Origin of the sequence: Glutamicibacter sp. Je.9.36 (assembly GCF_051129975.1) — a bacterium.
GTDB lineage: Bacteria > Actinomycetota > Actinomycetes > Actinomycetales > Micrococcaceae > Glutamicibacter.
The window spans coordinates 630,783-826,134 of the sequence record NZ_JBCPSN010000002.1; the positions used below are offsets into that span (position 1 = coordinate 630,783).

168 protein-coding genes, 10 tRNA genes and 1 riboswitch (1 of these 179 running past the window's edge) are annotated in these 195,352 nt (G+C 60.5%); of the genes, 59 read left to right on the plus strand and 119 right to left on the minus strand.

What is annotated here, in order from left to right:
- Window positions 1-453, plus strand: the 3' portion of a protein-coding gene (locus AAZQ98_RS07410) for a hotdog fold thioesterase (protein WP_105656699.1). Its footprint begins 33 nt before the window's first position; only the last 453 of its 486 coding nucleotides appear in the window; its start codon lies beyond the left edge, outside the window; the stop codon is at window positions 451-453.
- Between the two features lie 82 nt (window positions 454-535).
- On the opposite strand, the gene AAZQ98_RS07415 is transcribed toward AAZQ98_RS07410, so the two are convergent.
- The 4 genes from AAZQ98_RS07415 to AAZQ98_RS07430 all read right to left on the minus strand — a co-directional run bounded on the left by AAZQ98_RS07415 (window position 536) and on the right by AAZQ98_RS07430 (window position 3,561).
- Window positions 536-1,081 carry a dihydrofolate reductase family protein gene (locus tag AAZQ98_RS07415; protein ID WP_105656700.1) on the minus strand — a complete coding sequence of 182 codons (546 nt, stop codon included), beginning with the start codon at window positions 1,079-1,081 and terminating at the stop codon, window positions 536-538.
- Between the two features lie 94 nt (window positions 1,082-1,175).
- On the minus strand, window positions 1,176-1,424 hold the full coding sequence (locus AAZQ98_RS07420; protein ID WP_105656701.1) for a hypothetical protein: 249 nt from the start codon (window positions 1,422-1,424) through the stop codon (window positions 1,176-1,178).
- Window positions 1,421-2,653: an inorganic phosphate transporter gene (locus tag AAZQ98_RS07425; protein ID WP_332486740.1), complete on the minus strand. Its 1,233-nt coding sequence runs from the start codon at window positions 2,651-2,653 to the stop codon at window positions 1,421-1,423. The genes AAZQ98_RS07420 and AAZQ98_RS07425 overlap by 4 nt, the downstream gene beginning before the upstream one ends.
- A 290-nt stretch (window positions 2,654-2,943) precedes the next feature.
- Window positions 2,944-3,561, minus strand: a complete 618-nt coding sequence (locus tag AAZQ98_RS07430; RefSeq protein ID WP_105656703.1) for an ANTAR domain-containing response regulator — start codon at window positions 3,559-3,561, stop codon at window positions 2,944-2,946.
- Between the two features lie 189 nt (window positions 3,562-3,750).
- On the opposite strand from AAZQ98_RS07430, the gene AAZQ98_RS07435 reads away from it, so the two are divergent.
- Window positions 3,751-3,835 (plus strand) — tRNA-Leu (locus tag AAZQ98_RS07435).
- Between the two features lie 182 nt (window positions 3,836-4,017).
- Here AAZQ98_RS07435 and pyk read toward each other — a convergent pair.
- From pyk to hisI, 12 genes are all read right to left on the minus strand, one after another.
- Window positions 4,018-5,529 carry a pyruvate kinase gene (gene pyk, locus AAZQ98_RS07440; protein WP_434691034.1) on the minus strand — a complete coding sequence of 504 codons (1,512 nt, stop codon included), beginning with the start codon at window positions 5,527-5,529 and terminating at the stop codon, window positions 4,018-4,020.
- Between the two features lie 86 nt (window positions 5,530-5,615).
- Window positions 5,616-7,085 (minus strand): glutamate synthase subunit beta, encoded by a 1,470-nt coding sequence (locus AAZQ98_RS07445; RefSeq protein ID WP_434691037.1) that lies wholly within the window; start codon window positions 7,083-7,085, stop codon window positions 5,616-5,618.
- Window positions 7,078-11,697: a glutamate synthase large subunit gene (gene gltB / locus AAZQ98_RS07450; protein WP_434691040.1), complete on the minus strand. Its 4,620-nt coding sequence runs from the start codon at window positions 11,695-11,697 to the stop codon at window positions 7,078-7,080. Before gltB ends, AAZQ98_RS07445 begins: the two co-directional genes overlap by 8 nt.
- 234 nt (window positions 11,698-11,931) lie before the next feature.
- On the minus strand, window positions 11,932-12,138 hold the full coding sequence (locus tag AAZQ98_RS07455; RefSeq protein ID WP_434691041.1) for a hypothetical protein: 207 nt from the start codon (window positions 12,136-12,138) through the stop codon (window positions 11,932-11,934).
- A gap of 121 nt (window positions 12,139-12,259) precedes the next feature.
- Window positions 12,260-13,276, minus strand: a complete 1,017-nt coding sequence (gene lgt, locus AAZQ98_RS07460; RefSeq protein ID WP_434691043.1) for a prolipoprotein diacylglyceryl transferase — start codon at window positions 13,274-13,276, stop codon at window positions 12,260-12,262.
- Window positions 13,276-14,058, minus strand: a complete 783-nt coding sequence (gene trpA / locus AAZQ98_RS07465) for a tryptophan synthase subunit alpha (protein WP_133834233.1) — start codon at window positions 14,056-14,058, stop codon at window positions 13,276-13,278. Before trpA ends, lgt begins: the two co-directional genes overlap by 1 nt.
- Window positions 14,059-15,390, minus strand: coding sequence for a tryptophan synthase subunit beta (gene trpB / locus AAZQ98_RS07470; protein ID WP_105656707.1), 1,332 nt, complete (start codon window positions 15,388-15,390; stop codon window positions 14,059-14,061). It lies immediately after the preceding gene.
- 110 nt (window positions 15,391-15,500) lie between these two features.
- Entirely contained in the window at window positions 15,501-16,325 is an 825-nt protein-coding gene (gene trpC / locus AAZQ98_RS07475) for an indole-3-glycerol phosphate synthase TrpC (RefSeq protein WP_105656708.1), read from the minus strand.
- Window position 16,326: 1 nt separating this feature from the next.
- Window positions 16,327-16,575 carry an HGxxPAAW family protein gene (locus AAZQ98_RS07480; RefSeq protein ID WP_434691045.1) on the minus strand — a complete coding sequence of 83 codons (249 nt, stop codon included), beginning with the start codon at window positions 16,573-16,575 and terminating at the stop codon, window positions 16,327-16,329.
- A 156-nt stretch (window positions 16,576-16,731) separates the two neighbouring features.
- Window positions 16,732-17,322: a Trp biosynthesis-associated membrane protein gene (locus AAZQ98_RS07485; RefSeq protein WP_434691047.1), complete on the minus strand. Its 591-nt coding sequence runs from the start codon at window positions 17,320-17,322 to the stop codon at window positions 16,732-16,734.
- Window positions 17,319-18,890 (minus strand): anthranilate synthase component I, encoded by a 1,572-nt coding sequence (locus AAZQ98_RS07490; protein WP_332727224.1) that lies wholly within the window; start codon window positions 18,888-18,890, stop codon window positions 17,319-17,321. The genes AAZQ98_RS07485 and AAZQ98_RS07490 overlap by 4 nt, the downstream gene beginning before the upstream one ends.
- A 103-nt stretch (window positions 18,891-18,993) precedes the next feature.
- Window positions 18,994-19,395, minus strand: a complete 402-nt coding sequence (gene hisI, locus AAZQ98_RS07495; RefSeq protein ID WP_434691050.1) for a phosphoribosyl-AMP cyclohydrolase — start codon at window positions 19,393-19,395, stop codon at window positions 18,994-18,996.
- 134 nt (window positions 19,396-19,529) lie between these two features.
- Here hisI and AAZQ98_RS07500 point away from each other — a divergent pair, with 134 nt between their 5' ends.
- The 4 genes from AAZQ98_RS07500 to AAZQ98_RS07515 all read left to right on the plus strand — a co-directional run bounded on the left by AAZQ98_RS07500 (window position 19,530) and on the right by AAZQ98_RS07515 (window position 22,688).
- On the plus strand, window positions 19,530-20,171 hold the full coding sequence (locus AAZQ98_RS07500) for a TIGR03085 family metal-binding protein (protein WP_286134102.1): 642 nt from the start codon (window positions 19,530-19,532) through the stop codon (window positions 20,169-20,171).
- A gap of 102 nt (window positions 20,172-20,273) precedes the next feature.
- Complete coding sequence (locus tag AAZQ98_RS07505) at window positions 20,274-20,906, plus strand: hypothetical protein (RefSeq protein WP_434691052.1); 633 nt, start codon at window positions 20,274-20,276, stop codon at window positions 20,904-20,906.
- A 229-nt stretch (window positions 20,907-21,135) separates the two neighbouring features.
- Window positions 21,136-21,777, plus strand: a complete 642-nt coding sequence (locus AAZQ98_RS07510) for a DUF6318 family protein (RefSeq protein ID WP_388022363.1) — start codon at window positions 21,136-21,138, stop codon at window positions 21,775-21,777.
- Between the two features lie 110 nt (window positions 21,778-21,887).
- Complete coding sequence (locus AAZQ98_RS07515; RefSeq protein WP_434691054.1) at window positions 21,888-22,688, plus strand: hypothetical protein; 801 nt, start codon at window positions 21,888-21,890, stop codon at window positions 22,686-22,688.
- Between the two features lie 54 nt (window positions 22,689-22,742).
- On the opposite strand, the gene hisF is transcribed toward AAZQ98_RS07515, so the two are convergent.
- From hisF to AAZQ98_RS07580, 13 genes are all read right to left on the minus strand, one after another.
- Window positions 22,743-23,513 (minus strand): imidazole glycerol phosphate synthase subunit HisF, encoded by a 771-nt coding sequence (gene hisF, locus AAZQ98_RS07520; protein ID WP_105656715.1) that lies wholly within the window; start codon window positions 23,511-23,513, stop codon window positions 22,743-22,745.
- A gap of 21 nt (window positions 23,514-23,534) precedes the next feature.
- On the minus strand, window positions 23,535-24,383 hold the full coding sequence (hisG, locus tag AAZQ98_RS07525) for an ATP phosphoribosyltransferase (protein ID WP_105656716.1): 849 nt from the start codon (window positions 24,381-24,383) through the stop codon (window positions 23,535-23,537).
- A 142-nt stretch (window positions 24,384-24,525) separates the two neighbouring features.
- Complete coding sequence (locus AAZQ98_RS07530; protein ID WP_038991810.1) at window positions 24,526-24,789, minus strand: phosphoribosyl-ATP diphosphatase; 264 nt, start codon at window positions 24,787-24,789, stop codon at window positions 24,526-24,528.
- A 72-nt stretch (window positions 24,790-24,861) separates the two neighbouring features.
- Entirely contained in the window at window positions 24,862-25,353 is a 492-nt protein-coding gene (gene ribH / locus AAZQ98_RS07535; RefSeq protein ID WP_105656717.1) for a 6,7-dimethyl-8-ribityllumazine synthase, read from the minus strand.
- Window positions 25,354-25,389: 36 nt separating this feature from the next.
- Window positions 25,390-26,637 (minus strand): 3,4-dihydroxy-2-butanone-4-phosphate synthase, encoded by a 1,248-nt coding sequence (gene ribB, locus AAZQ98_RS07540; RefSeq protein WP_434691059.1) that lies wholly within the window; start codon window positions 26,635-26,637, stop codon window positions 25,390-25,392.
- Entirely contained in the window at window positions 26,637-27,260 is a 624-nt protein-coding gene (locus AAZQ98_RS07545) for a riboflavin synthase (protein WP_105656719.1), read from the minus strand. The genes ribB and AAZQ98_RS07545 overlap by 1 nt, the downstream gene beginning before the upstream one ends.
- A gap of 34 nt (window positions 27,261-27,294) precedes the next feature.
- Complete coding sequence (ribD, locus tag AAZQ98_RS07550) at window positions 27,295-28,335, minus strand: bifunctional diaminohydroxyphosphoribosylaminopyrimidine deaminase/5-amino-6-(5-phosphoribosylamino)uracil reductase RibD (RefSeq protein WP_105656720.1); 1,041 nt, start codon at window positions 28,333-28,335, stop codon at window positions 27,295-27,297.
- Between the two features lie 15 nt (window positions 28,336-28,350).
- On the minus strand, window positions 28,351-29,052 hold the full coding sequence (gene pnuC, locus AAZQ98_RS07555) for a nicotinamide riboside transporter PnuC (protein WP_105661574.1): 702 nt from the start codon (window positions 29,050-29,052) through the stop codon (window positions 28,351-28,353).
- A gap of 115 nt (window positions 29,053-29,167) precedes the next feature.
- Window positions 29,168-29,305, minus strand: a riboswitch (FMN riboswitch).
- Between the two features lie 41 nt (window positions 29,306-29,346).
- Window positions 29,347-30,009 carry a ribulose-phosphate 3-epimerase gene (gene rpe, locus AAZQ98_RS07560; protein WP_105661463.1) on the minus strand — a complete coding sequence of 221 codons (663 nt, stop codon included), beginning with the start codon at window positions 30,007-30,009 and terminating at the stop codon, window positions 29,347-29,349.
- A gap of 28 nt (window positions 30,010-30,037) precedes the next feature.
- Window positions 30,038-31,561 (minus strand): RsmB/NOP family class I SAM-dependent RNA methyltransferase, encoded by a 1,524-nt coding sequence (locus AAZQ98_RS07565; RefSeq protein ID WP_434691063.1) that lies wholly within the window; start codon window positions 31,559-31,561, stop codon window positions 30,038-30,040.
- Window positions 31,558-32,490 carry a methionyl-tRNA formyltransferase gene (fmt, locus tag AAZQ98_RS07570; protein WP_434691066.1) on the minus strand — a complete coding sequence of 311 codons (933 nt, stop codon included), beginning with the start codon at window positions 32,488-32,490 and terminating at the stop codon, window positions 31,558-31,560. Before fmt ends, AAZQ98_RS07565 begins: the two co-directional genes overlap by 4 nt.
- A gap of 3 nt (window positions 32,491-32,493) precedes the next feature.
- The gene (gene def, locus AAZQ98_RS07575) at window positions 32,494-33,057 is read right to left on the minus strand and encodes a peptide deformylase (protein ID WP_133834247.1); all 564 of its coding nucleotides are present in this window, start codon (window positions 33,055-33,057) and stop codon (window positions 32,494-32,496) included.
- A 93-nt stretch (window positions 33,058-33,150) separates the two neighbouring features.
- A complete protein-coding gene (locus AAZQ98_RS07580) occupies window positions 33,151-33,993 on the minus strand; it encodes a cytochrome (RefSeq protein ID WP_434691069.1) in 843 nt (280 codons plus the stop codon).
- A 192-nt stretch (window positions 33,994-34,185) separates the two neighbouring features.
- On the opposite strand from AAZQ98_RS07580, the gene AAZQ98_RS07585 reads away from it, so the two are divergent.
- The 9 genes from AAZQ98_RS07585 to AAZQ98_RS07625 all read left to right on the plus strand — a co-directional run bounded on the left by AAZQ98_RS07585 (window position 34,186) and on the right by AAZQ98_RS07625 (window position 36,722).
- Window positions 34,186-34,258: transfer RNA gene (locus AAZQ98_RS07585), tRNA-Gly, on the plus strand.
- A 54-nt stretch (window positions 34,259-34,312) separates the two neighbouring features.
- Window positions 34,313-34,383, plus strand: a tRNA-Cys gene (locus AAZQ98_RS07590).
- 27 nt (window positions 34,384-34,410) lie between these two features.
- Window positions 34,411-34,482 (plus strand) — tRNA-Val (locus AAZQ98_RS07595).
- A 45-nt stretch (window positions 34,483-34,527) separates the two neighbouring features.
- Window positions 34,528-34,600: transfer RNA gene (locus AAZQ98_RS07600), tRNA-Gly, on the plus strand.
- Window positions 34,601-34,654: 54 nt separating this feature from the next.
- Window positions 34,655-34,726: transfer RNA gene (locus tag AAZQ98_RS07605), tRNA-Val, on the plus strand.
- Between the two features lie 45 nt (window positions 34,727-34,771).
- Window positions 34,772-34,847: transfer RNA gene (locus tag AAZQ98_RS07610), tRNA-Gly, on the plus strand.
- A gap of 19 nt (window positions 34,848-34,866) precedes the next feature.
- A tRNA-Gly gene (locus AAZQ98_RS07615) sits at window positions 34,867-34,942 on the plus strand.
- A gap of 237 nt (window positions 34,943-35,179) precedes the next feature.
- Window positions 35,180-35,389: an antitoxin gene (locus tag AAZQ98_RS07620; protein ID WP_133834248.1), complete on the plus strand. Its 210-nt coding sequence runs from the start codon at window positions 35,180-35,182 to the stop codon at window positions 35,387-35,389.
- A gap of 145 nt (window positions 35,390-35,534) precedes the next feature.
- On the plus strand, window positions 35,535-36,722 hold the full coding sequence (locus AAZQ98_RS07625; protein WP_434691072.1) for a benzoate/H(+) symporter BenE family transporter: 1,188 nt from the start codon (window positions 35,535-35,537) through the stop codon (window positions 36,720-36,722).
- A gap of 24 nt (window positions 36,723-36,746) precedes the next feature.
- Here the strand turns inward: AAZQ98_RS07625 and zapE are convergent, their stop codons facing one another.
- Entirely contained in the window at window positions 36,747-37,787 is a 1,041-nt protein-coding gene (gene zapE, locus AAZQ98_RS07630; RefSeq protein ID WP_434691075.1) for a cell division protein ZapE, read from the minus strand.
- Between the two features lie 214 nt (window positions 37,788-38,001).
- Here zapE and AAZQ98_RS07635 point away from each other — a divergent pair, with 214 nt between their 5' ends.
- Genes AAZQ98_RS07635 through ybaK form a run of 3 tightly spaced genes read left to right on the plus strand, consistent with a single transcriptional unit; the run spans window position 38,002 to window position 39,914 of the window.
- Window positions 38,002-38,916 carry a sulfurtransferase gene (locus AAZQ98_RS07635; protein ID WP_332594951.1) on the plus strand — a complete coding sequence of 305 codons (915 nt, stop codon included), beginning with the start codon at window positions 38,002-38,004 and terminating at the stop codon, window positions 38,914-38,916.
- Window positions 38,913-39,353, plus strand: coding sequence for a SufE family protein (locus AAZQ98_RS07640; protein WP_434691078.1), 441 nt, complete (start codon window positions 38,913-38,915; stop codon window positions 39,351-39,353). The genes AAZQ98_RS07635 and AAZQ98_RS07640 overlap by 4 nt, the downstream gene beginning before the upstream one ends.
- Before the next feature lie 57 nt (window positions 39,354-39,410).
- Complete coding sequence (gene ybaK / locus AAZQ98_RS07645; RefSeq protein ID WP_434691081.1) at window positions 39,411-39,914, plus strand: Cys-tRNA(Pro) deacylase; 504 nt, start codon at window positions 39,411-39,413, stop codon at window positions 39,912-39,914.
- Window positions 39,915-39,998: 84 nt separating this feature from the next.
- Here ybaK and AAZQ98_RS07650 read toward each other — a convergent pair whose 3' ends face one another.
- A complete protein-coding gene (locus tag AAZQ98_RS07650; protein WP_434691083.1) occupies window positions 39,999-41,222 on the minus strand; it encodes an alpha/beta hydrolase family protein in 1,224 nt (407 codons plus the stop codon).
- 62 nt (window positions 41,223-41,284) lie between these two features.
- Between AAZQ98_RS07650 and msrB the strand changes: the two genes are divergently transcribed.
- From msrB to AAZQ98_RS07690, 8 genes are all read left to right on the plus strand, one after another.
- Window positions 41,285-41,728, plus strand: a complete 444-nt coding sequence (gene msrB / locus AAZQ98_RS07655; RefSeq protein WP_332498793.1) for a peptide-methionine (R)-S-oxide reductase MsrB — start codon at window positions 41,285-41,287, stop codon at window positions 41,726-41,728.
- A gap of 149 nt (window positions 41,729-41,877) precedes the next feature.
- Window positions 41,878-43,263, plus strand: coding sequence for a DUF6421 family protein (locus AAZQ98_RS07660; RefSeq protein ID WP_434691087.1), 1,386 nt, complete (start codon window positions 41,878-41,880; stop codon window positions 43,261-43,263).
- 22 nt (window positions 43,264-43,285) lie between these two features.
- On the plus strand, window positions 43,286-43,990 hold the full coding sequence (locus AAZQ98_RS07665; protein WP_434691090.1) for an SDR family oxidoreductase: 705 nt from the start codon (window positions 43,286-43,288) through the stop codon (window positions 43,988-43,990).
- Between the two features lie 82 nt (window positions 43,991-44,072).
- Window positions 44,073-45,134: a threonine aldolase family protein gene (locus tag AAZQ98_RS07670; protein ID WP_434691093.1), complete on the plus strand. Its 1,062-nt coding sequence runs from the start codon at window positions 44,073-44,075 to the stop codon at window positions 45,132-45,134.
- A gap of 61 nt (window positions 45,135-45,195) precedes the next feature.
- Entirely contained in the window at window positions 45,196-45,834 is a 639-nt protein-coding gene (locus AAZQ98_RS07675; protein WP_105656736.1) for a DUF3000 domain-containing protein, read from the plus strand.
- Window positions 45,835-45,880: 46 nt separating this feature from the next.
- Window positions 45,881-47,131: an HRDC domain-containing protein gene (locus tag AAZQ98_RS07680; RefSeq protein WP_434691097.1), complete on the plus strand. Its 1,251-nt coding sequence runs from the start codon at window positions 45,881-45,883 to the stop codon at window positions 47,129-47,131.
- Window positions 47,132-47,289: 158 nt separating this feature from the next.
- Window positions 47,290-48,540, plus strand: a complete 1,251-nt coding sequence (locus tag AAZQ98_RS07685; RefSeq protein WP_434691100.1) for a thiolase family protein — start codon at window positions 47,290-47,292, stop codon at window positions 48,538-48,540.
- 10 nt (window positions 48,541-48,550) lie between these two features.
- A complete protein-coding gene (locus tag AAZQ98_RS07690) occupies window positions 48,551-50,674 on the plus strand; it encodes a 3-hydroxyacyl-CoA dehydrogenase NAD-binding domain-containing protein (RefSeq protein ID WP_434691103.1) in 2,124 nt (707 codons plus the stop codon).
- Between the two features lie 201 nt (window positions 50,675-50,875).
- Here the strand turns inward: AAZQ98_RS07690 and AAZQ98_RS07695 are convergent, their stop codons facing one another.
- Window positions 50,876-51,007 carry a putative transporter small subunit gene (locus AAZQ98_RS07695; RefSeq protein WP_426734060.1) on the minus strand — a complete coding sequence of 44 codons (132 nt, stop codon included), beginning with the start codon at window positions 51,005-51,007 and terminating at the stop codon, window positions 50,876-50,878.
- Complete coding sequence (locus tag AAZQ98_RS07700) at window positions 51,007-52,698, minus strand: sodium:solute symporter family protein (protein WP_434691106.1); 1,692 nt, start codon at window positions 52,696-52,698, stop codon at window positions 51,007-51,009. The genes AAZQ98_RS07695 and AAZQ98_RS07700 overlap by 1 nt, the downstream gene beginning before the upstream one ends.
- A 1,001-nt stretch (window positions 52,699-53,699) precedes the next feature.
- Between AAZQ98_RS07700 and AAZQ98_RS07705 the strand changes: the two genes are divergently transcribed.
- Complete coding sequence (locus AAZQ98_RS07705) at window positions 53,700-54,173, plus strand: Rieske (2Fe-2S) protein (protein WP_434691109.1); 474 nt, start codon at window positions 53,700-53,702, stop codon at window positions 54,171-54,173.
- A 74-nt stretch (window positions 54,174-54,247) separates the two neighbouring features.
- Here AAZQ98_RS07705 and AAZQ98_RS07710 read toward each other — a convergent pair whose 3' ends face one another.
- A complete protein-coding gene (locus tag AAZQ98_RS07710; RefSeq protein WP_426736235.1) occupies window positions 54,248-55,222 on the minus strand; it encodes an aldo/keto reductase in 975 nt (324 codons plus the stop codon).
- Window positions 55,223-55,357: 135 nt separating this feature from the next.
- Here AAZQ98_RS07710 and argG point away from each other — a divergent pair, with 135 nt between their 5' ends.
- The gene (argG, locus tag AAZQ98_RS07715) at window positions 55,358-56,785 is read left to right on the plus strand and encodes an argininosuccinate synthase (protein WP_434691112.1); all 1,428 of its coding nucleotides are present in this window, start codon (window positions 55,358-55,360) and stop codon (window positions 56,783-56,785) included.
- A 145-nt stretch (window positions 56,786-56,930) separates the two neighbouring features.
- Here argG and AAZQ98_RS07720 read toward each other — a convergent pair whose 3' ends face one another.
- The 6 genes from AAZQ98_RS07720 to AAZQ98_RS07745 form a co-directional block, all read right to left on the minus strand.
- Window positions 56,931-57,266, minus strand: coding sequence for a hypothetical protein (locus tag AAZQ98_RS07720; protein WP_105656743.1), 336 nt, complete (start codon window positions 57,264-57,266; stop codon window positions 56,931-56,933).
- Window positions 57,267-57,287: 21 nt separating this feature from the next.
- Entirely contained in the window at window positions 57,288-57,779 is a 492-nt protein-coding gene (locus tag AAZQ98_RS07725) for a GNAT family N-acetyltransferase (protein WP_434691115.1), read from the minus strand.
- A 6-nt stretch (window positions 57,780-57,785) separates the two neighbouring features.
- Window positions 57,786-58,355 (minus strand): hypothetical protein, encoded by a 570-nt coding sequence (locus AAZQ98_RS07730; RefSeq protein WP_133834259.1) that lies wholly within the window; start codon window positions 58,353-58,355, stop codon window positions 57,786-57,788.
- Window positions 58,356-58,383: 28 nt separating this feature from the next.
- A complete protein-coding gene (locus AAZQ98_RS07735) occupies window positions 58,384-58,935 on the minus strand; it encodes a DUF402 domain-containing protein (RefSeq protein WP_286134572.1) in 552 nt (183 codons plus the stop codon).
- 65 nt (window positions 58,936-59,000) lie between these two features.
- The gene (gene dxs / locus AAZQ98_RS07740; RefSeq protein WP_105656856.1) at window positions 59,001-60,968 is read right to left on the minus strand and encodes a 1-deoxy-D-xylulose-5-phosphate synthase; all 1,968 of its coding nucleotides are present in this window, start codon (window positions 60,966-60,968) and stop codon (window positions 59,001-59,003) included.
- A 168-nt stretch (window positions 60,969-61,136) separates the two neighbouring features.
- Window positions 61,137-61,940: a phosphotransferase gene (locus tag AAZQ98_RS07745; protein ID WP_434691119.1), complete on the minus strand. Its 804-nt coding sequence runs from the start codon at window positions 61,938-61,940 to the stop codon at window positions 61,137-61,139.
- Between the two features lie 145 nt (window positions 61,941-62,085).
- Here AAZQ98_RS07745 and AAZQ98_RS07750 point away from each other — a divergent pair, with 145 nt between their 5' ends.
- A complete protein-coding gene (locus AAZQ98_RS07750) occupies window positions 62,086-62,700 on the plus strand; it encodes a class I SAM-dependent methyltransferase (protein WP_434691122.1) in 615 nt (204 codons plus the stop codon).
- Between the two features lie 96 nt (window positions 62,701-62,796).
- Here the strand turns inward: AAZQ98_RS07750 and acnA are convergent, their stop codons facing one another.
- The 3 genes from acnA to AAZQ98_RS07765 form a co-directional block, all read right to left on the minus strand.
- Entirely contained in the window at window positions 62,797-65,505 is a 2,709-nt protein-coding gene (gene acnA, locus AAZQ98_RS07755) for an aconitate hydratase AcnA (protein WP_133834261.1), read from the minus strand.
- 191 nt (window positions 65,506-65,696) lie between these two features.
- Complete coding sequence (locus AAZQ98_RS07760; RefSeq protein WP_434691124.1) at window positions 65,697-67,019, minus strand: class I SAM-dependent RNA methyltransferase; 1,323 nt, start codon at window positions 67,017-67,019, stop codon at window positions 65,697-65,699.
- Between the two features lie 30 nt (window positions 67,020-67,049).
- Window positions 67,050-69,044: an APC family permease gene (locus AAZQ98_RS07765; RefSeq protein ID WP_426734040.1), complete on the minus strand. Its 1,995-nt coding sequence runs from the start codon at window positions 69,042-69,044 to the stop codon at window positions 67,050-67,052.
- A gap of 145 nt (window positions 69,045-69,189) precedes the next feature.
- Here AAZQ98_RS07765 and AAZQ98_RS07770 point away from each other — a divergent pair, with 145 nt between their 5' ends.
- On the plus strand, window positions 69,190-69,867 hold the full coding sequence (locus tag AAZQ98_RS07770) for a potassium channel family protein (RefSeq protein ID WP_133834263.1): 678 nt from the start codon (window positions 69,190-69,192) through the stop codon (window positions 69,865-69,867).
- 15 nt (window positions 69,868-69,882) lie between these two features.
- Complete coding sequence (locus AAZQ98_RS07775) at window positions 69,883-70,548, plus strand: potassium channel family protein (RefSeq protein ID WP_105656752.1); 666 nt, start codon at window positions 69,883-69,885, stop codon at window positions 70,546-70,548.
- On the opposite strand, the gene AAZQ98_RS07780 is transcribed toward AAZQ98_RS07775, so the two are convergent.
- The 4 genes from AAZQ98_RS07780 to dut all read right to left on the minus strand — a co-directional run bounded on the left by AAZQ98_RS07780 (window position 70,545) and on the right by dut (window position 72,902).
- Window positions 70,545-71,273, minus strand: a complete 729-nt coding sequence (locus AAZQ98_RS07780) for a DUF3159 domain-containing protein (protein WP_434691126.1) — start codon at window positions 71,271-71,273, stop codon at window positions 70,545-70,547. The genes AAZQ98_RS07775 and AAZQ98_RS07780 overlap by 4 nt on opposite strands.
- Before the next feature lie 64 nt (window positions 71,274-71,337).
- Complete coding sequence (locus AAZQ98_RS07785; RefSeq protein ID WP_434691128.1) at window positions 71,338-71,712, minus strand: hypothetical protein; 375 nt, start codon at window positions 71,710-71,712, stop codon at window positions 71,338-71,340.
- Window positions 71,713-71,715: 3 nt separating this feature from the next.
- The gene (locus AAZQ98_RS07790) at window positions 71,716-72,405 is read right to left on the minus strand and encodes a DUF3710 domain-containing protein (protein WP_434691129.1); all 690 of its coding nucleotides are present in this window, start codon (window positions 72,403-72,405) and stop codon (window positions 71,716-71,718) included.
- A 38-nt stretch (window positions 72,406-72,443) separates the two neighbouring features.
- Window positions 72,444-72,902 (minus strand): dUTP diphosphatase, encoded by a 459-nt coding sequence (gene dut / locus AAZQ98_RS07795; protein WP_434691132.1) that lies wholly within the window; start codon window positions 72,900-72,902, stop codon window positions 72,444-72,446.
- 140 nt (window positions 72,903-73,042) lie between these two features.
- Between dut and AAZQ98_RS07800 the strand changes: the two genes are divergently transcribed.
- Entirely contained in the window at window positions 73,043-73,576 is a 534-nt protein-coding gene (locus tag AAZQ98_RS07800) for a DUF3093 domain-containing protein (RefSeq protein ID WP_332595312.1), read from the plus strand.
- 87 nt (window positions 73,577-73,663) lie between these two features.
- Here the strand turns inward: AAZQ98_RS07800 and AAZQ98_RS07805 are convergent, their stop codons facing one another.
- The gene (locus tag AAZQ98_RS07805; protein WP_434691134.1) at window positions 73,664-73,963 is read right to left on the minus strand and encodes a DUF4193 family protein; all 300 of its coding nucleotides are present in this window, start codon (window positions 73,961-73,963) and stop codon (window positions 73,664-73,666) included.
- 260 nt (window positions 73,964-74,223) lie between these two features.
- Here AAZQ98_RS07805 and sepH point away from each other — a divergent pair, with 260 nt between their 5' ends.
- A complete protein-coding gene (gene sepH, locus AAZQ98_RS07810) occupies window positions 74,224-75,291 on the plus strand; it encodes a septation protein SepH (protein ID WP_434691137.1) in 1,068 nt (355 codons plus the stop codon).
- 89 nt (window positions 75,292-75,380) lie between these two features.
- On the opposite strand, the gene AAZQ98_RS07815 is transcribed toward sepH, so the two are convergent.
- The 3 genes from AAZQ98_RS07815 to AAZQ98_RS07825 are packed head-to-tail and all read right to left on the minus strand — an operon-like array spanning window position 75,381 to window position 79,867.
- Window positions 75,381-76,565: an alkaline phosphatase family protein gene (locus AAZQ98_RS07815; RefSeq protein ID WP_133834268.1), complete on the minus strand. Its 1,185-nt coding sequence runs from the start codon at window positions 76,563-76,565 to the stop codon at window positions 75,381-75,383.
- Between the two features lie 2 nt (window positions 76,566-76,567).
- Window positions 76,568-77,155, minus strand: coding sequence for a DUF5998 family protein (locus AAZQ98_RS07820; protein ID WP_105656760.1), 588 nt, complete (start codon window positions 77,153-77,155; stop codon window positions 76,568-76,570).
- A 51-nt stretch (window positions 77,156-77,206) separates the two neighbouring features.
- Entirely contained in the window at window positions 77,207-79,867 is a 2,661-nt protein-coding gene (locus AAZQ98_RS07825) for a GNAT family N-acetyltransferase (protein ID WP_434691139.1), read from the minus strand.
- A 98-nt stretch (window positions 79,868-79,965) separates the two neighbouring features.
- Between AAZQ98_RS07825 and AAZQ98_RS07830 the strand changes: the two genes are divergently transcribed.
- Complete coding sequence (locus AAZQ98_RS07830; RefSeq protein WP_434691141.1) at window positions 79,966-82,599, plus strand: DNA gyrase/topoisomerase IV subunit A; 2,634 nt, start codon at window positions 79,966-79,968, stop codon at window positions 82,597-82,599.
- Window positions 82,600-82,670: 71 nt separating this feature from the next.
- Here the strand turns inward: AAZQ98_RS07830 and cydC are convergent, their stop codons facing one another.
- The 3 genes from cydC to AAZQ98_RS07845 are packed head-to-tail and all read right to left on the minus strand — an operon-like array spanning window position 82,671 to window position 88,676.
- A complete protein-coding gene (cydC, locus tag AAZQ98_RS07835) occupies window positions 82,671-86,000 on the minus strand; it encodes a thiol reductant ABC exporter subunit CydC (protein WP_434691144.1) in 3,330 nt (1,109 codons plus the stop codon).
- A 27-nt stretch (window positions 86,001-86,027) separates the two neighbouring features.
- Window positions 86,028-87,053, minus strand: a complete 1,026-nt coding sequence (gene cydB / locus AAZQ98_RS07840) for a cytochrome d ubiquinol oxidase subunit II (RefSeq protein WP_105656764.1) — start codon at window positions 87,051-87,053, stop codon at window positions 86,028-86,030.
- Window positions 87,054-87,077: 24 nt separating this feature from the next.
- A complete protein-coding gene (locus AAZQ98_RS07845; protein ID WP_332731224.1) occupies window positions 87,078-88,676 on the minus strand; it encodes a cytochrome ubiquinol oxidase subunit I in 1,599 nt (532 codons plus the stop codon).
- Between the two features lie 397 nt (window positions 88,677-89,073).
- Here AAZQ98_RS07845 and AAZQ98_RS07850 point away from each other — a divergent pair, with 397 nt between their 5' ends.
- The gene (locus tag AAZQ98_RS07850) at window positions 89,074-89,445 is read left to right on the plus strand and encodes a BlaI/MecI/CopY family transcriptional regulator (protein ID WP_434691336.1); all 372 of its coding nucleotides are present in this window, start codon (window positions 89,074-89,076) and stop codon (window positions 89,443-89,445) included.
- 23 nt (window positions 89,446-89,468) lie between these two features.
- On the plus strand, window positions 89,469-90,431 hold the full coding sequence (locus tag AAZQ98_RS07855; protein ID WP_434691147.1) for a M56 family metallopeptidase: 963 nt from the start codon (window positions 89,469-89,471) through the stop codon (window positions 90,429-90,431).
- A 70-nt stretch (window positions 90,432-90,501) separates the two neighbouring features.
- Here the strand turns inward: AAZQ98_RS07855 and AAZQ98_RS07860 are convergent, their stop codons facing one another.
- Entirely contained in the window at window positions 90,502-92,610 is a 2,109-nt protein-coding gene (locus tag AAZQ98_RS07860; protein ID WP_434691150.1) for a DNA gyrase/topoisomerase IV subunit B, read from the minus strand.
- Between the two features lie 221 nt (window positions 92,611-92,831).
- On the opposite strand from AAZQ98_RS07860, the gene AAZQ98_RS07865 reads away from it, so the two are divergent.
- Window positions 92,832-93,056, plus strand: coding sequence for a DUF7455 domain-containing protein (locus AAZQ98_RS07865; protein ID WP_105656767.1), 225 nt, complete (start codon window positions 92,832-92,834; stop codon window positions 93,054-93,056).
- Window positions 93,057-93,183: 127 nt separating this feature from the next.
- On the opposite strand, the gene AAZQ98_RS07870 is transcribed toward AAZQ98_RS07865, so the two are convergent.
- The 4 genes from AAZQ98_RS07870 to AAZQ98_RS07885 form a co-directional block, all read right to left on the minus strand.
- Window positions 93,184-94,395, minus strand: a complete 1,212-nt coding sequence (locus tag AAZQ98_RS07870) for an RNA polymerase sigma factor (protein WP_434691153.1) — start codon at window positions 94,393-94,395, stop codon at window positions 93,184-93,186.
- A 254-nt stretch (window positions 94,396-94,649) separates the two neighbouring features.
- Window positions 94,650-95,753: a DUF4192 family protein gene (locus tag AAZQ98_RS07875; protein ID WP_434691155.1), complete on the minus strand. Its 1,104-nt coding sequence runs from the start codon at window positions 95,751-95,753 to the stop codon at window positions 94,650-94,652.
- 85 nt (window positions 95,754-95,838) lie between these two features.
- Window positions 95,839-97,101, minus strand: coding sequence for an MFS transporter (locus AAZQ98_RS07880; RefSeq protein ID WP_105656770.1), 1,263 nt, complete (start codon window positions 97,099-97,101; stop codon window positions 95,839-95,841).
- Window positions 97,098-98,060 carry a proteasome assembly chaperone family protein gene (locus AAZQ98_RS07885; RefSeq protein ID WP_434691158.1) on the minus strand — a complete coding sequence of 321 codons (963 nt, stop codon included), beginning with the start codon at window positions 98,058-98,060 and terminating at the stop codon, window positions 97,098-97,100. The genes AAZQ98_RS07880 and AAZQ98_RS07885 overlap by 4 nt, the downstream gene beginning before the upstream one ends.
- 254 nt (window positions 98,061-98,314) lie before the next feature.
- Here AAZQ98_RS07885 and AAZQ98_RS07890 point away from each other — a divergent pair, with 254 nt between their 5' ends.
- The 4 genes from AAZQ98_RS07890 to AAZQ98_RS07905 all read left to right on the plus strand — a co-directional run bounded on the left by AAZQ98_RS07890 (window position 98,315) and on the right by AAZQ98_RS07905 (window position 103,790).
- Window positions 98,315-99,829, plus strand: a complete 1,515-nt coding sequence (locus AAZQ98_RS07890) for a leucyl aminopeptidase (RefSeq protein WP_434691161.1) — start codon at window positions 98,315-98,317, stop codon at window positions 99,827-99,829.
- A gap of 283 nt (window positions 99,830-100,112) precedes the next feature.
- Window positions 100,113-101,492, plus strand: coding sequence for a dihydrolipoyl dehydrogenase (lpdA, locus tag AAZQ98_RS07895; protein WP_105656773.1), 1,380 nt, complete (start codon window positions 100,113-100,115; stop codon window positions 101,490-101,492).
- A gap of 117 nt (window positions 101,493-101,609) precedes the next feature.
- Window positions 101,610-103,328 (plus strand): 2-oxoglutarate dehydrogenase, E2 component, dihydrolipoamide succinyltransferase, encoded by a 1,719-nt coding sequence (gene sucB / locus AAZQ98_RS07900; RefSeq protein WP_434691164.1) that lies wholly within the window; start codon window positions 101,610-101,612, stop codon window positions 103,326-103,328.
- Window positions 103,329-103,439: 111 nt separating this feature from the next.
- Window positions 103,440-103,790, plus strand: coding sequence for a hypothetical protein (locus AAZQ98_RS07905; RefSeq protein WP_105656775.1), 351 nt, complete (start codon window positions 103,440-103,442; stop codon window positions 103,788-103,790).
- Between the two features lie 78 nt (window positions 103,791-103,868).
- Here the strand turns inward: AAZQ98_RS07905 and AAZQ98_RS07910 are convergent, their stop codons facing one another.
- On the minus strand, window positions 103,869-105,467 hold the full coding sequence (locus AAZQ98_RS07910; RefSeq protein ID WP_434691166.1) for a serine/threonine-protein kinase: 1,599 nt from the start codon (window positions 105,465-105,467) through the stop codon (window positions 103,869-103,871).
- Here AAZQ98_RS07910 and lipB point away from each other — a divergent pair.
- From lipB to AAZQ98_RS07925, 3 genes are all read left to right on the plus strand, one after another.
- The gene (gene lipB, locus AAZQ98_RS07915) at window positions 105,459-106,133 is read left to right on the plus strand and encodes a lipoyl(octanoyl) transferase LipB (RefSeq protein ID WP_286134117.1); all 675 of its coding nucleotides are present in this window, start codon (window positions 105,459-105,461) and stop codon (window positions 106,131-106,133) included. The two genes, AAZQ98_RS07910 and lipB, sit on opposite strands and share 9 nt — an antisense overlap.
- Window positions 106,134-106,167: 34 nt before the next feature.
- On the plus strand, window positions 106,168-107,166 hold the full coding sequence (lipA, locus tag AAZQ98_RS07920; RefSeq protein ID WP_434691169.1) for a lipoyl synthase: 999 nt from the start codon (window positions 106,168-106,170) through the stop codon (window positions 107,164-107,166).
- Between the two features lie 166 nt (window positions 107,167-107,332).
- Window positions 107,333-108,082 (plus strand): DUF4191 domain-containing protein, encoded by a 750-nt coding sequence (locus tag AAZQ98_RS07925; protein WP_105656779.1) that lies wholly within the window; start codon window positions 107,333-107,335, stop codon window positions 108,080-108,082.
- A 70-nt stretch (window positions 108,083-108,152) separates the two neighbouring features.
- Here AAZQ98_RS07925 and AAZQ98_RS07930 read toward each other — a convergent pair whose 3' ends face one another.
- Window positions 108,153-108,590 (minus strand): RDD family protein, encoded by a 438-nt coding sequence (locus tag AAZQ98_RS07930; RefSeq protein ID WP_400288256.1) that lies wholly within the window; start codon window positions 108,588-108,590, stop codon window positions 108,153-108,155.
- Between the two features lie 274 nt (window positions 108,591-108,864).
- Here AAZQ98_RS07930 and glnA (AAZQ98_RS07935) point away from each other — a divergent pair, with 274 nt between their 5' ends.
- Window positions 108,865-110,289, plus strand: coding sequence for a type I glutamate--ammonia ligase (gene glnA, locus AAZQ98_RS07935; protein ID WP_400288257.1), 1,425 nt, complete (start codon window positions 108,865-108,867; stop codon window positions 110,287-110,289).
- Between the two features lie 164 nt (window positions 110,290-110,453).
- On the opposite strand, the gene AAZQ98_RS07940 is transcribed toward glnA (AAZQ98_RS07935), so the two are convergent.
- The 4 genes from AAZQ98_RS07940 to glnA (AAZQ98_RS07955) all read right to left on the minus strand — a co-directional run bounded on the left by AAZQ98_RS07940 (window position 110,454) and on the right by glnA (AAZQ98_RS07955) (window position 115,940).
- Entirely contained in the window at window positions 110,454-110,924 is a 471-nt protein-coding gene (locus AAZQ98_RS07940; protein ID WP_434691172.1) for a nucleoside deaminase, read from the minus strand.
- Window positions 110,925-111,029: 105 nt separating this feature from the next.
- Window positions 111,030-111,512, minus strand: a complete 483-nt coding sequence (locus tag AAZQ98_RS07945; RefSeq protein ID WP_434691175.1) for a DUF1990 family protein — start codon at window positions 111,510-111,512, stop codon at window positions 111,030-111,032.
- 8 nt (window positions 111,513-111,520) lie between these two features.
- Window positions 111,521-114,547 (minus strand): bifunctional [glutamine synthetase] adenylyltransferase/[glutamine synthetase]-adenylyl-L-tyrosine phosphorylase, encoded by a 3,027-nt coding sequence (locus AAZQ98_RS07950; protein WP_434691177.1) that lies wholly within the window; start codon window positions 114,545-114,547, stop codon window positions 111,521-111,523.
- 52 nt (window positions 114,548-114,599) lie between these two features.
- Window positions 114,600-115,940 carry a type I glutamate--ammonia ligase gene (gene glnA / locus AAZQ98_RS07955; protein ID WP_434691180.1) on the minus strand — a complete coding sequence of 447 codons (1,341 nt, stop codon included), beginning with the start codon at window positions 115,938-115,940 and terminating at the stop codon, window positions 114,600-114,602.
- 136 nt (window positions 115,941-116,076) lie between these two features.
- Here glnA (AAZQ98_RS07955) and panB point away from each other — a divergent pair, with 136 nt between their 5' ends.
- Window positions 116,077-116,913 carry a 3-methyl-2-oxobutanoate hydroxymethyltransferase gene (gene panB, locus AAZQ98_RS07960; protein ID WP_434691181.1) on the plus strand — a complete coding sequence of 279 codons (837 nt, stop codon included), beginning with the start codon at window positions 116,077-116,079 and terminating at the stop codon, window positions 116,911-116,913.
- Window positions 116,914-117,024: 111 nt separating this feature from the next.
- Here panB and AAZQ98_RS07965 read toward each other — a convergent pair whose 3' ends face one another.
- A complete protein-coding gene (locus AAZQ98_RS07965; protein WP_105656786.1) occupies window positions 117,025-117,219 on the minus strand; it encodes a hypothetical protein in 195 nt (64 codons plus the stop codon).
- A gap of 133 nt (window positions 117,220-117,352) precedes the next feature.
- Here AAZQ98_RS07965 and map point away from each other — a divergent pair, with 133 nt between their 5' ends.
- The gene (gene map, locus AAZQ98_RS07970) at window positions 117,353-118,228 is read left to right on the plus strand and encodes a type I methionyl aminopeptidase (protein WP_434691184.1); all 876 of its coding nucleotides are present in this window, start codon (window positions 117,353-117,355) and stop codon (window positions 118,226-118,228) included.
- An 82-nt stretch (window positions 118,229-118,310) separates the two neighbouring features.
- Here map and nrdR read toward each other — a convergent pair whose 3' ends face one another.
- The 24 genes from nrdR to dinB form a co-directional block, all read right to left on the minus strand.
- A complete protein-coding gene (gene nrdR, locus AAZQ98_RS07975) occupies window positions 118,311-118,799 on the minus strand; it encodes a transcriptional regulator NrdR (protein WP_105656788.1) in 489 nt (162 codons plus the stop codon).
- An 84-nt stretch (window positions 118,800-118,883) separates the two neighbouring features.
- Entirely contained in the window at window positions 118,884-120,236 is a 1,353-nt protein-coding gene (hisD, locus tag AAZQ98_RS07980) for a histidinol dehydrogenase (RefSeq protein ID WP_434691186.1), read from the minus strand.
- A gap of 77 nt (window positions 120,237-120,313) precedes the next feature.
- Entirely contained in the window at window positions 120,314-123,877 is a 3,564-nt protein-coding gene (gene dnaE, locus AAZQ98_RS07985) for a DNA polymerase III subunit alpha (protein WP_434691189.1), read from the minus strand.
- Between the two features lie 106 nt (window positions 123,878-123,983).
- On the minus strand, window positions 123,984-124,928 hold the full coding sequence (locus AAZQ98_RS07990) for an RluA family pseudouridine synthase (protein ID WP_105656791.1): 945 nt from the start codon (window positions 124,926-124,928) through the stop codon (window positions 123,984-123,986).
- On the minus strand, window positions 124,925-125,506 hold the full coding sequence (gene lspA / locus AAZQ98_RS07995) for a signal peptidase II (RefSeq protein WP_434691193.1): 582 nt from the start codon (window positions 125,504-125,506) through the stop codon (window positions 124,925-124,927). Before lspA ends, AAZQ98_RS07990 begins: the two co-directional genes overlap by 4 nt.
- A gap of 97 nt (window positions 125,507-125,603) precedes the next feature.
- The gene (locus tag AAZQ98_RS08000) at window positions 125,604-126,353 is read right to left on the minus strand and encodes a DivIVA domain-containing protein (protein WP_105656793.1); all 750 of its coding nucleotides are present in this window, start codon (window positions 126,351-126,353) and stop codon (window positions 125,604-125,606) included.
- A 230-nt stretch (window positions 126,354-126,583) separates the two neighbouring features.
- Entirely contained in the window at window positions 126,584-126,880 is a 297-nt protein-coding gene (locus AAZQ98_RS08005) for a YggT family protein (protein ID WP_105656794.1), read from the minus strand.
- A gap of 23 nt (window positions 126,881-126,903) precedes the next feature.
- Entirely contained in the window at window positions 126,904-127,455 is a 552-nt protein-coding gene (locus AAZQ98_RS08010; protein WP_105656795.1) for a cell division protein SepF, read from the minus strand.
- An 89-nt stretch (window positions 127,456-127,544) separates the two neighbouring features.
- A complete protein-coding gene (locus AAZQ98_RS08015; protein ID WP_434691197.1) occupies window positions 127,545-128,303 on the minus strand; it encodes a polyphenol oxidase family protein in 759 nt (252 codons plus the stop codon).
- 20 nt (window positions 128,304-128,323) lie between these two features.
- On the minus strand, window positions 128,324-129,523 hold the full coding sequence (gene ftsZ / locus AAZQ98_RS08020) for a cell division protein FtsZ (protein WP_434691200.1): 1,200 nt from the start codon (window positions 129,521-129,523) through the stop codon (window positions 128,324-128,326).
- 219 nt (window positions 129,524-129,742) lie between these two features.
- Window positions 129,743-130,477 (minus strand): cell division protein FtsQ/DivIB, encoded by a 735-nt coding sequence (locus tag AAZQ98_RS08025; protein ID WP_434691201.1) that lies wholly within the window; start codon window positions 130,475-130,477, stop codon window positions 129,743-129,745.
- 62 nt (window positions 130,478-130,539) lie between these two features.
- Complete coding sequence (gene murC / locus AAZQ98_RS08030; RefSeq protein WP_434691204.1) at window positions 130,540-131,937, minus strand: UDP-N-acetylmuramate--L-alanine ligase; 1,398 nt, start codon at window positions 131,935-131,937, stop codon at window positions 130,540-130,542.
- 4 nt (window positions 131,938-131,941) lie between these two features.
- Complete coding sequence (gene murG, locus AAZQ98_RS08035) at window positions 131,942-133,063, minus strand: undecaprenyldiphospho-muramoylpentapeptide beta-N-acetylglucosaminyltransferase (protein WP_434691207.1); 1,122 nt, start codon at window positions 133,061-133,063, stop codon at window positions 131,942-131,944.
- A 99-nt stretch (window positions 133,064-133,162) separates the two neighbouring features.
- Window positions 133,163-134,416: a putative lipid II flippase FtsW gene (gene ftsW, locus AAZQ98_RS08040; protein WP_434691210.1), complete on the minus strand. Its 1,254-nt coding sequence runs from the start codon at window positions 134,414-134,416 to the stop codon at window positions 133,163-133,165.
- 43 nt (window positions 134,417-134,459) lie between these two features.
- Window positions 134,460-136,004 carry a UDP-N-acetylmuramoyl-L-alanine--D-glutamate ligase gene (gene murD / locus AAZQ98_RS08045; protein ID WP_434691213.1) on the minus strand — a complete coding sequence of 515 codons (1,545 nt, stop codon included), beginning with the start codon at window positions 136,002-136,004 and terminating at the stop codon, window positions 134,460-134,462.
- Window positions 135,986-137,089, minus strand: coding sequence for a phospho-N-acetylmuramoyl-pentapeptide-transferase (mraY, locus tag AAZQ98_RS08050; RefSeq protein WP_105656803.1), 1,104 nt, complete (start codon window positions 137,087-137,089; stop codon window positions 135,986-135,988). Before mraY ends, murD begins: the two co-directional genes overlap by 19 nt.
- On the minus strand, window positions 137,086-138,543 hold the full coding sequence (locus tag AAZQ98_RS08055) for a UDP-N-acetylmuramoyl-tripeptide--D-alanyl-D-alanine ligase (protein WP_434691217.1): 1,458 nt from the start codon (window positions 138,541-138,543) through the stop codon (window positions 137,086-137,088). Before AAZQ98_RS08055 ends, mraY begins: the two co-directional genes overlap by 4 nt.
- Before the next feature lie 50 nt (window positions 138,544-138,593).
- Window positions 138,594-140,186, minus strand: a complete 1,593-nt coding sequence (locus AAZQ98_RS08060) for a UDP-N-acetylmuramoyl-L-alanyl-D-glutamate--2,6-diaminopimelate ligase (RefSeq protein ID WP_434691220.1) — start codon at window positions 140,184-140,186, stop codon at window positions 138,594-138,596.
- Window positions 140,180-141,994, minus strand: coding sequence for a peptidoglycan D,D-transpeptidase FtsI family protein (locus tag AAZQ98_RS08065; protein ID WP_434691223.1), 1,815 nt, complete (start codon window positions 141,992-141,994; stop codon window positions 140,180-140,182). The genes AAZQ98_RS08060 and AAZQ98_RS08065 overlap by 7 nt, the downstream gene beginning before the upstream one ends.
- A gap of 74 nt (window positions 141,995-142,068) precedes the next feature.
- Complete coding sequence (locus AAZQ98_RS08070; RefSeq protein WP_105656806.1) at window positions 142,069-142,839, minus strand: hypothetical protein; 771 nt, start codon at window positions 142,837-142,839, stop codon at window positions 142,069-142,071.
- Between the two features lies 1 nt (window position 142,840).
- Entirely contained in the window at window positions 142,841-143,833 is a 993-nt protein-coding gene (gene rsmH, locus AAZQ98_RS08075) for a 16S rRNA (cytosine(1402)-N(4))-methyltransferase RsmH (RefSeq protein ID WP_434691226.1), read from the minus strand.
- Window positions 143,834-144,003: 170 nt separating this feature from the next.
- The gene (gene mraZ, locus AAZQ98_RS08080) at window positions 144,004-144,417 is read right to left on the minus strand and encodes a division/cell wall cluster transcriptional repressor MraZ (RefSeq protein ID WP_038990697.1); all 414 of its coding nucleotides are present in this window, start codon (window positions 144,415-144,417) and stop codon (window positions 144,004-144,006) included.
- Window positions 144,418-144,945: 528 nt separating this feature from the next.
- Window positions 144,946-145,329, minus strand: a complete 384-nt coding sequence (locus AAZQ98_RS08085) for a DUF3040 domain-containing protein (RefSeq protein WP_434691228.1) — start codon at window positions 145,327-145,329, stop codon at window positions 144,946-144,948.
- 182 nt (window positions 145,330-145,511) lie between these two features.
- Window positions 145,512-146,678, minus strand: coding sequence for a DNA polymerase IV (dinB, locus tag AAZQ98_RS08090; protein WP_434691231.1), 1,167 nt, complete (start codon window positions 146,676-146,678; stop codon window positions 145,512-145,514).
- Between the two features lie 162 nt (window positions 146,679-146,840).
- Here dinB and AAZQ98_RS08095 point away from each other — a divergent pair, with 162 nt between their 5' ends.
- On the plus strand, window positions 146,841-147,947 hold the full coding sequence (locus AAZQ98_RS08095; protein WP_434691233.1) for a polyprenyl synthetase family protein: 1,107 nt from the start codon (window positions 146,841-146,843) through the stop codon (window positions 147,945-147,947).
- 100 nt (window positions 147,948-148,047) lie between these two features.
- On the opposite strand, the gene AAZQ98_RS08100 is transcribed toward AAZQ98_RS08095, so the two are convergent.
- The gene (locus tag AAZQ98_RS08100; RefSeq protein WP_105656811.1) at window positions 148,048-148,401 is read right to left on the minus strand and encodes an Rv2175c family DNA-binding protein; all 354 of its coding nucleotides are present in this window, start codon (window positions 148,399-148,401) and stop codon (window positions 148,048-148,050) included.
- Between the two features lie 206 nt (window positions 148,402-148,607).
- Between AAZQ98_RS08100 and AAZQ98_RS08105 the strand changes: the two genes are divergently transcribed.
- Window positions 148,608-150,335 carry a LysM peptidoglycan-binding domain-containing protein gene (locus tag AAZQ98_RS08105; protein ID WP_434691237.1) on the plus strand — a complete coding sequence of 576 codons (1,728 nt, stop codon included), beginning with the start codon at window positions 148,608-148,610 and terminating at the stop codon, window positions 150,333-150,335.
- A gap of 75 nt (window positions 150,336-150,410) precedes the next feature.
- On the opposite strand, the gene AAZQ98_RS08110 is transcribed toward AAZQ98_RS08105, so the two are convergent.
- The 5 genes from AAZQ98_RS08110 to AAZQ98_RS08130 form a co-directional block, all read right to left on the minus strand.
- On the minus strand, window positions 150,411-151,898 hold the full coding sequence (locus AAZQ98_RS08110) for a sensor histidine kinase (RefSeq protein ID WP_434691240.1): 1,488 nt from the start codon (window positions 151,896-151,898) through the stop codon (window positions 150,411-150,413).
- Between the two features lie 9 nt (window positions 151,899-151,907).
- Window positions 151,908-156,701 (minus strand): NAD-glutamate dehydrogenase, encoded by a 4,794-nt coding sequence (locus AAZQ98_RS08115; protein WP_434691242.1) that lies wholly within the window; start codon window positions 156,699-156,701, stop codon window positions 151,908-151,910.
- A gap of 125 nt (window positions 156,702-156,826) precedes the next feature.
- A complete protein-coding gene (locus tag AAZQ98_RS08120; RefSeq protein ID WP_434691245.1) occupies window positions 156,827-158,074 on the minus strand; it encodes an AAA family ATPase in 1,248 nt (415 codons plus the stop codon).
- On the minus strand, window positions 158,071-158,736 hold the full coding sequence (locus tag AAZQ98_RS08125; protein WP_166650796.1) for a flagella basal body P-ring formation protein FlgA: 666 nt from the start codon (window positions 158,734-158,736) through the stop codon (window positions 158,071-158,073). Before AAZQ98_RS08125 ends, AAZQ98_RS08120 begins: the two co-directional genes overlap by 4 nt.
- A gap of 90 nt (window positions 158,737-158,826) precedes the next feature.
- Window positions 158,827-159,387, minus strand: coding sequence for a hypothetical protein (locus tag AAZQ98_RS08130; protein WP_434691249.1), 561 nt, complete (start codon window positions 159,385-159,387; stop codon window positions 158,827-158,829).
- Between the two features lie 122 nt (window positions 159,388-159,509).
- On the opposite strand from AAZQ98_RS08130, the gene AAZQ98_RS08135 reads away from it, so the two are divergent.
- Entirely contained in the window at window positions 159,510-160,232 is a 723-nt protein-coding gene (locus tag AAZQ98_RS08135) for a hypothetical protein (protein WP_434691251.1), read from the plus strand.
- A gap of 40 nt (window positions 160,233-160,272) precedes the next feature.
- A complete protein-coding gene (locus tag AAZQ98_RS08140) occupies window positions 160,273-160,797 on the plus strand; it encodes an Rv3235 family protein (protein ID WP_105656818.1) in 525 nt (174 codons plus the stop codon).
- Here AAZQ98_RS08140 and secA read toward each other — a convergent pair.
- The 13 genes from secA to AAZQ98_RS08205 all read right to left on the minus strand — a co-directional run bounded on the left by secA (window position 160,794) and on the right by AAZQ98_RS08205 (window position 177,920).
- The gene (gene secA, locus AAZQ98_RS08145) at window positions 160,794-163,442 is read right to left on the minus strand and encodes a preprotein translocase subunit SecA (RefSeq protein WP_434691253.1); all 2,649 of its coding nucleotides are present in this window, start codon (window positions 163,440-163,442) and stop codon (window positions 160,794-160,796) included. The genes AAZQ98_RS08140 and secA overlap by 4 nt on opposite strands.
- A gap of 133 nt (window positions 163,443-163,575) precedes the next feature.
- Window positions 163,576-164,748, minus strand: a complete 1,173-nt coding sequence (locus AAZQ98_RS08150) for a winged helix-turn-helix domain-containing protein (RefSeq protein WP_434691256.1) — start codon at window positions 164,746-164,748, stop codon at window positions 163,576-163,578.
- A gap of 20 nt (window positions 164,749-164,768) precedes the next feature.
- A complete protein-coding gene (gene hpf, locus AAZQ98_RS08155) occupies window positions 164,769-165,467 on the minus strand; it encodes a ribosome hibernation-promoting factor, HPF/YfiA family (RefSeq protein WP_105656863.1) in 699 nt (232 codons plus the stop codon).
- Window positions 165,468-165,636: 169 nt separating this feature from the next.
- Entirely contained in the window at window positions 165,637-166,425 is a 789-nt protein-coding gene (locus tag AAZQ98_RS08160) for a ComF family protein (RefSeq protein ID WP_434691259.1), read from the minus strand.
- Between the two features lie 69 nt (window positions 166,426-166,494).
- Window positions 166,495-168,198: an LpqB family beta-propeller domain-containing protein gene (locus AAZQ98_RS08165; protein ID WP_434691261.1), complete on the minus strand. Its 1,704-nt coding sequence runs from the start codon at window positions 168,196-168,198 to the stop codon at window positions 166,495-166,497.
- Window positions 168,198-170,018 (minus strand): MtrAB system histidine kinase MtrB, encoded by a 1,821-nt coding sequence (gene mtrB / locus AAZQ98_RS08170; protein WP_332498149.1) that lies wholly within the window; start codon window positions 170,016-170,018, stop codon window positions 168,198-168,200. The genes AAZQ98_RS08165 and mtrB overlap by 1 nt, the downstream gene beginning before the upstream one ends.
- Entirely contained in the window at window positions 170,015-170,695 is a 681-nt protein-coding gene (gene mtrA, locus AAZQ98_RS08175) for an MtrAB system response regulator MtrA (RefSeq protein WP_105656824.1), read from the minus strand. Before mtrA ends, mtrB begins: the two co-directional genes overlap by 4 nt.
- Before the next feature lie 136 nt (window positions 170,696-170,831).
- On the minus strand, window positions 170,832-171,896 hold the full coding sequence (locus AAZQ98_RS08180) for a hypothetical protein (RefSeq protein ID WP_434691264.1): 1,065 nt from the start codon (window positions 171,894-171,896) through the stop codon (window positions 170,832-170,834).
- The gene (locus AAZQ98_RS08185) at window positions 171,889-172,260 is read right to left on the minus strand and encodes a chorismate mutase (protein WP_105656864.1); all 372 of its coding nucleotides are present in this window, start codon (window positions 172,258-172,260) and stop codon (window positions 171,889-171,891) included. Before AAZQ98_RS08185 ends, AAZQ98_RS08180 begins: the two co-directional genes overlap by 8 nt.
- A 110-nt stretch (window positions 172,261-172,370) precedes the next feature.
- On the minus strand, window positions 172,371-174,065 hold the full coding sequence (locus tag AAZQ98_RS08190; protein WP_434691267.1) for a dipeptide ABC transporter ATP-binding protein: 1,695 nt from the start codon (window positions 174,063-174,065) through the stop codon (window positions 172,371-172,373).
- The gene (locus AAZQ98_RS08195; RefSeq protein ID WP_332485961.1) at window positions 174,062-175,048 is read right to left on the minus strand and encodes an ABC transporter permease; all 987 of its coding nucleotides are present in this window, start codon (window positions 175,046-175,048) and stop codon (window positions 174,062-174,064) included. The genes AAZQ98_RS08190 and AAZQ98_RS08195 overlap by 4 nt, the downstream gene beginning before the upstream one ends.
- Before the next feature lie 2 nt (window positions 175,049-175,050).
- On the minus strand, window positions 175,051-176,142 hold the full coding sequence (locus AAZQ98_RS08200) for an ABC transporter permease (protein ID WP_105656828.1): 1,092 nt from the start codon (window positions 176,140-176,142) through the stop codon (window positions 175,051-175,053).
- A gap of 146 nt (window positions 176,143-176,288) precedes the next feature.
- Entirely contained in the window at window positions 176,289-177,920 is a 1,632-nt protein-coding gene (locus tag AAZQ98_RS08205) for an ABC transporter substrate-binding protein (RefSeq protein WP_332498154.1), read from the minus strand.
- Window positions 177,921-178,147: 227 nt separating this feature from the next.
- On the opposite strand from AAZQ98_RS08205, the gene AAZQ98_RS08210 reads away from it, so the two are divergent.
- On the plus strand, window positions 178,148-178,507 hold the full coding sequence (locus tag AAZQ98_RS08210; RefSeq protein WP_105656830.1) for a hypothetical protein: 360 nt from the start codon (window positions 178,148-178,150) through the stop codon (window positions 178,505-178,507).
- Window positions 178,508-179,186: 679 nt separating this feature from the next.
- Here the strand turns inward: AAZQ98_RS08210 and mnmA are convergent.
- Genes mnmA through AAZQ98_RS08225 form a run of 3 tightly spaced genes read right to left on the minus strand, consistent with a single transcriptional unit; the run spans window position 179,187 to window position 182,394 of the window.
- Complete coding sequence (gene mnmA, locus AAZQ98_RS08215) at window positions 179,187-180,323, minus strand: tRNA 2-thiouridine(34) synthase MnmA (RefSeq protein WP_434691272.1); 1,137 nt, start codon at window positions 180,321-180,323, stop codon at window positions 179,187-179,189.
- Entirely contained in the window at window positions 180,320-181,555 is a 1,236-nt protein-coding gene (locus tag AAZQ98_RS08220) for a cysteine desulfurase family protein (protein WP_434691274.1), read from the minus strand. The genes mnmA and AAZQ98_RS08220 overlap by 4 nt, the downstream gene beginning before the upstream one ends.
- Before the next feature lie 29 nt (window positions 181,556-181,584).
- Window positions 181,585-182,394, minus strand: a complete 810-nt coding sequence (locus AAZQ98_RS08225) for a hypothetical protein (RefSeq protein WP_434691276.1) — start codon at window positions 182,392-182,394, stop codon at window positions 181,585-181,587.
- Between the two features lie 112 nt (window positions 182,395-182,506).
- Here AAZQ98_RS08225 and folP point away from each other — a divergent pair, with 112 nt between their 5' ends.
- Both folP and AAZQ98_RS08235 read left to right on the plus strand, forming a co-directional pair.
- Entirely contained in the window at window positions 182,507-183,433 is a 927-nt protein-coding gene (gene folP, locus AAZQ98_RS08230) for a dihydropteroate synthase (protein WP_434691277.1), read from the plus strand.
- Window positions 183,434-183,445: 12 nt separating this feature from the next.
- A complete protein-coding gene (locus AAZQ98_RS08235) occupies window positions 183,446-184,204 on the plus strand; it encodes a pyrimidine reductase family protein (RefSeq protein WP_434691280.1) in 759 nt (252 codons plus the stop codon).
- Here AAZQ98_RS08235 and AAZQ98_RS08240 read toward each other — a convergent pair.
- The gene (locus AAZQ98_RS08240; protein ID WP_434691283.1) at window positions 184,173-185,072 is read right to left on the minus strand and encodes a diacylglycerol/lipid kinase family protein; all 900 of its coding nucleotides are present in this window, start codon (window positions 185,070-185,072) and stop codon (window positions 184,173-184,175) included. The two genes, AAZQ98_RS08235 and AAZQ98_RS08240, sit on opposite strands and share 32 nt — an antisense overlap.
- 117 nt (window positions 185,073-185,189) lie before the next feature.
- Between AAZQ98_RS08240 and AAZQ98_RS08245 the strand changes: the two genes are divergently transcribed.
- From AAZQ98_RS08245 to AAZQ98_RS08255, 3 genes are all read left to right on the plus strand, one after another.
- Window positions 185,190-186,089, plus strand: coding sequence for a J domain-containing protein (locus AAZQ98_RS08245; protein ID WP_434691338.1), 900 nt, complete (start codon window positions 185,190-185,192; stop codon window positions 186,087-186,089).
- 44 nt (window positions 186,090-186,133) lie between these two features.
- The gene (locus AAZQ98_RS08250) at window positions 186,134-186,595 is read left to right on the plus strand and encodes a tRNA (cytidine(34)-2'-O)-methyltransferase (protein WP_105656838.1); all 462 of its coding nucleotides are present in this window, start codon (window positions 186,134-186,136) and stop codon (window positions 186,593-186,595) included.
- 123 nt (window positions 186,596-186,718) lie between these two features.
- Window positions 186,719-187,276, plus strand: a complete 558-nt coding sequence (locus AAZQ98_RS08255; protein WP_434691287.1) for a hypothetical protein — start codon at window positions 186,719-186,721, stop codon at window positions 187,274-187,276.
- Window positions 187,277-187,367: 91 nt separating this feature from the next.
- Here AAZQ98_RS08255 and AAZQ98_RS08260 read toward each other — a convergent pair whose 3' ends face one another.
- The 4 genes from AAZQ98_RS08260 to AAZQ98_RS08275 all read right to left on the minus strand — a co-directional run bounded on the left by AAZQ98_RS08260 (window position 187,368) and on the right by AAZQ98_RS08275 (window position 191,618).
- The gene (locus AAZQ98_RS08260) at window positions 187,368-188,129 is read right to left on the minus strand and encodes a PIG-L deacetylase family protein (RefSeq protein ID WP_434691290.1); all 762 of its coding nucleotides are present in this window, start codon (window positions 188,127-188,129) and stop codon (window positions 187,368-187,370) included.
- A complete protein-coding gene (locus AAZQ98_RS08265) occupies window positions 188,126-189,070 on the minus strand; it encodes an electron transfer flavoprotein subunit alpha/FixB family protein (protein WP_434691293.1) in 945 nt (314 codons plus the stop codon). The genes AAZQ98_RS08260 and AAZQ98_RS08265 overlap by 4 nt, the downstream gene beginning before the upstream one ends.
- A gap of 12 nt (window positions 189,071-189,082) precedes the next feature.
- Window positions 189,083-189,904 carry an electron transfer flavoprotein subunit beta/FixA family protein gene (locus tag AAZQ98_RS08270; RefSeq protein ID WP_434691296.1) on the minus strand — a complete coding sequence of 274 codons (822 nt, stop codon included), beginning with the start codon at window positions 189,902-189,904 and terminating at the stop codon, window positions 189,083-189,085.
- Window positions 189,905-190,094: 190 nt separating this feature from the next.
- Window positions 190,095-191,618 carry a S1C family serine protease gene (locus AAZQ98_RS08275; protein ID WP_434691298.1) on the minus strand — a complete coding sequence of 508 codons (1,524 nt, stop codon included), beginning with the start codon at window positions 191,616-191,618 and terminating at the stop codon, window positions 190,095-190,097.
- A 319-nt stretch (window positions 191,619-191,937) separates the two neighbouring features.
- On the opposite strand from AAZQ98_RS08275, the gene AAZQ98_RS08280 reads away from it, so the two are divergent.
- Both AAZQ98_RS08280 and AAZQ98_RS08285 read left to right on the plus strand, forming a co-directional pair.
- Window positions 191,938-193,920: a TPM domain-containing protein gene (locus tag AAZQ98_RS08280; RefSeq protein ID WP_434691301.1), complete on the plus strand. Its 1,983-nt coding sequence runs from the start codon at window positions 191,938-191,940 to the stop codon at window positions 193,918-193,920.
- A 70-nt stretch (window positions 193,921-193,990) separates the two neighbouring features.
- Window positions 193,991-194,722, plus strand: coding sequence for a PspA/IM30 family protein (locus tag AAZQ98_RS08285; protein ID WP_434691304.1), 732 nt, complete (start codon window positions 193,991-193,993; stop codon window positions 194,720-194,722).
- 116 nt (window positions 194,723-194,838) lie between these two features.
- Here the strand turns inward: AAZQ98_RS08285 and AAZQ98_RS08290 are convergent.
- Both AAZQ98_RS08290 and AAZQ98_RS08295 read right to left on the minus strand, forming a co-directional pair.
- Window positions 194,839-194,912 (minus strand) — tRNA-Met (locus tag AAZQ98_RS08290).
- 359 nt (window positions 194,913-195,271) lie between these two features.
- Window positions 195,272-195,345 (minus strand) — tRNA-Met (locus tag AAZQ98_RS08295).
- Between the last annotated feature and the right edge of the window lie 7 nt (window positions 195,346-195,352).

Genomic DNA, 195,352 nt, shown 5'->3' on the forward strand with positions numbered 1-195,352 from the left:
TCTTCGGCACATCCGTTTGCCGCGCAGCTGGCCCGCCACGGTATTCCCGAATCCATGTGGCCCTACCTGCTGCACAATGGCGTAGGCGAACTCGTGGAGAAACTGGAAATCATCTTCACCGGGTTCGAACCCCAGCGCGTTGCCGCCACCATGCCGGTGGCGGGCAACACCCAGGTCTACGGCATCCTGCATGGCGGCGCTTCGGCGGCACTTGCCGAAACCCTCGGTTCGATGGCCGCTGCGCTGCACGGTGCCGGCCGGGCCAACCCGGTCGGCGTGGATTTGAACATCACCCACCACAAGGCCGGGCGCACCGGGCTGGTCACCGGGGTATGCACGCCGGTGCATCTGGGCCGCAGCAGCACCTGCCATGAGATCGTGATCAGCAATGAGCAGGGCCAGCGTGTCGCGACCGCTCGTATCACCAACATGCTGCTGCCGGTCGAAAACTGATCCCCGCAGGCGCCGCTCCCGCCATGCCCGGCTGATCCGGCTTTCCGGAACGCGGCCCTGGCCGGCAGGTCCCCCTGGCCGTTTAGCCGATCGCGTAGCGAGAGAGGAAGATATCCGCGCCGAGCTCGGTGATCCCCAGGGCAGAGAGCTGCGTGCTGATCCCGCGGCCAAAGATATTGGCCCCGTCGCCCAGCACCTCCGGAACGGTGACCAGAAGCAGCTCATCGAGCGCATCGGCTTCGACGAACGCGCCAGCCAGGTCGGCACCGCCAACCACCCACACGTCCCCGGCCCCTGCGCTCTGGGCGATGTCCCGGCTCCAGAAGCCCACCTCGCCGCGGATGAAGGTCAGGTCCGCTCCGGGCAGTGTCGGCAGTTCATGGTGTGTGAAGACCCACACCGGCTTCTCGCCGAACACCCACGGCACGGTTCCCTCGGCAGCATCGCGGACGATGTTCTCGTAGGTCTTGCCACCGATCACTACGGCGCCGACGCTCCCGAAGAACTCGTCGAAATGCTTTTTCACTCCCGGCTGCGTGGCATAGGGGATGAACCATTGGACGCTTCCGCTGCGATCGGCGATAAAACCATCGATGGAGGCACCCACGTAGTACTTGAAGCTAGTCATGGCTCCAGTCTAGGGGTGCCTCCATCGAAGGCAATATCAAGTTGTCGAGGGACCCGAAAATCGTGTCGGATCCGCCCGCAGCCGCGAGCAGTTCCTAGTGGCTCGAGGAGAAGCCCAGGATCGCTTCGCTCAGCTGCGGCACGATCAGCACCACGCCGAAGAGGACGATCAGGCCGCAAATCGCGAAGCAGGCGTAGGCTCCGGCATTGCTCAGGCTCTGGTTGCGGCCCTCGTCCTTGGCAACTGCCAGCAGGCGGACGCCGAAGGAGTAGGCCGCCACGATCGCCATCGCGGAAAACCAGGTGATGGCGGCGACGATGAGAAAGGCTGTCCAGTCAATCATGAATTATCGGCTTCCTTCTGCGCTGCGGCAACCTTGGCCAGCTTGGCTTCCGCCTTGGCCTTGGCGCGGCGTTCCTTCTTGGTCAGGATGTTCACCGCTGCACCCGAGTTATCGATGTCGGAAATGTTCGACTCGTGGTCATGCGGCTGCTTGCGCGAGAGGAACCAGATGGTCAGCATGGCGCCGGTGCCGGCGATCGCGACGATCACGATGCCGATGGTGCCCAGGTGGGTGATCGCTGCGGCCACGCCGCCGACGGCCGCGGCTGCTGGCAGGGTGAACAGCCAGCCCAACGCGATGCGTCCCGCGGTGCCCCAGCGGACTTCGCCGCCCTTGCGGCCCATGCCCGAACCGATCACGGAGCCGGAGGCTACCTGGGTGGTGGACAGCGCGAAGCCCAGGTGCGAGGATGTCAGGATCGCCGAAGCGGTGGACATCTCGGCTGCGAAGCCCTGCGCGGGCTTCACGTCGGTCAGGCCCGAACCCATGGTGGCGATGATGCGCCAGCCGCCGGTGTAGGTACCCAGCGCGATGGCGAAGGCACAGGTGGCAACAACCCAGAACTGCACGCCGGAGTCGGAATCCTGCAGGCCAGAAGCCACCAGGGTCAGGGTGATGATGCCCATGGTCTTCTGCGCATCGTTAGTGCCGTGGGACAGCGCGACCAGCGAGGAAGAGAAGATCTGCCCGTAGCGGAAGCCGCCGCGCTTGGGCGCCGCGCCATTCTCGCGCTTGGTGATCGCGTAGGCCAGCTTGGTGCACAGGTACGCGGAGATGCCGGCGATCACCGGCGCGCACAGGGCCGGAAGCAGCACCTTGGAGAGCAGCACGCTGTAGTTCACCGAGGCGAAGCCTGCACCGACGATCGCGGCGCCTACCAGGCCGCCGAACAATGCGTGGGAGGAGCTCGAAGGCAGTCCCAGCAACCAGGTGAACAGGTTCCAGATCACGGCGCCCATCAGGCCGGCGAAAATCATCGCCGGCCCAATAGCCACGCCCGAGGTCGGGTCTTCGTTGATGATGCCGCCTGAAATGGTCTTCGCTACCTCGGTGGAGAGGAATGCGCCAACCAGGTTCAGAATTGCGGCGAGGGCAACTGCCTTCTTAGGGGAAATTGCTCCGGTTGCGATTGGGGTGGCCATCGCATTGGCCGTGTCATGGAAACCATTGGTGAAGTCGAAAAACAACGCCAAGGCAATGACCAGGACGACGATAAGCGTCAAATCCATTGAATACCAGCCTGAGGGGTCGAACGGCAAGGAAAAAGAGAACGGGCCAGAAATAGGATCCTGCGAAAGGCATTGGCGTGCAGGACTTCGTTCTAAGCGCAATTTCCATCTTAGGCGTACGGCGCAGTACGTCAATCCGGAACTTCAACCCCATCCGGGGAAAACTCGGATGAACAACTGGTTACCAGAGGGTTAACTAGCCTCCAAGCGCGGTATCGGCGCATCGCAGGCATAAAAAATGTGCGCCAAACCATAAGTGGCTTGGCGCACAATCCAGTGCTTGGCGGTCCCTACTTGACCTGGTCGACGACCGTCTCGGCAACCTGGCGCATGCTCAGGCGGCGATCCATGGAGGTCTTCTGGATCCAGCGGAACGCTTCCGGCTCGGTCAAGCCCATCTTGGTGATGAGCAGCGACTTGGCGCGATCAACCAGCTTGCGGGTTTCGAACTGCTCGGCCAGGTTGCTGACTTCTTCCTCCAGCGCGCGCAGCTCGTCATTGCGGGAAATCGCGATTTCGATGGCCGGGGTGAGGTCTGCCGGGGTGAACGGCTTGACCACGTAGGCCATGGCGCCGGCTTCGCGGGCACGCTCCACCAGTTCCTTCTGGCTGAAGGCGGTCAGCAAGACGACCGGGGCGATGCGTTCCTTGACGATGGCTTCGGCGGCGGTGATGCCATCCATGACCGGCATCTTCACGTCCATGAGCACCAGATCGGGCTTCAATTCGCGCGCCTTCTCCAGGGCGGTCTGGCCGTTGTCGGCTTCGGCGACGACGTCGTACCCTTCGGAACGGAGAATTTCGACGATATCCAAGCGGATCAGGGTTTCATCCTCGGCAACGACCACTCGACGCGGAGTGGATTGCACCTCGGATGGGATGCGGGTGATTTCAGGTAGTTCGCTCATTGGCGCCTTCCTCCATGGTCAGAAATCCTGCCCGCTGAATGGGCAGTATCTAGATGGTTTCAGTTCAGCGAAGCCACGTTGCCTCGGTTTCACATCTAAGCCTACTGGCATGTACTCTTGTTGAGGCGAAGACGCGAGGTTCCTGATTAGGAAATCTGGAAAACCTCTAGTAAAGTAGTCAAAGTGCCAGCCCAAGTGGCGGAATCGGTAGACGCGCCGCACTCAAAATGCGGTATCGAAAGATGTGTGGGTTCGAGTCCCACCTTGGGCACCAGCATGAAGGCCGTTGGATCGGAAATTTTCCGGTTCAACGGTCTTTTTTTGCGCGCGCAACCACAGGGCACGTGCTCGAGTTCACAATCGCGCTTCGCGGGTGCCAAGGCAAAAAATCCGCCCTGCTCCAGAATTCTGGAGCAGGGCGGATTTTCTTGCCTCAGCTAGTGCGCGAAAGAGCGTCTACAGGTTTTTCGGCGTGGAGACGTTTTCCGGTGCCCACGGACCGACCTTCTCGCGAGCAGGCATCGGCTTGCCATTGACCAGCTGGCCGGCATCGGCGAGGTCGCCGACCTTGTGCACGCGCAGCGAGTTGGTGGACCCTGCCTGTCCCGGAGGGGACCCGGCGGCGATGCACACGATGTCGTTGAGCTCCGCCAGGCCTTCGGAGAGCAGCGCCTCGTCCACCTGGGCGGTCATCTTGTCAGTGTGGTCGGCGTAGGCCACCAGGCGTGCCTGCACACCCCACATCAGGGTCATGATGTTGTAGGTCTGCTGCAGCGGGGTGAAAGCCAGGACCGGCCTCTTCGGGCGCAGGCGCGAGAGGCGCCGTGCCGAGTCGCCGGACTGGGTGAAGGCGACGATGTACTTCGCGTCGAGCTGATCGGCGATCTCCACCGCGGCACGGGTGATCGCGCCGCCGCGGGTCTTCGGCTGGGAGCCCAAGCGGGGAATGCGATCCAGGCCGTGCTGCTCGGTCGAGGAGATGATGCGCGACATGGTCTCCACGGTTTCCACCGGGTACGCGCCCACGGAGGTCTCCCCCGAGAGCATGACCGCGTCGGCGCCGTCGAGCACCGCATTGGCGCAGTCCGAAGCCTCGGCGCGGGTCGGGGTCGGCGATTCGATCATCGATTCGAGCACCTGGGTGGCGACGATGACCGGCTTGGCCCAGCGGCGTGCCAGCTCCACGGCACGCTTCTGCACGACCGGAACTTCTTCCAGCGGCAGCTCCACGCCCAAGTCGCCGCGGGCGACCATGATGGCGTCGAACGCATTGATGATCTCTTCCAGCGCGGCCACGGCCTGCGGCTTCTCGATCTTGGCGATCACCGGCACGCGTCGGCCTTCTTCGTCCATGATCTCGTGCACGCGCTCGATGTCCTCGGCATTGCGCACGAAGGACAGTGCGACCATGTCGATGCCGGCACGCAGTGCCCAGCGCAGGTCGTCCTCGTCCTTTTCGCTCAATGCGGGAACGTTCACCGCGACGCCTGGCAGGTTGATGCCCTTGTTATTGGACACCTCGCCTCCGACGACGACCTCGGAACGCACCGAGGTCTGGTCAACTGCCAGCGCCTTGAGCTTGACCTTGCCGTCGTTGATCAGCAGGAAATCGCCCGGCTGGACATCGGTGGGAAGGCCCTTGAAGGTGGTGGAGCACAGGTTGCGGGTACCTTCGATGTCCTCGATGGTGATGGTGAATTCCTCACCAGCCTCGAGGATGTACTTGGCGTTGTCCTTGAAGCGGCCAAGGCGGATCTTCGGACCCTGCAGGTCGGCGAAGATGCCAACCGCGCGGCCGATCTCCGCGGCCGCATTGCGCACATTCGCCAGGGATTGTGCGTGCATGGAGTGGTCTCCATGGCTCATGTTCAGGCGGGCTACGTCTACGCCCGCCTTCAGTACCGCTACAGTATTTTCATAACTTGCCAGGGCCGGGCCCCAGGTTGCCACAATCTTTGCGCGTCTCATTCCGTCAGCCAAATGCCTTTCATGTTCACATAGGCAAAATGCGGCCCACCCGGTATCCGGGTGCGCCGCATTCAAGCCTATGTCACTCAAATGATGCTGATGGCCCTATCGGTTGGAGCAACCGGTGCAGGAAGGGTAGTCGAACCCATGAGGAACTTGTCGACCGCGGCCGCGCAAGCGCGTCCTTCGGCGATAGCCCACACGATCAGCGACTGTCCCCGACCGGCGTCTCCGGCGACGAATACCGATTCGGTGTTCGTCATGTAGTAGCCATCTCGGGCGACGTTGCCCCGGTTGTCGAATTCGATACTGACCTGTTCGTCCAATCCGGAAACTTCCGGACCGGTGAACCCGAGGGCAAGCAGAACCAGATCCGCTTTGATTACGCGTTCGGTTCCAGGCTTCGGGAGGCGCTTGCCAGCAACAAATTCTGTCTCTGCAACTGTAACACCGATCACCTTGTTTTGCTCAGTTCCCTCGCCGGAGATGAAGTTCACGGTCGAAGCCAGGTAGGTCCGCTCGCCGCCTTCCTCATGGGAGGTCTGCACCTCGAAAAGCACCGGCATCATCGGCCACGGCTGGTCTTCGCGGCGCTCGGTGCCCGGCTGCTGCCCGATGGCCAGCGTCGTGACGCTCGCCGCACCCTGGCGCAGGGCGGTGCCGATGCAGTCCGAGCCGGTGTCTCCGCCGCCCAGCACGATCACGTGCTTGCCCGCCGCATCGATGCGCGGGGCATCGAGCTGGCCGGCGACCACGCGGTTGCTTTCGGTGAGGAACTCCATGGCATGGTGCACGCCGTCGAGCTTGTTGCCCGGCACCGGCAGCTCGCGCGGCACCGTGGCACCGGTGGCCACGATGACCGCGTCGTAGTCGCGGCGCAGCTGCTTCCAGGAGATGTCCTTGCCGATCTCGATGCCGGTGCGGAAGATCGTTCCTTCGGCTTCCATCTGGGCCAGGCGCAGGTCGATGACCTGCTTCTCCAGCTTGAAGTCCGGGATGCCGAAGCGCAGCAGGCCGCCGATGGCCTCGTCGCGCTCGTAGACGGCCACGGTGTGCCCGGCCCGGGTCAGCTGCTGGGCGGCGGCCAATCCGGCCGGTCCCGAACCGACGATCGCCACGCGGTGCTCGGTGTGGCGGGCAGGCGGCTGCGGCACGAAGTCGCCGGCGTCCATCAGGTGGCCAGCGAGTTCGGCTTCGACCTGCTTGATGGTCACCGCGGGCTGGTTGATGCCCAGCACGCAGGAGGACTCGCACGGGGCAGGGCACAGCTTGCCGGTGAGCTCCGGGAAGTTGTTGGTGCTCAGCAGCCGGGCGGCCGCATCATCCATCCGGCCCCTGTAGGCCAGGTCGTTGAACTCCGGGATCAGGTTGCCCAGCGGGCATCCCGAATGGCAGAACGGGACGCCGCAGTCCATGCAACGGCCGGCCTGCTCCTCCAGGATGCCGGACCTCTGGCGTTCGACGACCTCCTTGTAGTCCATCAGGCGCACCGGCACCGGGCGCTTGGGCTGGGTGACGCGTTCGGTCACCTTCAGGAATCCACGTGGATCAGCCACGGGTCACCTCCAAAATCTTGTTCCATACCTGCGGCGAATCCGGGTTCTGCCCGTTGGCTACTGCGTCGCTGCGCAGCTGCTGCACGGCGGCGAAGTCGCGCGGGGTGATGCTGGTCAGCCGGCTGCGGGTTCGTTCCCAGTCCAGCAGCAGGCGGGAGGCCAGCGGGGATGCGGTCAATGCGATGTGCTCGGTGAGCAGCTCGTGGATGCGTTCGGCTTCGGCATCGGTAATTGGCGCTACCAGCAGGTCCGACTGCCCGGCAGCCAGCGGGTTCAGCTTGGCTGCATCGAAGTCCAGCACCCAGGCCACGCCGCCGGAGAACCCGGCGCCGAAGTTGCGGCCGGTGGCCCCCAGGATCAGCACCTGTCCCCCGGTCATGTACTCGCAGCCGTGCTCGCCGATGCCTTCGGTGACAATTGTGGCCCCGGAGTTGCGCACCGCGAAGCGTTCGCCGACCATGCCGTTGATGAACAGCTCCCCGCTGGTGGCGCCGTAGCCGACCACGTTGCCGGCGATGACCTGCTCCTCGGGCTTGGACAGGGTGGTGCGCGGCGGGTGGATCGCGATCCGGCCGCCGGACAATCCCTTGCCGACGTAGTCATTCGCGTCGCCCGAGAGCTTGAGCGTAATGCCCTCGGGAAGGAAGGCGCCCAGCGACTGGCCGGCGCGGCCCGAGAGGTTCACCTTGATGGTGTCCCGCTCCAGGGTCTGCAGCCCGAAGGTCTTGGTCACGTGGTGGCCCAGCAGCGTGCCGGTGGAGCGGTCGGTATTCACGATCGCCGCGTCGATGCTGACCGGCAGGCGGTCAGCCAGCGCCGGTCCGGCCGCGGCGAGCAGCTGCTGGTCCAGGTGCGTGTCCAGCCCGTGGTCCTGGCCGATGCGGCGGCGGCGCGCCGCCAGCTCGGTATCCGGCACGTGGGTGATCGCATCCAGGGCCAGCCCGGAGACCTTGTCGTGCGCGGCGAACTGGGCGGGATCGGCCTGGAGCAGTTCGACCTTGCCGATCACCTCGTCCAGCGTGCGCGCCCCCAGCGAGGCGAGCAGCTCGCGCACCTCCTGGGCGATGAACTCGAAGAAGTTCACCACGAACTCGGCCTTGCCGGTGAAGCGTTCGCGCAGCGCAGGATTCTGCGTGGCCACGCCCACCGGGCAGGTGTCCAGGTGGCACACGCGCATCATGATGCAGCCCGAGACCACCAGCGGTGCGGTGGCGAAGCCGAATTCCTCGGCACCCAGCAGGGCGCCGATCAGCACGTCGCGCCCGGTTTTGAGCTGGCCGTCGACCTGCACGGTGACGCGGTCGCGCAACCCGTTGAGGATCAGCGTCTGCTGCGCTTCGGCCAAGCCGATTTCCCACGGGGTGCCGGCATGCTTCAGCGAGTTCATCGGCGAGGCGCCGGTGCCGCCATCGTGCCCGGAAATCAGCACGACGTCGGCCTTGGCCTTGGCCACACCGGCCGCGACGGTGCCGATGCCGGACTCGGAGACCAGCTTCACGTGCACACGGGCGGAAGGGTTGGCGCACTTCGCGTCGTGGATCAGCTGGGCCAGGTCCTCGATCGAGTAGATGTCGTGGTGCGGCGGCGGGGAGATCAGCCCGACACCCGGGGTGGAGTGGCGGGTTTTGGCGATCCAGGGGTAGAGCTTGGCGCTCATCAGCTGGCCGCCTTCGCCGGGCTTGGCGCCCTGGGCCATCTTGATCTGGATGTCATCGGCGTTGGCCAGGTACAAGCTGGTCACCCCGAAGCGGCCCGAGGCGATCTGCTTGACCGCGCTGCGGCGCACCGGATCGAGCAGCCGTTCCGGATCCTCGCCGCCTTCGCCGGTGTTGGACTTCGCACCCAGCTGGTTCATCGCGATGGCCAGGGTTTCGTGGGCCTCGGCCGAAATCGAGCCGTAGCTCATCGCGCCGGTGGCGAAGCGCTTCACGATGGAGCTGACCGGCTCCACCTCGTCGATGGCGATCGGGGTGATCCCCTCGGTCTTGAACTTCAGCAGCCCGCGCAGGGTCTTGAGCTGTGCGGCCTGGTCGTCGACGGCCTTGGTGTACTCCTTGAACACGTCGTAGCGGCGGGTGCGGGTGGAGTGCTGCAGGCGGAAGACGGTTTCCGGGTTGAACAGGTGCGGCGGGCCTTCGCGGCGCCACTGGTACTCTCCCCCGGTTTCCAGTTCCAGCGGCTGGGCGCCGCCGTCGATCTCCGGGTAGGCGCGGGCATGGCGGGCGGCGGCCTCGGCGGCCACCACATCCAGCTCGATGCCCGAGAGCTTGGTGGCGGTGCCGGTGAAGTACTGGTCGACCACGCGCTGGGACAGGCCCACGGCCTCGAAGGTCTGCGCGCCGCAGTAGCTGGAGACCGTGGAGATGCCCATCTTGGACATGATCTTCAGCACTCCCTTGCCCAGCGCCTTGATCAGGTTGCTGCTGGCCTGGTGCCCGTCAACTCCGGGCAGCTCGCCGTTCTCGGCCATCTGCTCGACCGATTCCAGGGCGAGGTAGGGGTTGATGGCGCTGGCGCCGTAGCCGATGAGCAGGGCGATGTGGTGCACTTCGCGGGCGTCGCCGGACTCGATGATCAGTGAAACGCGGGTGCGGTTGGAGCTCTTGAGCAGGTGGTGGTGCACCGCGGAGGTCAGCAGCAGCGACGGGATCGGCGCCCAGGCCGCGGAGGAATCGCGGTCCGAGAGCACGATGTAGCGCACCCCGCGGTTCACCGCGGCGGAAACCTTCTCGCAGATTTCCTGCAGGCGGGCGCGCAGCTCGGATTCGCCGCCGGCCGGGCGGTACAGGCCGCGCACCTTCAGCGAGTACTTGGACCCGGATTCGTCGCGCAGGTGCACGATCTTGGCCAGCTGGTCGTTGGTCAGCACCGGGTAGTCCAGCGCGATCTGGGTTTGCTGGACACGGTCCAGGGACAGCAGGTTGCCGTCGGGGCCGATCGCGGTGCCCATCGAGGTGACCAGCTCTTCGCGGATTGCATCCAGCGGCGGGTTGGTGACCTGGGCGAAGGACTGGGTGAAGTAGTCGAACAGCAGGCGCGCCCGGTCAGCCAGGGCGGCAATCGGGGTGTCGGTGCCCATGGCGGCCAGCGGTTCGGCACCGGTGGCGGCCATGGGAGCGAGCAGCACGCGCAGCTCCTCGGTGGTGTAGCCGAAGGTCAGCTGGCGCAGGGCCACGGAAGCGGAGTTGTGGCGCACGTGCTCCAGGTCCGGGAAGTCGGCCAGCGTCTTCAGGTTCTGCGAAACCCATTCGCGCCATGGCTTGGCGGCGGCCACTTCGGCCTTGATCTCGGCGTCCTCGACAATACGCTGGGCGTCCAGGTCCACGGCGAACATCTTGCCCGGGGCGACACGGCCCTTCTTCACGATGTGCTCTTCGTCGACGTCGATCACGCCGACCTCGCTGGCCAGGACCACCAGGCCGTCGTCGGTGACCCACCAGCGGGCAGGGCGCAGGCCATTGCGGTCCAGCACCGCGCCGGCCATCGCGCCATCGGTGAAGCAGACGGCGGCGGGGCCATCCCACGGCTCGATGAGCATGGACTGGTACTGGTAGAAGGCGCGCAGGTCCGCGTCCATCTGATCGTCGTTTTCCCACGGCTGCGGGATCATCATCATGATGGTCTCGGTCACGTTGCGGCCCGAGAGCATGAGCATTTCGGCGACCTCGTCGAAGGAAGCCGAGTCCGAGGCGCCGGCGGTGCAGATCGGGAACAGTTCCTCGGGCACCTCGCCGAGCAGCTCGGATTCCAGGGTCGACTGGCGGGCGCGCATCCAGTTGCGGTTGCCCTTGACGGTGTTGATCTCTCCGTTGTGCGCGATGGTGCGGAAAGGCTGGGCCAGCGGCCACGACGGGAAGGTGTTGGTGGAGAAGCGCGAGTGCACGATCGCGCAGCGGCTGGTGAAGCGGGCGTCGGACAGGTCCGGGTAGAACGGCTCGAGCTGCGCGGTGGAGACCATGCCCTTGTAGACGATGGACTGCGAGGAGAACGAGGCGAAGTACACGCCCATCTTGTTGTGCGCGCGGCGGCGGATGCGCCAGGCGGCGGCGTCCAGCTCGCGGCGGGTGGCGGCGGGGGCGCCGGCGTGGGCGCCGATGAAGATCTGGGTGATGTACGGCATCACCTTGCGGGCCGAGGCGCCGAGCACGCCGGAATCAACCGGTACCTCGCGCCAGCCGAGCACCGCCAGGTTCTCCTCGGCGGCCATGGTTTCCAGTTCTTCCTGGGCGAAGGCACGTTCGCCGGCGTCGGCCGGGAGGAAGCCCATGCCCACGGCGTAGGAGCCGGCGGCGGGAAGATCGAATGCGGTGACGCTGCGCAGGAAGGCGTCGGGCAGATGCAGCAGGATGCCGGCGCCGTCGCCGGTGCCTTCATCGGCGCCGATGGCGCCGCGGTGCTCAAGCCGGCGCAGGGCGGTCAGCGCGTGGGCGACGATCTCGTGGCTGGCATCGTTCTTCAGGGACGCGATCATCGCCAGGCCGCAGGCATCCTTTTCGGCCGCTGGGTCATACAGACCCTGCGCGCCAGGCAGCGCGGAAAAACGGGTGTAGGGCGAGGGGACCTCCTCGCCAAAACCTGGCGAGGCGTTCATCTGGACTCCGGTCATGCTCATGAGCGTGCCTTTCTGTGGTTCATGCAGGATAGGCGCGCGGCAGCCCCCGGTAAAGGGCTTATTCTCGGCAAGGGCTTCCGGCCGCCTGGATGTTTCATCTAGCTGAAACTTTTCGACAGTGCTAAGCGGGGTCTGCTTGCGCATCGAGGTTTCGGGGACGAACATTTCCCACCTCGTTGTGGTGCTGCACCGGCTGGCCTTTCCAGGGGTCGATCGACCAGCGGGGCGCGTGGATCACACGTTACGCAGGTTTTGTTTCTCGCATGCGCGTGCTTGTGTTTCAGGAATGTTAAAAACTTCTGCCGCTACCGGCGCGGAAAAAGCAGTTTTTTGCGAGCCAGGATCGCGAAAACCGGTTTTGCCAGCCGGTTTTGATAGCCGCCCAATGTTTCGGGCATGTTGCGCCCGAGGGGCGGAAAACTGCCCAGATTTTCCGGACATTTCGCCATATTGGGGCCAGGGCGCGTCATGAAAGCGGATCCGGGCAGCTGCTGGCGCGGCTTAAGCCACCGGTGGCCGGCAAGCGTGGATGCTTGCCGGCCACCGGAATGGTGCTATGGAATTATTGCTGCCGATCTGTGGCGTCGTTGCCCGGATCGGGGCTGGTGCCCGGATCGGAGCTGGACTCCGCCGGTGAGTGCGCGGCGGGCTTGGCGCGATCTGCTTCGACCGGTTGCGCCGGGGCCCTGCCTGGCAGGTAGAACGGATCGACCTGCTGGTTGCGCAGCTTGCCCAGGACCACGATCAGCGCGAGGATGCCGGCGATGGCGATGCCGATCGCCAGCCACTGGTGCACGCGCAGGGCCAGCGGCCCGATGGCGATGATTTCGGCCGGGTCCAGGCGCAGCGATTCGGTGAAGGTGCGGCCGATGCCGTACCAGATCATGTAGCAGCAGAACAGTGCGCCGCGGCGCAGCTTGAACTTCCGGTCCAGCGCGATCAGCACGAAGGCGCCCAGCACATTCCACAGCGACTCATACAGGAAAGTCGGGTGGAAGAGCGTGTCCGCGGGCAGCCCGGCCGGGAAGTTGTAGCTGTCCGCATCGATCTCCAGGCCCCACGGCAAGTCGGTCGGCGCGCCGAACAGCTCCTGGTTGAACCAGTTGCCCCAGCGCCCGGCCGCCTGCGCCAGCAGCAAGCCGGGCACGGCCGCGTCGACGAAGGCCGAGAGCCTGATGCCGGCTTTCCGGCAACCGATCCACGCCCCGAGTGCGCCGAGCGACACCGCACCCATGATGCCCAGCCCGCCAAGCCAGATCTGCGGGATCTCGGCCAGATGGGCGGTTTGCCCGCCGAGCCCGAAGTAGTACATCGGGTCGGTGATCAGCACATGGTAGAGGCGTCCGCCGATGATGCCGAAGGGGATCGTCCAGATGGCGATGTCCCAGAGCATGTCGGAGTTGCCGCCGCGGGCGCCGAGGCGCTTGTTGGTCAGCCACAGCGCGATCAGGATGCCCGCCAGGATGCACAGCGCGTAGGCGTGGATGGTCAGCGGGCCGATCGAGATCCTGGCGAATTCCGGCGGCGGCGAAGGGATGGAGGCGGGCAAGGCAAGCGCCAGCTGCGCGGCAAAAGCCATCAGGCCCGTCCGCTCAGTTCAGCGGCCAGGGCGCCCACGGCCGGCACTCCCCCGTCACGCAGGGCGGCGACCAGCGCGGTGCCGACGATCACGCCGTCGGCGTAGGCGCCGATTTCTTCCACGTGCTCGCGGCGCGAGACGCCCAGGCCCACGCAGGCATTCTCGGCGCCGGCGTTGTGGGCGGCGTCGACCACTGCCTGCGCGGCGGAGGATACCTCGGTACGGGCGCCGGTGACGCCCATCAGCGACACGCAGTAGACGAAGCCGGAGGACGCATCCACGGTGCGCTGCACCCTCGCTTCGGTGGACGAAGGGGCAATGAGGAACACGCGCTCCAGGCCGTGCTTCTCGCTGGCCTGGATCCATTCGGCGGCCTCGTCGGGCACCAGATCCGGGGTGATCAGGCCGGCGCCGCCGGCTTCGGCGAAGCGCCGGGAGAACTCGTCCACGCCCAGGCGCAGCACCGGGTTCCAGTAGGTCATGACCATCACGGCCACGTCGGTGCGTTCGGTGATTCCGCGCACGATGTCGAAGATCTGCGGGACCTTGAAGCCGTTGGCCAGCGCCTGCACGGTCGCTTCCTGGATCACCGAACCGTCCATCACCGGGTCGGAGTACGGGATGCCGATCTCGATGACATCCACGCCGTTCTCGGCCAGCGCCACGGCGGCCTCGATGCTGGTGGCGACGTCTGGGAAGCCGGCAGGCAGGTAGCCGATGAGGGCCGGGCGGCCCTCGGCGCGGGCTGCGGCGATCTTCTGGGCGCTGGTCACGCGGGTCATCTACTTCTCCTCGGATTTCTGCGAGCCGGAGTTCTGCGCAGTGGCCGCGTTGATTTCGGCCTCGGCGTCTTTTTCGTCGATCATGTTGAACCAGGCGGCAGCGGTGCCCACGTCCTTGTCGCCGCGGCCCGAGAGGTTCGCGATGATGATGGTCTCTTCCGGGACCGCGCCTTCGGCGATCTTGCGCGCCGCCAGGCGGATGGTGCCGGCCAGGGCGTGCGCGGACTCGATCGCCGGCAGGATGCCCTCGGTGCGGCACAGCGCCTTGAACGCGTCCATCGCCTCGGTGTCGGTGACCGGCTCGTACTTCACGCGGCCGATGTCGGCCAGGTAGGCGTGCTCCGGGCCGACGCCCGGGTAGTCCAGGCCCGCGGAGATGGAGTGCGATTCGACGGTCTGCCCGTCCTCGTCCTGCATCAGGTAGGACTTCGCGCCATGCAGCACGCCCGGGCGGCCCAGGGTGATGGTCGCGGCGTGGCGGTCGGTGTCCACGCCGTCGCCGCCGGCCTCGTAGCCGTAGATCTCCACCTCGGGATCGTCGAGGAAGCCGTGGAAGATGCCGATCGCGTTCGATCCGCCGCCGATGCAGGCGGTGACCGCGTCGGGCAGGCGGCCGGCCTGGGCCAGGATCTGCTCGCGGGCCTCGTCGCCGATGACCTCGTGGAAGTAGCGGACCATGGCCGGGAACGGTGCGCCGCCGGCGGCGGTGCCCAGCAGGTAGTGGGTGTTATCCACGTTGGCCACCCAGTCGCGCAGCGCCTCGTTGATCGCGTCCTTCAGCGTCTGGGAGCCGACGGTGACCGGGATGACGGTGGCGCCGAGCAGGCGCATGCGCGCGACATTCAGCGCCTGCCGGCGGGTGTCTTCCGCGCCCATGTAGACCACGCATTCCAGGCCCATCAGGGCCGCGGCGGTGGCCGAGGCGACGCCGTGCTGGCCGGCGCCGGTCTCGGCGATGATGCGGGTCTTGCCCATGCGCTTGGCCAGCAGCGCCTGGCCGAGCACGTTGTTGATCTTGTGGCTGCCGGTGTGGTTCAAGTCCTCGCGCTTGAGGAAGATCCGCACCCCGCCGCAGTACTGCTCGGAAAAGCGCTTGGCTTCGGTGAGCAGCGAGGGGCGGCCGGAGTAGTTCTTGTTCAGGTCCTTGACCTGGGCGATGAACTCGGGGTCGTTCTTGGCCGCTTCGAAGGTCTCGTTCAGCTCGTCCATGGCGGCCATGAGGGACTCGGGCATCCATCGCCCGCCGTAGGCACCAAAGTACGGGCCGCTTGCGTGCCTTAGCGACTGTGCATCGATCGACTGGCGGTGCTCGGAGTTTTCCGGAGTGCTCATCGATTCCCTCTTTCCTCGTACGGAGCTTGATTCGTGGTAAGTCTCGTGCCCCGCCGGAAACTCCTGCGGGGCACGAAAAGCAGTTCTGGGTCCTTCGCCGCCGTGCGCGGCTAGCGCTGCGGCTTGGCGCCGGTACCGGCCTTGATGAACGCGGCGACCGAAGCGCGCGGATCGGCATGCTTCACCAGCGCTTCGCCGACCAAGACCGCGTCGGCGCCGGCCGCACCGTATTGGACGACCTGTTCGGTGGATTCCACACCGGACTCGGCGACGATCACCGCCTGGGCCGGCAGCAGCGGAGCGAGCTTGCCGAAGGTGGCTGGATCGACGTCCAGCGTCTTCAGGTTGCGCACGTTCACACCGATGATCTTCGCTCCGGCCTTGCTGGCGCGGGCGATTTCTTCCTCGGTGTGGGTCTCCACCAGGGCGTTCATTCCCAGCTGGTGAGTCAATTCTAGGAAAGATGCCAGCAATTCATCATTCAGCGCCGCAACAATGAGCAACACGAGGTCAGCGCCGTGGGCGCGGGCTTCGTAGATCTGGTACTCGTCGACCGTGAAATCCTTGCGCAGCACCGGAATCTGCACGGCAGCGCGTACCGCGTCGAGATCCTGCAGCGAACCGCCGAAACGGCGGGCTTCGGTGAGCACGGAAATCACCGAGGCGCCACCGGCCTCGTATTCAGCGGCCAGTACGGCAGGCTCCGGGATATCGGCCAGCGCACCCTTGGACGGGGACTTGCGCTTGACCTCGGAGATGACACGCAGCGTGGTGTCGCGGGCGGCCTGGTCGGCATGGCCACCGAGCGCGGCGAAAGCATCGCGCGCAGGGGCTGCCGCTGCCGCGGCCTGCTTGATCGCTTCCAGGCTGGTGATTGCGCGACGGGCGCCCAGGTCTTCCCGGACGCCCGCGATGATCTCATCAAGAACAGTCAATTTAGTGCGATGCTCCGCTGCGAGCGCCGCCCACGCCGAAACCGGCTGCCTTCAGGACCCAGCCCAGGAGCAGGCCGACCACCATGATGCCGCAACCGACCCAGACGATGGACCAGGCGAAGTAGGCGAAGGCGATGCCGGCCACGATTGAACCGGCAATCATGGTCAGTACGCAGGCCCACGCTGCGATGGAGTTACCGTGGCCAATCTCTTCGGTGTATACCGGATCGAGCTCGGTGTTCTGCGACATGTTCGATGTCTCCTCATGTTGTGATGCTGCGTCCCGGCAGGGCGTTGCTGCCCGGGACGTTGGTCTTCAGGTTCCATTCTGCCACCTGCGCGCGAGAACCTCCTATTCCGGAAGCCTTCGTTTCGCGCCGGTGGTGCGAATCACGATCCGCCCGGGTTATTTCCGGCCAGCAGTCGGGTCTTCGCCGTCCGAGAGCTGCTCCCAGCTGGCGATGTTGCGCGAGGACTGGTCCTTGGGCTCCGCGCTGGACCTTGCTGCTTGCCGATCGTACTTGCTGGCCTTGGCGGGCCAGCGGCCGGCGAAGACGAACACCAGCACGGCCTGCAGCGCCATCAGCACTCCGGCGAACACCGCGACCGCTGGCCACGCGCTGAGCGTGTACTCGCCGACGTTCTGGGCCAGTCCGGTAGCTTCGGCCACGGTGGTGGAGGCGACGGCCTGCGGATCGCGCAGCGTCCCGAGGCCGGCGGCAACCACGGTGGCACCGGCGAGCAGGCAGATCGCCGCAATGATGTAGCGGGCGATCTTCCCGGCGATCAGCAGCGCCAGCGAACCGGCCAGCACCACCACGGAGACCGCGGTGACCGAGGCGGCCGCGGTGGCGCCGTCGATGGCGATCCGCGGGATCTGCACGGAGCTGGAGACCACATCGACGGTGATCCATGTGCGGGTGGCCGACCAGAGGCCGATCAGTGCGCCGGCCATGCCGAAGAGGGCGAGGGTGCGGGCGCTGGTCAATTTCTTCACTTCGTTTCACCTGATTCGGTGTTGATGTTGTGGGCCGCACGCATCGACTGCGCAGCCCAGACGGCGCGCAGCGGGGCGGCTGCCTTGTTCACGGTTTCCAGGGCTTCGTCGGCGAACTTCGAGTCGTTGACGATGCCGCCGCCGGCTTGCACATAGGCGCGCTCCCCCTTGAGCAGGGCGGAGCGGATGGCGATGGCCATGTCCATGTCGCCGGCGAAGTCCAGGTAGCCGACCACGCCGCCGTAGATGCCGCGGCGGTACGGTTCGTACTCGTCCAGCAGCTGCAGGGCGCGGGGCTTCGGGGCACCGGAGAGCGTGCCGGCCGGGAAGGTCGCGGCCAGCACGTCGTAGGCGTCCACGTCGTCGCGGGTCTTGCCCACCACATTGGAGACCAGGTGCATGATGTGGCTGAAGCGCTCGACCTCCATGAACTGGGTGACTTCCACGGTGCCGGCCTTGCAGACCCGCGAGAGGTCGTTGCGCGAAAGGTCAACCAGCATCAGGTGCTCGGCGCGCTCCTTCTCGTCGTTGAGCAGCGACTTCTCGTGCAGCTGGTCGTCCTCGTAGTTCGCCCCGCGCGGGCGGGAACCGGCGATCGGGTGGGTGACCACGTGCGAATCGTTGACGGTGACCAGCGCTTCGGGCGAGGAGCCGACGATCTCGAACCGTTCGCCGTCCTCGTTGACGAAGTTGAACAGGTACATGTACGGGCTCGGGTTAGTCGCGCGCAGCACGCGGTAGACATCCAGCGCGTCGGCCTGCGTTTCCAGCTCGAAGCGGCGCGAGACGACGATCTGGAAGACCTCGCCGTCCACGATCGCGGTCTTTGACTTGGCCAGCGCCTTGAGGTACTCGTTCTCATCCCAGGAGTGGGTGACAGCTTCCATCAGGGTTTCGCGCGGCACATCGGTACCGGTGAGCACCGCCGCGGCCGAATCCACCGGCACGGCGAGCTGGTCGAGCATCGCCTGCAGGCGGGTGACGGCACCGTCGTAGGCGTCGTCGACATTCTCGTCGCTGCCATCGAAATTGATCGCGTTGGCGATCAGCGTGACGGTGCCTTCGGCCGCATCATGGGCAGCCATGTCCGCTACCAGGTTCATGCTCAGCTCAGGCAGGTTCAGATCATCGGCCGGCGGGTTGGGCAGCTTCTCCCAGTGGCGCACGCATTCCCAGCCGATGAAGCCGACCATGCCGCCGGTCAAGGGAGGCATGCCGGGAACGGGTTCGGTCTTCAGCGCGCGCACGGTGTCGCGCAAGACCTCCACGCCCGCACCGCCGGTGGGCAGGCCAGCTGGCGCATGGCCCTGCCAGTAGGCTTCTGAACCACGGGTGCTCAGCGTTGCCGGGGAGTTCACTCCAATGAAGGAATAGCGGCTCCAGACACCGCCCGGGGCAGCCGATTCCATCAGGAAGGTGCCTGGGCGGCCCTGCGCCAGGGTGCGGTAGAGGCCGATGGGCGTGAGCGAGTCAGCCAGCACGGTGATGGTCACGGGGATGACACGACGGTTCGCGGCCATGGCGCGGAAGGATTCGCGGGACGGGGAAATCTTGCCAAGGGTTTTCATCTGTGTTCTTCTTCTACGTATTCTTCGAGCGCGTGCTGCGATGCGCAGCTGGGCGCGGCATTCCCGGCGCTAGCCAACCGCGTGTGCCGGTGCTTCGAAAGTCCTACTCGGGGCGGTGGCCCACGATGGCCGGCAATTCCCGATCGGTGAAGCAGGATTCGGTGCCGGTGTGGCAGGCGGCGCCTACCTGGTCGACCTGCACCAGCAGCGCATCGCCATCGCAATCCAGGGCAACGGACTTCACGAACTGGAAGTGGCCGGAGGTGTCGCCCTTGCGCCAGTATTCCTGGCGGGAACGGGAGTAGAAGGTGACCCGGCCAGTGGTCAACGTGCGGTGCAACGCTTCATCGTCCATCCAGCCGAGCATCAGCACTTTCCCGGAGTCGTACTGCTGCGCGATGGCAGCAAACAGGCCATTGGCATCTCGCTTGAGACGCCGGGCAATCGCCGGGTCGAGGCTGTGGGATTCAGGGCTCGGATTCGAGCCGTCGTTAGAAGTAGACATCACCATTAGCATACTGGTTTTCCGCGGAATCCAGAGACCTGTGACGTACCGCTCGTCGACGCGCCACGCCGTCTTGGCGACACCTCTTTCACCTTGCACAATTAGTCACTAGGAGCGTGCTAGTTTCAGAGGTGATGCACTTAGTTCAGGCTTCCAGACTTGCGTTGGCCGAGACCCTGCTTGCGGCAGGACCTACCGCCGACACCCTTTGCGACGGTTGGCAGACCCGCCATCTCGCCGCTCACCTTGTGTTGCGCGAAAGCTCACTGCTTTCTGCTGGCATGTTCTTCAAACCGCTGTCCAAGAAGCTCGAGGCGAAGCAGAACCAAATGGTGATCGCGGCGCAGACTCCCGAAGGCTATGCCGGGTTGGTCCGCAGCTTCCGATCGGGTCCGCCCGCTTTCTCGCCGTTCGCCATCGACAAGGTCAACCAGTCGGCGAACCTCTCCGAGTTCTTCATCCACACCGAAGATGTGCGGCGTGCCCGCGGCCAGTGGGCTCCGCGGGTTCTGGACACCGAGTACACCGAACTGCTCTGGCAGTCGCTGACCCGCATGTCTCGCCTGCTGTTCCGCCATGCGCCAATTGGCATTATCCTGACGCGTCCCGATGGCCAGCGTCATGTCGCCAAGAAGGCTCCGAACGCTGTTTCGATTACCGGGCCGGTCACCGAGCTGATGATGTACTCGTTCGGCCGCATCGACCAGAGCCTGGTCTTGTTCGAAGGCGGGGAAACCGCATTGGAAATCGTCAAGGGCTTCAAGCCAGGGCTATAAAGCTCCCTTGGTTATCCACATTCGTGGGTGTGCCGTCCAAGTTCGCGTCGCACCGGCCTAGGATTTCGAGCAATCGATATCCAACAGGTCTGGAGCTTGGCCATGAACACGCGCAGAGTCCTTGAGCATTACCCCAGTGTCGCTATCGCCATCGTGCCCGCGTTCGTCTTGGTTGCCCTGGTATCAGCACTCTTCGTTTCAGTCGCACCCGCCGATCCGGCGTCCTCGGCTTCATTGCCGGCTGCTTCAAGTACCACGCAGGCACCTTCATCAAGCGAACTGGAGCTTCCGGAGTCGGCAGATATCACGTATGAAAAATCGGATTACGGAGTCCAGGACGCCGGAACGTATTTCTTCGACTTGCTCAATTATGAAATCATCTACCAGGACTCCGCCGATTTCACCCCGATAGTTACCGGAACATGCAAAACGGAACAGTGCTGGAAGACCTTCCGCGAGCAAGAAGACCTCCGAACAGGTCCGGAATACATGCAAACCGGCGGCTACTACTTCCTGCACACGGACTATATCGTCCGGTTTGACGGTAGTTCTGCTTATCTGATGGGCGAGCTCACCTTGTCTGAACGTTCGCTCATTCGTCCCGATCAGGAAACCATCATTGTCGAAGAACAAAATCTGGGTGAAATCACCATGGGACTTGAATACACCGACACCGGATGGAAAGTTTCTGCCATCGCGCTTGAGAGTCCCCCGGGTAAAGCACCGCTCAGCTAATTGAACGTGCCTGATTTCAGGCTAGGCGAATCCATGAGCCCTGAAATCAAACGTCGCCAGCCGCATCGTTTCACTCCAGACTGTTATCAAACGTGGTTACAGGTAATTGGGATTCGGGATTTAGCTGCCCTGAGTTTTCCACAGATTCCTCGAAAACTCTCCACTTTCTTGAAACACGGGCATAGGATGGCGCACAACCTGGCATTCCCAATGATCATGGAGAGTTCGAATGGACACTCGGAAAATTGCAGTTGTCGCGTCCGTTGCAGCTGTTGCACTCGCACTATCAGGCTGCAATGCCGGGAACGCTGAAGGGCCAAAGAGCTCACCGTCCGCCGCTATCGAGACGTCACCGAATCCGGTTTCGACAGCAGAGAAACCGTCGCCGGCCGAAAGCCTCAAGTACAAGCCTGCCTCAGCCGATGGACCCGCAGAAAATGTTCCTGTCCCGGAACGGCCAGCACTTGCGGACGAGTACAGCGTGGACGGAGCAGCCGCCTTCACCAAGTACTACTTTGAATTGCTCAATTACACGATCGAGACGAATGACCCCAAGATAATCAAGAACGTAACTAGTCCTGACTGCACTGTTTGTACAGAATCAATTATTGATTCTGCCACCAGAGCAGAAAAAAGCGGAAAATGGCAAGTTGGTGGAAAACACCATCCGAAAATATTAGATTCCCACATTTCAGGCAAAAATCTCGCTGTGGTTACAGTTCAATACACTGCCGACGCTGCCCAATTTTACCTACTTCCGAATGAAATCGATTCTGAATTCTCAAAGCTTGAGGCCACAGAAGCCGGAATCGGATTGGAATTCGACAAGCAGTGGAAAATTTATACAATCATCGGAGTCGAAGAGAGATGAGGTTCAGGACAGGATTATTGACGAGCCTACTGACAATTTCCGTCGGGGTTTTTCCATACTCTTATACGGTTCTATCCCCCGAGAAGTCTTCCTCGGACCAGGACCGAGTCTTGTTCGATAATAATAAAATCGAAGAAAGACACAAGGAGACAATATACTCTGACCGTATCCCAAAAATTAACATTAGCGACCGGAACGATCGCGAACATAAAAATGAAAATACTCCAAAGGTACTTCCCAAACAGAAGAAATTTAAGTTCCGCGACTTTGACGCTTGCATACCGGGTCGAGAATCAGTGAATATCTGTGACAGTATTCCAGATCAGACGCGCTGTGATGATGGTACTTTTCCGATTACACGCCAGCTTCTAGATGAAAACGGACGTGTCATTAGACAATATCGTTATTGTCTCGGTGATCCCCCGAAAATCACGATCCCCGAGGAACAGGTCATCCCCGAAATCTCAATCGACATTGAACGATTCAGGTCTTATCCAATCAAAGCGTCTTCCATCAACAGTGAGCCGAATGAATTTTCTCTACGCAATGGCCACACGCATCTTTGGGCGACCGCGGAAACTCAAGCGTTCAACTCGGATCTTTCTGGATCCGCTGTTCGAATCAAAGCGATACCGATTCAGTGGAACTGGAACTATGGGGATGGGACTACTCGAAATCTTGATTTCCCTGGAGATCCGATGCCGCATCATACGCTGAGAGATGAAACCCCCACGAGTCACTCGTATGGAGAGACGGGAACTTTCAAGGTCGGGGTGACCACTCTCTACCGCGGAGAATTCAGCGTCGATGGCGGCGCGTGGCAAGCTATACCCGGTCAGGCTGCCGTCGCCAGCGTTCCTATTGAAATTGACGTTTGGCGGACCGAGAAGGAACTGATTGCCAACGAGTAGCCGGGTACAGCTAAGGCCCAGCACCATTTGGTGCTGGGCCTTCGGCTTACGTGCCTAGCGAACTGGGTAGCCAGCTTCGCGGATGGCCTGTTTGACCTTGGCGATCATGTCCTTCGGACCGAAGTGGAAAATCGAGGCGGCCAAAACGGCATCGGCACCTGCTTCAATTGCTGGAGGGAAGTCCTCAGGCTTTCCTGCACCACCCGATGCGATCAGCGGGACCGAGACCTCGGCGCGAACTGCACGGATCATTTCCAGATCGAAACCATCCTTGGTGCCATCAGCATCGATCGAGTTCAGCAGGATCTCCCCCACGCCTCGTTCAGCAGCTTCCTTGGCCCAAGCTACGGCGCACATGCCCGTGCCGGTACGACCACCATGAGTAGTAACCTCATAGCCCGATGCAATCGTCGGATCATCTGTGCGTCGGGCGTCGAGCGACAGCACGAGTACCTGGGAGCCGAAGCGCTGGGTAATCTCGTTGATGACCTCAGGACGGTTCACCGCCGCGGTATTGATCGAGGCCTTGTCGGCGCCGTTGCGCAGCAGGCGATCGACGTCTTCGGCAGCGCGGACGCCTCCGCCTACGGTCAGCGGGATGAAAACTTCTTCTGCGGTATGGCGTACGACCTCATAAGTAGTTTCACGATCCGCGCTGGATGCGGTGACATCCAGGAAGGTCAGCTCGTCGGCACCTGCATCATTGTAGCGACGGGCAAGCTCAACGGGATCGCCAGCATCGCGAAGCCCCGCAAAATTCACGCCCTTCACAACACGTCCGGCGTCAACGTCGAGGCAAGGAATAACACGAATTGCAACGCTCATCAGCGAATTTTCCTTGTCTACTTAGATGCGGCAGGCGTGGATCTGGCTGACCAAGATGGCGCGGGCGCCAACTTCGTACAGCTCGTCCATGATGTTATTGGTCTGCGACTTCTTGACCATGGCGCGCACGGCCACCCAATCGGAGTTTGCAAGGTCCGACACGGTTGGCGATTCCAGGCCTGGGGTCAGCTCGCATGCCTGGTCGGCAAGCTCGCGCCGCACGTCGTAGTCGAGCATGACGTACTGGCGGGCAACGAGCACACCGTTCAGGCGGCGGATCAGCACATCCAAGCCGGATGGCTTGTGGCCGACACGGCCGATCATGACTGCTTCGGAGTTCAGCAGCGGATCGCCGAAGATCTCCATGCCAGCGGCCTTGATGGTATTGCCGGTTTCTACAACGTCAGCGATGGCATCGGCCACGCCCAGCCGGACCGAAGACTCGATGGCACCGTCAAGGCGAACGATCGAAGCCTGGATGCCGGACTTTTCGAGGTAGTGGCGCAGCAGCACGTCATAGCTGGTGGCAATGCGCTTGCCATTGAGCTGCTGTGCATCGTTGAAGGCGCCAACCGGGGCAGCGAAGCGGAAGGCCGACTTCCCGATGCCCAGCGAGAGCTGCTCTTCGACAGCGTCGTCGACATCTGCATCAAGGTACAGATCGCGACCGGTGATGCCTACGTCCAGGATTCCCCGGCCGACATAGACTGCGATGTCGCGCGGACGCAGGTAGAAGAATTCAACTTGGTTTTCCTCATCGACCAGGACCAGTTCGCGGGAATCGCGGCGCTGGAGGTAGCCGGCTTCCTTGAACATGGTGGAAGCGATTTCGGATAGGGCACCCTTATTGGGTAGGGCTACGCGGAGCATTATTGACTCATTTCGTCATGAATGGCGCTGCGGCGATTAGCCATAAACAAGCGCCAAGGATTAATTCGTTGGCCGTTGTTTCTGCCGCCGTGCGTTGACTGCGCCCTGATCGGTAGTGGATCAGGCCGCAATCGCGCGACGGCTATAGATGCTTGTAAACGTCGGCCAAGGTCATTCCCTTGGCGATCATGAGAACCTGAAGGTGGTACAGCAGCTGGGAGATCTCCTCCGCCGCGGCCTCATCGGTTTCGTACTCCGCAGCCATCCAAACTTCGGCGGCTTCCTCGACGATCTTCTTGCCGATGCCATGGACACCAGAGTCGAGTTCGGTGACGGTACGTGAGCCTTCCGGGCGGGATTGTGCCTTGAGCGATAGTTCGCTGAAGAGCTCGTCAAAAGTTTTCACGGAACTTATCCTAGCTGTTTTCTCTGCAGGGGCTGTATTCTGGTGGCCCTTTGTGACAGGGCCACCCGAATGCTAGGGCAGTGCGGCTACCGTCATGACGGCAGCCGAGTAGGCTTCATAGCCTTTGTCCTCGCTGGAGTTTTCCAAGCCAGCGCGGTCAAGGGCCTGCTCTTCGTTATCGCAGGTGAGCACGCCAAAACCGATTGGGGTTTTGGTGTCCACGCTCACATTGGTTAAGCCATTGGTCGCGGCCAAGCAGACGTAGTCAAAGTGCGGGGTACCGCCACGGATGACCACGCCCAGCGCGATGACCGCATCGTAGTCGCCGGCAAGGGTGGAAGCAGCGACCGGCAATTCGAAGGTGCCCGGTACGCGAATCAGGGTGGTGCTCGATTCCAGACCGGCATCCTTGGCGGCGCGCTCGGCGCCGTCAATCAGTCCGTTCATGATCACCTCGTGCCAGCTCGCGGCCACGATGGCCACCTTGAGCTGGGAGAACTTCTCCTGAACGGCCAGGGCCTTCAGCTGTTCGCTGACATCGGCAGGTGCGCCATGCTTGCTCATCTTGATGCTCCTTCTATTCTTCTGGATTCGTGGGGTTCAGGCGCCGTGGTAGGCGTCGGCCTGCTGGTCATCGTCGGTATCGGGCAGATCCAGGTGGTGGCCGAAGCGCGTCTGCTTGGTACGCAGGTAGGCCGAGTTCTGCTCACGGGGCGCAATCTGCAGGCCGATCAGCTCTGCTACCTTGATTCCCGCGTCATTCAGCTGTTCCTGCTTGTCCGGGTTGTTGCTCAGCAGGCGGATTTCGTCCATGCCCATGGCCTTGAGGATGGCAGCGACGGCGAAGTACTCGCGTGCGTCGGCAGGGAAGCCCAGATGCAGGTTGGCGTCCAGGGTATCCATGCCGCCTTCCTGCAGGGCGTAGGCGCGCAGCTTGTTGGCCAGGCCGATGCCGCGGCCTTCGTGTCCGCGGATGTAGATGACGTGACCGCCTTCGCTGGCGATGGTTTCCATCGAAGCATGCAGCTGTTCGCCGCAGTCGCACCGGTAGGAACCGAAGATGTCCCCGGTAAGGCACTCCGAATGGATGCGCACCAGGTTGCCGGGCTTAGCGCCGTCGGGACCGGCGTGGCTGAGCACGACGTGCTCGTGGCCTTCTGCGGTAGCAGCGCGGGCGGTGAAGTCCCCGAAGGCGGTGGGCAACTTGATCGGATCGGTCAGCTCGATCTCGTCGTTGACTCGGCGCCAGCGGGCCAGATCGTCGATGGAGATCAGCGGCAAGTGGTGTTCAGCTGCGAAGACGCGCAGGTCATCCAGGCGCATCATTTCGCCGTCGTCCTTGGTGATTTCGCCGATCACCCCGACCGGTTCCAAGCCGGCGGCCTGGCACAGGTCAACCGCCGCTTCGGTGTGCCCGCGGCGTTCCAGCACTCCCCCGGCCGCAGCTCGCAGCGGGAAGATGTGGCCCGGGCGGGAGAGCTGGGCCGGTTCGGTGGCCGGGTCGGCCAGCAGTCGGCTGGTCAGCGCACGATCGGCAGCGGAAATACCGGTGGTGATCCCTTCGGCCGCGTCGCAGGTGACAGTGAAGGCAGTGCCCTTGGCATCCTGGTTGATGCCGACCATCGGGGCCAGGCGCAGCGCGTCGGCCCGCTTGGCGCCCAAGGGCACGCAAATCACCCCTGAGGTGTAGCGGATGGTGAAGGCCATCAGCTCGGCCGTAGCGTGCTGGGCGGCGAAGATGATGTCGCCCTCGTTTTCCCGGTCCTCGTCGTCGACGACCACTACGGCTCGGCCGGCGGCCAGGGCTGCCAGCGCGGTAGGGATGGAGTCCAAAGTCGAGATGCCCATTACTGCTGGCCTCCGAATTCATTCAGGCGTGCCACGTACTTGGCGAGCACATCGACCTCGATATTGATCTTCTCGCCCACTTGGCGGGTGCCCATGGTGGTCTCGGCGAGGGTGATCGGGATGATGCCGACCTCGACCCAGTGGCCACCGGAATTCGTTGCCGGGGAGACTGCGGTAATGGTCAGCGAGATGCCGTCCAGCGCAATGGAGCCCTTTTCCGCGGTCAGCGGCGCGTAAGCAGCGTCGATTCCAATGCGGAAGGTGGTCCACTGGCCGTGGTCTTCGCGGGCCAGGACCTCGCCGACGGTGTCTACGTGGCCCTGCACTACATGCCCATCGAGCCGGCCTCCGGCGGGGGTGCAGCGTTCGAGGTTGACCTGGTCGCCGGTTTTCAAGGCGCCGATGGTGGTGCGGCGCAGGGTTTCGCCCATGACGTCGACGCTGAGCGTGTCGCCTTCCAGCTCGGTGGCGGTCAGGCAGACCCCGTTGACGGCAAGAGAACCGCCAAGGCCAAGGTTTTCGGTGTGGCCCGGGGCACGCAGGGTCAGTACTGCCAGATCCTTGCCGCTGAAGGTCTCGATGCCTTCTATGACTCCCTGGCCGGTGACAATTCCGGTGAACATGATTACTCCTTGAAATGTTTGGGGTTGCTGGCGCTTAGGCGCGGGGCAACGGTTCTAGATGCAGGGCAATATCATCGCCCAACCGGGTCAACGATTCGTTGCTGGCCGAATCCAGCCGGAAACGCTGCGCGTCACTGAGTGTGGTGGTGCTTGGCATGTTGACCGATGAGCTGCCTGCGCCGATCAGCACTGGTGCTTGGTAGCAGTAGATTTCGTCGGCCAGATCTGCTGCGATGAAGGCCGAGGCGACCGTGGCGCCACCTTCAATCAGCAGGTGGGCCAGGCCCAACTCGTTAGCCCGGGCGATGGCCTCTTGCACGTCGTGGCTGCGGATCTGCGACCAATCGCTTCCCTGGGCGAGTGCCAGATCTGCTGGCAAATCGCGTTCGCCCATGACCAGGCGGAAGGGCTGGCGCTCGTGCAGCTGCCCTTCGGGAGTGCGGGCGGTCAGCCGCGGATTGTCGATGATCGCCGTGTTCGTGCCGACCAGGATGCCATCCACGCGCGAGCGCAGGGTGTGCGCGTGGTTGCGCGAGGCTTCGGAGGTGATCCATTGGCTCGTACCATCCGGTGCGTTGATCCGGCCGTCGAGCGACTGGGCAATTTTCACCGTGATGAACGGTCGGCCTTCAGCCTTGGCGATGAACCAGCGGTGGTTCAGCTGCTTCGCCGCGGAGAAATCCTCCAGCTGGGTGGCTTGGGTTCCGTGGCTGCGCAGGTAGTCGGCGCCTCCGCTGGCGGCGGTGTTATCCGAGACCGCGTAGTACACCTGCCCGATGCCGGCTTCCACGATGGCTCGGGCACAGGGACCTGTGCGACCGGTGTGGTTGCACGGTTCGAGGGTCACTACCATCGTCAGTTCGCGGGCCTTGGCAGGAGGCATCTTGCCCAGGCGCCGCAGTGCGTCGACCTCGGCGTGCGGATGCCCCGCCCCGATATGAAAACCGGTGGCGATGATATTTCCCTCGGCATCCAGGACGCAAGCGCCGACCAGCGGGTTGGCCCCGCGGTGGCCGCGTCCGGCGGTTTCCAGCGCGGTGCGCAATGCGGCGTCGAGCTGCTGGGTCGTAATCATGGTGCTGCTCCCCTTTCAGCGTTGGCGCGAGATGGTTGGATCGAGCATTTCGGTTTCAATCTGGGGTTTCGCGTCGCGCTTGGACTTGGCCCAGACGAAGAAGCCGACCAGGGTGAATGCCCCGTAGAACAGGTACATGAACGCGCTGGCGTAGTAGCCGGCGGAGAACAGCAGCGGCACGCCTACGGCATCGACGGCGACCCAGATCAGCCAGAATTCGACCCAGCCCTTGGCCATGCCGTACGTGGCGAGCATCGAGCCAACGAAGGTCCATGCATCAGCCCAGACAGGTTCATAGGAGCCGAGGAGGCGGAAGATTGGTGTCACTGCGAGGGTACCGAGGATCAGCACGGCGATCAGGCCCAGGCGAGCCTTGTTGGAAGCCCATTCAGGGGTGACGGCGCTACCGGTGCCGTTCTTGGCCTGCTTCCAGCGGTACCAGCCGAAGACCGAGACGGCGATGAACATGATCTGCCGGCCGGCTTGGCCCCAGAGGTTGGCAGTGTACCCGGTATCGAAAATGCTGCCCAGGAACACCGTCAGCAGCAAGAGGTTGCCGACGATTCCAATAGGCCAGGCCCAGACTTTGCGGCGCATGCCGCCCACGGCGCTGGCCAGGCCGAAGATATTGCCTACGACTTCGCGCACCAAAAGTGCCGACGAGCCGATCGCAATTTGTGAGTTGAAAGCTTCAATGAGCCACCGCAGGAAATCCATCATTCCACCCTTCTCGAAGCGGCGGCTCCGGGGGTGTGCATTTGATGGGCCTGTGGCTCTGCTTTAGGAGATAGACCCGGTGCGGGCTATCGGCAGTACCAGTAGGCATATCAAATTCGTGCTTCTCCCATCCAGACTTTAACTGTCGGTACCGGAATTTCACCAGTTCAACCGTTCCCTCAGCTTGTGGCTTTGGTTGCGGGTCGCGGACTATCACCGCCGGTTCGGACTTTCACCGACCCCGGAGCACGTATTCGTGTTTACTGAGTTTATTCTGACACACTTTGTGCGCCGCTAGTGACCGCCCAGCGCAAGATTGCGTAATACATCGATTTCCACCGATGGCTCCTGGGCCGAGTACACCGCGGAACCGGCGACGAAGACATCCGCACCGGCTTCGGCGGCGCGCAGGATCGTGTCGCGTGAAATGCCGCCGTCAACCTGCAGCGCAATCGGCTTGCCGCTGCCGTCAATGGCAGCCCGGGCACGCTTGATCTTGGGAAGGACCAGATCCAGGAACTTCTGGCCGCCGAAACCTGGTTCCACGGTCATCAGCAGAACCATGTCCAGCTCGCCGAGCATGTCCAGGTAGGGTTCGATCGGCGTGGCCGGGCGCAAGGCCATGGCGGCCCTGGACCCGGCGGAACGCAATTCACGAGCCAAGCGGACAGGAGCTGCCGAAGCCTCGGCGTGGAAAGTTACCGAATCCACGCCGAGCTGCGCGTATTCCGGGGCCCAGCGATCCGCGTTCTCAATCATCAGGTGCACATCGATCGGCAACTTGCTGACCTTGTGCAGCGCATCAACCACGGGCAAGCCCAAGGTCAGATTGGGAACGAAATGGTTGTCCATGACATCCACGTGGACCGCGTCGGCAGTGTGGATGCGGTCCAGCTCGCTAGCGAGGTTCGCAAAATCGGCGGACAGGATCGACGGGTTGATCCGCGCATTACGCATGGATGCTCCTTGGAATACTCGGGCTTGGCTAGGCTTTTTTGGTCAGGATTGCCATGAACATGGCGTCGGTGCCGTGCACGTGCGGCCACAGCTGCACGGTGCTCCCATCGCCCAGTGCATGGCCTGCCGATGGCGCGTCCTGATACATCACCGAGGAAACCGCGGCGCTGGTATCCAGCAGTGCCGCGTTTTCGTGGTGCTTCAAGAAGTCTTCCACAACCAGGCGGGTTTCGGCCTGATGCGGCGAACAGGTGACGAAGCCGATGACGCCGCCGACGCGGACCGCGTTGAAGGCGGCAGCGAGCAGCTCGCCTTGCAACTTGGTCAGTTCCGGAATGTCGCGCGGGGCTTTGCGCCAACGCGATTCCGGGCGGCGGCGCAATGCGCCCAAGCCGGAGCAAGGGGCATCGACCATGATGCGGTCGTAGTCCCCTGCATAGTCCAGACCGCCGAAGCTGCGCCCGTCGTCACCGGTGACCATCCAGTAGTCATGCGGCACCGCAGCCAACGAGTTCTCGACCAGGCGAGCGCGGTGCGGTGTTGGCTCGTTGGCAGTCAGGCGGGCGTCGCGCTGCACGGCGATCGCTGCGAGCAGCGCCGCCTTTCCGCCTGGACCTGCGCAAAGATCCAGCCAGTAGCGGTCTTCGCCGGCTTCGGGCAATTCGATAGTAGCCAAGGCGCGGGCCATGACCTGGCTGCCGGCATCCTGGACACGCACGGTGCCTTCCTTGACCCCTGGCACACGCGAAACGTCGCCGTGCTTGTAGGTGGCCGAATCAGCCAGCAAGGTGCCCGGTTCCGCCCCGGATTCCAAGGCGCCGGACAGATCGCCCAGCCCCGGCAGGGACACCAGGTTCACCAGCGGCGCCAGGTTATCCGCTTCCAGCAGGGCTTCAAGTTCGCTGGCGTCGCGGCCATGGGAAATCAGCGCGCCACGCAAGGCACGGACAATCCAGTCCGGGTGCGAGTGCTCGATGGCCAGCCGCTCGGACTCCGAAGCGGCAGCATTGCCCAGCAGTTCGGTCCATTCGTCGGCTTCCTTGGCCGAAACGCGCCGCAGTACGGCGTTGATCAGGCCGGATGGGCCGGCGCCGATCTGCGCACGAGCCAGCGACACGGTTTCATCCAGGGCGGCATGCTTGGGCACACGCATGGCCAGCAGCTGGTGGGCGCCCAGGCGCAGCGCATCGAGGATGGCCGGATCCAGCTCGGCCAGCGGACGGTCAACCAGGGTGGTCAGGATCGCGTCGTAGAACCCCTGGCCGCGCAGTGCCCCGTAGGCCAGCTCGGTGGCGAAGCCCGCGTCGCGGCGGTCAAGCTGGTATTCGCGGATCATCTTCGGCAGCACCAGGTTGGCGTAGGCATCCGCGCCGGATACCTCACGCAGGGTCTTGAAAGCTACCAGGCGTGCCGGGTCGGCCGCGCGCTTTCGCTGGCCGGGTGCGGATGCCGAGTACTTGCGCGGGCCGGCCTGGCCGCGGTTGCGGGTACGGCCCTGCTCATTGCGGCGTTCATTGTCGCGGTATCCGCCGCGTGGTTCCTGTCCGCTCATGCGAAGCTCACTTTCGTTCCCTGGGTGAGCACTCCACGTGCCCAGTCGCTGGCGTTCATCATTTTCTTGCCCGGAGGCTGGATTTCGGTGGGCTGCAGGGCCCAGGTGGCGGTGCCGATGTATACCTTCGGCTGCTTGCCTGGCTCGATGCGCACTTCGCCTGGCGCAAGGTCGGCGATCTCGCGGTGCTCACGCAGTGGACCGAATTTGAAGCGCTTGTCTTCGGCCTTGACCCAGGCGCCCGGGGACGGGGTGGTTCCGTGGGCGCGCCGACGGATTTCCGTGGCGGTCCGGGTGAAGTCCAGCTCCGCATCCACGTCGGTAATCTTCGGTGCGTAGGTGTGCGATCCGGACTGCGGAATGGCAATGGCCTGCCCGGAGTCCAGAGCTTCCAAGGTCTGCACCAGCAGGTTCGAGCCGGACCGGCTGAGCCGCTCGAGCATGACGCCTGCGGTGTCCAGTTCACCAATTCTCTCGGTGACCTGTCCGAATACCGGACCTGTGTCCAGTCCGGTTTCCAGCTGGAAGGTGACTGCACCGGTGATGTCGTCGCCGTTGATAATGGAATGCTGGACCGGGGCGGCACCCCGCCAGTGCGGCAGCAAGGAGAAGTGCAGGTTGATCCAGCCATGGGTTGGAACTGCCAATGCCGCCTCTGGCACTAGCCCTCCATAGGCGACGATGGCCGCGGCTTGAAGATCCAAGGCCGCAAGTTCGGCGGTAGTTTCTTCGGTGATCTTGGCAGCCTTGATAATCGGCAGGCCAAGTTCTGCGGCGCGAGCGGCAACCGGCGATGGGGTCAGCACGCGTTTGCGTCCCAACGGGGCATCGGGACGGGTGAGCACTGCGGCAATTTCAAAACCGGCCTCGTGCAGGTAATCCAGGGAAGTGACGGCGACCTGTGGTGTGCCGGCGAATAAAATACGCATGAGTTAGAACCCCAATCCTGCGCCAAAGCTGGAGCCCAGGGCTCCGGAACGTTTCTTTACGGTGGCGTTAGCGGTCTGCGAGTAGTTGTTGGCCCGCAAGGTGCGCCACGCCGCTTTCTTTTCTTCTGGTGCCAGCCGGTCCAGGAACAAGATGCCGTCCAGGTGATCGGTTTCGTGCTGGAAGCAGCGGGCGAGCATGTCGGCGCCTTCGAGTTCTACCGGGTTGCCGAACTTATCGAAGCCGGTGGCCCTGACGTAGCGCCGGCGCCGAACTGGTGCTGCAATGCCCGGGATGGACAGGCAGCCCTCCACCTGGTCTTCCTGGTAATCCTCGCTGAGCTCCAGCACCGGATTCACGATATGTCCGCGTTTTTCGCCAATTTGGTAGGTGAAGACACGCAGGGAAACACCGACCTGCGGTGCGGCAAGTCCTGCACCGGTGACGTTTTCCATCGTCTGGTCCATGTCTTCGACGAGCTTCTGGAGCTCCGGGCCAAAGTCGGTCACCTCCTGCGCTGGGGTGCGTAGAACGGGGTCTCCGATGATCCGAATTCCCAAAATCGCCATAATCCGCTGGTACCTTCCCTGCCGTGGACATTGGTATTAGGTTTCGCAATGCCGAAAGCTAACCGTTCCAGTCTACGCGGTGGGCGTGCGACTTTATTGAGCTGGCGGCGTGATTTCGGCCAGTGAGGCACGCGACTGCGCGATCCTGAATGAGGCTTCCCAATTCCGGCGCAAGGCATAGAACTTGGACCAGTAGTCGGGCAAAGCTGGAGGCGGGGCCATGAAGGTGCGCGCCCCGGTCTCGCCCAGGGCTACGGCGAGCAGCATGGCATCGGTCCCGTGCTCCCACTCTCCCCACGTGCCTTGTTCGGCATCGACTACTTGCTCTTCGGCTTTGCATGCGGCCGCGAGCTGCATGATCACCTTGTCATCAGGACGCTTGACGAAGCCGTCGCGGTCGGCGTTTTTGGTCTTGTAGTCAACGAGACAGGTTCGACCGCCGATCTTGGCGACCAGGTCGATGGTGCCGGCGTAGCCGACGCTGTGATTCCAAACCGTCACCTCGGCGGCAAGGGGCTGGACGTTGTAGTCTTCCCACCATTGGTCGAAGTGGCGTGCGAAGCCCAACTCATTATTCGCTTCGAGCGCAGCTTGGGCTGCGCCCAGGTCATGTTCCAGATCCAGCGCTTGCAGGGCTCGCTGCTCCGCGTAGTTATGCACCCGGTCCCCGCGCATGGCCGCGGAATCCCGATAAGCTTCGGCCGCACCGGCTGCTTCTCGCACGAGTGAGCGCAATTGGCGCGGGTCCCCCACCGCTTGCACCAGCCGATGATCATCGGAAAGCGCCTTGGCCGCCATGTACCCGGCCCAGCCGGAGAGGTCGAGCTTGTCCATGCCGATCACTGTGGTGATGGATGGGACAATCGCTTCCCCGCCGACTTTTCGGCTGTACATGCGGCCCAGGTCTGTTTGAATAGCCAGTTTTGGTGACGTCATGCACACGATCATGGCATGCGCTCGGCTTGCTTCGCTCCTAGTCGAGACGGAAAAATCAATTTTCCGCGTAGTTCCGCGGTTTTTAGGCCATGTGAACCAGATCTCAGCGTTTCGATTTGTGGGGATGCGAAAACTCGTATAGAGTTTTTACTCGTTGGAGCGAACGGAAACGTTCAGAAAACAACACATTTTGCGGACATAGCTCAGCTGGTAGAGCGCAACCTTGCCAAGGTTGAGGTCGCGAGTTCGAACCTCGTTGTCCGCTCGCAAAAAGATTCACCGACTAGGTAAAACTAGTCACTCTGACTTCGGTCAGTATGGTGGGGTGGCCGAGAGGCGAGGCAGCGGCCTGCAAAGCCGTATACGCGGGTTCGAATCCCGTCCCCACCTCGCAATGAAGATTGCTTGATCTTTTTTGCGCGATTGGCGCAGCGGTAGCGCGCTTCCCTGACACGGAAGAGGTCACTGGTTCGATCCCAGTATCGCGCACGGAATCATGGTTCACCAGACCATGGATCTAATAACTAAATATATGCGGTCATAGCTCAGCTGGTAGAGCGCAACCTTGCCAAGGTTGAGGTCGCGAGTTCGAACCTCGTTGACCGCTCTGTGAATTCATAAGGCAATTTTGAATTCTGTCGAGATTCCTTGAGAATCTTCGGCGCGATTGGCGCAGCGGTAGCGCGCTTCCCTGACACGGAAGAGGTCACTGGTTCGATCCCAGTATCGCGCACGGAATCATGGTTCACCAGACCATGGATCTACTAATTAAGTATATGCGGTCATAGCTCAGCTGGTAGAGCGCAACCTTGCCAAGGTTGAGGTCGCGAGTTCGAACCTCGTTGACCGCTCCAAATAATTGAATATAGTTTTGCGGTCATAGCTCAGCTGGTAGAGCGCAACCTTGCCAAGGTTGAGGTCGCGAGTTCGAACCTCGTTGACCGCTCCAAATAAAGATGGGAATCACTTTTCGTGATTCCCATCTTTGCTTTAACCATCGCTCCAGGCGGCTACCACTTCCCTGACTAGTAAATAGCTAACCTGTGTGCAATCTGACAGCCACCAGCAAAACACCTAGGCAACTGGCGAAATGTCTCTAATACACTTCCATGCGTTGGCCTGAGCCTTTAGGGTGGGTACTAGTTGTGGAGCTACAGGGGTTCCCACAGACGAATGGAGGTGCAGCATGGCAGGATTTGATGATCTGCGTGGCAAGGCAGAGGAATTCGCCAAGGAGAACCCGGAGCAGGTATCCCAGGGTATCGAACAGGCTGGTGATTTTGTCGATGACAAGACCGGCGGCAAGTTCGCCGAGCAGGTAGACGGTGTCCAGCAGGGCGCTGGCGACTACCTCAATGGCCTTGGCGGAGGCGAAGGCGAGAATAACGAGGCCTAATTCCTCGACGCACTCCCCTCGGCTTGCCCGAGCATCCTGGGAAGGTACCGACCGAGGTCGGTGCCTTCCCTGCTTTAACGTCATATCAGGGGAAATAATTCATGCCGATTTTCGGCCAACCGGCGCCACCCTGTAGAAAAAGAGTATGACTCGTCACACGTCCCCAGATGGAGCTGGCCTTTTCCATTCCGTGCTTGCGGGATTGATCACCACCATGGTGGGGTTCGTAGCATCCTTCGCTGTCGTACTGGCCGGATTATTCCAGGTCGGAGCTTCTAGCGAACAGGCCACCTCAGGCTTATTCATCCTGTCCCTCTGCGTAGGCCTGAGCACCATTGCGCTTTCGCTGCGATACCGCCAGCCGATCAGCATTGCATGGTCCACTCCCGGTGCCGCGATGCTCGCCTCACTGGCTCCCGGAGTGTTCGGGTTCAATCAGGCAGTGGGGGCATTCATCGTCAGCGGCGCACTGATCATGTTGACCGGTCTGGTACCGTCCTTGCACCGGCTGCTCACTCGCATTCCGGTCCCAATTGCCCAAGGCATGCTCGCCGGTGTCTTGATCCCGCTGTGCCTGAAACCATTTACAGCCGTGGCCAGCATCCCGTTGCCCGCGTTGGGAATTCTCCTGGTGTTCTTCATCGGGCTCAGGATCCTTCCGAAATTCGCCGTAGCGCTGAGCATGCTGGCGGCGGTGGGTTTCGGCCTATGGCATATTGGCCGCACCGCGACGTGGGATTCACTCGAAGTTCTTCCGCAGCTGCAGTGGGTCGGTCCTGAATTCTCCTGGCAGGCCATTGCCAGCATCAGCGTTCCGTTGTTCGTGGTGACGATGGCATCGCAGAATATTCCGGGCGTGGCCGTGCTCAGCTCCTTCGGGTACACAGCGCCGTGGCGCCCCACCATGCTGGCGACCGGAGTGGGGTCGGCTAGCGGCGCGTTCTTCGGCGGGCATGCCATCAATCTGGCGGCAATCACCGCGGCGCTGGCTGCCGGAGAGCAGGCCGGCCCGGACCCCCGGCTGCGTTGGCGGGCGGCGGCGAGTTCAGGCGTCTTCTACTTGGTCTTCGGTGCCTTGAGCGCGCTGATCGTATCGGTGGCCAGCGCCTCGCCCGAGGGGCTGTTCCAGGCGGCGGCGGGCTTGGCCTTGCTGGCAACACTCGCCAATGCGCTGCTCGGAGCGATGGCCGATTCCTCCTGGCGGTTGAGCGCATTGGCCACGGTCCTGGTCGCTGCCGGCAATCTCACGCTCTTCGGGATCGGCGGAGCCTTCTGGGCCTTGGTGGCAGGGCTCTTAACGCACTTCATCGTCGAGCGCAGGGCTCGACGATGAAGTGGCGGGACCGGTGTTTCCGGCTTAGAGCGCTGGTTCTCCAACTTGGCCTTCACGAGCCAAAGCGGTCAGGCGCGAGACGGCACGGAAGTACTTTTTCTGGTAGCCGCCGGACATCATTTCCGGAGTGAACAGTTCGCTGAATGGCTTGCCTGAGGCAACGATTGGCACGTCCTTGTCGTACAGGCGGTCAGCAAGAACCACGAAACGCAGGGCGATGGCCTGATCGGTGATGGTATCCACGTTGTGCAGAACCAGCACATCAGTCTCGGAAAGCAACTGGCGGTAACGCGACGGGTGAACCTTCGAAAGGTGAGCCACCAGATCGTCGAAGTTGTCATCGGCCAAGGTCTTGTCCGGGTAGCGATCCAGGGCGAATGCCTCGATGCCCGCATCTTCCAAGGGCTCGGGGGCATCGGGCAGGCCACGGTGGCGGAAGTCTTCGCCTTCGACGCGGTGCACGTCGAACTGCTCTGACAGGGTCTTGATTTCACGCTGGAAATCCACTGCCGCGAAGCGCCCCTCGCCCAGCGCACCGGGCAGGGTGTTGGAGGTTGCCGCCAGCTTCACGCCAGCATCGGACAGCTCGCGCATCAACCGGGACATCAGCACGGTGTCCCCCGGATCATCCAGTTCGAACTCGTCGATGCAGACCAGCGAGTATTGGCTGAGCACTTCAACGGTCTGGCGGAAAGACAGCGCGCCAACCAGGTTGGTGTACTCAACGAAGGTGCCGAAGGCCTTGCGGCCCGGGGCTGCATGCCACAGGGAGGCGAGCAGGTGGGTCTTGCCTACGCCGAAGCCGCCATCGAGGTAGATGCCGTTCTTGGTTTCCTTCTTCTTGCCGAAAAGCTTGGAGAGGAACGAACCGGAGCTGTTCTTGCCCACGGTTTCTGCGAAAGCCTTGAGCTTATTGACGGCTTCGGTCTGCGAAGGCTGGTTAGGATCCGGGCGATAGGTATTGAAGGACACTTCACCAAAGCGGTAGGACGGGTGGAATCCGGCCAGCAGTTCTTCGATTGAAAGATTCGGCTTGGTCTCGCTCAGGTGGGTGATCGTCGCCATTGGCTGTGGGAGTCCTTCAGTTGATTGCTCAGGAAATGGTCGGGAAGCCGTGGCTTTCCCATCGGCCAGTTTACCTTGAACGCGGCGAATCATTGCCGAAAATGTCGTAGAGCACACTGGGTTCGCCATGGATGAGGACTAGGCTAGAAGTAATGCCCGTGCCCGCTGTTTCCAGCGTGGCAAAAACTGACACCCGCAAGGATCGTGATTAGGAATGTCGTTGCCCGTCGAGTCCAACGAGAAATATGCAGCCTACGCTCACCCAGAACGACTGGTTTCCACCCAGTGGGTGGCAGACAACCTCGGAGCCGAGAATCTCGTAGTACTGGAATCGGATGAGGACATCTTGCTGTATTCCACTGGCCACGTGCCAGGCGCGCTGAAGATTGACTGGCACACGGAGCTGAACGACGAAGTCACGCGCGACTACGTCGACGGCGAAGGCTTCGCACAGCTGATGGCCGCCAAGGGCATCACCCGCGAGTCGACCGTGGTCATCTACGGCGACAAGTCCAACTGGTGGGCCGCCTACGCGCTGTGGGTCTTCACACTTTTCGGCCACGAAGATGTCCGCCTGATGGACGGCGGCCGCGACAAGTGGATCGCTGAAGGCCGCGAGCTGAGCACCGAGAAGCCGGCCGTGACCGCCACCGAATACCCGGTGATCGAGCGCGTCGACTCCGAGATCCGCGCTTTCCTTCCGGAGGTCCTGAAGCACCTGGGCAACCCGCTGATCGACGTGCGTTCGGCCGAGGAATACACCGGAGAACGTACCCACATGCCGAATTACCCGGAAGAAGGCGCCCTGCGCGGCGGGCACATCCCAACCGCCGCATCGGTGCCATGGGCCAAGGCTGCGGCCGAGGACGGCACCTTCCGCTCGCGCGGAGAATTGGAAGCCATCTACCTCGACGGCGCCGGCCTGAAGCCGGGCGACGATGTGGTGGCCTACTGCCGCATCGGTGAACGTTCGAGCCACACCTGGTTCGTGCTCAAGCACCTGCTGGGCTTCGAAACCGTGCGCAACTACGACGGTTCATGGACCGAGTGGGGCAACGCGGTTGGCGTGCCCATCGTTCGCGGCGAAGCCGCCGGCGAGATGCCTGCGCAGCGCGGAGCCCGCGCATGAGCCAGCTCCCCGATGCACTGAACGAAATCGTCGAGGAGTTCACCGAGGTGCCCGAGGCCGACCGCTTGGAACTGCTGCTGGAGTACTCGCGCGAGCTGCCCGAGCTTCCAGCACGCCTGGCTGATCATCCTGAACTATTCGAGCAGGTTGTCGAATGCCAGTCGCCGCTGTTCTTGGCCGTCGAGGTCTCGACCGAAGCGAATAACCCGGTGGGACTGTTCTTCTCCGCTCCCCCGGAGGCTCCAACCACCCGCGGCTTCGCCTCGGTGCTGGCTGCCGGCCTGGATGGCGCGCAGGCCGCAGCGATTCTCGCCGTTCCCGATGACATGCCCCAGCAGCTGGGTCTGACCCGTGCGCTGTCGCCGTTGCGCATGCGCGGCATGACCGCCATGCTCGGCCGCATTAAGCGCCAGATCTCAGAGCAGCTGCCTGCGTAGGTTTTGCCTCGAACGCAGCTAGAAGCCAATAAGCAGTAGTTAAGGATCCCCAAGCACGTGGGCAAGAAGAAGCAGGCCGCCTCCACCCCAGCGACCGCCGCGCTGGATGCGGCAGGTATCAGCTATGTAGCGCACAGCTATGCGCATAGCGACTTGGCCGAAAGCTACGGCGCCGAAGCAGCCGAGCAATTGGGTGCCAGTGGCGACCGGGTCTTCAAGACCCTGATGGTCTCCACCGGGGCCAACGCCACCCAGGATCTGGCCGTCGCAGTGGTGCCAGTGAATGCGAAGCTGGATCTAAAGGCGATTGGCACCGCGTTGGGCAAGAAGAAGGCGCAGATGGCTGACAAGGCTGCCGCCCAGCGACGCAGCGGCTATGTCCTGGGCGGGATTTCCCCGTTCGGGCAGCGCCAGAAAACCGCTACCGTCATTGACTCCAGTGCGCAGCAGTTCGAGACGGTATTCATTTCTGGCGGGCGCCGCGGTTTCAGCCTGGAGATCGCTCCGCAAGATGCCGCGAAGGCGACCGGAGCCATTTGGGCGCCGATCGCCTCCGGCTAGACAGCGCTTGGCCAGAAAGGGCCCTGCCTGCGGGATCGAAATCTGTTGATCGTTCTCGCGGGCAGGGCCCTTTGCCGCCTTGGGCTACTGGACTTGAAGCAGCGACATGCGCTTGCTCAAGAAGTCGGTGATCGCCCGGGAAAAACCCTGTGGATCCACATTCGGCTCACGCGTGTGCCCTGCCTTGGCAAAGGTCTTGAGCGTGACCAAATCCGGTCGCAGCGCCGCCAGTTTCAAGCTCGGGCCATTAGGGACGAACTCGTCATCACGGCTGTGCATTATCAGCGTCGGGAATTTCAATTCGTCCGCGCGGTCCACCCAATTCAACCGGCGCAGATTGACCGGGGCCGCTTGGCCGGTGACCCAGCGCCCTGCCTTATTGGACAGCAGCCACTGGCCAAACAGGCCCACCGATTGCGGGATCTTATTGGCCCGGGCCTGGTGCGAAAGCACATCTACCCAATTGATTACCGGGCCGACCAGCATGAGTGAGTCAATATGGTGGGCCAGCTTGCTCCGATCGGCGGCCTGCAGGCTGATGGCACCGCCCATGGACCAGCCCAGCAAGATGATCTGCTTTGCTCCGCTGTCCAGTGCGAATTGGATACCCGATTCCACGTCATGCCATTCGGTATCGCCCAGACCGTAGCGGCCATCCGGGGCGCTCGGAGCCAAACCGTCATTGCGGTAGCTCATCAGCAAGGTCGTAACCCCGAGTTCGCTCAAGGCAGGCAGCGCCCGAATGGTCTCGTTGCGTCGGGCGCCTCGGCCGTGCACGCCAATCACCCAGACATCTTCGTTCGTGGAGCCACGCACCAGCCAGGCTGGACCGTCGCCGCCATCCAGGGGCACGACTACGTCTTCTGCGTCAAAGCCCAGGTCCGCGGGGTGCTCGTAAATTGCCCCGGATAGGTTGCCGCGGCGTACTCCCTGGAGGGTACCGTGATAGATCTTCTCGATTTTGCGCGCAACCAGGCGGGATTTGCCCGGAACGGCTTCCGGCGCGGAAAGCCGCAGCGCGCAGGAGTCGAATTCGGTGAGGAAGCTGCACGGACCAGGTTCGCTGGTATCGGCGTCCTTGTTGAAATGCAACCAGAGTTTGCCCTCGGCATCGGTGACGACCTCCCTGATGATGCTGTTGCCGGTGCGGCGTTCTTCCGGGGTCACTACACGTCGGGCGAAGTAACCGGCGAGCGCTGATACGCTGGCGGCCACCAGGGAACCGGCGCCCAGTCCCAGTCCAACCCCAATCAGGGTTGCAGGCACTGCGCTGCGGGGTTGCATGGTATCTACGATGTTCCGAGCCATGTTTTCATCTTTCCATGACCTGGCCCGGGAATCATCTAGCCTGCTCAAGCGTTTTATATTGCATGAATGATGAATCGGTAAACCAATCAGCACAGCCAGCAGACGAAGCGGCCGCGCGCAGCGATGTGCAGTGGCAGCAGATCCTCTCTTCCGAGGAATTCCGCGTATTGCGCCAAGCAGGGACCGAGCGTCCATTTACCGGCGAATACTGGGATACCACTACCGAGGGCGTGTATTCCTGCCGAGCCTGTGGTTCGGAACTGTTCGCCAGCACCACGAAGTTCGATGCCGGTTGCGGCTGGCCTTCCTTCTTCGCGCCGTTGGCCGAAGATCGGGTGCGCTATATCAGCGATGAGTCCATGGGCATGAAGCGTGTTGAGGTGCGTTGCGCCAATTGCGATTCGCATATGGGCCACGTTTTCGAGGGTGAAGGTTTCCAAACTCCAACCGATCTGCGTTACTGCATGAACTCTTTGAGCCTGACCCTGCGTCCTGCCCAGGGCTAATGCCTTTGTCGGTGGCAAGGCATGGATCACATTTAGAGCAAGAGTTGCTTATTCACTGATCACTTAGCATCACTTTTTCTGTTGTTTGAGCGTAGCGTTCAAGGTAAGCACTTGAGCGCTGCCCCAAACATGAAAAGAAGGTGTATGAAATGACTCAGATTTCCTCCAAGCCAGTACCGGCCACCGACGCAGAAGTACTGCAGATCGCAAACTCGGAAGCTTGGCTGACGTTGAAGTCTGCCGCCACCGAGTTCCAGGGCCTCCAGGCACAGGACGGTTCCTTGGCCGACAGCGCATCTGCACCACAGGCTGCCAAGCTCGTTGATTCCATCATCGAGTCGGTGCAGTCCTTGCGCGTGCACTTCGAGCACGACGCAGAGTACCTTGAGCAGCTGGTCACGGACCTGCGCCAGTGGGCAGATGCAGGCTTCGGCGTTCCCGACTTCCTCGATTCGCTGATGCAGTTCCAGCCCCAGGCCCAGCGCATTGACGGCCTGCTGCATCTGGTGCTTTTCCCGATGTACACCCAGAACGGTTCAACCAACCGCCACCTCGAAGCCGTGCTGGTGCAGGTCATGTGGCCTGAGTTCATTGCCGGCCTGGAGAGCAAGGACTACGCCAACGCCCTGTTCGTGCCGCTGCGCTTCATCGACTTCACCGAAGGCTACAACACCAATTCCGCGGTGCTCTTCCCGGAGTCGGTCGCCATTCGGCAGACGCCATCATTCACTTGGGGCGCGATCTTCCAGGATCGTGAGGCTGTACGCTTCCGCAAGGTCCTGCAGGAAGCTACACGCATCACCAACCTCGAACTGCCCGATGACGCCGCAGAGCTGCTCAAGGACCAGCACCTGACCGAAGAAACCTTCATCATGTGGGACCTGATTCACGACCGCACCCACATGCGTGGCGATCTGCCATTCGACCCGTTCATGATCAAGCAGCGCATGCCGTTCTTCCTGTACTCGCTCGAAGAACTGCGTTGCGATTTGACCGCGTTCCGCGAATGCATGAAGATCGCCGCCAACCCGGCTTCGGATCAGAAGAGCGCCAAGATGGCCAAGCTGGTGCAATACGCGGTGATCTTCGACCGCATCTTCCGCTTCGCCATCACCGGCTCGCGCGTACGCAACTACGACGGTCTCGGTGGCCAGTTGCTGTTCGCATGGATGCACCAGCACCATGCACTGCACTGGACCGACACCAAGCTGAGCATCGATTGGGATCAGGTACCCGAGGTGGTTGCAGCCTTGGGGGATGCGATCGACGAACTGTATTGGAAGTCCATCGACCGTCCGAAGCTGGCTCACTGGCTTGCCGCCTACGAACTGGTTTCGGCCACCGTCACCCCGAACCCCGCGTCGGTCTGGGCCAAGGGTCCGGATGCTCTGCCGCTGACCGCGCCGCTACGTGAAATCACCGACCAGGTCATGGACGATGAATTCCCGCTGTCGATGTTCTACGAGGCTCTGAATAAGAAAATGGCCGCCGTCATCGAATCGACCAAGGGCATGACCGGGGCAACGAAAATCTAGCCTTTCCTCTAGGCTAGAAAATGTGAGCAAAGAAAGAATCTCCTTGAACGAGACATCCAGACTAGTGCTCCTTGCCGGTGCTACTTCCGCCTCCGGCATTGCCAGCGCCACCGCGCTGGTTGATGCCGGAGCGCGTGTGCTTGCAGTGGGAAGCAACCAAGAGCGCCTCGACGAACGCCTCCCGTTCGTTCATGCCCGCTATGAATGCGATCTGGGCGACTTCGCAGCGGTCAAGCAATTGGCGCTGCGGATTCATGAAGAGCACGGCAGCATCGATGCGCTGATCCACCTGGTAGGTGGCTGGCGTGGCGGTAAGTCGATCACCGGCCAAACCGACGAGGACTGGGATTTCTTGCACAGCAGCGTGCTGACCACCCTGCGCAACACCTCCCGCGCCTTCGTCGACGATCTGGTCGCCTCCCCCGCAGGCCGCTTGGCGATAGTCAGTGCCGAGGCAGTACTGAATCCGACCCCGTCCAATGCCAACTACGGTGCGGTCAAGGCCGCAGCAGAACACTGGGTCAATGCCATCGCCCGCCTGTTCGCCAAGCAGGCAGAAAATGCCGCCGCGGTGAGTTGGGTCGTCAAGGCATTGAGCGACAAGTCTCCCGAAGAAACGCCTTCCGGGCAGACCCCGGTGCAGTTTCTTGCCCAGGCGGCAGTAGCCCTGATTGGCCAGGATGCCCGCGAGCTCAACGGCACCCGGGTTGCATTGCCCAAGGCCTGATTACTGGCCGGTGCACACCTCTGGGCGCTGCACTGGCATAGCTTTCGACTTCACCCCTTGAACTACTAAGGACCTCCACAGCATGACTTTTACCCACGACGCTTCGATTCGCGGATTCGCTTCGGATAACTATTCTGGCGTGCACCCGCGCATCATGGATGCGATTTCCCGCGCCAACGGCGGCCACCAGATCTCCTACGGTGAGGACCAGTACACCGAGGAACTAGGCAACGTCGCCCGCAATGCCTTTGGCCCGGAAGCCCAGATCTTCCCGGTTTTCAACGGCACCGGCGCCAACGTCATCGCCTTGCAGTCCTTGCTTCCACGCTGGGGCGCTGTCATCTGCGCATCTTCTGCACATATCAACGTGGACGAGAACGGTGCGCCGGAGCGCATCGGCGGCTTCAAGCTGCTGCAGGTTGACACTCCCGACGGCAAACTGACTCCAGAGCTGATCGACCAGGAAGCATGGGGCTGGGGCGACGAGCACCGCGCGCAGCCGCTGGCCGTGTCGATCACCCAGGCCACCGAGCTGGGCACCCTGTACACCCCTGGGGAAATCAAGGCCATCACCGACCACGCGCACAAGCTGGGCATGAAAGTGCATCTGGATGGCTCGCGCCTGTCCAACGCCGCGGCCTCCCTGGGCGTGCCGTTGCGCGCGCTGACCACTGACGTCGGCGTGGACATTGTTTCCCTCGGCGGCACCAAGAACGGCATCCTGCTCGGCGAGGGCATTCTGACTCTGCGCAGCGAACTGGCCCAGGACCTGAAGTACCTGCGCAAGATGAACATGCAGCTGGGTTCGAAAATGCGCTTCATCTCCGCACAGCTGATCGAGCTCTACGGCACCGATCTGTGGCGCGAATTGGCAAGCCACTCCAACGCCATGGCCGCCAAGCTCTCGCAGGCAGTTGAGGAAATTGACGGAGTCCAGCTGGTCTACCCGACTCAGGCCAACGGCGTCTTCGCCCAGCTGCCTACCGAGGTCAGCGACCAGCTGCGCGAGCACTTCCGCTTCTACGACTGGGATCGCGCGGCCGGCCAAGTGCGCTGGATGTGCTCGTTCGACACCACCGAGGAAGATGTTGCAGCGTTCATTGCCAAGCTGCACGAGCTGCTTGGCGCCTACGCCGCCGCTTAGCATGAACCCGCGGTCGGCGCGCCGTACCCATGCTCGGGTACGGCGCGCTTAGACTCAAATTGTGACCAATGATCGCCCTGCTTCCGCCATTCCGAAGGCCTTTGCCACGGCCCTTGAAGAGTTGTCGCATGCCAAGGTGCGCAAGGAACTGAAATTCACCGAAATTCCGGCCCCTGGCAGGCTGGCGCCGTTCGCGCTGGCACTCAGCGGCGACGTGATGGATGTGGTTGCTCCCGGACACGGCCCCCAGGGCCAGGAGATTGGCCGCACCCCGTTCCTCCAACCAGCCGAGCAGCTGGCCACCGGACGCTTCATCCTCCTCTTCGACCCCGCAGGCCAAGAACTGTGGAATGGCCAGTTCCGCATCGTCACCTACATTCGGGCCCGCCTGGATCATGAAATGGGCCAGGATTCCATGCTGGCTTCCGTCGCGTGGTCATGGCTCGAAGAAGCCCTGCGCGATCGCGACGCCGCATACCATTCCGCTGGCGGTACTGCGACGCGGGTAATTTCCGAGTCCTTTGGCAATCTCGCCGGGGAACAAGACCATATCGATATCGAGCTGCGTGCTTCCTGGTCCCCGGACTCTGACCATCTTGGAACGCACCTGAGCGCGTGGGCCGATATGGTTTGCACTTTCGCCGGCCTGCCTCCCCTGCCCGAAGGCGTGCAGCAGCTGCCTCATCGCCGCCTGAGCTAGCGATTATCAATGCGATGGAGCCGAATAGTCCTAGAATGGAAGCACCATGCCGAATTCTGACTCTTCCGCTCCCGCATCATCCACCACTGCCAACGAGGCCGCCGCACCCGTTCTGACGCCGCTAAGTGCGCCGCGCGACGGTATCCCCGAAGTCATCGACACCGCACCTGCCTTGCGTCGTGCAGTGCGGGCGCTGGAAGCCGGCACCGGCGATCTGGCCGTGGACACCGAACGAGCCAGCGGGTTCCGCTACGGCCAGCGCGCCTTCTTGCTGCAGATTCGCCGAGAAGGTGCGGGCACTTGGCTGATCGACCCGGAGACCCTGGACGATCTGTCCCCGTTGCGCGAGTTCGTCAACGAGCAGCCCTGGATCCTGCATGCGGCCACCCAGGATTTGCCGTGCCTGCACGAATTGGGCATGTCCCCTACCTCGCTGTTCGATACCGAGATGGCTGGCCGTCTTGCGGGATTCCCCCGCGTCTCGCTGGGTACCATGGTGGGCGAATTGCTCGAGCTGCAGTTGGCCAAAGAACATTCGGCAGTGGACTGGTCCACCCGCCCGTTGCCTGAATCATGGCTGAACTACGCCGCACTGGATGTGGAAGTTCTCGAAGAGCTGCGCCAGGCCATCACCGCGGTGCTGGAAGAGCAGGGCAAGCTGGATTTCGCCTTCCAGGAATTCGAGTACGAACGCAATCTGCCTGACCCTTCCCCGGCACAGGTGCCGTGGCGCAAATTGTCCGGCATCCATAAGCTCAAGAGCCGACGGAACCTGGCGGTAGCTCGCGAACTGTGGCTTTCCCGCGAAGCCCTGGCGCAGAGCCGCGACGTTGCCCCGGGTCGGCTCATTCCCGACCGAGCCATCATGGCCGCCGTGGATCAGCGCGCCACCAGCGTTCCAGCGCTCTTGCAGATCCCCGGGTTCCACACGCGCAATGCCAAACGCGATGCCGCACGCTGGGTCGACGCGATCAAGCGCGGCAATAGCACCAGGGACCTGCCCGACCTGCGCGCCCCCAAGCCGGACTTGCCGCACCCCCGCTCATGGGCCGAAAAGAACCCGGCCGCGGCGAACCGGCTGGACGCGGCCAAGCTGGTCGTCAATGAGGTGAGCGAGCACTGGAATATTCCGGGCGAGAATCTCTTGACCCCGAAGTACCTGCGTGAATTGTGCTGGAATGCGCCGGCTCGCATCAGCGAGGCAAGCGTAGCGGACATGCTGGAAAATCTCGGTGCCCGCCAGTGGCAGCGTGGACTTCTTGCGGACAAGCTGGCCGTCGCGTTGAAGCAGGCCTAGGCGGTTTCCAAGAAGGATTCACCGCGGGTTCCCGGATTTGCAAGGTGCTGCACTTGCACTTCAAGTTACTACTGAGTAACGTATGGTTCAGGTCACAGTGATGCTGGCCACTGCCCGGTCTTCACGGGCAGCATGAACCAACCCCAAGGAGCCCGACGGTGAGTGCCAACGCTTCGACCGTGCGCAACAATGCGCGCCCTTCGCTCGACGACCGCGATGTCGTCTTCATCGACGGGGTGCGCACCCCATTTGGCAAAGCCGGCGAGAAGGGGATCTACCACGGTACCCGCGCCGATGACCTTGCCGTCAAAGCCGTACGCGGCCTGCTGGAACGCAACCCGGAAGTTCCTGCCGAGAAGATCGACGAGATCTCCATTGCCGCAACTACGCAGTCCGGCGACCAGGGCTTGACCTTGGGCCGCACCGTGGGCCTGCTCTCCGGCATCCCCAAGTCCGTTCCGGGCTTCGCCATCGACCGCATGTGCGCCGGAGCGATGACCGCCGTCACCGCGACCGCCGGCGGCATCGCTTTCGGCGCCTACGACGTAGTGGTCGCCGGCGGCGTGGAGCACATGGGCAACCACCCCATGGGCGCCGGAGCGGACCCGAACCCGCGCTTCCTCTCCGAGCGCATCGTGGACCCGCAAGCATTGAACATGGGCAATACCGCGGAGAACCTGCACGACCGCTTCCCTGCGATCACCAAGGAACGCGCCGACCGCTATGCTGTCGCATCGCAGGCCAAGCTGGCCAAGGCCTACGAGAACCAGCAGATCCAGGCCGATCTGATCCCAGTGGCGGCCAAGCGGCCGGGCGAAGGCTGGGCCGTGAACTCGGCTGACGAACCGCCACGGCCAGGCACCACCATGGAATCGCTGGCCGAACTGCGCACCCCCTTCCGCGCCCACGGACGCGTGACCGCAGGCAACGCAGCGGGCTTGAACGACGGAGCCACCGCCGCCCTGCTGGCCAGCGGCGCGGCAGTGCGCGAGTTGGGCCTGGAACCGAAGATGCGCATGGTCTCCTTCGCCTTCGCAGGCGTGGACCCGGACGTGATGGGCTACGGGCCGGTGCCGGCCACCGAAAAGGCCCTGGCCAAGGCCGGCCTTGGCATCAACGACATCGGCCTGTTCGAAATCAACGAGGCCTTCGCCGTGCAAGTGCTGTCCTTCCTCGACTACTACGGAATCGACCAGGACGATGACCGCGTGAACCGTTACGGCGGTGCCATCGCGGTGGGGCACCCGCTGGCCTCTTCCGGCGTGCGCCTGATGTCCCAGCTGGCCCGCCAGTTCTCCGAGGACCATTCGGTGCGCTATGGCATCACCACCATGTGCATCGGCTTGGGCATGGGCGGCACAGTGATCTGGGAGAACCCAAACCACGCGGACTTCGGCAGCAAGGCATAAGGAAGAGACAATGACTGCAATGAGCAAAGATTTCCAGGCTGTCGCGCAGCTGATGCACGATGAGACTGTCACCCACACCTTCGTGAAGGATGTGGCCTTGCCACGCGGCAAGACAATGGCACTGCTGACCCTGGATAACGGCCTGGACCACAAGAAGCCGACCACCCTCGGGCCCAATGGCCTGCTGGAGCTGCGCGCCGCGCTGGAAGTCCAAGCAGAACGCGCCAAGAATGGCGAGATCGATGCCCTGGCGATCACCGGCAAGCCGTACTTCCTGATTGCCGGTGCCGACCTGTCGGCCGTCACCCGCCTGAGCGCACCGGATCAAGCAACCGCCATGGCTTCGCTGGGCCACTACACCTATGAGCTGCTTGCCGATTTGGGCGTTCCGACCTTCGCTTTCATCAACGGCCTGGCGCTCGGCGGCGGCTTGGAAATCGCGCTGGCTTGCAACTACCGCACCGTCAGCACCGCCGCGGGCGCATTGGGCCTGCCAGAAGGTTTCCTCGGCCTGATTCCGGGTTGGGCCGGCGTATACCGCCTGCCCCGCCTAGTCGGCCCCGAGAACGCGCTGAAGGTCATGATCGAGAACCCGCTGAACAGCAACCGCACCCTCTCCGGCCCGGCAGCTGCCAAGATGGGGGTGGCCGACGCCCTGTTCGAACCAGCTGACTTCATCGAGCACTCCATTGCCTTCGCTGACTCCGTCATCTCCGGAACCACAGAGGTCAAGCGCCCCAATGCGGTCGATCCAACCGATCCCGAGGTTGCTCGCCGCTGGCTGGATGCGGCCGACGCTGCCGAAAAGTTCGTCGATGCGAAGCTGTCCGGCGCGGCCCCGGCACCGTACAAGGTGCTTGAGGTCTTCCGCAAGGGCCTGGCCATCTCGCAGCAGGAATCAGCAGTCCTTGAAGTCGAAGCGCTGACTGGCCTGATGAGCACCCCGCAGTTCCAGAACACCGTGTACGCCTTCCTGGACCTGGTCCAGAAGCGCGGCAAGCGCCCCGCCGGCGCACCGGATCCAAAGCTCGCGCGCCCCGTCACCAAAGTGGGTGTCGTTGGCGCAGGGCTGATGGCTGGCCAGCTGGCCCTGCTGTTCGCCCGCCGCCTGAACGTTCCGGTGGTTATCACCGATCTGGATCAATCGCGCGTGGACAAGGGCCTTGCCTACATCCATGGCGAGATCGACAAGCTGCACGCCAAGGGCCGCATGAGCCAGGATGCGGTCAACCGCACCAAGGCTCTGGTCACCGGCTCGGTCACCAAGAAGGCGTTCGCTGATGCCGACTTCGTCATCGAGGCCGTGTTCGAAGAACTGAATGTGAAGAAGCAGGTTTTCGCAGAGGTTGAAGCCGTGGTCTCCCCCGAGTGCATCCTGGCCACCAACACCTCCTCGCTCTCTGTCACCGAGATGGGCCGCGACTTGTCGCATCCAGAGCGACTGGTCGGTTTCCACTTCTTCAACCCGGTAGCCGTGATGCCGCTGCTGGAAATTGCTGCTACGGAGTGGACCAACGATTCCTCGCTGTCCACTGCATTCGTGCTGGGCAAGAAGCTGAAGAAGACCACGGTGAAAACCAAGGATTCTGCCGCATTCGTGGTCAACCGCGTACTGCTTCGCCTGATGAGTGAAGTCCAGGCGGCTTTCGACGAGGGCACCGACGCGAAGACAGCTGACTCGGCGCTGACGCCCATGGGCCTGCCAATGAGCCCGTTGACCTTGTTGGCGATGGTAGGTCTGCCGGTCGCGCAGCATGTCAACGAGTCGCTGAACGCCGCTTTCGGCGAACGATTTGCCGTCTCGGAGAATCTGCAGAAACTGATCGATGCGAAGATCACTGCCCTCTGGGTCAAGGATGAGGCAGGAAACCAGGTGCTGAATCCCGAGGCGGAAAAGCTGATGGCCTTCGGCGATCAGCACACGAGCAAGGAACAGATCCTGGCTCGTGTTCAAGATGCGCTGGCCGAGGAAATCGGGCTGCTGCTGGATGAGGGCGTCGTTGCCGAAGCCGCCGACGTTGATCTATGCATGATCACCGGCGCCGGCTGGCCAATGCACCTCGGTGGCATCACCCCGTATTTGGACCAGGTTGGCGCCTCCGAACGTGTCAACGGTAAGAAGTTCAACGGCTAGTACCTTCCGGGCCGCTCTTGGTTCCGGTGCTTCTCCCTGAGTGCTGGAACCATGCGAAAAGCCGGGACCAGCTTCCCTCATGGGGAAAGCTGGTCCCGGCTTTTTGCTGCCCCGTCAGGATGCAGGAACCCCGTACGGCTGGTAAATGCTGCTGTACGGGGTTCCTGCGCTCCATGGAGCGCCGCTTCGCGTGCCCGGATACTAGATGATGTCTTCACCATTGCGGCGGGCTTCCAGCCATTCCTGGATGAACCCCTTGCTGATGAAGAACAGCACTCCGGCCACAATGACCGGCCATGCCAGCACGTACAGGCTCAAGAAAAACGTCGTCATTATTTGCCTCCCAGGCTCTTGGCATCGTGTCCGGCATCTGCAGCGTCAGGCTTTCCAGGTACTGCGTCGAAGTCGCCGGTGCGTACCGCGATGACATCGAAGTCGAATTCCATCTTGGATCTGAACGACAGCAGGTAGCAGACGATAGTACTGACCGAGTAGGCAACCAGCGAGGCGCTCAAGGTCGTGTAGTCGCGCAGGAATCCGAAGACGAACGGTGCGCTGGCCAGCATCGCGACGATACCGACAATCTTGGCAACGCGCAGGCCGAAGAACCCGAAGCTCATCAACGCCACGACCACGCCGATGCCAATCACCGACAGCAGCTCGATCAGCAAGCCGGTGACGCCATTGACTGGGATCAGTTCGAAGCGAACAGGGATGAAGATCGCCAGTGCAACGAGTACCGAAACGGTGAAGGCCTTGTTGGTGACCTTTTTCCAGTAGAAGCTGGCCAGAACCGGGAAGACCAGCGCACCCCAAAGAGCTCCGACGAAGACCAGCAGGTCCAGGATGTTCAGCTGCATGCTCGCGAAAGCGACTGCCAATGCGGTGGCAACGACCATGGTCGCACGGCCAATGAGCAGCATCTTCTTCGGATCGGCCTTGTCCTTGCCGGCAACGTTCTGGCCGTACACGTCAGCCATCACAATCGAGGACAGGGCCGCCAAGTCCGAGTCAGCAGTTGACGACAGCGCACCAATGATCATGATGAAGAACAGTGCCAGCAGAACACCTGGCAGGTAGCTGGCAGCCATCTCGGGGATGAGGTTGTTCATGTCTCCACCCGACGGCTCGAACCCAAGGTACAGGGCGAGCACGCCGAGCATGCCCACGCCGATGACCATCGCTCCGTAGCCGATGGTTGCAGTGATGAAGGTTGGCTTGATCAAGTCCTCGCGTACTGCGAAGAGCCGCTGGGCAATAGTCTGGTTGCCAATTGCGTAGGCCAGAACGGCTGCAATGTAGGGTGCCCCCTGGCCCAGGAATGCTTCAGAGGAGAAGAAATTGGACTGTTGCGGGGTCAAGTTGCTCGCACCGGTTTCGAATGCGGCCGGGAACCCTGCGGCAAAGAAGATCGCCGGGACAATGATTGCTACAGCGCCCAGCATGCCTACGACCTGGACAAAGTCGGTCAGTACCGAAGCACGGAACCCGGACCACAGGGTGTAGAGCAGAACGCCGCCGGCAACGGCCAGCACGCCCTGGATGAAGTTGAACGGCGAGAGCATCGAGATCAATACGCCACCGGCGATGAAGTTGGACATCAAGGAGATGACCGAACCGACAATATTCGACCCGGCCAGCATCAGCTGGCTGGAGCGGCCGTGGCGTGCATGCATGACCTCGGCGAGGGTGTGCGCGCGTGGCGCGACCTTGCGAATCCGCTTGCCGAATGGGTAGATGAACAGAATCATCAACGCGCCCCAGAGCCCATAGTGGATCGGACCGGAGATTCCATAGGTGTACCCGGAGGTGGCTGAGGCGTACATCGACGAAGCCCAGATCCAGGTAGCGGTCATGCTTGCAGCGGAAATGCCGAATCCAATTTTATTTCCCGCCGTCATGTAGTCGTCGGCGTTCTCTTTTTTCTTTCCGATTCGGGTGGAAATAAAGAAGGTGCCTCCGTAGAAGAGCACCAATAGCAAGACAACAGTTAGGGCGCTGAACTGCACTATTTCGTTATTCACGCGCCACCTCCCTCTAATAGACAGTGATGAGATTCGCGCCGGGAGCTAAATGCTCAACCGGCGACTTATCCTGCACGTCTTCCTGCGAGATTTCATCGCAAGGGGTAAATTTCAGCTGACGCGCACAAGCCCCTGGGCCCATGAACCACTTCCCTACACTCAAGTTTCGTTCGTTTATCATTCGTATCGTTCATCCCTAGTCACGGGGAGCACCAGCTCGTGGATTCGTTCCAGAACCTGGCGCTTTTGGCTTCACAAAGTGAATCCGGACCCATGGTTTGCCTGCATCGCACTTGCGGCTATCCATATTGGCGCGCAATGGCGCTTCGGGTCAGTTCAGGCGCGGTACTCGCGTTGGCGAATACCGCCGGTTTTCCATCGGAGGGCTGCTACCCGGAACTCAACACGCGATTACTGCGCGGAGTAACTCAGTCGACGATAAAACGCCGGACAGGAAAACAGCGAAAGCTCTCTCCGAAAATAGTAGCTTCAACTAACTACATACAAATATTAGCATGAATGCAAAGATATTCGAATCTTCCGCAGCAAGGCAGCGGGGCACCCCACTCACCGACCAGCCAGCAGAGGCGCGATGTTGAATCAGCCCATCGTCTGTATCAATTACGGGACGACCTTGCAGATGCGTGTAACGGTGCGCACATAAGTGCGGAAAGCCGGGATAAAAAATATCTAGTTCTGGGCGTTCTGTTCCCCACTGTGCAGCGGAAAGGCGTGATCCAATTGCATCACCCGAAATGCCCTACCTGGATTACTAATCCTTTCCCGAGTGCGGGATTCAGTGCCATGCCGAGCGAGTTCCGGGCACTGTGGATACTCTCAGGACTTCGAAAACACTGCATAAATATACACAGTATTCGATACCGCCTGGCGAACGCATGCAGACCGCTCCCCCGCCGATCAAGCTCATCACTTGCCGCACCCTCCTGACACGGGCGCTTTGCTCTTAGCGCCGGCACAGAGATCTCTGCCAGAATAGGTGCATGACTGACATTGCCCGACCTGCCCGTCGTACGTTCATGTGCGCCTCGGCAGCACTTGGTTCCGCCGCACTGCTCACTGCCTGCGGCGATGGACATTCTGAAGCCGACACCCCCGAGGCATTGCCGATTCCTGAACCAACAGGCGAAGGACAGGCCATCATGAAGGCCACGGACCTTGCCATCGGATCGCGTGCACTCGCTCCAGCCAAGGATCCTTCCGGAAAAGAAGTAGGCGTTTTGCTCTTCCGCAAGGATGAGAAGACCGTTTTGGCCTACTCGAACGTCTGTACCCACCAGGGCTGCGCTGTGAGCCCGAAGTCCAGCAAGGAAGATTTCTACTGCGCCTGCCATGGCTCACGATTCGCACCCGCTGACGGTACCGTGGACGCAGGTCCAGCTATCGCAGCGCTGCCACGCTACGCTGCGGCAATTGAAGGTGACGACATCGTCGCCTACGTCACCGCCGCACAGTAGTTTCCCAGCACTTTTTAAGCACTGAAGGCTGAACCCGGATGGGGTTCAGCCTTCAGTGCTTGCTAGAGATACTCCTAGAACAGCGCAACCTTCTCTGGGGCCGGGAAGAGCTCATCCATCTGGGCCCGTTCTGCGGCGCTCGGAACCCAACGCACCGCTGCAGCGTTGGCTCGAATCTGCTCAGGACGGGTGGCACCGGCAATCACAGAGGCCACCGGCGACTGCGCTGCCAGCCAGGAGAACGCCAATTCGATCGGTGTCAGATCCCGTTCGGCGGCAAAGGCGTCGAATTGATCCAACTGCTCAAAATCGCTGGTTTCCACGAGATGCTGACGCGCGTGAGTCAGCCGGCTGCCCTCAGGGGCATGCCCCTTTGAGTACTTGCCGGTCAGCAGGCCGTTTGCCAGCGGGAAGTAGGGCAAGACGCCCAGATCGAATTCACGAGCCGCTGGAAGCACTTCCAGTTCTGCGCGGCGGTCAATCAGGTTGTAGTGATTCTGTGCCGAGACGAATCGCTCGGTTCCCAATTCACGGGCCACGTACTCCGCCTGGGCGATTTGCCAGCCGGTCCGGTTGGAATGGCCGATGTAGCGAACTTTGCCGCTGGTGACCAGGTCATCCATGGCCCGCAAGGTTTCTTCGATGGGAGTGTTCGCATCTGGGGTATGGAACTGATACAGGTCGATGTAGTCCGTACCGAGCCGCTTGAGCGATGCTTCGACTGCTTTGACGATATAACGGCGCGAACCACGCGCATTGAAGTCCGGGCCATTTGCGCCCTGCATATCCATGCCGAATTTGGTGGCCAGAACGATGTCATTGCGTGCTTGCCCAAGCGCTTTGCCCAGACGGATTTCCGATAGCCCCGGTTCCTTGCCATAGACATCCGCGACATCGAAGAGCGTAATACCCGCGTCAAGCGCCGCATGGATAACCGCGTCGGTTCCTTCTTGGGTTTCGGTCGCAGTTCCTGCGCGGCCAAGATTGTTGCAACCTAGCCCGACGACGGAAACACTCAGGCCGCTGCGGCCTAGCTGACGGAATTCCATGGACACCTCATCTGTTGGTTTGTTCATCCGCTTCACTGAGCGAGGTTATACCCATAGGCTATCTGGTAGGTAGTTGTGCTCAACATTTCACAGCACAATTCACTGCATTGCATATTTATCCATTAGGATGGAAACATGTCTAAAGTTCTTACCAATCTTCCTGTAGGCGAGCGCGTAGGTATCGCGTTCTCCGGTGGCCTCGACACTTCGGTGGCAGTAGCCTGGATGCGCGACAAGGGCGCCATCCCTTACACCTACACTGGCGACCTCGGCCAGTACGACGAGCCAGATATCGACGCTGTACCTGGCCGTGCACTGGAGTACGGTGCAGAGAACTCCCGCCTGGTTGATTGCAAGCCTGCTCTGGTAGAAGAAGGCCTAGCAGCACTCGCCTGCGGCGCTTTCCACATCCGCACTGGCGGCAAGACCTACTTCAACACCACCCCGCTGGGCCGCGCCGTCACCGGCACCCTGCTGGTCCGCGCAATGCGCGAAGATGGCGTGGATGTCTGGGGCGACGGTTCGACCTACAAGGGCAACGACATCGAGCGCTTCTACCGCTACGGCTTGATGGCCAACCCTAAGCTGCGCATCTACAAGCCATGGCTCGACCCCAACTTCGTTGCAGAGCTTGGTGGCCGCCAGGAAATGTCCGAATGGCTGCAGGAGCACGGTTTCCCTTACCGCGATTCGGCCGAAAAGGCCTACTCAACCGATGCCAATATCTGGGGCGCAACCCACGAGGCGAAGACCCTGGAACTGCTGAACAGCTCCATTGAGTCTGTTGAGCCGATCATGGGCGTGAAGTACTGGGACGAGAACGTAGAGATCAAGACCGAAGATGTCTCGGTTTCCTTCGTCGCTGGCCGCCCGGTAGCCATCAACGGCAAGGAATTCACCGATCCAGTGGCTCTGGTCAACGAAGCTAATATCATCGGCGGACGCCATGGCCTGGGCATGAGCGACCAGATCGAGAACCGCATCATCGAAGCCAAGTCCCGCGGCATCTACGAAGCACCAGCAATGGCGCTGCTGTACATCGCCTACGAACGCCTGGTCAACGCGATCCACAACGAAGACACCGTAGCCAGCTACCACAACGAAGGCCGCCGCCTGGGCCGTCTGATGTACGAAGGCCGCTGGTTGGACCCGCAGGCCCTGATGCTGCGCGAATCGCTGCAGCGCTGGGTCGGCTCGGCCATCACCGGTACCGTCACCATCCGTTTGCGCCGTGGCGACGACTACACGATCGTGAACACCGAGGGCGAGAACCTGAGCTACCACCCGGACAAGCTTTCGATGGAGCGCGTAGGCGACGCCGCTTTCGGCCCAGTGGACCGCATCGGCCAGCTGACCATGCGCAACCTGGATATCGCGGACTCCCGCGGCCGCCTGGAGCAGTACGCCAACATGGGCCTGGTCGGCGGCACCACCGCTGAACTCGTCGGCTCGCTGGAAGCCGGTGGAGCTGATGACATCGTGAACGCAACCCAGGTTGATAGCGATGACCTGGCGACCGACCGCGCTATCGAGTCTGCTGCATTCGACGCAGGCACCGACTAGACGCCAAGGCACAGCTAGAGGATCGGCCAGGTTCTCCCTTCACGGGGAGAACCTGGCCGATCTTTTATTCTGCCCGGAAACCGGTCAGCACAAAAAAATAGTCCCAGACGTGTGAACGTCCGGGACTAGCCTGGGTTGCAGGCTGTCAGCCCTCGATCAAGGACAGCAGCGGGCTCACCGCTATGGTGAAACCAATCAACGAAATCAGTCGAAGTACCATGCGGACACGTGCTCCCTGCTTGGTATTCGGTTCTGGCAGGCGGAAGCCCTGTTCAACGATCCACACCAATATGGCAATGACAACACCGGTCAAGGCAACCTGCGCTGGGGCGAGGCCAGAAAGCAGGGACACCACTCCAATGCCGATGATGACACCGACGCAAGCCTGGAAAACCAGGTGCAACGGCGTGCGGGTTGCTCCCATCCGCGGGACTTTACGCTGGGCGCCGGGGGTCTCGTCCCGGTCTTCTTGTGGAATCATTTCTCCTTGTTTCCTGCTCGTTCAAACCTGTGCTTTCGCGGGGCCGCGCGAAGACACCACTTCCTTGGACAACAGCAGGCCATTGCCGCCGTTAAAAACCACAGTACCGAACCGTGGAGCCCGGGCTACTTCTTCGAATCCCAGGGCACGATGAAGCGCCAAAGACGCAGTATTCCGCGCGTTGACCACGCACCATGCGGTCGAAGCGCGCTGCGCAATCCATGACAGCCTGGCCTCGGTAAGGCTTCGTGCCACGCCCCGTTGCCGGTATCCGCAGGCAACCTCGATCCCGGCAAGGTAATAGCCAGCTGGCGCCAACGGATCAGCAGGCTCCCACCAATGCGCTCGGGCCCAGCCAAGCAGCTCTCCGGCCGGGTTCTTGACGACTACCTGGCATTCACCAGCGCCCCAATTTCCAGGTTCAGCCTGACGCCCCAAACTCTCCGACAGCCGACGGATGGCCGGGTGGTCCGCTGCCTGCATCGGCTGCGTCGCAACTATGGGGCTTCTCATTCGTGATCAGTCGATGGACATCGGCTTTGGCGGCATCGGGTGCGCCATCTTCAGCTTGTTCAATTCTGCATAGGGCGCAACACCGATACTCATCTTGGTGAAGTCCAGCTTGGCTTCGCGGATGCACGTCTTGATCGCAGCGACTGCAAGCTTTGGAGCTGGCGATAGGACTCGAATGTTCAGCTTTCGGTTACCGAAATCGCTGGACTCCACCGTGCCCAGTCCGCGCCATGCCAGGTGGCCGGTCAGCGCTTCCTTGGCCTTCTTATCCAGGTACTGGTCGCGCTCGGTGCCATTTGCCGATTTCAGCGCGTACTGTACGATAACCCACGACTGATCTTCTTCCTTGATCTCTGCATAGCCTTCGGCAGCACAGGCTTCAGCGAAACCAGCGAACAATTCGTCGGCGCGGTCGGTGTTTACGTCCTGGACTTCATTGGTCTTGGACATATGCCCCACGGTGCCGTGATTGATCACGAACTGACCCAATTCATCGTCCTCGAACTGCTGGAACCATGCTTCGCGGAATTCCAGTTCGTTCTTTTCGTTCATCCGGTAGGTGCGAATGATCGCCATGTGATTACCCCTTGGGTCTACGGTGTGCTTAGTTATCTAAATTTTTGGAGGCTTCGGCAAGCTGTGCGGCTAGGCGCTCAGCCTTGGATTGCCAGGTGGCGCGGTGTTCGGCATTGAACGGTGCATCGTTGTTGATCACGGTGCCGAGCAACAGTCCAGCTTCTCTTCCAATACTACGAACTAGGGAAGCTGGATAGTTCATGCCTATTTCATGTTCGGCGAATTCATCTTCATCATCAAGGAACACGCCTTGGCTACGTGAACGAATCACGTCCAAATCCATGTCAATGGAGTTGACTTCCCAAGCGCCACGCTTCATCCGTCGCCATCCGATGTTGCTGGACAGGTCGATGTAGACATCAAAATCTTCCAGTGCATCCGCATAGAGGGTGGCAATCCACTGGCCCGAGTGTGGAATCAGGCAGAGCGCATTACTCGCTGCCAAGTGTGCGGTGCCCGGACGGGCTACCAGTGCGCCGGCCGGCTGGTGAAGCCAATGTCCGTATTTGTCCTGTCCGAGATAAAATCCGGGCACCACCCAGTGCGGGCTGGAATCATACTTCCAGGCGCGCGCTACCACCAGGGAACCCTCGGCGATAGTTTCTGGGCTACGGGGCAGGTCTACCGGGCAGCCGGACGATAGGCTCACAGCTTCGGAATCTGACCGGTAGGTAGGTCTTGTCCCGGGAGCGGCCGGGCGAATGGAACCTTGGTTCCCAGAACCTGTGCCAGGGTATCGCGGGCTACTTGCTGTGCAGTCAGTCCAACGCGGTCCAAGACCTCAGCACGAGTTCCGTGCGCCAAGAATTCGGTAGGCAAACCTACTTCGTTCAGAGCCGTATCGACACCCGCTGCACGCATTTCGGTGCGCAAGCGCGAACCCACGCCGCCGGCTCGGACGCCATCTTCGATGCAGACCACAATGCGGTGGCGGGCTGCCAGCGAAATCACCGAGGTTGGCATTGGTAGAACCCAACGAGGATCTACCACGGTCACCGATACGCCCTGGCTGTTCAGTCGTTCTGCGACATCCAGCGAAAGCTCGCTCATGGCGCCCACGGAAACGATGAGAACATCCGGTGCGGAACGGTCCCCCAAGCGTGCCAGAACATCCACGCCATCTGGCAGGCGGTCCACAGCTTCGATGGGTTCACCCACCGAGCCCTTGGAGAATCGCACGACACTTGGCGCATCATTGATGTCCAGGGCTTCACGCAGTTCCTCCCGCAGGCGGTCGGCATCGCGCGGAGCAGCCAGATGCAGGTTAGGCACGATCTGGGTCAGCGCCATATCCCACATGCCGTGGTGGCTGGCGCCGTCCGGGCCGGTGACTCCAGCGCGGTCCAGCACGATGGTGACGCCGGCCTTATGCAGGGCCACGTCCATCAGCAATTGGTCAAAGGCACGGTTGAGGAAGGTCGCGTAGACGCAGACCACCGGGTGCAGTCCGCCAAAGGCAAGGCCGGCGGCCGTAGTCATGGCGTGCTGTTCGGCGATGCCCACGTCAATGACGCGTTCGGGGTGTTCCTGGGACATTTTCTTCAGGCCCACTGGCTGCAGCATGGCACCGGTGATCGCCACAATGTCCTCGCGCTCGTTGGCCACCGCCGCGATCTCTTCGCCGAAGACGCTGGTCCAGCTCTGCGCGCTGGACTTGGAAACCGGCAGACCGGTGATTGGGTCGATAACGCCAACGGCGTGGAACTGGTCAGCTTCATCGGCGCGGGCCGGAGCGTAGCCGTGGCCCTTCTCGGTCAGGGCGTGCACGAGCACTGGGCCCGCGTACTGCTTGGCCTGCTGCAGCGCTTCTTCTACTGCGCGCTGGTTGTGGCCATCGATCGGGCCGATGTACTTCAGGCCCAGGTCCTCGAACAGGCCTTGCGGTGCCCACCAGTCCTTGATGCCCTTCTTGGTGGCATGCAGGGACTTGTAAGTGAAGTCGCCTACTGGCCCGGATCCCTTGAGCTTGACCTTGAGCTTGTCCATGGCGTTCTCGTAGGCCGGGTGGGTACGGAACTTGTCCAGCTGCTGGCGCAGTCCCGAAAGCTGGTTGGCCAGGCCGCCGATGGTCGGGGCGTAGGAGCGGCCGTTGTCGTTGACCACGATGACTGCTTTGCGGTCCTTGTCGGCGGCGATGTTGTTGACCGCTTCCCAGGCCATGCCGCCGGTCAAGGCGCCATCGCCCACCAGGGCTACGGCGTAGCGGTCATTGTTATTCATCAGCTTGTTGGCGCGGGAAATTCCATCAACCCACGACAGCGAGGAGGAAGCATGGGAGGACTCGACCACATCGTGTTCTGATTCACCGCGGTCAGGGTAGCCCGACAGGCCTCCCTGCTGGCGCAAGGTCTCGAAATTCTGGCGTCCGGTAACCAGCTTGTGCACATACGACTGGTGTCCCGTATCGAAGACTATGGAGTCAGTTGGGGAATCGAAGACACGATGGATGCCCAAGGTCAGCTCGATAACACCGAGATTGGGGCCCAAATGGCCGCCAGTACGAGCAACATTGTCGATGAGGAAGCCGCGGATTTCCTCCGCCAAGTCGTCGAGCTGCTCGAGGGTAAGCGCCCGAAGGTCACTTGGTTTCTTGATGGTCTTCAATAAAGACACGTTCATCCCCTTCACAAATTCGCCGACAATAGGCTGGAAAGCCCATGCGAAATACCTAGTTTACCGCGTTCAAGGCTTCTTTCATTATCCGTCAACGTCCGTGCAGGTGCTAATTTCCTAGCAATGACGTTCACTACCCCGAACGCAGGTGCCCGTTCGCGTGCGAGCCTAGTTGCGGTCCAGCGTATCGGCCAGCATTTGCAGCCCTTGCGCTTCGAAGGATTCATCTCCAACTTCATAAGACCAGACGGCCGTCCCCAGGCCTTCACGTAGTTGCATCATTTTCCATGATAATTCTTCGCGCGGATCATAGCCGTAGCCCTGGAAGAAGGCCTGTTCCAGCTCCGGATGCCCCACCCACTGCTGAACTGAGAGTCGCGCGAAGTCGCTGGAAGCTGGACGGAATTCAAAACGCCCAAAATCAATGACTTTCAGTTTTCCATGGTCTACGAGCCAATTACGGGGCTGCCAGTCGCCATGCGTCGGGACGACAGCCACGGATCTAGGCTCGTAGCTGGTGAACAGGTCCCTGATCTGCCGGCACCGTGAAGCACCGATACGGTGCTTGCGCTCGAGCAGCTGAAGGAATTTTGCCGTCAGCCGGGCTTCGTAGTCATGAGCAACACGCTGCTCTTGATCGTGCAGCAACCTGAGCGCGTGTCCGGCCTGCCGGTGCGAATCCGGCGCGTATTCATGTTCTGTCCCTACGCACAGTTCTCCGGGCTGGTAGTCCAGCACTGCCAGGCGGTGCACATCGCTTGAAAAACGCAGCCGCGCGGCCAGCCCAGCTTCGGCAAGTACACGCGTGTACCGGCGATGTGCTTCCAGCTCCCGGATGATGTGATGGTTTCTTTCGCCCGCGGTCTTGAGCACGAAGTGCTTTCCGGCTGCATCCAAATGGAGGACTTTAATGTCCGTCAGCCCCCAAGACATGTCCGAAACGACTGTTGCCTCTCCGAGCCAGGAACGCACTTGGTGCACTTGGCCCGCATTCAGCAGACCTTCAAGGGCAGGTGACGTCATCGGAAGTTCCTCTCCGCCAACAGTTTTCTGGAAGTGATTCCCGAGTCTAGCAATTGATCTCCAGGCTCCCTGCGGGCGGCGCTAAGCTGAGCGTATGCCACCTTCCTTTGATCCTCATCACGTCTCAGCGAGTTATTCGAGTCTCGCCAGCGCCTATATCGATCTGTTCGCTTCGCCCGAGCAGGCGGAGCTTGAAGACAGGGAGCTGATTGCGGCGTGGGCGGGGCAGCTGGAGGGGCCGGTCCTGGACGCTGGCTGCGGGCCTGGGCATTGGACACAGTTCATCGCCGATGCCCATCGGCCGGCTACAGGCGTTGACCTCGTTCCGGAGTTTCTGGACTTCGCACGGCGCAACTTCCCGAAGCCCGATTTCCTGCATGCGGACTTGGCGCAGCTGCCGTTCGAGGACCATCATTTCTCCGGGGTGCTCGCCTGGTACTCGGTAATCCATGCTCCTCCGGCGGAGCTTGCGCAGCTGTTGGGCGAGTTTGCCCGGGTGCTCAAGCCACGCGGCAAGCTGCTGCTCGGATTCTTTGCCGGGGATCAGCTAGAAGCCTTTGGCCACCAGGTCGCCCCGGCCTGGTATTGGCCGCCCGGGGAATTGGAGCTGCTGTTGGAAACGTCAGGCTTCAGCGTACTGGAGGTTGGCACCCGCACCCGGTCCACGGCCCGCACCCATGGTCAACTGAGTGCGCAAAAGGCTGGTTAAAAACCTGAGACCCAAGGCAATTGCCTTGGGTCTCAGGTGTTCCCGCGATGCGGAACTACTTAGAGATTCGCTTCGACCGGAGCCGAGGTGGATCTGCTAGTTGGCAGCGGCGATCTGGCGCAGTACGTACTGCAGGATGCCACCGTTGCGGTAGTAGTCAGCTTCACCTGGGGTGTCGATGCGCAGAACTGCGTCGAACTCGGTAACCTTGCCGTCTTGTGCGGTAGCGGTAACCTTCAGGGTCTTCGGGGTGGTGCCGTTGTTCAGCTCGGTCACGCCGGAGACAGCGAAGGTCTCGGTACCGGTCAGACCCAGCGAATCAGCGGATTCGCCCTCAGGGAACTGCAGCGGCAGAACGCCCATGCCGATCAGGTTCGAGCGGTGGATACGCTCGAATGATTCGGTGATGACGGCCTTGACGCCCAGCAATGCGGTGCCCTTGGCAGCCCAGTCACGCGAGGAGCCCGAGCCGTATTCCTTGCCGCCAAGAACGACCAGCGGGGTGCCGGCAGCCTTGTAGTTCTCTGCAGCGTCGTAGACGTAAGCCTGCGGAGCATCAGCCTGGGTGAAGTCGCGGGTGAAGCCACCCTCGACGCCGTCCAGCAGCTGGTTCTTGATGCGGATGTTGGCGAAGGTACCGCGGATCATGACTTCGTGGTTGCCACGGCGCGAGCCGTAGGAGTTGAAGTCCTTGCGATCCACGCCGTTCTCGATCAGGTAGCGGCCAGCCGGGGTTTCCGACTTGAACGAACCTGCAGGCGAGATGTGGTCGGTGGTCACCGAGTCGCCCAGCTTCAGCAGCACGCGAGCGCCGCTGATGTCCTGGACTGGCTGCGGCTCGGCGGTCATGCCGTCGAAGTACGGTGCCTTGCGTGCGTAGGTCGACTTCTCGTCCCATGCGAAGGTCGAACCCTCCGGGGTGTCCAGTGCCTTCCAGCGAGCGTCGCCTTCGAAGACTCCGTCGTAGCCCTTGGCGAACATTTCCTTGTCGATCGACGAGTCAATGATCTCCTGGACCTCGACAGGCGATGGCCAGATGTCCTTCAGGAAGACATCGTTGCCCTCGGCGTCCTGGCCCAGTGCGTCGGTCTCGAAGTCGAAGTCCATGGTGCCAGCCAGTGCGTAGGCGATGACCAGTGGCGGGGAAGCCAGGTAGTTCATCTTCACGTCTGGGTTGATGCGGCCTTCGAAGTTGCGGTTGCCCGAGAGAACTGCGGTAGCTGCGAGGTCGTTGGCGTTGATGGCCTCGGAGATCTCGGCATCCAATGGACCGGAGTTGCCGATGCACGTTGCGCAGCCGTAGCCCACAACGAAGAAGCCGAGCTTCTCCAGGTATGGCAGCAGGCCGGACTTCTCGTAGTACTCGGTAACGACCTTCGAGCCTGGCGCGACCGAAGTCTTGACCCATGGCTTGGAGGTCAGGCCCTTGTCAGCTGCGTTGCGTGCCAGTACGGCTGCGGCCAGCATGACCGAAGGGTTGGAGGTGTTGGTGCACGAGGTGATCGAAGCGATCGAAACCAGGCCGTGGTCCAGGGTGAACTGGGTGCCATCTTCCTTGGTGACATCGACGGCTACCGACGGGCGGCCAGCGCCCTGGGTGTCGTCGGCGTTCGATACGTAGTTGTGCAGGTCCTTGCGGAACTGTTCCTTCGAGGAAGACAGCTCGATGCGGTCCTGTGGACGCTTCGGGCCGGCGATCGATGGAACCACGGTCGACAGATCCAGCTCTAGGTATTCCGAGAAACGGATCTCGCGGCTTGGATCGTGCCACATGCCCTGTTCCTTGGCGTAAGCCTCGACCAGTGCCACGTTCTCGTCGCTGCGGCCGGTCAGGCGCAGGTAGTCGAGGGTGACATCGTCGATCGGGAACATCGCGGCAGTGGAGCCGAATTCTGGGGACATGTTGCCGATGGTTGCACGGTTGGCCAGTGGCACTGCTGCCACGCCTTCGCCGTAGAACTCAACGAACTTGCCGACAACGCCGTGCTTGCGCAGCATTTCGGTGATGGTCAGCACCACGTCGGTTGCGGTGGCGCCAGCTGGGATCGAGCCAGCCAGCTTGAAGCCGACAACGCGTGGGATCAGCATGGAGACAGGCTGGCCGAGCATTGCTGCCTCGGCCTCGATGCCGCCAACGCCCCAACCCAGCACGCCCAGGCCGTTGACCATGGTGGTGTGGGAGTCGGTGCCTACGCAGCTATCCGGGTAAGCGCGCAGTACTCCGTTGACCTCGCGGGTCATGACGGTGCGTGCCAGGTACTCGATGTTGACCTGGTGCACGATACCGGTGCCCGGTGGGACGACCTTGAAGTCATCGAATGCAGTCTGGCCCCAGCGCAGGAACTGGTAACGCTCGCCGTTGCGCTGGTACTCGATCTCCATGTTGCGCTCGACAGCGCCTTCGAAACCGAAGGTGTCGATCTGCACGGAGTGGTCGATGACCATTTCGGCTGGTGCCAGCGGGTTAACGCGGGTTGGGTCACCGCCGAGGTCCTTGACGGCCTCGCGCATGGTGGCCAAGTCAACGACACAAGGCACGCCGGTGAAGTCCTGCATCAGCACACGTGCAGGGGTGAACTGGATTTCGGTGTTCGGCTGAGCCGAAGCATCCCACTGACCCAGTGCATTGATGTGCTCGTTGGTTACGTTCGCGCCGTCTTCGGTGCGAAGCAGGTTCTCAAGAAGAACCTTAAGGCTGTAAGGAAGGCTGTCCGAGCCTTCAACCGTATTTAGTCGGTAAATTTCGTATTCGGTTCCATTGACGTCAAGTACGCCCTTGGCACCGAAGCTGTCCACATTGCTCACGTGGGACTCCTCTCGCCAGACACTCATTCTGTTGCACACGCACACTGTAATTCCAGTTAGGAGTTCCTAACTGAGATAGTCAGGGTCCTAGCGTGGCAGAGCTAAAAACAGTCTATCGCCTAAGCTCATAAAAAGACTCCTCGGAATAAATTTTCATCCGAATTCGTGTCTAATCGGACAATTTCAGGTGTTTAACGGCGCACGAAGAGCCCGATGGACTCCATATGGTGGGTATGCGGGTACAAATCGTGAATCTCCATATGCTCTAATTCGTAGCCACGGCCCATCAAACGCGCGGTATCACGGGCGAAAGCCGCAGGGTCGCAGGAGACGTAACAAATCCGGGATGCAGCGATGGAAGCCAGCTCCGCAGCCACCTGCTTATCGATCCCGGTACGGGGCGGGTCAAGTACCACGGCATCCAGGGAGGCATCCCCGGCGACCTGCCGTAACACTCGCTCAACACGGCCTCGGATCACCGTGGCCTGCGAATAGGAGCGCAGATTCTTCTTCGCATCGGCATGCGTGCCCGGAGCGCCTTCAATTGAGAAGACCCGGCCCTGGGAGCCAACTGCCTTAGCCAACGGGACGGAGAACAAGCCGGCACCCGCATAGAGGTCGGCGATTTGCTCGCCAGCGGCTGGCTCGGTCAGTTCAACTACGCGCTGGGAAAGCAGGCTGGCCGCCTCTCGATGCACCTGCCAGAAGCCTTCACCGGTAATCCTGAACTTCTCCCCCAGTACCTTTTCGGTCAGGAACGCCGAACCAGCCAACGTCTGCAAGCTGCCCTTGCCGTCAGCCGCCGAGCCGCCCCGCTGGCTGAATGCGGCGACATTGACACCCTCCGGGAACTGCTTTGCCACCTTTGCCGCGGCGCCGGCACTTGCTTCGGCCAGCAGGATCAGCACGGTCTGGTCATCCTGGCTGGATACCGCGGCCTCGACACGCTCGATTCCGCTGTAGTCCACAGAGTACAAGCCGGTGGCCTCGATAGCCGGATGGGCCAAGGGCATCTGCGCGATGCCGGTCAACTGGTTGCTGCGGAATGCGCTCATCGCGAGCTTGCCCTGGGCGTCCACCGAATAGGACATCCGGGTACGCCAGCCCAGGCCGTCGGCCGCGCCCTTGACCGCTTGCACCGCAGGGAAGTTGTAGTCCTCCGCCTTCAGGCCGCCTAGACGGGTCATCTGCTCGGCAGCAACCTGCGACTTCAGCTCACGCTGGTGTTCAAGGGTGATGTGGCCGAACTCTGCGCCACCCACCGGGTCACGATGCTTCAGGGCATCAGCGGCATCCCAGAAGTGGGGCACACGGTGCTCGCTGGCTTCGAGCACCTCGGTGACATCGGCACGCCAGAATTTGGCCTCCGGCGCACTGTCCGTCAGGCGCACATTCACCAGCTCTCCGGGAATGCCGTGGCGCACGAAGATTACGCGGCCCTCACGGCGGGCGACGGTGTGGCCGCCATGGGCAATCTTGCCCAGGCGGACGGTGAGCATTGGTGTTTCAGTCATCGATCTTGTCTTTCATCAGAAGCATTGAATTCAGCGGTGTGCCGAGGATTCTTCGGTCGGCCCGCCGCCCAGGGCATGCGAGGCACTGAGCAGGCGCCATGGAACCGAGGCGATCAAGACGCCCGGTTCATAGTGCAGCCGGTTTTTCACTCGTAAAGCGGTTTGGTTGTGCACCAGCTGTTCCCACCAGTGGCCCACTACGTATTCAGGGATGTACACAACGATCAGTTCCCGCGGGGATTCACGCTTGATGGAACGAATATGCTCAATCAGCGCCCCGGGTATATCGCGGTACGGAGAAGCCAGGGCGGTGATCGGCACCGGGATCTGCAGGCGTTCCCAGTCCCGGAGGGTCTTTTCGGTTTTGCTTCGTTCCACATCCACGATGATTGCTTCGAGCTTCGAGGGACGCGAAGCTCGGGCGAAGGCCAAGGCCCGCAGCACCGGCTTGCGCACGGTGGAGACCAGCACCAGTGCATGCACCCGGGAGGGCAGCGCCGTAGCGGCAACGTCCTCATCCACCGCCAGCTCGTCGTCAACCTTCTGGTAGTGGCGTTGCAGCGAATCCATGATCACCATCAAGACCGCAATGCCCAGCACGGCCAACCACGCGCCGTGGACCAAGCGGGTGGCCAAGACGACCACGAGCACCAGCGCCGACAGGACCAGGCCCACCAGGTTCAGCAGGCGCTTGCGCTGCTTGGCCGCACGGATCCTGCGGTCGGCAATGGGAACCAGCACGCGTTTCCAGTGCTTGAGCATGGCCAGCTGGCTGAGCGTGAAGGAAACGAACACGCCCACCACGTACAGCTGGACCAGCAAGGTGACATCGCCTTGGAATAGCAGGACCAGCGCAATCGCGGCAACGCCCAGGGACAATATGCCGTTGGAGAAGCCCAGCCGATCACCGCGGGTACGCAGCTGGCGTGGCAGGAAGCCGTCGGTAGCCAGATGGCTGGCCAGCAAGGGGAAGGAGTTGAAGGCCTGGTTTCCGGCCAGCAGCAGCACGGCAATGGTCAGCACCGAAACAATGACCAGGCCGAAGGTGAAATCGCCGAACACCGCTTGCGCCAGCTGGCCAAGGACCGGGACCTGCACGAACCCTTCAGGGATCGGCGCACCGTCGAGCAAGAATGAGGCCTGCGGGTCGGCGACGACCTTGATGCCGGTGGCACGGGCAAGCATCAGGGTGCCAAGCGTCAGCACGCCGGAGAGCAGGCCCAGCACCAGCAGGATCCGCGCCGCGTTCTTGGCCCGCGGCTTGGCCAGGGTCTGCACGTTCGAGATCGGGACCTCGATACCGGTCAGCGCCGCCGAACCCGTACTGAAAGCACGCAGGATCAGCAATGCACCGACGACACCGTGCAGCCCATTGGCAAACTCTTCTTCCGGCACAATCGTGAAATCCGCGCTCGGGGCAAGCCCGAGGGTACCGGTCAGCGCCATCACCCCGCCGATAGCGACCAGCAGCAGCATGCCGATCACGAAGAGGTAGACCGGAATGGCCAGGGTCCAGCGCCCTTGTCCCCTGCCGCGCAGATTACCGACCACGAGGAATGCGACAAGGCCAGCGGCCACCCAAGCCTTGTATTCGGCCACTGCAGGGAAAATGGCGGCGAGATACAGGGCAGCTGATGAGCTGGACACAGCAACGGTGAGCACGAAGTCGACCAGCAGCGCAGCGGCGACCGCTGTTCCCGGGCGCGCACCCAGGTTCTTCTTCACGATCTCGTAGTCGCCACCGCCAGAGGGGTACTCCATGACCGATTGCCGGTAGGACAGCACCAGCACCACCAGCACGGCAAGGACAGCAAGTCCGACCATCGGCGAAAGCGCGGTAGCCGCGATGCCCGCAATGGCCAGGGTGAGCAAGATTTCGTCTGGCGCGTACGCCAAGGACGACAGGGCGCTGGACGAGAAAATCGGCAACGCGACGTTAGGTGGCAACGGCTTCTTTTTCAGCTGTTCAGTTCTGAAAGGCCGGCCCACCAAGATCCGCTTCAGACCGTCAAATAATGCAGGCACGACACAACGTTATCGCAGGGTGCAAGGCACATGGGTGCTGCACCACCGATAAACTGGGTGCGATCAGCGCTATTGTTGCATTCGGAGCACACAGCTTGTGTGCGCCACTGGACATGCAGCAAGCAGTAGACCCAAGGAGTTCTCGGTGGCACATTTCGTGATCATGGGGTGCGGACGCGTCGGTGTCTCGCTCGCCCACACGCTGGATTCAGCGGGGCATTCCGTGGCAGTCATTGACCAGGACCCGCATGCCTTCCGCCGGCTGAGCAAAGGCTTCTCAGGTTCCACGGTGACCGGCATGGGGTTCGACAAGGACACCCTGGAAGCTGCCAAAATCGATGAGGCCTATGCTTTCGCCGCCGTATCCAGCGGTGATAATTCCAACATTCTCGCCACTCGCGTATCGCGCGAAACCTATAACGTCCCTCATGTCGTGGCCCGCATCTACGATCCAGGGCGCGCCGAGATCTACCAGCGCCTGGGTATCCCCACCGTGGCCGCGGTCCGTTGGAGCACCGATCAGGTGCTGCGCCGGATCCTGCCCGACTATTCGATGCGCGGGGACTTCCGGGAGCCATCGGGGCGCCTGGTGCTTTCCGAAGTTGCCCTGCACCGCGACTGGTATGGGCGGCTGGTCAAGGAGCTGGAAGCGGCCGCCGGGGTGCGGGTGGCCTATCTGACCCGCTTCGGCGAAGGCACCATCCCCGAGAGCCGCACCCGGTTGCAGGGCGGCGACCTGGTGCACGTGATGATGCGGCTCGATGAGTCCAAGGACATCGAGAAGATCCTTGCCAGCCCGCCGGCTGCGCAGGCCAACGAATAATCTGAGAGGCACCCCATGAAGGTCATGATTGCCGGGGCCGGCTCGGTCGGTTCCTCCATTGCCCGCGAACTTGTGATCAACCATCACGAAGTCCTGCTTATCGACCTGCAGCCGGAAATGGCCGAGCGCGCCGATCTGGAAGCGGTGAAGTGGCTGATTGGCGACGCCTGCGAATTGGCTGTCTTGCAGCAGGCGCAGCTTGAAGAGTACGACGTGGTCGTTTCGGCAACCGGCGATGACAAGGTGAACCTTGTGGTCTCTTTGCTGGCCAAGAGCGAATTCGGCATCCGTCGTACCGTAGGCCGCGTGAACAATCCGAAGAATGAGTGGATGTTCGATGACGCCTGGGGCGTGGATGTAGCGGTCAGCACCCCGCGGCTGATGACCGCGCTGGTGGAAGAAGCCGTGGAGGTGGGCGACCTGGTGCGGCTGCTGACGCTGAAGACCGGCGAGGTCTACATGGTCGAGTTCACCGTCCCGCACGATTCGGCGTTGATTGGCCGCAGCATCGGGCGCATCTCCTGGCCCGAAGACACCACCATGATGGCAGTGGTTCGCGATAAGACGCCGTTCCCGCCCAGTGCCGATGATGTGATTGAGGGTGGCGATGAAATCTTCTTCATCACCACCCCGCAAGCCGAAGCCTTGTTGCGCCGCACGCTGCGCGACGCCACCCGCTAGACGGCTTGTGCTGGAGGGCTGGTCCCGTTGCTGGCTTCTGCTGCAGGCTTCGAGACCAGCCAGGCAAACCAGAGCCCCGCTGCATACAGCGGCACTCCCATCAAGGCGCGGGCCAAGCCCAAGGCCACGACGTCATCTGCGATGTACATCGGGATCTGCACTGCCAGGCGCAGCGCGAATACAGCAATGATGATCCAGGTGGCCACCTGGTAGCGGCGCAAGCGCCCGGGTTTCTTGCGCCACTCGGTGCCTTCATTGCGGATGAACCCGAAGAGCAGGCCGATCAGCGGCCAGCGGGCCATCACCGAAATCAGCAATCCCGCCAAGTAGGCGGCCGATACGTAGAACCCTGGAATGTAGTAGTCCTTGGCATTGCCCGAATTGCGTGCGGCGAAGGCACAGATCAGGATGCCGATCAGCCCGGAACCGGCCTGGATCAGCGTCGAGCGCTTGGCTAGGCGGATGATCATGAATACTACGCCAAGACTGATCGAAGCGATCAGCCCCCAGCCCAGATTGGAGGTCAGCGCGAAGACCATGATGAACACGAAACCGGGAAGCACCGTTTCCAGGATTCCGCGCACGCCACCGACGGTGGAGAGCAGATCTATCCCGCCGTCGGCATTTTGCGCGATGCTGGCGTTCGAGCCAATCATTTCCGCGAAACTTGGATGCTTTGCTTCCGGGGTCGTTCCATCTTCCGGACGCGATTCGTCGTTGTTCATGATGTTTTCTTCCAGTTAGACGCCAGCATGCTCTCGTTCCCAAGACCTTGAGGGAACGCGCGGATCACCCGCGGGCCTCCGGCACGATTACGTAGCGCGGATTAAAGATCGTCGGAACTTGCTCCACGGGAGCGACCATTCCCGAGTATTCCACCTTCACGCCCGGCTTGATTCCCGGAACGGATTTCTGGCCCATGAACGCCAAACGCACATGCGGTACCGTCCCGCGACGAGCGGACACCGCACCGAGCCGGTCGACCACCACCGCGGTCAGCGTGGGTGCGACGTGTGGCGCGGAATAGCTAACCGATTGGATGTAGCCCGTGTGCTCCACCCTGCCCTTGACTGGCAGCTGGTCCAAGCTGTCCAGCCGCTGGTAGCTGAGCTTTTGGCCTGAGGGGCCAAGCAGCGGAGTGACGGGTTTATCCTTCAGCGACATGCATTAGCCGATCTGGGTGATCTCTGGTCCGCGTTCTGGACGCTTCAGCTCAGGGTTCTGCTCAGTGCCTGCCGGGCGGGCCTGCGCATTGGCCGGAACGCTCAGGGGCAGGAGTTCGGCAGGTGGCAGTGGCTTGTCGCCGCGGTTAACCACGACAGTGCGCAGGATCCCGTCAACGATGCCAGCCGCTTCTTCGTCTCCAATGGCAGCGCCGCCAATGACCGCACGCAGGAACCAGCGGTGGCCGTCGATGCCGACAAAGCGCAGGGCGACATGCCCGGCGCGACCATCAGGCAGCTGCTGCGGCACCTTGGCGAGCAGCTCCTGGCCGTAATCGCCGTCGCGGGTGAAAATTTCGCCGTTCTGGGCGCTGATATCGCTCTTGATCTTGTCGCTGATGCCAGGCCACAGCGATTCGGACTTCGAGGAAGAGAAAGCCATCAGCTGGATACGCGACTCGGCGATCTCCAGCGACACAGCAATGACACGCTTGTTGGATTCTTCAACGTCCATGCGGACCTTCAAGCCTGCAACTGGCTTGATCAGGATCGAGCCGAAGTCAAGGTATTCCTGCGTATTCTCGACCTCGCTGTAGTCGAACGGGCCGCCCTTCGGCTCGGCCTCGCCCTGGCCTGCCTCAGCAGCTGGTGCGTCGACTGGCTGGTCTTGGGCTTTCTTGCGCTTGAAAATCATGGTGTCCTTAGAAAATCTCGTCTTGCACTCAAGGGTACTTACTTGGAGCTGAATCCGCCGGTCGAACCGAACCCGCCAGCGCCGCGAGCACTGTCGTCCAGCGAATCGGCTTCGATGAACGCTGCCTGCTCGACTTTCTGGATGACCAGCTGGGCGATTCGGTCGCCTCGGCTGACTTCGAAAGACTCAGACGTGTCGGTATTCAGCAAGGTGACCATGATCTCACCACGGTACCCCGCGTCAACAGTACCCGGTGCATTCACAACCGTAATGCCGTGCTTAGCAGCCAAGCCGCTGCGCGGATGCACGAGACCGACATAGCCATGCGGGATGGCCAGCGCAATGCCTGTTGGAATGAGCGCGCGGGCGCCTGGCTCCAGCACCAGCGACTCGCGAGCATGCAAGTCAGCACCGGCATCTGACGGGTGCGCGTAGCTGGGAACCGGCAGTTCGGTGTCAAGCATCTTGATGGCAATGGAAATTGATGGCTCACTCATCGGTGTAGGTCTTCCCCCGGAGTTATGTGAAATAGTCACTCGATAGTTTCTCGTGGCTAACTCTATCGCGCGCGCGGGGCAATCCCCTGCCGCCAGCCCCGAGGTCATGGAACCAGGAAATATTGCCTAAACTTGGAACCATGAGTAATTCCAGCCCCGAGGGTTCGAACGTCCTGTACAGCGAAAAGCTCTGGCCATCGGCCAGTACCTGGATTTGGCCGATCATCATTTCCATCACCGCAGGTATCGCAGTAGCACCGATTAACGGCATCCTTGGATGGGTTGCCGGTGGCGTAGTTTTGATTTCACTGGTCGCGGTGTTCCTGCTGCGCGTGCCAGCCATCGAAGTCACCGATGATCTGGTCACCGTTGGCCGGGCCAGCATTGAACGCAAGTACATCGGCAACGTCGTCGGCTACCGTGGCGACGAAGCTTTCAAGCAGCGTGGACAGAAGCTTCACGGCTTGGCCTACATGCTGTTGCGTGGCTGGATCGACGGTGCCGTGCGCATGGAAGTGACCGACGAGCGAGACACCACGCCGTACTGGCTGACTTCCACCCGCCGTCCCGAAGAGCTGGCTGCCGCACTCTCGGGCGTGATGTACGAATTCACCGAGGAAGGCAAGGCCGAAGCAGCCAAGCAGGAACAGGCAGAAGACGCTTCAGGCGAATAGCATTCACGGCTCCATAGAACAATGCGATGGCGTCCTGGACCTTCCGGTCCAGGACGCCATCGCTGTCAGAACTGTTGCGTAAGCTTCCTAGCCTTCGCACTCGCTGCAGAATTTCTGCCCGTTGCCTTCACGGGCCAGCTGCGTGCGGTGACGCACCATGAAGCAAGATGCGCAGGTGAACTCGTCTGCCTGCTCCGGCAGGATCTCGATGCTCGCTTCTTCCTGCGATGCTTCGCCGCCGGGCAAAACATATTCCTCAGCCAAGGGTGTTTCGGCCTCGTCGACCAGGTTGGCCATGGCTGCGGTCTTGCCTGCCTTGAGCTGAGCGATTTCCTTGGCTCGTTCCGCTTCTGACATTGCTACGGGTGCAGCAGATTCATTTGCCATAATCGTTTTTCGCTCTTTCCTGCAGGTCTTCGTCCTAGCCGGCTGCTTCACAAGGTGAAAACTTATACCGGCATAGAAGTATAGCGTTATTCCGGGTCATCCATTCCCGTTCTTGCCACGCTATGCCATGGGCGGAAGGTTCAAGGAATTACTGCGTGAGGTTGATGACTAATCTTGCGCCACACCCTGCGCGGTGGTAGGAATTCAGGCCTCGAGGTGGCAGAGTTTTACACAGGAAATAGAGCGTGTGGAGGGTAGGAATGCGTCAGCTGAGACTGGTAGGAATTCATGAAAATGGTTCCAGCCTGCAGGTCAGCAGCGACGACGGGATGAGCTTCGAGCTACCTGTTGACGATGCACTGCGCAGTGCAATGGCCGAAATTGCCCGTTCGCGGGCACCAAGGAACCGTGAGGAGTCCTCGGTCCATTCGCCGCGCGAAATTCAAGCGCGAGTGCGCGCTGGTGCTTCCGCCTATGATCTGTCTCTTGAGTGGGATATCCCAGTCGAGGACATCGTCAAGTACGAAGGTCCGGTGCTGGCTGAGCGCGAGCACATCGCCGAGCTAGCACGTCGTGTCGAGGTTTCAGGACCACAAACCGATGCCGAATACCGCGAAGTATTCGGCGAAGAGCCTGCGGATCTTGGTTCCATGGTGGTCCACCGCCTGCACCAGCTGCACATCGACGCCGACTCGGCTCGATGGAACGCCTGGAAAGATCCAGAAGGCCAATGGATCGTTACCGTGCAGTTCGATTCCCCGCTGCCGACCGAGAATGTCGAGTCCCTGGGCTCGGATTCCACTGATGCTTCCTCGAACAGTGCGCGGTGGGCATTCACCCCGGCACGCAAGTCGTTGAAAAACCTGAACCGCTGGGCACAAACCTTGAGCGAACAGGTGGCCCCTGAATACTTTCGCCCGGTCTCTGCGCTGAACCAGCCAGAGCCTGAGCCGGCTCCTGCAGCCAGTACCCCGGAACCGGATGAGACCGAGGAACTGGTCACGTTGCTGAACGCTCGCCGTGGGCAGCGCACGAAGGACCAGGATCCGGAGCGCGAGTCACGCTACAACGAGATCATCGAACGCAGCATGAGCAAGTACGACGCCGACGATGAGGACTCGCTGCCGCACCTTCCACAGGGGATTTCGGCACGCACTTCGCAGCTGGTGGTCGTCACCGATCAGGATGCCGGCGGTGCGAACAGCACTGAGGACAAGCCGTCCGAGCAGAATGCCGAAGAGTCCGCTCCGCGCAAGGCCAAGCGGTCTTCGGTTCCCAGCTGGGATGACATCATGTTCGGCAAGCGCAAGAAGGACACCGATTCCTGACGCGCCGCCGAGCTAGAGCGCATACGGGTGCGGGAGCAGCATTGGTTCAATGCTGCTCCCGCACCCGTATGCGCTTGTTCCGTTGAGAACTAGGTGGTGCGGTGCACCAGCAGCGGGATGAAGCGCTCCCCCGCGGTGAGCGATCCGTGCTGCCCTACCATGTCAAACGCCATCGGCGTAACGCGTCGGCCGTCGTAGAAAGCGATAGCTTCCGCTGCCAGGATCATCAGATCACCCAGCCGGGCTGCATGCTCTTCGGTAATGGCGCCGAAGTAGCCCAGTTCAATGGCTTCCTCGCGCGTCATCACCCAGGCTTTGGTGCCGTAGGCCTGCTGCCAGGCCTCGCGTACGCGTAACCGGCTAGCCGCGTCGGTCTGCGTGTCGAAGGTCAATTGCACTCCACGAGGTTCGCCGCTGGTCAGCTCCACGCCTTCGATAAGCTCCGGCTGCTGGCTGTAGTCGATGCGTTGGGATGCGGGGATGTCCACCATTCCATGGTCACCGGTAATCAGCACCGTGGTTTCTTCTGGCAGCTTGGAGACCAGGTTCTTAATGACGTAATCCAACTCTTCGAGCGTGTCCCGCCATTGGCTGGAGTCCACGCCGAATTTGTGTCCGGCCTTGTCCAATTCATTGAAGTACGTGTAGACCAGCGAATTGCGGTTCGACTCGAAGATGGTTCGGGTAGCACGCGCACGGGCCGCAGGCTGGTTCGCCGGCACGAATTTGGGGCCGCGCAACGACGCGCGAGTCAGGGCCGACTTGGCGAACATCGGAATAGACACGGTAGCCACGTGGATGCCGTGCTCGGCGACTTTCTGGAAAACGGTCGGGCGAGTCTGCCACGCTTCGGGGTCCAAGTCCCCTGGCCATCCTCCGAGCTGGTTAACTACACGGCGCTTGGCCGGATCGATGACGTCATAGCCAACCATTCCATGTTCGCCGGGAGCCAGGCCCGTGGCCAGGCTGCTCAGGGACGTCGCGGTGGTGGAAGGGAATCCCGTTCCCAGCTTCTGCCCCTTTTCGAACAGGCCGCGCAGGAAGGGTGCATGCCCGAGATGGCTCTTGAGCTGGTTCCAGCCCAGTCCGTCAACCATGATCAGTGCCACACGTTTTGTCGGGGCAAAGCCCAAAGCGTTCTCGTAGCCCGGAACGCCCATTGCAGCGGCTGCCGACGGAAGGATCTCCGACAGCGTAGCTTGGCCGTATTTGGGCGCGTCCGGGATTTTCTGTGCCGGGACAGGCAGGTTGCTGCGTTTCTGTTCCTCGATCATGCTCAGGCGATCGTGGCCAGGCGCAGGCGGACAGCGAATTCCCGGGCCTTGTTCACGGCCTGCTGGCCGTCGGCCTCGGCGCTGACGCGGATCACCAAGTCCTCAGGCTGCGAGGTGCCGTTCAGCCCATGGTCGGCATCGCACTGCGGATCGGCGCAGGCGGCAGGGGCCAGATCAATCCGCTTGGTTCCGTTCCAGGACAGTCCGAAGGTCAATTCCTTGACCGGGTCAGCGGCCGAGTAATGCTGCGGCTGGTGGTAGACGTAACTGGTGGCAACCGAGGCGATGCGGGCCAGGGAAATCATTTCGACGGAGACCTGCGCCATGACGTCCTTGCCGTGGTCGTCAAGCTGCTGGTCATCGACGTGCACGATGAAAAGCACCTTTTCACTCATCACCATAACGGTGATATGGCGGTGCACTTCGGTATGGTCGAAGTGAGTTTCCAGATGTACATAGTGGTCAAGCACTGGTTGGCCCATCATGGCTTCAGCCAGTACATCCTGGACCATCTGCGGATAAAAACCCGCACGGACCAGATCATGCTGAAGCTCAGCGCCAGGAGTGGTCGAATACGTTGGAGAACTCATGCCCCAATTCTACTCAGTCGCCACAGGCAATTCACGTTTCGGCGATTGCACTCAGTTACGCAATGCCCGGCGGACGCTATCGGTGCGTTGCTCAGCGTTGCTGATCTGGATGTTCACCGCCAGCACGCTCAACGAATCGGTGGCAACGGTGATCGGCGCGAATTTGGCAACGGTCACTTCAGGATGGTTGTCCTTGAACAGCGAAACGCGGGTAATGAAGTCCTTCAGGGCATCAAGATCCACCGCGGGCAATCCCTGGTAGCCGAAGAGCCGCACGCTGCTGCGCGGACGGCGGATGAGCTGTTCCAGATCATGGGTGGAGAACGGCGCCACCCCGTGGGCCCAATCATCGAGCAGGTTCACCGGATCGCCGCTGAGCCCGAAGGAAATGACTGGACCAAGCAACGGGTCTTCCACGGCCTTGACCACGCAAGCCTGGCCAGCAGGAGCCATGCTCTGCACTTCCAGGGAGTCCACGCCGTAAACCGCCATCAGCGACTTCATATGCGTGAAGTTCGCTTCCAGGCTCTGCTTGTCCGGGATGCTCAAGCGCACGCCGCCCAAGTCCAGGCGTTGGCGCAGATCAGGGTCGTTGGCTTTCAGTGCCACCGGCCAGCCGAATTCTTCGGCCGCCGCAACAGCTTCTCCTGCGGTGTGCACCACCCGATGGGACAGGAACTTGATCCCGTAGAAGTCCAGCAGCTTCTGCACCTGCGCGTCGTCCAATTCCAGCAGGTTGGTCCCCGAGATGGTCTGCACCAATTCATCAAGGTACTCCGCGGCACCGTCCACGTCGATTCCAGCTGGATCCTTCATCGGCTCGTAGGGAACGTCAACCCACTGCTGGTATCCATAGGCCTTGGCCAGGGCGCCGATGACGGTGGTTGGCGAGGTGTATACCGGAATCCCCTGCTTCAGGCCGCCAGTAATTTTCGTATCCGCCAGGCCCGGAACCAATGCCACCACTGGTTTTGGCTGGCCAATGAACTCCTTGGCGACCTTCAGAACTGCGCTGGTATCCAGCTCCGAGTAGGGCAGGTGCGCCAGCAAGATGGTGTGGACCTGCGGGTCTTCCACCAGTTCCTTGATCCGGGCGCGCAGTACCGGAATGGCCTTGGACTGGCCCATGCTGTAGTCCAGCTCTTCGCTCTGCACGACGGTGTTCAGGTTCCTGTCCTCGGCGACGTCGCACACCACCTCTGCGATGGTCGAGGAGTTGGACAGGACCGCAACGTTCGGGCCCATCGGCGCAGGGAAGACCGAAAGCAGGGCCGTGACATCCAGCAGCTCTTCTGATGAACGCACGCGAATCACGCCCGACTGGCGAAGAATTGCGTTCGTTGCACCTGGTGGCGCTTGGCCTACGCGCACCGAGTGGCCCGGTGGAAGGCGGCGGCCCATCACATCGGATTTAGCCACGATCACAGGCTTGCTGCGGGCCAGGCGCCGGGCGATGCGTGCGAACTTGCGTGGGTTGCCAAAGGATTCCAGGTACAACGCGACAACATGGGTACGCAAGTCGTCCTCAAAGAACTGCATCGCGTCGTTGCCGGATACATCAGCGCGCAGGCCTGCGGAAATGGCGCTGCTGGGGCCAACACCTTGCTGCAAGGCCACACCCTGGATGATTGTGCCCATGGCGGCCGACTGGGTGAAGAATCCGACGTTTCCGGATGGCGGAACGTGTTGGCTTCCGGTGGCATACAGCTTCACCTGCGGGTCGGTATTCATCAGCCCGGCAGAACCCGGCCCGACCACCCGCATGCCGTTGGCACGAGCCAGCGACACAAGTTCGCGCTGGGCACTCAACCCTTCCGGAGTTTCGTAGCCGGTGGTCATGATGACCAGGGATTTGACCCCGTGGGTGGCGCAGTCCCCGATGGCTTCCATGACCCCTTCGCGCGGAATGCACAGGAAGGCGACATCCACCGGTCCGGGGATTTCGGTGATCTTCCCGTAGGCCACCATGCCGCCCACTTCCAAGGCCGCATCGTTCACCGCATACACGGCACCGGTGTACCCGGATTCCACAATTTGTTCCAGCACGTCGTGCCCCAGCTTGCCCCAGGTGCGGCTGGCTCCGATGACGGCAACGGACCTGGGCGCCAGGAGAGCAGCAACACTGCTCGCCTCGGCGCGATGTTCTCGCGCCTCGGTCACTTCGCGGGACTTCTCGGTAGGACTGATGGAAAATTCGAGCATGACTACGCCGTCTTCAAAATGCCGTGCGACCGCGTACCCGGCATCGGAGAAGACGGTGAGCATCTTCCGGTTCTCTGGAAGTACCTCGGCCGAGAACTTCTCGATATCGTTTTCACGGGCCGCCGCGGCCAGATGCTCCAAGAGGATCGAGCCGATACCGGTGCCCTGGTATTCGTCCGAGACGTTGAAGGCGACTTCCGCCTCCCGCGGGTCATCCAAGCGGTCGTAGCGGCCGACGCCGATGATCCTTGCGCCACGAACCACGGTGAAGGCGACGCGATTCACATGGTCGACATTGGTGAACCGTTCGAGCTCTTTAGGGGTCAGTGACGACTTATACGTAAAATAGCGTAAGTAGACTGACGTCTCAGACTGCTGCTTGTGCATCTCCTGGAGCGCTTGGGCATCCTGCGGAGTAATCGGCCGCAGGTGTGCAGTTGTCCCATCGCGAAGCACAACATCTGCTTCCCAATGCGCCGGATATGCCGCCGAAAGTTTACGATCCACCATAGGCTTAGGATAGTCGGCAGTTCGGCGTTGCGCCCAGATGCAACACGAAGATTCGGCAGTTCCGGCCCTAAGACAGTAGATGAAGGACGAACAGAGTAATGGCTCGTAAGAAGTCTGAAGAGATTCCAGCGGATTTCGTTGAAAATATCGTCGATATAGACGTCACCAATGAAATGGAATCATCCTTCTTGGAGTATGCCTACTCGGTGATCTACTCCCGCGCGCTTCCCGATGCCCGTGATGGGCTGAAGCCAGTTCAGCGCCGCATCCTCTTCCAGATGGCGCAAATGGGCTTGCGCCCAGAGAAGGGCCATGTCAAGTCCGCCCGCGTGGTCGGCGAAGTGATGGGCAAGCTGCACCCCCATGGCGACACCGCGATCTACGACGCCATGGTCCGCCTGGCCCAGGACTTCTCCCTTCGGCTGCCGCTGATCGATGGCCACGGAAACTTCGGATCGCTCGATGACGGCCCGGCAGCCCCGCGTTACACCGAGGCCCGTCTGGCAGCCTCGGCTGTTGCCATGACCGCGAACCTGGATGAAGAGGTCGTGAACTTCGTCCCGAACTACGACAACCAGTTCATGCAGCCCGAAGTGCTGCCGGCAGCATTCCCCAATCTGCTGGTCAATGGCACCACCGGCATTGCCGTGGGCATGGCCACCAACATGGCTCCCCACAATCTGGGCGAAGTTGTCGCTGCTGCGCAACACCTGCTCAAGGAACCGGACGCCACCGTCGAAGAACTCATGAAGTTCATTCCGGGCCCGGATTTGCCCTCGGGCGGCAGCATTACCGGTTTGGACGGCATCAAGGATGCCTACCGCACCGGTCGTGGCTTGTTCCGCACCCGAGCTACCGTGGCCCTGGAGAAGATCTCCGCACGCAAGTCGGGCCTGGTTGTCACCGAACTGCCTTATGGCGTGGGCCCTGAAAAGGTCATTGAGAAGATCAAGGATGGCGTCAACAGCAAGAAGATCTCCGGCATCTCCGATGTTGTCGACCTGACCGACCGGCATCACGGCCTGAAGCTGGTTATCGAGCTGAAGAACGGTTTCAACCCGAACGCTGTCCTGGCCAGCCTGTACAAGTACACCCCGATGGAAGACTCCTTCGGCATCAACAACGTTGCCCTGGTCGACGGCCAGCCACGCACCATGGGGCTGGGCGAACTGCTCACCGTGTATGTGGACCACCGGCTGGATGTTGTACGCCGTCGCACCGCGCATCGCCTGGCCAAGCGTGAAGACCGTTTGCATCTGGTGGAGGGCCTGCTGATTGCCATCGTCGATATTGACGATGTCATTGCCATTATCCGATCCTCCGAGCAGACCGCAGAAGCACGCGAACGCCTGATGACGGTCTTCGACCTGAGCGAGCCGCAGGCCAGCCACATCCTGGAACTGCGGTTGCGCCAGCTGACCAAGTACTCCACGCTGGAGCTGGAGACCGAAGCCGAGCAGCTGCGCAACGAAATCGAGGAACTGCGCGCCATTTTGGAGTCCGATGAGCTGCTGCGCACCCTGGTCTCCGATGAGCTCGGGGAAATGGCCGACACTTTCGGCACCCCGCGCCGGACCAAGCTGCTGAAGTCTGCTCAGCTGGCACCGCTGAAAGGCACCGCGTTGCCTGAAGAAGTCGGGACAGGCAAGAAGGCCAAGTTGGCCATGGAAGTCTCCGACAGCCCGTGCTGGGTATTGCTCTCGGCCACGGGGCAGCTCGCCCGGACTCCTGATCGGGACGTCGTGGACTACTCCTCGGCGCGCATCAAGCACGACGTGCTCACCTCGCAGGTTGCCTCCAGCGCCCGTGGTGAGATCGGAGCGCTGACGAGTACCGGACGGATTATTCGCATCTCGCTGATCGATGTTCCGGTGCTCCCGGAATCCCATGGCTTCCCGCAGCTGGCCCACGGCGTGCCGATCTCCGAATTCCTCAAGCTGGGCAAGGGCGAAAGCGCGGTGGCACTGGTTCCGCTGAACCAGGTGATTGCCGTTGGCACCAAGAACGGTGTGGTCAAGCGGGTCACCCCGGACTACCCGCTGAACCGTGACGAGTTCGAGGCGATCACGCTCAAGGACACCGACGTCGTGATTGCCGCGGTGCCGGCCGAGGATGCCGATGAGCTGGTGTTCATGACCAGGCAGGCTCAGCTGCTGCGTTTCAGCGCTTCGGCTGTGCGTGCCCAGGGCCGCACCGGACAGGGCATGGCCGGCATCAGGCTCGCCGCCGATGACCAGGTGATCTTCTTCGGTGTGGTTCCTGCCGGTGCTAGCGACGCGGTGGTAGCCACGATCGCTGCCGGTTCGCAGACCCTTCCTGGCACCTCGGGCCAGTCGGTGAAGCTCACCGACTTCTCGGAGTTCCCGGCCAAGGGCCGCGCCACCGCGGGCGTGCGCGCCCACCGTTTCGTCAAGGGTGAGGACTACCTGCAGCTGGGCTATGCCGGCCAGGGTCCAGCGCGTGCCAGCTCCACGGCAGGCGTAGTGCGTGCTTTGCCGACCGAATATGGCAAGCGCGATGGTTCGGGCGCGCCTTTGGCCCAGTCAGTGAACATCATTGGCGGAACCATTGCCGGCGGGCACGATGCTCTTGCAGCACCTGCTGCCCAGGACCTCCAGGCAACCGCGCGGCAAGAAGCGTTGATTCCCGAGCCAACCAAGGCAAAAGCGGCCCCGGCCATCACGCCGGGCGAAGACGCGCTGCCTTTCGACGACGGCGGAGTAATCCTCTAATCCAGCAGCGCCAGAACTGAACGCGGCGTCGTTTCCACCTCCTATCCGTGGGTGGAAGCGACGCCGCAGTCCTATGCGCTGACCCTGGGCTTCTGGCTTCCCAGTTCAATGTGGTGGGTGCACTGCCCGGCAAGCATCTGGTCATGGGTGATCAAGACGACGGTTCGTCCGGCAAGGGCGAGATGCAAGGTGGAAAGCAGCTCCTGGGCTTCATCCACCCCCAGATGGGCAGTCGGTTCATCAAGCAAGATGATCTGGTGGCCGCCCACCATGGCACGGGCCACGGCGAGCTTGCACCGCTGACCGCCGGAGAGCTGGTGCCCGCCGGAACCGATGCGTGCCTCGAGGCCTTCTGGCTGTGTTGCCAACCAGTCCGACAGCCCGACTTGCTCCAGCACTTCTTCCAGCTGCGCATCGCTGCGCAGCTGGCCTTCAGTGACGCCCAGCATCAGGTTCCGGCGAATCGAGGAGTCGAAGAGGTGCGCCTCTTGCGGGCACCAGGCAACCGATGACAGGTCTGCCTGCTCTAGATCCAGCAGGTTCCCGCGGGCGTCGATGCCCTTCAACGTGCCCGACTGCGCTGGCAACGCGCCCAGCAACGCGGTGAGCAGCGTCGATTTGCCAGAACCCGATGGACCGGTAATGGCCGTCCACTGCCCTGCCGGGATGCGGGCGTTCAGATTCTGCAGAACTGGCGTTCCCTGCTCGTACCCGAGGCTCAGCGCTTGCGCATCGAAGCCGGCGATCCAGCTTTGCTTCGCCGGCGGGTTGCTCTGCGCTGCTCGTGCGCCGTGGCTTTGCATGCCGCGTTCTTCCAGCTTCGATGACAGTACCTTCAGCGCCCGCCCCTGCTGCACCGCCAGCAGGGCATTGCCAGCGCTCTCCCCCAAGGCCAGGCCCAGGAGCACGGCCAGTGCTGTAAACGATGCGCTGCTGTGCGATTGCGCGGTGATGGCGATGGCAAGCAATACGCTGGTCAACGTGGCCAGGGCCGTGGCGCTGCCTTGGCCCAGGGCATGCCGGCGAGCGCGCTGCGTATTGCGTGCTTCGGCGTCCTGGAAGCGGCCAATGGTCCGTTCCATGGCCTGGTTGCTGCGCAGTGCGGACTTGTGCCGCAAGATGCCCAGCACGCTCTGGTTCATCTGCATCCGGTGGCTGAGCTGATGCACGAGGTGTTCGCCTTCAATGCGCTGCACAAGCCAACGCACCGGGAAGACCAGCACCAGCAGCGCACCGAGGGCCAGATATCCGAATTCGGGCTGGATGAAGTACAAGGCCGTTGCTGCTGCAACCCACACTACGATTGCCTGCAGCGGCGGGAACAGCACCCGGGCCAATAGGTCGCGCAGTTCATCGACCTCGGCCAGCAAGAATCGCAGGATGACCGAGGAACGGCTCAGCAAGCCCCACTGTGCAGGGTTGGCCACCATCGCGTTCCACATCTTCTCGCGCAAATCCGAGGCGTAGGCCAGCACCGCGTCGTGGATCGCGAGCTGTTCCAGGTAGCGGAAGGCAGCCCGTCCGATGCCCAGGCCGCGGACCATCGCGAAGGCTACGGTCAGGTGCAAGATGGGAGGCTGGTAGCTGGCTTCAACGATCAGCCAACCGCTCAGGGCCGCGAGCGCCACGGCGCATAGCACGCTGGCCGTCCCCCAGAGCACGCCCTTGGGCGCAGCTTTGTACCCGGCAAGCAAGTCGCGCATCGGGGTGAACTTGGACTTCACCGGCCGTTGGCCAGTGGCGCCAAGCTGCGTTGCCCCGGTGGCTCGCGACCGGTTGCCTGCGGATTCTTCACGGTGGGCAGGGCCAGCACCATGCGCTGTGCTGCCGGCACGTTCGTCCTGCCCGAAGGCGGGGTCGTGGCTGGCGACCAGCATCGCGCAGCGGGCTGGAAGTTCACTCAGCAGTTCGCGTACTTGCTGGGCGTTGCGCTCATCAAGGTGCGCGGTAGGCTCATCGGCCAGCAGCACGGTGCAGTGGTCGTCGCTGTGAACCCGCAGCAGCGCGCGCAGCACTTCCAGGCGGCGCAGCTCGCCGGGTGAATATTCTCCGATCGGGCGCTCGAGCATGGACTCCATCGATAGCCGGGAGCTGAGCTCTCGGCGCAGTTCCGCCGGTGCCGCGGGGGCGTCCTGGTCCAGTTGCCCGTTGCCGGTTGCTGCGTTGAATTGCGGATGCTGGCTAATCACTGCTAGCTGGCCGGCTATGAAGACCCGCCCGCTGGCCAAGGCCGGGTCGAAGGTGTTGTCGCTGCTGTGCGCCTCGGCGATCAGCTTGAGCAGCGTGCTCTTGCCCGAACCGCTGGCAGTGGACAGTACCAGGCGCTCCCCCGCGCGCAACTGAATATTCACGGCTTGGTGGATTGGATGCATGCCATCGTAGCTGATCAGCAGGTCCGCGACGTCCAGGACGCTATCTGCGTTCCTGGCAGTGCTGGCACGAAGCTGATGGACCGGGGTGGCAGCGGTGATGGCTGTGTACTTCTGGTAGGCAGCCAGCCCGTCATCGGCCGCATGGTAGGCAGAGCCCACTTCGCGCAGTGCCGAGAACAACTCGGGTGCCAGGATGAGGATTATCAGCCCGGCGGCGAGATCCATATTCCCGCTGACCAGTCTCACGCCGATCATCACCGCGAGTACCGCCACCGAAAGGGTTGCGATCAGTTCCAGCCAGAAGCTGGACATGAATACGGTTTTCAGGTTGGCCATGGTGGCCGCCCGGTATTTGCTGCTGACGGCGGCGATGGCGCTGCCGTGGGCCCGTGCCCGGCCCAAGCCCAGCAGTGCGGGCAAGCCCTGGGCGAGTTCGTAGAGCTGGTGGGCAAGCCGATCCAAGGTGGCTTGGGATTCGTTGAGGGTGTCCTGGGTGTGCATGCCGATCAATGCCATGAACACCGGCACCAGCGGGATCGTCAGGAGCAGCACCACCGCGCTGATCCAGTCCAGCTGAAGAATGTAGAGGCCAAGCAGCAGCGGGACGGCCAGGGCGCCGATGAGCGCAGGAATGAATTTGGTGAAGTAGTCATCGAGCTTCTCAAGGCCATGGCTGGCCAAGGTGGCGGTGACCGGTATGGAATGCTGTTCCGCTGCGGGGACGATGGCTGGTTGCGCGGCTTGCCTGCGCACCAGGTTCAGCCGTAGCCGTTCCTTCGCGCCCAGGCCCATCCGGCGGGCGCCGGCGTTCAATCCCCATGCGCTGAGCGCTCGAAGCGCGGCGCCGGCCAGCGCCAGGATCAGCAGGTGCGATTCATTGGCCCCTCCATCGGCCATGGTGGCGATCCATTGGCCCAGCGCGTAGGCGACGAATACCAGCCCGACGACTTTGAGCGCGGAGAACAGCGCCAAAACCAGGAATTGTCGTGGCGTGATCAGTTCACGCGGCAGGAATCGCGGGGCTGGCATTACTACTTCTTTCCCTCGGAAATGCGGTTACTTGATGATGGAGACGACTCGATGAGTTTCTGGAATGTGCTCTTCGCGCAAGCGCTTGCGGAAGACCCAGTAGCTCCAGGCCTGGTACGCCAAGACCATTGGCACGCCGAAGGCGGCCACGACGCTCATGAGCTTCAGGGTGTAAGCAGTGCTCGACGCGTTAGCCACGGTCAGGTCGAAGGCCGGGTCGATGGTCGATGGCAGCACTACCGGGTAAGCGGCGGTGAAGATCGCAGCGACCCCGGCGAGCAAGGTGGCGCCCAGGGCGATGAAGGAGAGCCCCTCGCGCCCAGCGCGGCCGCTGGCTATCGAAATGGCCAGGCAGACCGCTGCCAGGCCCAACACCGCCCAGGCGATGGTGGAATCGTTGTCCAGCAACACCAGCAGGACCCACGCGACTAAGGGCAGGATTGCTAGCGGCAGCCAGCGGCCTACGAGCTTTCCTGCTTCATGGCGGACTTTTCCGTCGGTTTTCAACCGCAGGAATGCCAACGCATGGATCCAGCAGAACGCCACCACTGCTGCGCCGCCGAGGACGGCATGCCAGTTCAGCCACGCGAAGGCCCCGCCGATTCGGTCGCCGTTCTCGTTCAAGGGCAGACCCAAGGTGGTCAATGCCAGCATGGCACCGACACCGAAGGCGGCCACCAGCGATCCGATCCCCAAGGCCAGGTCCCAGGCTTTCCTGGTTGCTGCGGTGATCGCCTTGCCCCGGTACTCAATGGCAACGGCACGGAAAATCAACGCCAGCAGGACAAAGGTCAGCGGAATGTAGAGGGCCGAGAACAGCGAGGCGTACCAGTGCGGAAACGCTGCGAAGGTCGCACCGCCGGCGGTCAGCAGCCATACCTCATTGCCATCCCAGACCGGGCCGATGGTATTGAGCAAGAGCCGTTTGCGCTTCTCGGTGGAACGGCCGAGACCGATGAGCATGCCCACCCCGAGGTCAAAGCCTTCGAGGAAGAGATAGCCGCACCAGAGCAGCGCGATCACAATGAACCAAAGTGTTGGAAGCCAATCCATTGATGTTCTCCTTAGTCCGTGCCGCTAGTAGGCGAAGGCCAGTACGTCGTCGTCATCGTTGTCCGGGTCCGATGGGCCGTCCGCTGGTGAATGATCTGACGGTTCAAGCTCTGGCATTGCCGATGCCACGCCGCCACGAATGTAGCGGCTGAGCAGGACCAGTTCCACGACCAGCAGCACACCGTAGATTGTCGTAAGCGCGATCAGCGAGAAGAGCATTTCTCCTGCACTCACTGTCGGAGAGACCGATGCGGCGGTGTACATGAACACCTGGTCCACGCCACCCATCTGCGGGTTGGGGACTACGGTGAATGGCTGCCGGCCCATTTCGGTGAAAATCCAGCCAGTGGCGTTTGCGCCGAAGGGTGCGGCAATGCCTAGCAGGGCAAGGCGCGAGAGCCATTTGTTTTCTGGGACGGTGCCCTTGCGGGTGATCCATAGCGCAACGCCGGCAGCCAATGCCGAGAGCCCGCCGAGGGTGATCATCAAGCGGAAGCCCCAGTAGGTCACTTCCATCACTGGCAGGTAGTTGATTTCCTGGCCTGCGTACTTGCCGAAGGATTCATCGTTCGGATAGTACTTGCCGTATTTTTCCTGGTATTCCGGAATCAGCGTGTTCACGCCCTTGATTTCGGTGGTGAAATCCCCATTGGCCAGATACGAGAGAATGCCCGGGATTTCGAAGACCGCTACGACGTTGTCGCAGTTGGTTGAACCCTTGGCGGTGATATCTCCCAAGGACAGCACCGAGAAGCCTGTTCCATCGTGGCAAGCTGCCTCCGCAGCAGCCATTTTCATCGGCTGCTGCTCGAACATGAGCTTTGCTTGTTCGTGCCCGCTCAGTGCCACACCGAGGAACGCGACCATTGCTACCGCGGCGCCGATGCGCAGGGACTTGATCCAGACTTGGTAGTCCACCTTGTCACGGCTTTTACCGCGGCTGGGATCTTCGCCCACGACAACATATCCGTTGGCATCCACCGAGTCGATGCCTTCTTTGCGTCGGCGGTAGAGATGGAACCATGAGATGCCCAGCAGGAAGCCGCCGGCAACGGCGAAGGCACCGAAAATAGTGTGCGGGAACGTCACTAGCGCGGTGTTGTTGGTGAACACCGCCCATGCGTCGGTCATCACGGCTCGACCGTCAACTATTTTCGTTCCAACCGGGTGCTGCATCCATGAGTTCGCAACAAGGATGAAGTAGGCGGAAAAGATCGTTGCCAAGGATGCGCACCAGATGGTTGCCAGGTGCACGCGTTTGGGAAGCTTCTTCCAGCCGAAGATCCAGAGCCCCAGGAATGTAGATTCTACGAAAAAGGCCAGCAGAGCTTCCATGGCCAACGGCGCTCCGAATACGTCCCCTACATAGCGGCTGTATTCGCTCCAAGCCATGCCGAACTGGAACTCTTGGACAATGCCCGTGGCGATGCCCATGATGAAGTTGATCAGGAAAAGCTTGCCCCAGAATTTTGTCATTCGCAGCCAGTGCTCGTTGCCGGTGCGATGCCACATGGTTTGCAGCGTGGCCACGGTCAGGCCTAGTCCAATGGTCAGGGGCACCATCAGGAAGTGGTAGACCGTCGTAATGCCGAATTGCCAGCGGGCAATCTCTAGAGCATCCATGGATTCCTCAACTATCGTGGGATCGAAGTTCAATCACTTTTCTACGCTCCGTAGAAAAGTTCTCCAAGGCCACCATAGACGATTTCGACAGCGTGTAGAAATCGAGCCGATGAGCAATTTCCGAAACTGGAGACTTCGCCAGCGCGCACGTGGGCGCAAATACTAAGCCTATTGACAGGGTTGTGTCTACGGTTCTTAAAAAACCCAAGTCAACAAGTTTCACCCGCCACATTCTCGCAACTCATTGCGAAACGGGTAAAGCATGTACTCACCCCTCTCTTTTACATGCCGTAGAAATATTGTGGAAAGATGGCTACAATTAAGAACCCAAGCAGTGTGCTTGCACTCCATGAGTCAAGCAACCGCGTCAAAACTAATGCAAGTGAGGTACGACCTAGTGGCCAGCCTTGGCGATCTGGAACGCTCCGTCATGGATCTTCTGTGGGATTCTGCAGAACCACTCACCGCGAATGACCTTCGTGATGATTTGGCGGCGCTTGGCACCGACGCGAAAGAACTCGCAGTAACTACGGTGCTGACTGTGCTAGCCCGTCTCGAAAAGAAGGGTTTGGTAGAGCGCGAGCGCACTACCCGCCCTCACCGGTACGCAGCTTCATCCTCCCGTGAGGATCACACCGTTGGACTACTCAACGACGCCCTGGGCACCGCCCAGGACCGTGAAGCAGTCCTGGCACGATTCATCGGAGGCATCACCCCCGACGAGGCAGCATCCCTGCGTGCTATCTTGGACTCAGTAAAGTCCGCATAATTTAGAAGAACTTCGGGGACTGAGTGCTTCTCACCTCATATTTCCTAGCGGCGTTGGCTATCGCATTGGCGTGGCCGACGCCGTTGGCTTTATCCAAGGCTAAATGGACCGCCCGCTCACCTGTGCAAGCGGTACTCCTTTGGCAAGCCATCGCATTAGGCGGTGGACTTTCCATGATCGGCTCGATGCTTGTCTGGGGTTTGGCCCCATTGGGCGATGACCTCATCTCCGCGCTTCATGGCGGCTGGCTCCTGATAATGGGAGATCCCAGTGTGCCCGATCCCGGCGAAGTGCACCTCTTCGCCTTGAGCGCAGCACTGCTCTTCGGATTTCACCTGGTATTAACCCTCATACGGGCCGCTTGGCGCATCTCTCGCCAACGAGCCAAGCACCGGCATCTGCTGCGCCTCTTGAGCAACCCGTCCCAGACGCGGCCAAATACCCTAGTGATTGATCACGACATGCCTGTTGCATATTGCGTGCCGGGGATCTCGCAATCGGTGACCGTGCTATCGCGCGGATTGCTCACCCAGCTCTCTGCCGAAGAGCAGCAGGCGGTTATTGCCCATGAACGCTCCCATTTGGATCAACGGCATGATCTGCTGATCCTGGCATTCACGGCGTGGCACGAAGCGTTGCCTTGGCTACCGACTTCACGCCTTGCGCTCGATGCAGTGCGCCAACTGATTGAAATGCTCGCCGACGACAAAGCACTGGAACAGGTCAATAGGCACACGTTGCTCAAAGCCATTGTCACTGTCGCCACCGCCGCAGCAATGGATGATTCGTCGTCAAAGAATCATTCGTCCAGTGCCGGCCTAGTTGGCATGCCTGATGGTGAAGTCTCCTCCCGCCGGCTGCAACGCTTGCTCTCCCCGCAGGATCCGCTGGGCCGCCCGCAGCGAGCACTGGTGCTCCTGAGCACCATCATGTTGCTGATCTGCCCGACAGTCCTGCTCATCGCACCGCGGTTGCTGGACTGGTAGCACTCGCTTGGCGCAAACAGCGAAGTCCCTGGACCCCGTTGGGGCCAGGGACTTCGCTGTGTGCATTGCCCTAGACGTCGATACGATCTCGTTCTAGATCGTCGGCGCCGTCGATAATGAACTTCTTGCGAGGCGCCACATCGGAACCCATCAGCAGATCAAAGACCTCCTCGGCTGCCTGCGCATGCTCGATGCCGACACGGCGCAGCATACGATGACGCAGGTCCATGGTGGTTTCAGCCAGCTGGTCTGCGTCCATTTCTCCTAAGCCCTTATAGCGCTGGATCGGCTCCTTGTAGCGTCGGCCTTCCTTCTCCAAGTTGGCCAGCAGCTTGGTCATTTCCACCTCCGAGTAGGTGTAGATAACCTCATTCTGCTTCGACCCCGGATTGATCACCTCAATGCGGTGCAGCGGCGGAACCGCCGCATAGACGCGACCGTGCTCGATCATGGGACGCATGTAGCGATAGAACAACGTCAGCAGCAACGTCCGAATGTGCGCACCGTCAACATCAGCATCCGTCATCAAGATGATCTTGCCGTATCGAGCTTGCTCGATGTCGAAGCTGCGCCCCGAACCGGCACCAATCACCTGGATCATCGCTGCGCACTCCGCGTTCGAGAGCATGTCCGAGATCGAGGCCTTCTGCACGTTGAGGATCTTGCCTCGAATTGGCAGCAGCGCCTGGTACTCGCTGGAGCGCGCGAGACGGGCGGTGCCCAATGCACTGTCGCCCTCGACGATGAACAGTTCAGACTTTCCAACTTCCTTGCTGCGGCAATCGAGCAGTTTGGTTGGCAGCGAGGAAGATTCCAAGGCGGTCTTGCGACGCTGGGTCTCCTTGTGCATACGTGCCGACACGCGAGATTTCATCTCGTTGACGACCTTCTCCAGCAGCGTGGACGCTTCAGCCTTCTCGTTGCGCTTATTGGATCCCAAGCGATCGTTGAGTGCTTTCTCCAGCACCTTGGAAACAATCTGGCGTACCTGCGGGGTACCCAAAATTTCCTTGGTCTGCCCTTCGAACTGCGGCTCTGCCAGTCGGACGGTCAGCACGGCAGTCATGCCTGCCAACACGTCGTCCTTCTCCAGCTTGTCCTTCTGGCCGAACTTGAGCTTCCGCGCATTGGCCTCCACGTTCTTGCGGAAGGACTTGAGCATGGCCTGTTCGAAGCCGGCAGTATGCGTACCTCCCTTGGGGGTCGCAATGATATTCACGAAGCTGCGCAGCGAGGTTTCGTAGCCGATTCCCCAACGCACCGCGACGTCAACTTCGCAGACACGCTGCACATCTTCGATATGGCTGCGACCACTGCCATCGATGACCGGAACTTTTTCATGGAAAGATCCGCTGCCATGGAAACGCCAGATGTCCGTGACCGGCGAGTCGCTGCTCAGATAGTCGACGAACTCGCTGATGCCGCCATCATGCTGGAACACTTCCTCGTGAGGCCCGTCCGCACCCGGGGTATCCGGTAATCCACGTTCATCGCGCAGGGTGATGCGCAACCCAGGAACCAAGAAGGAGGTCTGGCGCGCTCGATCCTGCAAATCCTTATAGGAGAACTTCGCATCCGGGGTGAAGATATGGTTATCCGCCCAGTAGCGAATGCGCGTTCCAGTCACGCCACGCTTGGCTTTGCCGATAACACCCGGAGCCGTCGCCGTCTCATGAGCCTTGAAAGAAGCGTCCGCTTTCTTGCGGCCCTTATCGGTAAATTTGCCTGGCTCTCCACGACGGAACTGCAGGCCGTAGGTCTTGCCACCGCGGTCAACTTCGACGTCCAAACGGGCCGACAAGGCGTTGACGACCGAGGCGCCCACGCCGTGCAGACCGCCGGAAGCATTGTAGGAGCCGCCACCGAACTTGCCGCCGGCGTGCAGCTTGGTGAAGACAACTTCCAAACCGCTCAAGCCTGTCTTGGGTTCAACATCGACAGGAATGCCGCGGCCGTCATCCTGGACTTCAACGGAGCCGTCAGAGTGCAAGATGACGTCAATTGCCTGGCCGAAACCGCCCAGCGCTTCGTCAACTGAGTTATCGATGATCTCCCAGAGGCAATGCATCAAGCCACGGGAGTCGGTGGAGCCGATGTACATGCCTGGGCGCTTACGAACCGCTTCCAGGCCTTCCAAGACCGAAAGGTGCCGGGCGCTGTAATTGTCGGATGAAGCCACTGAGCTGTTGTCTCCTACTTGCATGAGAAAGTACGTCTTATTCCATATTCTAATCGTTAATGTGTTCGAATACCCGCTATTTTCCGGTGCTGCCCAGCACGCCGGTCTCCTATGACCTTATCCACATGCGCTACGCGGTGAGCGAAAGAACAGGCAAATCGGGATAAAGTCGGAGCCCAAGCTGGTTGTATAGAGTAACCATCAACTTTAGGAGGCTGGCAATGACTACTACGACCGCTAGTCGTGAACTGAACGCCCTCGACCGGTGCGACCGCTGCGGCGCACAGGCCTACGTGCGAGCCGTGCTGGCTTCGACAGGCGGTGAGTTGCTCTTCTGCGCTCACCATGCCCGCGATGTAGAACCAAAGCTGCGTCCGCAGACTTCGGTATGGCAGGATGAGTCTTCGCGACTCTATGAAAAGCCCAAGGTGGACGCCAACGACTAAACTCGTGGCCAGCCACTAATTCGAGAAGGTGACCCAATTCTGGGTCACCTTCTTCTTGCATTAACGGCAAATAAAAAAATGTGGCCAGCAGTTCATTGAATGAACTACTGGCCACATCCTCAGATTCTTAGTCTAGGTAATCGCGCAGCACCTGGGAACGCGATGGGTGACGAAGCTTGGACATCGTCTTGGACTCGATCTGGCGAATGCGTTCACGAGTCACACCGTAGACCTTGCCGATTTCATCCAAGGTCTTAGGCTGGCCATCGGTCAGGCCGAAGCGCATGGCCACCACACCTGCTTCACGCTCTGAGAGCGTGTCGAGCACCGAGTGGAGCTGCTCCTGCAACAAGGTGAACGAAACTGCATCGGCTGGGACTACTGCTTCCGAGTCTTCAATGAGGTCACCGAATTCGGAGTCGCCGTCTTCACCCAACGGGGTGTGCAAGGAAATTGGTTCGCGACCATACTTCTGGACTTCGACAACCTTTTCAGGGGTCATGTCCAGTTCCTTGGCCAGCTCTTCTGGGGTTGGTTCGCGGCCCAGGTCCTGGAGCATCTGTCGCTGGACACGTGCCAGCTTGTTGATGACTTCAACCATGTGCACTGGAATACGAATGGTACGTGCCTGGTCAGCCATGGCACGGGTAATTGCCTGGCGGATCCACCAGGTGGCGTAGGTCGAGAACTTGAAGCCCTTGGTGTAGTCGAATTTCTCCACTGCACGGATCAGGCCAAGGTTGCCTTCCTGGATCAGGTCCAGGAACAGCATGCCGCGGCCGGTGTAGCGCTTGGCCAGCGAAACTACCAGGCGAAGGTTGGCTTCCAGCAAGTGGTTCTTGGCGATCTTGCCGTCGTGGATGATCTGCTCATAGTCCCAGCGCAAACGCTGGTCCATCGAGCCGTCGTCCTTTTCCAACTTGTCAGTCGCGAACAGGCCCGCTTCGATGCGCAGAGCCAAGTCAACTTCCTGCTCAGCGTTCAGCAGGGCGACCTTGCCGATCTGCTTCAGGTAATCCTTGACCGGGTCAGCGGTCGCGCCAGCGACCATGACCTGCTGCTGTGGAGCATCATCGTCACCGGTTGAAAGGGTGAAGCCCTTCGAATCATCGTCAGACTTCGGGTCCTTCGAATCGGTGCCTTGCTCAACATCGTCATCGGCGTCAGCCGACGCTCCGGTTGATTCGTCTTGCGCTGCAGTTTCAGCAGCGACCTTTTTAGTCCGAGGCTTGGCCTTGGTAGCGCGCTTCTTCGCTGCAGGGGCGGCTGCCTCGACCTCGGCCGCTTCAACCTCGGCCTCAGTTGCTTTGCGATTAGCGTTCGTCTCAGAAGATGACACGAATAACCTTTCTAACGATGCGTTCCGGATGCACCTGCCGGTAACACCACTATGACCCTGTCAAGTCCGATGGCGTTTAATCATTGACTAAACACCGAGAGCTGGCACATTGATATCAACGCATCAAGCCCGCCTAATGTTCCCGAAATCCGGAGATTTCAAGACATAGGCAATTCGAACCTAACCGGGTCTGTTGTCCCATTATCCATGAATTGCCACCGGGACACCACTTGGGACACTCCGGCTATTGCTGCTCAGCTGAAACTAGCACGCCATGCCCGCAATTGGTCGGTCGCCCATTCGGGCATGATTCCATGGGACATCAGCTTTTGCAGCAGCCTGGCCAGCTCGTAATTCGGGTTTTCCTCGACCGCTCGACCCAACAGGCACAACGCCATGGTTCCCCTGCCTCGCGCCCACTCGATCCACGCAAGAATGCACAGCAGGGCCTGACGCGCGTTGCCTTCAGCAACGCCGAGCAGGTCTCTGGCGACCTGCCACAACCGGTCAATCCTCTGCCAGTCCGGAGCATGCCAACCACGTCCCAGCAAATAGTTGGTCAATGGCGCGGCGGCAGATTCGCGATCCCCGCGCATCACGCCGAACAGCACATCCAGTGATGCTTCGAGTCCCTGACCAGCCAGGTACGGAAGAAGGTCACGCACGATTTTCACTTCCAAGGAACCCAGCAGCAATGCGGCGTGCTCATGCTCATCGTGAATCCAGGCCCGGGCTTCCGGCTCAGCCAGGTCCATGGTCTGCAGCCACGCTTCCAAGCAGTTGACGACGTTGTGCTGCTGATTCGAGATGATCTTCAGGATCTCAGCAGCCTGCGGCCATTGCGGGATTCCGCTACCGTCCCATGGAATGTCCAACGGTGCGGACCCGGCGAAGACCAACGACAAATGCGTTTCGTTCGTTTCCACCGGGCGCACGGGGGTCGGCTCAGCGTAATCATCGGTCGCGTAGTTCCAGACCACACGATCCTGCCGGCACCAGCTGTGACGCAGCAAGACCTTTTTGCTTGTCAGCCCCTGCTCTAGCTGCGCCACCAGATCCGCGTAGGGAATACCGGAGCCGGCCGACGTTCCTTCGGGCGCATAGACCACCAGAACCACCCCTTGGATATGGGGCATTCGTTCTAGCAGGCTCAGCAGCTGCGCGGTCCACGTCCCGCGCTCCGCCGCGGTGTTTTCCTCGGGCAGATCAACTCGCAAGGTCGCTTCCAGATGGTCCTCGTCTATCAGCATCAGCACGGCCGAATTCTGAGGATAGAAACCTAGGGCATGGGGCACATACGCCAAGATGTCCTCGCAACTGGACAGCGAGAGAGGGTGGCGTTCCGGTGTAGTTGTCATGGCTCCACGGTGCAACGCTGCGCTAGGCGCATGAGGTCAGAGGCTGCGAGCTGTGGAGAACCTTTCGGATCGCCCCGGTGCGGGCTTACTGCTCGGCGAGGAAGCGGCGTGCCTTGCGGCGTTCAACGACCATGAACACCATACCGAGCAATGCCATGGCGAACTGGACTGACAGGGCCACGCGGAAGGCCTGAAGATTGTAGAGCTCACCCACCGAGCCGTTGGCCTTATACAGCATGTCCATGATGAATCCGATGACGTAGATCGTGACAAAGGCACCTATGAACCCGCCGGTGTTCACCAGGCCGGTGGCCGTTCCCAGCACCTGCGGCGGGTTGAACGTTCGGGCGAAGTCGAAGCCGATTACGGAGGCCGGGCCACCGGCGGCAATGGCGATCATCAATAGCACCAGAATCCATAGCGGGGCCTGTCCTGGCCAGAACAGGACGACTGCCCACATCACCAGGATTGAGCCGACAATGCCCAGGGCAAAGTTGGAACGCTGGCTGGCATGGCGCGAGGTCAGGGCGCCGAGGATCGGTCCCACCACGATGGAAACCACAACGAACACCGCCATCAAGCCCGATGCCAGCGCACCGTCTATGCCTTGGCCTTCGACAAGGAAAGGATAGCCCCAGGTCATCATGAAGGTGTTGATCATGAATGCCGTGGAGAAGTGGGTCCAGAACCCCAAACGGGTCCCTGGCTGCTTCCAGGCCCGGGCAATCCGCGAGCCGGTCTCCTGCTCCCCCTGGCCGGACCCTTCCCAGGTCCTGCCATTGCGCACGAAAGCGATCGTGGTGATGAAGGTGGCAAAAGCGAAACCGGACATGACCGAGAACGCCGCGGACCAGCCGACGCCCAGCAAGATCATATGGAAAGGAAAGAGGCTGATGAGCTGACCGAGCTGGCCGAAGGTACCGGTGAGCTGGGTCAGCACCGGGATTCGCGAGCCGGAGAACCACAGGGGCAACAGCTTGAGCACCGATACGAAGACCATCGCGTCACCCATGCCAACCATGACACGCCCGGCCAACCCCATGGGGACGTTGACTGAAATCGCAAGGAACGCTTGGCCTGCGGCCATCAGCAGGGCGCCGCAGGTAATCAGGATGCGCGGACCGAATTTATCCAGCAGCAGCCCTACGGGCACCTGCGCGCCGGCATAGACAACCAGCTGCACGACGGAGAAGGTCGCCAGAATCTGCGCGCTGGCATCAAATCGTTCGGTGGCTTGGATGCCAGCGACGCCGAAGCTGGTGCGCTGCGAAATTGCAGAAATGTAGGCAAGAATTGCGAAGCCGAAGACGACCCACGACTTCGGTGAATTCAGATGGGCCTGGCTCACTGGTCGTGATCACCTGGCAACGGTTCGATGTGACCGTTTTTCAACCAATCTTCAGTGTTCTCAATGGCCGCAAGGAAATGCTCGGCGCTGGCGCCCAATTCCTCGGCATCCGCCATCTGCTCGTCTTCATCCAGCAACAGCGAGCGCGGTTCATGTTCCTTGGCATGCGCATCGAACCGTTCTTCGAATCCATCGACCATTTGGCGAACATCGCTATTGGTTTCGAGCTGTTCGGCAAGCTGCTGGTCCACCAGTCGACCTGCCTCACGCAGCTTGTCCGTTGGCAAAGCCAGCTTCAGTGCCGCTCCTACGTATTCCAGCGTCGCAACGGCAACGGCCGGGTACTCGGATTCGGCGAGGTAGTGCGGGGTGTGCAGGGAGTATCCCACGACATCACGGCCAGCTTCGCTCAGGCGAATTTCGAGCAGCGAGGCCAGACCTGCTGGCGATTCCACCGTAGGGCTCCACGTCGAGATGTTCTCGATCAGGTCCTTGCGGTTTCCATGCGCGGTAACGCCTACCGGGCGGGTATGCGGCACCGGCATCGGCAACGATGCGGTCCCCACAACCAGCGATATGTTGAAGGCTTCAATGAAGGAATGCAGTTCCGCGACCACGCGTTCCCACTTCAAGTCGGGTTCTACACCGGTGAGGAACCAGAACTTGCGGTCCATCTCATCGGTCATCAGGTAGATCTCCATGCGTGGAGCCTGGTATCCAGCGAAGTGGTCGCCCAGGAAAGAGACCCGCGGGCGCTGGGAAGTGTAGGCGATTAGCTCATCGGCGTCGAAAGTGGCGAAGAGCTCCGAGTCGAGGCGTCCGAAAAGCTCGTTGGAGACCTGCGAATGGTTATGCCCGGCATCGCTGATGCTCTTCAGCGAGACGAACATGCCAAGACCTTGAAGGCGCGAGTCATCCAAGTCGTCTGCGACCAGCGTCATCAACGATTCCTTGGACATTTTCTCCTCATTCAGGGTCGGCATCCGGCAAAGCGGGAGCGGCAACCATCGGCTGGGACTGCACTTCAAGTACAGATCAATGGTCCATCTTATCGCTACTTGGCTTTCGCTCGCTGTGAAGTAACGCACGATGACGCGGAACCTCGGATAACCTTGGGGTAGGAGACGCACAGCCCGCCGGCATGAGCTGTTCCGGAAAACCACCGGGGCTGTCGCGACCTTAGACCCTACAAAGGCATAGAAGGAATGATTTTGTGATCAACTCCAGTGATCTCACTTTGAGCGCCATTGGCGCCGACATCAAGCGCAAGAGCGCTGACACCCTCATCCTGGGTGTACTCAAGAACGGCGAAAAGGTGTCCATCGCGGCATCCCCATTCACCGCCGAAACCACCACTTCCCTGGAGCAGTCGCTTTCAGCTTTGGGCGTTGCCGGGAAGGCCGACGAAATCACCGCGCTGCCAGGCGTAGACGGTGCCAAGACCAAGACCTTGCGGTTCATCGGCCTGGGTGTTGACGAGCTAGCTGATCTGACCGAGGAGAAGCTGCGCCGCGCCGCCGGTTCGGCTGCCCGCCAGCTGAGCAACGCCAAGAGCGCCATTTTCGCTTTGCCTGCTGACAGCGTTGAGCGCGTGGCCGCCATCGCAGAAGGCATCGCGCTGGGCAGCTACCGCTACGAAAACCACCGTTCGAAGAAGAGCGAGAAGCCGGTACTGGCCGAAGCCCAGATCGTCACCTCGGTAGCGACATCCAAGGACCTGCCAGCAGTACTCAAGCGCGCTGCCATCCTGGGCCGCGCTGTACGCGGCACCCGCGATCTGATCAACGCCCCAGCCAACGTGCTGTACCCGGAATCCTTCGCCGCAGCAGTGAAGGACCACGCCAAGTCCCTGCCGCTGAAGGTCACCATTTTCGACGAGAAGCGCCTTGCCAAGGACGGCTTCGGCGGCCTGATCGGTGTTGGCGGCGGTTCGGTTCGCCAGCCGCGCATGGTCAAGATCGAATACGCGCCGTCGAAGGCCGCCAAGCACATCGCCTTGATCGGCAAGGGCATTACCTTCGACACCGGTGGCACCTCGCTGAAGCCTGCTGCCGGCATGCACGCCATGAAGTCCGACATGTCCGGTGCCGCCGCGGTCTTCCAGACCGTTGCCGCAGTCGCCGAGCTGGGCCTGAATGTCAAGGTCACTGCATGGCTGTGCCTGGCAGAAAACATGCCTGGCGGCGCCTCGACCCGTCCGGGCGATGTGCTGACCATGTTCGGCGGCAAGACCGTTGAAGTGCTCAATACCGACGCCGAAGGCCGCTTGGTCATGGCTGATGGCCTGGCAGCTGCCAGCTTGGAGAAGCCGGATGTCATGATCGACATCGCTACGCTGACCGGCGCGCAGATGCTGGCCCTGGGCCTGCGCACCGCAGGTGTCATGGGCGACAAGCAGGTCACCAGCGACTTGGTTGCCGTCTCGGACAAGGTGGGCGAATTGGCTTGGGCCATGCCGCTTCCGGAGGAGCTGCGCCCGTCCATCGAGTCGCAGGTTGCCGATCTGGCGAACATCGGTGAGCGCATGGGCGGCATGATGACTGCTGCCGTGTTCCTCGAAGAGTTCGTCGGTGAAGTAGACGGCAAGAAGATCCCTTGGGCCCACATCGACTTCGCTGGTCCTGCGTTCAACGAAGGCAGCGCCTGGGGCTACACTCCGAAGAACGGCACCGGCTCCCAGGTACGCACCCTGGTTGCCTACGCAGAGCAGCTCGCTGCAGCAAACTAGCCGCAGCAACGCAGGACTAATGGCAGTTCCTGTGTCCTGGAACTCATCCCGGTATCGCCAGAACTATCTGCACGATGCCGGGATGAGTTTAAAAATAAGAGACATACCTGACTTTTAATGCCCCGAAGGTGACTGCAACCATTGGACGGTACTAAGGTAAGTTTTGAAACATCACCGTGGATTAATGGTGCGCGCCCGCATGTGTCACGCTCCAGGAAGTCCACACCCGATCCCCTGGTCGGCCTAAGCCGGCCTCACTAAGCGAATACGAGGGAGCGTTCACGTGGCCGATTCGGCAGCAACGCAAGAATTTGATGTCCTCATCCTCGGCGGCGGATCCGCTGGATACTCGGCAGCATTGCGCGCCATCCAGCTGGGCTACACCGTTGGATTGATCGAGAAGGAAAAGCTGGGCGGCACCTGCCTGCACACCGGCTGCATCCCAACCAAGGCTTACCTGCACGCAGCAGAGCTGGCCGAGAACGCTCGCGAGGGTGCCAAGTTCGGCATCAACTCCTCGCTGGAGTCGATCGACCTGGCTGGCGTGCGCAAGTACAAGGAAGACATTGTTGCTGGAAAGCACAAGGGTCTCCAGGGCTTGCTGAAGATGAAGAAGGTCAACGTTATCACCGGTAACGGCCGACTGGTCTCCCAGGATTCCATCGATGTTGATGGCACCGTCTACAAGGGCAAATACATCATCCTGGCTACCGGCTCCACCTCCAAGACCATGGGTCTGGAAATCGGCGGCCGCGTACTGACCAGCACCGAAGCACTGAACATGGAAGACCTGCCAAAGAGCGCCATCGTGCTCGGCGGCGGCGTCATCGGTGTCGAGTTCGCTTCCGTATGGAAGTCCTTCGGCGTCGACGTCACCATCGTCGAGGGCCTGCCTTCGCTGGTTCCAAACGAGGACCCAGCCATCATCAAGAACCTGGAGCGCGCTTTCAAGAAGCGCGGCATCAAGTTCAACACCGGCGTCTTCTTCGAGAAGGTCGAGCAGGATGCTAATGGCGCCAAGGTCTCCCTGGCTGACGGCAAGGTCCTGGAAGCAGAGATCGTTCTGGTTGCAGTGGGTCGCGGTCCGGTCACCGAGGGCCTCGGCTTCGAAGAGCAGGGCATCACCATTGACCGCGGCTTCGTGATCACCGATGAGCGCCTGCACACCGGCGTTGGCAACATCTACGCAATCGGCGACATCGTTCCAGGCGTACAGCTTGCACACCGCGGTTACCAGCATGGCCGCTTCGTAGCCGAGGAAATCCACGGCATGAAGCCAACCATCGTCGAGGACATCAACATCCCGAAGGTGACCTTCTGCGAGCCAGAGATCGCTTCCGTGGGCTACTCCGAGCCGAAGGCCAAGGAGAAGTTCGGTGCCGACCAGATTGAAACCACCGAGTACAACTTGGCTGGCAATGGCAAGTCCTCGATCCTGGGCACCAGCGGCATCATCAAGATGGTTCGCGTCAAGAACGGCCCAATCGTTGGCGTTCACGGCATCGGCGGCCGCATTGGCGAGCAGATCGGTGAAGCCCAGCTGATCGTGAACTGGGAAGCTTACCCAGAGGATGTATCGCAGCTGATCCACGCACACCCAACCCAGAACGAGTCCCTGGGCGAAGCCGCAATGGCTTTGGCCGGCGCCCCGCTGCACGGTTAATCACGCTTTGGTCATACAGGCAGCGCGTTAGTTCAACGCGCTGCCTGTATGCACTAGGCTCGGAGGCAACGCCTCCCACCACTTTTCAAGCTTTATAAAACAAGGAGATACGGGACGATGTCTGAAACCGTAAACCTACCCGCACTGGGTGAAAGCGTTACCGAAGGTACGGTAACCCGCTGGCTGAAGCAGGTCGGCGACCGTGTAGAGGTAGACGAGCCGTTGGTGGAAGTTTCCACCGACAAGGTTGACACTGAAGTTCCTTCGCCGGTTGCCGGCATCATCGAGGAAATCTTCGTAGCCGAAGACGAGGACGCTGAAGTTGGCGCCCCACTGGTTCGCATTGGCGATGGCTCCGGCGCTGGCGAAGCTGCACCAGCAGCTCCGGCCGCTGAAGAAGCACCTGCCGAACCAGCCGCTGAAGAAGCACCAGCCGCACCTGCAGCCGAAGAAGCTCCAGCAGCTGCACCAGCCGCCGGCGCTGCTTCAGGCACCGAAGTGACCCTTCCAGCTCTGGGCGAGTCGGTTACCGAAGGTACCGTCACCCGCTGGCTGAAGGAAGTAGGCGAGGAAGTCTCCGTCGACGAGCCACTGCTTGAGGTTTCCACCGACAAGGTTGACACCGAAGTTCCTTCCCCAGTTGCAGGTACCCTGCTGGAAATTCGCGTTCCAGAAGACGAGACCGCTGAAGTTGGCGCTGTTCTGGCTGTTATCGGTGCAGCTGGCGCTGCTCCAGCTGCCGCCCCAGCCAAGGAAGAAGCACCAGCTGCTGCTCCGGCTCCTGCAAAGGAAGAGGCTCCGGCTGCTCCGGCTCCCGCTAAGGAAGAGGCACCTGCCGCTCCGGCTGCTCCCGCTCCTGCAAAGGAAGAGGCACCGGCTGCTGAGGCAACCAATGAGTCCGGCTACGTCACCCCACTGGTCCGCCGCTTGGCTAACCAGCACAGCATCGACATTGCTTCGGTGAAGGGTACCGGCGTTGGCGGTCGCATCCGCAAGCAGGATGTCCTGGACGCTGTTGCCGCCCAGGAAGCTGCTGCACCAGCCGCTGCACCAGCTGCCGCCCCTGCCCCTGCCGCCGCGAAGCCAGCTGCTCCTGCAGTTGAGGTTTCCTCGCTGCGAGGCACCGAGGAGAAGGCTCCACGTATCCGCCAGGTCATCGCTCGCCGTATGCGCGAATCCCTGGACGTATCGACTCAGCTGACCCAGGTCCACGAGATCGATATGACCCGCATCGTGAAGCTGCGTGCTTCGGCAAAGGCCAACTTCAAGGCCACCAACGGCGTGAACCTCACTTACTTGCCATTCATCGCCAAGGCTGTTGCCGAGGGCCTGAAGGCACACCCTAAGTTGAACGCCGAGTACAACGAAGAGACCCAGAAGATCACCTACCACAATGCCGAGCACTTGGCATTCGCAGTCGACACCGACAAGGGCCTGCTGGTTCCTGTTGTATCGAACGCTGGCGATCTGAACCTGGCTGGCATGGCTTCGCGTATCGCTGATGTTGCTGCACGCACCCGCAGCAACAAGATCGGTCCGGATGAGCTCTCCGGTGGCACCTTCTCGATCACCAACATCGGTTCGGTTGGCGCACTGTTCGACACCCCGATCATCAACCAGCCACAGGTAGCCATCCTGGGCACCGGTGCGATCGTGAAGCGTCCAATGGTCATTACCGACGCAGAGGGCAACGATTCGATTGCCATCCGCCACATGATGTACCTGTGCCTGACCTACGATCACCGTCTGGTTGACGGTGCCGATGCAGGCCGCTTCCTGCAGACCGTCAAGGCTCGCCTTGAAGGCGGCGCTTTCGAAGGCGAACTGGGACTGTAAAGATCCAGCTTTCGCTTTCGCAGCCTAGGTAGATAATCGCCCCTGTCGTTGATTCGACAGGGGCGATTCTGCGTTTTCTACGATCAGTCGAAAATAGATTAGGCTAGTATCATGACTATTCTTCTTTCAATCCTGATTTTCGTGCATATCTTGGGTGCAGCAGCTATCTTCGGCGGCTGGCTTGCTAATTTCAAGACTCCAACCGTCTCCGTATGGCAGTGGTATGGCGCTATCGTTCAGGTCGTAACGGGTCTGGCCATGGTCGGTATTCTCGAGGCTGGCGACGGTTCGCCAAACCACATGAAGATTGGAATCAAGTCGCTGATTGCAATCATTATCTTGGTGGCAGCGTTCCTTGGCCGGAAGAAGATGAAGAACGGCGAGGAAGTTCCTACGGGGATCGCTCACGCCGTGGGTGGCATGGCCTTGATCAACATCGCCATCGCGGTACTCTGGAACTAATCAGCATTAGCATTGACGGCGGGAGTCGCAACCATCAGCTTGGAGCAAGCTGTGGTTGCACCTCCCGCCGTTTCGCTTTTAACGGCGCAATACCTTGCCAATTTTCCAGCGCTCGTCTTCCAGCACTAGTTCCACTTCGATGCGTTGCGGCTGCGCGGCCTGGACGGCGTGAACCGTGGCTCCGCGGGCATCCACGTAGCGGTATTCCTCTTGGGTGGAAGTGGCAGCAAGAATGACAGAGTCCCCCTGCCCACGCGCCGATACCGTGACGTCCGTGAGTTTCGTGCGCAATCCCGCAAATTCCAAACCCATTTTCCGAAGCTGATCGATTGTTTCGAGATCTCGTTGCAGCTGCTCCGCTCCTGAAGCGTAGAGCCCCTTGAGCTTCTCCCCCGCCAGCTGCCCCATCGCTTCATCGCGCTCTCTTGAAAGCGCGAGGAATGCAGAGATCACGGTGTCCCGATTCAAGGCACAAGCTGGAACGTGCGCCCCGTCTTCAATTCTGCAGCTTTGCTCTGCTGACGGTACTGCCGTAGCCGCAGTCGTTTCGGTGGCCACAGCCGCACGGAAATGATTGACGCCCACGAGGCTCCCGATAATAACCAACGAGCCCAGTGCTGCGGCACCAGCCAATTTCACGGCCCCGGGGGTCCGGCGCAATCGATGGCTATGCCAGGAGTCATCGCGGCTGGGGCTTCGCTGCCTGCTTGCGGTATCGGCCTGGCGCTTGAAGCGCTTGTGCGCAGCATCCTGTTCCGCGGATGGATGGATGGTCTCCATCAGATGAGTAGCTTCTGGAGCTACATGCCCTTCCCAGCTGATGGGCTCTGCCGGACAGCTTGCGAACAACGTTCGAGCAAACTGATCTGCGGTCGGTCGTGCTTGCGGATCTGGATTCAGCGAATCGATCAACAGTTCATGAATGATCGAAGGGATTCCGGGGAACATCACGCTTGCCGGAGGACGCATCAGTTCCTCTTCGGGAATCCGTCCGGATAGGAGAAACCACAAGCAGGCGCCCAGCGAAAACACGTCCTGCTCTCCAACTTGGCTTTCCCGTACCCCGGCCTGCATTTCAGGGGCCATGAATCCTGGCGTACCGGAGCCGGTGAGCGCCTGCCGTGCTGAAGCTGATTCCTGGAAGTCAATGATCTTCGGCATTCCCTTGGCAGTGAGCAATATATTGGCCGGCGATAAGTCTCCATGGCGTTGGCCCTGCGCATGCATCACCGAAAGCGTCTGCGCGATGGGTGCCAGCGCGGTCACGCACTCCCCCAGGCCAAAGGCGCTTCGACTTGCCACAAGATCAGCCACGCTGCCACCGGGGCAATATTCCATAACCAGCCCCTCGCCCAATTGTGTCGACAGGGTTCCGTAGAAATCAACGACATATTTCCTTGACTGCGTTACCTGCTCTTGGCGAAGCGAGGTGATGTTTTCCATAGTCAGGCTAAGTTTTAGCGTGAGGTACAACTGGTCGCTTTCCCTCCGGATCAGCCAAACTTTACACGGTGACTTGGAACTTAGCGGCCTTACCGTGACATGCCCGGGGCTTGTCGGCCACGCTAGAACATTCGTAGAATCATCCATGACTCCGTTGTAGCCCAGAATCGTAAATTGCAAGCTGGATATCCACAAATGGGTTCGACGGCTCTGAATTAGCGACCGATCGTTCAAGAGCGTAGGCTAGCCGTCATGGCGATCGAATTCGAACGAGTCGGACTAGGCTCAAAATTTGTGCCCTACATGGAAGCTTGGGATTACCAAATCCAACTGCATGATGCGGTAGCCGCGGACACGCAAACCCCAAAAGTCCTGTTCCTGGAGCACGAAGCGGTTTACACCGCAGGCAAGCGAACTGAACCTGAAGATCTCCCGATGGACGGGACCCCCGTGGTGGATGTGGATCGCGGTGGAAAGTTGACCTGGCATGGCCCGGGACAGCTCATTGGCTACCCCATCGTCAAGCTACGCAAGATCAGCGCAATCCGACTTTACGTGGAGACCTTGGAAGAAGCCCTGATTAACGTGGTCAGCGAGCTAGGCATTCCAACGGCCCAGATCAAGGGCCGCTCCGGGGTCTGGGTACCGGGCAAAGACGGCGCTCAGGACCGTAAAATCGCAGCCATCGGCATCCGCATCAACCACGGTGTCACCATGCACGGTTTCGCATTGAACTGCTCGAACGCGCTTTCCGCCTACGAACAGATCATCCCCTGCGGCATCTCCGATGCAGGTGTCACCACCATTTCCGAAGAACTCGGCCGTACCGTCACCCCCGAAGACGTCGTTGACCGCGTACAAACCGAAATAGAGCGTCTGCTCACCCCTCAAGTCGTCTAGACAGTCACGCCCTCACCAAAGAAAGAGCTGTTTAATGAGCGTCGAACCAGAAGGCCGCCGTATGCTGCGCGTAGAAAAGCGCAACGCTGCCGTACCTGTGGAGCGTAAGCCAGAATGGATCAAGGCCAAGTTGAGCATTGGCCCTGAATACGTTGGCCTGAAAAATCTCGTACAGAGCGAAGGCCTGCATACGGTCTGCGAAGAAGCAGGCTGCCCGAACATCTTCGAGTGCTGGGAAGACCGCGAGGCTTCCTTCCTGATCGGCGGCTCAGAGTGCACCCGCCGTTGCGACTTCTGCCAGATCGCCACCGGCAAGCCCTTGGCAATTGACCGCTCAGAGCCATTCAAGGTGGCCATGAGCGTGAAGAAGATGGATCTGCGCTACGCCACCGTAACCGGCGTTGCCCGTGATGACCTCGAAGACGAGGGCACCTGGCTGTATGCCGAGACTGTGCGGCAGATCCACAAGATGAATCCAAGCACCGGCGTAGAGCTGCTGATCCCCGATTTCAGCGGCAAGCCGGAGAACCTGGATACCATCTGCGATTCGGAGCCAGAAGTCTACGCCCACAACGTAGAGACTGTGCCTCGCCTGTTCAAGCGTATCCGCCCGGCTTTCCGTTACGAGCGTTCCATGGATGTGATCACCCATGGCCGCAAGCGTGGCTTGATCACCAAGTCCAACCTGATTCTGGGTATGGGTGAAACTCGAGAAGAAATTTCCGAGGCCATGCGTGATCTCCATGAGGCAGGCTGCGATCTGCTGACTTTGACCCAGTACCTGCGCCCAACCGACCTGCATCTGCCAGTCGACCGCTGGGTCACCCCGCAGGAGTTCCTGGAGCTTCAGCAGGAAGCCGAAGAACTCGGCTTTGCCGGAGTCATGGCTGGGCCGCTGGTCCGTTCTTCCTACCGCGCTGGCCGCCTGTGGGCCGGCGCCATGCGCAAGAAGAGCCGCGAAATCCCAGAGGCATTGGCACATATCGAGTCCTCCGGCAACACGCGCCAGGAAGCAGCTTCGCTGATCAAGTAGCTCGGTCCAGTGGACCCCACGGCTAAGGCCCCGGAACTCCTGATGGAATCCATCGAGGGTTCCGGGGCTTTCCCACTGCCCGTCCATGGGCAATTCAGCTGAAAATGCCGTGTTCGATCCGGCTCGGCTTAGAACTATCAACTTCATCGCGTAGAATTAAGGCACTATGGCCAAAAACTCCGACAACGACGCAGCCGCGCCTAAGCGTGGCTTGTTTTCGCGTAAACCAAAAGCTGAGAAGAAGAACAAAGAACCGGGCCGCCTGAAGCAAATTGGCCAGGTCTTCCAGATGACTCGCCGCAATGACCCGATGGTCGTGTGGTGGATGGCATTGGCAGCCTTGGCCGTCATTGCTGTCTGCTTGGTCATTGGCTTCTTGATCAAAAACTGGATCACGATGTTGATCATCGCAATCCCGCTGGCGCTCCTTGCTGCAATGTTCGTGATGTCCCGCCGCGCAGAGAAAGCTGCGTTCTCGCAGCTTGAGGGCCGCCCCGGCGCTGCCGGCGCCGCCATGAGCGTGCTGCGTCGCGGCTGGATCCTGAAGCAGGAACCAGTTGCCTACAACCGCCACCAGGATCTGGTGTTCCTCGGTATCGGTCGCCCGGGCATCGTCCTGGTCACCGAGGGTCCAAAGAGCCGGGTTCGTGAGCTTGCCTCGTCCGAGCGCAAGCGCATCGCCCGCGTTCTACCGAACGTTCCCGTGCACATCATCAACGCTGGTTCCGAAGAAGGCCAGACTCCGTTGGCTGAAGTCGGCAAGGCAATGAAGAAGCTTCCAAAGTCGATTACGAAGCTGGAAGTCAGCGCAATCGACAAGCGCTTGAGCACGTTGACCGCGAATCGTCTGCCCATCCCCAAGGGTGTAGACCCGAACCGCGTCCGTCCAAACCGCCGCGCTACGCGCGGACGCTAAAGACAACTACTAAAGAAGCCGCAACTGGAATTTCCAGTTGCGGCTTCTTTCTTGCTGTCCGGATCTTTTGCTAGGAGATATTCACCAGGATGGTCTTGGGCAAACGATCGTGCAGTCCACGCTGGTCCTTGTCGGTGACGAAGGCCGGAATAGCCAGGCAAAGCAGCAAGGAACGAATCAGGCCTTGCAACGGCTTGATTGCGGTTCCATCCAGCGACTGCACCTGCATGCCAAAGGTACGGTGCCCGATCGTGTGCCCGGTGAACCCGACACCGATGATCTGCCCGGCGCAGAACAGGCTCAATGTTGCCAGATCGTGGCTGTCAAACAGCCACCAGCTCAGCAGCATCGAGAGCCCCCAGTCCAAGAGCAGTGCACCGACCCGTCGCGGGAATCTGGCAATGGAGCCGGGGCCCTTTTCGGGGCGCCCCATATCCTGCCCGGGCCATTGTTGCGTATTATGCTGCGGCGGCCCTTCAAGCCACGAGCTGAAGTCTTTTCTTTCCACCAATACAGTCTATCCAGCGATTCTGTGCGCCAGTTAGAACGCGATAACCAGGTAGCAAGTATCCAAGTCAGATTGTTACAGCAGGCAATTAGCGCAGATCAGCGCGATACGACACGCCCGGATTCTCCGCTTGTAACAGGTTGGAAACAATAGAGACACCATTCAGAAATGGATTATAGGTAAGCTTGATACGTAAGCAAGAGGACCAGCCGGATCATTCCGACTACCGGTTCCGTTTACCAAACCTTATATCTCACCAGGGAGTCACCTGCACATGTTTACCAGTCCAGAAGAAGTCTTGGCATATATTGCCGAAGAGGACATCAAGTTCGTCGATATCCGTTTCACCGACCTACCAGGTGTACAGCAGCACTTCAACGTGCCTGCCAAGTCCGTGGATGCCGACTTCTTCGTCAACGGCCAGCTCTTCGATGGTTCTTCCATCCGCGGCTTCGCCGGCATCTCTGATTCCGACATGCAGCTGATCCCGGACGTCACCACCGGCTTCATCGATCCCTTCCGCCTGGAAAAGACCCTGGCCTTCAACTTCTCGATCATCAACCCACGCACCGGTGAGCCTTACCACCGCGACCCACGTGGCGTTGCCGAACGCGCCGAGGCTTACCTGGAATCGACCGGTATCGCTGACACCGCGTTCTTCGCCCCAGAAGCAGAATTCTTCATCTTCGAAGACGTTCGCTACGAATCCAAGCCACAGGGCGCGTTCTACTCGATCGATTCCGACGAGGCACCTTGGAACACCGGCCGCAAGGAAGAAGGCGGCAACCAGGGTTACAAGACCCCGTACAAGGGCGGCTACTTCCCAGTTGCACCGACTGACAAGCAGGCTGACCTGCGCGACGCGATCTGCGTCGAGCTGGACAAGGCTGGCCTTGAGGTTGAGCGCAGCCACCACGAGGTGGGCGCTGCCGGCCAGGCAGAAATCAACTACAAGTTCAACACCATGGTTCACTCCGCTGATGAACTGATGCTCTTCAAGTACATCGTGAAGAACGTCGCTGACGCGTGGGGCAAGTCCGCAACCTTCATGCCAAAGCCAGTCTTCGGCGACAACGGCTCGGGCATGCACGTGCACCAGTCGCTGTGGTCCAACGGCGAACCGCTGTTCTACGACGAAAAGGGCTACGCTGGCCTGTCCGATACCGCTCGCTGGTACATCGGCGGCCTGCTGAAGCACGCAGACGCCGTGCTCGCGTTCACCAACCCAACCGTGAACTCCTACCGCCGCCTGGTCAAGGGCTACGAAGCTCCAGTGAACATGGTTTACTCGCAGGGCAACCGCTCTGCCGGTATCCGTATCCCGATCACCGGTTCGAACCCTAAGGCGAAGCGCATCGAGTTCCGCGCTCCGGATGCTTCCTCGAACCCATACCTGGCGTTCGCAGCCCAGCTGATGGCTGGCCTGGACGGCATCAAGAACCGCATTGAACCTGCAGAGCCAATCGACAAGGACCTCTACGAGCTTCCTGCCGAAGAGGCCAAGGAAATCCAGCGCGCACCTGAAAGCCTCGAAGAGGCGCTCAAGGCCCTGGAAGCTGATCACGAGTTCCTGCTCGAAGGCGGCGTCTTCACCGAGGACCTGATCCAGACTTGGGTCGAGTACAAGCGTGAAAACGAAATCAAGCCATTGAGCCTGCGCCCGAACCCATACGAGTTCGAGCTCTACTACGGTTGCTAATCAGCTGACTGGGCATCGCCCCATGTAGTTTGCAGAGGAGTCCGCACAAAGCGCAAGAACAATGTTCTGGCAGCTTGTGCGGACTTCCGCTGTTTAAGCATCAGTGCGGGCCCGCACATGGGCGGCCATCGCGCTCAGGGCAAGTGCCACCCCGATAACAAGTACTAGTATTCCTGCTTGTCGCTCTTTGCTTCCCAAAGCTCAAACGCCCTGAGCGCACCGGAATCTTCAACCTTGGTAAAGGGAATTTTCCGCTCGCTCATGGGAAGCTCAAGCTCCTTGTAGATGAAATCATCATCGAAGCCGATCTTCGCGGCTTCCTCGCGCGTATTCGCATAGTAGACATGCTTGAAGCGGGACCAATAGATGGCCCCCAGGCACATGGGACATGGCTCGCAGCTGGTGTAGAGCTCGCATTGCGACAGATCGAAGGTTCCCAGTGCTCGGCCCGCTGCGCGGATGGCATTGATTTCGGCGTGCGCCGTTGGATCCTGGCTACCCACCACCGAGTTGTAGCCAGCGGAAACGACTTTTCCGTCAAGGACTACCACCGCGCCAAATGGTCCGCTGTCATTGGATTCCAGGGCCAGCAAGGACTGATCAATGGCAGCCTGCAGCATCTTTGGGTCCAGCATTTTCAAAGCTCCCCTGCACTCATTATTCGCGTAGAGATTACAATCCCCACCCTAGTCCCCCGCGTCCTGTTCCGGCGGGAAGTGCAGGAAAGTGCCGGTTGCGGACTAAGGTTTCAGCGCACGAAGGTAACGCTGACGTGTCACCCACTGCGCCAGGAGCAGCACCCTGAAGACTCGACGCCAAGCAGGCACATCAGAAGGTTCCGTGACCGACCTGATCAGCAGGAAAACCTGCTCGTCCACGCGTTCGAGAATGAAAGCTTCCACACCCTGAACCGGATGCCCCTGCAGCGTCCGGTAGGAAAACCCTACCCAATCACTTTCCGCAATGACGTCAACGACCTCCACAGGTTCATGGATGCGCAACGGTCCGACACCGATGGTGATCAAGGGTCGCTGGCCCGCGGCGACCGGCAACTGCGGCTGGAGCCGGAACCCGCTGCGTGTCTTGACTTCCCAGCGGAGCAAAGCAGCGCACGCATCGTCCCACAGGGCTGCTCCCTTACCTAGCAGCACGCGGCGTTGCCACGGCCTGGATGAAGCAGCCAGCGGGCTCCAGGAACGTTCCAGCAGCCTTTCAACGGCCACCGCGGTTCCTAGTCCTCAAAGCCGTAGAACAGCAGTTCAAAGATGCCACGCGCGTGCCGGGTTGCACGCAAGTAGTCTTCTTCGAGTTCCACGCCAAAGTGCGGCTCATAGCCGCACCACCGAGCCACGGCTTCCATATCGCGCGCCGAACTCGGCAAGACATCGCTGGAACGTCCGGACGTGATGATTTCAGCACTGCGAATCTGCGTAGCCAGCCGCCAAGCAATCGCCAGCAGTTCGCTATCGTCCTGCGCAATGAGCTCCAATTTCGCCAGCTCTTCCAATGCCTGGAGCGTCGAGGTGGTGCGCAGGGATTCGTGCTTCCAGGCGTATTGCAACTGGTAGAACTGCACCAGCCATTCAATGTCCGAGAGCGAGCCTCGTCCCAGTTTCAGGTGGCGGTTGGGGTCGGCACCTCGCGGGAGCCGTTCGGACTCAACGCGGGCCTTGATCTTGCGGATATCCCGGATCTCCGACTCGTCCAGTCCCTTGCCGTAGCGCACCGGCCTAATCAATTCCATGAAATCTTCAGCCAACTGGTCATCGCCGGCAAACGGGCGTGCACGCTGCAACGCCTGGCGTTCCCAGATTTCCACCCATCGCTGGTAATAGGTGGCGTAGGCGTCGAGAGAACGGACCAGCATTCCCTGGCGGCCCTCGGGGCGCAGATCCGAGTCCACTTTCAATTTCACTTCAGCTGGAATGGCTGGTTTCAACGGTTTGGCGGTCCACGACACCAGGTCGGTAACTACCCGAAGCGCTTGTTCTTGAGCAGCTTGGGCCGTGGCGCCAGGAACCGGGCGCTGCACGAACAGGACGTCCGCATCAGAGCCGTAGCCGATTTCCCGACCGCCTTGGCGGCCCATGGCAATGACCGAAACGACAGCATGTTCCCCGTGCTTGGCCTGGTCAGCAGCCAAGAGGACCTTCAGCACCCCGTCAACCATGGCGGCGTCGATGTTAGAGAGTGCTACGCCAACTTCGTCAACGGTCAGCAGGCCAGCGCCGTCGGCAAGCGCGACACGCAAGAACTCGCGGCGGCGCACCATGCGGATCATGCGGATGGCAGCTTCTGGCTGCTTCGTGCGATGGATGATCGAGGTGTTCTGCTGCAGCAGGTTCTCGAATGTCTGCGGAGTCAAGGAGGCGTCGGAGCCCAGCCAAGCGGCCGCCGCAGGTTCGTTGGCCAGCAGGTCGGTCAGGAAGCGCGTATTGGAGAGCAAGTGGCTCAGCCGTTCGGCGGCAGCGTTGGTATCGCGCAGCATGCCGAGGAACCAATGGGACTTGCCCAGCGCTTCGCTGAGCCGGCGGAAGCCCAGCAATCCAGCATCCGGGTCAACCCCGCGGGCAAACCAGTCCAGGAGTACCGGCAGCAATTGCCGTTGCAATGACGCACTGCGCGAGACCCCACCGGTCAGGGCTTCGATGTGCCGCATCGCCGCCTTCGGGTCGAGATAGCCCAGGGCACGCAGGCGGGCTTGCGCCGATTCGGCGGTGAGCTTGACGTCATCGGCCGAGAGGTTGGAACTACTGACCAGGAGCGGACGGTAGAAAATACGCTCGTGCAGCGAACGCACCATCCGCTTGGTTTCATTCCAGCGGCGCATCAGCTTCTCCGGGCTGCTGAGCTGCAGGTCTCCGGCACCACGGATCGATCGTGCAAGCACGCGCTGGGCGCTTTCTGCCCGGGGCATCAAGTGGGTACGGCGCAATTGGCTGAGCTGTATCCGGTGCTCCAGCAAGCGCAGGAAACGGTATGAGTCATCGAAATTCGTCGCATCATCACGGCCGATGTAGCCGATATCGCTCATCGCTTGGATGGCCAGGGTGGTGGTTGGCACCTGGATGGCGGGGTCGACTCGACCATGGACGAGTTGGAGCAGCTGGACGGTGAACTCGACGTCGCGCAGCCCACCGGGGCCCAGCTTGATTTGCCACGCAACATCTTGCTTGTCGATGTTGTCGCTGACGCGTCGGCGCATGGCCTGGACGGATTCAACGAAGCCTTCGCGTTCGGAACTGGACCACACCATTGGCGAAACCATCCGCTCATAAGAGCGTCCCAGTTCCTTGTCGCCGGCAATCGCGCGGGCCTTGAGCAGGGCTTGGAATTCCCATGAATGGGCCCACCGGCGGTAGTACGCTTCATGGGATGAGAGCGTACGGGTCAAGGCCCCGTCCTTGCCCTCGGGGCGAAGATTCGCATCCACCTCCCAGAGCATCGGCTCAGGGCCAGGCACCATCAGGGCACGTGCCGTGTTCCCGCAGATCACCGTCGCGATCGCGGCCGCCAGGTCGTCATCGATTCCCAGCGTGGAATCGTGGACGTAAATGACATCGACGTCCGAAATATAGTTCAGTTCACGTGCACCGCACTTGCCCATGCCAATGATGGTGATCTTAACCCGATCAACGTCGCCAGCATCATATTGTTCGGCGGCTTCGGCCCGGGCAATGGCCAATGCCCCCTCCAACGCGGCACCAGCCATGTCGGCCAGTTCCGCGGCGACCAGGGGCAGAATGCGCTGCGGCTGGGTGGAACCCAAGTCCCGGTGGGCCAGCGAGAGCAAGGCCTTGCGGTAGGCGGTGCGCAAGCGCTGACGCGCTTCAGCCCCGGTATGGGAAGAGACCCAGTGCCCGCCGTCCGATTGCTTGGCCTCGATCGATGCCAGCAAGTCCTCGACCAGCTGTTCCGCGGGCACGGGGACGAATTCACCGGACGGGGCGTGGCGGACAATCTCCAGCGCCTCGGGACAACGCATGAGGAACTCCCCGAGCGCAGAAGAGCTGCCCAGAAGCCTGACGAGCCCTTGGCAGCTATCGGGCTCCATGAAGATATCGATGACTTCCGGGTGCCGATCCACCAACCGCAGGGCCAGCAGCAGTGCCTGGTCCGGATCTGGCGCATGCGCCATCTTGCTCACGATCAGGCTGGGATCAATCCGGGACAGTTCCTCGGCCTGAAGGAAATTCTTGGCCCTTTCGATGTCGCTGAAGCCAGCGTTGAGCAATGCTCGCGAGGGTACTTCCGGCATGGTGTCTCGTGTTCTCCCGCATTTCGCCACGCAGCTTCACGCGGCGAAGTCTCTAGAGGATTCCCAAATACTTGTTCAGTTCGTATGGGGTGATGACCTGGCGGTACTCTTCCCATTCGGTGCGCTTGTTCGACAGGAACGAGTTGAATACCTGCTCGCCGAGGATCTCGGCCATCAGTTCCGACTCTTCCATGGCGCGCAATGCGTCGTGCAGGCTGCCAGGCAGCGGAACGTGGCCCGAGGCGCGGCGTTCTGCCGTGGACAGGCTCCAGACATCATCCTCGGTTGGCTCTTCCAGCTCGTAGCCTTCGCGGATGCCCTTCAGCCCAGCGCCCAGCAAGACCGCGTAGGCCAGGTACGGATTGGCTGCCGAGTCGATACCGCGGTATTCCACGCGGGCGGACTGTCCCTTGCCTGGCTTGTACAGCGGCACGCGGACCAGTGCCGAGCGGTTGTTGTGCCCCCACGAACGGTGGCTCGGCGCCTCGCCTCCACCCCACAACCGCTTGTACGAGTTCACGTACTGGTTGGTGATGGCGGTCATTTCCGGCGCATGGTGCAAGATGCCGGCGATGAAGGACCGGGCCACATCGGAGAGCTGGTATTCGCGGCCAGCTTCGAAGAACGCGTTAGCGTCGCCTTCGAACAAGGAGAAGTGGGTATGCATGCCGCTGCCTGGCTGGTCGGCAAATGGCTTGGGCATGAAGGTTGCGTGGATGCCCTTCTGCATCGCCATCTCCTTGATGACGGTACGGAAGGTCATGATGTTGTCGGCGGTCTGCAAGGCATCTGCGTAGCGCAGATCGATTTCGTTCTGGCCTGGACCTGTTTCGTGGTGGGAGAACTCCACCGAAATGCCCAGCGCTTCCAGCGTGGTCACGGAAGCACGGCGGAAGTCCTGCCCCACGCCATCTGGCACGTGGTCGAAGTAGCCACCGTTGTCGATCGGCTGGGGACGGCCATTGGCATCCAGCTGATCGTTCTCCAGCAAATAGAATTCGATCTCCGGGTGGGTGTAGCAAGTGAAACCCATATTCGATGCTTCGGCCAGCTGGCGCTTGAGCACCTGGCGCGGATCTGCATTGGACGGCTGGCCCTCAGGGGTCAGGATGTCGCAGAACATGCGGGAGGTCGGTTCGACTTCGCCGCGCCACGGCAGGATCTGGAAGGTGGCAGGATCTGGCTGAAGCAACATGTCAGACTCGGAGATCCGGGACAGTCCATCAATGGAGGAACCATCGAATCCCAGACCTTCTTCGAAAGCATCTTCAACTTCAGCAGGAGCCAACGCCACCGACTTGAGCGAACCAACGACGTCGGTAAACCACATTCGCACAAATCGAACGTCGCGTTCTTCAATGGTGCGCAGTACAAATTCCTGCTGACGATCCATTTTCCACCACCTTTGGGATTCTGATATCCGGCGCTGATCACAACCGGTAAGAAAATTGACCTGTGGCAACACTATATCGGTTCAGAACCGTCCCAACGATCAGCATCGCCCTGTGCAAGTGCGATAAAGTCGATTCATGCCACAACCATACCTAGGGAACCCTGAAAAAGGCCCGTCCCGTATCCGACTTCATCATTTGCAGCAGGCCAAGGACAATGGCGAAAAATTCGCGATGTTAACTGCTTATGACGTAATGATGGCAGAGATTTTCGATTCGGCCGGGATCGAGTTGCTGCTGGTTGGCGACTCCGCTGCCAATACCGTACTCGGCTACGAGTCCACGCTGCCCATTACCCTCGACGAAATGATCATGTTCACCAAAGCTGTCGCCAACGGGGCCAAACGCGCCATGGTCGTTGCCGACCTCCCGTTTGGCAGCTACGAGCAGTCCCCTGCCCAGGCCGTTGCCACTGCGGTGCGCCTGATGAAGGAAGGCCATGCCCACGCGGTCAAGATGGAGGGCACCGCGCAATACGCCGAGCATGTCCGCGCCATGGTCCTTGCCGGCGTTCCCGTTATCGGGCACATCGGATTCACTCCGCAGTCCGAGCATGCATTGGGCGGGTACCGCGTGCAGGGCCGTGGCGACGCTGTAGAGCAGATGAAGCACGACGCTGTGCAATTGCAGGATGCAGGCGCCTTCTGCATCCTGATGGAAATGGTGCCAAGCCCAGTCGCTGCCAAAATCGATGCCGCACTGAAGGTGCCGACCATCGGCATCGGCGCTGGCAACTCCACCACCGGACAGGTCCTGGTTTGGCAGGACATGCTGGGTCTTGGCGGGGGCCGCACCCCGCGCTTCGTGAAGAAGTACGCTGATCTGCGTGAAGTTGTCGGCAACGCGGTGCGCGAGTACCACCAGGACGTGGTTTCCGGCACCTTCCCCTCGGCAGAGTACGAGTTCAAGGAATAGAAGCCGGCTCACGCCGTATCGCAAAGCGGTGCGCTGCCTCGATGTTATCCATCGTGGCAGCGCACCGCTTTGCCATTCTTTGCACCGGCCTGGCTCGGTGCCCTTTGACTTCTACTCGTCGTCTTCCTCTGCGTCGTCCCACGCCTCATTGCGTGCCTGGACTTTCGCCATTGCCGCTTCGGCTTCAGCAACCGTGTCATATGGGCCAAGCAACTGCGACCAATCAGACTGCGGGCCATTCTCCACGGTCTTGGTCGAGACGTTGTACCAGTACTGCCCCTCGCCCGGGGTGCCAACTGAGCTCATGGAAAACTCCTCTATTCTCGATTCTTGCTGCTTCTTCCACGGTAACCCAACCGGCGGAAAATAGGTGCAACACCACCTGTCCTATCGGCTATCTCCTAGCGAAGCGGCAGATACGTGAAGCTAGAATAAAAGCATGGCTATTGCTTCAACTGCACCCCTTGGAAATCTCACCGCCGGCACGGTCTCCCCGGAGCTTCCGGTACCGAAACACATTGAACGCCCCGAATACGTTGGCAAGAAGGAACCTGCCAGCAATACGGCTTCGGAAATCAAAAGCCCAGAAGTCATCGAGCGCATTCGCATAGCTTCAAGGATTGCCGCTCAGGCACTGCAGGAAGTTGGCAAGGCTTGCCAGCCGGGAGCCACCACCGACCAGCTCGATCGGCTTGGCCACGAATTCCTCATGGATCACAACGCCTACCCGTCAACCCTGGGCTACCGCGGATTCCCCAAGTCGCTGTGCTCCTCGTTGAACGAGGTCATCTGCCACGGCATCCCGGACACCACTGTTTTGCAAGATGGCGACATCATCAATATCGATATCACCGCCTTCATCGGTGGCGTTCACGGAGATAACAACGCCACCTTCCTGGTCGGTGACGTGGATGAAGAATCGCGCTTGCTGGTCGAGCGCACCGAAAACTCGCTGAAGCGCGCCATCAAGGCCGTGATGCCAGGGCGTGAGATCAATGTGATCGGCCGAAGCATTGAAACCTACGCCAAGCGGTTCGGCTACGGCGTGGTCCGCGACTTCACCGGCCACGGCGTCGGCGAGGCCTTCCATTCCGGCTTGATCATCCCGCATTACGATGCGGCGCCGGCCTACAACACTCCCATCGAGCCGGGCATGGTTTTCACCATCGAGCCGATGCTCACCTTGGGCACCGTCGAATGGGACATGTGGGAAGACGACTGGACCGTGACCACCAAGGACAAGAAGCGCACCGCGCAGTTCGAGCACACCCTGCTGGTCACCGATGAAGGCGCGGAAATTCTCACCCTGCCATAGCCGCTGCGACGCCTACGCCAAACGCCAGTGCCCGCGACCTCGAAAGGTCTGGGGCACTGGCGTTTGCTCTATGCGAAAACTGCTAGTCGGCCGAGAGCGGACGCTGGTTTCCCTGCGGAACCTTGCCACGGCGATCGCGCAGCCGGGCAATGGCGGTCTCGAAATCAGTCAGCGACTGGAAGTTGTGGTAGACACTGGCAAAGCGCAGGTAAGCGACCTCGTCGAGGCGCGACAATGGCTCCAAGATGGCCAAGCCCACCTGGTGGGCAGGGATTTCAGCAGCCCCGGAGGTCCGGACCGCCTCTTCGACTTCCTGGGCCAGGACGGCAAGATCGTGATCGGTGACCGGGCGGCCCTGGCAGGCCTTGCGGACACCGTTAATGACCTTGTTGCGCGAGAACGGTTCTACGGCACCGGACTGCTTGAGCACGTTGAGGCTGGCAGTCTCGGTGGTGGTGAAACGGCGCGAACAAGCCGTGCACTGGCGTCGGCGGCGGATCGAGACGCCGTCGTCGGCAACTCGACTATCGACCACTCGGGAATCCGCATTGCGGCAATACGGGCAGTTCACGGCACCTCCATCTGTAGCCTAAGAAGCATTCTCGGTTCACCCATGGTGGCAAGAATCAACTCATGTCACCTAACAGTTTAGCGTCTATTGCGCGTTTCGCACCGCGACCGCGTCACCATGGGCTGGCAGGTCCTCGGCATTGGCAAGATTAATCACGTGAGCGGCCACTTCGCCCAGCGCGGCCTTGTCGTAGTTGATCACCTGGATGGCTTTCAAGAAGGTATTCACGTTCAGCCCCGAGGCATGCAGCGCGGTGCCACTGGTCGGCAGCACGTGGTTGGATCCTGCGCAGTAGTCGCCCAGCGAAACCGGGGCATAGGCGCCGACAAACACGGCGCCAGCGGCGGTGATGCGGGCCGCGGTGGATTCCGCCTCGGCCACCATGATTTCCAGGTGCTCGGCGGCGTAGGCGTTGCACACCTCGATCCCCTGCTCCAGGTCCTTGACCAAGATGACCGCCGATTGGGATCCTGACAGTGCCTCTGTCACACGGGCGGAGTGCTTGGTGGCGGCAACCTGCACCATGAGTTCCTTGCGCACGCCAGCAGCCAGTTCAGGTGAATCGGTAATCAGCACGGCCGCGGCGTTGGCGTCGTGTTCTGCCTGCGAAATCATATCGGCAGCGACGAAGCCCGGGTTAGCTCCCTTGTCGGCAAGAATCGCGATTTCCGTGGGACCAGCTTCAGCGTCGATGCCTACCACGCCCTTGACCAAGCGCTTGGCGGTTGCCACGAACACGTTGCCTGGACCGGAGATCACGTCAACCGGCTCGATCCCGCCACGCTCATCGTTCGGCATGTCCACCCCGTAGGCGAACGCGGCAACAGCCTGGGCACCGCCCATGGCGTGCACCTCGTCGATGCCCAGCAGTTTGGCGGCAGCCAGGATGGTGGGGTGCGGCAGTCCGGCGAATTCCTTCTGCGGCGGGCTGGCCAGGGCTAGCGAGCTGACGCCGGCTGCCTGGGCAGGTACGGCGTTCATGATGACCGAGGAAGGGTAGACGGCCAGGCCACCTGGCACGTACAGGCCGACGCGGCGCACCGGAACCCAACGCTGGGTGACAGTTGCCCCGGTAGCGTAGCGGACTTCGGCGTCGTCGGGGCGCTGGGCCTTGGCGAATACGCGGGCGCGGTCAATGGATTCTTCCAACGCCAGGCGGACCTGCGGGTCCAGTTCTTCCAGGGCGCGGTCCAGCTCATGCTGCGGCACACGGGTATGTTCCAGCTCAACGTGGTCAAAGCGCTGGGCCAGGTCCTTGAGTGTTTCCATGCCATGGGCGCGGACATCATCGATGATCTGCTGCACGGTTTCGGCAGCGGTCTGGGAGTTCACCTCCGGGCGCGGCAGCTTGGCTTTCAGCTGTGCGTAGCCCAGGGATTCGTTGCGCCAATCAAGGGTGGCGAGTGCTGAGAATTCGGTTTCTGGAAGAGTGCTCACCTACCTAGTTTAACGCCGATGACCGGGGAAGGTTCATTAGTTACCTTCCCCGGTCATCCAAGCCGTGATCCGTTTCCCTAGACGTCCAGGCAGTGCGGGCCCAACAGCACCTTCAAATCGCCGAACAGGGCAGGATTGGGGTTCACCCTGAAGTTCATGCCCAGGCGCAGCAGCGAGGTGCCGCGGCTGCCGGTGAGCTTCACCCGCACCTCGGTATTGCCGCTGTGCGTGCGCAGCACATCGCCCAGCTTCTGCACCAGGGTTTCGGTGGCCTTGTGTGTCGGAATCCCGATGACTACCGGTCCCCCGTTGGCATCCTCGGAAATTTCCGGGATCATCATTTCCTGCGCGTTCAGGGTGATCGAGCCGTCATCGCGGCGCTGCACGCGCCCCTTGATGACCACGATCAGGTCATCGGCCAGGATCTCGGCGATCGGCTGGTAGGCCTGGCCGAAGAACATGACCTCCATCGAACCGGAGAGGTCTTCGATCTCGCAGCGCGCATACGGGTTGCCGCTCTTCTTGGCGATGCGCCGCTGCAGACCGGAAATCATGCCGGCGATGGAAATGATGTGGCCGTCCTGCGGGCCGTCATCCGAGAGCACGTGCGTGACCGGCATGTCAGCGTACTGGTCCAGGGCCGAGCCCAGGCCCTGCAGCGGGTGGTCGGAAACGTACAGGCCGAGCATGTCACGCTCGTAGGCCAGTTTTTCCTTCTTGTCCCAATCGGGCATGTCGGGGATCGCCACGTGCATCGACTCCGAGGACTCATCCGAGCCCAGGGCGCTGAACAGGTCGAACTGGTTGGCCGCCTCGTTGCGCTTGACCTGGATCACCGAATCCACGGCCTCTTCGTGGATGGCCACCAGCGCCCGGCGTGGATGCTTCATGGAGTCGAAGGCACCGGCCTTGATCAGCGATTCAATGGTTCGCTTGTTGCAGACCACGGCCGGGACCTTGCCCAGGAAATCGTTGAAGTCGTTGTAGTTGCCCTTCTCCGTGCGGGCCTCGACCATGCCGGCCACCGCATTGGTGCCGACGTTGCGGATGGCGCCCATGCCGAAGCGGATATCCTTGCCCACTGGGGTGAAGTTCAACGCCGATTCGTTGACATCCGGCGGCAGCACGGTGATGCCGATGTGGCGGCATTCGTTCAGGTACAGTGCCAGCTTGTCCTTGTCATCGCCCACCGAGGTCAGCAGCGCGGCCATGTATTCGGCCGGGTAGTGCGCCTTGAGGTAGGCGGTCCAGTAGGAGACCACGCCGTACGCGGCCGAGTGGGCCTTGTTGAACGCGTAGTCGGAGAATGGCAGCAAGATGTCCCACAGGGTCTGCACGGCGGCGTCCGAGTAGCCGTTGTCGTTCATGCCCTGCTTGAAGCCGGCGAACTGCTTATCCAGTTCCGACTTCTTCTTCTTGCCCATGGCACGGCGCAAGATATCGGCCTGGCCCAGCGAGTAGCCGGCCAGCTTCTGCGCAATAGCCATAACCTGCTCCTGATACACGATCAGGCCGTAGGTGCCACCGAGGATCTCTGCCAGCGGTTCAGCGAGCTCCGGGTGGATTGGGGTGACTTCCTGCAACCCGGTCTTGCGCAGGGCGTAGTTGGTGTGGGAGTTGGCGCCCATCGGGCCCGGACGGTACAGCGCGATCACTGCGGAGATGTCTTCGAAGTTGTCGGGGCGCATCATCTTCAGCAGCGAACGCATGGGACCGCCATCGAGCTGGAACACGCCCAGGGTGTCGCCGCGGGCCAGCAGGTTGTAGGCCTCGGGGTCCTCGATACTCAGGGTCTCGAGGTCGATTTTGGTGCCGGTGTTGTACTCGATGTTCTCCAGGGCATCGGAAATGATGGTGAGGTTGCGCAACCCCAGGAAGTCCATCTTGATCAGTCCCAGGCCTTCACAGGTCGGGTAGTCGAACTGGGTGATGACCTGTCCATCCTGGATGCGCCGCATGATGGGGATGACGTCGATGATCGGGTCCGAGCTCATGATCACGCCGGCGGCGTGCACGCCCCACTGGCGCTTCAGGCCCTCCAGGCCCTTGGCCGTCTCGAAGACTCGGGCCGCCTCCGGGTCATTGGCCACCAGGTTGCGGAAGTCCCCCGCCTCCGAATAGCGCTTGGATTGCGGGTTCTCGATGTCGTTCAGCGGGATGTCCTTAGCCATCACCGCCGGCGGCAGCGCCTTGGTCAAGGTCTCGCCCATGCTGAACGGGTAGCCGAGCACGCGCGATGAGTCCTTCAGCGCCTGCTTGGTCTTGATTGAACCGTAGGTCACGATCATCGATACGCGCTCATCACCGTACTTCTCGGTCACGTACTTGATGACCTCGGAACGGCGGCGATCATCGAAGTCGACATCGAAGTCGGGCATGGAAACACGTTCCGGGTTCAGGAAACGCTCGAAGATCAGGCCGTGCACCAGCGGATCGAGGTCGGTGATGCGCATGGCGTAGGCGACCATGGAGCCTGCACCCGAACCACGCCCTGGGCCAACACGGATGCCGTGGTCCTTGGACCAGTTGATGAAGTCGGCCACGACCAGGAAGTATCCCGGGAAACCCATCTTGATGATGACGTCCAGCTCGTAGTCTGCCTGCTTGCGCGAAGCTTCTGGGATGCCGTTCGGGTAACGGTAGTGCAGTCCCTTGTCGACTTCCTTGATCAGCCAGCTGGTTTCGTCCTCCCCCGGCGGGCAAGGGAATTTCGGCATGTAGTTGGCGTTCGTGTCGAAAGAGACCTCGACCCGGTCGGCGATCGCCAGGGTGTTGTCGCAGGCTTCGGGAAATTCCTTGAACAAATCGCGCATTTCGCGCGCCGATTTCAGGTAGTAGCCGGTGCCGGAGAAGGCGAAGCGGCTGCCGCCCTGGTCATAGGTGGGCTCGTCAAGCGTGGAGCCGGAGTTGATGGCCAGCAGCGCCTCGTGGGCCTTGGCATCGGATTCATGGGTGTAGTGCAGGTCGTTGGTAGCCACCAGCGGAATGCCCAGTTCCTTGGCCAGGCGCAGCAGGTCCTTGGTGATGCGGCGTTCGATCTCCAGACCGTGGTCCATGATCTCGCAGAAGTAGTTTTCCTTGCCGAACAAGTCCTGCAGTTCAGCTGCGGCCGCCTTCGCCGCATCGTACTGGCCCAGGCGAAGCTTGGTCTGGACTTCACCCGAAGGGCAACCGGTCGTGGCAATGAGGCCTTCGCGGTGCTCGTTGAGCAGCTCGCGGTCCCAGCGCGGGTATTTGCCGAACACGGAGTCCAGCGAGGCGCGGGACGAACCCTTGAAAAGGTTGTCCATGCCCTTGTTGTTGTACGAGAGCAGGGTCATGTGGTTGTAGAGGCCGCCACCGGAAACGTCATCGCCCTTTTGCGATTCGTCGGTACGCCATTTCACGCGGGTCTTGTCGTCGCGCGCGGTGCCCGGGGTGACATAGGCTTCTACGCCGATGATCGGCTTAACGCCAGCTCCGGTGGCTTGGCGCCAGAAATCGAAGGCACCGAACAGGTAGCCATGGTCGGTAATCGCCATGGCTTCCATGCCCTGCCGGTTGGCTTCGGCGAAGAGTTCGCCTAGGCGCGCCGCACCGTCCAGCATGGAGTATTCGGTGTGGGTATGAAGATGGACAAATCCGTCACGTGTAGCACTCACCCAACCAGTCTAGCGATCAAACCCGGACTTGGGCCCACCCCGGCGCGGTGCTGTGGCTAGCACGACACAAGGTGCTGCCGGCCAGTGGCCAACAGCACCTTGGAACTCAGTATCCGCCTTCGCGCAGCAGCTCGACGGCGCCTGCCAGATCCGCAGGATATTCGCTTTCGTATTCCATCCACTGGCCGGAGACCGGATGGGAGAATCCAAGACGTTTTGCATGCAGCCACTGCCGGGTCAGGCCCAGAGCGGCACCCAGCTTGGGATCCGCCCCGTAGGTCTGGTCTCCGGCACAAGGGTGACCGAAGGCTGAGAAGTGGACGCGGATCTGGTGGGTGCGCCCGGTTTCCAGTTGCACCTCGACCAGCGAGGCGCGTCCGAAGGCCTCGATCACCTTGTAGTGGGTGACCGAGTCCCGCCCGCCATCCAGGACAGCGAACTTCCAGTCGTGGCCCGGGTGGCGCCCGATCGGCGCGTCGATGGTGCCTTCCAGCGGGTCAGGCAGGCCCTGCACCACCGCATGGTAGATCTTCTTGGGGGTGCGTTCCTTGAAGGCGCGCTTCAGTTCGGTGTAGGCGCGTTCGGTTTTCGCCACGACCATCAGGCCGCTGGTGCCCACGTCCAAGCGGTGCACTATGCCTTGGCGTTCGGCGGCACCGGAAGTGGTGATGTTGTAGCCCTCGGCCATGAGTGCGCCGACAACTGTCGGGCCCACCCACCCCGGGGATGGATGGGCTGCGACACCCACGGGCTTGTCGATGACCACATAGTCATCGTCGTCCGCGATAATCTTCAGCTCTTCCACTTTCTCAACCTTAATTTCTAATGGGTCTGCCTGCGGCGGGATGGTGACTACCAGCTGGTCCCCCGCCTTGATCTTCAGAGATTTGGCAATGGTTCGCCCGTTGACCTGGATCTGCGAATCCTTGCAAAGGCTCGAAGCCAAGGTGCGCGGGATCTGCAGGGACCGGGAGATATAAGCGTCAAGGCGTGCGCCGGCATCGGCTGGGTCAACCAGCAGTTCGTGAATGGTGGTTTCGTTCGAGATCATGCGTTTGGTTCTGCTTCGTCCTTGTTGGACTTGTCTTTCTTTGGAGGATCGCCAATGCTGCCATCGAGGTTGCGCCCGCGGATGAGCATGTACGCGACGGCAATCATGGAACAGACGATGAAGGAGTCGGCGACGTTGAAGATGGCGAAGTGGGTGACGGAAAACATGTCCACCACATGGCCGAAGCCGGAGCCCGGTTCGCGGAACAGCCGGTCCACGACATTGCCCAGGACACCGCCGAGCAGGCAGCCCAGGGCTATGGCCCAGCTCCTGGACAGCACCTTGCGGAAAAACAGGTAAATGACGTAGATCGCCACTGCCGATTGCAGGATCGCGAAGACTATGGTGAAGTCTTCGCCGATGGAGAAGGCGGCACCAGGGTTCAGGATGTAGTGGATGTTGAAGAATCCGGGAATCACTTCAATTGATTGGCCAAGCCGCATGTTCTGTTCAACGGCAATTTTGACGGTTTGGTCCAGTACCAGCGCGATCAGAGCGATCACGAGGCCAAGGCCAACGTATTTCTTCGCCTTCGCGCCCGCGTTTCCGGATTGAACTGCGTCCACAGTGGTACCCATTATTTCCTCTTAAACGTCAACGGTGGTGATCGGAATGTATCCGTTCACCACCGTTGATCTTACTTGATAGCTAGATCAAGTTATGAACTGTCAGCGACTAGCTAGTCTTGCCTGCCGCACCAGCATCGATCGAACCCTGGGACTCAAGGTCGCGCAGCTGTCCTTCGATGTAGGTCTTCAGGCGAGCACGGTAATCGCGTTCGAAGCCACGCAGCTGCTCGAGCTTGCGCTCCAGAACCGACTTCTGCTGCTCCAAGGCCGACAAGGTCTTGCGGCTCTTCTCTTCAGCGGTGGTGACCAAGGTGTTAGCTTCGGTCTTCGCTTCGGAGATGATCTTGTCGCGCTGCTCGACACCGGCAGCGACGTACTCGTCGTGCAGACGCTGAGCCATGGACAGCACGTTGGCTGCCGACTCTGCGGATTCGGAGCGAGGAGTTGCAGCTGGCGCTGCTGCTGCGGCCGGAGCTGCAGGTGCCTTCTCAGCGGCAGCTGGCTTAGCTTCTGCCTTCTTTTCCTCAGCTGGCTTGGCAGCTGGGGTTTCTGCCTTCGCTGGCTCTGCAGGCTTAGCTTCTGCCTTCTTCTCTTCAGCTGGCTTAGCAGCTGGAGCAGCAGGAGTAACTGGAGCGGCCGAAACAGGTGCAGGAACAGCCTGCTCCTTCGATACCGAACCCGCATCTTCGCCAAGTTCGGCAAGGCGGCTGCGCAGAGCCTCGTTCTCACCGGTTAGGCGACGCAGCTCCACAACGATTTCGTCGAGGAAGTCATCTACCTCGTCTTGGTCGTAGCCTTCACGGAACTTGGTCGGCTGAAACCGCTTATTGACTACGTCTTCTGGCGTCAGAGCCATTGGGTCACCTCAATACTGGGATCATTTCCGCACGACCATTGTCTTGCCTTGCGAAACACTTACCGTTTTTGTCAGTGTCGCGACCGGTGAAGTCGGAGCACCATTTCCTAAAGGATATAACGATTTGGACAATTATTACGAAATCGAGCTTACGCGCGAGTCTCTTATTATTTGAATCTACAGCTTTTGACTGCTCAGGACAATCCCCGTGAAGCACGGAAATGCCCTAATCAGATCCCTGTCCTGAGGCCCAGGTTGGCTACCACCGCTTTAAGAATGATTACGACGATGAACAACACAAGAAACGACAGGTCAAGGCGGATTCCGCCGAGATCCAGGGGTTTGATCTTCCGGCGCAACCAGCGCAGCGGAGGATCAGTAATCGACACGATTGCACTTGCGACAATCAATGCGATGCCTTTGGGTCGCCAGTGGCGAGCAAAGCTTTCCGTTACATCCAACACAATTCTCATCAAGAGCAGAATCTGGAGGATGGCTAACGCGAGATAGATGATCCCGAACACCATTTTGTGCTTTTGCTCCTGGTGTCTTAGCTCTGATTAAAGAAGGTTGCTTGCGCTTCGGACTGCTTGCGATCTTCACCGAGGACCTCAACGGTCGCTGGCGAGAGCAAGAAGACTTTGTTCGTGACTCGCTCAATGGAGCCGTGCAGGGCGAAAACAAGACCTGCCGAGAAGTCGACGAGGCGCTTGGCATCGGTTTCACCCATGTCGGTGACATTCATAATCACCGGGATGCCGTCACGGAAGTTCTCACCGATGATCTTGGCATCGTTATAAGAACGAGGGTGGACGGTAGTAATCTGACGCAATTCGGAATCCTCATCCCGTACTGAAGGGGCACGCTTAATAGGGGTGACCGGAGCACGGTATTCCGTCTCTGGTTCTCTAGCTTGAGTTTGCGGCGCAGCCTGCCTTGCAACAGGCTGTGGGCGTGGGGCTTCGGCAGGTCGCTTTGGAGCTGTGTCCTCAACTACCCGAACCTGGGTTTTGGGCTCAGCGTGTTGTGTCTGGGTCTCTTCCTGCTCGACGGCGTCCGCCAAGCCGAGATATACCATTGCCTTACGCAGTCCGTCAGCCACGATGTTTCTCCTCGTTTATCCCATGCATGCAACCCCATTGCACGCTTCCGCTACTTCGACGCTACCGCACAAAATAATGCAGGCATCGTTCATTCGATCAATTCTTGGCGGTGTGTCGCGCACGCCTGCGCGGCGGTCCAGATGAGTCCGGCAAGTCGTCCTGCACGGCTTGAACGCCGGTAGGAATAGTAGCTTTCGTCTTCCAAGGTGCAGACACCGGATTGCCGGACGTCCACCCCGAGGCCGCGCAGTTCTTGTTCGGCTGAGGCCGGAAGGTCCAGCCCATGGGTCCCCCAGCGAGTCGTGGTGCGAATCCCGGTGCGCAACTCTTCGGATTCCCGGGCCATGCTTTCTGGAACTTCATAGCATCGGCCGCAGATCGAAGGGCCGATCACGGCTTCCACAGTGTCGGCACCATGAGCCTTCAGGCCCTCGACCGTTTTTGCCAGGATCCCGTCGAGCAGCCCGCGCCGGCCGGAGTGGGTTGCTGCACTCAGGGTTTGCCCATTGCGCGTGTTTCTTCCGACAAAGAGCACCGGAAGGCAGTCGGCGACCATCACTGCCAAGGGCTGGGTGCCAGTTGGATCCAGCAATCCATCGCAGGTTGGCGCTGCCGGCTCTAGCCACGAGGTGCGCCGCACCGGCGTGACCTCATATACATCGGCGGAGTGCACCTGGTTCATGAAGTTAAGAGAGAAGCGTCGAACCCCGATCAAGTCCTCCAATTTGGCTCGATTCTCCGCCACAAGGCGGGGATCGTCATTCACGTGCAGGGCGAGGTTTCCCTCAGCCTGCGATGTGAATGCCAGTTGGATGCTCGGATCGAGGTTCGACGCGAAATGTAGCACTGCTCAGCTTCTTGCTGTTTTTACTTCAGGAAGTCCGGGACATCCAGGTCGTCGTTCGAACCGTTCAGGTCCGAGTCGACAACGTCTGGAAGGTCCTGGAAGGAGCTGGTCTGCTCTGCGGCAGCCGGCTTCTCATGAGCAACCTGGGCTGGCTTCGCAGCTTCGGTTGCAGCAGGTGCTGGTGTTTCTGGAATGCTCGCTGGCACTTGCTCAGCCGGGCGCGCGGAGACAGCTGGCTTTGCTGCGACCGGTGCCATTGGCTTGCTGGTGACATCTGGCTCGTCGAAGCCGGCTGCAATCACGGTGACACGTGCTTCGTCGCCCAAGGCGTCGTCAATGACGGCACCGAAGATGATGTTGGCTTCCGGGTGGGCAACTTCCTGCACGAGGCGTGCAGCTTCGTTGATTTCGAACAAGCCGAGGTCGGAGCCGCCCTGAATGGAGAGCAGGACGCCGTGGGCGCCATCGATAGAAGCTTCGAGCAGTGGCGAGGCAATAGCCAGCTCCGCTGCCTTCACTGCACGGTCTTCGCCCCGCGCCGAACCGATGCCCATCAATGCCGAGCCTGCGCCCTGCATAACGGACTTCACGTCGGCGAAGTCGAGGTTGATCAGGCCCGAGGTGGTGATCAGGTCGGTAATGCCCTGCACACCGGAAAGCAGAACCTGGTCTGCCTGGCGGAATGCATCGAGTACCGATACGTTGCGATCCGAGATCGACAGCAGTCGATCGTTCGGGATCACAATGAGGGTATCCACTTCGTCGCGCAGGGCTTCGATGCCCGACTCGGCGGAGTTAGCGCGGCGGCGACCCTCGAAGGTGAATGGACGGGTGACCACGCCGATGGTCAGCGCGCCAAGCGAGCGGGCAATGCGGGCCACGACCGGCGCGCCGCCGGTACCAGTACCGCCGCCTTCGCCAGCGGTCACGAAGACCATGTCCGCGCCACGCAGGACGTCTTCGATTTCTTCTACATGATCTTCCGCTGCCTGGCGTCCCACATCAGGGTTGGCGCCAGCGCCCAGGCCACGAGTCAGTTCGCGTCCTACGTCCAGTTTGACGTCGGCATCACTCATAAGCAGAGCCTGGGCATCGGTGTTAATGGCGATGAACTCTACGCCCTTGAGACCGACTTCGATCATTCGATTGACTGCGTTTACACCGCCACCGCCGATTCCGACGACTTTAATGACCGCGAGGTAATTCTGTGGAGCTGCCACGTCCCGCTTCCCTTGTTAGATGTGCTACATATTTCACGACTCCAGCTAAAGACCTTCACCTTTAGCCTTAAGGTTAAGATTCTGTCAAGCTGTCGTTATTAGAAACGCTATGAGTCGTGTGGTCTTTCTGCAACGACCGCCTAGGCGTGTCGCTTATTCAAAACTATCTTTCCAGAATTTCTTGGCTTATTGGTCTTCCCGCGCCCAGAGCACCGCGACTTAATAGACCACGGGATTTTCTGGGTTGGTGACGTCGATGGTCGTCTTGGCCGCGTGCTTTTTCTCAAGCTCTTTCAAGAAGATCGTCGCCACTTCATTTTTCAGGGCCGCTTTCTTGGCGTCTCCCCAAATCAAAGTGCGGTTCTTCGGCAACGCCAGTTCGGCAAACCCTGCCTTGGACAGGGATGCCGTTGAGACTTCCTTGAGCACTTTCTTGTCAACGGTGCTCAAGATTCCGGTCAGCAGCTTGAACTGCTCCGGATCAGCAGTTACGTCAGTGGCCTTGATCTTGGGCAACTTGTCCTTGTCATTCTTGCCGACGGCGCGAAGCTTCTTGCCGGTCTCGGAGACCAGGTACTGCTTCTTGCCCTCCAGCAAGATAGCCACCGGAACAGCTTCGATAACCTCAACGACCAAGGTGTTGGGCATCTGGGCCTTGACCACGATTTCGTCGATGGCCGGCTGCTCGCCGATCAGCTCCTGGACCCTCGATTCAGAGATCCGCGGCAGCGGAACGCCCTTCAGCGGTTCCAGGGACTTCCCCAGCTTCTCGGAATTGACCAGTTTGGTGCCGGTTACTTCAATCTTCTTGGCAGCGATCACCGGTGAGAAGCTCAAGATCAGCACCGCAGCGAGGCTGAGCACGACGATGCACGCCGCGAGAATAATCAGGATCTTGCGCCGTTTTTTCTCCGGGCTCTCCGGAAGTTCGACGACTTTTGCTGCTTCACCCATGGATCACCTTGGTAGACGGAAGTGGACCAACTGCGGTGGCCTCGGACTCGGGACGGAACTCGTCAGCTCAGCGACTTGACGATGTCTGGACCTAGCGCTGTGACATCGCCGGCGCCAATGGTCATGATGACATCGCCAGGCTCGGACTGCTCGACCACGTGCGCTACGGCAGCTGCCGGAGAAAGTACCTGGGCAGGAACCTCGATGCGCGATGCAATCAGTTCGCTGTCCACGCCATCGATAGGTTCTTCACGTGCCGGGTAGATATCCAGCACGGCCACCGAATCGGCCAGGGACAAGGCCTGGGCGAATTGGCGGAAGAACTCTTGGGTACGGCTGAACAGGTGCGGCTGGAAGACAATGTGCAGCCGGCCGGTGCCGGCCACCGTACGTCCGGCGGTCAGTGCTGCCTGCACCTCTGTAGGGTGGTGCGCGTAGTCGTCGTAGACACGGACCTCTGCGGCTTCACCCTTGAATTCGAATCGGCGAGCTGCCCCGGAGAAACTGGAGAGCGCCTGCAGCGCTTCGTCAACGTCTACACCTGCATCAATGCCGACAGACAATGCGGCGGCAGCATTAAGCAGGTTGTGCTGGCCTGGCACTGCAAGATCCAGGATGCGGCTTTGTCCGCTGCCCCATTCGATGGTTGCGGTGAAGCGGCCGTCTTCGGTGGCGCGGGCATCGGAAAGGCGGCGGTCGGCGTGATCGCTGAAGCCGTAGGTCTGCACGCGGATTTCCGGACGCTCTGCGCGCATCTTGTGCGCCAGGTCGTTGGAACCCTCATCATCTGCACAGCAGATCAGCAAGCCGTCTGCCGGCAATAGCCGGGCGAAGTCCACGAAGGCCTGGTGCACTGCTTCAGCGGTACCGTAATGATCCAGGTGGTCGGCTTCGACGTTGGTCACGATGATGGCATCCGGCCGGTAGTTGAGGAAGGAAGCGTCGGATTCGTCCGCTTCCGCCACGAAGTAGGATCCGGACCCGAGCTCGGCGTTGGTGCCCAGGCTTGGAATATTCGCTCCCACGGCGAAGCTCGGACGCGCGCCAATGGTCTTGAGCATATGGGCGGTCAGCGAAGTGGTGGTGGTCTTGCCGTGAGTACCGGCGATGGCCACGATCTTCTCGTGGCCGCGCATGGTTGCTTCCAGGCCTTCGGAGCGGTGCAAGATGCGCAGTCCGCGGCGCAGCGCTTCGTCGTATTCCGGGTTTCCGGCCTTGATGATCGAGGAGATCACCACGGTGTCGGCGTCGCCGAGGTTCGCTGCGTCGTAGCCTACGTGGATGCGCGCGCCGCGCTCACGCAAGCCATCGAGCACCGGGAGATCCTTGGCATCGGTGCCGGAGACGGCCAGGCCGTAGTCGAGCATCAGCCGTGCAACCGCTGATACGCCAACCCCGCCTACACCCATCAGGTGTACCTTGCCCAGATCGGCGTTCAGTTCGTCGGCTCGCAGTGCCATGGTTCTAGCCTTCCTGACCCGCACGGCGGCGGGTTGAAACTTCATCAATAATCCGTCGCGCCATGATCTGCGCGGCGTCGCGCTGCCCCAAAGAGGCAGCGGCTTGAGACATCTTTTCAATTTTATGCTGATCGGTCAGCAGATTGATGACATTCTCGGTGATATAGGACTTTGTGAACTCCGCGTCGGAAACCAGGACGGCTCCCCCGGCAGCGACCAGTTCACGGGCGTTGAGCTTTTGCTCGCCGTTGCCGATGGGCAGCGGAACCAGTACCGAGGCCGTGCCAGCTACGGCCAGTTCGCAGACGGTGCCCGCGCCGGAGCGGCAGACCATCAAGTCCGCGACGGCGTAGGCGTAGTCCATGCGGTCCACGTATTCGGTCTGGCTGTAGCCTTCATGGGAGAGCAGATTGCCCGAGGCGTCCAGAATCTGCTTTCCGCGTCCGGTGATGTGGATCGTGTGGATGCCAGCTGCGTTCAGCTCGTCCAGGGACTGCTCGATGGCCGTATTGATGCTCTGCGCTCCGGAGGATCCGCCGGTGACCAGCAGAACTGGCTTTTCGCCGGTGATACCGAAGTACCCGCGTGCTTCGCCCCGCAGCGCGGCTTTGTCCATGGTGGCAACGTTGGAGCGCATCGGCATGCCCACCTGCATCTCGCCGGGCAGCCCGGTGTTGGCGAAAGTGGTTCCGACGAATGCCGCGTTCTTTGCCCCGAGCTTGTTGGCCATGCCGGCAACGGAGTTGGCCTCATGCACGAAGATCGGCAGCTTCAGCTGCTTCGCGGCAAGATATGCCGGGGTGCAGACATAACCGCCAACGCCCAGGACAGCCTCGGCCTTGGTGGCGCGCAGAACGTTCTTGGCGTTGTTGATGGCCTTGACGAAACGGAAAGGGAACTTGAGCAGATCCACGTTGATGCTGCGTGGCATCGGGGCCTTGGGGATGAGTTCGAGCGGGTAGCCGGCTTCCGGTACCAGCTTGGTTTCCAGGCCGCCGGGAGAACCCAGTGCTGTGACCATTGCTTCGGGATGCTCGGCCTTCACGGCATCAGCTATGGCCAGCATGGGCGAGATATGGCCGGCAGTTCCGCCGCCGGCGACGACTAGACGAAGTGCTTCGCTCATCTGTTGCTGTACTCCTTCGTCCTGCCAAGGGGCAGGATCAACGTCCACCGCAGATTCAGTGATGGACCTCTGCTTCTGATAGCGGCCGCTTGCGGCGCACTATTTGGTTTTCTTGCTCTTTGCCGGCTTCTTGTCCAGCGTTGCTTCGAATTCAAGTTTTTGCGCCCGGGCCGAGGAGAGCACATAGCCCATTGCCAGCATGATGGCGAGCATCGCCGAGCCTCCGGAGGAAATGAATGGCAGCGGAACACCGATCACGGGAAGTACGCTGGTGACGGTACCCAGGTTCACGAAAGTCTGGCCGATGACCCAGGACATCAGGCAACCCATGAGCACCTTCGTGTACAGGTCGTTGGCGCGTGCCGCAATGCGATACATCGCCAAGGCCAGCAAGATGAACATGACCAGTACGAACAGCACGCCGATCAGGCCGAATTCTTCACCCAGGATGGAGAAGATGAAGTCGTTCTGCGCCTCAGGCACATAGGACCACTTCATGCGGGACTGGCCTGCGCCCACTCCGAACCAGCCGCCGGAGGCGAAGGCGTGCAGGCCCATGCTGGCCTGGTAGCAAAGGTCGCTGCTCGGGCCGCAATCGGTATCCATCCAAGCCAGGATGCGCTGGCGGCGGTTGGAGGAAGCGAAGATCGCCACGGACAGGCCCAGGACGCCGACCACCGAAAACGCCGCAAGCCACTTCATCCGGATGCCGCCCAAGAACATCGCCGAGGCGACGATCATCAGCAAGACCAGCGCCGTGCCTACGTCCTTGCCCACCACGATGAGGCCAACAATGAAGACCCCCACCGGGGCAACCACGGGGACGACCAAATGCCTGATGTCGTGCAGCAGATGCTGCTTCTTCTCCAGCATGAACGCCGCAAAAACTGCCAGCGCCAGCTTGGCGAACTCGCTGGGCTGCAGGCCGAAGCCGCCGATGCGGATCCAGTTTCGGTTACCGAGCACCGTATGGCCCAATGGCGTGAACGCCACGAGGAACAACAGGGCCACTGCAGCAATAACGGAAGGCCAGGCCAGCCGCTTCAGCGTTTCCGGCTTGATCCGCTGCATGACCAGCATGCAGACAATACCCAACGCGGCAAAACCACCCTGGGACAGCGCTACGGTGAAACCGTCCCTGCCCTTGGCGATCGCTTCAACCGACGCCGATGACTGGACCATGACTACACCGAAAACGGCCAGCACGATGGAGCCCACGAGCACCAGCCAGTAATCGGTGGAGGCCATGCGGCCGCTGGAGTTCTCTACGGTTCCGAGCATCCTGCCGAATCTCACGTACCAAGGAAATTCAGCTTTGGAACCTGCTGGCTTCTTGTTCATTTTCATTGCCATCGGTGCCTCCTGCCTCGGTGTCGTTTATTCGGTCAGCTTTCGATTACTGGTCTTCGCCAGTTTTATCCATCAGATCACTGACGGCAGAGATAAATGCGTTGCCACGCTGGGCGTAGGAACTGAATTGGTCCATCGAGGCCGCGGCGGGAGCCATGAGCACGGTATCCCCTGCCTCGGCTACCTCGGCAGCCTTGGAGACCGCACGCGTCATGACCTGGGCGCCGCTTGGAACCGAACCATCACTGCCCTGCGCTGCTCCGGTGATGTCGATGACTTCAACCTCTGGCGCGTGGGCAGCGAGTGCTTGGCGCAAACCAGCGGTGTCGGTGCCGATGAGCAAGACCTTGGCCAGGCGCTGTGCGTGCTTGGCGATCAAGTCGCCGTATTCCACGCCCTTGGACAAGCCACCGGCAATCCAGACCACACGGGTGAAAGCGGCCAACGAAGCATCGGCAGCATGCGGGTTAGTGGCCTTGGAATCATTGATCCACAGGATGTCGTTCTTGCGGGCGACGGCCTGGATCCGGTGATCGCCGGAGTCGAAGTTCGCCAAACCCGCAGCGACAGCTTCTGCATTCACTCCGTACGCGCGGGTCAACGCCGCGGCGGCAGCCGCGTTCGCGGCGGTGTGGCGCGGAACAATCTCGCCGATGTCCTTCAGGGCGATCAATTCCACGGCACTGGTCTTGCGCTCTTCGATGAAGGCGCGGTCCACCAGCAGGCCTTCGACAACACCCACCATCGATACTGCTGGGGTATCGGTGGTGAAGCCGATAGCACGGCAGCCTTCGATGACTTCCGCGTTTTCCACCATGGTGATGGTGCGCTCATCGGCGGCGTTGAAGATCGCAGCTACCTGGGTGCGTTCGTAGATCTTGGCCTTGGCGGCCTTGTAGTTGCCGAAGCCGCCATGCCAGTCCACGTGGTCTTCGGCCAGGTTCAAGACCACCGAGGCAAGCGGAGAAATGCTATGCGTGTAGTGCAGCTGGAAGCTGGAGAGCTCGACGGCGAATACGTCGTAGTCCACCGGTTCGCGTACGGCATCCAGGATCGGGGTGCCGACGTTGCCGACCGCGATGGCCTTCAGCCCATCGGCGCGCAGGATCGCCTCGGTCATGCCCACCGTGGTGGTCTTGCCGTTGGTGCCGGTAATCGCCAGCCACTGTGGTGCTGTGTGGCCGGCACGGTTCTGCACGCGCCAAGCCAGCTCGATATCGCTCCAGATCTCGATGCCCTTGGACTCGGCCTCTGCGATGACCGGATTACGGGGATTCCAGCCTGGGGAAACCATGACCAGCTGGGCCGGCTTGCCATCGACCAACGGCAGGGCCTGGACGTTCCCGTCGCCCAGCAGCACCTCATGGGCCCCGACGATCTTCAGCGTCTCGGCACGTTGCTGGTTCAGCTGGTCATCGCGGCCGTCGATGACGGTGACGATGGCACCCAGCTCGATGAGGGTGTCGGCCGCAGAGAATCCGGAGAGTCCCAATCCAGCGACGACTACGCGCAGGCCTTTCCAATCAGCATCCCAGCTGGTTAGCGAGTCAAGTGATTTGCCAGCGTCTACGCTCACAGTGCGACAACCCATTCAGAGTAGAAGAGACCCAGGCCCGCGGCCACGAACAGGCCGGCAAGGATCCAGAATCGGATAACAACGTTTTCTTCGGACCAGCCCGAAAGCTCGAAGTGGTGCTGCAGCGGCGCCATCTTGAACACGCGCTTGCCGCCCGAGAGCTTGAAGTAGCCCACCTGGATGATCACCGACAGGGAGATGATCACGAACAGGCCGGCGATTACCACCAGCAGCAGCTGGGTGCGCGAGAGGATCGCGAAGGCAGCCACGGCGCCGCCGATGGCCAGCGATCCGGTGTCGCCCATGAAGATCTTCGCCGGCTTGGCGTTGAACCAGAGGAAGGCGATCAGCGCACCGGAGAGGGTGGCCCCCAGCAGGGCCAGGTCCTGCGGGTCGCGTACCGAGTAGCAGACGTCCAGCGAGTCCATGTTGCTGCAGGCCTGGTTCTGCTGCCAGATGCCCATCAGGGTGTAGGCGCCGAAGACCATGATCGAGGCACCGGTAGCCAGTCCGTCCAGGCCATCGGTCAGGTTCACGCCGTTGGTAGCACCGGTAACGATGAAGTTCGCCCAGAGCACGAACAGGATCATGCCCAGCATCGGGCCTGCGAACGCCAGGTCGATGTTGGTGTCGCGCAGGAAGGAGATCGCGGTAGAGCCCGGAGTCAGGCCCTGGTCATTGGGGAACTGCAAGGCCAGCACGGCGAAGCTGATGCCGAAGAATGCCTGCAGGACAATCTTCTGCCAGGCGCGCAAGCCCAATGAGCGCTTCTTGAAGATCTTGATGAAGTCATCGAGGAAGCCGACCAGTCCCATGCCGCCGAAGAGCATCAGGACCAGCATTCCGCTGGCGGTAATTCCCGAAGAAGTGCGTCCCATGAGCGAAAGGATGCCATGGGTGGCGAAGTACGCCACGAACACGGCCAGGACGAAGACCACTCCGCCCATGGTCGGGGTGCCGGACTTGATGGCGTGCGAGTTCGGCCCATCGTCGCGCACGACCTGGCCGTATTGCTTCTTGGTGAGCAGGCGGATGTACAGCGGCATGGCCACCATGGTCAGCACGAGGGCAATGCCGGCCCCCAGGATCAATGCGATCATGCGTTGTCGCCTTCCTTCGCGAATGCTGCAATGTCGTCGCCGAGGAAGCGTAGACCGGCCCCGTTAGAGGACTTGAACAAGGCGATGTCGCCTGGCTGAAGCTGCTCTTGCAGCAGCGCGCGAGCTTCATCTACGTCTTCGACGTAGAAGGCCTCGTCGCCCCAGCTGCCTTCGAGCACAGCGGAGTTGTAGGCGGGCTTTGCGCCACGGCCTACCACTACAAGTTTCTTGATGTTCATGCGAACTGCCATGCGGCCCAGCAGGTCATGCTGGTGGATGCTGTCATCGCCCAGTTCCAGCATTTCGCCCAGGACTGCCCAGGTGCGTCGGCCCGGTGCGCCGTCGGCGCCCAGGCCCAATTCGGCCAGGGTCACCAGCGCAGCGCGCATTGATTCAGGGTTCGCGTTGTACGCGTCGTTGATGATGCTCACGCCGTCGGCGCGCTCGATGCGCTCCATGCGCCAGCGGCTGCCGGCAGCGCGGCCTTCCAGGCCTGCGGCGATCACTTCCGGGGCGATATCCAGGGCCAGTGCAGCGTTGGCCGCGGCGAGGATATTCGAGACGTGATGGCGTCCCAGGAGGCCCGAGGTGATGCGCTTGCTGTAGCCGCCAGGGAATTCAAGAGTGAGTTCTGGCTGCCCGTGGGAATTCACAACAACGTCGGTGGCCCAGACCCCAGCGTTTTCCGGCTTGTTCTTTCCGGTGCCGAAGAAGCGCACGGCTCCCCCGGAACGCGAGTCCATGCGTGCCACGCGGGGGTCTTCAGCATTCAAGATGGCCGTGCCATCGGCTGGCAGGGCTTCAACAAGTTCGCCCTTGGCTTTCTCGATGTTCTCCACCCCGCCGAATTCGCCGGCGTGGGCGGTTCCGACGCACAACACGACACCGACCTGCGGGTGCACCATATCTGTCAGGTACGTCAGGTGGCCAATGCCGGTGGCCCCCATCTCGATGACAAAGTACTTGGTCTCTTCGGTGGCGCTGAAAACCGTCAGCGGGACGCCGACTTCGCCATTGTATGAGCCGATTGGCGACACGGTCGGCGCCACTTGCGACAGAATACCGGCGAGCAGGTCCTTGGTGGTGGTCTTGCCGGCCGAACCGGTGATTCCCACGACCTTGGCGTCGTTCTTTTCCTTGAGAAGGGCAACGATGTGCGCGGCAATTTTGCCCATCGCTTCTACCGCGTCTTCAATGATGATCGCCGGGTGTTCCCTGCGGTCTTCATCGTGGGTAACGCGTTCGGCTAGGGCCAGCACTGCGCCGGCGGCGCGTGCACGGTGGATAAAGGCGTGCCCGTCGGAGAATTCTCCGGGCTTGGCGACGAATAAGGCACCCGGGACGACTTCGCGCGAGTCAGTGGTCACGGAAGTGATCACCGTGTCGGAGGCGGCTGTAGCAGTCGCTTTTCCGCCGGTGATTTCCAGCAGGTCGGTCAGAGACAGTTCAATCATGGCAATAAGGACTTTACACTTGAGCGGTGGCGATAGTGGACTTGTACGTTCTAGGAATTGGTCACAAATCCATGAAGATTCAGTGCTTTCGCTAGTTCCACTCGATCATCCAGTTCCACGTCAATTCCCGCGACGTCTTGGCTGACTTCATGTCCCCGCCCGGCCACGAGAATCGCGTCGTTGGCTTCGGCCAAACTCACAGCGAGCTCTACGGCTTTGGCGCGTGGCGCAATGTTGTGAAGCTGCACCTGCGGACGCTCGGAATCGAGAACTTGCTGTGCTCCGGCGGCAACCTGGGCGCGGATCGGAGCCGGGTCTTCGCCGTGCGGGTCGTCGTCGGTCACAATGACGATATCCGCGTGGCGGGCTGCCACCGCTCCCATATCCGGGCGCTTGGTCTTATCGCGCTCTCCGGTGGCACCGAAGACGACGATCCGGCGCCCCTGCTCCCCCGGACGGATGGAGTCCAAAGCCTTGGCCAGTGCATCCGAATTATGGGCGAAATCGACTACGGCTACCGGAGATTCGGCCACGACCTGCATCCGCCCCGGAACGGCGACCGACAGCGGATCCTTGGAGTCCAAGGCCTGCTGCAGGGCTTCGAGGTCAGCACCGCCGGCCAGCACCATCAAGGCCGCCAGTGCTCCGTTGGCGACGTTGAACATGCCTGGAAGCAGCGTGCGGGTCCGCAGCTGGCGTCCATCCCGGTGCACCAGGGTGAAACTGTGGCCCAATCCGCAGTGCGCCAGTTCGGCAACCCTCCAGTGCGCCGAAGGGTGTTCGCCGTCGAGGCTCAAGGTCTCGGTGGGCACCAGCGCGCGCTCGGCCAGGCGCTGGCCGTATTCATCGTCGACCATGACCACTGCGCGCTCGGAGCGTTCCGCGGTGAATAGTTCGGCCTTGGTTTCGAAGTACTCGTCCATCGTGCCGTGCAGGTCCAAGTGGTCCTGGGTCAGGTTGGTGTAACCGGAAACGGCAAAGCGCAGGGCGTCTACGCGGCCATAGCTCAGCGAATGGCTGGATACCTCCATGGCCACCGACGTGACTTCCTGCTGCGCCATGCGCGAGAGCACGCCGTGCAGCTGGGTGGACTCCGGGGTGGTCAGCACGCTGGGGATGATCTGCCCGCGGGCGGACATCTCGATCGTGCCGATCAGTCCGGTTTCTTCGCCCAGCGCATCCAGGATTGCGCGGATCATGAAGGTAGTGGTGGTCTTGCCGTTGGTGCCGGTGACAGCGAACAACTTCGGGCTGCGCTGGTCGGTTCCGTAGACGCTCTGCGCGATCACGGCTGCGGATTTGCGGACATCTGCAACGACTGCCACCGGGATCGAGAGGTCATCGCTGAGGAATTCGAGTCCTGCAGTATCGGTGATCAGTGCGACAGCACCGTTGCCGATGGCGGTTTCCACGAATTCGGCACCGTGGCGCTTGGCGCCGGAAATGCCCAGGAAGACGTCACCGCTCTGTACGATCTGCGGGTTGAGGCTGACGCCGAGGATTTGCGGAGCGGCATTGAGCAGCGCTCCAGTTCGCACCGCGCCAGCTGTGCCGCAGAGCTGGTCGAAGCCAAGACCGGCGATGCTCTCTGGGCGTAGGTACCGTTCTAGCTCACGCGGAGTGTCGGGGTTCTGGACTACCAAGATTTCTTCTGATCCTCACCTACAAAGACGTCATACGCCTCTGACTTTGTCGTGCTCGGTGGCACATTGAATGTGTTGAGAGTATGGCTCATAACATCGGTAAACGTGTCAGCTACCGAGAAGTCTTTCCAGTTGCCCTTTGGCCTGTACATGGTTGCCACGACGACGAACTGCGGATCTTCCAAGGGAGCGACACCTGCAAAGGAATAAGTATATCCGTCATAGCCCTTGGCGCTTGCCGCCTGGCCTGTACCGGTCTTGCCGCCCACGCGGTACCCGGGAATGCGCTCCTTGTAGCCGGTACCGTCGTCAACGACCGATTCCATGAGCTTGAGCATTTCTTCAGCGGTGCTTTTCTTGACCACGCGCTTCTTTTCCGGTGCGGGGATCTTGGTGATCGTGCCGTCTTCGTTGCGGTAGCCCTCAATCAGGCTTGGCGAAAGGCGAACGCCGCCGTTGGCCAACGACTGGAAAATTGAAGCGGTGTGCAGCACGGTCTGCGAGTAGCCCTGGCCGAACATGGTGGTGTACTGCTGGCGGCGGTCCCAATTATCGGGATGTGCCAACTGGCCAGCGCTAGCGCCATTCAAGCCGACGCGGATGGGCGAACCCAATCCGAAGGCACGCATGTAGTCGTAACGGGTCTGCTTGCTCACGGTATTTCCGACCATCACGGTGCCGGTGTTGTAGGAACGGGCGAAGATGCCCGAGACCGTCATGTCGTACGTTGGGTGTTCCAACGAGTCGTTGATGGTTTCCTTGGTGAACGTCTTCTTATGCGGCACGCGCATCTCGGTCAGCGGATCCACTCCGCCCTGGTCGATGGCCGCCGCGAAGATCGCGGCCTTGCCTGTGGACCCTGGCTCGAAAGCGCGGGTGATGGAGGTGGACCGGCGGAACTCAGGCTTGGTGGCGCCTGGATCATTCGGATCCAATTGAGCGGAGTCGCCGATGGCGAGGATCTTGCCGGTATCCGCTTTCATGACGACCACGGAAACCCACTCAGCGTTGAACTGAGCTTGCTTCTTTTCTGCTGCACGCTGGGCAACGTAGTTGATGTCCGAGTCGATGGTCAGGATGACGTCCTGGCCATCGACTGCTGGAGTTTCTTCGACCTCGGTGACGGGAATGCGCACGCCATCGGCGCTGATCTCGAACTTGCGGCTGCCGGCCGTGCCGGCCAGGTGTTCCTCCTGGCTCAGTTCCAGGCCTTCGGCTCCCACCACGGCTGTTTGGTCTTCGGAGTTGCGCACGAACCCCAGCAGTGGTCCTGCAATTACGCCTTGCGGGTACTGGCGTTCGCTGCGCAGCAATGAGGCAAGACGCGGAATACCGATTTCGAGGACTTCGTTGCGTACTTCCGGGGTCACGCTCTTGGCGAGCATGACGTACCCTTTAGGCTTGGCGTCGCCCTGCGGGCGAACCTTCGTGGCAAGTTCCTCACGGTCCTGGTCAAGGGTATCGGCTAGTTCGTCAATGGCTTGGTCCCACGTGATGCGTTCCTGGCCATTGGTTCCATCCCGCTTCGCACGGCGAATGTTCTCACCCTGCTCGCGCTGGTCGATGACCAGATCATAGCGGTCTACTGAGACGGCGAGGGTGGTGCCATTGCGGTCTTCGATGGATCCTCGATTTGGCGCAATGTTTTCAACGCGTTCGCGGTTTTCCTGTGCAGCGTTGGCAATGGTTGCCGAGTTGATGCCCTGGACCCAGACCAGCCGGCCCAGGATCACCAGCAGCAAAACCACGGAGAGGAGCAGCACAAAGCGCATTCGCTTTTTCGCAGTGTCGATTGCCGTCGAGCTCACAAAAGAACCTAACTTTCCCTCAGCGTGGTTTTCCAGCAGCGTAGGCCACCTGTATCTAGCTTAGAAAGGGCTAACTACTCTGCTGGGGATTTGATGCTTGGTGCAGGGATCGTGCCCCCGTTGAGCTCAGCGTCATTGAACACTGGGCGGCCATCACTGGCGACTTCACGTTCAGCTTTCTCCGGCTTCACCTCAGGTTCCTTGGAACCTTCAGTGGCACCGGATTCCTTCTGTGAATCTGCTGAGGCTTTACCCACAGTGGTCTTCGGCGTGTTTGATGCGTTGGCTTCAGTTTTGCTTTCACCCTTGCGGATACTGTCGCCCGGCAGCGGAATAGTTCCGTATTCCTGCTTGCTGTTCTTTGCCTTGACCGCCTTTTCAGCGTCTTGGGCAACCTTGCCCTCAGACAGGCTGATCAGCCCTGGAGCACCTGGCGAAACCAAACCGAGGTCCTTTGCCTTGGCGGCCAGTGCCTGTGGCGCCGCCAACGACTGGGCCTCCTTCAGTAGTGCCTGATTCTCTTGGGAAAGCGCACGCTCTTGCGAACGCAAGTTCACGATGTCGTACTGCCGCTGCGCTACAGAAGTATTGAGCAGCACCAGCGTAACGATCACGCTGAATGCCAAGACAACGAGCACCGCAGACATGGTGAACATGGAGCGCTTGCTGGTTTCATTCATCTTAGGAACCAACGAAAGAGTTACGCGCTGACGCGAATCGCCTTTAGGCAGGTTGCTAGCTGGGACGGGCTCGGGTCGCATTGCACGCGCAGTATTACCGTCGACAACAGGCTGGTTGTTCACGGCTGCGGTCTTCTGCACGCGGCGCTGGGCTCGTTGGCTCATGCTAGCTCCTCTTCAACACTCGTTCCACAGCTCGCAAGCGGGCTGAGGCTGCACGTGAATTTTCTGCTATTTCGTGGTCGCTTGGCTTCTCGGTGCCCTTGGTGAGCACCTTGTATTCAGCTTTGTGTTCGTCCAGCTCCACCGGGAATCCCGGAGGGGCCGACGAGGTTGATCCCTGGACGAAGTGCCGTTTGGTGATTTTGTCTTCCAAGGAGTGGTAACTCATCACGACGACTCTTCCGCCGACGTTCAAAGCTCCCATTGCCGCCGGGATCGCACGTTCCAAGACGTCAAGTTCCTCATTCACTGCAATACGCAATGCTTGGAAGGTCCTCTTGGCCGGGTGTCCATGGTTTCGAGCTGCCGCCGCGGGCACAACGCTGCGGATCACTTCAACTAGTTCAGCAGTGGTAGTGATGCGGCTCTTGGCGCGTGCCTCGACGATTGCCGTCGAGATGCGTCCAGCAAACTTCTCTTCGCCCCACTGTCGAATAATTCGAAGCAGTTCGTCGCGTTCCAAGTCGTTGACCAGGTCCTCGGCAGTTGGGCCAACAGAGGTGTCCATGCGCATATCCAGCGGTGCGTCATACGAATAGGCGAAACCCCGTTCACGCTCATCGAGCTGCAACGAGGAAACGCCAAGGTCGAACAGAACGCCGTCGACCCCCGGGAACCCAAGATCTTCCACGACATCCGCAATTTCGTCATATACCGCGTGCACGAGGTCGATGCGGTCCTGGAACGGGGCGAGCCGTGCACCGGCAAGTTCGTGAGCCTGCTCGTCACGGTCTAGACCGATCAGGTGCAAATTGTCGAACCGCTTGAGGATGGCTTCGGAGTGCCCACCCATCCCGAGGGTGCAGTCAACCACAATTGCCCGACGGCCTTCAGCATTAGCTCGCTCAATACCTGGAGCTAGCAAATTAACGCATCGGTCCAGAAGTACTGGAACGTGGCGTTCGGATGCTGGTCGCTGGGAATCCTGATTTGGCACTGCGCCCCCTTTCGCTTTCGATCTGCTGTTGAGATCAGATCCCCCTCCAACCAAGTGGCGATCCGACCTTCTGGCTCCGGGGAAGTGAAGCCAGACGATTTTCTACCCCAAGGTGGCTGGAGATCTCATCTCAACAAACGTGGTGTTTTGTCGGTGTAGGGCACAAGGCCCTAATCTTCGTCAGTATCGGAGAACACGTCTTCTTGTTCATCCAAGTACTGCTGCCAAGCGGTCGAATCCCAGATTTCAATACGGTTACCCGCACCGATAACTGTGACCTCCCGATCAAGGCCTCCATAAGTGCGCAGCACTTGCGGAATCGTTACGCGCCCCTGCTTATCTGGAACTTCATCCGAGGCCCCTGAGAGGAACACACGCGCATAGTCGCGTGCTCGTCGGGAGGTCAAGGATGCCTGCGCCAGCTGCTCGTGCTGCTTCTCAAATTCCCGCTGGCTGAAAACGTATATGCAACGCTCTTGGCCGCGAGTAAGAACCAGCCCATAGGACAGTTCATCTCGATATTTAGCTGGAAGAATCAACCGACCTTTTTCATCAAGACGCGGTGTGTAAGTTCCAAGGAACATGCACACCACCTTTCCCATGAAGTGGCCAGAAGCCCCATTCTTCTCTACTTGCCTCCACTTTACTCCACAACCCTCCACTGTCAATGCAATTTCAGTGGTTTCGCGAGGGTCTGGACTTAAAAAACACCTGAATCTAGCGGATGCTCAGCCTATGTTCAGGTGGAGGGATGGGAATCGTCCCGCTGCATGATCCAGTATTTTTCAGAGATTCCCCACGCAAAATCCGCGGAATATAGCTATTTTTAGGCGCGGTGGTGGGAAGTGGAGGAACCTGGGGAGGGAAGTGGGGGCCTGCCTGTCCGGCGAGGTGGACCTGAACCTTGGAATCTGCAGAGAATTCAAGATCACTTGCAAAGTCGCGCGACCCTCAGATAGGTGCACCGAATATCCAGGACATCCAACTTCCCGAATTGAACGAAACCTATGCACCCCGGCATGAGGTGCACGGGGACCGTAGGGACGTGAGAAGCGGGGCTTAAACAGAAAAGAGGTGCAACCCTAGGGGTCACACCTCAATATCAATGCAGATCAGCTATCGGACTGATCACGCTTTCGCTGGTTCCATTTTTCTTCCAGGCCGGAAAGGAACTGCGAATTGTTCTTGGCTGCAGATTTTGATCCCGTTCCGTTGGACGGACCAATTTTTCCAGTAGCCGATTTAGTCAGGGCAAGCAGTACACCCGCGAACATCACCGCAAAGCCGAGAACGCCTACGATGATGATGTGCTGCGAGATTCCGAAGATGAGTCCCCCTAGGCCGACGATTACCAGCAAGATACCCAGAGCAATATTGCGGGTCGACAAACGTCCCGTGCCCGATGGGCCTTTCATGCTCGAAGCGAAGCGACGGTCTTCATGCAGCTGCTTTTCCAACTGCTCCAACAAACGCTGCTCGTGTTCCGATAGCGGCATCGTCTTCTCCTTCCAAAGGCAATCTCGACGGTCGTCCACCGTCTTCAAGTTCAACGTCGGGTCGAAGGGAAAAGTTCCCTGGATTCGATCGAACTTAATTCAAGGATAGTCTCTTTTGCACCCGCCCTGCTAGTTGATCTTCCCCACTGTCCAGATATCCATACGTTCTACACAGAATGTGTTTATTCCTTGGGGCGCAGAAAACGTGCTGGGGTCACGATGGACTGCGGGAATCTCTGTCCGATCTGGTCAGCGATGCGTTCCGCTTCTCGGGCTTTCTCTTCGCGGGGATCCAAGCTAAATTGCAGACCCAACTCGTAATCTTGCAACCGTTCAGCTTTCACCCCGATCAGCCGGACCGGTTGCGGCATAGGGGTCAATTTTCGCAGAAGGGCCAGCGCGGACTCGCTAATTTTCGTTGAAGAATCTGTCGCAGCTGCGAGCGCCTTCGAACGCGTAATTCCAGAAAAGTCCTTGTACTTGATCTTGAGCCCAACACCGTTGGCTGATTTGCCGTGCTGCCGCAGCCGTTGACCGACCTTATGGCTCAGTCGCAAAAGTTCGCCCTCAAGCACCTGGGGATCGGTGATATCCACCGCAAAGGTATGTTCCGATGAAATGCTCTTCTCATCCCGGCTAACCTCCACCGGACGGTTATCGATCCCCCGCGAGAGCAAATAAAGGGCGCGGCCGTGTTCCCCCAACCGGCTAATCAATCTTGCTTCTGGCTCGCCAGCGAGTTGCCCCACGGTCTCAATCCCCAAGGAGTGAAGCTGACTAGCGGTTCGTTTTCCCACGCCCCACATTTTCGACACGGGTAATTCGTGCAGGAATTCTTCGGTTCGATCGGGTGCAACTACCGCCATGCCGTCAGGCTTGGCGTACGTCGAAGCGAGTTTCGCAACGAATTTATTCCTTGCAATGCCCACGCTGGCCGGCAGTCCCATTTCTTTGCGTATATATTCGCGGATCCGCTGAGCGATCTGCACTGGCCCGCCAAGCATGCGCATGCTTCCAGTAACGTCCAGGAACGCTTCGTCGACACTGACTTGCTCAACCAGAGGCGTCAATGTGCGGAAGTAAGCCATGATCTGGGCCGAGGCTTGCGAGTACTTGTGATGACTCGGCTCGATCACGGTAGCTTGCGGTAGCAGCGGGATGGCTTGGCTCATCGGCATGGCCGAATGGATCCCGCGAGCTCGGCAGTCATAAGACGCGGAGAGCACCACGCTCCGGCCTGAACGGTGGCCTACAATAACTGGCTTGCCTACTAGGTCGGGGCGGTCCCTCAGTTCCACTGAAACAAAGAAGGCGTCCATATCGACATGGAGGATTGCACGATCCACCATTTCAATTCCTCTCCCCTCGTTCGGCTGCACCACCAGCTTACTCGAATGTATATTCGGATTTCGTTCGCACCCCGCGTACTTTGGGTGCCTTCTTCGCCGGGCGGGAATCACCGGTAGAGTTGTTGCTAACCACTAGTTGTTTACCCGTAGAAATGATTTTGCATGTCGATGCCTGATTCTGTGCCGGACCTCAACACTGAAGCCCAGAGCTTGAGCCGTACCTACACTTCTGACGTTGCTCAGTTATTGGAAGAATTCCTGGCTGCGAAAAGCGTTGAAGTTGGTCAGATTACTAGCAGCGCCGTCGAAATCGTCAATGCGATCACGTCACTGACCCGTGGCGGCAAGCGGCTTCGCGCCTTGTTCGCTTTCTGGGGTTACCTCGGTGCAGGTGGTCAGCCCGAAGAACGCGACATCGTCCAACTCGGGGTGGCCTTGGAACTCTTCCAAGGAGCCGCGCTGATTCATGACGACATCATCGACAATTCCGATACACGACGCGGTCAGCCGAGCGTTCACAAGCGCTTCGAGGCCCAGCACCGAGAACTGGGGCTTTCGGGGAGCGCAACGAGCTACGGCATGGCCAGCGCAATCCTTACCGGCGACCTATGCCTGTCGTTGAGCGAGGAAGTTTTCTCAGGTATTACTTCCCTCAACTCTCGGGCACGTACCATCTTCAATCAGATGCGCACCCAGGTGATGGCCGGGCAGTACCTTGATGTTCTAGAAGAGTCTGCGGGCCCCGCCTACGATCCGAAGGAAGCGGTTAAGCGAGCTCGCACTATCGTGCGCTTCAAGTCAGCCAAATACTCCACTGAAAACCCTTTCCTGCTTGGCGGAGCTCTGGCCGGCGCCAGCGAGGCGCTTATGGAGCACTACTCTGCATTCGCGCTTCCGCTGGGTGAGGCATTCCAGCTACGTGACGATGTTCTGGGCGTGTTTGGCGATCCAGAAGTCACCGGGAAGCCGACCGGCGGCGATCTGCAAGAAGGCAAGCGCACGGAATTGATTGCCCACGCCCTCTTGCTATCAACTTCTGACGAACAGGACTTCATTCAGAGTCGCCTCGGCGCAGTGGATCTCAGCGAAGAAGAAGTGTTGAGACTAAGCGGTATTCTGCGCGATAGCGGCGCCCTGGCGGCCACCGAGCAGAGCATTAGCGAGTTGACCACCCAATCAGATCTCGCCCTGAACGCATTGCACGTCACGCCCCTCGCCTTAGCGGGAATGCAGCAGCTCAGTGATGCAGTGACAAAGAGAAGTAAATAGCGATTCGTTACTAAGACATAACAAAAGGTCTCAACCATCCATGCGATATGGAATACGGTTGAGACCTTTTGTTATTACTGAGGCTAGTTCGTCCGGGCCCTTACCAGCCCATGGCCTGCGCCCGCCGGCGGATTTCAGTTTTACGTCCGGTGCGCAAAGCATTCATAGGAGTGCCGGGCAGCGATTCATCCTCGGTGAACAGCCAAATAACCGACTCCTCATCGGAGAAGCCGGCATCCAAAAGTACCGAAAGAGTACCCTTCAGGCTTTCCACCACTACGCCGTCCTGGAGAAAATCTGCAGGGATCGAACGGACATTGCGAGCGCCAATTCTCAACGAAACAATGGCACGCTCATCCAGCAGTCGGTGCACGCGGCGAATATCTACATCTAATTCTTCAGCCACATCGGGCAGGGTCAGCCACTGGCCGACGAGATCTACGGTTTCCTTCACCCCTTAAGGTTCCCACAAATTCCTGATCCGCGCAGAAATTTGGATGAAACTCACCTCAGCAGTTCCCATGAGTCACAGGAGTAGTGTAAATTTTCTTGTATCACTTTGATAACAATTGCATCACAGTCAACATGGGGAACCACTTCCCCTCTGTTACCTGCGGAGCAAAGCCCGTTATTTTCACCGTATAAATGAGGATTGACTCCATGCCCCACGAATCCAAACATGCTTCCAAGCATGCGTTAGGCGTTGTAGCAGGCGCGGCCATTCCCGCTGCGGTCATTGGCAGCCTCGCCTTAGCTCCCGCAGCACAGGCAGCACCGATGACTGTTCCCAACACCTCAGGAAGCTTTGCCAAGTCGGTAACTCCGGAGACTATCAAGGTCGCTGAAGACCAAATCAAGGCCCACCTGATCGCTTCGCGAGTACCTACGCTGGGCTTGCCAGCTAAACGGGATGTTTCCGAAATCAAGATCCCGGCAGGTGCGTCGCTATGGAGCATCGCTCGGGAATATGACACAACAGTGTCAGAGCTGAAGAAGCTCAATAATCTTAAGAATGATTCAATCGTCGCCGGCAAGACACTCAAGGTCTCCGGTCATGCTTCGAAGAACAGCTCCAAGGGCAAGTCTTCGAGCTCGTCATCGTCAAGTACCGCCACTTACACCGTCAAGAACGGTGACACCCTCAGCGGCATTGCGAGCAAGCACGACATGAGCTTGTCTGATCTGTTGAGCAAGAATGACATCTCGGCAAGCAAGGTAATCTTCCCCGGCAATAAGCTGAAGGTCAAGGGATCGGCGTCGAGCTCCAGCAGTACCACGCAGACGAAGAAGACTTCCTCTTCGTCGGGTTCTTCAACCTACACTGTGAAGAACGGTGACACCCTCGGAAGCATCGCCATCAAGCACAATATGAGCTTGTCTTCGCTCCTTAGCAAGAACGATATCTCGGCCAGCAAGGTGATCTTCCCTGGCGACAAGATCAAGGTCAAGGGTTCTTCGTCCTCTGGCTCTTCGTCGAAGTCCTCCCAGAAGAAATCCTCCTCCTCCGGTTCTTCAAGCTACACCGTCAAGTCCGGTGACACGCTCAGCGCCATTGCGGCCAAGCACGGCATGAGCTTGTCCGATCTGTTGAAGACCAATGACATCTCTGCCAGCAAGCCGATCTTCCCAGGCAGCAAGATCAAGGTCTCGGGTGGCTCGTCGTCTTCGAGCTCCTCGCCGAAGAGCACTGCTGCACCCAAGGCCAAGGCCAAGGCCAAGACGTCGACCTACTCCGTGAAGTCCGGCGATACTCTCAGTGGCATCGCGACCAGCCACGACATGAAGCTGGCCTCCTTGCTGGATTTGAACCCCGAGTACAGCTCGAGCACGCCATTGAAGATCGGCGCCAAGCTGAAGGTTTCGGGCTCCTCGGTTGCACCGTCGGGTCAGGTCAAGAAGCAGAAGATCGGCAATAGCTTCGCTGGTCGTACCTACGCAGATCACGTTGTGCGAGATGCTAACTCGAACAAGGACTACCTTGACTCGATCAGCGTCCCGAGCCGCGGCGAGATGCAGGACCTGATCCGTTCCACTGCAAAGAGCATGGGCGTTGACCCGGCTCTGGCCTTGGCTCACGCGTACCAAGAGTCTGGCTTCAACATGCGTGCGGTCTCCCCTGCTAACGCCGTTGGCGCCATGCAGGTACTGCCAAGCACCGGTGACTGGATCGCATCGGTAATTGGCCAGGACCTGAACGTCCTGAACCCACGGGATAACGTTGTCGCTGGTGTCGCAGTAATTGCCTACAATTTGGACAACACCGACAACCTGGACAACGCAATCGCATCGTACTACCAGGGTCTGGCCGGTGTTCGTAACAACGGCATGTACGAAGACACCAAGCATTATGTAGCCAGCATCAAGGCTCACATGAAGAATTACCGCTAAATAGCCAAAAGGAGAGGCGCTTCCAACACGGTGTGTTGGAAGCGCCTCTTTTTGTTGCAGCTGATCAGGCTGCTCCTAGCCTGTACGGTGGTCAAGATCCAATGGCATGTCGATTACCACCTTGGTCCCGCCCTTCTCGCTCTGCACCCAACGGATTTCACCCGATAGCTCGCTGGTAACCAGAGTGCGGACAATTTGCAGCCCAAGTCCCTCGCGGCGTGGCTCTTCTGGCAACCCGTGGCCGTCATCTTCAATGACAACCCGTAGCCAATCCTTGCTATCGGCACCCTTGTAGCGTTCGGCAACCAGCGCGACTTCACCGTTGCGATGCGCTAGTCCATGTTCCACGGCATTAGTCACCAGCTCATTGATCACCAGTGACAACGGTGTCGCCAAATCAGCGTCAAGCATGCCGAATTCGCCTTCACGACGCGTGGAGACCCTTTGCTCCGGAGAAGCGATTTCCACGATCAGCCGGAACTGGCGATCCATCAGATCATCAAATTTGACGGTTTCGTTCAGGCCCTTGGACAGGAAGTCGTGGACCGAAGCGATAGTGGAGACTCGTCGCATTGCCTGCTCCAGGCCCTGCTTGCCGTCCTCTGAGCTCATCCTGCGTGATTGCATGCGCAACAGCGCCGCGACAGTCTGCAAGTTGTTCTTCACGCGATGATGGATTTCACGGATCGTAGCGTCCTTGGTGACCAGTTCCTTTTCGCGACGGCGCAGTTCTGACACATCGCGGCACAGCACCAGTGCCCCCCAGCGCTTTGATTCGTTGCGCAGCGGAATGGCACGCAGGGAGAGGGTGACTCCGCGATGTTCCACCTCGGTACGCCATGGCATCTTGCCTTGGAGCACCAGCGGAAGAGTTTCGTCGACTACACGACGGTCGCTGACCAGTGCCATCGTCAGATCAGCCAGTGGCTGGCCCTGGAGGACATCAGCTGCGCCTAATCGGCGGAACGCTGAAACAGCGTTCGGGCTGGCGAATTCGACGGCTCCGTCAACGTTGAGCCGGATGAAACCATCACCGACGCGCGGCGCGCCACGGCGGGAGCCGGTAGGGCTGGCGAAGTCGGGCCACAGCCCTTGGGTACCCATCTGCAACAGGTCATCAGCGCTTTGCCGGTAGACCAATTCCAGATTGCTGGGTGTGCGGGACTGGTTCGGATCGAAGTGGGAAGTGATGACCGCAACCGGTTGGTTCTGGCGCACTAGCGGAATCGCCTGCACCGTGGTCAACCCCATGATGATATCTTTGCCGGCTTGTTCGGCCGATCGTTGCACTTGCTTGGTTTCCCAAGCGTGGTCCACCATGATGCGCAGATCCTTGCGGATCCGTTCTCCCACGAAGTCGCTGTGGAAGGCGGTATGCGAGGTGGAAGGGCGCACGTGTGCCAAAGCCGTATAGGAACCGTCCCCGGTGGGGAACCAGAGCACCAGGTCTGCGAATGCTAGATCCGAGACCAGTTGCCAGTCCCCCACCAGGAGGTGGAGCCAATCCTCATCACCGGGCGCTAGTGCAGCACGTTGACGTAATTCTTCGGTGATGAGGGCCATTGGCGGTATTTACCTTCGGACGATGGAACGCAAGAGGCGAAGTGCCACGGAAAGTGAAGCCATGTCGTCTCGTTCCAGGCTGTTCACTTCCGCGAACATAGTCTTCGCACGATCAAGGTTAGCCGCGTTTGCCTCTTCCCATGCAGCAACACGCTCTGCCGGGTCAGCAATATCGCCGTGGGCATCCAGGATGTTGCCGGTCAGGTCGATGATCGTGGTGTACAGGTCATCGCGCATTGCGGCACGAGCCAGCGCCTGCCAACGATCCGAGCGAGGAAGGTTGGTGATGCGATTCAGCAGGCTGTCCACATCGAACAAGTCGTAGAGCACGTAGTAGGTCTCTGCGACCTTGACCGGAGCGGTCCCGGTGCGGTGCACATATTCTGCCACGTCCAGCAGCGCGTAGGATTCGAACTGGGTCGCCCACATGCTGGCACGACGCTCCGGGATCCCCTGGTCCATGGCCTCTTCACGCCACTCCTGGAATCTCTGGAGGTCAGTGCCCCGAACCAAGGTTGGCAGGGCCTCACGCAGTTCGGTAACCGTCGCTTCGTAGCGTTTGACCGCTTCGGTGACCAGCAGTTCCTGATCGACGCGGTTGATGAACCAGCGGGTGGCACGGTCCAGCAGGCGGCGCATGTCGTGGTGCTGGCGGCCCCAGTGTTCCAGATCGGTTCCGGCAGGCTGTGCATTGATCGCATCGAACTGGCGGTCGAATCCGTAGATCTCACGCAGCGCGCAGAAGACCTTGGCAATCTGGACTTCGCTGGCACTGGTCTCTTCCATGGCACGGAAGACGTAGGTGATGCCGCCCATGTTCACGATGTCGTTGGCGATCACGGTCGCGATGATTTCGCGGCGCAACGGATGGCTTTCGAGCTGATCCCCGAAACGCTCTACCAACTTGGTTGGGAAGTAGCGGCGCAGGGTCCGGGTGAAGTACGGATCATCGGCGAGATCGGATTCGGTCAGCGCGTTCGCCAGCTGGATCTTCGCGTATGCGGCCAGCACCGAGAGCTCTGGGGTGGTCATCGCCTCGCCAGCGGCGCGGCGCTCTTCCAGCTGATCCGCGTTTGGCAAGAACTCCAAGCCACGGTTCAAGTCAGCATGGGCTTCCAGCCACTGCATCAGGCGCTCGTACGCTGGTGTCCAGGTCAGTGCCGCATGCTTCTCATTGAGCAGCAACACGTTCTGTTCGAAGTTGGTCGTCAGCACCAGATCACCGATGTTATCGGTCATCGAGAGCAGGAACTCCGTGCGTTCAGCCTCGGTGAGATTGCCCGCCTTGATCTGGCGGTCCACGAAGATCTTGATGTTCACTTCGCGGTCAGAAGTGTCCACGCCAGCAGAGTTGTCAATGGCATCGGTGTTCAGCAGGACGCCCTTGCGGGCTGCCTCAATACGGCCCAGCTGGGTCATGCCCAAGTTGCCGCCTTCGCCAACAACTTTCACGCGCAGATCTGCACCGTCGACGCGGATGGCATCGTTGGCTCGGTCGCCGACCTGGCCGTGGGTTTCAGCCGCTGACTTCACGTAGGTACCAATACCGCCGTTGTAGAGCAGGTCCACTGGCGCTGAGAGGATGGCCTTGAGCAGTTCGTTAGGGCTCAGCTTGGTGGTGCCGGCGTCCAAGCCCAGGACCTCGCGGACCTCGGCGCTAACCGGCACGGACTTGAGGCTGCGCGAGTACACGCCGCCTCCGGCCGAGAGCAGCTCCTTGTTGTAGTCTGCCCAGCTGGAGCGTGGCAGATCATACAGGCGCTGGCGCTCGTCAAAGGCGACCTGGGGATTCGGGTTCGGATCCAGGAAGATATCACGGTGGTCGAAGGCCGCCACCAGCTTCACGGTGGGGGTACGGCGCAAACCGTTGCCGAACACGTCTCCGGACATGTCGCCCACGCCGACGGCGGTGAATTCGTCCTTCTGGGTGTCGATGCCCAGCTCGAAGAAGTGGCGCTTCACCGATTCCCAGGCGCCGCGTGCGGTGATGCCCATGCCCTTGTGGTCGTAGCCCACCGAGCCGCCCGAAGCAAAGGCATCGCCCAGCCAGTGGCCCTTGTCGGCCGAGATCGAGTTGGCGATATCGGAGAAGCTCGCAGTGCCCTTGTCGGCAGCGACCACCAGGTAGGAATCATCGCCATCGCGACGAACCACGTTGGCAGGGGCTTCGATGTGCTCACCGTTTTCGTCGGTAACCATGTTGTCGGTCAGCTCCAGCAGGGTGCGGATGAAGACCTTGTACGCGCCCTTGCCTTCTTCCATCCATGCGCCGCGGTCGAGAGCTGGATTGGGAAGCTGCTTGGCGTAGAAACCGCCCTTGGCACCAGTTGGCACGATGACGGAGTTCTTGACCATCTGGGCCTTGACCAGACCCAGCACTTCCGTACGGAAATCCTCTCGGCGATCGGACCAGCGCAGGCCACCACGGGCCACGGCGCCGAAGCGGAAGTGGGTACCCTCAACACGCGGCGAGTAGACCCACAGTTCGTGCTTCGGACGCGGGAATGGCGCGAAATCGATCTCTTCCGGGGCCAGCTTGAATGCCAGTGCCTGGTGGGTGGTGAAGTAGTTGGTGCGTTTGGTCGCTTCGATCACCTTCACGAAACGGCGCAGCAAGGTGTCGGCATCCAGCGTTGGCACGGATTCCAGGGCTTCGGTGACCTTTGCGTGCGCCTTCTGCCGCGCAGCTTCCGAAGCCACGGAGCTCAGCTGCGGGTCGAAGGTGGCCTGGAACAGCTCCACAATGGCGTGGGTGACTGACGGGTTGCCAACCAGGGTGCTGGCGATGAAGCCAGTGGAGTTCGGAACCCCGAGCTGCAGCAGGTAGTGGGCGTAGGCACGAAGCATCGAGACTTCCTCCCACGTGAGTCCCTCGTGCAGCACCAGTGCGTTAAGGCTGTCGGATTCGGCGAGGTTGCGGACCACTGCGCAGTAGGCCTCGGCCAGCTTGGCTTCCACGGCCTGGAAGTTGATCTCCTCATCGATCTTCAGGCCCATGTCGTAGATGTAGCGTTCGCCGATTCCTTCTGGATTCAGCTCGTAGGGGCGTTCATCGACAACTTCCAGACCCAGATGCTGCAGAACTGGCAGTATGCGCGAGAGCAGCAGCGGCTTGGTCACATAGATCTTCATGCGCTTGGAAACAGCAGAATCCTCATCCTGCTTCTCGTCATCGTAGAAGGAGACAACCGGGCCATCGACTTCTGGACTGCTCAACTCGGTGAGCAGGTCAATATCCTTCAGCGCATCTTCGATTTCGAACTGCACCTTGTAGGAAGCCGGGAAAGCTTCGGCCCAAGCGTTGGACAGCGTGTTGGCGTCGCCCAGTTCCAAGCGCGCGCGAGCGGTATCAACGATGGCGTCAGACCAGGAGCGCACGGCCTTGGCAATACGATTCTCCAGTGCCTTGCGGTCAACCACGGGGGCCAGTCCGTGGCGTTGCAGGCGCAGCCGGTAGAACAAGCGAACGAGCGCGCCGGCGCCCAGCTGCGCTTCATATTCAACGGATTCTGCGTTGAAGCTGCGCTGCAGCTCCTGCTCCACCCGCAGGCGCACTGCGGTGGAGAAACGATCACGTGGCAGGAACACCATGGCAGTGACGAAGCGGCCGTAGTCGTCCTTGCGAAGGAAGACCGAGGTGCGGCGGCGTTCCTGCAGGCGCAGGATACCGAGGGCAATCTTGGTCAACTCGTCGACGGAGATCTGGAACATCTCATCGCGTGGGTAGCTTTCCAGAATGGTGGTGATGTCCTTGCCCGAGTGGGAATCAGGCGCGAAGCCGGTGCGCTTCAGCACCGCTTCAACCTTTTCGCGTACCAGCGGGACGGTCTTCACGCTCGAGGTGTAAACACTGGAGGAGAAGAGGCCGATGAAACGGCGTTCGCCGTTGACTTCGCCATTGGCATCGAAGCTCTTGACTCCGACATAATCCAGGTACACGCCACGGTGAACGGTGGAACGGGAGTTCGCCTTGGTCACGATCAGCGCACGCTTGTCGCGAGCGGTGATGCGGCCGCGCTTGGTCAGGTGCTGTGGACCTTGGACCTCCAGATCGCGCATCAGTCCCAAGCCGCTGCCTGGGCGGGCGACCAGGACGTCTTCGCCGTTGATGGTTTCCAGCGAGTAGTCGCGGTAGCCCAGGAACGTGAACTTTCCGTCAGCTAACCAGTCCAGCAGCTCTGATGCCTGCTGCAGCTCGGCGATTTCCTCAGCCTTCGGAGTCTGCGGAAGGCTCTGCGCAATATCCTTGGCCCGGTCCAGCATGGCCGGCCAATCCTTCACTGCAACACGCACATCTGCCAGAACGCTATAGAGGCGCTCAACGAATTCCTTGGCCTGCTCATCGCTGAGCTCGCGAGCGAGCTCGACTGAAATCCACGATTCGATGCGGGTTTCTGCACCGGCCGAAATCAGGGTGCTCAAATCCGAGAGCGCAGCGGTGTCACCGCTGGCAACATGCTGCAGACCAGCATGGCTGATCTTGGAAATTTCGCCGGTCTCGGTCTTGCGGGAGACAACGAACGTCGGATGCACTACCAGCTGAATTGGTGAATTCAGCTGCACTAGTGCGGCAGTTACCGAATCAACAAGGAATGGCATGTCATCGGTGACGATGTGGACCACTGAAATTCCGTTGTTGCGGGTAATGGCGACATTAGCGTTTTCAGCATCACGCTGATACCCGATTTCCAGATGTGCTGCCACGCGAGCTTCGAGTTCGTCTGGCCGGTAGGCCGCCACGTCTTCGGTCGCAATTTGGCCATAGTACTCGCTCACCAATTTCGAGGTGAGTGTCTCATCCATGAATGATTCTGACATGCTGGATTCCGACGAGTTCAAAAGAACGCCTCCAAGAACAAAGTTCGATCAACCCGCGCCTTTGCGGATCTCTAGTTTTACCCACATTACTCGGTTTTCACCTCTGGGGTTCAAGCTTCGGAGCGAAATCGACGACTATTCCATTTCTTGGGTGAATCCGTGGAATTTATGCCGGCCAAAGACCGTATTTCCATACGCAATAGGCACCGAGGTGCGATTTCGAGCAACGGGCTTCCTCCCAGCACTGCCGCGTTGCACGCGGCGCTGTCCTCGGGCAGATACCCTGCGATTTGGTGCGTCGGCCCAAACCGGTCCCACGCTTCAATCAACCTGCGCTTCGGGCTGCGCCCGGTACTGCTGGCTCCCACGCGGTTGAAGACGATCTTCGGATTCAGCCCGGGCAGTGCTTCCTCCAATTCGTCGATGGCGCGAAGTGCACGCGGAATTCCCAAGCTGTCGGCACGCACGATCATGAAAAGCTCATCGGAGCACTGGAGCATCTCGACGGTGACAGCGTTTCGCTGTGGTGCTTGGGTATCGAAACTGAGCTGTTCGTCCAATTCAATGTACGGAGCCAAATCCAATACGACCACGTCGTAGTGAACTTTGAGCAGCATGGCCGCTCGCTGCAGCGCAGAGGCCCGGACCTCGGGCCACCGGCTAGCACGCGGGATTCCGGTCGCCACGCGCATGGTCGCCTCCCCGACCTGGACCAAGGAACATGCAGCGTTGAGTCGGGCAACATCCAACGAGCCGGCGTCGATGGCACGGCACAACTGCGCGATGGATGCCGATTCGTCCATGAGTCCCAATTGAATGGCGATGCTGGCGGCGTAGGTATCTGCGTCCAGAAGCACCACGGTTTTTCCTGCTGCCGCCGTTTCCACCGCATAATTCAGCGCGACGGTACTGCGCCCGGGAGATCCCGGGGCGCTCCAGAAGCTGACGATTCTTCCGTTCCGGCCGGTAGAGTCGTCCTCCTGTTCGGGAACCGCGAGCGTTCCGTCGGTTCCAGAATGATTCAATGACTGAACTACGCCCTTGATGCGTCCTTCCAGCTCGGCCATGCCGGAATCCGCAGGCAGATGAAGGACATCAGGCAATGGCTTCCAGTCTTCGGGCCGGTCAAAGAACAGGACAACCGCTGTCTGGCGCATCAGCAACGCATCAAGTTGTTCCATGGGCGGCACCAGCTGGGCGTCGGCAACGATCAGCACGTCAGCCATTCCGGTATCGCAAGCAGCAATGGCTTCGGCTACGCCGGAGCAGACGCGGGTGACCATCAGTTCCCCGCGGTACCCTTCGATTTGCCGGACGATTTTCTCCTGGTCGCCGAGCACTACGACCGAAATACTCATTGTTCGGTCCCGGCCGGGTTGTAGACGACGATAATTCTCGATTCGTTGGCCAGCGCTTGAAGCAGCGGTTCCAGCTGATTCGGTTCCACCAGCAGTTCCAGGTTGGTGCCTTGGGTTCCCACCAGTCCCCCGCCGCTTTCAACGCGTGCGGCGACTTCGACCATGGAGGAGAGCTTTTCCGGGACTCCGTAGGTGCTGCCGCTGGTTTCGCGCTTGGCAATCCATACATCAACGAAGCTACCGGGGGTAATCGACGAAGAAAGGTCTGCCGGAAGATCGACATTGACCGGCCTGCGCGATCCCACTTCACTGTGCATTATCGAGGTGACTGGAATCAGCTGCCCTTCGCTGATAAAAGTGTTGGCTCGGGCGTCCTGGCCGAGCTGCGCATCTGTGTGCAGGTAGTTCTCGAGAGTTTCGCCAAGCTGGACTTCTTGAGTTTTCATGTTCTCGCTGGTCAGCTTTTCTCCGAGGGTGATATTGGTGCTGGCGACATACACCGTGGACGTCTGATGCAATTCGCCGACCAGGTACACGGTTCCCGCGACCGAAGCGACTACGAGCACCGCACCGAGAGCCAGGCGTGGGTCCTTCCAACTAGGCCGTCGCACACGCGAGGCCGAGGTTGTCCGCGCGTCCTGGGCGATCTGTTCTGTGATCAAGGCTTTGACCTTCCGCCAGTATAGGTGCTTATGGATGGTGAGCCTACGACAACTTGGTCCTGCTGGAAAGACCTTGCGTGCACTTGTGGATCACGAAAGAGTGATCGCTTCGACCCATCCGATGGCATCCAGTGGAATCAGCAGTTGCGTTGAGGCCTGCTGTGCTCTGGCGAATTCATCGCGAGGATGCACCAGAATTATCAAAAAGTCCTTGGCTACCTGAGTCAGCGTTCCTTCAGCCATGGAGCTGCCCGCACGGCCAAAAACATGGCATCGTGCGCGGTCCCGGAGCAATCCCCGCAGAACCGTGGAGAACTTCACCGAGCGGCCCGGCGCCCGCCGTTCCACCGCCGGTGCGCGGCCCGGCGGAAGGGCAAAGGATTCAACCGCTCCACTGCGGATCACCCACTGGGCCTGCTCTGTTTCCAGGCAGATGTAATCGGTCGCGCAAGGGCCGAGTTTCGCGCGGAGTTCGGTTCCCCCGGCCAGCCGGAGGCTCAATTCCTGTCCGTAGAACCGCATCAGAGTGGGCAGCAGTTCGGCAGTTGCCCGTTCAACCCTGATGTTTTCGGCAATTTCTTCACGCAGCTGCGCCCGGCTCTGTTCTGCTAGCTGAGCTTCCAAGTCGTCGAAGAGAGAATCCCACCGCATGCGCCCACTGTACGAGAATAAACATTTTTGCGTAACCCTATTCACAAAACGATCCCTAAGTGCCACTATGAACATCAAACGATATCAAATGACATCAAAATTCATTCAAGGAAGTGATTCGGATGTCTCGCCAACGGCAAATATTCGTGCTGCTGCTCTTTTCGGCAGCGTCATTGGTCATCATCTATGTGGGAATCCAGTGGATATCTGATTACTTCCGGTCCCCAGTCGATGGGCGCGCCACAGCAGACCACATAAGGCTTCTCGTCAGCCTTTCGTTCCTGGCGTTGCTTACGCTGTACTTGCTGCGCGTGGGCTTGGCCCAGATGATCCGCTGGGCCTTCACCCACCGCAAGCCGAAGCTAGCGCGGTTCTTCGAACGAATCGCCCCCGCACTGAGCAGGAGGATTCTAGGCTCAATGCTTGGAACCTCGATTGCCCTCTCTTCAGTCGCTGCAGCCTTCGCGGGTGAACCGCTGGCGGTTTCCCTGGCACAGGTCCCGGCGGAAAACGCCAGCCAAGAACTAGCCAGCTATGCAGGCCCGCAGCAAAACTCCGTACCGAGCCCGCAATGGTTCCCCGAATCCATGAGCGTTCCCCTGAGCCCGCTGGTATCCCCCGGGGCCAGGAATCCAGGCCAACGTTCGGTGCAACGCACAGAAGTTGTCGTCGCTGAAGGGCAGAATCTGTGGACCATAGCGGCAGATCATCTAGGTGCCCAGGCCACCGTGGAAGAAATTTCTGCCTATTGGCCAAAGATCTATCAACGCAACAAGAAGTCCATCGGCACCGACCCGGACCTGCTGCGAGTTGGAACGGTACTTGAACTACCACCAGCCAGCTAAGCGCATTCAAGAACTTCCCCACGCCCAACTAGGAGTCATCATGAGCACCATCGCCATCAGCCCCCGTAGCGCCAACACCGGCTACTATCAACCGGATATCTACGCAGCCAACCTCCCAGACCCGAACCCGGCTGGCGCCACCTCGGCTGCCGAGCCATGCCAGGCTCCGGCTCACCTGCGTCGGGCAATGGACAATATCTTCCATCGCTCTGCTGTCTACCGCAGCGAGCACCGGGCCATCGTTGAGATTTCGCATGCAGTAGCCCGCGCGGTCTTCGAAATCGTGGCTGGGTACCGCACCGTGAATCAGCTGGCATTCGTGATGGAGCCCTCTTGCATTGCCAAGCTCCGGCGCCGGGCCCTCCTGGAGACCCAGTGCTACACGCTCGAGCCGCTGCCGGGCACGGCACACGGGCAGATCATCTCATTGCACCTGGACCGGTGCATATCAGGTTCTTGGGAATGCACCGTCATCTTGGGCTTTAAATACCGCGTCCGTGCCGTGGCTCTGAAAATTGAGCCCTGGCACGGACGGTGGCAGGTGACCGATGTGGAGCTAATCTAGCTGCGCTTGGCCTTCTTGTTCTTCTTCTTGCTCGACGTTGCCTGGGCACGAGTGGTGCTGGCTTCGCCATCTTCATCCGGGCCGGTGAACTGCAGGTTCTTCGGCTTCGCCGATTCGTCAACCGCTGGCGCGGCAGCTGCTTCAGCTCCGGTGGGGATCTCCAAGTTGAAGAGGGTTCCGATGCTTTCCTCGCGGATGCCTTCCATCATGGTCTGGAACATGGTGTAGCCTTCACGCTGGTATTCCACCAGCGGGTCGCGCTGGGCCATGGCACGCAGTCCGATTCCTTCCTTGAGGTAATCCATCTCGTACAGGTGCTCCTGCCACTTGCGACCGATGGTCGAGAGCACTACACGGCGCTCCAGATCGCGCATGGTGGAAGAACCAACAAGCTTTTCCCGCTCTTCGTACTGGTACTGGGCATCCGAGAGGATCTCGCGTTCCAGGAACTGCGCGGAGAGGTGCCCCGCACCGCCAGCCTCTTCGAGAACTTCATCGATGGTGATGCCGATCGGGTACAGCTGCTTGAGATTGGTCCACAACGACTTGAGTTCCCAATCGTCCGGATCGCCGACCTGGGTCGCTTCCAGGACCATTGCCTTGACGACATCTTCCAGGAAGTGGCCGACCTTCTCTTCGAGGTCGTCGCCTTCCAGGATGGAACGGCGGTCAGCGTAGATCGCTTCACGCTGGCGGTTCATCACGTCATCGTATTTCAGCACATTCTTGCGCTGCTCGGCGTTGACGCCTTCCACCTGTGCCTGGGCGGACTCAATGGCGCGCGAAACCATCTTGGATTCCAGCGCCACGTCATCTGGCATCGACGGGTTGTTCATGATGCGCTCGGCCATCCCGGAGTTGAACCGGCGCATCAGGTCATCGGTCATCGACAGGTAGAAACGCGATTCGCCCGGGTCGCCCTGGCGGCCGGAGCGACCACGCAGCTGATTATCGATGCGGCGTGATTCGTGCCGTTCGGTGCCCAGCACGTACAGGCCGCCGAGCGATGCAACTTCCTTCGATTCGTTGGCGACTGTTTCCTTCGCCTTGTCGAAGACTTCGTCCCAGACCGTGTTGTACTCTTCCGGGTTGTTCTCCGCATCCAGGCCACGGCGCTCCATCTCGGCCACGGCCAGGAACTCAGCGTTGCCGCCGAGCATGATGTCGGTACCGCGGCCGGCCATGTTGGTAGAAACGGTCACCGCGTTCTTGCGGCCGGCCATCGCGACCACGGCAGCTTCGCGAGCGTGCTGCTTGGCGTTGAGCACCTCGTGGCGGATGCCCTTCTTGGAGAGCAGCCGGGAGAGGTATTCGCTCTTTTCCACGCTGGTGGTGCCCACCAGGATCGGCTGGCCCGTCGCATGGCGCTCGGCAATGTCCTCAACCACAGCATTGAACTTGGCGACTTCATTCTTGTAGATGTAGTCCGACTGGTCCATGCGGATTGCTGGCTTATTGGTAGGAATCTCCACCACGCCCAGCTTGTAGGTACCCATGAATTCCGCGGCCTCGGTCTGCGCCGTACCGGTCATGCCCGAGATCTTGGCGTACATGCGGAAGTAGTTCTGCAAGGTCACGGTGGCCAGAGTCTGGTTCTCGGCCTTGATCTCAACGTTTTCCTTGGCTTCGATGGCCTGGTGCATGCCCTCGGAGTAGCGGCGGCCTGCCAGTGCACGGCCGGTATGCTCGTCAACGATCATGACTTCGCCGTTGACAACGACGTAGTCCTTGTCCTTCTTGAACAGTTCCTTGGCCTTGATGGCGCTGTTCAGGAAGCCGATCAGCGGGGTGTTGTTCGCTTCGTAGAGGTTATCGATGCCCAGGTAGTCCTCGACCTTTTCGATGCCCGACTCCAGCACGCCAATGGTGCGCTTCTTTTCGTCGACCTCGTAATCGTCTTCGCGCTTCAGTCGCGAGACGATCTTGGAGAATTCGGTGTACCAGCGGTTCACATCGCCCGAAGCCTGTCCGGAAATGATCAGCGGGGTACGCGCCTCATCGATCAGGATCGAGTCGACCTCATCGACGATGACGAAGTTGTGTCCGCGCTGGACCAGCTCGTCCTTGCTCCACGCCATGTTGTCGCGCAGGTAGTCGAATCCGAACTCGTTGTTCGTGCCGTAGGTGATATCGGCTTCATACTGCTTGCGCCGCTCGGCAGGCTTCTGGCTGGAGAGAATGCAGCCGCAGGTCAGACCGAGGAAGCGGAAGACGCGACCCATCAGATCCGACTGGTACTGGGCGAGGAAGTCGTTGGTTGTCACCACGTGCACGCCGTCACCGGTCAACGCGTTCAGGTAAGCCGGTGCGGTAGCGACCAGGGTCTTGCCTTCACCGGTACGCATTTCAGCGATGTTTCCCAGATGCAGGGCAGCACCGCCCATGAGCTGGACGTCGAAGTGGCGCATGCCAAGAACCCGGTCCGAGGCTTCGCGGACCACCGCAAAAGCTTCTGGGAGCAAGTCATCCAACGTCTCACCGTTAGCCAAACGTTCGCGGAACTTGTCGGTTTCACCCTTGAGCTCTTCGTCCGAAAGTTCGCGAATTTCGACTTCCAACGTATTGATCGTGTCGGCGTACTTACGAAGAGTCTTCAGAATCTTCTTGTCGCCGGTACGCAAAATACGTTCTAGCAATGATGCCACGTGGTAGCTCCCAATATCTCAAGCACAGTAATTTCTGGCGTCTTCAGTCTACGTGAGGAAAACAGCACATCTGGCTATTTCAATCCCATTTGCGCTGTTCTTATAGCGAACAGCGATTTGATCAACAGGCCCTTCACAGCCCGATTTCCACTCGTTCAAGTTCCAGCCAGCGCGCCATGCGATCCAGCTCGGCTCGCAATCCAGCCTCGACACTGGCGTCGACACCCGGCTCGTAATGCACCTGCTTTGCGTGCAGCACCGACCTGGCCCGGTCAGCTTTCAGATCCACTCGGCCCACGAACTCTTCGCCGAAAAGCATCGGGAAAACATAGTAGCCGTAGCGGCGCCGATTTTCCGGCACGTAGATTTCGATGCGGTATTCGAACCCGAAGAACTTCTCCAGCCGGCGGCGATTGAAAACCATCGAATCAAAAGGTGACAGCAAACGCAGGTCAGGATCGATCCTGCGCGGAATCTTGGTGCCGGCCTGCAAATAGCAAGGCTCGGCAATGCCGGCAACCTGTACTTCTTCGATAAGACCAGCGCGTGCTTGCTGGGCGAGCTCTTCTTTGGCCGCGCGCACCGGAAGACGAAAATACTCTGCGACGCAGTGAGCGGTGGCGATGCCAAGGGCATCCATGGCCCGGACAACCAGCCGGGCGAGGGCCTCGTGCCGCTGCGCCGCATCGAGTTCCTGTTGCGTGCCCACCACATCCGCGGCTAGCGCGTAACGGCGTTCAAACTGGGAGTTGCGTCCCAGCGTCAAGATCTTGGCTTGGGCGAAAAGGGACTCGGTGACGAACTTGGTGTCATTCCAATTCCACCCCCAATGCTTCTTCTCCCCGACCGGGGCAACCTCCAAAGCCTGGCTGATTTGCCGGGCGCTGGAGCCTGGATTATTGGACAGGTATTCAAGGACGCGATCCGAGAGGTCATGCTGTTCGGCGGAGAACCCATCTGATTTATCGATCCAGGTTCTGCGCTGCCATACCCGCAGGTCTTGAATGAGTTCGGAGCTGACCACCGAGGCCTCATGGGCCCAATATTCGGTGATAGGGCTGAGCGGCTTGGCCAGAAGCTGGTCCAGCACCTTGGTGTCATACGCGCCGAGCCGGGCGAACATCGGCATGTAATGGGCCCTGCGAACGACGTTCACCGAGTCAATCTGCAATTGCGCGATACTGCCGATAGCGCTGACGATTCTCCGCGCGGTGACGGGTTGTTCTTTCCTGCCCTTGGACAGGCCTTGGGCGGCCAACGCGATTCTTCGTGCCTGCTTGAGGCTGAGAATGCGTTGGCCGCCCACGCTAGTTATGGTTCCGATGACTAGCCTTCTGTTGCCAAGGCTTTGTCACGGTAGCCGCGAGTTTCCCTGGTGGCTTCTTCATTGGAGTTCAGTGATGGATCCAAGGAGATGACACCGTACTGGTACTGGGTGCGGCCATAGACTACAGCGTGCTCGCCGGTGGCTTCATCGATGAAAAGGTAGAACGGATGGCCGACCAGTTCCATGCGGTCCACTGCGTCATCAACGCTCATCACTTCTGCAGGGAAGGACTTGCGGCGGATGACCACTGGCGAGTACTCGGCGTTGGCCTCGACTTCGGCAGCTTCCGCGGCTTTCTGGGCTTCGATGGTTTCTTCAACCAACGACTTGCCGCTCGATGCGGTAGGCAGGCCGCCAGTTGCCTGGTGGACAGCCAGCGGGGTGTGGTTGCCGCGATGCACCTTGCGCTTGTCGCGGGCCTTGCGCAGGCGTTCAAGCAGTTTTGCGAACGCGATGTCGAAAGCCGCGAACTTGTCAGCGCCGCGAGCCTCGGCTCGAATTGCTGGGCCACGGCCAACAACGGTCAATTCAACGGACAGTGCAGTGCTCTGATCACGAGCGTGTGCTTCTTTGAGGACCTTGACGTCGATGCGCTGTATTTTGGTGGCCAGCTGGTCAACCTTGGTGATTTTCTCGTCAACATACTCACGGAAACGATCCGAAATGGTGATGTTGCGTCCGCTGTAGTTCAGCTCCATGGTGTCCTCCAATAGGGAGTCGGGTGACACAACAGTCCGAAAGTTCCATCCTTTCGGACTGAAGATGGGCTTTTAGCTGCATCTGTGATGCATCCCATACTTCACCTTATGCCACCGTGGCCAAGATTCAAGTATCCGGGCTCACAATTTCCGATCGCGGTAAGCGTAATTACTGTTCAGGTGCATTATTCGGCGGTCTCGTCAAAGCCAGTACCACCGCGCTGGTGACGTCATATCCTGCCTCATGGCAGGCCATGGCCGCGTGCCTCAACGTAGAGCCGGTGGTGAGGACGTCGTCGACCAGGATGACCGGCTGGCCATTGGCGCTGGCACGCTCGGCTACGAAATGGGTTCGGCCGCCGCGCCGGTCTGAACCGCTCTTGGTTTTCTGCGCCCCGCCCAAGGCGGAACCGAGGCGGTAGTGCAGCAGCGTGCGGCACTCGAGATCTGCAGACAGCAACCCGCGAGCGAGGCCATGGTCGAGCATCGTCTTCACCGGGGAGTATCCACGCTGCGCTGTTGCCTTGAGCGAACTGGGCACCGGTACCACCAGGGTAGGAAGATTCGCGCGCTGCGGGATGCATCCGGCGTTCAGCGCGGCAGCAAGATACGGGGCGAAGAGCGAGACGAGGAAGTAGCGCTGCTTGTTCTTGAATGCCAGCAAAGCCCGAGCCAGTTCCTTGCCGTAGGCGCCGCAGGAACTAACGGCAAGCTGCTGGCCGAGCGCGGGAAGCTCGACATAGAGATGATGCGTGTCCGGCAGGGGCGGCAGGCTCAGTTGGCGTTGGATTTCACTGCGGCATTCGGGGCAAAGCCGAAAATCTGCCCGGGCGCAGACCGCGCAACAGGCCGGAAGCAGGAAGTTCGCGATTTCCCTGGTGCCGAATCCCAGCCAGCGCATGGGCCTGCTGCGGGACAGCTCATCGACGCACCGCAGCCACTCTTCGGGAATTTCCATACGGCCAGAGTGGCCGATGAACCGCGTCGATCGGGCTGGTCGCCAACGAGTTGTGGAGCAAGGTCCTGCTTAGCCGGGATAGGCGACGTCCTGGGCAAAATCCTCAAGCTCGTGCCAGGAATTGCCCACGCGGGTATACAGCTTCTCGTTGGTCTCGGCATACACTTCGCGGCGGCTGCCGACACCGGTAGCGATGCCGACCATGCCCAACAGCAGCTGCAGGTGCTCGCTGCCGCCTTCGAAGGTGATCTGGGCCGCTTCAACAGCTTGGTCGTCACCGAGCTCGGCAACAATAATGGATCTGTCCGAATCCCATAGCGCGGTATTCACCGGAACTTCTGGATAGATCTTCATTGGCGAATCCGTGAGCCCGCGGGGCACACCTTCAGCATCGCGGATCACGCCGGCGACGTAAACCGACGTGGTCTTGCCGATGGTTGCCACGATCAGCGCCCGCGCGCCGTCACGGGAAATCCGCAAGGAATCGATCTGGGCATCTTCCAGCCAGGCCACATCGATTGGACGGGCTTCACCCTTCATTTCGGTGTCGGCAGGGACAGCCCTGATCGGGGTGGCTGCCCCGTTATCCGCGGTCCAGGTCCAGCCGGCCAGATCCATGGACGGCTGGATGAGCTCCTCGCCCTCCAGCGAAAGGCGCAGGCTGCCTTTGTCGTCAATGCCCCACAGCTGGGTGCGGCGGCCGTTGAGGAAGGCATAGCGATTGCCGACCGGAGACATGGCCGGGTCCCGTGGGTTGTATCCGGAAATATCCGGGACGCCGCCCACCGGAATGATCGAGAGCCCCTTGACGTAGACCAAGTACTGGTCCGAAATGCCGATCAGCGTATCCTGCGTGCTGGGGTTGGACGTAGCCGGCTCGAAGTTAGTGTCTTCGGCCGAAAGGTTGACTTCGTTTTCCTCCCGCAGCAGCTTTACCGAGTCCACCGGAGCTAGGCTGGTCAGCGTGGCTTCCATCTGCTGCTTCATCAGCAGGATGCTCCGGTCGGTAGCATCTGCGAAGGTAGTGGAGTTCAAATCGATGGTCGCTTCGCCATCGCGCACCGGCACCGCTGAACGCACCAGCCCGCTGGCCGTCGAGAACGCGGAGACGACAGCATTTTGCAGGTACGGGGCTGGTCCTGCCAACAAGGCTTCCACCATCGACGTGGTGGTGCCCGAACCCGAGGTGAACCACCGTATGTCGGGAACCAAATAGGCGAAGCTCGCGTCGTAGAAGTACAGGGTCTGCGCGGCAAAGATCTTGGTGAAGGTCGAAGCTTCGAGCATCGTGCCATCCGGGGCTTTGGTAATGCGCCATTCGTCGTCTACCTTGGCGACTTCGATATCCACTGCACGGGTCGAGTGATCCGGGTAGTCGGTGCGCACGCCATGCGCGTCGACTTCACCGGTGATTTCGAGCTGGATGGTGTACTTGTTCGCATCGGCCCCGTTGACCACATTGAAGGCATCGTAGATCAGCGTCTGCGTGTCACCGCGCCAGGTGTTGCTCAGCTGCGCGTCCATGAATTCGCGGGCGACAGCATAATCTTCGGATACTGAACGGCCAGCCTCGACGAACCCCTCGACAATGGCCCTGGCCTCAGCACCTGCTGCTGGTCCATCGGCCGCGTAGCTGTAGCTTTCAGCCCCGCTGGCGTCGGTTCCGGCTTCAATCTGCTGGACGGTGGAAGTTCTGGGAATCGAGGCGCAGCCAGAGATCGCTAGCGCCGCAGAAAGGATGATCGCGAGGCTGGAAAAGAATTTCTTCCGCATCAGCTCTCCCCTTCCTTCTTCTGCTCGTTGCTGCCGAGGTTCGGATTGGTGACATCGTCATCTGGCGAATCCGCATCCAAATCCGGATCAAGAACCAGCGGCGTGTATCCGATCTTTGGCACTTCACCGGTCAGCGGGAAGCTGTCTCCCAAAATCACCGTAGCCAGGCTTTCAGGAACTGGCGGTTCCAGTGGAAGCGGCGACGAAGCGATCTCCAGGTCCTCGCTGCGTGGCAAGGTCAGGCGGAAGACCGAGCCGACCCCCGGCTTGCCCCACGCTTCCAATCGGCCATCGTGCAACCTGGTGTCCTCCATCGAGATCGACAAGCCCAGGCCGGAACCTCCGGTGGTCCGTGCACGGGCCGGATCAGCGCGCCAGAATCGGTCGAAGACGTGGTTGCACGCCTCTTCGGACATGCCGATGCCGTAATCGCGCACGGTGATCGCCACCGCGCTCTGGTTAGCGCCGATGGTGATATCGATGGGCTTGCTTTCACCGTGCTCCACCGCGTTGAGCACCAGATTGCGGATCACACGCTCGACGCGGCGCGGATCCACCTCTGCGACGCAACCGTCGCTGGGCGCGTTCAGGCGGATGAGCGAACCGTATTCATCAGCCACCGGGGTGGCGATATCGATAACCTTGCGGGCTATGACGTTCAAGTCCGTCGACTCACGGTCAAGCACCGCGACGCCGGCATCGAAGCGGGACACTTCCAGCAGGTCATTGAGCAGGTGCTGGAAACGCTCGATCTGGTTGTACATCAGTTCGGCGGACCGCGCGGTAAGCGGATCGAAGTCCTCGCGGGCATCGTGGATCACTTCGGCAGCCATGCGCACGGTGGTCAGCGGGGTGCGCAATTCGTGCGAGACGTCGGAAACGAAGCGTTGCTGCATGGCCGAGAGGTTATTCAATGCGGTGATCTGCTCTTGCAATGAGTGGGCCATGTGGTTGAAGGCCGTCCCCAATCGGGCCACCTCGTCCTTGCCGGCGACCTTCATTCGGCGGTCGAGGTCACCGGAAGCAATCCTCTCCGAGACATACGCGGCATCAGCCACCGGGCGGACCACGGTACGGGCGACCGACCACGCAACGAAGCCAACCACTGCCAGCAGAATCAGTCCGGTGAAAGCCATCGCACGATTGATGAATTCGAGGGTATCCTGCACGCTGGACAGGTCGTAGACCAGATACAGTCCGTACTCGCGTCCAGGCGGAATCAGTACCTTGGTGCCGACAATGAGACCGGGCTTGGTTGCGGTATCGGCACCCAGCTCGATGGAACGCCAATAGATGCCTTGCTCCCCTGCAACCCGCTCCGCGAGATCGCCAGGGATAACGCGGGTGGTCAGGGAACCGGAGGCCATTGGCCCAACATAAAGGCTTTGGTCGCCGGCAATGGGCATCAGCACGAAATCGCGGACTACGGTTGCGCCATCGCCTTCCAGGGAAGCCAAGGTCGAATTCACCAGGGCCTGGGTGGAGGCGCGATCGGTGGTGGAAGCCGATTCGAGAATGGAGCGGGCCTGGACCAGGCCGCGTTCCGATTCCTTGGATATCTGGTTCACGCGCTCTTCGAAAAGCGTGGAGGCGATCTGGTTGGAAAGGAAGGCGCCGGCGGCAACCAATGCCAGCGCGGTGAAAAGCAGCGTCGAAATGACGGTGCGGAACAGCAGGTGGCGTTGCCAACGCAGCTTGGCGGTGTGCCAAGGACGCTTGATCCACTGCTCGATTTTGCTCCACCGGGCGGGCTTGGACTGCGACTGGGCATGCACATCGACCGGAACCAACTCAGCACCGGTCGACGTGTGCGAACTCAACTTGCCGAACCAGCCTTGTATCCGACACCGCGAACGGTCTCGATAATCTGCGGCTTCTCCGGGTCAATTTCAATCTTCGAGCGCAGGCGCTGAACGTGCACGTTGACCAAGCGGGTATCTGCAGCGTGCCGGTAGCCCCAGACGGCTTCCAGAAGCTGCTCGCGGCTGAAGACCTGCCATGGCTTGCGGGCCATGGTGACCAGGAGGTCGAATTCCAGCGGTGTCAGCGACACGACATCGGTTCCGCGGGTCACTCGGTGCCCGGCCACGTCGATGGTCACTTCGCCAACTTGCAAAGTCTCCGCGGCGTGGGTTTCGCTTGGACGCAAACGGGCTCGCACGCGGGCCACCAGCTCGGCCGGCTTGAAAGGCTTGGGCACGTAGTCATCGGCACCGGATTCCAGCCCGCGGACAACGTCGGCAGTGTCCGACTTGGCGGTGAGCATCACGACGGGAACGTCGGATTCCGCGCGGATCTGCTTGCATACCTCGATGCCGTCAATGCCAGGCAGCATCAGGTCAAGGAGCACCAGGTCGGGGTTCGCCTCACGGAATGCTTCCAGAGCACCGGAACCGTCGTAGCAGAATGAGGCATCGAAGCCGTCATTTTGCAGGACAATGCCAATCATTTCCGACAACGCTTCGTCATCGTCAACGACTAAAATCCGTGCCTTCATCCCATGTCCCCCTGAAACCGTAGGTTTGAGGTTTCAGCCAACTGGCCAAACCGGGTAGATCCGCTACCCCACTATTCCTAAGATACATGATCAACCGCCCTTTTCGGGCTGTGACCGGCAGGAATCAGGCAGTTAGCTACGCATCGACGCGTGTCTGCTCCAACGCTTGGGCATAACTGGCCAGCCGTCGCAGGTTCTCGATGGCCTGCGCCGAGCTGCTGCGCGAGAAGTCTCCACGCGGCATCAGGGTTAGTGCACCTAGCTGCCCCAAGCCCAAGCCCAGCTGGCGCCAAGGACGGAGAATGGAGTTCACCCCTTCTACAACACCTGGTGCCGGGGTTCCGGGGGCGAGCACCTGCAAGAAGACGCGGTCCCCGCCTTCGACAAGCCCCGCTACCCGTTCCCACTTGCGGTGCGTCAAGCCTCCAGGGTCGATGACCAGCGCGCCGGCCCCGGCTTGGTGCAGCAGATCCACGCGTTCAATCCAGTGTTCATCCTGGGTTGGCAGGTTCAGCAGCGAGGTGACCCGTTGGCCTTCGGCCTCGCCAGCGAGCACTTTGAAGAACTGCGCATAGGCGCTTCGCACTTCGGCGCGTGGGATCGAGCGCAGGGTCCGGTATCCGCTGGCGGTACTGATCGTGCCGTCGAGCACGTCGCCCAGCAGCGGCTCATCAAGCTGGATAGTGAAGTCCGCCAGCGAGGTAATGCGGGCCAGTCGGTCCAGATGCTCGCGTGCTCCGTGGGCGTAGGACTCGATGATGTCGCGGCGCGCCCCGTGATCGCTGATCACCCGCTCCCCGTTCGACAGGTACAGGCTGGCGGCCAAGGTCCACGGACCGAGCAAAGTGAGCTTGAGGCGCTGGGCAGGTTTCGCTTCCGCGCCGAGTACATCGGCTAGCAGATTCTCGTCACTGCGCAGGATGCTGCGGGCACGACGGGCATCGATACCGTCCGTGGCACCGATCCTCCAGCCGTGCGGTTGCAGATCGAAGCCGAGATCCGCCAGCAAGGCGGCGCTGCGCCCTACCGCATCGGCGCCGACGCCACGATCCGGCAGCTGCGGGAAGACCGCGAGGTTGGGTTCCCCCAATTCCCCGCGCACCACTTCGTGGATGGCCGACGGGTCGCTGCCCGGGAACTGGCAGAAAGCGGTGGCGTGAACATCGCGGCGTTCAGCGGCCTGGTGTTCCTGCTCAGTCATTGTTGTGCGAGTCAGAAATGTTCTGGTGGTGGCGGATGACTTCAGAGATCACGAAATTCAAGAATTTTTCGGCGAATTCTGGATCAAGATGCGCTTCGTGGGCCAGGGCGCGCAGGCGCTCGATCTGCGCCTTCTCGCGGCTAGGGTCGCTCGGCGGCAACTGGTGCTCGGCCTTCAGGACCCCTACGCGCTGGGTCGCCTTGAAGCGCTCGGCCAACAGGAAAACCAGCTGCGCATCGAAGTTGTCGATGCTGCCGCGGATGGCGTACAGCTCTTCGAGGACTTCATTCTGGACCTCGCCCTGCAACGAGCTGGCGTGCGGGTCGAATGACTGGGTGGTCTCAGTGTTCTTCGGCTCGTTCATGATCACCAGTTTACGGGTTCGCATGACGGATTACCCACAAGGTGACATGCCCCGGACACGGTGCCTGACCGTGTCCGGGGCATGCCCGTTGTTCCTTGATTGCCAGCTGCTCAGGAGGCGTTCAGCTGTTCAATCAGTTTGCGTCGCTGCGCCTGTTCGCGCGGGTCCGGAACCGGAAGCGAGGCGATCAGGCGCTGGGTGTATTCATGCTGCGGGTTGGCCAGGACCTTGGAGCCCAAGCCTTCTTCCAGCAAGGTGCCCCGGAACAGGACGCCCACCCAGGTAGCCAGCTGGTCCACCACTGCCAGATCATGCGAGACGAACAGGGCTGCGAAGCCCAGCTCGGTCTGCAATTCGCGGAACAGCTCCAGCACCTTGGCCTGCACCGAAACGTCCAGTGCGCTGGTTGGCTCATCGGCAATCAGCAGCTTCGGCTCCAAGGCCAGTGCGCGGGCCAGCGACGCGCGCTGGCGCTGGCCGCCGGAGAGTTCGTGCGGGTAGCGGTTGGCAAAACCGGCTGGAAGCTGCACGGCCTCGAGCAGTTCGGCCACCTTGTTGCGGGTCTGCAGCGGGTTCAGATCACGGTGCACGGCCAGTGGCTCGGCCACGCATTCGCCTACGGTCAAGTGCGGATTGAAGCTTGCCGCGGGATCCTGGAACACGAAGCCGATCTGCTCACGCAGCGGCTTGAAGGTGCGTTCCTTGAAGTGGGCCATCTCGTAGCCCAGCACCTTCAGCGAGCCACCGGTGATGCGGTTCAATCCCGCGATGCTGCGGCCGATGGTGGTTTTGCCCGAACCGGACTCGCCCACCAGTCCGTAGACCTCGCCGGCGTGGATCTTCAGATCCACCTCATCGACCGCGGTGAAGCCCGGGGCCCCGAGGCGTCCCGGGAAATGCACCTCCAGGCCCTTGGCTTCCACCAGCAATTCAGCATCCTGGTTCGGACGATCGACTAGTCCCTCCGAGGCGCTTTCGCGCCCCAAGTGCGGCACGGCAGCCAGCAGGGACTTGGTGTAGTCCTCTTGCGGTGCTTCGAAGAGCTGGATGGATGGTGCTTGCTCAACGATCTGCCCCTGGTTCATCACGATCACGCGGTCTGCGATATCGGCCACCACCCCCATATTGTGGGTGATGATGACGATGGCGGTACCCAGCTGATCACGCAGGTCGCGCAGCAGCTGGAGAATTTCAGCCTGCACCGTGACATCCAATGCGGTGGTTGGCTCATCTGCCACAATCAGTTCCGGCTTCAAGGCCAGCGCCGCGGCGATGACCACGCGCTGCTTCTGGCCACCGGAGAACTGGTGCGGGTAGTAGTCCACGCGCTGCTCTGGATCCGGGATGCCGACCTGGCGCATCGCCTCGATGGCGCGCGTCCTGGCTTCCTTCTTGGAAATCCTGTTGTGCGCGCGGATGCCCTCCATGATCTGCCACCCCACGGTGTACACAGGGTTCAGTGCCGTGGACGGTTCCTGGAAGACCATGGCCACATCCCGGCCGCGAGCCGCGCGCAGCTCGCGGCCGCGCAGGGTGAGCATGTTCTTGCCTTTGAGGTAGACCCCGCCGTGCGAGGCACCGTTCTCGGCCAGGATGCCCAGGGCGGTGCGTGCCGTGACGGACTTGCCGGATCCGGATTCGCCCACGATGGCCAGGATCTCGCCGGCCTTGACTTGCAAATCAACGCCGCGCACTGCCGGCACTGCGCCGGCGTCCGTGACGAAATCAATGTTCAGGTCTTCGATGCGCAAGACAGCGGGTGTGCCGATGTTGGCCTCGGAGTCGAGGAGAGGACTGTCGGTCATTTGCTTGCTCCTACCTGTCCGGACTGGGTGATGCGCTTGGCCTTCTTGCGGCTGAAGCGGCGCAGGCGCGGGTCATTGAGGTCATTCATGGACTCGCCAACCAGGGTCAAGCCCATCACGGTGAGCACGATGGCCAAGCCCGGGAACAGGCCGGTCCACCAGATTCCGCTAGTGGCATCTGACATCGCGCGGTTCAGGTCGTAGCCCCATTCCGAGGCGCTGGTCGGTTCGATGCCGAAGCCCAGGAAGCCCAGGCCCGCCAGGGTCAGCAATGCCTCGGTGGCATTCAGCGTGAAGATCAGCGGCAAGGTGCGGGTGGCGTTGCGCAGCAGGTGCGCGAACATCACTCGCCATGGGCTGGCGCCGATCACCTGTGCGGATTCCACGAAGGGTTCCGCCTTCAGCCGCATCACTTCGGCGCGGACCACGCGGAAGTACTGCGGGATGAACACCACGGTGATGGAGATGGCCGCTGCCATCACGCCGCCGAAGAGCGACGACTGGCCCTGGGAAATCACGATCGACATCACGATGGCCAGCAGCAGGGATGGGAACGCGTAGATCGCATCGGCCAACACCACGGCGATGCGGTCGAACCAGCCGCCGAGGTAGCCGGAGATCAGGCCCAGCAATACGCCCAGGAACAGGGACATGACCACGGCCGCCAGGATCACCCAGATGGCCGTCTGCGCACCGAAGAGGGTCCGCGAGAACACGTCATAGCCGGTGGCGGTGGTGCCCCAGATGAATTTGCTGTCCGGAGCCGCCTGGCGCGGGAAGTCCCCGGATGCATCCGAGGACTGCGCGAAATCGAAAGGCGCAATCAGCGGCGCGAACAGGGCGGTAACGATGAACAGGCCGGAGAGCGCCAGACCGGCAACCAGCATGCCCCGCTGCAGGCCCGAGGACATGCGCAGGTGGGAGATGACCGGGAGCCGGTCCAGCCAGGACTTGTTCGAAGCCGGCAAGGTAGCTGTACTCATGATTAGTACCTGACTCTCGGGTCGATCAAGGCGGCCAGCACGTCAACGATGAAGTTGGTGACGGCGACGATAATGGCCAGCAGCACCACGATGCCCTGCACAGCCACGAAGTCGCGGGCGGTGAGGTATTCGGCGAGCTTGAAGCCCAAGCCGGACCATTCGAAGGTGGTCTCGGTCAGCACTGCTCCACCGAGCAGCATGGCAATCTGCAGGCCCATGACGGTGATAATCGGAATCAGCGCCGGACGGTAGGCGTGCTTGGTGGTGAGGCGGAATTCGCTGACGCCGCGCGAACGGCCGGCTTCCACGTATTCGCGGCCCAGCGTGCCAATTGCGTTGGTGCGCACCAGGCGCAGGAACACGCCGCCGGTGAGCAGGCCCAGTGCCAGGGCTGGCAGGATCGCATGCTCGGTGACATTCCAGAAGGCAGCGCTATTGCCGCTGCGCAGCGCATCGAGCCAGTAGATGCCCGATGGGCTCTGCAGGCCGGTCAGTTCAAGCTCGGTCTGCCAGTCGGCACGGCCGCTGATCGGCAGCCAGCCTAGCCATACGCCGAAGACCAGCTTGAGCAGCAAGCCGGCGAAGAACACCGGGGTGGCGTAGGAAAGGATCGCGAGGATGCGCAGGACGGCATCCGGGTAGCGGTCGCGGAACTTCGCGGCAACCAGGCCCAGCGGGATGCCGACCAGCAGTGCGACGAGTACCGCGTTGATGGCCAGTTCCAAAGTTGCTGCGCCGTAGGTGGCCAGCACCTCGGTGACCGCTCGGTTATCGCTCATGGTGCGGCCCAGATCGCCGGTGAAGATCTGGCCCAGGTACTCGAAGTACTGGATCAGGATCGGCCGGTCGTATCCGGCTTCATGGATGCGCTGGGCCAGCTGGTCCGGGGTGAGCCGTCCGCCCAGGGCTGCGGTGATCGGGTCGCCGGTCACGCGCATGAGGAAGAACACCACTGTGATGAGGATGAAGACAGTGGGAATGATCAGCAAGAATCGGGTAATCAAGTAGCGGAGGAATCCTCCGCCTTTTTGCTTTGCTGGTTTGGGTGTTGCTAGCGGGCTTGCTTCTTGGCCCGGTGGCGACGTGATAGTCATCGTCTGTCCTTATGGTTCAGGATGCGTGGCGATGCGCCGCCTTGAGCGGTCAATGACGGCGCATGCCAAGGGGATCCACCGCGCGCGCCAAGGGTTGGCGCGTGGCAGATCCCCTCAGGTTTGGTGTCTGCGAGGCTGGAGCAGGATTACTTGCTCAGCACACCGAGACGGAACTTGAACGATGCGTCCAAGGTCTTGTCAACGTCCTTGACGTCCTTGCCTGCAATGGCCACCTGGGCACCCTGCAGCAGTGGAAGCGTGGACAAGTCCTCAGCCACCATCGTCTGCAGTTCTTCGATGGCCTTGGTGCGCTCCGCCGCGTCGACCATTCCTCGCTGATCGGAGATCAGCTTGTCAACCTCGGGGTTGTCGTAGTTGTTCGAAAGGAAGTTCTCCTTGGCAAAGAACGGCGACAGGTAGTTGTCGGCATCCGAGTAGTCCGGGAACCAGCCCAGCTGGTAGGCCGGGTAATCCGTGACGCGCTGCTTCTGGTAGGTCACCCATTCGGTGGACTTCAAATCCACTTCGAACAGGCCATCGGCCTCCAGCTGCTTTTCAACCAGTGCGTATTCGTCACCGGAGTTCGGTCCGTAGTGATCCGGGTTGTACTGCAAGGCGAGCTTGACCGGGGTCTTCACTCCGGCATCTTCCAGAACCTTCTTGGCCTTGGCAGCATCTGGCTTGCCGTCGGTGCCGTACATGTCCTTCAGCGGCTCGGTGGCGCCGGTGAAGCCTTGCGGCACGTACGAGTAAGCCGGGGTGTAGGTGTCCTTGTAGACGTTCTTCGCGATTGCCTCGCGGTCCACAAGATGCGCCGCGGCCTGGCGTACGGCCAGCGACTTCGCTTCATCAGCATCATCGGTCTTGGCACCGTATGGCATGGAATCGAAGTTGAAGACGATGTAGCGCAGCTCGCCACCCGGTCCCTTGTGGACCGCAAGATTCTCATCCTTGCCCAGGTCTTCGATGTCGGTTGGGGTCAGCGAACGCCATGCGACGTCGATCTTGCCTTCTTGGACTTCGAGCTTCAGGTTATTGGCGTCCGCGTAGTACTTGATCGCTGCCTTGTCGTTGGCAGCAGGGCCCAGAACGCCCTGGTAGGACTCGTTGGCACTGAAGGAGATCAGGTTGTTCTTGTTGTACGAATCAATGACGTACTGGCCGCCGAAGGCCTTGGCCTCAACGATCTTCTGGTCGTCCATGACTGCGTCTGCGGAGAACACTTCATCATCGACGATCGGGCCGACCGGGGAGGTCAGCACCTGCGGGAAGGTCTGGTCATTACCGACCTTCAGCTTGAAGACCACCGTGGTGGCGTCAGGAGCCTCGATGGATTCAACGTTGCCCAGCAGCGAGGATGGGCCGTTAGGGTCCGCGATCTTCAGCTGGCGGTCGAAAGTGAACTTGACGTCCTTGGAGTCAAGGTCGTGGCCGTTGGCCCACTTCAAGCCCGGCTTCAGCTTGACCGTGTATTCAGTCGGAGTAGTGAACTCCGCGGACTCGGCAAGGCTCATCGATGGATCCGGGCTGCCCGGCTCGGAATTGAGCAGGAACGGGTAAATCTGGTTCATGACCATGAACGAACCGTTGTCGTAAGATCCGGCAGGGTCCAGGGAGGTCACTTTGTCGGTGGTGCCCAGGGTGATTGGGGCGCTGGCTTCGCCATTGCCGCCCTCTTCATTGCCGCTGTCTGCGGCTTGGGTGCAGCCGGTCAGTGCCAGGGCAGAGATACCCACAACGGCTGCTGCGAGTCGCAGCCCGTTCTTCTTGCGAGCCATGAGTCATCCTTCGTCTAGGTACATGCATGGGCTGTGATGATTAGCACATGCTTCACATATCCTAAGTGATGCAAGGCACAAAATACGAATGGGTCCGGCGGAAACTGGCAAAAGCGTGGTCTCAACGCCCGCTTTTTGTGCTTCAGCCCATACCGCTTCTTGCCCAACGGTGAGATGCGCGGGGATTCCTTCCGGCCTTTTGGCTAGATGGCATAAGCTAGATGTCAATGATGACTCGTAGAGACGCGGCAATCGCGTTGGATATCCCAGTAGAAATGGCCAAGCGCCACGGCATTCCTTCCAAAATGAGCGAGGCTGAATTCCGTGAGCTGAACACCAATCCACCAGCTTGGTTGGAGCAGTCGCGCGCCAACCGTACCGGCAAACGCCCTGTGTGGATTCATCTGGTCTGCGAAGTCTGCGGCTTCAGCGAGTACGAACGCCCCAAGAAGTGGTGGCCTGCCTTCGATTTCGTGCACTGCCACACCCACTCCCCTGCACAGCTTCCGAAGCTGGAAAAGGGCAAGACCCGCGTGGAGTACCAAGATATTTCAGCTCATATGTTCGGCATTGTCGACGAAGGCTAGAAGCTGAATACAACACAATGGCGAAGGGTGCCGGACCAATATTGGTCCGGCACCCTTCGCTGTCGCTCTAGCTCGTGCCCTTCATCAGGCTTATCCCCCTGAGCGTCCTTTCCACCACGGGAATGCATGCAGCGGGCAACCGGACGGAGTCCAGCATCACCCAGTGCAGGTTCCACGCACCGGCCGTTGGCTGGATCTTGCGAAGGCCTTGAGTACTGCCACCCGAGCCCCTCGGGCATCTAGCTCGTTGAGGCCTTCCGGATTGGTACGAATTGGTTCTGCCGACTGGAATGATCCGTTGTTCTGGCCGATGCGCCCCTATCCGCCCAGCTACCGCTGGTGAGCATTCTCGAGAACATCGCAGCGAGCGCATTGGAAGCCAGGACATCCGGTGGCGCAACAGGGTCGAAAGCCCACTTCATTAGCGAGACCAAGAGGGTCGAACCAATGCAGTGAGCCAGCAAGCCCCAAGCGGCCCTTGAAGACAGGCCGAATCCCGCACACCACCGGTAATCGCCGGCAATGCCGGGCGAATACGTGCCGGACGCCCATGGCCGAAGCGGATGGCCGCCGGGTTCCGTTGCAACCGGCCGTTCGTCTAACTTGAATCACGACGCGAAGAAACCCTTGGTCCAGTTCATTATCTTGAACTGGACCAAGGGTTTCTTTGGATGGCTAATTAATTGACCTTGCTGGAGTCCCATTCGCTGGAACGAGCAGAATCGATGGTCGCTTGGCCCAGCACGCGGCTGTCCTGGTAGACGACCATGGTCTGGCCCGGCGCGACTCCACGCATGCCTTCGGGAAGGTTGACAACCAACTCGTCGCGGCCTTCTTCCGAGCGCTCCATGTGGGCTACCGCGGGGACCGGATCGCCGTGCGCGCGCACCTGCACCATGCAGTCGAACTTGTCTCCGCTGAAAACTTCAGCGATCGGCAGGCCAGCCCAGGAAATGCGGATGCCGCGCAGCTGGTCCACAGCCAGCAGGGCCTCTGGACCGACGATGACCTTGTTGTCCTTCGGACGGATTTCCAAGACGAAGCGCGGTTTGCCGTCGGCGGCCGGACGACCCAGTCGAAGACCCTTGCGCTGGCCAACCGTGAAGGCTTGGGCGCCTTCGTGCTCACCGAGCTGGTTGCCCTCGTGGTCAACGATCTCGCCTGGTTTCATCTCGATGCGTTCAGCCAGCCAACCGCGGGTATCGCCATCGGGAATGAAGCAGATGTCATAGCTATCTGGCTTGTTCGCCACGGTCAGTCCGCGCGCTGCGGCTTCGGCGCGAACTTCCGCCTTGGAGGGAGTCTCGGCTAGCGGGAACATGCAGTGTTCCAGCTGTTCGTGGGTCAGCACGCCCAAAACGTAGGACTGGTCCTTGGCCCAGTCTGCGGCTCGGTGCAGCTCCGGGTTGCCCTCGGAATCGCGCAGCACCTTGGCGTAGTGCCCGGTGCATACCGCGTCGAAGCCCAGGGCCAATGCCTTTTCCAGCAAGGCAGCGAACTTGATCTTCTCATTGCATCGCATGCAAGGATTAGGGGTGCGGCCAGCTTCGTATTCATCCACGAAGTCCTGCACCACGTCTTCTGCGAAGCGGTCCGAGAAGTCCCAGACGTAGTATGGGATGCCCAGCTTGTCGCAGGCACGCCATGCATCATTGGAGTCTTCCAAGGTGCAGCAACCGCGCGAACCGGTGCGAAGGGTCCCCGGCATGCGAGACAGGGCCAGGTGCACGCCGACCACATCATGGCCGGCTTCAACTGCGCGGGCCGCGGCTACCGCCGAGTCCACGCCTCCGGACATCGCTGCTAGTACTTTCATCGTGTAAAACCTGTTCCTGCCGTGTGGATGCTGCTTTCATCGGCTGCCATGCCAGCCTTCTTTGCCTGAGCATACGCTTGGGGCAAAGCCTCTAATAATGCGTCAACGTCAGCGCGCGTGGATGTATGCCCCAATGTGAAGCGTTGCACACTGCGCGAGGTGCGCGCATCGCGTCCCATAGCCAGCAAAACATGCGAAGGCTGCGGAACACCAGCGGTGCACGCCGAACCGGTGGATGATGCGATGCCAACCATGTCCAAGCCGAATAGCAAGGAGTCCCCCTCGCATTCCGGGAAGGTGAAGTGCAGATTGCCCGGGAGGCGCTTGCCCTCATTGCCTTGGTCCCGTGGTCCGTTCAGCACCGCTTCCGGAATCAAGCCGGTGATCTTCTCAATCGCGTATTCACGCAGTTCGCTCAGCCGCGCAGCTTCCTGCCGCAATCCAGAACGCACCGCGGTAGCCGCGGCGGCAAAGCCGGCTGCGTGGGCAGCGTTCAAGGTTCCCGATCGCAGCTTGCGTTCGTGTCCACCGCCGTGCTGGACCGGGGTGAGCACAATATCGCGGCGAACCAGTAGACCGCCGATGCCTACCGGGCCACCGATCTTATGCGCGCTAATCGCCATGGTGGCCAGATTCGAGGAGCCGAAGTCGACCTCGAGGGCACCAAAGGCCTGCACCGCATCCGAATGCACCGGGACCCCGTACTTGCCAGCTAGGGCAGCAAATTCACGGATCGGCTGAACGGTGCCGACTTCATTGTTGGCCCACATCAAGGTGGCCAAGGCGATCTGCTCGTGCTGCTCTTCAAATAGCTTTTCGGCCGCCTGCAGGTCAACGACACCGTCTTCATCCACGGCGAGCCACAGCAAGGTGGCGTTCTCATGGTCCTGCAGCCAGGTAGCCGTATCCAGGACCGCGTGGTGCTCAATGCCGGTGAGCACGATGGCACGTGCCTGCTCATTGGCCGCCACGCGGTTCCAGAACAGTCCCTTCAGCGCCAAGTTATCCGATTCAGTTCCACCAGATGTGAAGATCAATTCGCTGGAGTGCGCCCCGGCGGCCATGGCGATAGCCTGGCGGGCATCATCCACCGCACGGTTGGCGCGACGTCCGGCCCCATGCAAAGAAGACGGGTTTCCGGTGCGGGAATACTGTTCGGTGATGGCAGCCAGAGCTGCTGGATTCAGATCGGTGGTTGCCGCGTGATCCAGGTATACGGCGGAAGTTTTCATAACACTTCAATGGTACGGGGTGGGGCGCCCTAGTTTGAATGGCCGATCCGTGTGAATTGGCCAACCTCAATGGCCTCCAGCGCCGGATTGTTCAAGACCGCCTCAATCAATGAAGCCGGACCACCCAGGATGGTGCAATCATCAAACGGTTCAGTCGACAGCATCCAGGAATGGTCCGCCGCAAACGCCAGCGCCGGGCGCTGGCGTTGGGGGCCGTCGGCAGTTCTGGCCCATTCGGGCTGCGCCAGGAACTCCGCGTCCGCTTCGAACAGGTGGTAGTTCCGGTATCCGCCACCCAGGTCGAACGGTTCTGCCTGGATGATCTCGGGACCAAAGGCAGGTTTCTGCGCCTCGGCGAGCGCCAACTCGTACACCCGCTGGTTCTCGTCATCGCTCAATGCAGGATCCGGCTCGCGCTCAATCTGTATGCGTTCCCCGCCCTCGATAAATGCATAACCGGCCCACAAGCCCACCACGAACTTCTGGTCTTTGGCAGAAACCCGGACCATTTCGGCGGCTAGTGCTTGCCATTGCGATTCCGGGAGCTGGTCCAGTGGCAGGTCGGTATCTACCCAGGCGTCTTCGGTCGCAGGATTGCCTTGCGCGTCCAGTCCGGCCACGGTTTCAAAAAGATCCGCGGCGGTGATGATGTGCTTGCGGCTCTGTGCCACCGTCTCCCAGCGCACCAACTGGTCATCTTCATCCAGTGCTGGGTGAAGGATGCGGACGTAGCGTTCGTAGCCATGCGGGATCTGGGCTACGACCGTGCTGGGGTCGGCTGATGCACAAGCTGCGGCGATCCATTGCCCGTGGGCTGCGGAGAGGTGTGAAAACTGCATGGTCCAAGCCTAGCGAGAGCAGCGGGCGGATTCCTCCTCCGAACCGTGGTCGGTGGTATGAATAGAGGAACAACTGATGACGTGTCGATTCCAGCTAAGGGAGCCTTACTGCATGTTCAAGCCTGATTTCTTGGTTCCCGTCCATGATTTCGCCCAGCGCTCCTTGGATTTCTCACAGCGGATCGCGGTGATGGCAGTGATCAACCGCACCCCGGATTCTTTCTACGATGCCGGGTCGACCTTTGGCTTGGATGATGCTGTGGCCGCTGCCATGCGTGCGGTCGAGGCAGGTGCTGACTGGGTGGATATCGGCGGAGTCCCCTTCTCTCCGGGCCCGGAGCTCCCGTGGCAGGAGGAAGCAGAGCGAATTGTGCCGGTTATCCGTCAGGTGCGTAGCCGCAGTTCGGTGATTATTTCTGCAGACACTTTCCATCCACAGGTGGCGCAGGCTGCCATTGATGCCGGCGCTGATGTCATCAATGACACCACAGGCTTTTCCTATCCCGGTTTGGCCCGGGTGGTAGCCAAGAACAACGTGCATGTGGTGATCACCCATTCGCTAGCCAAGCCCCGCACCGCTTACCCTCGCCCTAGCTACGACGATGTGGTGGCCGAGATCCGCCAGTATCTGCTGGAGAAAATCCAGATTGCGTTGGACGCTGGTGTTTCTCCGGCAAAGATCATTGTTGATCCAGGGCACGACCTGAACAAGAACACCCGCCACACTCTGGATTTGACCGCTGGGTTCCAGGCCTTTGCCGATTTGGGCTATCCGGCCTTGGCAGCGGTCTCGAACAAGGACTTCATCGGTGAAACCTTGAACTTGCCGAAGGCTGAGCGCATGGTTGGTTCTATGGTGGCAGCAACGATCTGTGCCATGAACGGTGCCCGCATATTGCGGATGCACAATATTCCTGAATCGGTGCAGACAGTACGCCTGCTCGAAGCAGCACAAGGGTGGCGGGAGCCTGCCTACCAGATACACAACATGGGGGATGTCAATCCTCCTGCTCACCCAGAACCCGAAGTCAGCAAGTAAGGAGTTTCCCAGATGCGTGCCCTGCTTCCCCAACCAGCAGATCAGGTTGATGACCAGTTCCTGCTTGAGCGCTATTCCAGCGAGCATCGCCCATTCGTGCGTTTCAACTTCGTCAGCAGCATCGACGGGAGTGCCCAGGTTGATGGGCTCTCCAAGGCATTGGGCTCTCCTGGCGATCAGAGGGTTTTCGCACTCTTGCGCCGGCTTGCCGACGTGATCATGGTGGGTGCTGGAACGGTTCGTGCCGAGGGCTACGAAGGCCAGCTCCTGTCCGCGGAGGACATAGCGTGGCGTATCGAGCATGGCCTGCCGCCACAGCCCGTGCTGGCGCTCATTTCACGAGGACTGCATCTGGAGCCAACGGCCCCGGTGTTTGCCCAATCCCCGGTTCCGGTCCTGCTTTTCACCAGCGTTCAGGTCACTGACGAACAGCGTCGGTCATTTGGACCCAATGCCACTCTCGTGCAGGTTTCCGAAACCGAGGGCGGGTGTGATCCGACCGAAATCATCGCTTATCTGCATTCCAAGGGATATGGCTTCATCCATGCTGAAGGTGGTCCTCACGTTTTTGGGCAGTTCGCCTCGGCTGGCGCGGTGGATTCGGTTTGCATCAGCTACTCCCCTGTCCTTGTGGCAGGTGATGGAATGAGAATAGCGGTTCACAATCGGCAGGCGTTCCACGCCTTCGAGCTGCATTCCTTGTTTGAAGAGGACAGCATGCTCTTCTGCGACTATCGGCTCAGGAAATCAGCTGGATCCCCGCGGGAATAACAGCTAGCTCAAAGGGCCCGGCCCCCATGCATTCCCCGTCAGCATAGCTGTGCCGGGATGTCTCGATGCGGGCCCGCGTGAGGTTTGCGCTAACCTTCCATGGATGCGGCGCTCCGGTGAGGATCCTTGCCAGATATGGAAGGACCCGCAGAACATTTGGTCCGCGTACGATAGCCAATTCCGCGGTACCGTCGGTGAAATCAGCATGCGGGAAGAGCCTGATGCCACCACCAAGGGACTTGATATTCGCGACACTGGCGGCCAGGACGCTTCCGCTGAATCGCAGTCCGTCGGCCCTCACCTCGCTGGGGCATCCGCGCAGCTGGGGAAGGCACAGGATCAAGCCGGCGATATACCGCAGTGCTCCCAGCTGGCGCGGCAACGCGTTGGCTTTCGCGTTGACGGTGGCTTCAAATCCCCAGGACACGGCACCCAGTGCATAGCGCGGTATTCTGCCGGCTTGGTCAAACCGCAGCTCCAGCACGTCAATGGGCATAGTTGCTCCCGGCTGCTTGCAAAACGCAATCACCTTGGCCAAGGATTCTTCTGCATTCGCGTCCCCTGTCATGCGCCAGAAGTCGTTGCCGCTGCCTGCTGGGATTACACCGATGGGAATCGAAGTTCCCGCAACGTGCTGGATGCAGTGGTGGATCAGCCCATCACCGCCAATGATGACGATCGCCCGCGAAGCTCTGAGCTGGTCCCCCACCAGTTCCACGCTCGTCGCTGAAGTATCAACTAGCCCATGTTCCAGCCCGAGCTTGCCAAGCGCGTGGGCAAGCTGCTGGGCAAGGCGCATCCCCCGGCCTCGGCCTGAGGCGGGGTGGAAGATGATGCGGATTTTTGCGGTGCGACCAAACGAGCTCATGACCATAGAGATTACCCAGCAACTTGACGCTTCTACAAAGAATTTGCTGGGTTGGATTCGCTAAACTGGGGAACACTGGCCATCCGGTCTTTTTCACCGAGAGGATTCCTCCGTTCAATGAGTACACCAAGCCCGTACGAAATTCTTGGTGTCGCGCCTACTGCGAGCATGGAAGATATCAAGGTCGCTTACCGAAGGGCCGCTCGCGCGACCCATCCCGATCTCGGTGGCAGCGAAGAAAAGTTCAAAGAAGTACAGCGCGCTTTCCAGCAGCTCAGCGAGATGGCGTCTCCGCTGGGTTATGAGCAGACCTTCCAGTCTCCGGGCAACGCTCCACGCGCCGGGTTCAGCGCCCGTCCTTTTGACGAGCGCCTGCGCAAGAGCCCTCAGCAGCCCAAGGCGCAGTTGCCCACCGAATATGTTCCACCCTTCTCGGATACGTCTCCTACGTTGCTGGACAGAAAAGTCTGTGAGCAGCGCGTTCATGGAGAACCCCGAAAACGCGGTCTGTTCTCCAACCGTGCACGGCTGATCCGCGAGGCGCAGACCATCAACCTGCTTTCCAGGAACGTCCTGAATATCTTGCCAGCGGCCCGTTTGGTCAACGGCCTGCGTTCGCCCGCGTCGGGGCACTACGATCATGTGTTGATTGCCGGTTACCGCATGGCGGTGATCAACACGATGTCTCTGCCCGATGGCTATTACTCCTTTGATGGCAATGTCTTGCGCCACGGCAATAAGCTGACGCAGCCTCCGCAATTCTCCATCTCCGGTTTGCAACGGCAATTCATGCAGATGAACGTAGTTGCGTTCACCTTGGTGCTTTCTGCCAACGGCAATCACCACGAACCGGTCATTGAATACCGGCGCAATGCCGATCCAACACTTGCATCGACTCCGAATGTGCTCAATGCGGCAGGATTGATTCGCGAGTTGAAACTCTTCTTGGGCTCTGGCCCATCGCCGAATGTCGTCGATCGCCTAGCCTTGGCGCAGTTACGTGAAGCGATGTACTAAGGTCAATGGCCTATTTCTTGCTGGCGAGAGCTTAAACTGGTTGAGTGTTTCGTATCGTTTTCAATGCCCCAGAGATCCCGGGTAATTCCGGCAACGCTATCCGACTAGCCGCCATCACCGGCGCAGAACTGCATTTGGTCAAGCCATTAGGCTTCAACTTCGAGGATGCCAACCTGCGTCGCGCAGGATTGGACTACCACGATCTGGCTTACGTCACGGTGCATGAAAATCTTGACGCTGCCTTTGAAGCACTGGGAGAAGGCCGAGTCTTTGCCTTCACATCCGAAGGAACTACTGTCTACTCGGATATCAGCTACGAGGCCAGCGACATCCTGCTCTTCGGCCGTGAATCGGTTGGCTTGAGCGCAGAAGACAAAAAGCATCCGCGCATCAACGACCTGGTCCGCTTGCCGATGCTTCCAGGCCGCCGATCAATGAATCTGGCCAATACCGCTTCGGTGGTTGCCTTCGAAGCGTGGCGCCAGCACGGCTTCGCTGGCGCATAAAGTACCAGCTGGCCCGCGCCACGCATACAGCTTTACCTAATCTTTATAAAGTAGGCTCGAGTCTGTACCCGCAGTTTTCGGGTATTGAACTGTGCCGACTACATTTCGGGAGAATCCAAGACAATGAACGGTAGCCATTCTCAGCACCGCGACGAGCCCCAGGACGAGAACCTGGGACTAGATCTGGTGAGCCAAGTGGCCAGCAGTTCACGTGCAGCCAAGAAGAAGCCTAAGCGCTGGATCTTCGCCGTCACGGGACTTGCCATCATCGTTGTCCTAGCGGTGGTCATTTTCTCCCTGCTCAATGGAGGCACCAAGGCGTCCAAGGCGTCCAAAGCCGACGATGCAGTCACCGAGACCGTCGAATTGAAGAGAGGCGGGCAAGCGGTGCTCAGCTCGTCGAAGTCCGAAAGCGCTGTGGGCGTCGAGCTTTCCGAGCTGCCAGCCTTGGACGGTTCGGAACAGTACGTTGCATGGGCAGTGCATGAGTCCGGCAGCGTCTCCGTGATCGTTTCCAGCACCGGTGAAGATGCCGCGGCTGGGCTGTCTCCAGCTGAAGACGTGATTGCCCTCCACATCACCATTGAGGGATCCAAGATCCCTGACGCTCCATCTGAAGATGCTGAAGCATCGGTCGACCTGCCACTGGCTCAAGACCAGGCAACGGAAGACGAGAGCTAGCAGCCCACCTCTGGCCACCCAAAAAGTTCGGGGCGAAGATCAATTCTTGATCTTCGCCCCGAACTTTTATCCGGTCTTCTTTGCTGGATTCTCAGAACCCGGCTATAGTGTCGTGCGCGTTCACGGCAACCGCGTGGAATGCTTCGGCAAGCTTGCCTTTCCCCAGCTGGCCACGCTCGGCGTTTTCCTCGCACTGCTGCAAAACATAGTTTTCCATGGCGGCAACATCCGGGTGCTGGGTGAAGTGCGAACGCAAGGCGTCCATCTTCTTATCGAAGAATCCGGTGATGTCCACGTAGGCGTTCTCGCGTTCCTGCGGAGCCCCGCACAACCAGAGCCAAGGCACCTTGTAGGCTTCCAGTCCTTCGCCATGCAGCAGCTCCGGGTAGGAGAACGGATTCTCCACCGCCGGGTAGATCGCACGGGTGACCGCTTCACCGCAGGCCAGATGGTCTGGGTGCGAAGCCTGTATCCGATCCCACTTGCGCTCGGGGTGCATCGCAATCACGATGGTTGGCTTCACCTGGCGCATCAGCCGGACCACCTTGCGCATGACATCGTGGTTGGCTTCCAGGAAGCCATCGCGTTCGCCAAGGAAGTGGACCGTTTTCACACCCACCTTGGCGGCGGCCTGTTTCTGCTCTTCGTGGCGCAGCCTAGCCGTTTCCTCAGGATCCCGATCATCAAAACCGCCGGCGTCGCCGTCAGTCATGATGCAATACTGAACCTCTGCCCCCGCCGCGGTCAGGGCCGCTATCGTCCCGGCTGCCCCAAAATCCAGGTCATCGGGGTGGGCACCGAAGGCCAGGACCCGTTGGGAGGCTGCACCAATGAATTGCGCTGTATCGATCATGCCTTGCGACGTCGAATCTCTTCGGCGGCCTGCGGCAGGACCTTGGCCAGATCACCAACGATACCCAGGTCTGCGATCTCGAACACCGGGGCGTCGACATCCTTGTTGATCGCGATGATGAACTTGCTGGTCTGCATTCCGGCCTTCTGCTGGATCGCTCCCGAGATGCCGGCCGAGATGTACAGCTGCGGTGCGACGGTGGCACCGGTCTGGCCGATCTGCGCATCGTGCGAGATCCAGCCGGCATCGGTAGCTGCACGAGAAGCGCCCACGGCAGCTCCCAGGGCATCGGCAAGGTCTTCAACCGGGCCGAAGTCTCCGTTGACACCACGACCACCAGCAACCACGACGCGCGCTTCGGTCAGTGCAGGTCGATCACTTGCGACTTTGGCCTCCGCCGCAGCAATCCGGACCTTGGCATCGTTGGAGTTCTCCAAAGCCAATTCCTCAACTGCCAGGGCGGTGCTGGAGGCCGCTGGCGCGTCTTCGATGCTGTTCGGCTTCAAGGTGGCAAACAGGGTGCCGTTGCTTGCCCTGGCCTGAACACTGTAGCTTCCTGCCAGTTCATCCTTGGTAGCTACAAGATCCCCGCTGATGCCAATGACGTCGGTGATAATCGCACCGTTGCGGCGCACAGCCAGGCGGGCACCGAGCTCACGGCTGAAATTGTCATTAGCAAGCAAGACCAATTCGGCGGCAGTAGCCTGCACGGCTGCGTCAAGCACGGACATCTCGTGGTGGCCGAAAACTGGGGCATCGCCGGAAGCGGTGAATAGCTTCACCACGCCGTAGGAAGCGAGAACCTGCTGGGCTTCGTCGCTGACTTGGTTGGCAACGGCCACGGCCGGGTTCTCGAAACCAGAGACCAGGGTCAGCAGTTCGCGCTGTGCTTTGGAGGGAGCCGCGGAAAGCTCAGTGAAAAATACTAGTGCTGAAGGCATGTTCAATATTCCTTAGATCAGCTTCTGTTCGGCCAAGAAATCAACCAAGGCGATACCTGCCTGGCCGCTGTCGTTGATGACCGTTCCGGCTTCGCGCGCAGGGCGGGCTTCAGCTGCGATAACTTCGGTGTTCGAGCCGAGGGCGCCGACCGCGGCTGCATCCAGGCCGATAGCGGCCAGGTCCAGCTCGGTGATAGTCTTCTTCTTGGCAGCCATGATGGCCTTGAAATTCGGGTAGCGCGGCTCGTTGGCCTGGTCGGTGACCGAAAGCACTGCCGGCAGGTTCGCCTTCAGGGTCAAAGTGCGATCCTGATGATCACGCTTAATGGCCAGTTCACGCTGTGCGGCATCGAACTCAACAGCCAGCGCGTGAGTCAGCTGCGCAAAGCCCAGCCGTTCTGCGAGCTGGGCTGGAACGACCGAGGTTTCAGCATCGGTCGAGGACATTCCGGTAATAACCAGATCCACGTTGCCGGCATGCTCAACCAGCGCCGCAAGCGCTTTCGACGTGGCGACGGTGTCGGAACCGGCCAAGGCGTCATCGTTCAGGTGCAGCCCTGAGCTGGCACCCATCTGCAGGGCCTTCTTGACGGAGTTGCCCGAACCCTTGCCGCCCATGGTCGCGGCGATGACTTCATGCCCGGCGGCGAATCCGCCGTTGGCTTCCACGATGGACACAGCAGCTTCCACGGCGTATTCGTCAAGTTCGGAGAGTACTGATTCTGCACGGTCAAGGCGCAGCGTTCCCGAATCGATATGACGGTCAAATTGAACATCTGGGACGTGTTTGACCAGGACCACTATTTTCAGTGGAGTGGTGCTTTCCTCGCTCATTCGCGCCTTCCTACGAGCTTCGATGCCCGCACCGGTGCGGGGCACCGGGGCAGGCTAATTCCTTCAGTGTCTATCGTATCGACACAATGCAGTTCACTGGGAGTTTATCGCTCTCAGATCAACAAGTGACGCGGGCTAGTCGATCACCAGCCCGCGTCACTTGTTTCACAGCGTCATCATGACGATTTGTTTAGTTATTTGACAGCGCTCCGACAGTTGCTGTTGCGGTCTGTTCCTTGCCATTGCGAAGGAAGCTGATTTCCACTTCTCCCCCGGCTGGAATCTCGCGGATGGCCGCGGTCACGGTCTGCGAGTCCTGGACTGCACGGCCGTTGACGCCGGTGATCACGTCACCGGATTTCAGGCCTGCCTTATCAGCTGCCGAGTCAGGGCTAATTTCAACAACGCGGGCACCCACCGAGAACGCCGAAGCGTTCTGCTGGTTGGATCCAGCTGCGCCCTGCGGGGTCACTGTGGCTCCGAGCAGGCCGTGGGTAGCCACGCCGTTATCGATCAGTTCCTGGGCAACGCGCTTCGCGTAGTCGATAGGGATCGCGAAGCCCACGCCAATCGAGCCGCCTTCTTCACTGTTGCCTGCCGAGGCAATAGCAACGTTGACACCGATGATTTCACCATTGGCGTTGACCAATGCGCCGCCGGAGTTGCCGTGGTTGATCGCCGCGTCAGTCTGGATGACGTTTACGTAGATCGAACCGCTTGAACGCTGCTGCTCTTGTTCCTGTCCCGGGAACTGGAAGTTGAATTGGTTGCCATCCTCGCCCTCGCTCTGGTCGCTTTCCTTCGGAACGGCCGAAGAAGCGATGGAGATGGTGCGGTTCAGGGTGGAAATGATGCCGTCGGTGACGGTGCCGCTTAGACCCAGCGGTGCGCCGATGGCGACAGCGGTATCCCCGACATTCAGCTCGGCCGAAGAACCCACGGTGGCAGGCACCAGGCCGTCGGCCTGGATATTGATGACTGCCAGGTCCGATAGAGGATCTGTGCCTACCACGGTGGCACTATGCACCGAACCGTCGTTCATCTGGACCGAAATTTTGGGATTGGCAACTTCGCCACCCAGGGTAACCACGTGGGTGTTAGTCAGAATATTGCCCTTGTTGTCCATGACGATGCCCGATCCGGAACCGCCGGAACCGTTGCCGGAAACCTCGATGGTCACGACACTGGGGCTTGCCTTGGCGGCAGCCGCGGTGACTTCGGTGACCTTGTCCGGGTTGTTGATCACCACGCCCTCACGCGGCGAGCTGCTCACCGAAGACGATCCCGCGTCGTCATTCATCAGGTAGGTCGTGCCAGCGGCAGTGACGCCACCTACCAAGGCCGCGGCAACCATTCCGGCGATGAGCGTGCTGCCAGAGAAGGACTTCTTGTCCTTGGAAGGCTTCTCGGGCGGAATCGGGTAATTCGCAGGCTCGTTGGGCGGAGCGCCATAAGGGGAACCGTAGGGAGAGCCGTTCTGGACTTGCTGGGCGTCGGAATGCTGTCCGTGGGAGTGGGCCGCGTTCTGCGTTCTGTCAACGGACGGCGCGGGGTAAACGCTGGTTGGATTCTCGCTGGCGCTTGGAGCCTGATTCACTCGCGGGTAGCGCACTGTAGGTTCGGCCGAAGCAATTGGGTCGTTATTGGTGTCGTTATTTGGCTCTGCTGAATCGCCCGCATCGTTCCCACGTGGCTCATTCGGTGTCTGGCTCATGGCTTGCCTCTTTCGGACTGTCGAATCTCTTGAGTTCTATTATCCAACTCTGGTCTGTGGCATCGAATTGTGGTGTCTGAGCACCGGCTGTGAGTTAACTATTCTGCCAGCTGAATGTCGTAGACGTTGTTCATTAGGGCAAATAGAATCAATCATAAGTGTGAACCCAATCTCGGGGATCACCAGATCGGGATTCTCCCGATTTTAGATTGACTGATGCATTTCAGGTGGGGAACAAGACATGCGTATGAAAGCTCGACGGCTCATTGCTGGAGCAATATTGGCAACGGTAGCCTCTTTCGGCTTATCGGCACCCGCGATGGCTGAATCGCCTGTAACGATTCCACCTGGCGACTTTGTCGTCGATTCTTCAGGCGTGCTCGGTTCCGACGAAGCGCGTTTGGAATCCGAAATTAAAGAACTTCGCAGCGATACCGGACTAAACCTGTTTGCGATATTCGTCGACGAGTTCTCCAACCCAGCCCAGGCCGATCAATGGGCCGCCGAAGTTGCCAACCAAAAGGGTTTGGGCAGCGCTGACTCCATCCTGGTGGTGGCAACCGAGACCCGCCAGGCATATTTTGCTGGCGCCGAAGGCGGTCCGATTGCCAAAGCCGATACCGAAATCTACAGCAGCCAAATCAGCCCGGCACTCAGTGAGAAAAACTGGGCCGGTGCAGTCGAGGGGGCCATCGCCGGCATGCGCAGCGTTGAAGGTGGAGGCAGCCCAGATGGTTCTTCCTCGGGCGGAGGTTTCCTAACCGTCGTCCTGGCCATTGGTGCCGTTGCTGTGGTTGGGTTCCTTTTCCTTTCACGGCGCAGCAAGAAGAAGACCGCGCAGCTCGGCCAGAGCCAAGGCCAACACCCAGGACAGTACGGCGCCCCTGCTCCGCAGCAGCAGCTGGTCCCCCTGGACAAGCTCCGTTTGCAGGCAGACCAATTGCTGGTGGCTGCAGATGACTCGATCCGTTCTTCACAGCAAGAATTGGGCTTCGCCGAAGCACAATACGGCAAGCAGGCTGTCCAGGTCTATGTGGAGGATATTGAACAAGCCAAGAACCACCTGACTGAATCTTTCCGTCTGCAGCAGCAGTTGGATGACGATATCCCCGATACCGAGCAAGATCAGCGTTCATGGTTGAATGAAATCATCGACCGTTGCCAGAAGGTCAACAGTTCCCTGCAGGCCCATGCCGACGAGTTCAAGCAATTGCGCCAGCTGGAGCAGAATGCCGAGGATCGCATTACTGAGGTATCGGCGAACCAGGAACCGCTCAACCAGAGGCTGTCGGCCCGCGTGGCAGACTTGGAACGCCTTGCCGGCCAATATGACGCCAGCGCAGTATCGCAGATCAAGGACAACGCCGACCAGGCCGCCGAGCGCCTGACCTTTGCTTCTTCCGCCTTGAAGCAGGCATCAGAGAAACTGGCCACTGACCGATCCAATGCCGCGATCTTGATCCAGAATGCGGAAGAAGCCCACGACCAGGCCGATGTGCTGCTCAAGGCCATCAACAAGGCTGGCGAAGCCTTGGGGCAGGCCCAGCAAGACTTGAAGTCCGCAATCGCGCTGGCCGAACGCGACCTGGCTCAGGCCAACGCCTTCGTGGGCAACGGAGCAAATCCCCGCCTTTCCAGCGCCGCGGCCGGTGTCGAAAGCACTCTGGCGAATACCAAGCAAGCACTGAGCAGCGGCAAATACAACCCGCTGGCTTTGATCACCCAGCTCGATGAGTCCGTTCGCCCGCTTTCAGAAGCTCTTTCAAGTACGCGTAACCAGGCCCAGCAGGAACAATCAGCCCGTGCACAACTGGATTCGTTGCTGCACACCGCAGCGTCGCGCATCAGCGGTACCGACGATTACATCCGTGCCCGTCGCGGCGGCGTCCGCTCTTCAGCTCGAACCCGCCTTGCTGAGGCGCAGCGCACCTTCGATGAGGCGCGCTCGCTTTCTGGCAGCGATCCGCTGCGTGCTGTAGGTTCCGCACAGCGTGCCATTCAGCTAGCTGACCAAGCTGCGCAGATGGCCGAAAGCGACGTCAGCGGATTCGACGGCTTCGGCGACTCGCGCGGTTACGGGAACTACGGCCGTGGCCGCGGGGGCGGGATGTTTGATGGCATCGGTGGCGCGATGCTCGGAGGCATCCTGATCAATACCATCCTCGGCGGCGGAGGCCATGGCGGTCATTCCGATGGCGGCGACGGTGGAGGTTTCTTTGGCGGGGGCGGCTTCGGTGGCTTCGGCGGCGGAGGCGGCTTTGGAGGAGGTGACTTCGGAGGCGGAGGAGGCGGCAACTTCTAGCTTGCCGGACCAGTTTCACCAGAAGGTTTCAAGTTCACAGTGTTTTCTTGACGGACAGAAAGGTCCAACCATGATCAAGCAGTCAATCTTCGGACGCATTTCCCAGTTGGCCAAGGCCAATATCAATGCAATGCTCGACTCAGCTGAAGATCCCCAGAAAATGATGGATCAGATGGTGCGCGACTACAACGACAATATTGCTGAAGCAGAGCAGGCGATTGCCCAGACCATCGGCAACTTGCGCATGCTGGAAGACGACTTCCGCGAAGACGAGCAGGCAGCTTCCGAATGGGGCAACAAGGCTCTGGCAGCATCCAACAAGGCAGAAGAGTTCCGTGTCGCAGGCAATGGCGATGATGCCTCGAAGTTCGACAACCTGGCTAAGGTCGCCATCCAGCGCCAGATGCAGGCAGAGTCCGAGATGAAGACCGCCGAGCCGACGATCGCTTCGCAACGCGAGATCGTGGACAAGCTCAAAAGCGGCTTGAACATGATGAAGGAAAAGCGTACCGAACTGGCAAGCAAGCGCGACGAGCTGGTCGCCCGTTCCAAGTCGGCACACGCTCAAAACCAGGTCAATGAAGCCATCAAGTCCGTGAACATCATGGATCCGTCCAGCGAAATTGGTCGCTTCGAAGAAAAGGTTCGTCGCGAAGAAGCCCGCGTTCGCGGTGCTGCAGAATTGCAGGCATCAAGCCTGGACTCCCAGTTCGAGTCTCTGGAAGATCTGGGTGAGCAGACCGAGGTGGAAGCCCGTCTGGCCGCTCTGAAAGCCAAACAAGCCGATGCTTTGGAGAGCTAAACTTTCTGCTCTCTGAACTTTGTCAATTGGCTGGCAGTGCGAAAGCATTGCCAGCCAACTGCTTTAATGCTTAAACCAAAAACGGAGACCCTTCCGGATCTCCGTTTCCACTTTCGTGGCGGGGAGAGGATTTGAACCTCTGACCTCCGGGTTATGAGCCCGGCGAGCTACCGAACTGCTCCACCCCGCGTCGGTAAATACAACATTACCAATCAGTGAATGACTTGGCTAATCCTGGGATAGTGCATTGCGTCACCAAGAGACCTCTGGCTCGTGAAGCGGGGGAAATCGTCTCACTCCCCACAGGCTCTCCCCCGGATGAGGGGAAGACTTTTCAGGACCATCCGGCGAGCTCGAAATAAAATCAACGCCACGGATCCGCTGCCTGTCCGCCTCGGCCCCGTGAATGCGGACATATTAGTTGCTCCCCCATCGGGAGGCCGATCATGTGCCTACTGGCGCTTGGCCACGCTCACCCGTTGGCGCCGTCCTGAGAAGTCCGGTTAAACCAAAAACGGAGACCCTTCCGGATCTCCGTTTCCACTTTCGTGGCGGGGAGAGGATTTGAACCTCTGACCTCCGGGTTATGAGCCCGGCGAGCTACCGAACTGCTCCACCCCGCGTCGGTAA

What these genes read in the sequence shown, in the direction of transcription:
- dut (WP_434691132.1), bottom strand. Translation starts at nt 72,902, where the DNA reads ATGAGTGAGCCATCAATTTCCATTGCCATCAAGATGCTTGACACCGAA.
- AAZQ98_RS08265 (WP_434691293.1), bottom strand. Translation starts at nt 189,070, where the DNA reads ATGCCTTCAGCACTAGTATTTTTCACTGAGCTTTCCGCGGCTCCCTCC.
- AAZQ98_RS08235 (WP_434691280.1), top strand. Translation starts at nt 183,446, where the DNA reads ATGCGTGCCCTGCTTCCCCAACCAGCAGATCAGGTTGATGACCAGTTC.
- AAZQ98_RS07415 (WP_105656700.1), bottom strand. Translation starts at nt 1,081, where the DNA reads ATGACTAGCTTCAAGTACTACGTGGGTGCCTCCATCGATGGTTTTATC.
- AAZQ98_RS08220 (WP_434691274.1), bottom strand. Translation starts at nt 181,555, where the DNA reads ATGAAAACTTCCGCCGTATACCTGGATCACGCGGCAACCACCGATCTG.
- AAZQ98_RS07680 (WP_434691097.1), top strand. Translation starts at nt 45,881, where the DNA reads ATGCCGAATTCTGACTCTTCCGCTCCCGCATCATCCACCACTGCCAAC.
- AAZQ98_RS07950 (WP_434691177.1), bottom strand. Translation starts at nt 114,547, where the DNA reads ATGCCGGAAGTACCCTCGCGAGCATTGCTCAACGCTGGCTTCAGCGAC.
- AAZQ98_RS07720 (WP_105656743.1), bottom strand. Translation starts at nt 57,266, where the DNA reads ATGATTCCACAAGAAGACCGGGACGAGACCCCCGGCGCCCAGCGTAAA.
- AAZQ98_RS07625 (WP_434691072.1), top strand. Translation starts at nt 35,535, where the DNA reads ATGACTCGTCACACGTCCCCAGATGGAGCTGGCCTTTTCCATTCCGTG.
- AAZQ98_RS08055 (WP_434691217.1), bottom strand. Translation starts at nt 138,543, where the DNA reads ATGATTGAACTGTCTCTGACCGACCTGCTGGAAATCACCGGCGGAAAA.
- zapE (WP_434691075.1), bottom strand. Translation starts at nt 37,787, where the DNA reads ATGGCGACGATCACCCACCTGAGCGAGACCAAGCCGAATCTTTCAATC.
- AAZQ98_RS08225 (WP_434691276.1), bottom strand. Translation starts at nt 182,394, where the DNA reads ATGCAGTTTTCACACCTCTCCGCAGCCCACGGGCAATGGATCGCCGCA.
- mraY (WP_105656803.1), bottom strand. Translation starts at nt 137,089, where the DNA reads ATGATCGCATTGATCCTGGGGGCCGGCATTGCCCTCGTGCTGACCATG.
- AAZQ98_RS08280 (WP_434691301.1), top strand. Translation starts at nt 191,938, where the DNA reads ATGGCTGAATCGCCTGTAACGATTCCACCTGGCGACTTTGTCGTCGAT.
- cydC (WP_434691144.1), bottom strand. Translation starts at nt 86,000, where the DNA reads ATGCCAGCCCCGCGATTCCTGCCGCGTGAACTGATCACGCCACGACAA.
- AAZQ98_RS08205 (WP_332498154.1), bottom strand. Translation starts at nt 177,920, where the DNA reads ATGGCTCGCAAGAAGAACGGGCTGCGACTCGCAGCAGCCGTTGTGGGT.
- mraZ (WP_038990697.1), bottom strand. Translation starts at nt 144,417, where the DNA reads ATGTTCCTTGGAACTTACACACCGCGTCTTGATGAAAAAGGTCGGTTG.
- AAZQ98_RS08115 (WP_434691242.1), bottom strand. Translation starts at nt 156,701, where the DNA reads ATGGATGAGACACTCACCTCGAAATTGGTGAGCGAGTACTATGGCCAA.
- AAZQ98_RS07545 (WP_105656719.1), bottom strand. Translation starts at nt 27,260, where the DNA reads ATGTTCACCGGAATTGTCACCGGCCAGGGAGTCATAGAAGGCATCGAG.
- folP (WP_434691277.1), top strand. Translation starts at nt 182,507, where the DNA reads ATGTTCAAGCCTGATTTCTTGGTTCCCGTCCATGATTTCGCCCAGCGC.
- AAZQ98_RS08245 (WP_434691338.1), top strand. Translation starts at nt 185,190, where the DNA reads ATGAGTACACCAAGCCCGTACGAAATTCTTGGTGTCGCGCCTACTGCG.
- AAZQ98_RS08195 (WP_332485961.1), bottom strand. Translation starts at nt 175,048, where the DNA reads ATGAGTACAGCTACCTTGCCGGCTTCGAACAAGTCCTGGCTGGACCGG.
- AAZQ98_RS08275 (WP_434691298.1), bottom strand. Translation starts at nt 191,618, where the DNA reads ATGAGCCAGACACCGAATGAGCCACGTGGGAACGATGCGGGCGATTCA.
- sepH (WP_434691137.1), top strand. Translation starts at nt 74,224, where the DNA reads ATGCGTCAGCTGAGACTGGTAGGAATTCATGAAAATGGTTCCAGCCTG.
- mnmA (WP_434691272.1), bottom strand. Translation starts at nt 180,323, where the DNA reads ATGAAAGTACTAGCAGCGATGTCCGGAGGCGTGGACTCGGCGGTAGCC.
- AAZQ98_RS08200 (WP_105656828.1), bottom strand. Translation starts at nt 176,142, where the DNA reads ATGACTATCACGTCGCCACCGGGCCAAGAAGCAAGCCCGCTAGCAACA.
- AAZQ98_RS07620 (WP_133834248.1), top strand. Translation starts at nt 35,180, where the DNA reads ATGGCAGGATTTGATGATCTGCGTGGCAAGGCAGAGGAATTCGCCAAG.
- cydB (WP_105656764.1), bottom strand. Translation starts at nt 87,053, where the DNA reads ATGGATTGGCTTCCAACACTTTGGTTCATTGTGATCGCGCTGCTCTGG.
- AAZQ98_RS07705 (WP_434691109.1), top strand. Translation starts at nt 53,700, where the DNA reads ATGACTGACATTGCCCGACCTGCCCGTCGTACGTTCATGTGCGCCTCG.
- AAZQ98_RS08025 (WP_434691201.1), bottom strand. Translation starts at nt 130,477, where the DNA reads ATGGGTGAAGCAGCAAAAGTCGTCGAACTTCCGGAGAGCCCGGAGAAA.
- AAZQ98_RS07790 (WP_434691129.1), bottom strand. Translation starts at nt 72,405, where the DNA reads ATGATTTTCAAGCGCAAGAAAGCCCAAGACCAGCCAGTCGACGCACCA.
- AAZQ98_RS07905 (WP_105656775.1), top strand. Translation starts at nt 103,440, where the DNA reads ATGACTATTCTTCTTTCAATCCTGATTTTCGTGCATATCTTGGGTGCA.
- AAZQ98_RS07990 (WP_105656791.1), bottom strand. Translation starts at nt 124,928, where the DNA reads ATGATCTCGAACGAAACCACCATTCACGAACTGCTGGTTGACCCAGCC.
- fmt (WP_434691066.1), bottom strand. Translation starts at nt 32,490, where the DNA reads ATGCGTATTTTATTCGCCGGCACACCACAGGTCGCCGTCACTTCCCTG.
- ribD (WP_105656720.1), bottom strand. Translation starts at nt 28,335, where the DNA reads ATGATTACGACCCAGCAGCTCGACGCCGCATTGCGCACCGCGCTGGAA.
- AAZQ98_RS07830 (WP_434691141.1), top strand. Translation starts at nt 79,966, where the DNA reads ATGGCTCGTAAGAAGTCTGAAGAGATTCCAGCGGATTTCGTTGAAAAT.
- AAZQ98_RS08210 (WP_105656830.1), top strand. Translation starts at nt 178,148, where the DNA reads ATGATGACTCGTAGAGACGCGGCAATCGCGTTGGATATCCCAGTAGAA.
- AAZQ98_RS07695 (WP_426734060.1), bottom strand. Translation starts at nt 51,007, where the DNA reads ATGACGACGTTTTTCTTGAGCCTGTACGTGCTGGCATGGCCGGTCATT.
- AAZQ98_RS07635 (WP_332594951.1), top strand. Translation starts at nt 38,002, where the DNA reads ATGTCGTTGCCCGTCGAGTCCAACGAGAAATATGCAGCCTACGCTCAC.
- lipA (WP_434691169.1), top strand. Translation starts at nt 106,168, where the DNA reads ATGAGCGTCGAACCAGAAGGCCGCCGTATGCTGCGCGTAGAAAAGCGC.
- AAZQ98_RS08165 (WP_434691261.1), bottom strand. Translation starts at nt 168,198, where the DNA reads ATGCGGAAGAAATTCTTTTCCAGCCTCGCGATCATCCTTTCTGCGGCG.
- pnuC (WP_105661574.1), bottom strand. Translation starts at nt 29,052, where the DNA reads ATGGATTTCCTGCGGTGGCTCATTGAAGCTTTCAACTCACAAATTGCG.
- lgt (WP_434691043.1), bottom strand. Translation starts at nt 13,276, where the DNA reads ATGGCTTTTGCCGCGCAGCTGGCGCTTGCCTTGCCCGCCTCCATCCCT.
- glnA (WP_400288257.1), top strand. Translation starts at nt 108,865, where the DNA reads ATGTTTACCAGTCCAGAAGAAGTCTTGGCATATATTGCCGAAGAGGAC.
- AAZQ98_RS07565 (WP_434691063.1), bottom strand. Translation starts at nt 31,561, where the DNA reads ATGAGCGGACAGGAACCACGCGGCGGATACCGCGACAATGAACGCCGC.
- AAZQ98_RS07580 (WP_434691069.1), bottom strand. Translation starts at nt 33,993, where the DNA reads ATGACGTCACCAAAACTGGCTATTCAAACAGACCTGGGCCGCATGTAC.
- AAZQ98_RS07965 (WP_105656786.1), bottom strand. Translation starts at nt 117,219, where the DNA reads ATGAGCTCAGTTGGCACCCCGGGCGAGGGGCAGTACTGGTACAACGTC.
- AAZQ98_RS07940 (WP_434691172.1), bottom strand. Translation starts at nt 110,924, where the DNA reads ATGCTGGACCCAAAGATGCTGCAGGCTGCCATTGATCAGTCCTTGCTG.
- AAZQ98_RS08070 (WP_105656806.1), bottom strand. Translation starts at nt 142,839, where the DNA reads ATGAGCCAACGAGCCCAGCGCCGCGTGCAGAAGACCGCAGCCGTGAAC.
- AAZQ98_RS08285 (WP_434691304.1), top strand. Translation starts at nt 193,991, where the DNA reads ATGATCAAGCAGTCAATCTTCGGACGCATTTCCCAGTTGGCCAAGGCC.
- AAZQ98_RS07420 (WP_105656701.1), bottom strand. Translation starts at nt 1,424, where the DNA reads ATGATTGACTGGACAGCCTTTCTCATCGTCGCCGCCATCACCTGGTTT.
- AAZQ98_RS07505 (WP_434691052.1), top strand. Translation starts at nt 20,274, where the DNA reads ATGAACACGCGCAGAGTCCTTGAGCATTACCCCAGTGTCGCTATCGCC.
- AAZQ98_RS08095 (WP_434691233.1), top strand. Translation starts at nt 146,841, where the DNA reads ATGTCGATGCCTGATTCTGTGCCGGACCTCAACACTGAAGCCCAGAGC.
- AAZQ98_RS08185 (WP_105656864.1), bottom strand. Translation starts at nt 172,260, where the DNA reads ATGAACGAGCCGAAGAACACTGAGACCACCCAGTCATTCGACCCGCAC.
- ribH (WP_105656717.1), bottom strand. Translation starts at nt 25,353, where the DNA reads ATGAGCAAGCATGGCGCACCTGCCGATGTCAGCGAACAGCTGAAGGCC.
- AAZQ98_RS08130 (WP_434691249.1), bottom strand. Translation starts at nt 159,387, where the DNA reads ATGCGGTGGGATTCTCTCTTCGACGACTTGGAAGCTCAGCTAGCAGAA.
- def (WP_133834247.1), bottom strand. Translation starts at nt 33,057, where the DNA reads ATGGCGATTTTGGGAATTCGGATCATCGGAGACCCCGTTCTACGCACC.
- hpf (WP_105656863.1), bottom strand. Translation starts at nt 165,467, where the DNA reads ATGGAGCTGAACTACAGCGGACGCAACATCACCATTTCGGATCGTTTC.
- AAZQ98_RS08005 (WP_105656794.1), bottom strand. Translation starts at nt 126,880, where the DNA reads ATGGTGTTCGGGATCATCTATCTCGCGTTAGCCATCCTCCAGATTCTG.
- AAZQ98_RS07785 (WP_434691128.1), bottom strand. Translation starts at nt 71,712, where the DNA reads ATGTCGCTGAAGGATAAACCCGTCACTCCGCTGCTTGGCCCCTCAGGC.
- murG (WP_434691207.1), bottom strand. Translation starts at nt 133,063, where the DNA reads ATGAGCGAAGCACTTCGTCTAGTCGTCGCCGGCGGCGGAACTGCCGGC.
- AAZQ98_RS07500 (WP_286134102.1), top strand. Translation starts at nt 19,530, where the DNA reads ATGCACTTAGTTCAGGCTTCCAGACTTGCGTTGGCCGAGACCCTGCTT.
- trpA (WP_133834233.1), bottom strand. Translation starts at nt 14,058, where the DNA reads ATGACCCGCGTGACCAGCGCCCAGAAGATCGCCGCAGCCCGCGCCGAG.
- trpB (WP_105656707.1), bottom strand. Translation starts at nt 15,390, where the DNA reads ATGAGCACTCCGGAAAACTCCGAGCACCGCCAGTCGATCGATGCACAG.
- AAZQ98_RS07775 (WP_105656752.1), top strand. Translation starts at nt 69,883, where the DNA reads ATGAAGGTCATGATTGCCGGGGCCGGCTCGGTCGGTTCCTCCATTGCC.
- AAZQ98_RS07730 (WP_133834259.1), bottom strand. Translation starts at nt 58,355, where the DNA reads ATGGCGATCATTCGCACCTACCGGATGAACGAAAAGAACGAACTGGAA.
- AAZQ98_RS08270 (WP_434691296.1), bottom strand. Translation starts at nt 189,904, where the DNA reads ATGAGCGAGGAAAGCACCACTCCACTGAAAATAGTGGTCCTGGTCAAA.
- AAZQ98_RS08110 (WP_434691240.1), bottom strand. Translation starts at nt 151,898, where the DNA reads ATGGCCCTCATCACCGAAGAATTACGTCAACGTGCTGCACTAGCGCCC.
- AAZQ98_RS07845 (WP_332731224.1), bottom strand. Translation starts at nt 88,676, where the DNA reads ATGGATGCTCTAGAGATTGCCCGCTGGCAATTCGGCATTACGACGGTC.
- AAZQ98_RS07885 (WP_434691158.1), bottom strand. Translation starts at nt 98,060, where the DNA reads ATGTCCAAGGAATCGTTGATGACGCTGGTCGCAGACGACTTGGATGAC.
- dinB (WP_434691231.1), bottom strand. Translation starts at nt 146,678, where the DNA reads ATGGTGGATCGTGCAATCCTCCATGTCGATATGGACGCCTTCTTTGTT.
- pyk (WP_434691034.1), bottom strand. Translation starts at nt 5,529, where the DNA reads ATGAGACGCGCAAAGATTGTGGCAACCTGGGGCCCGGCCCTGGCAAGT.
- AAZQ98_RS08000 (WP_105656793.1), bottom strand. Translation starts at nt 126,353, where the DNA reads ATGGCTCTGACGCCAGAAGACGTAGTCAATAAGCGGTTTCAGCCGACC.
- AAZQ98_RS08105 (WP_434691237.1), top strand. Translation starts at nt 148,608, where the DNA reads ATGCCCCACGAATCCAAACATGCTTCCAAGCATGCGTTAGGCGTTGTA.
- argG (WP_434691112.1), top strand. Translation starts at nt 55,358, where the DNA reads ATGTCTAAAGTTCTTACCAATCTTCCTGTAGGCGAGCGCGTAGGTATC.
- AAZQ98_RS07820 (WP_105656760.1), bottom strand. Translation starts at nt 77,155, where the DNA reads ATGAGTTCTCCAACGTATTCGACCACTCCTGGCGCTGAGCTTCAGCAT.
- AAZQ98_RS07815 (WP_133834268.1), bottom strand. Translation starts at nt 76,565, where the DNA reads ATGATCGAGGAACAGAAACGCAGCAACCTGCCTGTCCCGGCACAGAAA.
- mtrA (WP_105656824.1), bottom strand. Translation starts at nt 170,695, where the DNA reads ATGAAGGCACGGATTTTAGTCGTTGACGATGACGAAGCGTTGTCGGAA.
- AAZQ98_RS07640 (WP_434691078.1), top strand. Translation starts at nt 38,913, where the DNA reads ATGAGCCAGCTCCCCGATGCACTGAACGAAATCGTCGAGGAGTTCACC.
- AAZQ98_RS07670 (WP_434691093.1), top strand. Translation starts at nt 44,073, where the DNA reads ATGACTTTTACCCACGACGCTTCGATTCGCGGATTCGCTTCGGATAAC.
- AAZQ98_RS07425 (WP_332486740.1), bottom strand. Translation starts at nt 2,653, where the DNA reads ATGGATTTGACGCTTATCGTCGTCCTGGTCATTGCCTTGGCGTTGTTT.
- AAZQ98_RS07865 (WP_105656767.1), top strand. Translation starts at nt 92,832, where the DNA reads ATGACTACTACGACCGCTAGTCGTGAACTGAACGCCCTCGACCGGTGC.
- AAZQ98_RS07760 (WP_434691124.1), bottom strand. Translation starts at nt 67,019, where the DNA reads ATGACTGAAACACCAATGCTCACCGTCCGCCTGGGCAAGATTGCCCAT.
- AAZQ98_RS07660 (WP_434691087.1), top strand. Translation starts at nt 41,878, where the DNA reads ATGACTCAGATTTCCTCCAAGCCAGTACCGGCCACCGACGCAGAAGTA.
- AAZQ98_RS08255 (WP_434691287.1), top strand. Translation starts at nt 186,719, where the DNA reads ATGAACGGTAGCCATTCTCAGCACCGCGACGAGCCCCAGGACGAGAAC.
- AAZQ98_RS08240 (WP_434691283.1), bottom strand. Translation starts at nt 185,072, where the DNA reads ATGAGCTCGTTTGGTCGCACCGCAAAAATCCGCATCATCTTCCACCCC.
- AAZQ98_RS07710 (WP_426736235.1), bottom strand. Translation starts at nt 55,222, where the DNA reads ATGGAATTCCGTCAGCTAGGCCGCAGCGGCCTGAGTGTTTCCGTCGTC.
- rpe (WP_105661463.1), bottom strand. Translation starts at nt 30,009, where the DNA reads ATGCGTAATGCGCGGATCAACCCGTCGATCCTGTCCGCCGATTTTGCG.
- panB (WP_434691181.1), top strand. Translation starts at nt 116,077, where the DNA reads ATGCCACAACCATACCTAGGGAACCCTGAAAAAGGCCCGTCCCGTATC.
- AAZQ98_RS07780 (WP_434691126.1), bottom strand. Translation starts at nt 71,273, where the DNA reads ATGAACAACGACGAATCGCGTCCGGAAGATGGAACGACCCCGGAAGCA.
- AAZQ98_RS08140 (WP_105656818.1), top strand. Translation starts at nt 160,273, where the DNA reads ATGAGCACCATCGCCATCAGCCCCCGTAGCGCCAACACCGGCTACTAT.
- hisG (WP_105656716.1), bottom strand. Translation starts at nt 24,383, where the DNA reads ATGCTCCGCGTAGCCCTACCCAATAAGGGTGCCCTATCCGAAATCGCT.
- AAZQ98_RS07510 (WP_388022363.1), top strand. Translation starts at nt 21,136, where the DNA reads ATGGACACTCGGAAAATTGCAGTTGTCGCGTCCGTTGCAGCTGTTGCA.
- AAZQ98_RS07805 (WP_434691134.1), bottom strand. Translation starts at nt 73,963, where the DNA reads ATGGCAAATGAATCTGCTGCACCCGTAGCAATGTCAGAAGCGGAACGA.
- ribB (WP_434691059.1), bottom strand. Translation starts at nt 26,637, where the DNA reads ATGGGCATCTCGACTTTGGACTCCATCCCTACCGCGCTGGCAGCCCTG.
- AAZQ98_RS08135 (WP_434691251.1), top strand. Translation starts at nt 159,510, where the DNA reads ATGTCTCGCCAACGGCAAATATTCGTGCTGCTGCTCTTTTCGGCAGCG.
- msrB (WP_332498793.1), top strand. Translation starts at nt 41,285, where the DNA reads ATGAATGATGAATCGGTAAACCAATCAGCACAGCCAGCAGACGAAGCG.
- AAZQ98_RS07480 (WP_434691045.1), bottom strand. Translation starts at nt 16,575, where the DNA reads ATGTCGCAGAACACCGAGCTCGATCCGGTATACACCGAAGAGATTGGC.
- AAZQ98_RS08085 (WP_434691228.1), bottom strand. Translation starts at nt 145,329, where the DNA reads ATGCCGCTATCGGAACACGAGCAGCGTTTGTTGGAGCAGTTGGAAAAG.
- AAZQ98_RS08180 (WP_434691264.1), bottom strand. Translation starts at nt 171,896, where the DNA reads ATGACTGAGCAGGAACACCAGGCCGCTGAACGCCGCGATGTTCACGCC.
- AAZQ98_RS08120 (WP_434691245.1), bottom strand. Translation starts at nt 158,074, where the DNA reads ATGAGTATTTCGGTCGTAGTGCTCGGCGACCAGGAGAAAATCGTCCGG.
- murD (WP_434691213.1), bottom strand. Translation starts at nt 136,004, where the DNA reads ATGGGTTGTCGCACTGTGAGCGTAGACGCTGGCAAATCACTTGACTCG.
- AAZQ98_RS07490 (WP_332727224.1), bottom strand. Translation starts at nt 18,890, where the DNA reads ATGAAAACCCTTGGCAAGATTTCCCCGTCCCGCGAATCCTTCCGCGCC.
- sucB (WP_434691164.1), top strand. Translation starts at nt 101,610, where the DNA reads ATGTCTGAAACCGTAAACCTACCCGCACTGGGTGAAAGCGTTACCGAA.
- AAZQ98_RS07725 (WP_434691115.1), bottom strand. Translation starts at nt 57,779, where the DNA reads ATGAGAAGCCCCATAGTTGCGACGCAGCCGATGCAGGCAGCGGACCAC.
- lspA (WP_434691193.1), bottom strand. Translation starts at nt 125,506, where the DNA reads ATGGGTACCACTGTGGACGCAGTTCAATCCGGAAACGCGGGCGCGAAG.
- murC (WP_434691204.1), bottom strand. Translation starts at nt 131,937, where the DNA reads ATGGCACTGCGAGCCGACGAACTGAACGCCGATCTGGGCAAGGTACAC.
- AAZQ98_RS07750 (WP_434691122.1), top strand. Translation starts at nt 62,086, where the DNA reads ATGCCACCTTCCTTTGATCCTCATCACGTCTCAGCGAGTTATTCGAGT.
- AAZQ98_RS07875 (WP_434691155.1), bottom strand. Translation starts at nt 95,753, where the DNA reads ATGACAACTACACCGGAACGCCACCCTCTCTCGCTGTCCAGTTGCGAG.
- AAZQ98_RS07925 (WP_105656779.1), top strand. Translation starts at nt 107,333, where the DNA reads ATGGCCAAAAACTCCGACAACGACGCAGCCGCGCCTAAGCGTGGCTTG.
- AAZQ98_RS08260 (WP_434691290.1), bottom strand. Translation starts at nt 188,129, where the DNA reads ATGATCGATACAGCGCAATTCATTGGTGCAGCCTCCCAACGGGTCCTG.
- glnA (WP_434691180.1), bottom strand. Translation starts at nt 115,940, where the DNA reads ATGGATCGTCAGCAGGAATTTGTACTGCGCACCATTGAAGAACGCGAC.
- AAZQ98_RS07455 (WP_434691041.1), bottom strand. Translation starts at nt 12,138, where the DNA reads ATGTCCGGAAAATCTGGGCAGTTTTCCGCCCCTCGGGCGCAACATGCC.
- map (WP_434691184.1), top strand. Translation starts at nt 117,353, where the DNA reads ATGGCTATTGCTTCAACTGCACCCCTTGGAAATCTCACCGCCGGCACG.
- AAZQ98_RS07800 (WP_332595312.1), top strand. Translation starts at nt 73,043, where the DNA reads ATGAGTAATTCCAGCCCCGAGGGTTCGAACGTCCTGTACAGCGAAAAG.
- AAZQ98_RS08160 (WP_434691259.1), bottom strand. Translation starts at nt 166,425, where the DNA reads ATGGAAATTCCCGAAGAGTGGCTGCGGTGCGTCGATGAGCTGTCCCGC.
- ftsW (WP_434691210.1), bottom strand. Translation starts at nt 134,416, where the DNA reads ATGGCAATGAAAATGAACAAGAAGCCAGCAGGTTCCAAAGCTGAATTT.
- AAZQ98_RS07650 (WP_434691083.1), bottom strand. Translation starts at nt 41,222, where the DNA reads ATGGCTCGGAACATCGTAGATACCATGCAACCCCGCAGCGCAGTGCCT.
- AAZQ98_RS08190 (WP_434691267.1), bottom strand. Translation starts at nt 174,065, where the DNA reads ATGACCGACAGTCCTCTCCTCGACTCCGAGGCCAACATCGGCACACCC.
- AAZQ98_RS07690 (WP_434691103.1), top strand. Translation starts at nt 48,551, where the DNA reads ATGACTGCAATGAGCAAAGATTTCCAGGCTGTCGCGCAGCTGATGCAC.
- hisF (WP_105656715.1), bottom strand. Translation starts at nt 23,513, where the DNA reads ATGAGCGTTGCAATTCGTGTTATTCCTTGCCTCGACGTTGACGCCGGA.
- hisI (WP_434691050.1), bottom strand. Translation starts at nt 19,395, where the DNA reads ATGTCTACTTCTAACGACGGCTCGAATCCGAGCCCTGAATCCCACAGC.
- AAZQ98_RS07430 (WP_105656703.1), bottom strand. Translation starts at nt 3,561, where the DNA reads ATGAGCGAACTACCTGAAATCACCCGCATCCCATCCGAGGTGCAATCC.
- AAZQ98_RS07825 (WP_434691139.1), bottom strand. Translation starts at nt 79,867, where the DNA reads ATGGTGGATCGTAAACTTTCGGCGGCATATCCGGCGCATTGGGAAGCA.
- gltB (WP_434691040.1), bottom strand. Translation starts at nt 11,697, where the DNA reads ATGAGCATGACCGGAGTCCAGATGAACGCCTCGCCAGGTTTTGGCGAG.